We start from the raw sequence: 228,658 nt of genomic DNA, 5'->3' as shown, positions 1-228,658 counted from the left end.
CGAGGCGCTTTTTGCCTCAAGTGAAGGCGTGAAATGACCGACTGTTCTAGCCGCTGGAGCTAGACAATGAAAAAAGTTTTTTCAAAAACGTTCTCCTATATAATAATTAATATATATGTTTTTAAATTCATTATGTACACAACATAAAAAAGGACAGCACAAAGGCTGTCCTTTTTCTTCGACTATAATTAGTCTTGGTTTGTCATTTCTGCATATTTTTCTGCAGTTAATAACTTCTCAACTTGGCTTGCATCAGAAAGTTCAACTTTAACCATCCATGCACCCTCGTATGGAGATTCGTTAACTAGTTCTGGTTGGTCACTTAATTCTTCGTTTACTGCTACAACTTTACCACTTACAGGTGCGTATAATTCAGAAACTGTTTTAACAGATTCTACGCTTCCGAATGGCTCGTCAGCTTGGATTGTTGCACCTACTTCAGGAAGTTCAACGAATACGATATCGCCTAACTCACCTTGTGCAAAATGAGTAATACCGATAACAACCGCATTACCTTCTGTTTTTACCCATTCGTGTTCTTCAGAGTAACGTAAATTATTTGGAATGCTCATGACTGTACCTCCAGTGAATGTATTAATTATGTAAAAATACCTTATTGGTATTTTTTCCACGCACTTTCAAACTGCTCTTCGTTAAAACCAAGTGTTACACTCGTTCCATCTGTTACAATTGGACGTTTAATTAACATGCCATCAGATGCTAAAAGCTCGTACATTTCGTCTTCGCTTGCATCCTTTAACTTATCTTTTAAACCAAGTTCGCGGTAACGCATTCCACTTGTATTAAAGAATTTTTTTAATGGTAATTCACTTTTCTCATGTAAATTACGTAAATCTTCTTTTGACGGTGGATTTTCAACAATATGAATCATCTCATATGCTACATCGTTTGCCTCAAACCATTTCTTTGCTTTTTGACATGTGCCACACTTTGGATATGAATAAAATGTTACTGTCATAAATTCACCTACTTTTTTACTAACCTTTACCTTTATCATATAGAAAACATTTTATTATTTCAAACGATTATTCGCTAAACTTTTACTTATTTCGTGATAATTTTTAATAATCCTGCTAATTTTTCTTATTTTTCCGCCATTTATTAAGAAAAAATAAATATATAATTTTTTTAAAACTTTTTTCTCATTCCATGCCGAACATATATCTTAAACAAATGTTTGATTAATTTCATATTTTTCTACCTCAGCCTTTGGAATACGTAGATTCTTTCATACCGAACATATACCTTAAACAAACGTTTGATTAATTTCATATTTTTCTACATCCACCGTTGAAAAATATGACTTTTCCCATACCGAACATACCTCTTAAACAAACGTTTGATTAATCTCATGTTTTTCTATATCACCGTTGGAAAACATGATTTTCTATACCGAACATATATCTTAAACAAACGTTTATTTAAAAAATAAGAAGCCCTTTTACAGGCTCCTTCATCATCGACTTAAATAGTCCGAAATGGTTTGAAATACTACTATATACATATTATGAATATTTTGATTGGAAACCGTATCATTATATAACCCTATACCCCAATATTGTCCTTCGGGTCTTCCCATATTCACAAAACCTTGCGTATACATCATTGCCCTATCCCTTGGAGCATTGTCAAAATCTAAATCTTTTTCAGTAAAAATCAAATACGGTCTATCTTGTAAACCAATAAAAAACACCGGCTTCTTTAACGATAAAAATAAGTCCGTATACTGTTCCTTTGATGCTTCTTGAAAATATTCTTTCATGACGAGAAAACCATCAACTTTTTCGGATTTCTCCTGCATCTCTTCTAACTTCACGTTTTCAAACTTTATATTTCTAAATGTATCTTTCGGCTTTTCACCAACAACTCCAATGACGAGCGCTCTCCCGTTATATTCTAATGTATCTCCTTCATTATCCTTGGCACATCCAGTACCCACTAGGCATAACAATATAAAAAATAAGAAATAAAGTGAACGCTTCATATAGCACCCTCCCCCTCTTTTAAGTCAAGTGACAAAAATGTAAGGTGAATTCAAGAAAATGTAAGTGAAATCGATAGCCCAATTGGATTTTCTATATTATAATCAATTGAATTTATTTACATTACTAAAACATAGGAGATTATCATGAAGAAATTTAAACTTTCATCTCTTCTTCCGTTAAGTTATATACTTCTACTCGTACTCGTAAGTCCCCTTTACGATGTATTAAATAAATCTACTGTTCACGCAGTAGATGTCACAACTGTAGTAGATGATTGGATTCCATTTGTGAAAGCATTTATTATTCCTTACTTACTTTGGTTTCCATACTTATACGGTGCACTTATTTATTACTGTTTTGCTGATCGAAAGCAATATTATGTCACTTTAAGTAGTGTAATTCTTGGAAAACTTGCTTGTTTTTCGATTTACTTTTTTTGGCAGACAACTGTGCCACGCCCAACCGTCGTTGGAACAGATGTATTTTCCGAACTAGTCCGCTATATTTATAGTATTGATCAACCAGTAAACTGTTTCCCAAGCATTCATGTCCTTACGACATTTGTAATTATGTTAGCTGCCTTTAAGCGTAGAGAACAGCATGCTTTGGAATATTACATCCTTACTTTCTTCGGTACGCTTATTATTTTATCAACGCTATTTACGAAGCAGCATGCCTTTGTAGACGCCATTTCTGGAATGACGCTCGCAAGCATACTATACTTCGGTGTTCAACTATTATTAGCAAAAGAAACAGTACGCGTTCCAGTAAAACGAAATCATAAAATGTAAAAAAGCAGACTGTGGCTTCAGTCTGCTTTTCCCTATATTAAGGAGATTTTCAAATTAAGATTGCGGTACAGTCATATCACCAGAATGAATACGACCTGCTTTTTTAAGAGCAATGTAAAGTATATAAGAAACCGCTACTGGGATGATGATATAAGTGATTATCATCGCTGGGACAACCTCCCACCCTTGGCTGGAAATTAAATTAATTGGTGCGATAAGAGAGCTTAATCCAAGACCTGCAATTTCTTTTCCTGCTTCCAGTTGGAAAATCAATGCTGATACTGGGCCCACTATAGCACTGGCGACAACAGTTGGGACGAGAATCATTGGATTTTTAGTAATGTTCGGCAACTGTACTTTTGGAGTACAAAGTGCCTGAGCTAATATGCCACCTAAATTATTTTCTTTCGCTGAAATAACAGAGAATCCGATAAATTGAGCAACACATCCTGCAAGTGCTGCACCTCCCGCAACACCATCTAAGCTAAGTGCTATCGCTAAAGCAGCTGATGAAGCTGGAGAGATAAGTAATAGTCCCCAAACTACAGCAATCACGACAGAAGCGATAAATGGGCTACCAGCTGAACTATCTTTAATGAATGCTCCAACTGTATTTAAAACTGGGCTAATATTTTGAGCTAACCAAATACCGACTAAACCAGAACCTAATATTGCTGCAAATGGAACGAGCATCATATCTAAAGCAGTTTTTCCACTTAATCGTTTACCAATATAAACTGCTAAAGTCGCTGTTAATAATGCACCGATCGGTTCACCTGTTTTAATGATGAGACCAGCTTCAGTAATTGAAATTGAACCAGCTCCAATTGCTCCAGCTACCATCGCCGAGAAAATTACGAGCCCGTTTGCACCGAGCATAAAAGCAATCCCGGCTCCAATTGCTGGTGCCATAAGTGATTTTGCAACAACTCCGATTGTAATAAGTAATGGGATATCAACAATTCTTCCTATATTTTCGATCAGTAAACCAATTCCAAGGGATACGAAGATACCCTGTGCGATTCCGGCAGAAGCTTTAAACACACGAGACATTATATATTCCTTCATTTGTTTCACCTTCTCCTATAATTTAGTAACTAATTGTTTTCATATAATCGCGTAAAACATCGTTTGATTTCGCAAAGCGGCTTTCTTCATCTTCTAATAAGTTCAGTTCTACCACTTCTCTTATACCGTCTCTAGTAATAATTGCTGGTACTCCTGTACAAATATCGTATTCGCCATATTCACCATCTAAAATAGCTGAAACAGCGATAACACGGTGATCATCATTGAAAATTGAGCGCGCAATATAAGCTAAAGAATTTCCAATTCCGTAATAAGTAGTTCCTTTACGCTTATAAATTTCCCATCCAGCTTTTGCAGTCTTCTCCACAATTTCATCTAAATCTATTTCACCAAATCGTTCTTTTTGTTCCTCTAAAATTTGCAGAATCGGTTTTCCACCAACAGTTACGTGAGACCAAGCAACCATTTGAGAATCACCATGTTCTCCTAATGAATACCCATGAATACTGCGAGGATCTACATGTAACATTTCAGATAAAATTGTTCTTAAGCGAGAAGAATCTAGTGATGTACCTGTACCAATCACACGATTTCTAGGTAATCCAGATAGCTTCCACACTTGATATGTAATAATGTCAACTGGGTTCGATGCGAGTAAGAAAATGCCATCAAATCCACTTTCCATTACGCCGCCAACAATACCTTCCATAATCTTAGCGCTTGCTCCTAAAGTGTCTAAACGACTTTGTCCAGGCTTCGGCGCTGGTCCTGCTGTAATAATGACAATGTCCATATCTTTGCAGTCTTCATAACTTCCTGCATATACTTTTGTTCTTGTATTTGTAAAGTTAATGCAGTGCGATAAATCCATCGCTTCTCCAACTGCACGTTCATGATTTATATCAATTAACAATAGCTCTTCGCAAATCCCTTGGTTTACAATGGAATACGCACAGCTTGATCCAACTAATCCAGTACCGATAATTGCAATTTTTCTTGTGTTTCTATTCATAGCAATCTCTCCCAATTGATTATGTAGTCTATTTCTTTCGTTCTTTACACTCCTAATTATAGAGGTTCTCACGATAGAAACCATGGATACTTTGTGAAATGTTGAGCAAAGTTTTTGTCCTTTTTGTGAATTGTTATATTTAATTTTTGTCATATTTGTTACAACTGGAAAAATATTTATTATGTATTTATTGACATATACCAAACAAAAAAACGAGCGAATCCATTCGCTCGTTTCATTCATCGCGCTATTCCGCACTTAATTGACTTTTTAATTGTTGTACAATCATTGGATTAGCAGGCGCTGCCGGCTTATAATAACTTTTTTGCTTTGCGTATTCATACATATTACGTTGACGAGATTCATCTTGATTACGAATTTGAATTAACGTTTGATGTAACTGTTCATTATCAGACTGAGAAATATAATTTGCATAACTTGTTAAACTTGAATTTAACCCTGCTAAATAATCGTTTACCATATCTTTTTCATTCATTTCTCTCTTCCTCCTATCCTAAAAAAGTCATTAACTGCTGTTTCGTATTTCGTGCATCTTGCGCATCCTTTTGTAGCATTTGTTTCAACTCTGGATCTGTACAAGCCTGTGCATACTGGTCCAATTTGTTAATAATCGTCGCATGACCACCAATTAAATGACGTAAGTTTTCTACTTCAAGCTCTGTTAAATTTTGCATAGAACATACCCGCCTTTCTTTTTTCATTCGTCATTAGTATTTGGTTTTTTTTGGATTGTATGCATAAAAAAAGTCGCAGTATACAAAGCCTAATTTTCATTTTTTTACACGCGTGTTCGAATATGCAAAATTACATATTTTTAACTTTTATTTTCACATTAAAATATAGGCATATACTATAAAATAATTAACATGAAAATCCCTTTAAAATACTTCTCATTCTTTGCAATTCCACCATTTTTCTTATTCATCATCTCTCGTCTTCTTTTACACCAAATAATAAATTATTAATGAAAGGAGAAATAAACATGAAAACACATGACTTCCTTACAGAAATCCAGAAAGGCTCTGAACCTAATCCATATCAAGATCCTATCGTATTTATTTTCCTTTGTTTTTCCTTAGCCATATACACATTTTTAAAACCAGCAAAATAATATCATCTAGCAAAAAGAGCCTCAAAATTATTTGAGGCTCTTTCTTGTTAAATTCCTTTCCGCTTCTTCAATCGCCCGTTGCATTTGCACTAACGGATCTTTAATCATCTTCCCATGCCCTGTCGCTAATATAGACGGCTTATACTCCAGCAATTTCTGAGCGCTTGTTAATGAAACTTCTGCATCCCACGTACCAAACATAGGAAATGGAAAAAGCCAATTTAATTGCCCTGCTACCGCCACTCCTCCTCTCGTTTGAAATGCATCCCCAACAATGAGTGCATCATTTCTCGTGTCTAAAAACGCCATTGATCCCGGTGTATGACCTGGAGCTGCAATTGCTACAAGAGAACCAATTTGATCTCCCTCTTGAAGAAGAATATCTGGAATCGTCTTTATCCTTTTTGACACACTTACTTTTACCTGCGTGTCTGGTTCCCCTATTTGCAGTGACAAATCCCCTTCAAGTAAACTTGCATCTCTTTCAGAAATATAGACCGAAACATTCGGCAGTTCTTGTTTTATAGCATCAAGCGCTCCTACATGGTCATCATGTGCATGTGTTATAACAATATTCGTAATCGGTTTTCCTAGTTTTTGAGCCGCTTCTAAAATCTTCTTTGCACAAAATGGCAAAGCTGCATCAATTAACGTTAATCCTGTTTCTTCTTCGACAAAGTAACAGTTAATCGGAAATAGACGCGGTAAAAATGCTATTTGATGAACTGTTTCTACCTTTATTAAATTCATCTCCTTTACCTCCATGAAAAAAAAGCTGTTTACAAATACATATGTAAAACAATCCTTTTCAAGAATCCATCAACAAAAAACCAGCAGCCAACCGGCTACTGGTTCTCTTTCATCTATTAAACTGTGTAACGCTCATCTTCTAAAATTTTCGCAGCGATTTCACGCTTCTTCGGAATTACATTAAGTGGCGTGTGGCGAGTTAATTTACGTAATGATGATAACATCATGCGCAGCATGTCGCCATTTTCAACTGCGATAAGTGTTTCTTTCGCATCTGCTTCGATTTCGTTGAATGCTTCTTGGCAGAATACTTCAGTGTATAATACTTTTTGTTTATTCTTTTCAAGACCAGTTGTTTTAATTGCTTTTTCTGTACGAAGAAGAGCTGATTCCATTGCGTAAAGGTTACTTACGATGTCAGCGATATTCACAAGAATTTCTTGCTCTTTATCTAATGCTTTACCGTATTTTTGAGCTGCTAATCCAGCTACCATTAAACCGATTTTCTTCGCGTTCTTTACTAAATATTTTTGAAGTGCTAATGGCTCATCGCCTACTTCTTCTGGCATCATCATCATTAACTCTTCTTGTAATTTTTGTGCTTTTTGAAGAAGTGGTAATTCACCTTTCATCGCTTTACGTAAGAACGTACCTGGTACGATTAGGCGGTTAATTTCGTTCGTTCCTTCGAAAATACGGTTAATACGAGAATCGCGGTACATTCTTTCAATCTCGTACTCTGCCATAAATCCATAACCACCGTGAATTTGAACACCTTCATCTACTGTATAATCTAACACTTCAGAACCGAATACTTTATTTAAAGAGCACTCGATTGCATATTCAGCGATAGAAGCTGCTACTGCTTTACCGTCTTTTACTTCTTCTTCAGATAACGTGCTCATGCGGCTTTCGAATAAACCTACTGTACGATATACAGAGCTTTCAGCTGCATATGTTTTTGCTGCCATATTCGCAAGTTTCTCTTGAATTAATGGGAAACGAGCGATTGGTTGTTTGAATTGTTGACGTTGGTTTGCATATTGTGCTGAAATTTCTACTGCACGTTTCGCAGATCCAACTGTACCAACTCCTAATTTATAACGGCCGATATTTAAAATGTTGAACGCGATAATATGACCTTTACCGATTTCACCAAGTAAGTTTTCTTTCGGTACTAACGCATCTTCTAAAATTAACGTACGAGTTGATGAACATTTAATACCCATTTTCTTCTCTTCAGGGCTTGTAGATACACCAGCGTATTCTTTCTCTACGATAAATGCTGAGAAGTGCTCGCCGTCTATTTTTGCGTATACGATAAATACGTCAGCGAATGCAGAGTTTGTAATCCATTGTTTTTCACCATTTAATACGTAATGTGTACCTTCTGCATTTAAACGTGCAGTTGTTTTCGCACCTAATGCATCAGATCCAGAACCTGGCTCAGTTAATGCATATGCAGCTAATTTTTCACCAGTTGCAAGTAGTGGTAAATATTTTTTCTTTTGCTCTTCGTTACCGAATAATACGATTGGTAACGATCCGATACCGACATGAGCACCGTGAGTGATTGCAAAACCACCAGCACGCGAGAATTTCTCTGCGATTAACGCTGAGCTTACTTTATCAAGGCCAATTCCGCCGTACTCTTCTGGTACGTCAGCGCCTAATAAACCAAGTTCACCAGCTTCTTTTAAAAGACGCACAGAACGATCAAACTCGTGTTGCTCTAAATATTCAAGCTCTGGAAGAACTTCATTTACGATAAAGTCCTCTGTCGTTTTTGCAATCATTTTATGCTCAGATGAAAAATCTTCTGGCGTAAACACTTGATCAATCGTAATCTCATCAACTAAAAAGCTACCGCCTTTAACCGCACTTCCTACTGTTTTTTCCATGAAAATTTCCTCCTTTATATTTTCATAAGTCGCTTTTCTCATTTTGAAAGAAGCTAGCTCTCATTTTTATTTTTTATAACCTTTTGTTGCTTCCATTCTTTGCTTTAGCGTCCTGTCGTTCTGAGTAAGCCGCCTGCGCTTTTTTTAAATCTAGTTCCGGTGGCTTCACTTCTTCCTGCGAGGTAAAAAGCGCCTCTACATCTGAAGCTCCATCCCCCTCACATTCTGAGCGAGCCGCTTACACTTTTTTATAATCCAGTTCCGGTGGCTAGAACAGTCGGTCGTTTCACCCCTTCCTGTGAGGCAAAAAGCGCCTCTTCGTCAGGGCTTCCAACGCCCTCTTGTTCTAAGCAAGCCACCTGCACTTTTTATAATAATTCAAATACTCCCGCTGCTCCCATTCCGCCGCCGATACACATTGTTACGATACCGAATTGTTGGTTGCGGCGTTTCATTTCGTGAATAAGGGATAGTGTTAGTTTTGCTCCTGTACAGCCAAGTGGATGTCCAAGTGCGATTGCACCGCCGTTTACGTTCACTTTTTCTTCATCTAAACCAAGTTCACGAATAACTTGGATAGATTGAGAAGCGAATGCTTCATTTAGTTCGAATAGACCGATATCAGATAGCTCTAAACCAGCTAATTTTAACGCTTTCGGAATTGCAGCAATTGGACCGATACCCATTATTTCTGGTGGTACACCAGCTACTGCAAATGAACGGAATTTCGCAAGTGGCTTCATGCCATCGCTCACTGCTTTTTCACGATCCATTAATAGTACAGATGCTGCTCCATCACTCATTTGTGAAGAGTTACCAGCCGTTACAGAACCACGAACGTTAAATGCTGGACGTAATTTACCTAAAATGTCTAGCGTCGTCTCCGCTCTTACACCTTCATCTTGTGCGAAAATACGTGTTTCTTCTTGCAGTTTGTTGTTTGCTCCAACAGTGCGTAACATTACATCTACAGCTACTGTTTCATCCGCAAAGTTCCCTTCAGCTAATGCTTTTGCAGCACGTTGATGACTTCTTACCGCGAATGCATCTTGCTCTTCACGAGAAATTCCATATTTCACAGCAACTTGCTCTGCTGTATGTCCCATACCCATATAATATTCTGGAGCTGCTTCTACAAGGCGACTATTCGGACGAACAACGTGCCCCATCATTGGAACTAAACTCATTGATTCCGCTCCGCCTGATAATACAGCTTCAGAGTGCCCTAGCATAATACGCTCTGCTCCGTAAGCGATACTTTGTAAACCAGAAGAACAGTAACGGTTAATTGTAATAGCTGGAACATCGTAAGAAAGTCCTGCTAGCCCGCCGATATTACGAGCCATATTTAAGCCTTGCTCTGCTTCTGGCATCGCACAACCGAAAATTAAATCGTCGATTGGCCCTTCATAATTCGCACGCTTTAACGTTTCCTTTACTACTAACGCCCCTAGATCGTCAGGACGAACTGTTTTTAATGAACCCCTCTTTGCTTTTCCAATTGGTGTTCTTGCTCCCGCAACAATGACAGCTTCTCTCATGAACGATATCTCCCCTCGTTATTAGTTACGTAATGGCTTTCCTTTTACAAGCATGTGCTGCATTCTTGCTTGTGATTTCATCTCACTTACTAAGCTAATAAATGCTTCACGTTCTACATCTAATAAATACTGCTCATCAACTTCTGTTCCGTACGGCACTTTTCCGCCCGCAATGACATATGCAAGTTTCTTCGCAATGTGAAGATCATGTTCAGAAATGTAACCTGATAAATGCATTGCTTCTGCACCAAGTACAAGCGTTGCATAGCCTGTTTCACCAACAACTGGTATCTTTTTACGAATCGGCGCTTTATAACCCGTTTCATATAAAGAAAGTGCCTTTTGTTTCGCATCATATAGTAAGTGATCACCATTCACACTAATACCGTCTTTATCGCCTAAGAAATTGTTCGATACAGCTTCTTGCGCTGATGTAGAAACTTTCGCCATCGCTACGGATTCAAATACTTTATTCGCAACTTTTTGCAAGTCGAATTCTACACCATTTGCCATTTTGTTTAAGTGTTTAATGTATAGCTCTTTGTTACCGCCTCCGCCAGGGATTAAGCCAACACCTACTTCTACTAAGCCCATATATGTTTCGCTAGAAGCTTGAATGCTCGCTGCTGGTAAACAAACTTCTGTACCGCCGCCAAGCGTCATACCATATGGCGCTGCTACAACTGGCTTAGAAGAATACTTAATTTTCGTCATTGCATCTTGGAAGTTTTTCACAACCCACTCAATTTCAAAGTAGTTGTCATCTTGTGCTTCCATTAAGATCATTGCAAGGTTCGCACCAACGCAGAAGTTCTTCGATTGGTTTCCGATAACAAGACCTTTATAATTTTTCTCTACTTCATCAACAGCGTAGTTAATCATTTGCGTAATATCCATACCGATTGCATTACTCTTCGAATGGAATTCTAAGCAAAGGATGCCGTCGCCTAAATCAATTAAGCTCGCTCCGCTATTTTTCTTTAACACACCGTTTTTCGCTTTTAATTGCTTAAGCGAAATTGCTTTTTTGTTACGTTCGATTAGCTTATATTCACCGTTATCGTAATAGTAGCTATCGCCATTATCATGTTTATAGAAAGTAGCAAAACCTTTCTCTACCATTTCTTTCACCCAAGCAGGAACATTTGCGCCGTTTTCTTCCATCTTTTGAATGGACTTTTCAACGCCGATTGCATCCCAAATTTCAAATGGTCCTTGCTCCCAGCCGAAGCCCCATTTCATCGCTTGGTCAATTGCAACGATATCGTCAGCAATTTCTTTATGAAGTTTTGCAGAATATAAAAGAGTTGGTGTGATAATGTTCCATAGTAACTCTCCTGCACGATCTTTCGCGTATACAAGCGCTTTCAATTTATTCGCTAATCCTTTTTCTTGCTTACTTAACTCTACGGATGCAGCTTTTAATTTTTTGCGCGCTCCATATTCCATCGTTTCTGGATTTAATTCTAAAATTTCTTTCCCTTGTTTTAAGAAGAAGCCTTGACCCGTTTTACTTCCAAGCCATTTTTTATCAAGCATGTCATGCATGAAGGCTGGTACTTTAAATACATCACGCTCTTCTTCTTGTACATTTTCATATACGTTATTTGCAACGTGTACAAATGTATCTAAACCAACAACATCTAATGTGCGGAACGTTGCGCTCTTCGGACGACCAATTAATGGACCTGTTACAGAGTCAACTTCTCCAATGCTATAGCCACGCTTAATCATTTCTTGAAGCGTTACAAGCAAGCCATACGTACCAATGCGGTTTCCAATAAAGTTTGGTGTGTCTTTTGCGATAACAACGCCTTTTCCAAGAACGTCTTCGCCAAATAGTTTCATGAAGCTTAATACTTGTGGATCAGTTTCTTTCGTCGGTATTACCTCTAGAAGTTTTAAATATCGTGGTGGGTTAAAAAAGTGTGTTCCTAAGAAGTGTTTCTGGAAGTCGTCTGAACGACCTTCTGCCATTTTTTCAACGGAAATGCCTGATGTATTTGAACTCACAATTGAGCCTGATTTACGAACAGCATCTACTTTTTCAAATAGTTTCTTCTTTATATCTAAGTTTTCAACTACTACTTCAATAATCCAATCTACATCAGCAAGACGCTCAAGATCATCTTCAAAGTTACCTGCTTCAATCAGCGCTAGATTACCTTTCACTGTCAGAGGAGCTGGTTTTTGCTTTACTAGTTTTTGCAAAGCCGTGTTACTAAAACGATTTCTCACACTTTTATGTTCTAATGTAAGTCCCTTCGCTTCTTCTTCCTTCGTAAGCGCCGGTGGTACAATATCAAGCAATAATGTCGGAATACCAATATTAGCTAAGTGTGCCGCAATCCCTGAACCCATTACGCCTGAACCTAGAACAGCAGCCTTTTTAATTTGGAACATCCATTTCTCCCCCTATTCTTGAATGAATGCTCATTCAATTTTTCGACATAAGTCGCAATCAATGAGTGAGCCTCTACTAATAAATATATGATACAGTTTGAATTTTCGCAATATATTTATTGATAAAATTTTCTGAAATAAATATATTTCTTTCATTTGGCTATGCTATACATGTGTATTTTCTTTATTAAAATGCACTTTTCCTTTTTTATAATCTGACGAAACTGGAGGAATATATATGGCAAAACTTAAGAAGAACCCTTCAAAAGCTGGAATTAGCGCAGCAAGTGTAACTGGAAATGCAGGTCCGCATAATCACGGTGTTGAAAAAGGGCGTCAAAGCAATAACCAACAATATAAGAAGCATAATATGGGCGAAAAATAACGCTATATTTTTGGGCAGAGAACGTGGCATAATGATTAATGGCTGCTTTTTCTGCCCAATTTATTTGTACATATGGAAAACAAAAGAGGGAACGACGATGAAACGAACAGTAATTATGATTGTAATGATCGCCACACTATTTACAGGGATGATTTTCTTCTCTTATGCTCACAGACAACAAGCTGTAAAAGCAGATCAACCTAGTATTACTGGGCAATACGGGATTACAATCGATGCAGACACAGGTGAAACTTTGTATGGAAAACGGGAAGATGAACGCTCTTATCCCGCTAGTATAGGGAAAATGATGACTACCTTACTCTTACTAGAGAATGTAAAAGAAGATGAAGAAATTACGGTTACAGCGAATGCGATTAAAACGGAAAGTCAAAGTAAGAAGATTAAGCTTCGCGCGGGTGAAAAGTTAAAACGTGATGAGGCATTAAAACTTATGCTTATTATTAGTGCAGACCCAATCGCTGAGTCAATCGCTGAACATATTGCGGGATCAAAAGAAGAGTTTGTGAAAATGATGAATGCTAGAGCGAAGGAACTTGGTACAAAGCATGCGACTTTCAAAAACGCAAGTGGTGCTGATGCACTTGGAAATAAAGTATCACCTTATGACATTGCTATTATTACGAAAGAAGCATTAAAGTATCCAATTGTTTTAGATTATATGAACTCAACACGTACTACTCTACATACTTCAGAGCGCTCTCCAAAAATTGCAAACTATGGACGAGAAGAACTATATGACGATCCATATGCGATTGGAAGTAAAAGCGGTTTATCAGCACTCGGAAAATACACAGTCGTAACAGTTGATGAAAAAGACGGTAAACGCGTCATTAACGTCGTGTTATCTTCTACTCGTACACAGCTATACCCTGATACGAAGAAAATGGCAAACTACGCATTTCAGCAATTAAAATAACCAAGGAGTATTTTCTCCTTGGTTATTTTTTGATCATACCTTTTAATACGAACGCAACGTTTGCTGGACGTTCTGCTAGACGACGCATGAAATAGCCATACCAGTCGTTTCCATAAGGTACGTAAACGCGCATTTTGTAGCCTTCTTTTACTAGCTCAAGTTGACGCTCTGTACGAATACCAAATAACATTTGGAATTCAAATTGATCCCTTGGAATGTTGTGTTCTTCGGCAAGTTGTTTCGTATATTCAATAATCGCTTCGTCATGTGAAGCAATTGCAGTGTAATTTCCATTTAATAAGTGCATTTTAATAATCTTTTTATAATTGTCATCTACATCTTTCTTTTCCGGGAACGCTACTTCTTCAGGTTCTTTATAGGCCCCTTTTACAAGACGTAAATTAGGATTATAAGCGTTTAAATCTTCCATATCCTTTTCTGTACGATATAAGTAAGCTTGAATAACAGTACCAATATTATCGTATTCAGATTTTAATTGTTTAAAGATATCAATTGTTTTCCCGCAGCGCGTATAGTCTTCCATATCAATTGTAATAAACACACCATTTTCTTTTCCAGCTTCTAAAATACGGCGCATATTGTTCATTACGATTTCGTCAGAGATATCTAATCCCATAGAAGTCATCTTTAAAGAAAGCTGCGAATTAAGACCTTCTCTTCCAATTGCACGAATCGCTTCAATCGATTCGCTAGCCATTTCATTTGCTTCCGCTTCGTTATCAACGAATTCACCTAAATAATCGATTGTTACACAAAGACCTTGCTTATTTAATGCTTTAATTGCAGCTGTCGCTAATTCAATCGTTTCCCCTGCGACGAAGCGACCTGCACCAAAGCGTAAACCGTACTTTTTAGCCAGTTTTGTTAGCGCTTTATTTTTAGATAAGAAAAGAAACGAATTTCGCATTAATTGTTCCATGTAATTCACCCCTATGACTATAATTTATCTGTTTTTTACCCCTCTTCGAAATTATATCACTGTTTAAAATTATTTGATACAAATAATTATTTAGATAATTTATAAAATACTATCAAAACATTTAAAACCCTATATTCTCGTTTGCAAATATGAATAAAATATTTTTCGACATTCAGAAAAAACGGGTTTACTAGGGAAAAAATGAGCATGCCGAAAATATTCGACATGCTCACAAAACCATTTATATTTCATGTAAATTATATGAGGATATTAATAGCAAAAACTTGAGGTAACATTATCTCAAGCCTTCTTACTTCTCATTTCGCTTCTCATCATTCAGCTTTTTAATATTCGTAATTAACTGTACCATCTCTTCTTTTGCATCTGGATACGTCTCATTCCAATGTTTCACTAAAGCTGGCATCGTCTTAGCCATATAAGAATAAAGTGCCCATTTCTGTACCTGCTCTTTACGCTCTTCGTTGCTCTCTCCAAGTAATAGTTCCGTGTATTTCTCTAGCAAGCCATCAAACTGCTCATTAAACTTTTCACTCATCTTATTTTCCTCCTATATGAAAAAAGCAGCGAAAATCGCTGCTTCTTCTTATAATTTTGATCGAACAGAGTTTAATTTCTTCTCCATCGTGCTTACTTTATCACGACGATCATCGATACGAATTGTTGTCGCAACGCGCTGTGCACCTTTCGTATATGGAACTTCATGCATTTGTTGAATGACTTCTAAAATGACAGGAAGATCTCCTTCAATTACTGTATTCATCGGTGTTAATTGATACTTCACGCGATCAGCATTTTTCTCTAGCACCTTTTGTACTTCTGCTACATATTCACTAACACTTGGATTACCTGTTCCTACTGGAATAATCGATACATCAACAATTGCCATAATAATCTTCCTCCTATAACTGCTTCTTATATATCCATTATCTATTTTACCGAAATCCTCATCATTTTACTAATACGTTACTCTTCTACTTTAAACTGCTCAACCAATCTTTCTAAGTCCTGCATATTCCCTGTCAAACTTTCCATCGTATGAGCTACTTTTTCTAAATGATTCACTTGTGACTCAGTTGCTGCATTTACCTCTTCAGAAACAGCCGCACTCTCTTGACTCGTGCTAGCAATTGTTTGCATAACTTCTGTAATTTCTTCTTGCTCGTGACCTATGTTATTTACCTCTTCTACAATTTTTCCAACTGATGTACTAATTGTGCTTACAACTGACATAATTGTGCGGAATTCAGCCTCTGCCTCTGTCGTAACTTTTTTTTGTACATCCGCAATGTCTTTCAATTTACTTACAACTTCTACAACTCGTTTTACTTCTAACTGCACATCGCTAATCATTATTGCAATCTCACTCGTTGCCTCTTTTGATTGTTCAGCTAATTTTCGAACCTCTTCCGCAACAACAGCAAAGCCCTTACCTTGCTCACCTGCACGTGCTGCTTCAATTGAAGCGTTTAAAGCCAGTAAATTCGTTTGATCCGAAAGACCTTTTATAAGTTCCACCACATTTTGAATCGATCCAACCCTTTGCTCTAACTTACCTGATGCTTCTTCCGTATGAACAACGATAGAAGATGATTGTTCTCTTGTACGAACTAAATTCCGCATCGTATTGAGTCCCTGCTTAGATGCTTCTTCCGCCTTGCCAGTCACTCCCTTTATTTCACCAACGGAACTATTCATTTCTTCCATCGACTGCGCCATATTTTCAAGTTGCGCTGAAACCTCCTCTACACTATTAGCAAGAGTAGACGCGCCTCCGCTCACATCATCCATTGCACCTGAAACTTCTCTACTAGCTGCTACAGTTTCATTCGTTAAATAATGCAGATTGTGAGTCGATTGCTGTACTGTCGATACACTATTTTTAATTTTACTTACCATTTCATTCATTTGCTCAACCATATCATTAAAGTGATTCGTAAGCGTACCAACCTCATCTTTACTTGTCACCTTCATTTGTAGTGTTAAATCACCTTCCGCTACTTTTTGAACGTGATTTGTTAATAGTTGTAATGGTCTTGCTAATCTTCTTGAGAATATATATGATGCAACTATTCCAATTAATAAACTTATACACGCCGTTAAAATAACCGTATTTCTTGTTTCTATTAGTAAGTTATCAATGGACTCTTTCGGATATACAATCCCGATTTTCCATTTCATCTTATCAAACAATTGACTATAAGCTACTACATCTTTTCCGCCTAATGTCGCCGCCGCAAATTTCGTTTCATCTTTATTTAAGCTTTTAACAAGTGGTTCTTTCGAAACATCTTTTCCTACTTTCTCCGGGTACACAATGGCAATATTTTTATCATTTACAATAAACATTTCTCCGCCATTATTATATTGAATATTATGGAGCAACTTCTGAATCGTTCCTAGCGATACATCCATTGCTACAACACCTAACACAGAACCATCTTGCCCGACAATGGCTTTTGAAACTCCAATACTTAACTTACCTGTCGCGATTTCATATTGTGGTTGTCCCCAAATAATCGATTTTGTATCTGCTTCGGATGTTTTATACCACGGACGACTTGTTGGATCATATCCTTCAGGTACTTTTCCCCCATCAGCAAGATTTGCGCTCAACGTTTTTTTATCTTTCGTCCCTATGTAGACATCTAAAATATCAGGATGATTCTTTTTAAACCTTGAAAATTCCTTTAAAATAAAACTCTCCTCTTCTGGAGTAACCCCATCTTGTAGCATGTTTTGAATATCATCATGAGTTCCATAATGCCCCATATCTTCTTCAATTCGCTGCATAAATGCAGTTAACTGCTCTGTCACAAGATCCATCGTATTTTCAGAATACTGGTCTAAGGAGTGCGTTTCTTTCTCTTTTTGCAATTGATACACAGCTGTACCTAATATTACAAACATCATAGAAATAAGCACCGAAAATACTACCGCAATTTTTAAACGTAAACTTCTCAACATCTTCCCTCAAGCATCCCCTTCTCGATGAATTTAATTGTATTAATCACTATATTAAGTATAATAGATAAATTAGAAAGCTCAATCCATATAGTTTAAAAAATTGAAATTTATTCTCATTTCAATCAGCTTAGTTATTATCTCGACACTTGTGTAAAAACAAATAGTTCATTATCCTTAACATATAATCTCATTCGTTCGGAGGGAACTATGCTACAAAAATTCGGTTTCTCACAATATGAAAGCCAAGCTTATGAAGTTGTCGTATCAAGCAATGACCCATTAGATGCAACGACTATCGTTAAACATTCAGGTGTTCCAAAAGCAAAAATATACGAAGTGTTAGCACGACTCATTGATAAAGGGATGGTGATGGATTCTGTTTCTGAAAAGAAAAAATTGTATACAGCATTACCACTCAAGCTAGCAATTGAAAAGTTAACGACAGAATTCCAATCTAATATTAAAGAACTTGAAAATAATATTTCTAAAAAGTCATTTACAGATGACCGCGTTTGGAGTTTAAAAATGCAGTCTTCTATTAAAGTACAAAGTAGGCAACTTGTAGAAGATGCGAAAGAATCCATACGCATCTCCGCATGGAATGATACCCTTTTAGAATATCTTCCTTTACTAGAACAAAAAGCAAAACAAGGCGTCCAAGTCGAGTCCCTCATAGTTGGAAAAGTAAAAACAGAGTTAGAAAACATGCATTTTCTAATCCCAACTGAAGAACCTAACGCATTAGAGCGTTATTTACTACTCATCGTTGACGACCGCGAAATTTTATTTGCTGGTGTAGAGCAAGAATCATGGCAAGCGATGAAAACAATGTCACAACCTTTCGTGAAGTTCTTTACGGAGTTCTTCTATCATGACGTTGCACTTGCGAAGATTACAGAGAAGCACCATGATCTCTTTATGGAAGATGAGGAAATTAAGAGTTTGTTGATGAAATTGAGGTATTAATACATTCCTATAGTAATTTCTCACATGAAAAAATCTGTACCAAAAGGAGTTTTACATACTCTTTTGGTACAGGTCTTTTTTATGCCTTCGCTAATTCAATTTTATGTAGTTGGTTTTTCGGATGGTTTTGATTTGTAAATACAGAACGGTCATTTCACGATTTTTTTTGCTCCTTTATCTGCATCAACAGCTCAATAATTTTCTCGTTTTGCTCCACTTGTTTCTCTGAATTTTGATAGAGGAAACGAACCCATCTAAATACAAAAACAATCACAAATAACGGAAGTACTGTGAATATAAAACCAATAATTGAATAATCCATATACTATCACCTCGCTATATACTTCCTTCTTCATTTCTCTACTAACCCCTGCAATTTTTTACACAAAAAAAGAACCTATCAAACGATAGATTCTTCTTTCGTAAGCTGATTCGAGCGTCCTCTCGTAATAGAGAAAATCGCACAAAGCAGTGCCAATATAATGAAAACGCCGCCTACCCAAGCGTTATATATAACAGATGATTTTTCAATAACAACTCCGCCCACCGTTGAACCGAGTGCAATCCCTAAATGAAGTGCAGAGTTATTTAAACCTTGCTGAATACCAGCTGATTCTGGTGCAATTTCAATTAAATAGTTTTGCTGCGCTGGTGAAATCGCCCAGCTCAGCATACTCCACAGTCCCATCATAATAATAAAGAGCGGGAATGAGAATGTCATCATCGGCAACATAAAGATTGCACATGCAAATACGATAATGATGGAAATAATACTTTTCTGCGATCCCCATTTATCCGCAAGCCAGCCGCCAAGGCCACCTCCAAGTACCGCTGCAATTCCGAAAATGAAGTAAAACACACTAATCCAGTTTGCTTCAACATGCATCACATCTTTTAAAAACGGCGTTAAATATGCGTATAGCGTTAAATGACCTGTTAAAAATAAAAATGATGTTAACTGTGCACTTACAATTTTTTTATCCTTTAACGTAGCGATTTGTTCTCTTATTGATAATACCGATGTCGGTGGTACTTTCGTTAAGAATAATGAAATACACGCAATCGCCATAACAGTTAATATTGAAATTAATACAAATGGTGCACGCCATCCGTATGCATTTCCTAATACAAGACCGAGCGGTACTCCAAGTACGAGTGATCCACTAATACCCATGAAAATGATTCCAATTGCACGCGCACGAAAATGCGGCTCTACTACACTAGAAGCAAGTGTTACCGATAGTGCAATAATAAGCGATCCACTCGCTGCACAAATTACTCTCGAGAACATTAACATTCCGTAATTCACACTAAATGCCGAAATGATATTTCCAATTAAGAAAATTGATAATGCCACAACATACAATTTCTTTCTTTCAAACTTGCCTGTTAATGCTAATAAAACTGGCCCTGATAGAGCGAATACTACTGAAAATATTGTAATAAGCTGACCAGCTGCACTAATCGACACATCTAAATCATTGGCAACTAAATCAAGCGTTCCTCCTATAATTAGCTCAACCGTTCCGACTACAAAAGCCGCAATAGCTAAAATATATACACGAAAATTCAAGTCTTTCCCCACACTTTCTCTTTTGGTTACTACTATTATAGTAACCAAAAGAGAAAGTGGACGCAAGTACAATTTTTTCACAGCAAAAAAGCAGGCGTATTATACGCCTGCCTTCAATCATTAAACTCCAGTTTCTTTCTTCTTATTTAAATACCAATACACCGGAAGTCCTGTAAATACAATTCCAATTGATAAGAAGCAACTTACCGGGTCGTTAATAATCGCACTTCCAAGTACAAATAACGATCCTAAAATCGCAACGATTGGTACAATCGGGAATAACGGTACACTATATGCACGCTCTTTATCCTTGTTACGCTTTCTTAAAATGAAGACACCAATAAACGTCATTACATAGAAAATATAAATAATGAATACGGAAATCTCAGATAGCTTATTCGGATCACTAATAAGCATTAAAATAATTCCTAATATGATTTCAACAGTAATCGCATTCGCTGGTGTTTTAAACTTCTCGTGTGCCTTTGCGATAAACTTAGAAAACGGAAGGTGTCCACGCTCTGCCATCGACATCGGAATACGTGGGAACGTTAAAATCTTTCCATTTAAACAGCCGAAAATAGAAATGATAATACCAATACTAATAATTTTCCCGCCATATTCTCCAAGTAACATGCCTGCAGCTGTCGCTGTTGCATTTTCTCCAAGGTCCACAATTTTCGTTGCTGGTAATACATTTAATAACGCTAAGTTAATTAATACGTAAGCAGCAGTTACAATTAAAATACCAACTGTCATTGCCTTCGGTAATAACTTTGTTGGGTTCTTCATTTCTCCGCCAATAGAAGCGAGTAAAATCCAACCATCATAAGCAAATAAAGTTGCTAAAATTGCCATCCCGATACTTTGATTTTCTGATATCGGTACAACTACGTTGAAGATATCACTATTCCCTTTCCAAAATCCTAGCACAACAATTAATATAATTGGAATCATCTTCCCAACTGTCGTAACCGTTTGGACGATACCTCCATATTTTGTTCCCATACTATTTATAACGCCTAGAAACACAACCGTTCCAATTGCGATTGGTAAATTCCATACTTTATCTAAATAGAAAAAATTAATCATTAAAGAACTAAAATACAAACCTAACGTTCCAATAATAGCTGGTCCATAAACAATCGTTTGCATCCAGCCAGATAAATACCCCCAAAAACTTCCGTAAATCTCCTCTAAATACGTATACAACCCACCATTTTTCGGAATTTGCGCTCCAATTTCGGCTACTGTTAAACCACTTGCTAACGTCAACAGACCGCCAATTACCCAAGCAAAAATAGCCATATTAGAACTCCCTGAGTAATCTAATACGCTCCCTGGTTTCATAAACACACCAGACCCAATAATAGTTCCTACTACGATAGAAAGTGCCACTGTTAAACCAATTTTGTTTTTCTCATCATGATGCATGCTGCGTATCCTCCTTCCAATTCTAGTGTGATGCAAAAATGAAATAAAAAAACACTCCTCCCTAAAAAAGGGACGAGTGTTGTATTCGTGGTTCCACCCTTGTTTCAATTAGTAAAGTGACACACTTCACCAATTTCTCAAGTCTAAATAACGGTTTTTGCCGGCAAGCAATTACTAGATATCCGTTCACTGCTGCAGTTCAGAGGTGGTAATCGATTTTCCCGTATTAGGAAGCTCACAGCCAAAGGCCTCCCTCTCTGAGAATCGTAAAAAATTGATCATATCCTCATCATCACTTCTTGATGTCGAATTTTGTAGTTATTTCCCATTATATTGAATTGTTAGAAAAAATCAATATATTTTTTTATATAACATAAGAAATATTTCTCTCCTTATATTATAACAGAAGTTACCATATTTCTCTAATTCCCTAAAAATGGTATGATTCATATAGGAGGTGTACTAATAATGATTGCTATTTTTTGTATCATCGCTACGGTTCTTTCTTTTATATTCGCTATTATGTATCGATATAAGTATCCTAGTTACAGTATTTTAGCAGTAGCCATTATACCAGCCGCTTCCTTCTATATATTAGGTAAATACCAATATACTGAAGTGTTTGTTGGTTTTGCAATCTTCTACTGCATCTTTGGATACATACTAACAATGAAAAAGATTTCAATGAATCATTAAAAGGGACCGATTTCTGCTTACAGAAATCGGTCCTCGCATGTATCATATCCCTCGGTTGCCCACACGAAAGATACGGCATAGTTCAATTATTTATCATCTTTTTTCATGAAAAATTTATGATGTGGCAAATCAACATTCAATTCCTCTAATTGTTTCTTTTCATTTTCTAGAATCGCTTTCGCTTTTTCTTTTGTCGCTTCATCTAATCCCGTAAAGATGTCTTCATGCTTCCCTTTCTCGGGAAGGTTTACGCCTAACTCTTTCAATTTCTCTTTCACTTGCTCACGTGTTAATGCTCCGGATTTTTCTTGCTCTAAAATCGACTTCGCTTTTTCTTTCGTCGCCTCATCTAAGTTTGCAAACATGTCCTTGTGCTTACCTTTCTCTGGAAGGTTTACGCCTAACTCTTTCAATTTCTCTTTCACTTGCTCACGAGTTAATGTTCCAGACTTCCCTTGCTCTAAAATCGATTTCGCTTTTTCTTTCGTCGCCTCATCTAAGTTTGCAAACATGTCCTTGTGCTTACCTTTCTCTGGAAGGTTTACGCCTAACTCTTTCAATTTCTCTTTCACTTGCTCACGAGTTAATGTTCCAGACTTCCCTTGCTCTAAAATCGATTTCGCTTTTTCTTTCGTCGCCTCATCTAAGTTTGCAAACATGTCCTTGTGCTTACCTTTCTCTGGAAGGTTTACGCCTAACTCTTTCAATTTCTCTTTCACTTGCTCACGAGTTAATGTTCCAGACTTCCCTTGCTCTAAAATCGACTTCGCTTTTTCTTTCGCCTGATCATCTAATCCCGCAAACATTTCCTTGCGATCACCCTTCTCTGGGAATTTCACACCTAGTTCCTCTAATTGTTTCTTTGTATCATCCATAATCGTTTTTACTTTTTGTTTTGTAGCGGCATCTAAATCTTTTTTCGCCGTTTTTGTAGATTGATCCGCTGCTGGAGTATTCGTTGCCGCAAATGCTGGTACACCAATTCCTCCTATAATTCCAAATGATAAAGCACCTGCAATTGCTAAATACCCAACTGTTTTCTTCTTCATAGGAAATTTCCTCCTTCACATTTCTAAAGCATGTACACTTTCGTATACAATGCCTATAGTAATGTTGGTTTCTTAAAATTTCCTTAACGATGTAAATAAAAAAACACCGCTCATCACGAGCGGCGTTTTTCTAAGCATTTTGTAATTGTACTTCTTCACGTTCCATTACTTTTCTTAACACAATTGTTTGTGTCATTGTAAATAAATTACCTGTAATCCAATACAGCACAAGTCCTGACGGTGCGGCAATACCCATAAACAAAATCATTGCTGGCATCATAATTTGCTGTATTTTCAGCATTTGTACTTGCTCTCCAGGCGTTATATTTGATTGGAACACCTTCATTTGAATAAATGTTGTTAACGCTGCGATAATCGGTAATATATGATATGGATCTGCATGTCCTAGGTTCACCCATAAAAATGAAGATGTACGAATCTCTTCAGTTCGGCTAATCGCATAATACAAAGCAGAGAAAATCGGCATTTGTATAAAGATTGGCCAGCACCCAGCTAACGGATTCCAACCGCCTGATTTCATTAGTTCTGACATTTCTTTTTGATACTGCTTTTGTTTTTCAAGATCTTTACCCACATCACCGTATTTCTGTTTCAGCTTCTGTAATTCAGGTTGCATTTTTTTCATTTTCGCTTGGCTACGATATTGCGAAACAGCTAATGGAATCATCGCTGAACGAACAACAAGCGTAATGATAATGATTGCAATCCCGAAGCTAGCTCCAGGTATATGATGAGCAACAAATTGAATCATAAATGAGATTGGATATACGAAATAATGGTTCCAAATCCCCGTACTATGTGAATCAATTGTACCTGCATTACTGCAGCCAGATAAAACAAAAACAAGTAATAATGATAAACTAATGAGCCTAGCTCGGTATGATTTTAACATGTTCATTCCTCCAATGTTTCGTAATTAATTAGCGAAACATTGGTGTATACGGACCTACCTCGTCACTCTCTCCACTCGATTCTTGTCTGCGGACAGAACGAATCATTCCATATTTATAAAAAATAGAAAATAGCGGTACATTTCTTGTACCCTCTTCACACGTATCAACTAGTTTAAACGCTCTCTGTCTACCGTTCGATGCTTGCTGACGCACAAAGCGAGAAACGTTAGCAAGAAAAAAGACTTCTAATAAACAAAGCGCCGTCGTTACAAACGATATATATATAATTGCATCCTGCAATAAAAATTCCATCGCTTCACATCCTTAATAAAGTCATTTTAGCACATTCCACAAACATTCTCTATTTCCTTTTGTTCTCAAAAGTTTTTTTGCATATTTTCTCAAAAAATTATGCTGGAAAACTAATGTATTCGCTTTCTTTAGTATATTCACACGTATCTTTGAATAGGTTTAATTTGTTAGAAATTTATAAAATTTTTGTATTATAATAAAACTATTGCCAGTTTTTGAAAAAAGCTTTATTCTCTTCTTGTAATCAAAAATGAATATGGAGATGAAACATACTATGGGTCAACTAGGAGACGCCGATTACGTTCCCGACACCGCCTTTTTATCCTTCCCAGCAGCTAAAACATTTCACTTAGAATTTATGATACAGTTAGTTGTTATTTTTATAGCTTCTATTTTGTATGCAATTTCTATGAATATGTTTTTTATCCCGCATAATATGATTAGCGGTGGGTTCGCTGGTGTAGGGATGATTATCGGTTATTTAATGCACTACAATATCGGAGCACTTATCTTTTTACTAAACATTCCGCTTCTTATTTTAAGTCACTTTTACTTAGGAAAGAAGACAACCTTTTTAACGGCATACTTTGTAGCTGTATCATCTTTAGCGATGAACATTATCCCAGTACACCAAGTCTCAGACGATATTTTACTTTCTTCTGTATTCGGTGGTGTCATCTGCGGTGCTGCCTCAGGAATCATATTCCGATTTGCTTCTTCAACAGGTGGTTTTGATGTCGTTGGATTGATTGTAGCAAAACATCGCGATGTTTCAATTGGAGCAATCATCTTTGGATTCAACTTAATCTTACTTGTTGCAGCAGGATTTATTTTCGGATGGGATATTACGCTTTATACGTTAATTAGTCGGTTTGTAGTCAGCAAAGTAATTGATGCCGTGCATACAAAACATATTAAATTAACGATAATGACAATTACAGAAAAAGGTGAGGAAATAAAAAGCTCACTATTACATCACGGCATACGTGGGGTGACAATGGTAGATGCTGTCGGCGGCTATACAAACCATAAGAAAAAAATGATTTACACTGTCGTAACTCGCTACGAGTTGGGCGAAATGAAACGTATTATCCGCCAAGTGGATAATAAAGCATTTATGAACATTACTGAAACAGTTGAAATTGTCGGCCGTTTCAAACGTATATAAAAAAGCGCAAGGAACTACAATTCCTTGCGCTTTTTATTTTTTACACTTATTACAAAATCAGATAATTCTATAATTGTGCCCCTAAATGTGTTATAATGAAAGCAGACTTACAAAAAAGAGTATATAGACTTGGAAGTTTCTCTTATTTTTATAAGCAAAAAGAAACGAGCAGTCGGGTATATTTCAGACACCATACACGTAACGGTTTTCCAAAAGCCGTTCATCTTAGTTATTCTTCACTGATCTTTTTATAAAAAGATACGTACAACTAAAATTCACTTCAATATACTATACCTACCTTTTTGACTTCCAAATCATCTTATTACATAAGGAGATGAACATATGAATCAACATATACGATACACACTAGCTGTCCTATTTGCCATCGTCGGCGGTGCAATCTGTTTCTGGACAAACACTCAGCTTGGAGAGAATATCATTTTTAATGGAATCGAAACCCTTGTAAGCGCTTCAATTTTAGGCGGATACATTTTCTTCCTCTTCAATCCAGAAGAAAATTCTCAAAAAACAATGTTATTAACAATGATCGGAATCGTTGGTGGATGTATTTCCTACTCAATGACAAACTATACATTACCACTTCAATTAAGCTCAGCTTTCTTCCACGGTCTATGGACTTGGTTTATCGCATTCTGCCTAGCAGACGTATTCAACCTACTACAAGACCACGAAGAAGAAAATGGTCAACAAATTGAAAGCAATTCTTAAGCTGGAAGATACTCTTCCAGCTTTTTTGTTTGCTATTCTCCACGCTTGCATACCCCGCTTTGTATTTATCGAAATATATCAGCGATTCCTCGATTATATCCACCGTTTCTCCAATTATATCGGCGATTTTTTCATTATATCGACGTTTCGACACAGGATATCGATTTAACGACATCCTTCGACAATCAAAACGTGCAACATACCCTATCCCCCAAGCAACTTACTACCGAACTCCACGATTAAAAAGATAACTAACAGGATCGCAAGTATTTTCAATGCTACATACGTCACTTTAAAAATTACATAAATGAGCAAGACTAACAAAATAATCGCTAAAATTTCCATATATAATTCCTCCAAGCTTTGCTCTTCTTACCTCATTTTACTCGCCCCGAACTTTTTATGGAACGGCAGAAGATTACATATAGAAAAGAGGATACCTCACCCATCGTAAGATACCCTCTCCTTCAACCGCTCAAACCATTCTCTCTCCAGTTTTAAATATCCCAATTCACTCTTCTCAGCGGTCTTCAACTCTTTATCTGCTTTCTTCATATAAATATGGAATGCTTCTATGTCTTGCTCTAAATATTTGATAATTCCTTGTGCGCGGTAATACCCATGTAAGTCTAGCCTTGTAATGGCCTTTGCATGATTCTTCGCTTCTTGCAGAGAAAGACCTTCCTTTTGATACAGTACTCTATATAAAAGATACCAACTATGAAAACTACCAACAAAATATTTATTCTCTTTTGTCACAGGTAACTGCACAATTTTCTCTAAATGCACTATCGCTTTTTCCATTCCCTCTTGATCAGCTCGGGCATAAAAGACAAGCATAAGTCCACTCATTATCTCGCTTATACTTTTATCCTCTTTTAATTTTCCCTCACTAAGTTCTATTAATCTCTCATCCCAATCTTCCGGTCTTTTGTAACTAAATAACTCACTCGATACTTGAATCGTGTATAAATGCTCTCTAGCCTTTTCATCATCTTTAATTAAAATGAGAAATTGCATGCCATCGCTTAGTAGCGTTCCCTTTATTGGAATTGCTGTGACGACAAAGATTGCAAGGTGTAAAACAGAAAAGTATAAAAGCATGTGGTAATAACTCACCATATATATGTAACCTGATACAATGCCAAATACGAAACTCGTTAATGGTCCGCTTAAAGTCATCCATGCCCATTTTTTCGAAAGGTTCGGTGTGTATGTGGAAGGCGGTACTAACATTGCGACGCCACCAACATACATCCATATTTTATTTTCTCGAATTCGTATTTTTCCCTTTTCTTTTTGAACAGTAATAGGCCCTACTGTCATAAACTTAAATTTCAAACCGACTATCAAACCACATATTACATGCCCTAATTCATGAATAGCTAACACTAGCAATGCAATCCCGAAAAAGGTCCATATTTCTATAATTTGCTGTACTTTTTCTATTCGAATGAATCCGTATAAAGCGGAGCAAATGAAGGCAACTAATAATGAAAAAGCAGGTCTTCTTAAAATGTCCACCGTTTTTCTCCCCTTAATAAATCATTTTTTTATGCATTTCGTACATATATGTCCCAACATGTAATACCCAAACGAACGAAATCATAATGACCATAAAGAAGTCTTTTCCATCTAAAAGTGCATACGCAGTCGCCGCCAACCACGCACAAGCAAGTGTCATATTTGTATATTGATATGCCTTATATCCCGCTTCATGAACAATTTGCTTTTGCCCTTCATCTGCATTCTTTGCCCACATTTCCATTGACTGAGAATACGTAACACTCTGTTCTGGATATAGAGCGTTATACCTTTTCCTCATTACAGATCCTAACCAAGTTATAGCAATAAAGCACACTGTAGATACCACAATACTTACACTAACAAAGAGCAAGTTCCCCTCACTTGTATACGTTCTATAAAAAGCGATAACTGAGCAAACAAACCATGATGGAATAACAATTTCCATTACTCGAAAATAAATAAGCGCTATCCCTAATCTTCGTCCCTTAACATTTTCTTCTTCATCTTTCGTTTGTGCGAGCGCTCTTGTACGCTTCCAAATATAATATATAATCGCTACGCCAAATACACTCATCATAACAACGCTAATAACAGGAGATATTTTGCTAGTACCCGCTGTTGCAATATCCCCTACTACATACCCTATAAACCCGCCGCATACTGCTCCTACTAACAACTTCAATATAGCCGTCATTTTCCCATTTCCCTTACTCTTCATCTCCATCTTCCCCCTCCACTAACATAAATATCTCCTCCACTGGCTCTCCAAAAATTTGTGCAATTTTTAGCGATAACACAATAGACGGCGCATAATCTCCGCGCTCAATTAAACTAATGGTTTGCCTTGATGAGCCGATCGCTTTACCTAACTCACCTTGTGATAAACGATGCTTTGCTCTAAATTCCCTCACTCTATTTTGAAGCTTCATGCTTTACCTCTTTTTCATTTATTTAATTAAAATTGTAAATAATATCCTTTCGAATGTCAATTATCATTGTCATTTTGACGTAGATACATGTCAAAAATGGATATATATTATACTAGACATAACGTATATAATAATTTTTAAGAACTACATAATTGAGGTCAACGTAAACTTCCTTATTACTGAAAATAGCACCTACCAAGGTTATAGCACTGGCTTTTCTAGTGAATTTAATAAAGTGAAACTTTAATCAGTGGGGGTTTTGTTCATCCCCCACTGATTATTAGCCCTCACCAATCGGGCTTTTACGGGCAGCCCGACTCCTACCTAACTTCTTTGCTTCAGCTGAATTTTGAGGTGGGAGTCTTACTGCCCGGCAAATAGCGGGATAAATATGAACCTATGTCCATACTAAGCAACGATACGTACGAACTTTCACCTAGTAAAACGGGAACATATTATATAGTAGTGACCGGTTACGGTATCGAGGGAAAAATAAAAGCAAACTGGAAAATACAATAAAAAAGGCAGTGCTTTTGCACTGCCTCCCTTAAATCTGACATAGAATGGATTCCATATTAACTTGCGTTTTGTAACAGTACTCGTTTTAACTGTTTGCGGAAACGAATGCCTAGCGTAATTGCTACGATCACGATAACTCCAAAGATAATTTTACCGATATGACCTTCTAGCACCCCAAAAATATCCTGTAAGTTTCCACCTAACCAATAACCACCGATTAAGAAGAATGATACCCAAAACAGAGCACCTGAATAAATTGTAATCGCAAAGCGGCGAAACGGTAAGTTAATGATACCTGCAAAGTATCCTGTAAAATGACGTACACCAGGAATGAAGAAACCAATAAAGATAAGGAAATATCCATACTTATCGAACCACATTCTCGTTAAATCAATTTTTCTTTGTGTTAAAAATACGTACTTCCCGTATTTTTGAACAAAAGGCATACCAAGCTTATTCCCTAAAAAGTATTGGATTGTCATTCCTACACTTGTCCCAATAAAGGATAGGATAATTAAAATAGGTAAACTTAGATCACCCTTCTGTGCTAAAAATCCCGCATATGCTAATGTTGGCTCTCCCGGAAACGGAAGTGCAATATATTCTAACAGCAAACCTACAAGTACTACATAATACCCGTATTGCTGAAATAATTCATGAACCCATTCCATGTCATCTCCCCTTTCATCCACGTACAACTTGTTACTATTATTGTATAAAAAAATTGTCGAAATAACTATCACAATAGCTTACATTTTTATTACATTTTTGTAAGGCTCATGCTAAAGTTTTCTGTTCTTTATTTAATTATATAAGTTATCGTTTTAAAACGGGATGACACCTATCTATTACAATGGCTAGAGTCATTAATATACAAATTTTATCCAGTTTTCAGCACTCGAAAATCGCCTCATTTTGTTCTCTATAAAAAACCATAACAAACTCATACTAACTTCATATTAGCTTCATATATGTATTGTAAGATTATATCGGAATTTGTTGAAAACTTTTACTACTATATTACCTAAACATTAAATTGAATAAATATAAATCGCTTTCTGAAAATGAAAAAAGGGAGAATAAGAATGGAAGCTTATAAAATGCACGATTTTATTAATACCAATATTGAATCTCATCCAAATGAAACGATTTTTAATTTACACATATGTGAAACAAATGAATTTGACGTAAGTTTAACAAAATCCACAACGCTATCTTTTGTCGTTTCTAAAAAGAATATTAAAATTGTCACGAAAAAATGGACTAATTCTAATCAAGAAAGCATGATTGGAAAAAGTTATATCATTCCAACGAAAGCGTTTCATTATTTCTTACCAATCATTTCTGAAACAGAAGATGAAATGAACATTCAAGTACAGAGCTTCGGACTACACGGTGAGCTTTTACTAAATGAAAGATTGCTCATTGATAAAAACAACAAACATAATACAAAAATCACCACTTTTTTTGAATCACTAAATGAAAACGTACATCAAGCATTACGAGGATTACAAATTCATTGCATGTAATACTACTAAAATAGTAAAAGGAGAATATCAATGAAAAAATTACTAGTAACTATAATGTTATCGTTAGGTTTTTTAACTGTTCCATATATGTCTGCGGAAGCAGCTTCAACTAACGAACAGCTTATCGTTGACACGAAATTAAATAAAATGGATTTCTATCAAAATGGAAAGTTTATAAAAAGCTTCACTGTCGCTACTGGCAAAACAGCAACACCTACACCTAAAGGTACTTTTCAAGTGGTAAATAAAATTAAAAACCGTCCTTATTATACAGGACATATTAAAGGCGGCGATCCACGTAATCCACTTGGTGACCGTTGGCTCGGATTAAATATGGCAGGAACATACGGAACAACGTATGCGATTCATGGGACTAACAACAATCAAGCGATTGGCAAAGCTACAACACTTGGCTGTATTCGCATGTATAACAATGATATACATTGGTTATTTGAACGTATTCAAGAACGTGCCACTGTCACTGTAAAATAACCTATGAACAAGATTTACATGTAGCCAAGAATTTTATATCTTGGCTTATTTTATTTATTCATTTACAGTAGCTAAACAACTCTACTTGCATATATAATGAGAGTAGACTGCATTAAATAGCATAAAAACATTAATAAACATAGATATTAAAATTATACAGTTATAATATTTTATAAATTTCACACTGCATACTATAATAGAACTACTGTGATACTGAAATATTCAGTTCCAAAAAACAACTCCCCTTGCTACTTTTATGATTATTTTATAGCGGGGGCTTATTATATGTATATACAACTTGAGTCACCCGAAAAATGATGAATTCGAATATTGCAGTAAAAAGCGTTACTTAGGAGGTGTTACTATGACGCATATACTGGTGATTGAAGACAACCCAGATATACAAGAACTTATTCGTGAATTTTTAACTGCCCAAAATTTTACCGTTGATGTGGTTGGTGCTGGAACGGAGGGAATTCTTCTTTTCCAAAAAAATTCATACGACCTTGTCCTCCTTGATGTAATGTTACCGGATATAGATGGTTATAGTATTTGTAAAATTATGCGAGGACAGTCTGATGTACCAATCATTATGTTAACAGGCTTACATAATGAGGAGAGTGAAATTAAAGGGTTTGAGTTGGGCATTGATGACTATATTACGAAACCGTTCCATTACACGGTATTTATTAAACGCGTAGAAGCTGTATTAAGAAGGACAACAACGAAGGAAGCCGAAACTGCAACTATACTACAATTCCATGAATTGATGTTAAATTCTACAGCATATGCGGCTTATGTTCATGGTAATCAAATTGAACTAACAACTAAAGAATTTGAGATTATATATACGTTGTTACAAAATCGAGGAAAAGTATTATCAAGAAGTGATTTGTTAAATAAGGTATGGGGCTATGAACATTATGGTGATGTAAGAGTTATAGATACACATATTAAAAATTTAAGGAAAAAATTAGGGATTACTTATATTAAAACGGTGAAAGGCATTGGCTACAAAATCGAAGCATAGTAAGGATAACATCACCAAAAATATTTTCATCAAAACCCTATTGTTTTGTGTTCTTTTATCAATTTGTCTTTATCAAATCATTTATTTTCTAGCTTTAAACTATGATAAAGGGCGTTATGCGAAAAACCCTGAAACTCAAACTGTGGAACATGCGGATTCAGTTACGAAAAACGAACAAAATAAAAGAGAACAGAATAAAGCTGTTTCAGAGGGTAGCATTTCAAATTTCCAGTCATCTATTATAGATTTCAAAACACTCTCTACGGCTATTAATCATCTTTTGCAACCTAGCCAAACTACAAAAGCAAAAGAAAATGTAGCAAATCTTTCGGAGGAAAGTAACAAAACTGAATCACATACTAAAGCGGAACAAATAGCCGCTAACACTGATTCCTTACATACACAAAATGCAGCAAAGAAAACAAACGAAACACATGATAATCCTAGTTTAGCAGATGCCTTGCAACAATTAGCTCCAAATATTGGTGCAACAATGCTTGCATTATCTCTGCTCGGCTCTTTATTTTATGCCAAACTAATTGCCAAACCTTTTCAATATATGAGTGATACTTTAAAAGATATTATAAATCTGGACTTTTCAGATCAACAATCACCTAACAAAAATACAGATCAAACAGATTTTAATTTGCAAGTAGCCGCTTCACAAGTCCCAACCATTGTGAAGAATCTACATGAAACAAATACAGATTTACGAAATGAGCTCAAGAAAGAACAACAATTAGAACAATCTCGCAAAGAATTTATGTCTATGGTATCCCATGAATTAAAAACACCTATCGCAGCCGTTATGGGCCAACTAGATGGCATGATTCACGGAATCGGTGCATACAAAGATAGAGACAAATACTTAAAACGTTCCTACGAGATGATGCAGGATATTAACGTATTAACGGAAAAGATGTCAGAATTATCCAAAATGCAAAATCCTCAATTCAAACCGAATTTAGAAGTTATTTCGCTATCTAACATCATTGAGGACGTTATGAAGAAAGTAGATTATTTTATATCTGTAAAGCAATTAAATGTTCAATCTAATATTAAACAAGACGTACAAATTTTAGCTGATCCTAAATTTATTCAAACTGCTATTTTTAATATTATTTCAAATGCAATTCACTATACAATCGATCATCAGCATGTATATATAAAGCTTTATGAAAAACCGAACGGTTACGCATTAGAAGTATTAAATACAGGTTCACAAATTGATGAGGACAAACTCGCTCATTTATTTGAGCCATTCTATCGCGCTAATCCTGGAAATAACGGTTTAGTACAAGGTAGCGGTCTTGGATTATATATTGTAAAACAAATACTAGATAAACATCAGTTTCCTTATGGAATACAAAACACACCTCAAGGTGTAAAATGCTCAATTGTCTTTCCAAAAGCAATGTAAACTACTACTATAATTTCATACCCCAAACTCATACTTCGTATGAGTGGCGGAATTTTGTAGAGTCTCTGACTCTGTTTCGTTCGCCCGTTGTCCTTATTAGGATAACGGGCGTTTTTTATTTATCCCGCTATTTGAGGGCAGTAAACGCCCGATTGGTGCGGGCTAATAATCAGTGGGGGATGAACAAAACCCCCACTGATTAAAGTTTCACTTTATATAAGGAGGTTTTCACATGGAGAAATTTAAGTATTCATTACTAGTTTTATTCGGCGCTTGTAGCTACGGCGTACTTTCAACTATTTTTAAACTCGGATTCATCGAAGGATTTTCATCACACCAACTACTAGGAGGACAATATGTCTTCGGATGGATTGGACTCCTTTTACTCGTTCTGTTCTTTTCACGTCATAAAGTATCAAAAAAACAATTCTTTTCGTTACTAACAGTCGGCACAACAATGAGCATGACAGGTATTTTCTATGCTATTTCCGTAGAAGAATTGCCAGCCTCTATCGCTGTCGTTTTACTCTTTCAGTTCACTTGGATTGGTGTAGTCATCGAAGCGATTGCGAATCGAACATTCCCAAGCCGTGAGAAAGTTATATCTATTATTATTTTATTTACTGGTACATTGTTTGCTGGTGGAGTATTTGAAGGACTTGGACAAAACTTTTCGACGAAAGGTATTATCTTTGGGCTATTAGCTGCCGTCTCTTTCTCATTCTATGTATTTGTAAGCGGGCGCGTTGCTACAGATGTTCCGCCTTATACGAAAAGCTTTCTTATGACAACGAGTGCTACTCTTATTGTATGCTTATTTTTCCCGCCTACCTTTTTAACAGATGGTACCTTACAAGCAGGCCTATGGAAATATGCTTTCTTCCTTGGACTGTTCGGGGTTATTATACCTGTCATTTGTTTTTCAATTGGGGTACCAAAAGTAGGAACAGGACTTGGTACAATATTAGGTGCAGCTGAATTACCAACAGCAATTATCGCTTCTATTACACTTGTTCATGAAGTTGTATCGCCAATGCAGTGGATTGGGATTGTGGTTATATTACTCGGTATTTTTACACCACAACTACTTACTGCTAGGAAAGAAAAAAAACATAATCGTGTGCGTAGTGCGTGAAAACATCAACTTGTATATAAATGTGAATAAAGTTGCGATATGTTAAACTTTATTACTACCTTCAAAATAACATATGATATTGCGGCTATTATTCTCGTAATCCTTGCTGTGCTTTTCTTTTTAAAAGATAAGAAAGAGGGTTATACAGCATAACAAAAGACCTTTCATTTATTTGAAAGGTCTTTTCCTTATATTTCACTTTACCGCTCCATATAACTTCTCTACCTCATGTTCAATTTGTTTTACATCGATTCGCTCAAATAATGGCTGCACATTATCAATTCGGTTTGGCAACGTATTTTGAGGTTCCCAATTTACTTTAACACTCGATAATGTATTTCTAACGCTTTCACTTGAAAACGGTAAAAATGGTTCAAGCAGTTGTGCAAAGTTTGCTATCAGGTAAACACAATTATAAATTGTTTCCTCACATGGAACTGGGTCCTCTTCTCTTTGTTTCCAAGGCTGCTTTTCATCAAAGTATTTATTTGCAAAGCGTACTGCATCAAATATTGTTTCTAGTGCCACCTTAAATTTAGTTTGTTCAATCGCCTCTCCTACACTTTTATATAATCCTTCTATCTTATCTCTCAGCTCTATATTAATATTTGCTTTTGGCACAATGCCATCATAATATTTTTCAATGAACTTCAACGTCCGGTTCACAAAGTTCCCGTATGCGCCTAATAGTTCACTATTATGACTGTAAATGAATTCACGCCATGAAAAATCAGTATCACGATTTTCTGGTGCATTTACTGTTAAAAAGTAACGAATAGAATCTGGATTATAGCGTTCCAATATATCAGGTACCCATACTGCCCAGTTTTTACTTGTCGATAACTTTCTTTTTTCTACTGTTAAATACTCATTCGAAACGATATGACGCGGGATCGCTTCTTCTCCTATTCCAAGTAATACCGCTGGCCAAATGATTGAATGAAACGGAATATTATCCTTACCATGTACATAATATGTTTTCGCATCTCTATCCCAAAACTCTTGATCAGCTTTCTCTGTTTCTTCAGCCCAGTGTTTACTCGCTGAATAATATCCTGTCACCGCTTCAATCCATACGTAAATTTTCTTATCTTCATATCCTTTCACCGGAATTGGTACCCCAATTGGTAAATCACGTGATACTGCCCTATCTTGTAATCCTTCCTTTAAATATCTCTCTGTTAATTGAATTGCATTGTCGCGCCATGTTCCTTTCTGCTTTGCAATTTCTACAGCCTCTTTAATTTGTTGTTGAAATTTATGCAATGCAAAATAGAAATGCTCTGTTTCCTGTACTGATGGCGTACTACCGCATAACTTACATTTCTTTTCTAACAAATCGAGTGGATCTAAAATAGCGGAACAAGCATCGCATTGATCACCCCTCGCCGCTTCATAGCAATGCGGACAAATACCTTCTACATATCGATCCGGTAAAAATTGCGTACACGTTTCGCAATAAGCTTGTTCAACGACTTTTTTATAAATATAACCTTCTTCTAATAGTCGCAAAAAGACTTTTTGAACCGTTTCATGATGATGTTCACTATCTGTGCGTGTATAGCAATCATACGTAAAACCAAGATTATGAAAACATCGCTCGAATTCTTCATGATATTGATCAGCTATTTTCTTTACTGTAACCCCTTCTTGCTTTGCTCTAATTGCAATCGGTGTTCCATTACAATCACTTCCTGAAACATACAACACATTCTCACCTTTAGCCCGATAATAACGCGCTAAAATATCTCCTGGTAATAAACTAGCAATATGTCCAAGATGTAACGAACCATTTGCATACGGCCAAGCGCCTCCAATAAAAATACTCATCTTATATTCCTCCTTTAAAATATAAAAAGCCCCGCCCTTATCTTAAAAAAGATAAGGGCGGGGCTGGATAAACAGTCGCGATACCACCTTATTTCGTCAGTTATTCACATAACTAACCTTAACAAGTACGGAGCTATATGCTCTTATACTGTGGTTTTGATAACGAGTACCAACTCTCGTCGCCGCCTACTATTATCACTTGATAAGTTCAGGACGAAGCTCAAAGGCCATTGTTCAAATGAATATTCTTGCTTCTTCTCAGCTACCGAAGCTCTCTGGAAAGAATGGTTTCATTCTACTTTTCCTTTTCAATGCTTTTATGTATAACACGTATTTTACGACTTAATAACAGAAAAATCAAACTTTAATTCAAAAAGAACAGGAAATCTCATTCTCCCGCCGAATAAATATACGTTCACAAAAGGAGTGATAACATTGAATCAAAAGCAACTAAGCACGATAAATGAAAGAAGCTGGAATACAGCTGCTTATGAAGCTTGGACAAATCGCCACGGGGCGCCAGAGGATTATGCGAAAAAGCTCATGGAAGATCCCGTGCGCGAGGTAGATTATTATTTACCCTACATACAATCTCCAAAAGGAAAGCGTATTATTAATTTACTCGGATCAAAAGGAAACAAGGCGGTTGCTCTTGCTCTTTTAGGAGCCGATGTAACAGTTGTAGACATTTCAGCAAGTAATGAAAAATATGCAACCGAACTAGCCGAAGCTGCTGACGTCTCTATTCAATATATCGTTTCCGATGTACTAGATTTAAACCTATCCCAATCATTTGATATCGTATTACTGGAACTTGGCGTGCTCCATTACTTTTTAGACTTAAAGCCACTCTTTCATATAATCTCTCACTTACTAAAACAAGATGGGACATTTATACTGCGTGACTATCATCCCGTTTATACAAAATTATTAGGAGTAGATCATCCATCATTTCGAGCAAATGGAAATTATTTCGATGAGGAACTTATTGAAGATGACGTAGCTTATAGTACTCTCCTTACGGAATCACAGAAATACGCTTTACCGAGAACAAAAATTAGGCGCTGGACACTAGGAGAAGTTATTACAGCAATGGCAGAAACAAATTTCAAGGTTGAAAAATTGATTGAAGAACACGGATCTCATCAAAGGTGGGTCTTCCCTTCTACTTCACCCGAAGGAATTGAAGAACGTATACCCGGTCTATATACATTAATTGCGACCACATGCAAAAAAGGATCCCTTCACGGATAGGATCCTTTTTTTGCATGCTTACGCATATAAGTTGAGGTTGGAGATTACCATAATTCTGTAGAATAGGACACAAGATATTTCAACATTCGTCTCTGACTTACGTCGTCAAAAAGGGGTATGACCAACATAACGAAGAGTAATGTTTCAGTTGATAGTGATAATCGTTATCAACTAATTAGAAGTATACAGGATGTCATTTCGAATTACAATAGTATTTGTGGTTTTTATTTAAGAATTTTTGATATATAAATATATCCATTTTAATAACATTCACTTCTACTTATCTGCCTCTTTCCATTATCTTCTATAATTTTTATTGAACAGATTAATAACTTCATAATAAAGAGGGATTACTTTTCAGCCCGCTTTTTTCACTTTAAAATATATCTTTCTCTCTCTTCCTCTGTCTGCTATAATGCCTAAAGGAAAGAAGAAAGCTTTGTTCCTTTAGGAGTAAGGTTTTCGTTTAATTTTTATATGAATTAATTCTAATACTAAGATTTTTAAAAAAGGAGGCTTTTTTATCATATGAATTTTATGAGCATTAGAAAAAAACTTATGTTCATGATGGGAACAATTTGCGCTTTATTTGGCATCGCATTAGCTTTTATTTTATTCTTTGCTGTTGACCAATCTCATAAAGCTGAAACACTACAAAAAGATGTTTCCCCTCTTGCAACAGAATTAAAAGAACGTGGAGACGCGTATCAAGTACAACTTTCAGCTTTAAGGGGTTATTTACTGCAACACGATCAAGTCGAATTAGACAAGTTTCATGACATGAGTAAGCTTCTTGAAGATAATAAAGCACAACTTCTTTCTAACCCTAATGTATCACAATCTGTAAAAGATACTATGGAACTAGGCTCTACTTGGAGAATATTTATTGAAGAAAAAGTTTTCTCTCTTGCAAAAGAACAAAAATGGGAAGAAGCATTACAACTTGCTTCTTCAGAAAATGGTACTGTTTATAAAGTTATTGGTGATTTTACAAACTATAGTAACGAACAAGCTAAGTTACGTGAACAATCCATTGAACAAATTGATCAATCTTCACTGCTAATTGAATATATTGTTTTCTTATCACTTGTTATATGTATTATTGTTGCACTCATTCTTGCATGGTGGTTCTCTGGCAAGCTTGTTAAACCAATCGAACAAATTGATACGAAATTAAAAGAATTAGCTTCTCAAGAAGGTGATTTAACAGCACGTCTACAAGTAAATAGCAATGATGAGATCGGTGCTATTGCCACATCATTTAATAACATGTTAGAAAACTTGCAGCATATCATTAATCGTGTTCAAAAGACTTCTGTGGAAGTACAAAATGCTTCCGAAAACATGCTAGAAAAGACCAATACATCGCGTGATGCAACAATAAAAGTTCAAAGCTCGATGTCCAATTTAAATGCCAGCATCCAATCACAAACTTCTAGTATGGAAGAAAGCTCGACTGCAATGGATGATATGGCAATGAGTGTTCAGCGCATTGCAGAATCTGCTTCTTCTGTAGCCGAACTAGCTGTAGCCACGTCAGAACACGCTAACGACGGAAGTACTGTTATTCAAAAATCCATTTCACAAATGACGACGATTCACGAAGCAGTAAATGCTACATCAGAAGTGGTCGAACGTCTAATCACCCATACGAAATATATTGATGCAGCTGTACAATCTATTTCCAATATCGCTGAACAAACAAATCTACTGGCTTTAAATGCTTCTATTGAAGCGGCTCGTGCCGGTGAACAAGGAAAAGGATTTGCTGTCGTAGCTGATGAAGTTCGTAAACTTGCTGAACAATCAAAAACAGCGGCAACAGATATTAACCAGTTGCTACATCAAATTCAAAATGATACAAAAACTGCTAGCTCTATGATGTCTCAAGGTCGCTCTGAAGCATTTGAAGGTATTAACGTCATTCGTGAGGCAGGCTCTTCTTTCACAACAATCGTCGGTCAAGTGAATACAGTGTCTACTCAAATCCAAGACATATCAGCAACTGCTGAAGAAATGGCCGCAAGTGCTGAAGAAATGAATGCTTCACTTAATAACATCGCTTCAATTTCTAATGAAGTTTCAAGTGAGACTGTCGCAACAGCACAATTCGCTGCACAGAAAGTCGTTGTTATGAATGAAATGACCCTAACTGCAAAACAAATGAAACAAACAGTTGAAGAATTAGATCAGCTTGTATCTCATTTTAAAACTGAATAGCTTTCCAAAAAAATATTCCTCCTTTCAAGGGAGGAATATTTTTTTGAGCTCATTTCCTGTACTTTATAGGCATATCCATTATAATGAGAATCGATATCATTAATATGTAGGGGGTGCTACACATGTCACAACAAGCATTTGAAGAAAAGTTATATGCGAACTTAGAAGCTGTTATTGACCCTGAATTAGGTGTTGATATTATCAATCTCGGATTAGTTTATGACGTTACAGCAGATGAAAATAATAATGCTGTCATTACAATGACAATGACTTCTATCGGTTGTCCAATGGCTGGCCAAATCGTATCAGACGTTAAAAAAATATTATCAACGAACGTACCTGAAGTAAATGAAATAGAAGTAAAAGTTGTATGGAATCCGCCATGGACAAAAGAACGTATGTCACGTATGGCGAAAATCGCATTAGGTATTCGTGACTAAATAAGGAAAAGACCTGACAATCCAGTTGATATTATCCCCTTTAAGTAGACAGTGTAAAAAGACCATGCACATACATGGATGTTACACTATTACTTGGAGGGGATTTTTCATGACTAAAAAAGGTTCAATATTTATTACATATTCAGAAGAATTAAAGTTAGCGGCTGTTCAAAGTTATTTAAACGGAGAAGGAAGTTACAATATGATAAAGGAAAAATATCAGATTAGAAGCTCTACACAACTAAAAAATTGGGTGAAAAAATATAAAGAATTTGGTGAAATTACAGATACTCGTGGAAAAAATGGTGGAATGAAAGGTATATCAAATCCTCTAAAAGGCAAACGCGTTCATTTTAAGACGATTGAAGAGGAACGTGACTACTATAAGGCACAGGTTGAATATTTAAAAAAGCAGTATCCGAATCTGTAAATGGAGGTGCACTAAAATATACGGTGAGGTATCATATCATTGAATCATTAAAGGGGAAATATCCAGTTATATGGCTTACGAAATTTGCGGGTGTACATCGTTCAAGTTACTATAAGTGGATTCATACAAAAAGTATGAAAAACATGCGACTAGAATCCGAGAAACGATTAAAAAAAGTAATACAATCTATTCACGTAAGGCACAAGGAATATGGTTATCCACGTATGAAAATCGCTTTACAGGAAGAGGGATATTTTATAAATCACAAAAAAGTATACCGCTTAATGAGCGAGCTCAACATTCAATCTATTATTCGAAAGAAGCGTCGCTTCTTTAAAGGGAACTATTCCAATGTTTTTCCGAATGTTTTAAACCGTGTATTCAAAGATCGCCAACAAAATGAAGCGCTTGTTACAGATATTACTTACCTACGATTCCAAGAGGGATTTCGGTATCTTTCTGTTGTACAAGATATTTATAATAACGAAGTTGTTTCTTGGAAAATATCCAAGCGCAACGATAATGAACTTGTATTAGATACAATTGAAATGTTGGCACAAAAAAGAGATGTGCGTGGAACCATTCTCCATTCAGATCAGGGATTCCAGTACACATCTCACGCCTACAACAAACGACTTTTAGGTTTAGGTATCATTGGCAGCCACTCTCGCAAAGGAAACTGCCATGATAATGCCTGTATTGAGTCATTTTTCTCCCATTTTAAATCGGAAATGTTGTATTTGAATCATTTTAAAACAGAAGCAGATTTAATACAAGCAATTGAAGAGTATATTTATTTTTATAACTATAAACGGTTCCAAAAACGACTCAACCACCGAGCTCCGATAGAATATCGAATCTCGATGGCTGCTTAGTCTTTTTAATATTGTCTACTTGACAGGGATAAGACCAAGTCAGGTCTTTTTCTCTTATTATTTTACTCCTACAGCATCATAAGCTTTCGTTACAGCTTGTACAGCTTTAGAGTTTTTACCGTATAGATCCTCTGCTGATTGAAGTGCAGCTTGACGCATCATTTTGAAATCAGAGTTTGCAGTTAAATATTTTGTAAGAGCACGATAGTAAATTTTTTCTGTCGCTTCACGGCCCACTCCAGTTACTTTCACATTATAATGCGTACCGCCCTCAGACACTAAATATGCTGCCTTATTGTTAATACTACTGTTAATATGAACGCCGCCATTATCAGCTGTACCAGTATAGCGTTTATTGTAATGATCTGGGTAACCTTCACCAGGTTTTAATGGATTCGGAATAGATGCTGGATCTTTCAGAGATCGAAGTGCATCTCCAGGTTTACCAGGTGTATAAATATCAGCACCTAAATCCCAGCTCTTCTTCTCAACCATGACACCCATGATATCAGATAACGATTCATTTAACGCTCCTGATTCATTTTTATATACAAGGTTTGCTGTATGTTCAGTTACAGCATGCGTTAATTCGTGGCCAATAACATCTAGCCCTGCTGATAATGGAATAAATGTCTTACCATCTCCATCACCATACATCATTTGCACACCGTTCCACGCTGCGTTATTCCAAGATTCACCTACGTGAACAGCAGAAATAAGTTTTGCACCTTTATCATCGAAAGAGTTACGGTTAAATGTCTTTTTATAATAATCATATACTTTTCCTGCATTCACATGCGCATCAACTGCCGCTTTATCTTCGAAGAACTTAGATTTACTTGCAATTTCTTCTCCTGTATATCCAAGAATTTGTGAGAATAAATTAAACCAGTCTTCGTTCATATTCTCTGCATCAAATGTATGGACACCTTGTCCTCGTGTACCATCAAATAAGTTGAACGCTCCTGTTTTCGTATCTTGAGCAATTTCAAATGATTGTCTACCGCCTAATACTCCATAACCAAATCCAGTAATTTGATCTACAGCATTATATTTCTCAATAACATTTCCATTTGTTGCATCAACAAAATAATGCCAATATCCTGGAGCTGGTTTCGAAACCGACGCTTTTACAAGATATGCAAGATAGTATTGACCATCTTTTTCATACACATATAAATCTTTTTTCACACCATCATAATTCTTTACTTTACCAATTTCTTTCTCAATATTAGCTTTTGCAATCGTTTCTGCTTGTTCCGCACTAATACTTGCAGATGCAGGAATATTTTTATTATCTAAATTTGGAATAACTTGTCCGAAAAATGCTTTTACATTATTCTCTTTATCAAGCGTAACCGTTTGATCTGAACCATACACAGGAATGTTATTATGCTTCTCAACTAACTTCACATGTGTCGTACCTGATTCATCGTCTTTTTCTTCACCAACGACATTGAAATGTTTATCAATATTTCCTGCTAGTTTAAACATATCTTTCTTGCTCTCTAAATATTGAAATACTGTCTCTTTTTTATCTAGACCTTCTGGCGCTTTCCATTCTTCACCTATGTAAGCTGGTGTTTTGAACTCTTGGTGATACTGGATTTTTTGCTCTTCTGCTTTCGTCGTAGTTGCTCCAAATGCCCCAAACCCACTTGCGATAACAGTTAACGCTAATGCTGATGAAATTACTTGCTTTTTCAATCTAACACTCCCCATTCCCCATAAAAGTTTTTAACACCTTTATAAATATTCTGAATATTCCTCCCGATACCTGCTCTCAAAAATTGAGAAAGTTTTTTCTGATAATTCAACTCACCAAAAAGAGGACATCGAAAAACGATGTCCTCTTTTTGGTGAGTTGAATTCCGCTATTTATATACTGAACAACCGACTGATTAAAGCTTCACTTTATTGCATTTTCATTTCAATTGCTAAATAGTGAGATTTTTCTTTCGCTTGAATGCGAATATCTTCTTCTACAGCCTCCGCTGCATCACGCATTACGAGTGTTTCACCGTTTACAACGCTACTACCTTCAATTTGTACAAGGTATAATTGGCGTCCTTCTTGAACAGGGAAATGAATCTCTTTACCCGCTTCTAATGATAAAGAATATAAATTTGCATCTTGGTGAATATGAATTGGTGCATCTCCATCAGAAGGAGATACCATATGGAACCACTCATTTTCACGTTTACTCCAATCAAATTTAAACTCACCATAGTTCGGCTTATGACCATCGCGGTCTGGTAAAATCCAAATTTGCAATAAACGTAATGTTTCATTTCCTAAGTTATGCTCACTGTGAAATACACCAGTACCTGCACTCATATATTGAACATGCCCACGCTCAATTGTCCCTCGGTTCCCCATACTATCTTCATGTGTTAATTCACCATCTATAACGTAAGAGATAATCTCCATATTACGGTGCGGATGCATATCAAAACCAGTTTGTGCCGCTATTAAATCATCATTCATAACACGTACTGCTCCAAAATTCATGTTGTTTGGATTATAATAATTTGCAAAAGAAAAATGAAAATGCGTATTTAACCAACCGTGATTTGCTCTTCCCATATTTTTATGATCAACTTTTCTAAACATACCCTTCACCTCATATTATCTCGAAATCGAGATAATTATTTTTAAGTTTATCACTGCAACTTCTTCAGTAATTCTAATAATTGTTTTTGTTCTTCTCTATTTAACTTATCAAATTGCTCTTTTTGGAATGTTTCTTGCGGCGGGACTATTTCTTCATATAGAACCTTTCCCTTTTCTGTTAATGAAATATATTTCGTCGTACCTTCTTGTTCACGCTGAATCCAATCTAGTTGCTCCATCTTATTTAAAAGCTGAGTAACATTTCCTTTCGTAACAAACAACTTATTTCCAAGTTCTTGCTGTGTTAAACGATCGTGTCCTCCAATTTGAACTAATACATCAAACTGAGCGGCAGATACATTCCACTTTTTCAAATGCTGATTTGTCTCACGAATACTTCTATTATAAAAGCGTGATAAACGAAACCATAATAGTAATCCAAGTCTTTCCTCTGCTTTCATTCCATCACCTCGCTCATTTGATACTATTAGTTTAGAACTAAACTTAATAAAGGTCAACGACTTATTTTTAATTAGCAACAAATAAAAGCACAGTGATTTTTCTCCACTATGCTTCAGATTAAATTTCTATTTTTGTATTCATCTAGCTTCCTCTCCGCGAAATGCCTCGCATCTTTCTCGATCCATCTTTCTTCGTATCGTTCATGTCCAACATATAGTACATCGTCCTTATGCTGCATCGCATGCCTGAATTCATGCAATAGCGTTTTGAGCACTTGCTCATACTCTTCCCACATACAAACGAAAATTAATTGTTTTTCTTTATGATAAAAACCACCTACCGGGAATAAAAACTCCTCTTCTTCTTCTCCTAATGATAAAAGTACATGATTCGCATCACACGTATCACAAAAAATAACTGGCGTTGCACTTACTTCAATAAGAGAAAACAAATCATTTCTTAACTTTTTGACATCCCAAGGAAGCTCCGAATCCAACACATACCAATTCTCAACTTGTTGATATACATTTTGAAACTGGAGTTCCATTTCTCAATAATCCCCTTTCCAAACTCCCTTTTCCTATATGTATGCCACAATATGGTAAATATTAAACATACTCTTTCACCCTTTAAAAAATGACAATAAAAAAGAATCTATGTCAGCATAGATTCTTTTTCCGTAATCACTTTTTTTTCATCATTTTTTTAAATATAAAATAACCAATTGCACAAACAATAGCAGCAAGCGCAAAATATTTCACATATGGCCCAGCTACTTTATTAATACTTTCCCACTCTGATCCTAATTTAAAGCCTAAATAGACAAATACAATTGACCATGGAATAACAGCTAATGTAGTTAGCGTAATAAACTTAGCATGTGACATTTTCGCAATACCTGCTGGTATCGAAATAGCATGACGCACAACGGGAATAAAACGTGCGGTAAAGATAACACCAGTTCCATAACGATTAAACCACGCTTCCGCATAATCAATATGTTTCTTCTGAATCAAAATATATTTTCCATATCGCTCAAGAACAGGTCTTCCTCCGTATCGACCGATCCAATAAATAAATAGCTGTGCGATTACACCGCCAATCGTACCGAACGCAACAGCACCCCAAAATGTAATGCTTCCTGTTGATACTAAATAGCCTGCATAAGACAATACGATTTCACTTGGAATAACCTCTAACATCAATCCAAGCATAATTCCCCAATAACCAAGTCCTTCTAGAAAAACTAAAACTGAATGAATCAACTCTCCTAACATCATTTACCTCTCTTTACTGTTTTCATTGCAAAAAATAAAAGTACAAGCGGTAAATATCTTGTACTTTTATTTTTTAAAATTTAGTTTGCCTTCGTATCCCACTTAAAGATTTTATTTAAAAATTTATATACATTCTTCGACTCTTTCGTAAGAAGAGGTCCTAAAATGGATAGTATAAGCACGTATAGCGCTGAGAATGGTTTCAATACTGACATTAAACCACCGGCGATACCGATATTGGCCATAATGATGGAGAACTCTCCCCTTGAAACGATTGTTAATCCAATATTTGTTGAAGCTTTATGGGATAATCCAGCTTGTCTTCCTGCAATCATCCCTGCTACAAAGTTTCCGATTATCGTCAGAAGTACAGCACCTAACGTTAACCATATTGCTCCGCCCAATGAGAACGGATCGATACTTAATCCGAAACTGAAGAAGAAGATAGCTCCGAAAAAGTCTCTAAATGGAACAACAAGATGTTCAATTCGATCACTATGCTCTGTCTCAGAGAAAACTAACCCTAAAAGAAGTGCCCCGATTGCTTCTGCAACGTGAATTGTTTCTGAAAAACCAGCGATAAAGAACAACGAAGCAAATACTACAATAATAAAGATTTCATCAGAACTAATATTGAGCAATCTATTTAATAACGGCGTAGCCTTTCTAGCTACTACGAAGAATAGAAGCATATATCCTAAAGCAATTCCAATTGAAGTGAGAGCACCTAAGAACGAAGCGTGATCCCCGAGGACTAAGCCAGAAACTACTGATAAATATACAGCAAGGAATATATCTTCAAACATAATAATTCCTAAAATTAATTCGGTTTCATTATTACCAGTTCTTCTTAAATCAACTAACACTTTTGCAACGATAGCACTAGAAGAAATCGTAATAATACCCGCAATAATTAAGATTTCTAGTAACGGGAATCCCATTATAAATCCGTATAATAATCCAAGTGAAAAGTTAATTAAAATATAGATTGTTCCGCCAATAGCAATCGAACGTCCAGATTTAATTAGTTTTTTCATCGAAAACTCTAGCCCTAGATAGAACAGAAGGAACAGAACTCCAATCCTTCCAAGAAAGGAAATTACACTTGCACTTTCAATAAATTTGAGATCGATAACACCTATTGTCGGCGCATGCGGTCCTACTAACATACCAAGAACGATTAGAAAAGGAATTACTGAGAATTTAAACTTTCCAGCAATTACCGCCGCAATTGCTACTAAAACTAAAGCTGTACCAACTTCAAAAATTAAAGTATCCATCTAGTCAGTCCCCCTATTCGAAAGTAATTCATTAATAATTTTTTTAATTTCTTCTCTCTCACCTGAGACTACAAGCATATCTCCTTCTTCAATCACCGTGTCTGGTCCTGGATTAAATAGCTTTTTCATGTTCTTTTTCATAACTGCAATTATCGTTACGCTATATGTTTTTCTTATTTCAAGATCACCAATTGTTTTTCCAATTGCTGAAGCTGCATTCTCCACTTTGAACCACTCAATCGCTAAACCTTCAAAGACCATTTCAACATTTTCTAACGCCCTAGGCTTATATACCATTCCACCTAATATTGCTGCAATTTGTCTTGCCTCTGAGTCACGTAGTGAAATACTTGATAGACTTTCTTCATGGTCTGAATCGAAATGATACATTTCTCTACGTCCATCATCATGAATAACAATCACCATTTTTTCGTTACCTTTCGTAACGATCTGAAACTTATAACCAATACCCGGAAGTTCGCTTTCTCTTATATTCATACTAGTTCCTCCTCAACAATAAATAGTTTTTTAAAAATTTTCTGTTTTTCTGTCTTTTCTTCAACCAACGAATTTTAGAAATTCTAACCATTCGGGATATCTATGATTTGGAAATCTTTTATTGTAATAATAAGTGGCTCCTAAAAAGATACTTAAAGATGTAATGATAAGAAATACGTTACTTTTCTTTTTCAAACTCTCGAGGCTTACTTTCAATAAAGTTTCTTCTTTCAAATTATCCCCTCTTTCTCGCTTTAAATTTAGTTTTTTAAAATGTAAATAATTCTAAAAATATTACGATGTAACATAATCATAACATAAAAAGCATTTAAGTAACATCATTTTTTAGAAAAATTGATTCTGGTATATTTTTTGCATATAATTTTCTTATTACGAAAAAAAGGAAGTGTATTATATGGTTGATATCTTTAGCAGATTCCTTGAGGTAACGAATAATATTTTATGGTCATATATTCTTATTGCAATGTTAATCGGCTTCGGTCTTTATTTCTCTTTTAAATTGAAATTTGTACAGATTAGTCATCTAGGCGAAATGATACGTTTAATAGGGACTGGATTAAACCGAAAAACAAAGAAAAAAGATAGCATCTCCCCGTTCCAAGCTTTCTGTTTAAGTGCAGCAGCTCGTATTGGTATCGGGAACTTAGCTGGTGTAGCACTCGCAATTTCTATGGGTGGACCTGGTGCAATATTTTGGATGTGGTTTATCGCTATTCTCGGTGCAGCTACTAGTTTTGTAGAATGTACACTCGCGCAAATTTATAAAGTAAAAGATGGAAGCAGGTTCCGTGGTGGCCCAGCATATTACATGGAAAAAGGATTAAACAAACGCTGGATGGGCATCTGGTTTTCACTTCTCATTACAGTTGCATACGGATTAATCTTCAATTCAGTACAAGCAAATACAGTAACAATAGCGTTTGAAAATGCTTTTGGACTAGAACGAACTATCGTAGGAGCTGTATTAGCTTTATTAGTTGCTGTTATTATTTTTGGTGGTATTAAAAGCATTTCACGTATTACAGAAATGATTGTTCCTCCAATGGCAATCGTTTATATTGGTGTGGCTATTTTTGTCGTTATTAAAAATTTCAATATGTTACCAAGCATTTTTCTAGAAATATTTAACGGTGCATTCGGTTTAGACCAAGCCATCGCTGGTGGTATTGGAGCAGCAATCAAGTTCGGAATTCAGCGCGGTTTATTCGCGACAGAAGCAGGTATGGGTAGCTCTCCTAACGCAGCTGCAACATCAGATGTATCTCACCCTGTAAAACAAGGGCTTGTTCAAGCATTAGGTGTTTTCGTAGATACATTCTTAGTATGTACATCAACGGCGTTTATCGTATTATGTTCTGGACTTTACAAAGGATCAAATTTAGAAGGTATTGAATTAACACAACAAGCATTAAGTTCACAAATTGGACCGTGGGCAAGCACTTTCTTAGCGATTATTATTTTCCTATTCGCTTTCAGTTCTTTACTAGGAAACTACTATTATGGTGAAACAAATATCGCATTCATTAAAGAAAGCAAAACATGGTTACTGATTTATCGTGTTGCAGTTGTCGGAATGGTGTTCTTCGGATCTATCGCTGCCCTTCAAACGGTTTGGAGTTTAGCTGATTTCTTTATGGGACTAATGGTATTTACAAACTTAATTGCCATCTCATTCCTTAGCAAATTTGCCTACGCAGCTTTAGTAGACTATATTAAGCAAAAGAAACAAGGCAAGGATCCTGTTTTCTATGCAAGTTCTATCCCTGGCTTAAAGAATACAGAGTGTTGGGATGGACAGGATGTAGAAGAAAAGAAACAGGCTGTATAACAAATAAAAGCGGAGGCGGCTCGTTCAGAATCGCAGGGCATTGGAGCTCCCGACCTTGAAGCGCTTTTTGCTTCGAGCGAGAGAGCGAAATGACCGAAGATTCTAGCCGCTGGAGCTATATATCAAATAAAAACCCCCCTATTACTTCACAGTAATAGGGGGGTTTTATTTACAACAGTTCATAATTTGTTCAAATTAATTCCAGCAAAAGGGTTGATTTATACAAATTACTAGATTATAATAATTATAAATTAGTAATTCGTATAACATAATAACTCAAGAGGAGATTGATCATAATGAACAAACAAGTAATCGAAGCATTAAACAAACAAGTAGCAAACTGGAGCGTTTTATTTACAAAACTACACAACTTCCATTGGTACGTAAAAGGACCTCAATTCTTCACACTACATGAAAAATTTGAAGAGCTTTACACAGAATCAGCTACTCACATCGATGAAATTGCAGAACGCATTTTAGCAATTGGCGGCAAACCAGTAGCAACAATGAAAGAATACTTAGAACTATCTTCTATTCAAGAAGCAGCTTACGGAGAAACTGCAGAAGGGATGGTCGAAGCAATCATGAAAGACTACGAAATGATGCTAACTGAACTGAAAAAAGGCATGGAAATCGCTCAAAACTCTGACGACGAAATGACATCTGACCTACTACTAGGCATCTACACAGAACTAGAAAAACACGCTTGGATGCTACGTGCATTCTTGAATCAATAATATATTAAAAGCGGAAGCGGCTCGTTCAGAACAGGAGGGTGTTGGAACTCCTGATTCCGAGGCGCTTTTTGCCTCGAATGAAGGAGTGAAACAACCGACTGTTCTAGCCGCTGGAGCTGGATACAATTAAAAGCGGAAGCGGCTCGTTCAGAATGTGAGGAGGATGGAGCTTTTGACGTAGAGGCGCTCTTTGCCTCGCAGGAAAAAGCGAAGCCACCGAACATTCTAGCCGCTGGAGCTGGATACAACTAAAAGCACAAGCGACTCGTTCAGAGTCGCTTTTTTCTATGGGATAATCGCGCAGAAATTATATCAGCGATTTTCTAATGATATCGACTTACCGACAAATCACGACAATAATAGCACTCCCCTCCACTACTTTTATCAATATATTACAATCTCTTTTATGTTAAAATATAGGAAACACCCTTTAGTAATTAGATCCAAAAAGCTTGTCCAAGTTCATCATTTACTACTTAAATGACGGGAGTGGTTCAGTTGAAAGACTACTTAATTAGAGCATTTTTCGCGTTAATAACAGTTGGGATTCTCTTACTCATAGCTAATATTTTCAATATACGTGTCGAGGTTAAAGACTATGCTTTCCTCGTTGTTGTAGCAATTGGTGGCGGCTGGGGTGGCTGGTACCTGTATAAAAAACAAAATAAAAATAACAATAAAGGCATTCCGAAATAATATGGAATGCCTTTATTCTATATTACATAATTAAGCTTAAACCACTAATAAAAGCAGTCCCAAAAAACATCATAAAAACCCATATTCTATGGTAAATAAAAAGAATTCATTTTGAATATAGAAATAGTCCAAAATCTTGCATAACAGAGGTATGCCCCATTTGCCGCAACATTGTGGCTATATTCCCACGGTGATATGCTCCGTGGGTGACGACGTGTAGTATTGTTTCAGAAATCGTCGTATCCAGGAGTCCCGCATATGGATTATCAACCTCAAACACTTTTTCATAATCTTGTTGACTACTTAAAAGTTCTTTATATCGTTTAGATAATTCATAAAAACTAGTTTCCATTTCCTCAATATTTTTTGTTTCCAGTTGTTCTTTCAATTGGTCTGTGTGTACCATTGCATCACTCATGCTTTTACCAGAAATAATCTCAAGCCAGGCTAAATCTGTGAGGTATATGTGAGACATTACTTTTGCCACCGAAGAAAAACCACTCTTAACTTCCTTATGGAAAATGTCTTGCGGTAGTTCTTTTAAGCGATTTAAAATAACTTCATTTGCCCATAAGTGGTAGTCATACATTTTTAATACAGAATGCCCCATGATTATTTCTCCTCCAATTTTCATTTTAATGATTAGATTATGATACATAACTGATTAAAAATTCCCAAAGGATTACATCTATAAAATTTATTCTGATTTCGATTAAAAAAACCTCTATTACCTTCATAAAAAACATTCGCTATCTTCCACAATCTGACCCTTTAACGGAACAATTCTATGTCACTCAATAATTCCTTATTCACCTTTTATTCAGATGTTCTTTTTTTAAGTCAGCAAAACATACCTCCATCTACTTCCCCTCTTCCAACGATTTCACATCTCACTATCAATAGATTTAACCAAATTAAAAACACATGTCTTTTCAAGATAAAATGACATGTGTTTCCGAAATTCTCTATAAAATTGTACTATGATAATTGCTTCCACTTAGTCCCCAAAACAGGACGCTCGTAATTTTGGATTTTATGAATTAATTCGTCAGCCGTCTCAGCTGAAACGATTAACTCTTTATTCGATGGGTTCATAAAGCCTTCTTCAGCTGCGCGTTCAACCATTTGCAGAATTGGTCCGTAAAAGTCTTTAATGTTCAATAAACCAACTGGCTTATCATGTATACCAATTTGTGACCAACATACAACTTCAAATAATTCCTCAAACGTTCCATATCCGCCTGGTAATGCAATGAAAGCATCCGCAAGCTTTGCCATTTTCGCCTTACGCTCATGCATCGTTTCTACTTCAATTAATTCTGTTAGTCCTGAATGAACAATTTCACCACGGAATAAACCACGCGGCATAACACCTGTTACACGTCCACCTAGGCGAAGAACTTCATTTGCCACTTCTCCCATTAATCCAACGCATGAACCGCCGTATACAAGCTCATAATCGTTCTCAACAAATATTTTCCCTAACTCTATTGCCTGCTCTTTAAATTCTGGTCTCTCCCCTAAATTTGAACCTGCAAACACACAAATCTTTCTCATCCCTACACCTCGAAACTATATATTGTTATGATACAATGGGTATTGTACAACATATTGAAGGGATGAGAAAGAAATGGATATCGTCGCATTTCAAAGATGGGTTGAGGAATTTTATGAAAAACGAAGCTGGTCACAGTATAATTCCTTTATTCGCTTAAATTTCTTAACTGAGGAAGTTGGGGAAGTTTCACGCGTTGTTCGCGCAATTGAAATCGGTCGTGATCGCCCTGATGAACAAACGAAAACACAAGATGAGCTAAAACAAGAACTAAAAGAAGAACTTGGTGATGTCCTATCTAATCTTATTATTCTTTCACAAAAATATGATTTGGATTTACAAGACATTATGGAAACACACGTCACAAAGCTTTCAAAAAGGTTCGAAGCATCTAAATGAGAATATTATCAATTGTGATATAATGTTCTTGTCAAAATAATAAGGGGGATTTTATGTTATCTAAAAAATTGCACGACGCACTAAATGAACAAATGAATTTTGAATTTTACTCTGCCCACGCTTATATGGCAATGGCTGCTTACTGTACAGCGGAAAGCTATGATGGATTCGCTAACTTTTTCCTTGTACAAGCTGAAGAAGAGCGTTTCCACGCAATGAAGCTTTACAACTACATTAATGACCGCGGCGAGCGCGCTATTATTACTGGATTTGATCATCCTAATAATGAATATGAGTCTGTATTGAATGCTTTCGAAGTCGCACTTGAGCACGAGCGTGAAGTAACGAAACGTATTTACAACTTATCTGATATTGCGTGGGATGAGCGTGAACACGCAACAATTACTTTCTTAAAATGGTTCGTTGACGAGCAAGTAGAAGAAGAAGCTTCATTTGATAGCATCATTCAAAAATTAAAACGTATTACAAGCGATTCAAACGCACTGTTTATGCTAGATGCTGAATTAGAAAAACGTACATTTACGCCTCCGGCTGAATAATATTTTAATCACCTTAATGAATGTATTAAGGTGATTTTTTTATTTTCCCTCTAGCTTAAAATCACCTTAAATTTCCTTGTATTTGACATAGTACCAGTAAGAAAATGGTATTATTTTCAATATAAAGTGAAACTTTAATCAGTGGGGTTTTGTTCATCCCCCACTGATTATTAGCCCTCACCAATCGGGCGTTTACGGGCAGTTGATCTCCCACCTAACTTCTTTGCTCCAGCCGAATTTTGAGGTGGGAGCCTTACTGCTCGTTAATGCGGGATAAAATAATATACGAGGAGAGAAAAAATGAATCAGCGTGTAGAAGCTGTTGATGCAATCCGTGGTTTCGCTTTGTTTGGTATTTTACTTGTCAATATGACCTTAATTCAATTTGGATTCTTCGCCAGTGAAAAACCAACTTATATATTTGGAAAACTTGATGAAGGTGCTAATTGGTTTATTCAATTTTTCGGCACCCACAATTTCATGTCCCTATTCTCTTTTTTATTTGGTCTTAGTATTATTTTGCTACAAAAAAGTATTATTGTGAAAGGAAAGAAATTCTTCCCCACATACATAAGACGTATTATCATTCTTTTACTGCTAGGCTACATTCACGGCACCTTTGTTTGGGAGGGAGATATTTTATTTGCCTACGGGGTTATCGGGATTTTCTTAATGATGTTCATCAATCGAAAACCGAAAACATTGCTCATTTGGGCATCTATTTTACTAGCACTCATTATGCTCGCATCTTACCAATCGGAATCAACATCGAACCCCTATGATGATTTCGCACCTTATACTGAAAAGGAACATAAGGTCCATGAGACTGGAAGCTATATGGATCATGTCAACTTTAGATTGACCGAAAATCCTTTTGATTATATGGGGATTAACGGTGTATTCGGATTAGTTTTCATATCAGTTTTCGCAATAATTTTTATGTCTCCACTTTTCTTACTCGGAATGTATGTGGGGAAAAAGGGCTGGCTATTTGAGGTCGATCAACATATACCTGCTGTCAAAAAAATCTGGCTTATCACTGGGATTTTCTCTTTTACAATTAAAATCTTAGCTATATTCGTGAAACATCCGATTTTAATTATGTTACAAGATAGTCTTACACCAGTAACCATGACCTTCTTTTACGGAAGCACGATTATTTTATTATTCCATTACAAAAAGGTAGCGCATTTACTAACATACATGGCGAACATGGGAAAAATGTCGGTTAGTAATTACTTAGCGCAATCTATTATCACAACAACTATTTTTTACGCATATGGATTTGGCTTATACGGTAAAATTGGCTATTTCTTCGGTATTCTTTTAACCATTGGAATTTATACGATTCAATTATTCGTTAGTACCTATTGGCTACAGAAATACCGAATGGGGCCTGTGGAATATGTGTGGAGACTGGGAACTTATTTAGAGAGACCACGGTTTAAAAAAGACTTGGATAAAGTAAGTTAAACAAAAAGTCGTTTATCCTCCCGAAGTGAGAGATAAACGACTTCTTTGTTATTTATTAAAGCATAACCCCAACGATAACCGCTGATAATATACTTACTAACGTTGCACCGTATACAAGTTTTAATCCAAATGAAGATACAACGTTTGATTGTTTTCCATCGATACTCTTCGTTGCACCTGCGATAATTCCGATAGATGAGAAGTTCGCAAATGATACAAGGAAGATTGATAAAATACCTACTGTACGAGCTGATAACTCACCAGCTACTTTTCCTAGATCAAGCATCGCAACAAATTCGTTCGTTACTAATTTCGTTGCCATAATTTGTCCTGCTGTTAGCATTTCTGATGTTGGAATGCCCATTACGAATGCTAATGGCGAGAAGATATATCCTAAAATGCTTTGGAATGTGATTCCGAAAATTGAATCGAACACACCGTTAATTGCTGTAATTAATGCTACGAAACCGATTAACATCGCCGCTACTGTTACAGCGATAGAGAAACCTAGCATAATATATTCGCCTAACATTTCAAAGAATGTTTGTTTCTTATCTTCTTGTAATTCTAAAATGTCATCTTCTTCGCTCACATCATATGGATTAATAATATGAATGATAATGAATCCACTAAATAAGTTTAGTACAAGTGCTGTTACTACATATTTTGGATCAATCATCTTCATATAAGAACCAACGATTGACATCGATACTGTTGACATTGAAGATGCACAAAGTGTATATAAACGATTTTTTGGTAATTTGCTTAATTGATCTTTTACTGTAATAAATACTTCACCTTGGCCGACAATTGCCGCTGCTACTGCGTTATATGATTCAAGTTTTCCTAAACCGTTAATTTTACTTAATACGAAACCGACTGCACGAATGATAATCGGTAAAACTTTTATATGTTGTAAGATCCCAATTAGTACTGCTAAGAAAATAATTGGTAATAATACTGTTAAGAAGAATGGTGCTTGTCCATCATTTGCTAGACCACCAAATACGAAATTAACCCCAGCTTCCGCAAATTTTAAAATAGCGCCAAATCCATCTGCAATCCCTTTTACTAATACAAATCCGACCTTTGTATTTAGTAAGAAATACGCAAGTACCAATTGAATTACAAGCATAACTGCAATTGGTTTATATTTAATTTTCTTACGATCTGAACTTATAAGAAACCCTAGTACAAATACTACAAGTAAACCGACTAGAAACATTACTAACTTCATATGTGAATCCTCCACTTCCATGAGTTATCAGTCGTATAACGAATGACGTCTGACCATTAATGTTAAAAAAATATGAACCCTTAAAATATTTTGAACTGTCTTCTAAAATCAGTAAGCGTTTACATAAATTGCAATTTATAACAGGTAGTCTCTTCTTCTCTACCGTAGTATTTAACGTCTGAAATGGATACCACCTACAAATCAAATTGTAAGCGTTATCTAATCGAAATGCAATATAAATTTTAAAAGATTTTTATATGTTAATATATTCCTAACTGATTGGTTTTTTTATGTAAATTTACTATAAAAAATAGCCCTAGCTATGAGCTAGGGCCATCCTTTTTACCCCGCTTTAACGGGCAGTAAGACCCCCACCTCAAAATTCAGCGAAAACAAAGAAGTTAGGTGGGTGATTAACTGCCCGTAAAAGCCCGATTGGTTCAACTAATAATCAGCGGGGGATAAAGCCCCCCACTGATTAAAGTTTCACTTTATAACATAACACCAACGATAATCGCCGATAGAAGACTTACTAATGTCGCACCGTATACAAGTCGTAATCCGAATGATGAAACAACGTTTGATTGGTTTTCATCAATCCCTTTCGTTGCACCTGCAATAATTCCGATAGATGAGAAGTTTGCAAATGATACAAGGAATACAGAAAGAATACCGACTGTACGAGCTGATAAATCACTAGCTACTTTTCCTAGATCAAGCATCGCAACAAATTCGTTCGATACTAATTTCGTTGCCATAATTTGTCCCGCCGTTACCATTTCTGATTGCGGGATTCCCATTACGAATGCTAATGGAGAGAAAATATATCCTAGAATAGCTTGGAATGTAATACCGAACACTGAATCAAACAAGCTATTGATTGCTGTAATTAATGCTACGAAACCAAGTAACATTGCTGCTACCGTAATCGCGATCGTGAAACCAAGCATAATATATTCGCTTAGCATTTCAAAGAATGACTGCTTTTTCTTATTTTCTAACTTTAGTGTATCTTCTTCTTCCGTAATATCGTACGGATTAATAATATGAATAATAATGAAACCACTAAATAAATTTAATACAAGTGCTGTTACTACATATTTTGGCTCAATCATTTTCATATAAGAACCAACGATCGACATCGATACTGTCGACATGGAAGACGCACATAGTGTATATAAACGATGTTTGGGGATTTTACTTAATTGATCTTTTACTGTAATAAATACTTCTGCTTGCCCAACAATTGCAGCCGCTACTGCATTATATGATTCTAATTTTCCTAAACCATTTACTTTACTTAGCATAGTACCAATAGCACGAATAAATATCGGTAAAATTTTAAAGTGTTGCAGAATTCCAATTAAAACGGCAAAGAATACGATTGGTAATAAAGCTGTTAAGAAGAATGAAACCTCTCCTTTATTAACAAGACCACCAAATACGAAAACGATTCCAGATTCCGCATATCCAAGAAGTGCTCCAAATCCATCTGAAATTCCTTTTACTAAAATATAACCAATTGGCGTATTTAATAAGAAATACGTTAACGCTAGCTGAATAACAAGCATAATCGCGATTGGTTTATACTTAATCTTCTTACGATCAGAACTTATAAGAAAACCGAGTACGAATACAACAAGTAATCCTACAAGAAACATAACAAACTTCATTAATAAAATCCTCCATTTAACTCTTCTTTAATGTTGAACGTCTGACCATTAGAAATACGAAATAAACCGAACTTTCCATTTACCCCTAAAACCATAGAAATGATTATAAAAAGTCGTCTAATCTCTTATTCTAAAGCCATTAACCATTCTAACACAAATTACAACTCACATCTGCATTTTTCTTTTAAAAAATTACATTTTATTATAAAATGCTCATTAATGTTCGTCTTTTACCTCTCTCCTTATTTTATCACCATAAAAAAAACGAGCATCAAATTTCTCTGATGCTCGTTCCTTTTGTATTATACAGCTTTTTCTTTATCTGCTACTGCTGGCTTGTCCCAGCACACTGTGTTCGTTAAACCAGGGATAGAATCTGCACTGAAGACTGGATCTTTTCCTTGTTTCTTTTGTTTCACATAGTCCGCTAATGCTGCATACGCAAATCTTCCAAGAAGTGTAATCGCAATTAAGTTTGTGATTACCATTAGACCCATAAATAAATCTGCCATATTCCATACGACTTGAAGCGTCGCAACAGAACCGAATAATACCATTCCCACTACCGCAATACGGTAAATCGTTAACCAAGTTTTACTTTGTTTAATAAATTCAATATTCGTTTCACCATAATAATAGTTTCCTAGTAATGAACTGAAAGCAAATAAGAAAATGATAATCGCTAAGAAGCCGCTTGCCCACGAACCGATTTGTGAACTTAACGCCACTTGCGTTAATTCAATACCTTCTAAATTTGTTGCCTTATATGCACCAGAACATAGTACGATAAACGCTGTTGATGTACATACTAAGAATGTATCTACTAATACTCCAATTGTTTGAATAAATCCTTGTTTAGCTGGATGTGTTACATCCGCTGTTGCAGCCGCATTTGGCGCACTACCCATACCTGCTTCGTTCGCAAACAATCCGCGCTGAATACCAAACTTCATTGCAGCACCGATACCGCCACCTACAGCTGAATCTAAACCGAATGCACCTTTAAAGATTTCTGTAAACATATCCGGTATTAAATAATAGTTTTTAATAACAACGAAAATAGCTACTGCAATATAAATAAGTGCCATTGGCGGAACGATCAGCTCAGACATACGCGCGATACTTTTCACACCACCAAAAATAATAACCGCAACTAATACTGCTAATACGATTCCAACAACATAACGCTCAATACCAAATGCATTTTCAAATGCTAATGTCACTGTATTTGCTTGTACTGAGTTAAAAATTAAACCGTAACTAATTGTAATAAGGATAGAGAACCAAATTCCCATCCAACGTTTATTTAAACCTTTTTCCATATAATAAGCAGGACCACCACGGAAGCCACTACCATCTTTTACTTTATAAATTTGCGCAAGCGTACTTTCTACGAAACTTGAAGACGCCCCAATAATCGCAATAACCCACATCCAAAATACAGCTCCTGGTCCTCCCATAGAAATAGCTAGCGCTACACCAGCTAAGTTCCCGATTCCAATACGAGCTGCTGAACTCATACAAAATGCTTGGAATGACGATACACTTCCCTTTTTACGTGTCTTTCCAGTTAAACCATCACCCATTAATCGAACCATTTCCCCTAAATGAGTAATTTGTACGAATTTCAATTTAATAGAAAAATAAAGCCCTAAACCGATTAACATTGCGATAAGAATATATGACCAAAGAATCGTATTCGTTGATGAAACGAATTGTTCTAAAATATTCATACTGTCAGTCCCCTCCCTTTTTCTTCATAAATTGAATTATATTTAAAAAATATTCAAAAATCAACATTTTTCGACAGGTTATTACTTCCATATGTTAGGTTTTGTAACATAACGGTGTTATTTGTTATTATTTATGACTTTATATTTATAAAATGCACATAATAAAACAATACATAATCCCATTGACAAAAACACCAACCTGTAACTATAATGATTACATCAAGTTGTAACAATCGTAATTACACTAAATTCATTCATTTTCACATACACACTTTAACAAAACACTTTGGAGGGATTCATTATGAAAATCGGAATTATCGGAGCAAGCGGAAAAGCTGGAAGTCGTATTTTAAAAGAAGCATTAGATCGCGGTCACGAAGTAACTGCAATTGTAAGAAATGCTGCAAAAATTATAGAAGACAACGTAAAAGTTTTAGAAAAAGATGCATTTAGCCTTACATCTAATGACCTACAAGCATTCGATGTTGTAGTAAATGCATTCGGTGCTCCAGCAGGCGAAGAACACCTTCACGTAGATGCAGGAAACGTACTAATTGAAGCTATGAAAGGTGCACCTAATACAAAATTACTTGTTGTGGGCGGGGCAGGAAGCTTATTTGTAGACGAAGAAAAAACGACTCGTGTATTTGATACACCAGGTTTCCCAAATGAATACCTTGCAACTGCTCAAAACCAAGGTAAAAACTTAGAAATCTTACAACAAACAAATGATATTACTTGGACATTCATCAGCCCTTCTGCACTATTCGCATTAGGAAAACGCACTGGCTCTTACAAAGCTGGTAAGGACAACCTTCTTGTTAACGCAAAAGGTGATAGCTACGTAAGTTACGAAGATTTTGCAGTAGCAGCACTTGATGAAATCGAGAACCCAAAACACGTAAACGAACGCTTCACAGTTGTTTCTGAAGCTGAGTAATAAAAAAAGCTCGTAAACATAGTGTTTACGAGCTTTTTTCATCATCTGTTATATTGATTCGGTTTATGTGGTTCATTTGGTGTATAGGGTTTATTTGGTTTATTATCATGACCATTTGCTTTTTTCCAACTTACAGCTAATTCTGGACTTGTTTTCTCTTCACTACGCTCAAGTAATACAACCGCATTTTGAATAGTCGGTGTACCTTTATGTGCAATTCCTTGTAATTTCGTTAAATTGCCTGATACTTTAAAGCTAAATCCACCCGCTGGCGTTTGTTTCGGAATTAAAATGCGGAATTTCTCTCCTACATTAAATTCTGTTTTTGCCTCGCCTTTTTCATTTACGAACTTCGCGCCTTCTGGTGCACCTGTTGCTTGTACTTTATACGTTCCACTTTTAGCGTTTGTTTGCACTGTATATAAACCAGTTTCAAAAAACTCATCTTTCAATACTGCTTCTTGTTCTTCTGACGGTACTACACTCATCGTAATTTCTTGTAGTTCCTCACTAGCGCTTGCTTTTGCGACAATATCTTTCGTTACTTTCTCTACATTTTTATTACGGAAATCTAAATCGTTAATATCGATTTGTTTTAACGCATTCCACACCGCAAGTTGCGTTGCGTAATGTGCATCTCTCCAATCAGAAACACCTAATTCTTGCGGGCTCTTCTGTGGATATCCGTTTAATAGTACGCGGTACACGTTAATATCTACTTTGCCCATTTCAGGTAAGTCTTGACCGCCTGGAGATTTCAAATCTACATTTAAGCAAAAAGCAATTTTGCCATCTGCTGTTTTAATAAGCTCTGTTCGAATTGGTTTCTTCTTTGACTTACTATAACTCCAATCCATTTGATACTTCGTATGATCCATAACTTCTGCGGATGCCTTTTGAAGTGGAAATAATAAGTTCGCAAATACAAATAAAACACTCAAAAAAGCGGCCATTAGCTTGAACGATCGTTTTATATTCATGTCTACAACCCCTTATAAAATAACAAATTTAATACTGTTTATTATTTAGTTAGAACATTTTTTTATGCATAGATAAAACAAAAAAGAGTGCAAACTGTTTGCACTCTTTCCCTCTACTTGTTTAGAAATCAAAGTTATCAGGATCTGGACCAACGCGGTGGTTTTGATTTAAAGCATCAATCTTTTCCATATCTTCTTTTGTTAGCTCAAAATTGAAAATATCTGCGTTTGCAATAATGCGGTGTTCTTTCGTTGATTTCGGAATCGTTACAACTTCATTTTGAAGATCCCAACGTAAAATGATTTGAGCTGTTGTTTTTTCGTGTTTGTCTGCAATTTCTTGTAATGTTTCATTATCTAATAACTGACCTTGCATAAGTGGTGACCATGCTTCCATTTGGATACTTTGTTCTTTACAGAAAGCTTGTAGTTCTTTCTGCGTTAAACGCGGGTGATACTCTACTTGGTTAATCATCGGCTTAATTTCCGCACCTTCCATTACATCCTTCAGATGATGGATTTGGAAGTTACTTACGCCAATTGCACGCACGCGTTCTTCTTTATAAAGTGTTTCTAACGCTCTCCACGAATCTTTATATTTCCCTTCAACAGGCCAATGAACGAGATATAAATCTAAATAATCTAGCTCTAATTTTTTTAAGCTCTCTTCATATGCAGCAAGTGTCGTTTCATATCCTTGATCTGCGTTCCATACTTTTGAAGTAATGAATAAATCTTCTCGAGAAATTCCTGCTTCTTTTATCCCAGCGCGAATTCCTTCTCCAACTGCTTTTTCATTCCCATAAATCGCAGCCGTATCAATACTGCGGTACCCTTCTTTAATCGCTACTTTTACAGCCTCTACAAGTTCCGGTCCATCTTCTACTTTAAATACACCTAAACCGAACCAAGGCATTTCTACACCGTTATGCAATGTTGTTTTACTTTGTAAATTTTTCATTATATTTTTCTCTCCTTTATTTTGCTTGATCTCTTTTTTCTAATGCCATACTCCACGCTGTTAAAATAACAGCACCTACTACCATAATGCCGCCTACCCAAGCTGTATGAATTAATCCTAACGAGTTCGTTACAATACCGCCTAAATAAGCCCCAAGAGCGATTCCTGCGTTAAATGCTGCAATATTCATTGCTGATGCGATATCAACGGCACTCGGTACGAATCGTTCAGCCAATATAACGACATACACTTGTAGCCCTGGAACATTCATAAACGCGAATAGCCCCATAAAAATAATTGTGATAAGCCCCGCTACTTGAAATGGCGCCGTAAATGTTAGTACGAATAATACAATTGCTTGAATAAAGAACATATAAAATAATGCACGAATTGGATTATGATTCGATAACTTCCCGCCAATCATATTTCCAATCGCAATTGCAACTCCGTACACTAACAAAATGATTGTAACGGTACTCGATTTAAATCCTGTTACTTCTTGTAATAGCGGTGATAAATACGTAAACGTTACAAACGTTCCACCATACCCTAATGCAGTAATGATGAAAACAAGTAATAATCTCCCATTCGTGATGAGTTTGAATTGATCGCGAAATGATACAGATGTACCTCTTTTTAAGTTAGACGGAATTAGCATGCTGTTTGCGACTAAGGCAACGATTCCGATGATCACAATCACCATAAACGATGCTCTCCAGCCAAATTGTTGACCAATAAACGTTCCAATCGGTACACCTGTAATCGTCGCAACGGTTAAACCAGTAAACATAAATGCTATTGCACTAGCACGTTTATTCTCTGGTACAAGTGCAGCCGCAATTGTGGATCCAATCGACATAAAAACGCCATGCGCAAATGCAGAAACGACCCTCGCGATAAGTAACACAGTAAAACTCGTTGCTACCGACGCAATTCCATTACCAATAATGAAAACAATCATAATCCACATTAATAACGTCTTTCGCGACATACTAGCTGTTAACGACGTTAAAACAGGAGCACCGAATGCTACTCCTAACGCGTATAAAGAAACGGTTAAGCCCGCTGTTGTAACAGAAACATGTAAATCCTCCGAAATAGATGGTAATAAACCGACGCTAATAAACTCGGTTGTACCAATTCCAAACGCACTAATTGCTAGCGCTAATAAAGCAAACATACTTCTTCGATTCGTCTGAACAGCCGAAGATGATACTGTATATGAATTCAATTGAACTCCTCCTTAATACGAGAAATCCAATCATAATAGTGTGATAAAAAGGCCTTTTTATCTTCTACAAAAATAACTTTACTGCTCATAAATGCTATTATGAATGGCTTCACTCTTTTTTTGAAGAACGCACTTTAAAGTACGATAGGTACCAAAAAGTAACATAGGCACTTTTTAGTACCGTACTACTCATTTCCCTCTTACGTATGCTATTATGAAACATATTCAACATAATAAAAAGTACGTACTTTAAAGTGCTATAGGCACTAAAAAGTAACATTTAAGTTTCACTTTATTTAGCTTCTTTTGTTGAAGAACTGAAATCTACATTCATCAAAGGAGATTTTCATATGAAAAAATATAATATTCCTGTGGAGGCAACTTTAGAGGTTATCGGCGGAAAATGGAAAGTCGTTATTCTTTGCCACTTAACGAAAGGTACAAGGAGAACGAGTGAACTAAAACGTTTAATGCCTGGTATTACACAAAAGATGTTAACACAGCAACTACGTGAATTAGAAGAAGATGGAGTTATTCAAAGAAAGGTGTACAATCAAGTACCACCAAAAGTAGAATATTCCCTTACTGATTACGGATGGTCTTTAGAATCCATTCTCGATTCTCTTTGTACTTGGGGCGAATGTCATCTTGAAAAAAGCGGTAACACATCAATGCTACTTACAGAGGATGAACAATAAAAAAAGGAAAAAATGAACATAAATTTGTCCGTTTTTTCCTTTTTCCATTTATATATAGGTACATTTTTAAGATAGATAAAATAATTTATGCGCTTTCATTCCTTGCCATTACTAGGTTACAGGCTCAATATCAAATAATTAGGAATCATTTTTATGTTAACATACGTGTATATAGTATATAATATAGGATATATATTATATACACTTTCCGATAAGGGAACTTTCCATTATGCGGACAAGCCATGTATCGGACAGTTCATAAATAATAGGTAAGACGTTATGGTTTTAAATTTATGTTTTCAGCCTACTTGCTGTCATAAATTTAAAGGCATTTTATTGTGTTTTGTGAAACTTTGTATAAAGTTTCATAACCGTTTACTATCTTGCCTATCAAAAATAAAAGTATTGCTATCGTAAAGGAGAATTGGAGATGCCAGAAACTATGACTCAAACAAAGCCAGAACAAGAAACTGTACAAATTTCTGCTAGCCAAGGACAACTTGATGTACTTGATCAGTTGTTAAAACCTGAGGTACAAGAATCATTAACAACACTAGTAGAGCAGCTTCCAAAATTAACTGAGCTTGTTAACATTTTAACTAAGTCTTATGACTTCGCTCAAACTGTTGCTACTGATGAAGTATTAAAAAACGACACTGTTAGTGCAATTACAGAGCTTGTAGAACCTGTAAAAGATACAGTGAAAAGCATGGCTGCAACTGCTATCGAAGCGAAAGATCGTGCTGACGAAAGCAACGAAGTTATCGGCCTGTTCGGTCTATTAAAATTACTAAAAGACCCACAAGCACAAAAAATGTTCCGCTTTGTGAACGCATACCTTCAAGTTAGTGCAGAACGTAATAATAAATAATTTAACTTATAACAACAATTAGTAAAGACGGGGGATAACATACTATGTCAAAACAAATTGTCATCTTAGGCGCTGGTTATGGCGGTCTTCTTGCCGCTTTAAACGTACGTAAATACTACAGCAAATCAGAAGCACAAGTTACAGTGATCAACCAATATCCAACACACCAAATCATCACTGAACTACACCGCCTTGCAGCTGGTAACGTTGCTGAGCAAGCAATTGCAATGCCACTTACAAAGCTTTTCAAAGGTAAAGACATCGATCTTAAAATTGCAACAGTTGAGTCATTCTCAGTTGATAGCAAAGAAATCAAACTAGCTGGTGGCACTACGCTATCTTACGATGCACTTGTAGTTGCTTTAGGAAGTAAAACTGCTTACTTCGGTATTCCAGGACTAGAAGAAAACAGCATGGTATTAAAATCTGCTGCTGATGCAAACAAAATCTACAAACACGTTGAAGACCGTATTCGTGAATACGCGAAAACGAAAAACGAAGCTGATGCTACAATCGTAATCGGTGGTGGCGGATTAACTGGCGTTGAGCTAGTTGGTGAGCTTGCTGACATTATGCCTAAACTTGCAAAAAGCCACGGCGTAAATCCAAAAGAAGTTAAACTTCTTCTTGTTGAAGCAGGTCCGAAAATCCTTCCAGTATTACCAGACCACTTAATCGAACGTGCAACTGCTAGCTTAGAAGCACGCGGTGTTACATTCTTAACAGGTCTTCCTGTAACAAACGTTGCTGGTAATGAAATCGACTTAAAAGACGGTCAAAAAATCGTTGCTAACACATTCGTTTGGACAGGCGGCGTACAAGGTAACCCATTAATTGGTGAATCAGGTCTTGAAGTAAACCGCGGTCGTGCAACAGTTGATGCGCACCTACAATCTACTTCTCACAAAGACGTATTCGTTGCTGGAGATAGCGCTGTTGTCTTCGCTGCAGACGGTCGTCCATACCCACCAACTGCACAAATCGCTTGGCAAATGGGTGAGTTAATTGGATACAACTTATACGCAGCACTAGAAGGCAAAGCATTCGAAGAGTTCGCACCTATCAACTCTGGAACACTTGCTAGTCTAGGACGTAAAGATGCTGTTGCTACAATCGGAGCAAGCAATACTCCACTTAAAGGTTTACCAGCATCATTAATGAAAGAAGCAAGTAACGTTCGTTACTTATCACACATTAAAGGTCTATTCAGCTTAGCTTACTAATCTGAATATAAGCCCGAATCATGCCCTGCATGGTTCGGGCTATTTTTATCCGTAATTTTCTCTAACTTATTTATTCGGCAAAAGAATAATATAACCCTCTTTAATTATCAAAATATACTGACTTTTTTGTGTCGAAATTGTGTATATGAAAAGAGCAGAAGTAGATATCTTCCCTACTTCCACTCTTTCACAAGAACTATTCTCCTAATTCCACTAAGCTGTAGTTCTTCTTCCCTTTGCGAATAATAATAAATCTTCCATCAAATGAATTTTCTACAGTAACATCAGTGCCTACATCCGTTACTTTTTCACCATTCATAGATATAGCGCCATTATTAATATCTTCACGCGCTTGACGTCTAGAAGGTTCAATTCCTAAATCAACTAACCACTCTACAATGTTTTTCGTCTCTTTTGAAGACTCAAATGTCGGCATCTCTTTAAATCCTTGTTCAATTTCATCAGCTGTTAACGATTTAATATCTCCGCTAAATAACGCAGCTGTAATTTTCACAGCCTGCAAAAATGCCTCTTCTCCATGAACGAATTTCGTCATTTCTTCTGCTAATACTTTTTGAGCTTCACGTTTATGAGGCTCTGTTTCTACCTTCGCTGCTAATTCATCAATTCTCTCTTTCGTTAAGAACGTAAAGTATTTCAAGTATTTAATTACATCACGGTCATCTGTATTCACCCAGAACTGGTAAAATTCAAACGCTGTCGTCTTTTCCGGATCAAGCCAAATAGCACCACCTGCTGATTTACCAAACTTCGTACCATCTGATTTTAATAATAACGGAATCGTTAATCCGAATACTTTCGCCTCATGACCTTCTAATTTACGAATTAAATCTAAACCGCTCGTAATATTTCCCCATTGATCACTACCACCGATTTGTAATTGAACATCTTCTTCTTTGTATAAATGATGGAAGTCCATTGCTTGCAAAATTTGGTACGTGAACTCTGTAAATGAAATTCCTGTATCTAAACGACTTGCGACAATATCTTTTGCTAACATGCTATTTATGCTAAAGTTTTTTCCGTAATCACGTAAAAACTCGATAATGTTTATTTTATGTGTCCAGTCATAGTTATTTACCATCTTCACTTCGCTATTCCCGCCGAAATCAAATAGCTTTTTCATTTGCGCTGTTAACGCATCTACATTATGCTGGACTACTTCTAACGTTTGCAATTGGCGCTCTGATTGACGACCACTCGGATCACCAATTGTTCCTGTTGCCCCGCCGATTAAAATAACAGGATGATGGCCAGCTAATTGGAATCTCTTCATCATCATAAAAGGAATCAAATGTCCGATATGCATACTATCGCCAGTCGGATCCACTCCGCAGTATAGTGAAATCTTTTTCTCTTCTACTAACTTACGTAAACCTTCTTCATCTGTCTGTTGATTCACAGCACCGCGCCATTCTAATTCATCAATAATATTCATCTTTTGTCATCCCCTTTATTTTTTAAAAACAAAAAGTCCCTATGTCTACGATAGACATAGGGACGATTATTCACCGTGTTACCACCCAGTTTGCATAAATAGCATAGCTATTCATACCACTCTTAGCAATAATATCGATTGCTATTCCGCTTAGCATTACCTAAGATACTCCAGAGTGTAATTCACAAGTTTGTTTGTGCTAGGTTCCAGCAACCCCTAGCTCTCTTTGATAACAGTGACAAACTGCTACTGGGCTCTTTCAACGTATATTTTATTTGTTAAATTATTAGCCATTATATTGAATCGAAAACAAATTGTCAACAATATCCAAATGTTATTTCGAAATAATTCATACTTTAATACGTTTTTTTCTTCAAAGGTTACTGTAGATTTTCTCCAATAATCCTTACTTCTCGCTCTAATTTCACACCGAATTTTTCTTCAACTGTCTTTTGTACGAAATGAATTAAATCAATGTAATCTTGCGCAGTTCCGTTATCAACATTCACCATAAATCCAGCGTGTTTTAAAGAAACTTCCACTCCGCCAATTCGCTTACCTTGCAGTCCTGATTCTTGAATAAGCTTACCCGCAAAATTATTTGGTGGACGCTTAAATACACTACCACATGAAGGATACTCTAACGGTTGTTTTGATTCACGCTTAAACGTTAAATCATCCATTTTTTCTTTGATTTCTTCACGCACACCTTCTTCAAGTTCAAACTTCGCTTCAAGAATAATGTAATGATTGTTCGCAAATACACTCTTACGATATCCAAATTCAAATGCATCTTTCGTTAAAGTGCATAGCTCTCCATCACCTGTCATTACAACTGCTTCTGTTAATACATAAGCTACTTCACCGCCATATGCACCAGCATTCATATATAACGCTCCACCAACTGAACCTGGAATACCACAAGCAAACTCAAGTCCTGTTAAATTGTGATCCAATGCAATTCGTGACACATCAATAATCGCTGCACCACACCCCGCAACAATCGTTGTCCCCGTTACAGTAACACCTGTAATATGAATTAAACTTACTGTAATCCCGCGAAGACCACCGTCTTTAATAATGACATTCGAACCGTTTCCTAAAAACGTAACTGGAATATTGTGTTGATTCGCATACTTGATAACTTCTTGAATTTCAACATAATTTGTAGGCGCAACGAACACATCTGCTTTTCCGCCAACTTTAATATGCGTATGATTCTTTAACATTTCATCTTGCTTCACATGACCTTCAGGCAATACTGTACTTAAATATTTATAAACCTCGTGCATATTCATTTTACGATTCCTCTATTTCTATAATCTTTTTATCCCGCTATCCACGGGCCCATAATATCCCCACATAACAATGCGCTACAAATAAAAAGCCCAAGTGGTGGATAAAGTGTACATAAAGCACACCTATAAACCTCTTAAATTATAAGAGGTTCCACTCATATTAAAATATATATCGCATAATAAAGCAACCCAAATAGGCTACTAAACTTGACATGTAACCATATAGACAACAATTTGTAAAATATATAGGTTTTTCAAAGCAATACCCTTCAATATCTTACTATACCATACGAAAGAAAAGTGGTATTTTTTTGTAATTTTTACTTTATTTTCAACAATAAAAAAAGAGCACATCCCACAGAATGTGCCCTTTCTATACTCTTTAAATTATTTTTCGTTCTCTTCTTTTTCCTTATCAAACCATAATAGCTCATCGTCATCAACTTCACCATTATAATTGATTAGAATCTCTTCGCCCGCTTTTATATCTTTGTAAGCAAAGAAGTTAAACGTATGATTCTCAAAGACAATATCATACGTTGCATTCGGATTATATGCATGATTAAATAACATGCCGTATCCTAAAAGGAATGCCGTATGATTTACCCCATACTCAAATGCGTAGTCAGCAAGTAACGTTTTCTCAATGTGTTCATGCTGTTCATTCGGATAAGAGATAACTGGTGCTGAGTGTATCAACTCACCCTTTTTAATATCACGAGTTGCAAATACACCTCTATTAAATTCTCCATCACTAAGTTCCGAAGTCTTAACTTCAATCATATGCGTCACCTATATATTTCTTTCTTCGAAGTATTTTTCTCCTTAAGCTTGGCAGAAAACGCGGAGAAAAGCAATTAAATTCCTACCAAGTATAAAAAGGGCATATTATTGTGCTCTTTTTAGGTGATATTCTATGAAGCCCCGCGCATCAATTATTTCAATTTAAATACCGCACTAACTGGGTTATGATCACTATTTTCAAACTTTAAGTCTGTCCCTTGTACATTTACAATTTCAACATTCGGTGAAACCATAAATCCATCAATAATAGTGACAAAGTTTTCATCTTCCACATATTTCTTCACATCATCCCTTACCGTCATAACAGATGGATCTACAGCCCATTGAAATCCTCCGTCCGCAAAGTCCTTTGGTAACTCTACTAGCCATTCAGGACGCTCCTTTACAAACTTAGGATCGCTTAATTGGACATTAGAAAGTAACTGATTCCAATCTCCGCCTAATATGACGTAATCACCATTTTGATACCACTTGTTCATATATTCTTTTAAATACTCTGCTTGTTGCTTTCTAATTTTTCCGCCCTCATCATAAGCAGATAAATGTACATTTACGAGCCTAACATACTTCCCATTATTAACAGGGATTTTATGTTCAACAATCGCTCGATCTAAATCGAATAAACGCTTCGGCCAAGGTTCCATTCCGGGTAGTTGGAACCGCGTTGCTGTTTGAACTGTATATTTAGAAAATGTACTTAATCCGCCCTCAGCATATCCCAGCGGTTTTGTGACTGGGACAGGAACCCACTTAGTATCGTAGTTCTTCCCAAATGACGAAGCATAATCAGATAATCCTTTTTTCAAAAACTCATGCTCATTTACATCAAATGATCGGTGAGATTTTATATCAACTTCTTGTAACAATGTAAAATCGCTATTCTCATTTTGTAAAAATGAAAGCATATTTTTTAAGTTTATTTCAGTCTGTTCTTTACTACTCGAACCAGAACCTTTTCCACCGTCCATAAAGAAGTCTTGATCCTTATCTAATCCAGCATATCCAATATTAAATGTTGTAACTTTAAATTCATTTCCTTGCTGCAGTACACGCTCTTTGTTATTTTCAACCTTTACGTCTAAAACATTCGCTGGCTGCTCTTTTGTAAGTGTCATATACGCTAGAAAACCACCTAGAATACCAGCTACTATTAAAATAAATATTAATACTATTTTTAAAAATTTCTTCAAAACACATGACCCCTTTTTTGTAAAATAACATTTTATTTTCTGTATTTTCAGTTAAATGAAGATAAATTAAAGACACAAGAAATATTTTACCATAAAGAAAACTTCATATCATTATATTTAGCTAACAAATAATCGTTGTACCCCTCACTGCAATTGTCTTGAAATTCAATCATAACATTTCAGAAGACAAGACTGTAAAGCAATTACAATCCACAACAGAGAAATTGCAACTTCAAAGAATATACCGATCCTACTTTTTGTTAACATATTTATTGGTAATCCAAAATAATATTTAGTACACTATAAATAGAACTTATAGGCGATGGAGTTCGCCGTAAATGCGAATTAGCTAATGACTCCTACCAGTATGACTACTGGTAGGAGTCTATTTTTTTTGAGTACACTATTAGAGAGGTGAAGAAGTTGAAATATATTATTGTTGGCATAGCTGGTATATTAGGAGCTCTTTCCCGTTATTATTTAGGTTTTACTATCGATACGCTTTTGCATCATGTATTACCACTCGCTACATTAACGATTAACTTAATTGGTTGTTTCTTACTTGCTTTGCTAACCACCTATATCGCTCGGTTAAACATCTTACCCTCCGAAGTTATTACCGGGATTGGAACCGGATTTATCGGTTCATTTACGACGTTTTCAACATTCAGTGTAGAAACTGTACAGTTAATCAATCATTCACATTTTAGTATCGCATTTTTATATGTATCATGCAGTATGCTAGGTGGTCTAATTATGTCTGGGCTTGGCTATAAACTTGGAGATTTTTTACTACAAAAACACCTTGAGGAAGGTGAAATATCATGATTAACGCTTTATTAGTAGCAACAGGAGGATTCTTCGGTGCCATTACACGATTTGCAATTAGTAATTGGTTTAAAGAAAGAAATAAAACTTCATTTCCGATTGCTACATTCCTCATTAATATAACGGGAGCATTTTTACTCGGATATATAATTGGCAAAGGGATAACTACAAGTTGGCAATTATTATTAGGCACAGGGTTTATGGGCGCCTTCACTACATTTTCAACGTTTAAATTAGAATCCGTTCAGCTTTTCAACCGCAAAAAATTTGGCATACTATTTTTATATTTAAGCGCGACTTATATGATTGGTATCATCTTCGCATTCCTCGGGATGAAGTTAGGTGGCATATAAAAAAGCGACTCTTTTACCGGTCGCTTTCTTTCATAAAAAGTATGTCCCGCCATACGGAATTGAAAATAAACCAGCTGGATACACATCATAATGTACAATTTGCACAGGAAGCTGTGCATACGGCATATACTGACTCTGCATCATTTGCGCTACCTGTGCTTGTTGTTGCATTTGAATAGCCTGATGCACTGCCTGAACTGTCATCTGTGCCCCGGCCAATGTAATAGCTGGCCCTACTTGTCTTCCAAGGTGAAAATAATGGTTCATCATTATTCAGCTCACTTTTTATTTTTCTTCCATATCATATGTCTCTATTTCATAGTAAGTGTTTTATCGCGCTTGCTTTTTTCGAAACATCGAGAAAACAGCCACGAATAAAATCACAATAATTCCAGTAAAAACAAATAAATAAGCTAATGGAATTAAGAAAAATGGTTCGACTAAAGTTCCATCTGGCTTCACTTCGGAACCAATTATATTAAACATAAGTATACATAACACGCCTAAAAATATCGGACTAGAAGCTAATAAATATTTTTTCTTCATCATAATTCCTCCTTTTTATACTCTAAAATGTCACCTGGCTGACACTCTAAAGCTTCACATATCTTCTCTAAAGTTGAGAATTTAATTGCTTTTGCTTTTCCATTTTTTAATATCGAGACATTCGCCATTGTAATTCCTAATTTCTCGGATAACTCTGTCACACTCATTTTTCTTTTCGCTAACATTACATCGAGATTTACTACAATCGTCATAACAGAGCACCTCAAATCGTTAAGTCGTTATCATCTTTTATTTCACTTGCTTTTCTAATTAAATGAGAAAGTAAGGAAGTAAAAATAGATATAACGACTGAGAAGAATAAAATAAGTAATAGAATAACTAAAATGCTCGTATGATAACTTCCAGCTGTGAAAATATATAGTAATGCTCCGATATATAAAATCCCTTCAGTCATCGATAAAATACTAATCCTCTTTAATCGATTCGCATTTTTCACAGTAAAGGATTTGTCTGAAGCAATCTCTGAACATATTTTCCACCCTAAAAATAAAGCGCTGAAAAATGGAATTCCTGTGATCCAAATGAACAGTACGAATGGCTTATATAGTCCCTTCAAACTTTCTGAAGATAACAATACCGCTCTTCCCGTTTCTGGCCCAATATATATGCAGAACAATAAACCAAAACATCCGCAAAGAATGATAATTAACTTTAACCATAATGACAATTCGTTTTGTTTCACAAAAATCCCCTCCTGAACTAACAGCATTTATCTATTGCTGTTTTTTCAACTTTGAAGTGATAAATCCAACTAGCAACACACCAATACCACTAAAGAACAATAGGTAGCTTACTGGTACTAGGAAAAAGAAAGGTTCTACAAGAAGCCCATTATCCGCCACTTTACTAGTTGTACCGTGCATTAATAAACAGGTAACTCCTAACGATATTAGTACGATAGCTAATAAAAATTTATTTTTCATAATATATTCTCCTTTAACTTCACAATTAATTTTTCCGCATTCCTTTTGCTATCCTCATAATAAGCCCGACCACATTATAAGTCAACAACTATTTATCGTTTTACAATAAATAGTTGTTGTTTTGAACAACAAAAAAAGACTATAGACAATCATTATCTATAGCCTCTTCACTCTAAAATATTCTTTTTGGAACATACACATTCTTATCGCATTATGATAGTTGCCATCAACGAAGAACTCATCTTGAAGCTCACCTTCTACTATAAATCCGACCTTTTTATAAACGTGTACAGCTTTTTCATTCTCTTTATCGACAACTAAATATATTTTATGCATATTTAATACGGAAAAAGCGTAATCCATTGCTAAACGCGTTGCATCAGCTGCATAACCGTAACCTTGGTAACTCGGGTCAATAATAATTTGGAATTCAGTTCTACGGTGAATATAATCGATTTCTACTAATTCGACCAATCCAACCATCTCATTATCTTTCTCAACGATAAATCGGCGCTCACTTTGATCATGTATATGTTTATCGTATAAATCCTGCAGCTCCACAAATGCCTCATACGGTTCTTCAAACCAATACGACATAATATGCGCGTTATTATTAAGTTCGTGTACAAACTTTAAATCTTCTCGTTCTAAAGGACGTAATTTCAATTCCTTACTCATTTCTATAACCTCCAAGTAAAATAACCTCTTCACTTAATTTCTCATTTTTTTTAGATTTCAAACGTCCTACTTACATTGTAAACTTTCAAGTAACTTGAAGGTCAAGATGTAAAAATAGTGCAAACAAAAGTCTGCACTACTACTCTTTCTTCAAATCCCTCATATTGGATATGTATAAAGCAATGACTAAAACAAGAATAGATCCTGCATATAACAACGTCTCCATCGGTTCATCGTGAGACACGATAATTAATCGAATTAAAGCCGTAATCCCGATATAAATAAAATACCGTAATGGAAAATGATAATTCGATTTAAAATACTTAATAATTAATGCGATAAACTCGAAGTATAAGAAGTAGACAATGATGCTTTCAACTAATTTATACGGTGTGTATTTCTTCGCTGAAAATATGTATTGAATAAACGTGATTGTCTCATTAATTAAAAAGATAGATAAGACAATTGATAATATGATTAACGCTATATTTAATATCCACTGCAAAACACTAGCTATATAATGATCAATATTAAATGATTTCATTTTCACTTTAGACTCCCTTTCGTGTAAGTACTTGTTCATTATAACAAACTTACAATTATAGGAGTGTTAAATCAAATATGATCGTCCTCTTTCACTAGCACTTCACCATTAGGATATCTTTGCTTAATATAGTCGCTTCCCCAATCGCAAAGTACTTTTAAAACTTCTTTTAATGATTGTCCCTGTTTCGTAAGAGAATACTCAACTTTCGGTGGTACTTGATTGTATACTTTTCTAGACACAAGCCCATCTTTTTCAAGCTCTTTCAATTGCTCAGTAAGCATTTTTTGCGTAATACCAGTGACCAATCGTTTTAACTCGCCCGTTAATGTGGGATAAAAATCAAACGACTTTATTATCTCTATACAAATAGGGATTAGCAAATAATGTTACTATAACCTCAAAAAAAGAAATCTTATTTTAACTTTCCTATCGATAGGTTAACACGATAATTCCCGTACTTTAATAGTCGCCCCAGAAAGTTATCCAATTCTTCATTAGAAGCAAAATGTGTTTTTAATAAATAACATCCCTCACCACTTATACGATGCACTTCAGAAATTCCTTCTTCTCCTTGAAAGAAATTCATAAACTCTTGATGATTAACTGTTGTTACAAACAAAGTAACAAATGCAGTCACTATTTGTCCTAATTTGATTCGGTTTATTGCAATTGTATATTGTTCAATAATCCCTAAATCCTCTAATCTCCGAATTCGATTTCCTACAGCCTGCCCCGTCATATGTATTTTCTGACCAAGTTCTTTCCATTGTATTCTTGAGTTTTCTCCTAATAATTTCAGCATCTCAAAATCTGTTTGATCAATGATATAAACCAATCCTTTCACCGTGAAAGTAGAAAGCCCGAAAGTGTTTCGCCAACTTATTCTGCTTATCGATACAATTCACTATACTTAGTTTATCCTCTTACATCACATTATTTATCAGTTATATTCACTTATAACATAGAGGACGTAACAAAAAAATACATCTAGATTTAAAGGAGGTTACAAATATGTTATTACAAGAGATTTTATCGTTCAATGAACAATTTGTAGAAAATAAAGAATACGCTCCTCGTGAAGCGACAAAAATACCTAAAAAACGTATGGTTGTTGTTTCTTGCATGGACGCTCGTTTAATTGAGCTACTTCCAAAAGCTTTAGATATACACGATGGTGATGCAAAAGTTATCAGAAATGCAGGTGGTAAAATTGCTTCTGCTTTCGATAGTGTTATGCAAAGTGTTGTAGCATCAGTATATGATCTAAATGCAGATGAAATATTTCTTATCGGACACCATAGATGTGGTGCAAGCCAAACTAATCCAAAAGGAACACTTCAAAAAATATTAGATCGCGGAGTAGCTTCACCAGAAATTTTATCAGCAATTGAATATGCTGGTGTTGACCTTGAAAAATGGTTATTTGGATTCGATGATGTCTGCGATTCAACTCAAGCTAATGTTGATTTAGTAAGAAATCATCCACTTATTCCAAAAGATGTTCCTGTACATGGTCTAGTTATTGATCCTCACTCAGGTAAATTAGATTTAGTAGTTGATGGATATAAAGCATTAAATGGTATGGAACATTAATTATTACTTAAATGAAGGGAAGTTATTAGATATGAATAGACAAGAAGCTACGCAAAAAATTATGGAAGCAAAAATGGCAAAAGGTTTAACATGGGAAGAAATTTCAAAAGTAAGTGAAAACTCTGAGACTTGGGTTGTAACAGCGTTATTAGGACAAGCTACAATGACACGTCCAGAAGCAGAAAAAATCGGTAAACTATTAGAATTAGATGAAGAAGTAGTTCAAGCATTAACAGTAGTTCCACTTAGAGGTCAAGTAATGCAAATGCCTCCTACTGACCCAATCTTATATCGATTATATGAAATGATGTTACAATACGCACCAACTCTTAGAGAATTAATTCTAGAAAAAGCTGGCGAAGGTGTAATGAGTGCAATTAACTTCAATCTAGGTGTGGACACACAAGAAGATCCAAAAGGTGGCGACCCTCGTATCGTGATTACACTTAACGGGAAATTCTTACCGTTCCGTACATGGTGATTAATTAAAAATCTATCTATATAATTAAAGTAATTTTATAGATTTACAAAATCCATCCTTTTTAATCTAGCTGTGTAGAAAGGATGGATTTTTACTATGAGATTCTTTTTATACAAGGGAGAATAATATGAATAAAAAATACGTCGATACGAGCTTTAGTATTCTACAGTGGTTTGTGTTTTTATTAGCAAATGCAATTGCATTGCCTATCATTATTGGTGGCATATTCCATTTATCAATAGAAGATATCTCAACATTAATGCAACGAACTTTTTTAGTTGTAGGAGTAAGTTCATTTATACAAGCATGGTTTGGGCATCGCTATCCCATAGCGGATGGGCCAGCCGGTTCATGGGTAAGTATATTTGTCATATTGGGACAAGTCGCTATGCATCAGGGACAAAGTGCAAAGGATGTATTACAACTTTTAGAAGGCGGATTAATTATTGCAGGTATATTACTCTTCGTCCTTGGTATAACAGGGCTTGTTCATCGAATTCTACGTTTATTTACACCCTTGGTTACAGGAACTTTTCTTTTAATATTATCTCTTCAGCTTAGTGGTGTGTTACTAAAAGGAATGATGGGATTACAAGGAGCTGTAACTCATCCTGATTATACAACGGCTGCTATTGCGCTCTTTGTTTTTGCCCTTATTACTTTCTTATCAATTAAAGGGAACGGATGGATGAAAAGTTACGCTGTGTTACTTGGAATTTCATGTGGTTGGCTTTTGTATGCTGTATTAGGAAAATCATCTCATATGCCTTCACACACACCGTTAGTTAAGTTACCAGAGCTATTTTCTTGGGGCACACCTAGATTAGATATTGGAATGGCTCTAACTGCAACTTTATTTACATTTCTTTTAGTTGCAAATACAATCGCTGCTATTTCGGCTGTAAAACAAGTGGCTCCGTTATCTAAAGAAAATGAAAAGCAAATACTGAACCGCGGCGTGTGGGCCGGAGGTATATCGCATATTATCTCGTCGTTGTTTTCTACAATTGGAATTGTACCATTACCTGCATCAGCAGGATTCATTCAGCTAACAGGACAAAGAAAAGTGAAGTCGTTCCTTATAGCAAGTCTTATATTAGCAGGAATTTCTTTTATTCCTTCAATTGTAAACTTTATATCCTTGCTACCAGGTCCTATTGCTAATGCCGCACTTTTAGCAACATTTGTCCAAGTAATAGGCATTTCATTTCAATCCATTTTACGTGAAGAATTAAATCAACGCCGATTAACTATATTAGGAATTTCATTATTAATCAGTTTGGGAATAATGTTTCTTCCAGAAAGTGCGTTTAGCGGAATTCCTTCTTCCTTACAATATGTTTTAAGTAATGGATTACTTGTGGGTACCATGCTTGTCATTCTATTGGAACAGTTTTGGAAAGAGTAAAATTTGTGACTAAGTAAAAAAGCGTCCTGCTTACAGGGCGCCTTTTTATACCTAATGACTAATACTAGCAGTTGGGTATAATGTTGTTCCTCCAATTGAAACTTTTATTTCATTTGTTAATGGAACATTTTGTTCATTAATAATTGTTCTCCACCATTCCCATGCAAGACCAGTACATTCTCTTGCTACGATTTTTATATTTTTTGAATTTGGTGGAAGAGGGATAACTGTAGAGTAATGAGCCGTTTTGTCTTTGCCGCTACCATCCCATGTTTTATGTGTTAGTACTTCTTTACCATTTTGATCAAATGTGAATTCATCCCAAGATACATCAAATTGCGCAACGTAAGCACCGTAATGATCCAGTGTCATTTTAGCACTTGAATATTCTGTAGTTGTCGTCTCGATATAATCTGTATTGTTATGAACAGCAGCAGTTGCATTATCTTTTAAGAAAGTACTTGTATATGAAATTGGGTATGCTGGATTTTTAAGACTTAATTCAGCATTATCTTTAATGATATTTCGGATTTCATTGAAATCTTTAGTAACAACCTTGTTATGCTCTTTCGCATCTCCACCTAATACTACAGCAGTAAAGGTACTTTCTTCAAAAATATCTTTATACTGTCCACTTGTTTCGACGCTGTTATTCTTAAGTAAGGCTTTAAAAGCAGCTTGTACATCTTTGCTCTTAGAGGTTGTTTCTAATTTTACATAAACCGTTCTACCATAAGCTACATTTGAAACCATAACAGGTGGAGCCGAATTACTTACGCCTTTACGAGTTAGCTCACCAAAAGTAACACTATTATCAAAAAGATCGGATGGATTGTTAGGTAGTTCAGCACTTACGGTATAAAATATTTGCTTATATGCCGCTACCATCACTTTTTTCTCTCCATTTGCAACCGCATTAAAATCAATGTTTAGACTATTATCAAGATATTTAGCGTTAACATTAAGAGCACTTGCGATTTGTGATTTACTATAAACCATAGATTCCGTATACTGCATTCTTGCAGGTAACGTATGTGTTGTGGAATACTTTTCATTCCAAGTAGATACTAAATCGTCTACTGCTCCAGCTACATTACCATATGTCGGATTTTGGACAGTGATTGTATTTTCTTTTCTCATGCCAGGTAAGTCTATACTAATATTTAAAGGCTTTCTCTTAGCCACTAATAAACTCGGTTGATTGTCTGCAAAAGCTTTATTTGCAAGTTGTACAGCTCCTGGATACGTACGATTCACTACAGAATCAATAATTGAAATATCGACTGGTGACGTTGTAAGTGATTTTTTCTCGCGTTCCACTACTACAAATTTACCATTTGAATTGATACTTTCTTTCGGGACAAAACTCTCTACTTTATCACCATTTACAGCTAAAACCTCTTGATTATTATATTTAAGATTTGCTATACCAGTATCAATGCCACTAGCATTTTTGGTTACATCAGTTACATTACCCGCTTGTGTTTCTGCGAAGGAAATAGATGAATAATTAATAGTGCATAGACTAACTAATAAACACGCAAGGAACTTTCTTCTTTTAGTGTTTTTCTTAATATTCAGAAAAATCACCCCGTTCTTTTTTTAGTAAGATATGATAATGATTGATAAATGATAGCTAACTAATAAACCTACATAAATGCTTTCAAAAGTTCTTGAATTAACGGGATTACGCCACCTACAAATTTCAAAACTGCCATTGCGATTTCCATATTATTTCCTCCTTTTTTATTGCTACGAAAATGTGATTTATCTTTATGCCCTCATTATAGTGACCCCTTACACTTTTATCAATACACTCTTATATGCAATATTACATACAAAAAAAACAAGCTGAATTCTTATAAAAAGTTATACAGAGATAAATTTTTCGTTTGGTAAACACTTGAAAATGCGAAGCGTTCCTTTGCATTTCATGAGTAATTTACAAGTTTATTGTTGGAAGCATCGCAGGACCGGAAGTAATGAAATACATGTAGGACTGTTACGAGCAGCCAGAAATATTAAGAGTTATCATGGGCAACCGCATTAAAAAAAGCTGCTGCCTATAAAATACAGACAGCAACTTCAACTAGAGTAGCTGTTATGATTTACGTAAGCTACAGTATACAATTTGATTTTCTATTAGTTTTTTTGGCATACTCATTTTTGAGCTGCTTCTTTTTTACATTTTGTAACTAATAAACAGCGATTGGACCATAAGGACCATTGATAATTTCTATTTTTGTTTCAAAAATATCTGTCAAAATTTCCGGGTCCATAACCTCTTCTACTGTTCCAAAAGCAGCAATTTGTCCATCTTTCATAGCACAAATTTTATCAGAATATTTGGCTGCAAAATTTATGTCATGCATAACAGTCAGAATTGTTCTTCCGAATTCATTAGCTGCACGTCTCAAATGCTCCATCATTTGAACAGAACGAGCAACATCAAGGTTGTTCAGAGGCTCGTCCAAAAGTACATATTCAGTCTCTTGGCACAATACCATCGCTACATATGCCCTTTGTCTTTGACCACCAGAAAGCTCATCTAAATATCTATTCTCTAAATCAGTTAAATCTAAAAAATCGATATATTTAGAAATGATAGCTTCATCCTCTTTAGTTAATCTTCCCTTTGAATAAGGAAAGCGTCCAAATCCAACTAATTGTCTAATAGTAAGCCTAGTTACAAAATGATTTTCTTGTCGCAATATAGTCAGAACTTTTGCTAAGTCTTTTGATTTGGATTCAGAAACATCCATATTTGCTACCTGAATTTGACCTTCATCCATATCTAAGAGTCTTCCAATCATCAAAAGTGTCGTTGACTTTCCAGCGCCATTTGGTCCAATTAAAGAAGTAAAGCCCGCTTTTGGTATTTCAATATCCAAAGGTCCTATTTTCACCTTATCAGTATAGAACTTTTTAACATTATCAATTTTTATCATAAAGCCCTCTTCCTTAAAACTATAGTTAAAAATGTTATTCCACCAAATAATTCGATAATAACTGAAACTACACCTTGAGCATGGAATACATGATACATTAAAAAGTATGCACTCGTCATTATCAAAAATCCTATAGCAAAAGCCATTGGGAAAATATATCTATGATCATAAGTTGACGCCGCCTGATAACTCAAAGTTGCTACTAAAAAGCCGTAGAAAGTAAGTGGCCCAATTAGAGCTGTTGAGATGGACATTAAAATAGCTACTAATACAAGCGTATAAATTACACTAGGTTGATATTTAACCCCAAAAGAAGTAGCAACATCCTTTCCTAGTGACAAAACATTCAAATTCTTAGAATGAGCAAAAATTAATACTGCTACAATTATGATCATAGGAATTACAATAGGAAAATATGCAGGATCTGCATGATTAACAGAACCAAATAATCTTGCTTGTAAAATATCAAATTCTGAAGGCGCAAGTAGTTTTCTCATGAAAGTTGACACAGAATTTAGCCCGGTACCAATAATAATTCCAACTAAAAGCATAAGTTGTAAATTCCCGTATTTACCGGAAAGTAACCATCCATAAAGTATCAAACTCATGAAGACCATCACAACAACTTGAAATAAAAATGATCCAATTCCACTAAAATTTATCAATGCACTAGCACCAAAGAAGAATATTGTACTCGTTTGAATTGCTGAATAAAGTGATTCGAAACCTAAAAGCGAAGGAGTAATAATTTTATTATTCGTAATAGATTGGAAAGCAACTGTCGACAAGCTATGGCAAACTGCAGCAATAATCATTGCAACAATAGCTACTATCCTTCTCTTAACAACTGGGATAAAAGAAGGTGAATCTATCGGAACTGGATTGTTATAAACTAAAAGTCCATATGAAGAAAGGAGGCCTAAACCAATCAATGTGATCAGTAAAATCCAATAACGTCTTGCTTCCTTCTTAGAACGAAAAGCACTAGCTGATCTACTTTCATTATGAAGGCTAGAATCGATTTCGACATTTTCTTTATTTCTATATTCTAATGTGATCATCGTAGCCTCCTTGGTTTTCTTTGTCTCAATAAAATAGTAATAAACACGATTGCTCCCACTGTTGCAAGTATTAAAGAAACAGGTACTTCAAAAGGCTTTATAATTGTTCGAGAAATAATGTCACAGGCAGTTATTGTCCCCATTCCGATCACACATACCCAAGGTAAATTACTCCTAAGATCATCCCCTCTAAACATTGAAACAATGTTTGGAACAATTAATCCCAAGAAAGGTAAGTTTCCAATAACAGCTGCAACAATTCCAACAGCAACAGAGATAAGGCCAGTCCCAAAAAGAACAATTCTATTGTAATTAACTCCAAGGCTTGTTGCTACATCTTCTCCTAGTCCAGCTAACGTCAATCTATTCGCATACATAAAAATAAGCAAAGTAATGATAACAATCAGCCATAAATATTCATATCTTCCCACCTGAATGTTAGCAAATGAACCTACAAACCAAGTTTCAATACTTTGTGTCCTTTGAAAAAGAAGCCCCATAAAAGTAGACACTGCAGAAATAACTGCTCCAAGCATCAATCCAATAATCGGGACAATTAAAGAAGAACGAAGTTTAACTCTTCTTAAAAATAGAAAGAAAACCATAGTTCCTATAAAAGAAAAAATGATTGCACCAGTCATTCTTTGCACTAAAGTCGGGGCAGGGAATAATAAATATACAAAAAGCAGGCCTAAGCCTGACCATTCAATAGTCCCCGTTGTAGTAGGTTCAACAAAGCGATTCTGTGTAATGAGTTGCATTACGAGCCCTGCCATCGCCATTGCAGCTCCAGTAAGCATTAATGCAACTGTTCTCGGAACACGAGTTATGAAAAACATCTCCATTCCATCCTCTTGTCCACGTATATCATAAACTCCAGTAAACAGTGATATAATCCCTAAAATTATAACAACTATAATCGCTATTATAAAAGGTTTTGTCCATAATTTATTGTGATTATAAAACTGGGGTTGAGAAATATTCTCAACCCTAGAAATTATATTTTTTGACACTGTTTCGTACTCCTTTACACTACTTAGCTAAAGTTTTTGCAAGATTTCCAAACAACTCTATATAAGTCTGAATTGATTCATTTGTGTAAGTATCTTCTGGTGCATAAACAACTTGTTTTTTAGAAACAGCAGTTGTGTTTTGAAGAGCTGGTGATTTAGAAATAACATCCTTAGCAGGTGTTGAAGTAGCTGCATCAGATGTTGCAGCATCACGATCTAATACGAAAAGCCAATCAGGATTTGTTTGTGCAATAGCTTCAACAGAAACGTCATCACCTTTATGACCTGCAGTAGAATTTGAAACTTCTAGTGCTGGAACCCAACCGAAAATTTCATACATTGGTCCCCAAACACGACCAGAATGTGGAGCAGCAAAACCAATATTCCCACCAGTAACGATAACACTCATAACTTTATCTTTTCCGTTATAAGCAGATTTTGCAGTTTCAATAGATTTATCAAAATCAGCCACTAATTTTTTAGCTTCTTTATCTTTATCAAAGATTTTTCCTAAAGTAATTGTAGAATCTTTAAGTCCTTTTACTAAGTTTTTCCCAGGCGTAGTAGATTTCTCAGAAACATCAAAATTAAGATCAATAACAGCTGCATTTGGTACTAATTTTTTGATCTCTTCGTAATGATCAGCAAATCTTTGACCAACGATTACAAGTTCAGGGTTTGCAGCTGCAATAATTTCAAGATTTGGTTCACGGTGATTCCCAATATTTTCAACTGAATTATCCTTTTTATATGCTGAATCTGCAGGCATGATATCCTTTGGAGCAGCCGCTAATTTAATTCCCCAATCAGCTAAAGTTTCAAAAGTTCTATTATCTAAAGCAACTACATTCTTTGGATTTACAGGGACTTTAACAGTTCCATGTGCATCAGTGATTTCAACCGTTTTTGGCTTATCACTACTATCACCTTTAGTAGCTTTCGAAGTTTCCTTACTTGAATCTGAGCAAGCTACTAACATTAAAGTGAAAACTGCTAGAATACTTACTAATTTTAAAAGCATAGTTTTTTTCATACGTATACTCCTTATAATGTAATTTAGTTTGAAAATGATAACGTCCATAGATTAAATTAGATAGTAACTTTTATGCATCTAAATTGCTATTGATAATCATTTTCATTTGAACATCCTGTTAATAAGTATAGTCGTTAATTATGTGAAAATCTTGTGAATGGTGTGAGTTAATAAAATTAAACATAAATTAGATACAGTCTCATCTAATGCGCACCAGAGTCATCCCCCACACGTACTAATCAATAGATTGGGCACCTTATAAACCATGATTTCTACTGCAAAAAAAATGCCCATTAATAGCTAATATTTTCATAATCCATTGCCTGATAGAAATATTCTTTTTATAGTTTCTGTCTTTTAATATTTCTCAGAAACTATTTGATTATCAGATTTAATAGAAAAAACGAGTAAAACTGAATGAAACAGTTTTACTCGTTTTTTCTATTATGCTAGATATTGATTATTATGACAAACTGTACTTTACCTATTATCTTATTTTTATCATTCAACCATTGAATAGCCTCTGCCATGTATCGTTTCAATATATCTGTCTTTCTTCTCGCACTTTAACTTTTTTCTTACATACCCAATATATAAGTCTACTACATTTGGATTGACTACTACGTTATATCCCCAAACCTGATTCAAAAGCATTTCACGGCTCAATATTGTATTTTTATTCTTAATTAAAAATACAAGTAAATCGTACTCGCGCTTAGTAAGCGAAAGATTTTTACCACCTTTTTTCACAATATGGCTAGATGCATCAACAAAGAGATCTTTAAACTGAAAAAAGTTTGTCTCATTTTGCTGAATACAGTCACTTCTCCTTAAAATAGCTTGAACCCTTGCTACTAATTCTTCTTTCACAAATGGTTTTCTTATATAATCATCCGCTCCTGCTTGTAACCCTGCTATGCAATCCTGGCTAGAAATATTGTCGGTCACAATAATTATCGGTGTCGTTTTAACAAGTCGTATTTGTCTGCAAATTTCTGGTCCGGATATACTTAATGAATCCCAATCCAATATGATAATATCCCAATCTTGTTCATATACTATATTTAAACCTTGGTTTTCATTGTGAAGTTTTAAAATGAAATAGCCCTCTTGCGTTAGACCGCTTACGATTTTCTTTGCAAAAGACCGTTCATTCTTAATTACTAACACCTGCTTCACCGATGGTTCACCTCTACTTCAATATAACTTAGTTAGATAAAAAATTATCCCAAAAAAATAATTTAAGATTTATAAATATTAAATCCCTAAAAAAAGCCATTATAACAGCTTATTAGGAGAACTCTATATAATCTTACAATAGATATGGATGAAAACACAAAATATATGAAGATTTAAATAAATGTTATTTAATCATTAAGGGGCAGCTATAGTATCTACCTGCTTATCATCAATAACTATTTCTTCACTTTCTGTTTCAGGGGTACCGCCCCATCCCCATCAACTTAAGCATTTTATAAAACCACAAAACAAAAAGAACCATAACCCCGCCAATCTGGCAAAGTTATGGTTCATATCATACAAAATAAAAAAACCACCAAATATGTATTGGTGGAGACGGTGGGAGTCGAACCCACGTCCAAAAATATCGGCACTTAAGCTTCTACGAGTGTAGTCGATATATTAGCATTTCGCGAACTCTTCGGCCTATCGACAGGCTTCCAAGTTGCTAGTCTGATTGTTCTCTTCCTTCGCCCTCAGACGGCGAACTCCGGCGTAGTCCACTTAGTTTGAGTCCCTTACCCTACCACATGGACGATGGAGGGAGGAACCTTTAGTGCAATTAAGCAGCTAAAGAAAGATTGTTTTGTTTGCCAATTATAGGCTTTGACGTTTTAACGAGGCCGATCCCCTCGACTCGCAACCTAAGCTCGAACTATCCCTGTCGAATCCGTAACGTCCCCATGATAAAAATGGAGCATACGAAGAAATATCGTGATAGCTACTAAGAGCTGTTTTTCAATGTGCAACAATCTTACATAAGTTATTATATCATACGCGCGCCGTTTTACAAATGTAAATATCTGTATTACATCTTTTGACGATCACGGAACACGCGTGCAATTTCACGTTTAGCTTCTTTCTCTTTTAAATCGTGACGCTTATCATATTGCTTCTTACCTTTTGCTAAACCAAGTGCCATTTTCGCAAATCCATTTTTCAAATAGATTCTAACTGGAACTAATGCATATCCTGTTTCTTTTGCGTAACCTGCTAGCTTATCAATTTCTTTTTTATGAAGAAGTAACTTCCTTGTACGTAGCGGATCGTGATTGAAACGATTCCCTTGTTCATATGTATTAATATGCATATTATGAACCCATACTTCACCGTTATGTATACGTGCAAACGCATCTTTCAAGTTCACGCGTCCAGCGCGAATCGACTTAATTTCCGTTCCTTGAAGGACAAGCCCTACTTCGTATGTTTCTTCGATGAAATAATCATGAAATGCCTTTTTATTTTGCGCAATAACCTTACCTGTACCTTTTGGCATATAACGTCCCTCCTCTATTTTTACCATTGTAACAAATGTAAACAAAAAGCGAAAGTGGCTCGCTCAGAATGTGAGGTGGATGGAGCTTCTGACCTTGAGGCGTTCTTTGCCTCCTGGGAAGAAGCGAAGCCACCGAACATTCTAGCCACTGTAGCTAGATTAAACAAAAAGCGAAAGTGGCTCGCTCATAATGCGAGGCGAAGCCACTCTTTTCTTACTTGCGCTTTTTCTTTTTCTTCTTGAATCCTGGTACATTTTCAAAGAATCCTTTTTTCTTCTTGCCATTACTATTGCCATTACTATTACCATTACTATTACTATCTTTTTTCCCTGGCTGACTAGCGGATGTGGATGCTGATGCTTTTCCTTTTCCTTGGCCACCACGATCAAACTTTCTTCCTGTGCCGCGTTCGCCACCGCGCTCATTACTACGCTCGCTACGTCCACCGCGTTTCTTTCTACCTGTTCTTGGCTGTTCAATCACAACTGGACGATCTTTGAACTTGCGACGAGGTGTGCCTTTCATGCCAACGATTTCAAAGTCGATTGCTCGCTCGTCTTTATTTACGTTAATAACACGAATTGTAATTTCGTCACCGATGCGGAATACGTTACCTGTACGTTCTCCAATCATCGCAAAATGTTTTTCGTCATAACGGTAGTAATCATCTGTTAAATAGCTAACGTGTACAAGACCTTCAATTGTATTTGGAAGCTCTACGAATAAACCGAAGTTTGTTACAGAGCTAATCATACCGTCATACTCTTCACCGATCTTATCAACCATATACTCTGCTTTTTTCATTTCGTCTGTTTCACGTTCTGCTTCAACAGCGCGGCGTTCCATATTAGAAGAGTGCTCTGCAATCTCAGGTAAGTTTTCACGCCATTTCGCTTGCGTTTCGTTGTCTACTTTACCATTAATGATGTATTCACGAATCAATCTATGAACAATCGTATCTGGGTAACGACGAATTGGCGATGTGAAATGCGTGTAGAACTCAGTTGATAAACCGAAATGTCCTAAGCTGTCCGAATCGTAACGTGCTTGCTTCATAGAACGAAGCATAACTGTTGAAATGACTACTTCTTCTGGCTGACCTTGAACCATTTCAAGAATTTGTTGCAGCGCACGAGGATGTATTTCGTTCGCACGTCCTTTTACTGCATATCCGAAGTTTGTTACAAACTCGAAGAAACGCTCAAGCTTATCTTCTTTCGGATCTTCATGGACACGGTACATAAACGGTACGTTCATCCAGTGGAAGTGCTCTGCTACTGTTTCGTTCGCAACAAGCATAAACTCTTCAATTAACTTCTCTGATACAGAACGATCACGCATTACAACATCAGTCGGTTTTCCTTCTTCATCTACTAGTACTTTCGCTTCTTTAAAGTCAAAGTCAATCGCACCGCGGCGCATACGTTTTTCACGTAAAATTTGTGCTAACTGCCCCATTTCTTTAAACATTGGTACTAGCGGCTCGTAACGTTCAATTAGCGCTTCGTCTTCATCTTCTAAAATGCTTCTTACGTCAGCATACGTCATACGCTCTGTCGTTTTAATTACACTTTGGAAAATCTCATGCTTTACAACATCACCTAGATTGTTGATTTCCATTTCACAAGATAGTGTCAGACGGTCTACTTTCGGATTTAATGAACAAATACCGTTTGATAAACGATGCGGAATCATCGGAATTACACGGTCTACAAGATATACACTCGTTGCTCTCTCCGCTGCTTCAACATCAATTGGAGAACCTTCTTGAACGTAATGACTTACATCCGCAATATGAACGCCAAGCTTATGGTTACCGTTCTCAAGCTTCGTTACTGTAACAGCGTCATCTAAGTCTTTCGCATCCGCACCATCAATTGTAACAATCATTTGATCACGTAAATCACGGCGATCTTTTATATCTTCTTCTGAAATCGTTTCTGGTACACTGTTTGCATGTTCCATCACTTCTTCAGGAAACGCTAAAGGTAAATGATGTTTATGAATGACAGATAAAATATCTACTCCTGGGTCATTTTTATGACCTAGAATTTGAATAACTTCACCTTCTGCGCTTAAACGGTTCTCTGGGTAGCCCGTAATTTTCACAACTACTTTATGGCCTTCTACAGCGCCCATAGATGCACTTTTCAAGATAAAAATGTCACTTGTCCAGCGTTTATTATCAGGTATAACAAATCCAAAGTTCTTTGACTCTGTATATGTACCAACTAGTTCCTTCGTTCCACGCTCTAAAATACGAACAATCGCGCCTTCTTGGCGTGATCCACTTGATTGCGCGCTAACACGTGCTAATACTGTATCACCATGAAGTGCGCCATTTAATTCTGTAGGCGGGATGAAAAGATCATCATCTCCTGTTTTCTTCTCTTCTGGAACGACGAACGCAAAACCACGTGCGTGCCCAATTAATTTACCGCGTACTAAATTCATTTTTTCTGGAAGACCGTAGCGGTTACTACGTGTGCGGATAACAAGCCCCTTCTCTTCCATCATTACAAGTGCCTTTACGAAATCTTTAAAGCCCTCAGAGCCTTCGATTCCAAATGCCGATTCTAATTCTTGTATCGTTAACGGTTTATACGCTTCTTCCCTCATAAATAATAACAACTTATCAATATGTTCTTGCATGATTTCTTCCAAGCAGAAATACCTCCTTTAAACCCTTATATTATTTAGTGTATCCGAAAGATGGGGGATGTATAAAGTGAAACTTTAATCATCTCCCAATGATTTTTTACAGCTTTCATAAAGTGTAACTTTAATCAGTGGGGTTTTGTCCCTTTCCACTGATTATTAGCCCACACCAATTGGGATAATAAATTCCCTTATGAAAAAAAGAGGCAACTAGATCTTACCAATCTAGTTGCTCCAAGAAGTTATATACATCCTCATGTAGCACATCACGTTCTTTATCAAGTGTAATGACATGCGTAGAGTCTTCATACCATTTAATGTCTTTTAACGTAGATTCTACACCGTTATAAATAATGTTAGCACTATCTGTATTAATCATCTCATCATGACGTGCTTGTACAACGAATGTTGGAGCATAAATCATATCAACATTATTGCGTACGTCACGAATCAACTCCTGTAATGCTTTTAATGTATTCATTGGTGTCTGTTTAAATTCAAACATTTCCTGCTCAATTCGTTCTGGTGATTTTTGCTCACGCTTTTTATATTCGCGGGCATATGCCAATATACCTTGGTACATAATTTCTTCACTTTTAATGTACATCGGTGCACACATTGGTACAACACCTAAAATCGGTAATGTATAAGCAAGTTTTAATGAGAATACTCCGCCTAATGATAATCCAACCGCAGCTATTTTCTCGTAACCTTGATCTTTTAAATGCTGGTAGGCATTCATTACATCTTTCCACCAGTCTTCAGGGCCTGTATGAACAAGCTCTTGTGGTGGTACGCCGTGTCCTTTATAAATTGGCGCATGACAAGTATAGCCTTTCTTCTCTAAGAAACGCCCTAGCATGCGTACGTCAGCTGAGTTCCCTGTGAATCCATGTAATAATAAAACAGCGCGGTCTCCACCTTCAAATGTAAATGGTTTCGGAGATGCTAATTTCATCATGTACTTCTCCTCTTTCTCTTCTGTAATCTAGTCGTATTCTTTCTATTCTTAGTGTACCATATTTATAATTCTATAATCTAATTAGAAACTTTTTTTGAATAACAAATCAAAAAAAGAAGAACCATTAGCATAATCCGCTAACGCTTCTTCTTTTACTTTTATAAGTTTAAGTACGTAACAGCAATTGTTAGTACAAAGAACAACACAGCTAAAACAACTGTAACACGGTTTAATACCGCTTCAATTCCACGTGCTTTTTGCTTACCAAATAATTGCTCTGCACCGCCTGAAATTGCACCTGAAAGGCCTGAGCTATTACTAGACTGCATAAGTACCATAACAATCATTAAAATCGATACAATAATAAGTAAAACAGATAATAACGTATGCACTTGGCGTACCTCCTACAAAGATTCAGTTATTTTAAATGTAGCATAAATCCTATAGAAAAGCGAGAGCTATAGAATCGCTCTCGCTTTTCTTCTATTACATAAACACCATTGCGAATAACGGTCCAAGCAAACATGTCAAAATTGCTGTTAATGTCATTGTTACCGATCCAATAACACCTTCATGCTCATTATTTTTCATCGCTCTCATAACACCCATAATATGAGACGCACATCCAAAGCCAATCCCTCTACCAACTGAGTTTGTAACACGGCTCCATTTTAATAAAATCGGTCCTGAAATCGTTCCAGTAATACCTGCGATAACGACGAAGGCCGCTGTTAAGGACGGGACACCACCAACTTGTTCAGACACACTCATCGCAACTGGCATTGTCACTGATTTTGGTAAAGAAGATAAAATTAAGCTTTTATCTGTTCCCATAAGTGTGGCGATAGCCAAATCACTTGCAATAGCAACTGTTGTACCTACTAATACCCCACCAGCAATTGGTACAACATATTTTTGCAGAACATGACGTTGTTTATAAAGCGGGATTGCAAATGCTACAACACCTGGTCCGAGTAGCTTCGCAATCCAGCCACCACCACTTTCCATATAATTTTGATATGGTATATCAAGCATTATAAATAAGAAAGCCATTAATGCTGTTGCAACAAGCATTGGAATGGTAAATGGTGTTGGAAATAATTTATAGATTTTTTTAGATAATTGATATAATAGCACGGTAAAAAGAACCCAACCGATTCCGATTAATATTTGGCTCATTGTGTCTCTTTTTCCTTTCTATTCGCAAGATATTGTCCTGTATGCCCTGCGACAATAATAATTAAAAACGTACTCGCTACAACTGTAATGAAAAGAGAAATTCCTTTACTCATAAAAAAAGCACCGTAATTCATTAAGCCAAGCGTTGGCGGAATTAATAAAAACGGCATAATAGCAACGAGTGTTTCTGCTCCTAAATCAAACCATTTCACTGGAAGTACTTTTAGGCTAAGAAAAACAAGCAGGAGGAACATCCCAATCAAACTTCCTGGAATCGGAATATTCAACATTTCTTGCACCCAATTTCCAACCATATAAAATACATAAAGAGCAGAAATTTGGACAAGAATCTTTGTAAGTTTCATGTTCATCATCCCTCATGTTTATACGATCTTCTGTTAATATCCTTATCATAGTATAAATTGTAAAAACCTGCAATTTATCAAATCAACAACGAAAATCCACTATATTATACGCTTACACCCTTGATATGACTGCGTTTCCGCATATAATTTATGTCAAAAACCTTGACCTAATATACAAAGTTTATATATTCTGAATTTTGATGGGTATTATTTCAATAAAATAAAATCCTTCACTCCATTTTTATTCTGCCTTCTCTCGTCAAACCTCTATTCGATCATTACTACTATGGATATTACGAAAAAATTTTACCACAATTAAAAGGCTGCCCTGTTCATGACACGATACCGATATTAGCTTTACTTGATAATTCTATGTTTACCTACTACAAATCACCAATTACCGTTATGACCGAATCTTACGCTCAAGGAGCAAGCATCGGTGATTTCCGCTCTTTAGTAGGATCAAGCCCATTCACCAATCGGCCCTCGCAGCAAATTGCTATCGATTTTGATTATAATCTCTTCTTTAAATACCTCATGTCACTTATGACGGACGAACAGTTTTAGCAAAAAAAAAACAGACCGTGATTTCTCACGGTCTGTCGTTATTTTCTACAATTATCGTTTGATATTGTAGAAAGATTGTAAACCAGCGTAAACAGCGATTTCGCCTAGCTCGTCTTCGATACGTAATAATTGGTTGTACTTAGCAATACGGTCAGTACGGCTCATAGAACCAGTTTTGATTTGGCCAGCGTTAGTTGCAACTGCGATGTCAGCGATTGTAGCATCTTCAGTTTCACCAGAACGGTGAGATACAACTGCTGTGTAACCAGCACGTTTAGCCATTTCGATTGCTTCGAAAGTCTCAGTTAAAGTACCGATTTGGTTAACTTTAATTAAGATTGAGTTAGAGATACCTTTTTCGATACCTTCAGCAAGTTTTTGAGTGTTAGTTACGAATAAATCGTCACCAACTAATTGTACTTTATCACCGATACGCTCAGTTAATAATTTGTGACCATCCCAGTCGTTTTCGTCTAGACCATCTTCAATAGAGATGATTGGGAAGTCTTTGCAAAGCTCTTCGTAGAAATCAACCATTTCTGCAGAAGTTAAGCCAGTACGGCCTTCGCCTGCAAGGTCATATTTACCAGTTTCTTTGTTGTAGAACTCAGAAGAAGCAACGTCCATTCCTAAGAATACGTTCTCTCCAGCTTTGTAACCAGCTTTTTCGATAGCTTCGATGATTACTTCTAATGCTTCACGGTTAGAACCAAGGTTTGGAGCGAATCCACCTTCGTCACCTACTGCAGTGTTAAGACCTTTATCATGTAATACAGCTTTAAGTGCATGGAATACTTCAGCACCCATACGGATTGATTCTTTGAATGTTGGAGCACCAACTGGTAAGATCATGAACTCTTGGAAATCAACGTTGTTATCAGCGTGAGAACCACCGTTGATGATGTTCATCATTGGAGTTGGTAATTGTTTTGCATTGAATCCACCAAGGTAACGGTATAATGGAAGACCTACGAAGTCAGCTGCTGCGTGAGCTACTGCCATAGATACACCAAGGATAGCGTTAGCGCCTAGTTTACCTTTGTTTGGAGTGCCATCTAATTCGATCATAGCACGGTCGATACCAGCTTGGTCAGTTACGTCGAAACCAACGATTTCTGGAGCGATTGCTTCGTTAACGTTGTTTACTGCGTTCATAACACCTTTACCAAGGTAACGAGATTTGTCACCGTCACGTAATTCTACTGCTTCGTGCTCACCAGTAGATGCACCACTTGGTACGATAGCGCGTCCGAATGCGCCGCTTTCTGTGTAAACTTCTACTTCTACAGTTGGGTTACCACGAGAGTCAAGGACTTCGCGAGCATAAACATCAATAATTGTTGACATAATAAATTCTCTCCTTTTTATATAAGCAAATTATTTAATAATTGTTTTACCTGTCATTTCTTTCGGTTGTTCCACATTTAAAAGTGTAAGCATTGTTGGGGCGATATCTCCTAAAATACCACCTTCACGAAGCTCTACATCATTTTTTGTAACGATGAAAGGAACCGGGTTAGTTGTATGAGCTGTCATTGGTCCACCCTCAGCAGTTAACTCCTGATCGGCATTACCATGGTCAGCAGTAATAAGTGCTACACCATCTTTTGCAAGAATCGCTTCTACAACTTTTCCTAAACATTCGTCAGTTGCTTCTACTGCTTTAATTGTTGGTTCCATCATCCCAGAATGGCCAACCATATCACAGTTTGCAAAGTTAAGAATGATAACATCATGTTTATCATTTTCGATGTCATTTACTAAAGCGTCCGTTACTTCATAAATGCTCATTTCAGGTTTCAAGTCATACGTTGCAACCTTTGGTGAGTTAATTAAAATACGCTCTTCTCCTGGGAATTCAGCCTCACGACCACCGCTAAAGAAGAATGTAACGTGCGGATACTTTTCAGTTTCCGCGATGCGAAGTTGTTTTAATCCCGCTTGCGCAACAACTTCACCTAATGTGTTATCAAGGTTCATTGGCTTGAATGCCACGTAACCATCTACAGTTTCACTGAAATGTGTCATACAAACGAATTCAGGAATGTGAGGTACTTTTTCACCACGATCGAACTCACGGAAGTCTTCGTTTGTAAATACACGAGCAATTTGAATTGCACGGTCTGGACGGAAGTTATAGAAGATAACTGCATCATCATTATTGATTGTTGCAACTGGCGTGTCATCTTCGTTAACAATTACAGACGGCAATACGAATTCATCATGAATACCATTTGCATAAGAGTCTTCTACACACTCTTCTGCTGATTTATAAGTAGGGCCTTCACCATTCACCATAGCACGGTAACATTTTTCTACGCGATCCCAACGCTTGTCACGGTCCATGGAGTAATAACGACCAGAGATAGTCGCGAATTGTCCTACTCCTGTTTCTTTAATTACTTCATTTGTTGCATCGATATAACCTTTTGCTGTTTGTGGTCCAACATCGCGGCCATCTAAGAAGGCATGGATATATACTTTCTCCACGCCTTCTTTTGCTGCTAAGCGAAGAAGAGCAAACATATGGTTCATGTGACTATGCACACCACCATCAGAAAGTAAACCGAATAAATGAAGAGCAGTACCTTTTTCTTTCACGCTTTTAATTGCATTTTGGAAAGTTTCGTTCTGATCGAACTCACCCTCACGAATTGCAACGTTTACGCGTGTTAAGCTTTGATATACGATGCGGCCCGCACCGATATTTAAGTGACCAACCTCTGAGTTACCCATTTGACCTGCTGGAAGACCTACTTCCTCACCACAAGCTGTAAGCGTTGTGTGAGGGAATTTGTTCCAGTAACCATCAAAATTAGGTTTCTTAGCTTGTGCTACAGCATTCCCGTAAGTTTCTTCACGTAGTCCGAAACCATCAAGAATGATTAAAGCTGTTGGCTTTCTCATTTTACCGCCCCCAGAAGACCTAAGAACGAAGCAGGCTCTAAGCTAGCACCGCCAACTAAAGCGCCGTCGATGTCAGATTGTGCCATATACTCTTTAATGTTTTCTGGTTTTACGCTACCGCCGTATTGAATACGAACAGCTTCTGCAGCTTCTGGAGAAACAGCTTCTGCAACAACTTTACGGATGTGCGCACATACTTCATTTGCATCTGCAGAAGAAGAAGATTTACCTGTACCGATAGCCCAGATTGGCTCATAAGCGATAACAGTTACTTTAACTTGCTCTTCTGTTAAACCTGCAAGTGCTTTTGTCACTTGACCTGCTACTAGATCAAATGTTTTTCCGCTTTCGCGCTCTTCTAAAGTCTCACCACAACAAACGATTGGTGTTAAACCATGTTCAAATGCTGCAAGAGTCTTTTTGTTTACTGACTCGTCTGTTTCAGCAAACATTTCACGACGCTCAGAGTGGCCAAGTACTACGTAGCCTACTTTTAAGTCGCTAAGTGCTACTGGGCTAATTTCGCCAGTGAATGCACCATTTTTTTCGAAGTGCATGTTTTGTGCACCTACTTGTAAGTCAGTTCCTTCAGCCTTTGCTACTAAGCGCTCTAAGAATAGAGCTGGCGAACAAACTACTGCATCAACAGCTGAAGCTGCTGGGATTTGACCTTTAACTTCCTCTACGAAGCTAACTGCTTCAGCTAGAGTTTTATTCATTTTCCAGTTACCTGCGATAATTGGTTTACGCATGCTTTGCACCGTCCTTTTTCTTTGGCTGCTACTTATTTGTCGTTAAGACAAACTACACCTGGAAGTTCTTTACCTTCCATGAATTCTAATGACGCACCGCCGCCAGTAGAAATGTGGCTCATTTTATCAGCCATACCGAATTTTTCAACAGCTGCTGCAGAGTCACCACCGCCGATAACAGAGTATGTACCTTCTGCATCTGCTAATGCTTGTCCTACTGCTTTTGTACCTTCTGCGAATGGAGTCATTTCGAATACACCCATTGGTCCATTCCATACAACAAGCTTAGAGTTTTTAATTACATCTGCATAAATTTCACGTGTTTTAGGACCGATGTCCACGCCTTCCCAAGTAGAAGGAATAGAGTCGATACCAACGATTTGAGTTGTTGCAGTTTCAGAGAATTCCTCAGTGATTACAACATCAACTGGCATGTAGAAGTTTACGCCTTTTTCTTTTGCAAGTTGCATAAATTCTTTAGCTAGTTCAATTTTGTCGTTTTCACATAGAGATAGACCAATTTCATGACCTAAAGCTTTAACGAATGTATAAGCAAGTCCGCCACCGATGATTAAGTTATCTACTTTGTCTAATAGATGACGAATTACACCGATTTTATCTTTTACTTTCGCACCACCAATGATAGCTGTGAATGGACGTTCTGGGTTAGAAAGTGCTTTACCTAATACATCTAACTCTTTTTCCATTAATAATCCAGATACTGCTGGTAGGTAGTCTGCGATTCCTGCTGTAGAAGCGTGAGCACGGTGAGCTGCACCGAATGCATCGTTTACGAAAATATCAGCAAGAGCTGCAAATTCTTTCGCAAGTTCTGCATCGTTCTTCTCTTCGCCCGCATAGAAACGTACGTTTTCAAGAACTACTACGTCGCCTTCGTTCATTGCTGCAACCATTTCTTGTGCAACTGGTCCGAATGCTTCGTCCGCTTTTTTAACATCTTTACCAAGAAGCTCGCCTAAACGTGCTGCTACTGGAGTAAGACGTAATTCTTCTACTGCTTGACCTTTTGGACGGCCTAAATGACTTGCTAAAATTACTTTCGCACCTTGCTCTACTAAATATTGAATTGTAGGAAGAGCTGCACGGATACGAGTTTCATCTGTAATTTTGCCTTCTTTCATAGGTACGTTGAAATCAACGCGGCAAAATACACGCTTACCTTTTAAATCTACGTCACGAATTGATTTTTTGTTCATTGGATTTCCCTCCGACTACTAGTTAGGATTGACAAAACCCATTCAAAAGCTTATCACATTTGCTTCTAAAACGAAAGAAGAGAGAGAGGGAACAAGCCCTCTCCCTCGTTTTGTCATTGATTGCTTATATACTTAAGAATTAAAGACCTTTAGAAGTCATGTATGCAGCTAGGTCTACTACGCGGTTAGAGTAACCAGTTTCGTTATCGTACCAAGAAAGTACTTTAACCATGTTACCTTCCATTACCATTGTAGATAATGCATCGATTGTAGAAGAATCTGTGCAACCGTTATAGTCGATAGATACTAATGGCTCTTCGCTGTATCCAAGGATACCTTTTAATTCGCCTTCAGAAGCTGCTTTGAATGCTGCATTTACTTCTTCAACTGTTACTTCTTTGTCAAGTTCAACAACTAAGTCAACTAGAGAAACGTTAGCAGTTGGAACACGTACAGCGCCGCCGTTTAATTTACCTTTAAGTTCTGGTAATACTAATGCTACAGCTTTAGCAGCACCAGTAGATGTTGGGATCATGTTTTCAGCTGCTGCACGAGCACGACGTAAATCTTTGTGTGGTAAGTCTAAGATTTGTTGGTCGTTAGTGTAAGAGTGAATTGTTGTCATCATTCCGCGTTTTACGCCGAATTTTTCGTTTAATACTTTAGCGAATGGAGCTAGACAGTTTGTAGTACAAGAAGCATTAGATACTACGTTGTGGTTAGCTGCATCGTATTCTTCGTGGTTAACACCCATAACTACAGTGATATCTTCGTCAGAAGCTGGAGCTGAGATGATAACTTTCTTAACTGATCCACCTAAGTGTTTCTCAGCGTCTGATTTTTTAGTGAAACGGCCAGTAGATTCTACTACTACTTCTACTCCGTAGTCGTTCCATGGTAATTGAGCTGGGTCACGCTCAGCGATAACTTTAATTTCTTTACCGTTAACAATGATGCTGTTTTCGTTAGCAGATACTTCTGCATTTAAAGTTCCGTGAACTGTATCATATTTTAAAAGGTGAGCTAATGTTTTAGCATCTGTTAAGTCGTTGATTGCTACTACTTCTACCTCAGAGTTGTTAAGAGCTGCGCGGAATACGTTACGTCCGATACGTCCAAATCCATTAATACCAATTTTAGTCATTTAAATTTCCTCCTTGGGGGATTATATTAAAGGGTAATACCCTTTGTTAATTTTTTTGCTGCACCTTCATCTGTAATTAGAATTGAAGTGTGCCCTTGCTTTATTACAGCCTGTATTGCTTTTGCTTTTGAAGAACCTCCAGCGACTGCGACAACGTGAGATACATGTTGTAAATCTTCAAGTTGCATACCAACTGTTCTTACTTTATGAACAACATTTCCTTGTTCATTAAAGTAGTAACCGAAAGCTTCGCCAACTGCTTCGCTTGCCTGAATCTTTAACCAATCTGCTTCTGAAGTATTTCTGCGACGTGCCATTGTTAACGCATCACCAATTCCATGAATGACGATATTGGAAGAGCGAATCAACTCAAGAACTTCTTTCACGGAGGGCTCTGTTACAATAGACGCATATGCTTCGCTACTAACGTGATCTGGAACATACAATAAGCGATAATTACTCATCGTATTTTGTGCCATTTTGGCGCAAATGGTATTGGCTTCTAACTCGACACCTTCTCCAATTCCACCACGTGCTGGGACAAATAGCATATGTAAATCTTTGCAATCAAGTTGCATCATGTCCGCAGCAGCAGCTAGCGTACTTCCTCCAGCCACAGCAACGATATTATTCACTGTCAGACGGTCTTTTATACAAGTCACACAAGCACGGCCCATCTCCAGTTTGACCCAAGGTGATTCATCACTATCACCAGGGACAACGAAAACTTCATCCAAGTCTAATGTTTCCTTAAGTTGTTTTTCTAAAACCTTTAACCCGGAAATTTCTTTCATAAAGTCTTCCAAAGCAAGAACTAAAGCTGTTCCTTCTTCTGTCAAAGTCATTCCAGAAGAAGCGACGTGAACTAAGTTTTGTTCTTTCAAAACTTGAACTTCACTTCGCAATACTCGTTCTGTCATACCGAGACTTGCAGATAAGTTTCTTCTTCCAATCGGCTGCATAAGCCTAATGTACTGAAGCACTTGCATTCTCGTTTGCATAACAGGTAGCAGATCAGGTAATAATTTTTTTGTGTTCTGAATCCATGAGCGCATATCTTTTCTCCTCACTACATCGGTTCATTTCCCTTCGTGGTCACTTTATGTCCCGTAGTGACATTTTGCGTCCCACCTAGGTAAAAAAAATAATCCCTGCTACGTGTATTATTGTAACAGGAGACAGAAACTTATTCAACTCTTAACTGCATTGTTTATATAGTTTATTATGACACCTTTGTGAATGTTACCATATTCTACTTGTCTTCCGCCTATTTCTACAACAGGAATCATTAGATGGTATTTCTCTAAAAGGTCATTATCTTCATATATATCTATTTCCTCAATTTGAAAAGAATATTCATATTGTACTTCCTTTAAAACTTGTTTCGCCTTCACGCAAAGACCACAATCTTTTTTTGTATATAGTACAACTTTCATCTTCTTCACCTATCCAATTGTTTTTCTTAGAGACGAAGCAGGAATATGCATTTGTTCTCTATATTTCGCAACCGTTCTGCGAGAAATAACGATCTCATGCTCTTCTTCTAATAATTTTGAAATCTTTTGATCCGAAAGTGGCTTTTTCTTATTTTCTGCTCCAACAAGCGTTTGAATGAATTGTTTCACACGCTTTGTAGAAACCGCCTCATCTTCCGTCGTAGAAATAGAATTACTAAAGAACGATTTCATCTCAAATAAACCATGCGGCGTTTGCACATATTTATTACGCGTTGCACGACTAATTGTAGACTCATGCACACCTAACTCTTCCGCCACCTCTTTTAAAGCAAGTGGTTTTAAATACGCTGGACCTTTCCAGAAGAAATCATGCTGTTTTTCCATAATAATATTCATCACTTGTAAGAGTGTTTGTTTTCTCTGTTTCAAACTGCGCATAATCCATTGCACATGTTGATACTTTTCAGATACATATGAAGCAACTTCACTTTCACTATTATTTAGTAACGCACTATACTCAGAGTGAATCTCAATTCTCGGCATATTCCGTTCGTTCATTTGTAAAACGAGACGATCGCCATCTTTTTTTACCGCCATATCAGGCACAATATAAAGTGGTTTATCAGAAGAAAATGCAAGACCTGGTTTCGGCTGTAATGATGTAATACAGTTCACCGCATCCTGTAATTCCTCGTTAGTACACTTCAACACTTGAACGAGCTTTCGCCAATCTTTCTTAACGAAATAATTAAAATAATCATCTATAATTTCTTCCGCTAAACCATTTCTTCTTTGTAAGCGCTTCAATTGGATTGATAGACATTCCTGAATATTACGCGCACCTACCCCTGCTGGCTCTAATGATTGAACAAGCTCCACAGAACGGTCCACTACATCAATTGGCGCAGAAAGAAGCTCTGATAACTCTTCATTTGTTTCTTGTAAATAGCCATTTCCATCCATGTTCATAATAATGAAAGAAGCTGCTTTTCGCTCTTCTTCATCTATTTTATAATACTGTAGTTGATTTAATAAATGTTGCTGAATCGTTGTAGAATCCACACTGTAGATTTCCATTTGATTCTCGACTTGTTTGCCGGTACTTTTACTTGTGTTAGAGCTCTTTTTCTTCTCCCTCTCGAAACCACCTAACTCAATAAGGGGATTCTCTAACGATTGCTCATATAAAAACTCCGATAATTCTTGTACATTATACTGGAGCATTGTAATCGCTTGCCTTAACTCTTGTGTCATTGCCAAACGTAAGCTTTGTTCTTGTAAAAGACTTGCCTTCAAACTAATCTCCCCCTTGTTTCTATTGTACAATAAGTTTGGTAAAAGGAGAATCCTATCGCAGACACCCATTCCAAAATATTATTAATTTATATGTATTAATGAGATTTACATCTTACAACCGAAAAATGAATAATATTGAAAGAAAATAATAACGCGTAAAAATTATTACCACATACTAATAGTAATTCTTATAACCAGATATAACAAGAGAGAAATAAAAAAAGTCCTAACCTACAGAACGTAAGTTAGGACTTTTTGACGCGCCCAGAGGGATTCGAACCCCCGACAGACGTGGTACCGGAAACCACCGCTCTATCCGACTGAGCTATGGGCGCATGATAAAATTTTATAAACCGTTTATTATCAAGGTTTTAAGCCTTCTTCTATTCCTCTTTTCCACATTTAATTTCTTGCGAAAAATCTCTAATAGAAGTGAAATACAACAAGTAAATACCTGCTTATTTTCTTCTCATAATAATAGCAATAAAATCCATCTAAATCAATAAAAATATCCCCTTAATCCTTTATATACCTTAGCTAGGAGCCTATAAAACATGTCCTTCCCCTAAATTTTCCAATCATAAATTCACCCCAATTCACAAATTATAATCTTTGAATTGATATTCCAAAGGGGGCTTCATTCAATGACTGTAATTACAAAACTAAAGCAAACTGTTTCTGGATTAAAAAGTGCACAAGCTAGCTTAGAGGGATTCGCTCTTGATACGGATAACCAACAAGCAAAGCAACTTTTCCAAACAGCTGCGCAGCAAACACAAACAATTATTGATTCTTTAAACCCACGTGTTGAAGAAGTCCAGCAAGAAGAACCACAATACACACAGCAATAACCAAAAGTGCCATTTCATCTAATGGTACACAATTTGAGAAAAAGGATGATATGCAATCATCCTTTTTCTCTCAAATTACATACTGCAATAGAAATGGAATGATTATAATGCGAAAACTCGGCCTCATAACCGCGTTATTTGTTCTTCTATTCGGTTCACTTACCGGATGCGATAATAGCCCGTTAGATAAAAAAGTAAAGAAAGAAGAAGCTAAGCGAACAGATGAAAAAAAGGGCCCAAAGTTAACAAAAATGAGTACAGAATCCTTTAATCAATCTATATCGCAAGACGCTAAGAAAAAAGCCCTCGCTATAGATGGCATTATAAAAGCTACCGCAGTTAATACCAATTTAGATCTTTACATAGCCGTCAAACCTGAACATCATGAAAGATTTGGTTTAAAGCCTTTACGAAGTAAATTAAAAAAGAAATTAAGTGATGAAAATCCTACTTTCGATATTCGTGTAAGTACAGACAAAAAGATTTTTATGCTCCTAGAAGAACTTGAAAACAAAATTAAGAACAAGAAAGTAAGTAAGGATGGCATTAAAGAACAATTGAAACTCATTCGATCAGAAATGGGATCTAATATTTAAGCTTTCTAAAAGAAAAGGAAGGATTGCCATGTCTAGTAAAGATAAAAACTTAACTCCTGTACAACAGGAATATAAAAAATTCGCGCAAGAACGAGAACCGAAGCGTCCTGTCTTAAAAAATTGTATAAAAGCTTTTTTCGTTGGTGGTTTCATTTGCTTCATCGGGCAACTTATTTCTACTTTTTACATCACGTATTTTGATTTCACTGAGCGCTCAGCAGGGAATCCGACAGTAGCAACTCTAATTTTCATTTCCATGTTACTAACTGGATTCGGTATATACGATCGTTTTGGACAATTTGCTGGGGCAGGCACAGCGGTACCAGTTACCGGTTTTGGTAATTCTGTTATCGCAGCATGCATTGAACACCGAACGGAAGGGTTCGTCCTAGGTGTTGGCGGTAACATGTTTAAATTGGCTGGCTCTGTTATTTTGTTTGGTGTATTTTCTGCTTTCGTCATCGCACTTATTAAAACGATTCTCGTTCAATGGGGAGGGCTATAAATGTTACACGGACACCGAACATGGGTATTTGAAAACAAACCAGTCATTATCTCAACCGGGGTAGTCGGTGGACCCTTTGAAGCGAAAGGTAATATCCCTGAAGACTTCGACACCCTCCATGAAGATTTATGGCTTGGACAAGATTCTTACGAAAAGGCTCACAAAATTTTATTTGAAGAAGCTTGTAGCCGTGCTACAGAGAAAGCAAAACTTCGAAAAGACGATATTCAATTCGTACTCGCAGGAGATTTAATTAATCAAATAACCCCAACGAGCTTTGCATGTCGTACACTCGGAACACCTTATCTTGGATTATTTGGAGCTTGCTCTACTTCTATGGAAGGATTAGCGCTCGGCGCAAGTATTGTAAATGCAAAAGGCGCAAAATATTTATTAACTGGAGCATCAAGTCATAACGCTGCCGTGGAAAAACAATTCCGTTATCCAACTGAATATGGTGGACAAAAGCCCCCTACAGCGCAGTGGACAGTGACCGGTGCAGGCGCAGCGATTTTAAGTGATACAGGAAATGGTCCAAGAGTTACTTCCGCCACAATTGGGCGAGTTATTGATATGGGTTTAACAGATCCGTTTAATATGGGAGGCGCGATGGCCCCAGCTGCTGTCGATACGATTGAAGCCCATTTACGCGAACGACAAATCGACGCCTCTTATTACGACTTAATCGTAACAGGCGACCTTGGACATGTAGGACGCGAAATCGCTTACGACCTACTACATAAACACGGTACAAAAGTAAAGAGCGAACAATTCCAAGATTGCGGAATCATCATTTATAGAGAAGGTCAACCTGTCATAGCTGGCGGAAGTGGTCCTGGATGTTCGGCAACAGTCGTGTACGGACATTTATTAAATAGAATGAAAAAGGGAGAATTCAAAAAGATGCTAGTTGTTGCAACAGGTGCTTTACTATCTCCACTTACATTCCAACAAGAAGAAACAATTCCATGTATCGCTCATGCTGTATCGATCGAATTTGGAGGTGCAACACAATGATTTTTTTCTGGGCTTTTGTTATTGGTGGACTTATATGTGTAATTGGTCAACTTATGTTTGATGTGGGTAAACTTACTCCTGCCCATACAATGGCAACACTCGTTGTTGTTGGGGCTATATTAGATGGATTCAATCTATATGAACCATTAATTGATTTTGCTGGTGCAGGAGCAACTGTACCAATTACAAGTTTCGGTAACGCCCTCGTTCACGGCGCTATGGAAGAAGCTGCAAAACATGGAATTGTCGGCGTTATTACCGGTATGTTTAAAGTAACAAGCGCTGGTATTTCAGCTGCTATCATTTTTGGATTCATCGGAGCATTGCTATTTAAACCGAAAGGATAAGAGGTGTTTTCATGACTGTTATCGCTAGTGTAAAAACATGCCTCGCTAGTTTAAGGGGGGCTCAAGCAAGCTTAAGTTCCCTTTCGTTAAATTCAGCAGACGAAGAAACAAAACGCGTCTTTCACGAATGTATGTTAGAAATGGACAGCGTCATCGCTGATTTAAAGGATAGAGTTTCATTATTAGAACGTGAAGAACCTCAATATAAAGGGTTTTAAGTAGACTGGAGGAAATGACTATGTCTCACCTGCCCGAATGGACACTCGTTATTCTTCGCTCTGTATTCATATTAATCATTTTATTCGCTATTACGAAATGGTTAGGGAAAAGACAAATCTCTCAGCTCTCCTTTTTTGAATACATAGCCGGAATGACAATCGGTGACATCGCTGCCCAAGTATCTACAGGGCTCGATTCAAAATTTTTCCACGGCGTCTTTGCGATACTCATTTTCGCTGTGGTACCTTTTTTCACAGGAATCCTCTCCTTAAAGAACAAAACAGCTAGAGATTTCTTTGAAGGGAAGTCTACCGTTTTAATAAAGGATGGTAAAGTACTTGAGGATAATTTAAAGAAAGAAAAGTATACAAGCGACGAGTTACTCGAGCTTCTCAGAGGAAAAAGTGCATTCAACATAGCTGATGTAGAATTTGCTGTGCTAGAACCGAGCGGGGAATTAAATGTATTATTGAAGAAAGATCGTCAACCACTTACAGCAAAAGATATCAGCTTAAAAGTGCCAAACGAAAAAGAATCACAAACTGTAATTATGGATGGAAATGTATTAGATGAACCTCTTTCAGCAAGTGGACATAACCGCGCTTGGTTACATTCAGAACTCGAAAAACTCGGCGTTGTCATTGAAAATGTATTTCTCGGTCAAGTTGACTCATACGGACAACTTACTATCGACATTTATAATGATAAACTCCAAATGCCTTCTCCTCAAAACAAACCTTTACTATTGGCATCTTTAAAAAAATGCCATGCTGATCTTGAACTATTTTCTTTAGAAACAAAATCGAAATCAGCAAGTGAAATGTATAGTAAAAACGCGAAACAAGTCGAAACAATTTTAAATAAAGTAACCTATCTTTTAAAAGAATAAATACCGAAAGAACGCTTCAGTAAAAAGGCGTTCTTTTGCCCTTTCTACACCTTTAATCACGTTTAAATTTATGTAATTCGGTTATGATGTTGAAGATACATAAGCAGGGAATTTAAAAAACATAGCGAATAAATCATGATACAACTACATATTTTTTTGATTTAAAGTGGTTTCGTTTGACCTTTATTGACCATAATTGTATTATAAACTAATAAAGCTTTCAAAGGAGGAAATAACAGATGAATTTAATTCCTACAGTAATTGAACAAACAAATCGTGGAGAACGCGCTTACGATATTTACTCTCGACTATTAAAGGACCGCATCATTATGCTTGGTAGCGCAATTGATGACAACGTAGCAAACTCAATCGTTTCCCAGCTTTTATTCTTGGAATCTCAAGATCCAGAAAAAGATATTCACATCTATATCAACAGCCCTGGTGGTTCTATCACAGCTGGTATGGCAATTTACGATACAATGCAGTTTATTAAACCACAAGTATCAACAATCTGTATCGGTATGGCTGCATCTATGGGTGCATTCTTACTTGCAGCAGGTGAAAAAGGAAAACGTTTCGCTCTTCCTAACAGTGAAGTAATGATTCACCAACCACTTGGCGGTGCACAAGGTCAAGCGACTGAAATCGAAATCGCTGCAAAACGCATCCTATTCTTACGCGAAAAATTAAACCAAATTCTTGCTGACCGCACAGGTCAACCACTTGAAGTTCTACAACGCGACACAGACCGCGACAACTTCATGACGGCAGAAAGAGCTCTAGAATACGGCTTAATCGATAAGATCTTTACAAATCGTTAATAACTACTAAAAGCGGAAGCGGCTCGTTCAGAATCGCAGGGCGTTGGAGTCCCTTCATCCGAGGCGCTTTTTGCCTCGAATGAAGGGGCGAAACGACCGGAGATTCTAGCCGCTGAAGCTGGATATAACTAAAAGCGGAAGTGGCTCGTTCAGAATCGCAGGGCGCCTAAGCCCCTGATTCCGAGGCGCTTTTTGCCTCGAATGAAGGGGCGAAACGACCGGAGATTCTAGCCGCTGAAGCTAGATACAACTAAAAGCGGAAGCGCCCTGTCAACAGGGCGCTTTTTTTATTATGTACAAGGGCAGCGCATAACCCACTCAGTATCCAATCAAATATATCGGCGTTTCGACACAACTTGTCGACTTACCGACAATTTCCGACAAGCGCGAACTAGCTACATACCCCACCGATCATTCGTTACCCCACACCAGCCAAGCTGCTCACAAATAGCAGAATAAAAAAAGCTATCGCACATTCGCGATAGCTTTTTATTGTACATATGCAGCTAATGCTTCCAAAGCCTCTTCTGCATCTGAACCTTCTGTTGTGATTGTAATCATGCTACCAGTTCCGATTGCTAAGCTCATAATCCCCATTATGCTCTTTGCATTAACTGTCTTTCCATCTTTCTCAATGAAAATATCAGAATGAAAGCGATTTGCCTCTTGTACAAACAACGCAGCCGGACGTGCTTGTAAGCCGTTTTTTAATGCAACTTTAACCACTTTTTGAACCACAGCTCCATTTCCCCTTTAACCTCTTATTTTTTTGCTACCGTTTCCCCCGCGCGTAATTTCTCTGCAATTCCATCGATTTTACGCAAACGATGATTAATACCCGATTTACTAATTTTCCCCCCGGATACCATCTCACCTAACTCTTTCAATGTTACATCTTGATAATCTCTTCGTAACTGTGCAATTTCTCTTAATTTATCTGGCAAAATATCAAGCCCAACGGTCTCATCAATATAGCGGATATTCTCAATTTGCCTTAGCGCTGCACCAATTGTTTTATTTAAATTAGCTGTTTCGCAGTTAACTAAACGATTTACCGAATTACGCATATCGCGAACAATTCGAATATCTTCAAATCTTAAAAGTGCATTATGAGCACCTATAATATTTAAAAATTCTGTAATTTTCTCAGCTTCTTTCAAATACGTAATGTACCCTTTTCTTCTTTCCAACGTCTTACTATTTAAATCAAATCCGTTCATCAGTTCACATATAGAATCATTATGTTCCTTATATAACGAAAAGATCTCTAAATGATAAGATGATGTTTCTGGGTTATTTACCGAACCACCTGCTAAAAATGCACCGCGTAAATACGATCGTTTACAACATTTCTTCTCGATTAATTCCTGCGATATATTTCGAATAAACGAAAAGTCATCTCGAACAATGTGAAGATCTGCTAATATTTCGCGAGACTTCTCAACAAGCCGCACGATATATACATTATTTTTCTTCAATCGCATTTTTTTACGAACAAGTAATTCTACCGTCACATCATATCCTTTTTTCAAGAGCGTATAAATCCTTCTTGCAATTGCTGCATTTTCCGTTTGAATATCGATAGATAGGCGACGGTTTGAAAAAGAAAGCGATCCGTTCATTCGAAGCAACGCCGATAATTCTGATTTCTCACAGCATTCCTTCATTTCAAGGTTGGTCAACTCTTTCTTTGTTTCTGATGCAAATGACACAGTCAACACCTCCTTATACTATTACTTGGGAACAAAAATCTTGTCCTATATGAATGAGGAGCGTTACCTCAAACGAGGCAACGCACATTTATAACAATGAATATAAAATAGAAGCTAACTTTAATGTATCATGTCTTACAACACGCTCATCATATTTCGCTAATCGCTCTTGAATGATTTCGATATTATGTTCAGCAAAACGATCTGTATCCAGTGCAACTGGTTCCGACATTTCTTCCTCATATAACTTACGTAATTCACGAGGAATATCACGATTATTTACAATCGCAGTGTCGATAAATGGTTTACCTAAATGATCATGTAACGCCTGCACATGATCAAACGCAGTATAACCCTTCGTTTCGCCCGCTTGCGTCATTACATTACATACATATACCTTCTTCGCTTTTGCAGCAAGAACAGCATCTCCAATTTTGTTAACAACTAAATTCGGTAATATACTTGTGTACAGACTTCCTGGACCGAAAACAAGCAAATCAGCTCGTTTAATTTCCGTCAACGTTTCACATAACGGTTCTACATCTTCTGGAGTTAAAAAGACACGATTAATCTTCTTCCCGAAATAAGGAATCTTTGATTCACCTGTTACAATTTCTCCATCTTCTAATTCTGCATGAAGTACCGCACTTTGATTCGCTGCTGGTAATACACGTCCTCTGACATTTAATACTTTACTCGTTTCCGTAATCGCGTGGTAAAAGTCTCCTGTAATCGAAGTCATACCTGCCAATAGTAAATTTCCTAAAGCATGCCCTTTCAGTCCGTCTCCAGTTGTAAAACGGTGCTGAAATAAAGCTTCCACTAATGGTTCTACATCCGATAACGCAACAAGTACGTTACGAATATCACCTGGAGGTGGAATTGCTAGCTCATCACGTAGTCTACCTGAACTGCCTCCATCGTCGGCTACTGTTACAACCGCTGTAATATCAACAGGGTATTGTTTTAAACCTCTTAATAAAACAGAAAGTCCAGTTCCACCTCCCATGATAACAATTTTAGGTTTTCTCTCTTTTTTCATCCCTTAATGGCCCTTTCTCTTCTCCACATCACGATGAGATACATGAACGCTATACTCTGGTTTCAAATGTTTCCCAAGGTACTCTGTAAGCGTAACAGAACGATGTTGCCCACCTGTACATCCAATCGCAATTACAAGTTGACTCTTACCTTCTCTTTTATAATGAGGCAGCATGAAAGTGATAAGATCCGTCAATTTCTCTAAAAACTTATGTGTTTCATTAAATTTCAACACATACGACGAAACTTCTTCATCCAGTCCTGTTAATGGCTTCATATGTGGAATATAATATGGATTTGGTAAAAAACGAACATCAAATACTAAATCAGCATCAATTGGAATTCCGTACTTAAATCCAAATGACATAACATTTACACGAAATGCTTGCTCAGTTTCTGTTGAGAATAAGTGAACAATTTTCTCTCGTAATTCTTTCGGTTTCAAATCAGATGTATCAAGCACAATATTCGCTCGCGCCTTCATATCAGTTAATAGACCACGCTCAGCTTCAATTCCCTTTAACGGCAAGCCAGTTGGCGCAAGTGGATGCGAACGTCTTGTTTCTTTATAACGAGTTACAAGTGTGCTATCTTTCGCATCTAAAAATAGAATATGAGGAATAATCCATGTACGTTCTGATAAATCATCAAGTGCTCCCCATAAATATTCAAAAAACTCTCGGCCACGTAAATCAATACCGAGTGCTACTTTATTCATTTTACCTTTTGAATCCGCCATAAGTTCAATAAACTTCGGCAATAACATCGGTGGTAAATTATCTACACAAAAATATCCTAAATCTTCAAAACTTTGTAACGCTACCGTTTTTCCAGCTCCAGACATCCCTGTAATAATTACCATTTTTATATCATTATTCTCTGTCATCGTATCCTCTCCTTGCAAGTTTAACTCGGATCTAATCGATATGAAAGCAACTCAAAATCTGGGGTATATACAAATGTACCGTAGATTATACCATTCCCTTTAATTAAATAATCAATAATGTGATAATCTCCTGGTGCCATTGCTAAATCATCAATTTTATCAAATGTATGCCAACCAATGATGCCTTCTTCGCTCTCTAATTTGTTTTCTCCTGCAAAATCTGTTGCTAAAAAGGAGAACATCATCCATTCAGAAACAACTTTATCACCTTCTTGGATGACAAAAGTGAAGACCCCTTTTAATGCTGGATTCTTTAAATAAATACCTGTTTCTTCACGATACTCGCGAACAACGGTATCTCTTACTGTCTCACCACGTTCCATTTTCCCGCCCGGTGCAACCCACCAATTCCGGCGAGGTTTTTGGAGTAAGAGTACTTCATTATCTCTAATTAACACACAGTTTGTCACTCTTTGCATGTTTCTTCACCTCAGCTACTTGCAGCAAAATTTCTCACTGCATACTCATTTCATTATACTATCAAAAACAGTTTGCTACAACGAAGGTGCCAGTCCCCTTTCGCTAAGCAATTGTAAAAATTTTTTCTATAACAAGCAATCAAAATGCCTTACTTCCCATGAAAAATACATAAAAATCCCCTTAACGATAAAAATCGTTAAGGGGATTAAAACACTTATTTCTTACCGAAATAAGTAACAACCGCAAATCCTAAAATAAAAGTAATAATTGAACTTACAATTGAAATGCCACCAGTCGGAATGCCAGGGAACACAATGACAATCGATCCGATAACGAGCCCAATAATTGCCGCAAATGTCATACTTTTATAACGATCTAACAAATAACTAATTCCTTTACTACTTACAACAAATCCGGCCATCACGCCGGCACCGATAGCCAGGATTAACGGTAAATTGAGTGTAGTTAAAGCGTTAATTGCTGTTGGATACACACCAATAATTAATAAAATAAACGATCCACTAATTCCAGGAAGAAGCATAGCCATACTAGCCATCCATCCTGCAAAAAATAAACCAATTGCATTTAAAATTGTTAACGTCGTAATCGGATCAGCTGCCTTATCTGGTTTAAAGAATGCTGTTATTGCAACAAGAATTGCTGCAATTATTAATAAGGCAATATGACTACCTTTAAACGTTGCCTTTGCATCAGCTTCTCTCATTAACATCGGTAATATACTAATAATTAAACCGAGAAAGAAAAATTGAGTCGGTTCATAATGATTTGCTAATAAATATTTAATAACGTGACTTAACGTTAGAAAAGCTGCCGCTACACCAGCTGCAAGTGGGATTAAAAACGCTAAATGTTTTTTCCATTCACGACTAAAGAATCCGCTAATTGCTGCGAGCAATTGTTCATAAATCCCTAATACAACAGCGATTGTTCCGCCACTCACACCAGGAATTAAATCACTAACACCCATACAAAATCCACGATATATATTACGCCATTCCATACTGAATAAATTCCTCATTTCTTATAGTGATTTTTTCCGTAAAGTCCAGTATATCAATAAGAAATCTTATAATCCCAATTGTTTTTGACAAAACTTTGACATTTCCACAAAAAAAGAAAGCTCCTATCGGTAGCTTTCTTCTCAAAAGGTATATTACCCCTTATTTTTCTGTTACAGTCTTTAGTTCCTCTACTAACTCTTCTATATAATGCTGTGCACTCTGCGCTGCAATACTACCATCGCCTGTTGCCGTTACAATTTGACGAAGCATTTTTTCACGAACATCACCAGCTGCGAAAATACCAGGAACTTTCGTTTCCATACGCTCGTTCGTTTCAACATAACCATTTTCATTTGTAATACCTAGCTCAACAAACGGTTTTGATAGTGGTAGCATACCGATGTATATGAAAACGCCGTCAGTTTTAACTTCTTGTTCTTCTCCGCTGTTTACATCTACAAGTGTTACGCTTCCTACTTTACCATTTGCATCGTTAATTTCTTTTATAGTGTGATTCCAAATGAAATCTACTTTCTCATTTTGGAAAGCACGATCTTGTAAAATTTTCTGTGCACGAAGGGTGTCACGACGGTGAACGATCGTTACTTTTGATGCGAAGCGTGTTAAGAACACACCCTCTTCAACAGCAGAATCTCCGCCGCCAATAACAACAAGTTCTTTCCCTTTAAAGAATGCACCATCACATACTGCACAATACGATACACCGCGGCCGCCAAGTTCTGTTTCACCTGGCACACCAATTTTTTTATACTCTGCACCGCTTGCAACGATAATTGCACGTGCTTTATATTCTTTTTTACCAGCAATAATTGTTTTGTACTCTTTACCATCGATGATTGCTTTCACATCACCGTATGCATATTCAGCACCAAATTTCTTCGCATGCTCAAACATTTTATTTGATAAGTCTGGTCCTAAAATAGACTCATAACCTGGATAGTTCTCTACATCTTCTGTATTTGCCATTTGTCCACCTGGAATACCACGTTCAAGCATCAGTGTGCTTAAATTCGCACGAGATGTATATACCGCAGCTGTCATACCTGCTGGTCCTGCACCAATAATAATGACATCATAAATTTTTTCTTCTGACACACTATTCACTCCCATTCATTCATACACATTAAGTTACCCTCATTATACTGTTAGCATCATTTTTTTCCCAATGATTTGCCTACCCTACGTGTGCGTGCGCTTAACAGCTTGCACATACTTTCGTACAGTCGCTACAGATACATTATATACATCACCAAGCTCTGCCTGTGTCATCTTATTTCTTTGTTCGCCGCGCACAATATATTCAATTGCCGCTGACCAACCGTACACATTTGTAAAAGTCGCTCCAGATGTATATAAACGTATGAACGTACAAAACCAAAAATTTAAACACTCTTCGATTAATTCATCGTCTTTTTTCGTATAATTGTATAATGCATCCGCGATTCGTACGCACTGTTCAAATTGCTGTAAATCAGCTGGGATGCTTTTATGACTATTAAGTAAAAAGAAATATTTTGCAAGTTGCGATACGATTGGAACACCATTTTTCGCTTGCGTTACATCAAAGAAGAACCCAACCTTCTCTGGTGTTGACAATTCATTCATTAAATATAAAGCTAGCATTTTCTCTTCTAGCGTCGTACTTTTCTGAAATGATTTTCGTAACTCTTCAAATAAAAGATTTTGTCCTTCATCTGCTAAATTCAGTGCATTCCACGGTTCTTTTCCTTTTTTATCAGGATTCAATTCTACAACATGTTGCCACATTTTTTCAGCTACTTGCTGTTCCTTCACCATATACGCAGAGTATGCAAACCAGTAATAAAAACTAACGTCTCCTTCGTATCCTTGACGCTTTAATACTTTGAACCATTTATATGCAGGTTCAAAATGACCAATTGTTGCAAGCGTTGTTCCAAGTTTCAAACGATGCTCAAATGAAATTGGATATACCGAAACTAACTGCCCTGCTAATGACTCTACTTGCTTATGCTCTCCAATTGAATATAGAAAAATAAGCGTATTACAAAGCGCATGCATATTACCAGGACTTTTCTCTAAAATCATTTCTGTTAACTTAAGCGCTTGATCTACATTACCTGATTGAAAATGTGCAATCGCTAAATTATTATGGCCCGACCAAAATTCTGGATATTCTTTCGTAACAACTTCTAGTGTAGCAATCGCCTCTTCTAATTGTCCGTTACGAATGTAGCGGTTCGCTTCTTCCTGCATAACAATTAGCTCATCTTCATCCTCAATCTCTTCCGCACCCATTGCTTCTTCTTCCATAATCTCAAGCAATTCTAATGTATCTTCTACGAATTCCTTCTCTTCCGCAACTTCTAAATATCGCTCTGCATACTTCTTCGCCTGTTGAAACAAGCCCATATATGCATAATTATTTGAAATAAAATAATAGCATTGCTCAAGTTCAGGATTGGATCTAACAAGCTTTAGAAATATCTGATTCGACTCTTGATATTCACCAGATTCAGATAATGCTATTGCTAGTTGGCATAAAATAAATGGCTCCTTCTCGCTTTGTGACGCTCTTCGAAAATATTTAATTGCATCTTGCAATTTTTGCCCTTTATAAGCCCTCATCCCTTTTTTATAAAAGAAGTCCGCTAATTGATTAAAAGAGATAACTTGTCCGCTCTCCTTATATATTCTTTGATTTTTCCCCATATATCCTCCAGTTTTTTGTTTTCTTCGCTCACACATTCTTCTATCTATAAGTATAAACGATTCCGTAAAAAACAAAACAGTATATTATAATCAAATATTTCCTTTTTATTCATAAAAAGAGAAGAGAAATGTTACATTTTTAACATCAACCTTCTCTAGTAGGCATTTCCTCTTTCGTATAAATAATACGCATCGGATTTCCGCCTACGAAAGCGCCGCCTGGTACATCTTTATGGACAAGTGTGCCTGCAGAAACGATAGCACCATCTCCAATCGTCACACCTGGTAAAACTGTCGTATTCGCTCCGATCATAACTTCATTCCCTATGACGATTTCTCCGAGTCGATACTCACGAATTAAATATTCATGCGCTAAAAGCGTTGTATTATAGCCGATAATTGAATTGTCTCCCACAGTAATCTTTTCTGGAAACATAATATCTGGCATTACCATAAGTGCAAACGACGTTTTCTTTCCTACTTCCATCCGTAAAAACGTGCGATATAACCAATTCTTCACGGATAAAAATGGCGTGTAACGTGCGATTTGGATGATAATAAAGTTTTTCATTACCTTCCAAAAAGAAACTGTTTTATACACATTCCACAATGAATTTTCTCCTGAAACAGGATAGCGCGTTGTCCGTCGCACTGAACTCTCTCCTCTACTTATATAAAGTGACACTTTAACCGGTAGGAACCCTTTTCCCCACTGATTACTAACTCTCATCAATCAAGCATTTACAGGCAGGAATCTTACTCCCCATTAATACGGGACAAAATCGGTAGTAAATCACTCATTTTATCTAGCACATAATCTGGTTTATACGCTTCTAAATATGCTCTACCTTTCAATGTCCATGAAACCGCTACTGTTTTCGTACCTGCATTTTGTCCACCGACGATATCATGATGATTATCACCAACCATCAATGTTTCTTCTGGCTTTGCATCTAATAATTTCAATGCTTTTTGAAGTGGTTCTGGATGTGGTTTCACATGTTCCACATCATCAATCGTCACGACAACATCAAAAAACTGATCAAGTTTCGAAAGCTTTAACCCCATTTCAACCGTCTGTCTCGCTTTCGTTGTAACGATGCCGATCTTATAACCTTGCTTCTTCAATTCTTGAACCGTTTCATATACAGTTTCATATTCTTCCACTAATTCATCATGATGCTCATGATTAAATTGACGATAACATGTAATCATCTCTTCAACCTTGCTTGCATCAATCTTACTAAAAGTGTCGTGCAAAGATGGACCGATAAATCCTAATACATCTTCACGCTTATACTGATTAGAATAATAGTGATTTAACGTATGTAAAAAAGAAGAGATAATAAGTTCATTTGTATTAATTAACGTTCCATCTAAATCAAATAACACTGTATTTATTTTCATCGTCCTTAATCCTTTCATTACCTGAATATGAAAGAAGCAGCATCTTATATAAGATGCTACTTTTCTCTAATTTTCTAAATATCTTTTATCAGCTTGCCCCATTTTTCGTCTCACAATAATGAAAATGATAGAAATAACAACAATTCCAATAGACATTACTTGTGCAATACGAAGTGGTCCTAACATTAAACTATCTGTACGCAAACCTTCTACGAAGAAGCGTCCCACTGAATACCAAATTAAATATGTGAAGAATAATTCACCACGGCGTAAATTCACTTTTCGTAACGCGAGTAGTAAAATAACACCTGCAAAATTCCATAATGATTCATATAAAAACGTTGGGTGATAATACACACCATCAATGTACATTTGATTAATAATGAAATCTGGTAAATGAAGACCTTCTAAAAACTGTCTCGTTACTTCATCACCATGCGCCTCTTGGTTCATAAAGTTTCCCCATCGGCCAATTGCTTGTCCTAGTAAAATACTCGGCGCAGCAATATCCGCTAACTTCCAGAATGAAAGCCCGCGTCGTTTCGCAAAAAGGATTCCTGTAATAACAGCCCCGATTAAACCACCATGAATCGCCAAACCACCTTGACGAATATTAATAATTTGACTCGGATTTTGCGAATAATATTCCCATTCAAAAATGACATAATACATTCTCGCAAAAAGAATCGCAATTGGTACTGCAATTAATACAAGATCGATAAATGTATCTTTATGAATACCAAGCCTTTCTCCCTCGCGAGTTGCTAGCCAAAGACCTAATAGCACACCTGTACCGATAATAACCCCATACCAATAAACAGGGAACGGTCCAAGTTGGACTGCTATACGGTCAAGCTGTGGTACAGAACCTAACAGCATATATATGACCTCCCTCTCCAGAGTCTACTCTTGATTTCCTAGCTCAATCGCACTCATTAATCGTTCAGAGAACTGCTGTGCCGCATTGACTCCCATACGTTTTAATCTGAAGTTCATCGCTGCTACTTCAATAATAACAGCCAAGTTTCGACCCGGACGAACTGGAAGTGTAATCTTCGTAAGTTCTGTATCAATAATCTTCATCTTCTCTTCATCAAGACCTAGGCGATCATAATTTTTCTTTTGATCCCAAATTTCAAGATTAATAACAAGCGTAATACGTTTATAATTTCGTACTGCCCCTGCACCGAATAACGTCATTACGTTAATGATACCTAGACCACGAATTTCTAATAAATGCTCAATTAAATCAGGTGAGCTTCCTACTAATGTGTCTTCATCTTCTTGACGAATTTCTACGCTATCATCCGCAACAAGGCGGTGACCACGCTTTACAAGTTCAAGCGCTGTCTCACTTTTCCCGACACCACTTTGACCTGTAATTAAAACACCAACGCCATAAATATCTACTAATACACCATGAACAGCTGTTGTTGGCGCTAACTTACCTTCTAAATAGTTTGTTAAACGACTTGATAATCTCGTCGTCGTTTGAGCAGAACGTAATAAAGGCACGCCTGATTCACGTGATGCTTGTAATAACTCATCCGGTACATCTTGATTACGAGTTACAATAATACAAGGCGTCTCTTCAGTACAAAGCGCTTTCATTCTCTCTTGCTTTTGCTCTGTCGTTAACGTATCAAAGAACGTAAGCTCCGTTTTTCCAAGAAGCTGCACACGATCAGCTGGATAATATGTAAAAAATCCTGCCATTTCAATTCCAGGTCGTGATAAATCACTCGTATCAATCGGACGATGAATCCCTTCTTCACCACTTACTAACTCCAATTGAAATTGTTCAATTAAATCTTTTGTCCTTACTTTCGGCATATGTATAAACCTCCACTCCGCTGCGGGTTCAGTCTCATTTGATGTAAAATTCCATTCTATCGGATATTGTACCATTTTTTTCTGGAAACAAGAAACATGGTTTCTAATAAATAGAAAAAAACATTTCATATGAATCATGAAATGTTTTTCTTTTTGTCATTTTCTCTTTTTTTCATGTAATGGTTCAACAATTACTTTTTCAATTATCATATTAAAAATCGAAATACAAATTGCCGCAACAATCGCTACACCAAATCCAGATATATTAAAGGCGTCCCCTAATAATGAATCCGTCATCTTTAACGTAATCGCATTAATAACGATTAAGAAGAAACCGAAAGTTACAAGAGTAATTGGTAGCGTAATTAAAATTAAAAGCGGCTTTACAAATACGTTTAAAATCGCCAATATAATACTCGCAATAATTGCAGTTTGTATATTTGCTATGTAAAATGCGTCTGGTGCAAGCCCCTTTAAAAGTCCGGATACAGCGATTAACACAACGCTATTTACAAGAAGTGATACAATCCATCTCATTTCCTTACACATCCTTTTAACATATATATTTCATCATACGCTAATAGCTAATAAACGCAAGCAACATGCAAACTCTTATACCAATTTATTCTATTCTTTATACTTGTATACCTACTAACAATCTTACCAGTTTTCCTTAGTGAAATAAAAACCGAGTGTCATTTCCACTCGGTTTTTATTAATAAACTTATTGCGATAACTCTACTTCTTTTATTTTCTCTTTCATTCTTGCTTTATCACGATCTAAAATCTCTTTTAAATACTTACCTGTATACGAGCGTTCTTCTTTCACTACCTGCTCTGGCGTTCCTGAAGCAACGATTTGCCCACCTTTGTCTCCGCCTTCTGGTCCAAGGTCAACAATATAATCAGCTGTTTTAATAACATCTAAATTATGCTCGATTACAAGTACTGTCTCGCCACTCTCAACAAGACGTTGCAACACTTCTAGAAGACGTGCAATATCATGTGCATGTAAGCCAGTCGTTGGCTCATCTAAAATGTATAACGTACGCCCTGTAGAACGACGATGTAATTCAGAAGCTAATTTCACACGCTGCGCCTCACCACCTGATAACGTCGTAGCTGGTTGTCCTAATTTCATATAACCAAGCCCTACATCTACAAGTGTTTGAAGTTTACGCTTAATTTTCGGGATGTTAGCAAAGAACTCTACCCCATCTTCAATTGTCATCCCTAACACTTCAGAAATATTCTTATCTTTATATTTCACTTCTAACGTTTCACGGTTGTAACGTTTACCGTGACAAACTTCACACGGAACATACACATCTGGTAAGAAATGCATTTCAATTTTAATAATTCCATCACCACGACACGCTTCACAACGGCCGCCTTTTACGTTAAAGCTGAAACGTCCTTTTTGATATCCACGCACTTTCGCTTCATTCGTTTGTGCAAATACATCACGAATATCATCGAATACACCTGTATATGTTGCTGGGTTGGAACGTGGTGTACGCCCGATTGGTGATTGATCAATATCAATAACTTTATCTAACTGCTCAAGACCTTTAATTTCTTTATGAGCCCCTGGCTTCGCTTTCGCCTTATATAACTTTTGAGCTAACGATTTGTATAGTACTTCATTAATCATCGTACTTTTTCCAGAGCCAGATACGCCTGTTATTGCTACAAATGTACCTAGAGGGAATGACATTTTCGCGTTTTTTAAGTTATTTTCTTTCGCACCGACAATCTCCACTTTACGTCCGTCACCTTTACGTCTTTCAAGTGGTACCGGAATAAACTCTTTACCGCTTAAATATTTCCCTGTTAATGAATTCTCGTCTTGCATAACTTCAGCTGGTGTACCTGCTGATACAACTTGACCACCATGAATACCTGCACCAGGTCCGATATCAAGTAAATAATCAGCAGCCATCATCGTATCTTCATCATGCTCAACAACGATTAGCGTATTTCCTAAATCACGCATTTCTTGCAAAGTACGAATAAGACGATCATTATCACGCTGATGCAAACCGATAGAAGGCTCATCGAGAATGTAAAGTACGCCAGTAAGGCGAGAACCAATTTGTGTCGCTAAACGAATACGCTGCGCCTCACCACCTGATAGAGTTCCTGCGGCACGACTTAACGTTAAATAATCTAAACCGACATTCACTAAGAACCCAACGCGCTCCTGAATTTCTCTTAAAATTAAATGAGCAATTTTCTGTTGTTTCTCAGTTAGCTCAACAGTTGAGAAGAATTCCTGTACTTCTTGAACAGAATATTTCGTTACATCGGCAATCGTTTTATCACCAACGAAAACAGCTAAACTCTCAGGCTTTAAACGTCCACCTTTACACTTCGGACAAGCTTGCTCTGCCATATACTTCTCCATTTGCTCACGAACATAATCCGAACTCGTCTCACGATAACGACGCTCGATATTCGGAATAACACCTTCAAATAAAATCTCATTTTCTTTCACTTGACCAAATTCATTCACATAGCGGAAATAAACCTTCTCTTCCCCGCTTCCGTACAACACTTTATCAAATAAATCCTTCGGTATATCTTTCACTGGCATATCCATATCGATGCCGTAATGATTACACACAGATTTTAATAATTGCGGGTAATATTGTGAACTTGTCGGTTCCCAAGGAGCAATCGCATGTTCATTTAATGATACATCCCAGTTCGGAATAACAAGTTCTAAATCCACCTCGAGCTTTGAGCCAAGTCCATCACAAGAAGGACACGCGCCGAACGGACTATTGAACGAGAACATACGCGGCTCTAATTCTCCGATTGAAAAACCACAATGCGGACAAGCATGATGTTCACTAAATAGAAGTTCTTCCTCTCCCATTACATCGATTAAAACTCGGCCCCCGCCAAGCTTTAAAGCACTTTCCAGTGAATCTGCAAGTCGGCTTGCAATTCCTTCTTTCACAACAATACGGTCAATAACAACTTCAATTGAATGCTTCTTATTTTTATCTAACGTAATCTCTTCAGATACATCCAGCATCTCTCCATCAACGCGCACACGAACATAACCTTGCTTCTTAATATCTTCTAATACTTTCGCATGCGCACCTTTACGCCCTGACACGATAGGCGCTAGCACTTGCAACTTCGTACGTTCAGGATATTCAAGAACACGGTCTACCATCTGTTCCACTGTTTGTGATGTAATTTCAATTCCATGATTCGGACAAATCGGCGTACCAATTCGTGCGAATAATAAACGTAAATAATCATAAATCTCTGTTACCGTTCCAACTGTTGAACGTGGATTACGACTCGTCGTTTTTTGATCAATTGAAATCGCTGGAGATAAACCTTCAATCGTATCAACATCCGGCTTATCCATTTGTCCTAAAAACTGGCGCGCATACGCGGATAAAGATTCCACGTATCTGCGCTGCCCTTCTGCATAAATCGTATCGAATGCTAACGATGATTTTCCTGAACCAGACAATCCCGTCACAACAACAAGCTGATTTCTCGGAATGGTTACGTCAATATTTTTTAAATTATGCGCTCTAGCACCTTTTACAACAATAAAATCTTTACTCACTCTTTTCACCCTTCCGCTTTTAATTCTAATAGTAAATCTCTTAATTCAGCTGCACGCTCGAAATCTAACGCCTTTGCTGCTTCCTTCATCTCTGCTTCCATCTTCGCAATTGTATTTTCACGTTCTTTTTTCGTCATCTTCTTAGCTGGTGTTACTTCATATGTTTCCGTATCCTCAGCTGCTGTTGTCGCACGAATAACGTCACGTACTCCTTTTTGAATCGTCTTCGGCGTAATACCATGCTCTTTATTGTAAGCTTCTTGTATACTACGACGACGCTGCGTTTCTTCAATCGCAATTCCCATTGATCTCGTTATGCGATCTGCGTACATAATAACGCGGCCGTGTTCATTACGTGCCGCACGACCAATTGTTTGTATTAATGAACGCTCTGAACGTAGGAATCCTTCCTTATCAGCATCTAAAATAGCTACAAGTGATACTTCCGGAATATCTAATCCTTCTCGTAATAAGTTAATACCGACAAGTACATCAAACTTACCAAGACGAAGGTCACGAATAATTTCAATACGTTCTAACGTTTTAATTTCAGAGTGAAGATAGTTCACTTTAATTCCTACATCTTTTAAGTAATCCGTTAAATCCTCTGACATTTTTTTCGTTAAAGTCGTAATTAATACACGTTCATTTTTCGCAATCTGGTCATGGATTTCTCCTAATAAATCATCTATTTGTCCTTCAATTGGTCGTATATCAATTGGTGGATCTAAAAGCCCTGTTGGACGAATAATTTGTTCTATTGCTTTCGGTGACTGCTCTAACTCGTACGGTCCTGGCGTTGCCGAAACGTAAATAACTTGATTCGTTTTCTCTTCAAACTCATCAAACGTGAGCGGTCTATTATCTAAAGCTGATGGCAGACGGAATCCATGATCAACAAGCACTTGCTTACGTGCTTGGTCCCCGTTATACATCGCTCTTACTTGCGGAACCGACACATGCGACTCATCCATAACAATTAAGAAATCCTCTGGAAAATAATCTAAAAGCGTATACGGTGTTGAACCTGCTGGACGAAGTGTTAAATGACGGGAATAGTTTTCGATTCCTGAACAAAAGCCCATCTCGCGCATCATTTCTAAATCATAACGCGTTCGCTGTTCTATGCGCTGCGCCTCTAACAACTTACCGTTATCATTTAATTCTTTTAAACGCTCTTCTAATTCCTTTTCGATATTTTCAATAGCAACCTTCAGCTTTTCTTCACGTGTAACGAAGTGAGATGCCGGGAAGATTGCCACATGATCACGTTCTGCTAATACTTCACCTGTTAATGCATTTACTTCTCGAATACGATCGATTTCATCACCGAAAAATTCAATTCGAATACAGTGTTCGTCAAGTGATGCCGGAAAGATCTCAACTACATCTCCGCGCACACGGAATGTACCACGCTTGAAATCAATATCATTACGTCCATACTGTACATCAACAAGTTCACGAAGTAATTGATTACGGTCCTTTTCCATACCAACTCGAAGTGAAACAACTAACTCGCGGTATTCTTCCGGAGAACCTAAACCGTATATGCATGACACACTCGCAACGATAATAACATCATCTCGTTCAAATAAGGAAGACGTTGCCGAGTGGCGTAATTTATCAATTTCATCGTTAATTTGCGCATCTTTTTCAATAAACGTATCCGTATGTGGCACGTACGCTTCCGGCTGATAATAATCGTAATAACTAACAAAATACTCCACAGAATTGTTAGGAAAGAAATCTTTCAGCTCACTATATAACTGTCCTGCTAACGTTTTATTATGAGCCATTACAAGTGTTGGCTTCTGCACTTCTTTAATGACATTTGAAATCGTAAATGTCTTACCCGTTCCTGTCGCTCCAAGCAACACTTGCTTTTTCTTACCACTATTAATTCCCTCTACAAGCTTCTCTATCGCTCCCGGCTGATCACCTTGCGGGGAATACTCTGAGATAATTTCAAATGGATGTTCCAACTAAAAACCGACCTCCTCATAAAAATCTGTATTATTATTTTACCACGAATGCCCATAAAAAACCTAAAAAAACGAACAGATATTCGGTAAAGTTTTCGACAAGTTATACATAGAAAAAGGAAGGAGTAAATACTTCCTTCCTTTACAAATTTTATTTTAAAGGGACATGTAACAAATCATATCCATTACGCCTTTCCTCGTTCATATACTCTACTAACCTATAAGCAATATCTACCTCACATGTCTCTTTAACAATCCTTTTACAACTATCTCTTTTTTCCTACTGTCATCCTCTCCCACACAAACTATTTGTATACCCAAAAAAAGAAACCTATACTAAATTTGCAAAAAGCTACTTTCCTCTATGAAAGTAGCTTTTCTTTCCCTTTCTCCTTCTTCGGAAAAATCACATATGAAAATGAAATCGCAGTATCCGCTAAAAGAATAATAGCCCATACTTGGCTTACACGGCTTGCTGTTTTATTTAAAACGATTCCTGACTCTAACCAATTTCCCCACTGTTCTACTGGAATAAGCCCATACATGAAGAAAAGGAATATATGAACCGCAACAAACAAAATAAGATGCAAAGCCCAATTTTTTATTTCCTGTTTCGCATGCGCCATACCTGTTAATTCAAATGGATCTTCGATAATAGGCGCCGGTTCATTCCGCCACTTCGCAACTAATTTTTGTACATATATATCTAATTTCTTCAAATCCTTTTTCCCATAAAAAACTGCATATAATAGAATGATTACCGTAATGATTTGAAAATTAGAGAACTTCCCTGTTTGATAATAGTCCAATACCCCTAAAGTTAAAATAAACACTTCATTTATGAGTAGCACAATCCCCATAATAAAGCTCGCCTTTTTCAAGCGAAATCCATACCTTAGTAAAAAGAATCCAATAGCTGATAGCCAAAATACTATCTCTGCACCAATTAAAAAATACCATCGATATTCTGCGAGTATACTCATTTATCCCTCTCCCTTTCATCATATATACGAAAAGCCTCATCCATATATACTAGAAGCTCTTCCTCAATTGGATACATACTCATTTTCTGTGAATCTTCTTTTGATTTTCTTACTTCCCACAATTTATCTAAAAATGCTTCATCACCATTAGCCATCTCTAAACACTTCTGCATTAATTTCTTCGTTGCCTCTTGTACTTCATCACACGATGCTTCCTTACCGTCTTTCATAAAATTACGTAATTGCTTTAATAAATCTACCCACTCTAACACATTCGGATCTTCCTCACTCATATTTGGCAAATTATGAAGTAAATCTTGCTCTTCTTTCGAAAAGACTTCATTTTGAAATATTTCACGTATACGAGGAGACTGTTTCGAAAGCTGAATAAGCTCAAACATAACTTTCCAATCCAGTTCTCCCTCCACATCTACCGAATAAACAACCGCTTGTAAAACACGCTCCATTCGATTAAACTTCTTTTGTTCTTCCTGTACAAATTGAAGTTGTTTTTCAAGCGAACCTTTTAAATTGAGCTCACCTGTTACTAACATATTCGCAACCTCTTTTAATGAAAAACCCATTTCTTTTAAAAATAAAATTTGCTGCAAACGAACAACATCTCTCTCGCTATATAACCGATGTCCTCCATCAGTTTTCCCACTCGGCTTTAATAAATCGATTTGATCATAATAACGTAACGTCCTTACTGTAACCCCTGTTTCCCTCGTTAGTTCTTGAATTGAAATCAACTCCATCACCTCTTCTCCTTCATTATAAAAGGTGACGTAACGTAACTTTCAAGTAGTTTGTAAAAAAAATACAAAAAGCTGTTTATACCTTTTGTATAAACAGCTTTTATGGAAGAAAACCCTTTTGTATAGCGCGTCCACAAGATAAAATAATTGCCCCAACAACAACACTTGTTGCTGTTTTATGATAATGCGCTAAAATTAATAAATAGTATGATAAACCTACAGCACCAATCATAATACATACACTTGGCACTGGATTGCGAGAGAAGTTTTGCATCCCCCACAAAAGTGCAAATATAGCCGTCGCAGCACATAATACCGCTAATCCCATCCTGTTTCCCCTTTATATATTTATTTAATTCCCCTTGCTGCTAATACACTCGTCGATGCCATACTAATTAACAGTCCAAAAATAACTATATATAATAATTCATTCACATCCACGATTTGTCTATCTAAATACTTATTTACAGAAAGATACGCGATAAAAAACAAAAAGAAACCTACCATACAAGCCGTAAAATATTGCTGCATTTTTTTCATGATTCTCTCATCTAATGCAGGTACACCTTCTTCTTTCCATCGCTTTCGCTCCTTATACTCAGACACAGCGTATAAACTAATAAGGGCTACATTTGAAATCAATATCGCTCCCCACGAAATATTTAAAATGACTAAACTTGTATTTAAAATAAGCCCCGCTAAAGATAAGCTTCCTATAAACCTCATAACTTCTTGCTTATTCATGTATTATCAGCCTCTTTCTTATTTCTAAACTTCCACTTCGGCCAATAATTCACAACGAAATAAACAAACTGCCCTAGTACAAATAAAACGAATGGCATACCAGCATTTCCATAAACAATTAAATTGTACAAACTCCATATTGCTAAACTTATCACGAAAAATAACCCTAAATATTTAAACGCTTTATCCGATTGAAATCTCTCAAACTCATCTTGCATTTTCATTCCTCCTATCGCTATGCTCGTTTTCCCGCCATAACTCCTATGATGAGACTACCAGCAAATAAGAAACTACATACAATGAATATTTCTGGCGTAGGTATGACATCTCTGCCTACGATTTTGCTAGCACCAATGTAAACAATGAGAAGGACAAATGCGAATATAAGCGAGACATTTACATGCCTTTTTATATTTTCATTTACTCGCTCATCTATATCTGGAAATCCCTCTTTTTTGTACTTACGTTTTTTATAATACGTATACACTGTTAAAAATAGAATTGCTAAAATGTTACTAACTATTAGCGATAACATCGGTATGGATGGATCCATAATACGAACTAAAACGTACCCTCCACATAATCCTAAGACAGTAGCGATATACAACTTTTTAGTATCGTTCATTTTCTCTCCCCTTACTCCAGCATAAATATTTCCTCTACCTTCATTCCAAAATATTTGGCGATTTTTAGGGATAACTCTAGACTCGGGTTATAGTGGTGGTTCTCAATTGCCACGATTGTCTGCCGCGTCACTTGCATCGCCTTTGCCATTTCAATTTGCGTTATGTGATTTTGCTTTCGTAATTCTTTAATTTTATTTTTCACACCCATAGGCTCCACCTTCGAAAGTAAAGATATCTTTACTTTAATTATAAATATTTTCCAATTTTAAGTAAAGATATCTTTACAAATTTTAGAAAAACATTTCACTGAACACCTTCTCTAACACAGTAAGACAGGAATTAAATTTATATCAGCGATTTTTTAAATATATCGACTTACCGACAAATATCGACACCCGTAGCACTATAGGCATAAGAAAGAAGCTGTCCCAAAATATCTTTTGGGACAGCTTCTTCGTCTTACTACATAAATCCTAACGCATATACAAGAACGTACCCAAGTACCGAAAGGCAAACCGAGCCAATTAGCCCTGCCACAAATGCCCTACTTCCTAATTTGCGGAACGTTTTAAACTCTACATTTAAACCTAGCCCTGCCATCGCCATTGCAATAAGCATGTACGCAATTACTACAATATATCCGGCAACAACTTCTGGGATAATCCCAAGCGAATGCACCGCACTCATTGCTAAAAATCCGAAGATGAACCAAGGAATCGGAAGGTCGCGCCACGATCTTTTTTCTTCGCTTCCCTCACTCTTGCCAAACCATAATCCAATTAAAATCGCTACTGGCACAAGCATCGCTACGCGCGTTAATTTCACAATAACCGCGATGTCTACAGCCGTGCTACCGCCTGGCGCCGCAGCAGCGATAACATGAGCGATTTCGTGCAATGTCGCACCTGCGAACACGCCGTAACCATAGGGTGAGAAGCCAAGCACTGGGTATAATAGCGTATAAACAAGTGTAAATATTGTACCTAAAATTGCAATAATCGCTGCCCCAACCGCTGTTTCTTCATCTTTCGCTTTCACTTGCGGTGCAATCGCGACGACCGCTGCTGCACCACAAATCGCCGTTCCGCACGCCGTTAAAATTCCAAGTTTCTTTTCTACTTTAAATACTTTCGTTAGTCCATATACAACGAAAATTGTAAATGTAATAACAACCGCTGCGATGACCAATACTTTCGGACCCGCCTTCGCAATATCTACAAGATTTAACCGCATTCCAAGTAAGATGATCCCAAAGCGTAGCAACTTCTTACTCGCAAAGTTCGTTCCCGCTATCGCTTCTTGAGGAATCCCGATTGCCGCGCGCCAAACCATCCCGATTAGAATAGCGATTACTAATTGTCCCATAATATTTAAAAATGGAAGCTCTGCTAAATATTTCGCGGCGATTGCGATTAATAACGTAATCCCAATACCTTGCGAAAATCCAAAGCCCTTCTTCTTTTGTATAACAAGTGTTTGTTCCACTTTATACCACCCCAATAATCGTATTGGAACATGCATGTTCTTTCTAGTTACATTATAAGAGAATTTTTATAATAAGTTTAATATCAATATTGAATCCCTATCATCAGAAATACTTATGATAAAATGAAAACAAAAATAAAGGGGCCTAACAAATGAACGTCGACATTTTGAAAATCTTTGTTACTGTCGTTGAACAAAAACATTTTTCGCGTGCTGCGGAACTATTAAACCTTTCACAACCCGGAGTTAGTATGCACATTCGCAACCTAGAAAATGAATTGGGGGCTACACTTATTCAGCGCTCCCCAAAGCACGTCCAAGTTACGGAAGCTGGAAACATATTATACATACATGCAAAGCAAATGCTCTCTCTTTATGAAGATGCTAAGCAGGAAATTAACGAACTACATAACGTTGTAACAGGAACACTTCGCATCGGTGCTAGTTTTACAATTGGTGAATACTTACTTCCGAAAATACTCGCTAACTATGCGAATGAAAATCCACACGTCGAAGTTCATACATTTATCTCAAATACGGAAGAAGTTTTGCAAAGCCTCCGCTCCAATCAAATTGATATCGGCTTAGTGGAAGGGCAAGTCGTATATGCTGACGTGGACGTTGAAACGTTTATGCAAGATGAAATGAAGCTCGTCGTCCCTCCAAATCATCCATTGCTTCACATCAAGGATATAAACGAAACTACTCTCCAAGACCAAGTATGGGTATTAAGAGAAAGTGGCTCTGGGACACGTGCCTATAGCGATCGTTTTATTCATCAACATCATTTAAAAATGAAACGATTCTTTACATTTAGTAGCATTCAAAGTGTAAAGGAAGCCGTCGCTGCCGGGCTTGGCATCGCTATACTTTCTGACTGGACCGTGCGGAAAGAACTACTAGCCAAAGAACTATTCCACGTCGAAGTTCCAAATGAAAAGCTAATCCGTCCATTCTCCATCGTGCGCGGCAAATATTTTATCCCTTCTAAGGCTATTCAGGTCTTTTTAAATCATGTAGATTCTTTTGCGAAAAAACAGAGTTGACCTTTACATTAGTGTGAAGGTTTACAATATCTTTAAAAGGAGTGAAACACATTGCGAATTGGGGAGTTATCTAAAAAAACAGGGGTCAGCGAGCGCTCACTGAGACATTATGAAGAAAAGGGAATACTCCCTTCGAAACGCCTTGAAAATGGCTATCGCAAATTTGATGAAAGTGCTATCAAAAAAGTAGAACTTATTCAAATGTACTTACAGCTTGGTTTAAACTTAGAAGAGACGGCGAGGATGCTGCGCTGCCTTGAAATCGAGCCACATTTATACGAAAACCCATGCAGTAGTATTCTTACACTTTACGAAGATAAACTATGTGAAGTTACGAAACAAATCGAATTGCTCTCTAGTATTCAAGCCAACTTGCAAAAACACGTTTCACTCCTAAAACAAACAAAAGAAAAGGGATGATTACATGTTTGTTATACATGGCAGTTCAAGACAAAACGGAAATACGGAATCTTTAACACATATGATGATTGATGGAATTGAAGCAGAACAAATTTACTTACGTGATCATATTGTCCACCCAATTATAGATCAGCGTCATGATGCAGATGGATTTCAACCTATAAATGATGACTATCAACAATTAATTGAACGCATGCTAGAGCACGACACGATTATCTTCGCTACACCGCTATACTGGTACGGAATGAGTGGTCATATGAAAAACTTCGTTGATCGCTGGTCACAAAGCTTGCGCGATACATCCCTTCATTTCAAAGAAAAAATGAAAGGCAAAAAAATGTACGTTGTCATCGTTGGCGGAGACAATCCGAAACTGAAAGCATTACCACTTATCGCCCAGTTTCAATATATCTTTGATTTTGTTGGTTCATCATTTGAAGGGTATGTTATTGGGGATGCGAATGGATTAGATGAAATCAAAAATGATGCTGAAGCACTCGCAAAGGCACAACTGTATAATAGCGAATTCAAAAATCACAAACAGAAATAAGTTTGACAAACTCTTTTGTATGCGCATACAATAAAAATAATATTATGAAAGGAAGGTACTTTGACCAATGAAGTTCTAATTCTCTTATTTATTTCATCCATCACAAATAGTGAACAAAAATGATGAAAACTAGCAGAGGATTAGTCTGTCCATTTGTCGATACTTTCTTTCGAGACGGTTATGTAAAAAATCGTTTATTTATGTACGATTTTTACATTCAAGGGCGACGTTTATCCTCTCTAGTGAAACTAGGGAGGTTTTTTTATGACTATTTTATTCGCACGTAATATTGAAAAGAGCTTTGGTGATCGCACCCTATTTACGTTACCATCACTGGAAATTCAAACAAACGATCGCATAGGAATTGTTGGAGTCAACGGAGCTGGAAAATCTACGTTATTACAAATATTAAGTAAAGAAATAGAGGCTGACCAAGGTATAGTAACTCACCATAGTTCTATCGCTATCATTCCTCAGCTTAGCGAGGAACTGCCGGAAACCGCTTCTTCTCTTACAAAAGGAAAATGGAATATTTCAAACGTTGCAGATTCAATGAGCGGCGGCGAACGAATGCGCCTAAAGATTGCTCATGCTCTCGAACAAGATGCAGGCATTCTATTTGCTGATGAGCCAACAAGTCACTTAGATATGTTCGGTACAGAGCAATTAGAAAAGGCACTTTTATCTTATAACGGTGCACTTGTTTTAATATCGCATGATCGTGATTTTCTAGATACCATATGTACCAAGATCATCGAAATTGAAGACGGTACTATTCAAGAATATAAAGGGAATTATTCAAACTATCGAAAACAAAAAGAACGTGAGAGAATACAAAAGGAAGCAGAATACGAGCAATATGTACAAGAAAAAAATCGTTTAGAACAGTCCATTTTACAAAGAAAACAACGCGCTTCTAGCATGACAAAAATCCCAACGCGGTTCAGTTCATCTGAATCTAAACTTTATAAATTAAGCGGTGCTCATGGGCAAGAAAATGTTAGTAGAGCAGCGAAAGCATTAGAAACACGTCTCGAAAAATTAGAAAAGAAAGAAAAACCAAAGGATCTTTCTCAAGCTCAGTTTGACGTGCAATACCATACACCAATTCATAGTAAAGTGGTGGTACAGTTTAATAAAACAACGAAGAAAATAGGCGACCGCACACTATTTAAAAATATGAATGGGACAATTGCCCCCGGTGCAAAGCTTGCTATTTTAGGCGCAAACGGAAGTGGAAAAACAACTTTGTTCAATATGCTTCTCACAAACGAGCGCGGCATTCAGCTTTCGAAAAGCTGTAAAATTGGATACTTTGAACAAACACTATCAATTTTAAACACAGATAAAACAATTTTAGAAAATGTTCTAGAAGAAACAAACTATACGGAGTCGTTCGTTCGAACAATACTTGCAAGGCTCCTTTTCCGCCGCGAAGATGTTCATAAACCTGTGCACGTCTTAAGTGGCGGTGAACGAATGAAGGTTGCACTCGCAAAAGTATTTTTAGGAAACTATAATATGCTTCTGCTCGATGAACCGACGAACTATTTAGATTTAACAACACAGGAAGAATTAGAAAGCATGTTACAAGAGTATCCTGGCACCATACTTTTCATTAGCCATGACCGCGCCTTTATTCGTTCTGTTGCAGACCATATTCTAAAAGTAGATGAGAGAGAGCCTAGAATATTCCACGGCAATTACGAGCAATACACAAAAAGAACAACTCAAGCTTCTGTAAATATTACTGAACAAGAATTATTACGGTTACAAACAAAATTAACAGAAATCATCAGCCGGATTTCTATACCAAATCCTCAAGATGACATCACATTTCTCGAACAAGAATACGAAAAATTATTAGTTCAAATTCAAAAATGTAAAGAAGCGCTCTAATGTCTTCCCTATATATCGACGGGATCTTCCGCATTTCCCAAGAAATATCGAGGCTTCGACATAGAATATCGACTTAAACACGATAACAGCATCAATAACAACAAAAAAGCCGTGCACCTGCACGGCTTTTCACTTTATCCCGCTATTTGTGGGCAGTAAGACTCCCACCTCAAAATTCTGCTTGAGCAAAGAAGTTAGGTGGGAGATCAACTGCCCGTAAACGCCCGATTGGTGAAGGCTAATAATCAGTGGGGGATGAACAAAACCCCCACTAATTAAAGTTTCACTTTATATACGAACAGCAGTCCCACTCACCGCAACCATTAGCATCCCTTCGCGAACTACTTCGTAGTCCACGTCGATACCAACAATCGCGTTCGCATTTTTTTGTCTTGCGAGAGTTTTCATCTCTTCCATTGCAATGTCGCGTGCTTCTTTCAATTTACTTTCGTAAGCGCCTGCACGGCCACCGACCACGTCGCGGACAGAAGCAAAAAGGTCACGCACGATATTCGCCCCCATAATTGCTTCGCCATTGACGATATCAATATAGTCAGTAATCTCTTTTCCTTGAATTGTAGAAGTTGTTGTTACAATCATGCTTTATAGCCTCCCATATAAGATTTCCACTTACTTATGGTGCACTAATTCAGCAGAAATTATATTTACGAACTAAACTGTGCTTCGTATAACCTGCTATACCCTCCGCCACGCTCAATTAATTCAGCATGTGAACCTTGTTCTGCAATACCATCTTTATTTACAACGACGATGCGATCCGCATTTTTAATAGTTGCTAGCCTGTGAGCGATAACTAACGTTGTACGACCGACAGATAGTTCAGCAAGTGATTTTTGGATAGCAAGTTCCGTCTCTGTGTCTAGCGCAGAAGTTGCTTCATCTAAAATTAAAATTGGTGGGTTTTTCAAGAACATACGGGCAATTGCTAAGCGCTGCTTTTGTCCTCCTGAAAGTTTCACACCACGCTCACCAATAACTGTATCTAAACCGTCTGGTTGCGAGTAAATTAAGTCCTCCAACTGGGCACGTTTTACCGCCTGCCAAATTTCAGATTCTGAAGCTTTTAAATTTCCGTAAGCGATATTTTTACGAATTGTTCCTGAGAATAAGAAAACATCTTGCTGCACAATTCCGATTTGCTTACGAAGTGACGATAACGTCATCTCTTTCGTGTCAATGCCATCAATTTGAATTGATCCAGATGAGTGTTCATAAAAACGCGGTAATAAACTACATAATGTTGTTTTCCCTGCCCCTGATGGTCCAACGAAAGCAACTGTTTCACCTGCATGTATTTTCAAACTAATATCGTTTAAAATCGGCTCTTTATTTTCATATCCGAACGTGATGTTATCGTATTGAATATCGCCGTGTACATGTTTAACTTCGATTGCATCTTTAGAATCTACAATATCCGGCTCTGTTTCCAGAAGTTCTACATATCTTTTAAAACCAGCGATTCCTTTCGGATAACTTTCAATAACCGCATTAATTTTTTCAATTGGGCGGAAGAAAATGTTCGTTAACAAAACGAATCCAATAAATCCACCGTACGTTAATTCACCTTGCAGTACGAACCATGTACCACATATTAATACAAAGAGTGTTACAAGACGCATCAGCATATAACTAATAGATGAATTTAACGCCATAATTTTATACGCCATTAATTTTGTTGTACGGAAACGAGCATTGTTTACAGCAAATTGCTCTTTCTCAAACTTTTCATTTCCGAATGCTTGTACAACACGGATACCACCAACATTGTTCTCAATACATGCATTGAAATCAGCAACGTCTGAGAATAAACGTCTAAACGTACCTGTCATTTTTTTGTTGAAGTAAAGTGCCAACCATAATAAGAACGGGATTACGAAGAATGTTAGAAGTGCTAACTTCCAGTTAATCATCATCATAAATGAAAATGCTCCGACTAAAGTCATAATGGCAATGAATAAATCTTCTGGTCCGTGGTGAGCAATTTCCCCAATTTCCATTAAATCGTTTGTAAGACGTGAAATTAAATGACCTGTTTTATTATTATCAAAAAATCTGAATGATAGCTTTTGAATGTGATCAAATAATTTCTGTCTCATATCTGTTTCAATGTTAATACCAAGCATATGCCCCCAATATGTAACGACATATTGCAAACCTGCATTTAACACGTAAACTGCGAATAAACCGAAACAAGCCCATAAAATAAGCGTCCAGTTTTGCCCTGGTAATAACTTATCAATAAATTGATTTACGATAAGCGGGAAACCAAGTTCGAGTAAGCCTGCGATAACTGCACAGGAAAAATCAAGTATAAATAAACCTTTGTACGGTTTATAGTAAGAAAAAAATTTACGTAGCATATTTTTCCTCCCTTTTCCAAATTAAAAGACTCCCTAAATGATAACCATTATCAAATAATTATTCAAGTTATCCGTCTATGAAACTAAAAAAACCTTCATCTGTGTTTGATGAAGGTTTCCATTTTATTTTACATCGCTTCCGAATCCCACTCATGCTCTTGCTGGACAAACACAACACCTAATTCATGATGTCCCCCAGCATATAACGCCGTTTGAGCAAGACGAAGCTCACCATTTGTATCTACTACTTCTAATTTACAAAACGCCCCTGTCGTCTTCGTTTGAAGCGCGTCATAAAACTCTTCGGTACTTCTTGGAATGACTCCATTTACTTTCGTAATAACTTCTCCAGGCTTTAAATTCATCTCTGCCCCAATTGTATTCGGAATTGTATCTAACACAACAAGTCCATCATTACGTGCGGCAAAGTATGCTGGTCTTTTCTCGTCTGCAATTTTCTCTTGCATCGAGATTGTAAAGCGTCCAAGCATTGCGACTCCCATCGCGATAATTGCGAGTACGTGCCACCAGTAACTTGCGATACCCAAAACGAGTACGAGCCCCGCTAATCCATAGACACGTCTTCCTGTAAATAATAAAGCTTCCGTCGGCTCATAACTTCTAACTTTTCTCATAAATCCAATTAGAAATGGTACGAGGAATAAAGAGTATGTAGTCGAACCTATTGAAACGACAGGCCACCAAGAAATAAATCCTGTCACCGCATCTCCTGGTATAAGAATAAATACTGGTACAAGCCATAAACGATTTGATTCATGTAGTCCAATTCGTAGCCCACGCTTACCTTTGTTAATTTTTGGCGTAGAATAGCGAACCGCATTTTTAGAGATTAATAACCCCTCTACAACGAGCATAACGCCTAGTAAAATAGCAAGGGATACAATCGTACCCTCTTCACCTTCTCCAAGCTGTAAGAAGGAAACTGGCATCTTAGACGATAACAACACGAGTGCAATAGCGATTCCGAAAGTATAAGCTACAGATAAATATCGATACATAGCAGTTAATCCAAATAATAACGTCCAAAGTAAAATTGCCCATAAACTCGCTTTTGAAACGACTAGCCCGAGTCCAATCGTAATAATAGATACGATTAATCCGTACCCAATACCTGCAAATAGAGTTGTTCGTAGTTCAAACCAAATATCATATACTTTAAAAGAAAAATCTTTTCGTTCTCGTAATATACGTAAGTATCCAACGAAGATACTACTAATTAAAAATACATAGACAGCAGGGTGTAAGAAAAAACGTCCAACTGCTCGTAGTATTTCAAAAAGCCATGCCTCCACGAATTCATTCACCACCATTTATATCATTTTTTCTTTTTATCTTATCATAACTAAAGAAATGTTTGTTTAACACATAAAAAATACAGGCATCAAAGTGCCTGTATTCTTTCTTATTTCGCTATTAATTTCAATGCCGTCTGTAATTGTAAATCATTTTCTCCAGAACGGATTTTTTCAATAATTTTAGTTTGAAGCGCTTCAGCTGTCTTTTTATCGAGTTGTCCTGTTGCTTCCATCTCACTCGCATTTTGGAATGCTTTTAGTGCTGATTCTGTCTCTTTGCTAAAGTACCCATCTTCACGTCCTGGTACATAGCCTAAGCTCTTAAGCATTTCTTGCGCATGTTTTACTTGTACATCATTTGAATTGTATGAAAGTGTCTTTTCAATTTGAATTGGTGTCGCATGATAATAATCTGGTTGCTTCACTTCTACAGTTGGCGCGATTCCTTTTTTATGAATCCAATTGCCATCTGGTGTTAACCATTTAAACATTGTTAATTTAATATTGCTACCATCTTTAAATGGAACAGCTTGTTGGACAGTACCTTTACCAAACGTTTTTTCACCAATTAAATCGTATCCTTCTCCCTCTTTCAGCGCACCCGCTAAAATCTCTGAAGCAGAAGCACTTCCATTATCAATTAATACTGAAATTGGATATGGCTTTCTTTCTTTCAGTTCCGTAGAGAATTTCTTCTTCTCACCATTTCGCTGTTCTACTTGTAGCATTGGCTTTTTATCTGTCATGATGTCTCCTAGTATGTCTTCTACACTATTTAAATAGCCACCAGGATTGCCACGTACGTCAATAACTAAGCCTGTTATATGTTTCTTCTCTAACTCTTTTAACTGATCCTTAAATTCTTTCGCAGTATTTTCAGCAAAAGAAGTAATTTGCATATAACCGATGTCTTTTCCGCTCTCTTGCTTTACGGAACTAAATACAGTGAAAATCGGAATCTTTTCTCGCTTAATTTTAAATTCTATCGGATCAGCCACTCCTGCGCGCTTAATTTCAATTGCAACAGTCGTTCCTTTTTTACCACGAATTTTTAATACTGCTTCTTCACGTGATAAATCTTTCACACTATTTCCATCTACAGATAAAATTTGGTCATTCGGTTTAATTCCTATCTTTTCTGCTGGTGAACCTTTAATTGGCGATACGATAATAAGCTTACCGTCCGTCTTGTTTACTTCAGCTCCAATCCCTTCAAGTTCAGGATCTAGTGACTGACTAAACTGTTTTGCCGTTTCTTTATCCATATACGTGGAATAAGGGTCCTTCAGCGTAGACAACATTCCCTGTATCGCACCTTCGACTAATTTGTCGTCTTTCACGTCTTCCACATAACGTGAATCAATTAGTGCATACGCCTCATTAATCTTTGCCAAATTCCCTTGCGCTGTGCCAGCATTACCATTCGATACTGTTTGTGTTACATATGCTGGGTTTATCCCAAGCCAGTACATACCACCAAACATCCCGCCAGCACCAATTAAAAATGCAACAACCATTCCAATAATTGCAACTCTACGTTTCAATGCGGAATTCCCCTTTCCAGAACACACAGGTGGTGTAGCAAAAGGCATCACACGATGTGTGATGCCTTTACCTATTTCTACTATATGATAAGCTTGTACGAATTATGTTTGCAACTTTTTATACTTTTAAGAAGCGACGAATTGACATTACACTTCCCCACATACCGATTAATGCACCGATTAACACTAATAAACCAGCTAATTGGAATACGAATGGGTTGTATGGTAGAAGCTCGAAAATTGTTCCGCCAAGTTTTTCATTAAACACACCTTGCAATGAATTATATATAACTAAAATTAGGCCAATTGGAATAATTGATCCTAATACTCCTAGGAATAATCCCTCTAACAAGAACGGCCAACGAATAAACCAGTTTGTTGCACCAACAAGTTTCATAATTTCAATCTCAGTACTACGAGCATAAATTGTAATTTTAATTGTGTTAGAGATTAAGAACATCGCTGTGAATAGAAGACCAGCAATTAACGCAATCCCGATGTTACGACCAGTTTTTACAGTATCAAATAATTTTTCAACTTGACCTTTACCGTATTGAACATTACTTACAAACTGCATTTTCTCAATCTTTTTCGCAATCGCCGCTGTATCTGTTGGTTCTTTCGCCTTTACAACAAATACATCTTTCAGTGGATTATCTTGCTCAAATAACTCGAACGTTTTTCCACTATCGCCTAAGCTTTTAATTAAACGTTTCAACTCTTCTTCTTTAGAAGAATATTTAATAGAATCTACTTTCGCAATTTTACTCATATCTTCTTCTAATTTCTTTTGATCAGCTTCTTTTGCTGCCGGATCAATATGCACACGAATTTCTACATCTTGCTCTACTTTCGTCGCAAAATGGTTCATATTCATAATCGCTGCCAAAAAGACACCTACAAGTAATAACGTAACTGTTACTGCACTTACAGAAGCAAATGTCATCCATCCGTTACGGGATAGATTTTTCACACCTTCTCGCAAATGTCGACTAAGGGTTTTAGCCTTCATATCCGTATCCTCCCTCAATCTCATCTCGAACAATTTTTCCGCCTTCAATTGCAATTACACGATGACGAATTGTATTTACGATATCTGCGTTATGTGTCGCCATAACAATCGTTGTACCACGCTCATTAATACGTTTAAAAATACTCATAATATCAAGCGCTGTTTCAATATCTAAGTTACCTGTTGGCTCATCCGCAATTACAACCTTTGGTCTATTTACAATCGCTCTTGCAATCGCCACACGTTGTTGCTCTCCGCCTGAAAGTTCGCCTGGAAGTGCATCTGCACGATCATCTAGACCTACAAGACCTAACACTTCTGTAACACGTTCACGAATCGCATCTCGTTCTTCTTCAATTACTTCTAAAGCAAACGCAACATTCTCATATACCGTTAATTTAGGTAGCAATTTAAAATCTTGGAAAATTACGCCTAATTGACGACGGAAATATGGAACATCTCTTTCTGCTAATGTTTCAATTACAAGTCCATTTACATTAATTGATCCTGTAGATGGCTTCTCTTCACGATACATCATTTTAATAAATGTAGATTTTCCGGCTCCACTCGGTCCAACTACGTATACAAATTCACCTTGTTTAATGTTAACTGTGAGACCAGCAATGGCTTTCATACCATTTGGGTACTCCTTATAAACATTCGTCATTTTTATCATTATTTATCACCCAATACTTAATGATTTTTTTCGAAATACTTTTCTGTACATTTGAAAATAAAAGAAAAACCTTTATTTTCGCTCGACCATTCTTGTTGAAGGTAGCTTCCATACATGCTTTTTATTAGCAACGCTACTCTATGTAATATATTTCATCAAAATTCTACAAACCCCATTGTAACATCAATCGGTTTCCAGTTCGGATACAATTTTGTTACAGTTATGTTACATCCTAACAAGGTAAACGAGCTGACATAGTTCTTAGCCTAAATCATTTTTAGGTAAGATCCTATAATCAACTCGTCTATTTCACCTTTTTTATTTATGTTCAGCTAGCCATTCAGATACTTTTTTTGCGTCCTCACCTTGAATAAGTCCAGGTGACATTGAGCCCCGACCTTTTTTAATAATTTCTTCGATAGCCGCAGCGTCATACTTACCGCCTACTTTTCTTAAATCAGGTCCAGTTGCTCCTGATAAATCTTTCGCGTGACAACCTGCACAACTTCTTTGGAAGATTTGTTCTGCACTATCTGTGCTTGCAGATTGTTTTGATGATTTACTCTCTTCTTTATTTCCACATGCTCCTAAAGCAAGAACAACTGATGTCCCTAACGCAATAGCCAACAATTTCTTTTTCACTTCCATCGCTCCCCATTGTTGATATTCTTTTCATCCATAACTAGGCAATAGTTTTCATAACACATTCAATATTCATTATAAGCATTATCTTTATATAGAAAAACTAAGGTATATTTCATATTTTTCACAAATATAGTGAGAAGCCTAATAAAATAAGCTTTCATAAATTGTTTCAATTCTGTGAACACCTTAAAAAGTTCTATAAAGAGCCTTTTTCTCCAAACCAAAAATGAGAATCCCTATATAAAGCCCTACCCTATTATCGCTCTGTTTTACTATTCTCTACTTTTTACAAAACAATATACGGCATTGTATTCTACATGTAATCTCATCAAAAAGAGAAGTTGTCGCCTCCAACTTCTCTTCCTCTTTATTTCATCAATATAAATAAGATAAGCCTCTTTATATCCTCTTGGACCTCAACATGTGCCAACAATTCTGTTGGCTTTTTCTCTTATTAAATACGAGAACGTAAATACGCATCAATAAACGGATTAATTTCCCCATCCATAACTGCTTGTACGTTACCAACTTCTGTATTTGTACGATGGTCTTTCACAAGAGAATACGGATGGAATACGTAAGAACGGATTTGGCTGCCCCATCCAATTTCTTTTTGCTCTCCGCGAATCTCATCTAATTGTGCTTGTTGTTCTTCTAATTTCTTTTGATATAATTTCGCTTTCAGCATTTTCATCGCATGTTCACGGTTTTTAATTTGAGAACGCTCTGACTGACATGTCACAACCGTATTTGTTGGTAGATGCGTTATACGAACTGCTGAATCTGTCGTATTAACATGCTGTCCGCCTGCCCCACTTGCACGATACGTATCTATTTTCAAATCTTCTGTACGCACTTCAATTTCAACTTCATCATTGAATTCAGGTACAACTTCACAAGATACGAACGATGTATGACGACGACCTGAAGAATCGAACGGTGAAATACGTACAAGACGATGTACACCTTTCTCCGCTTTCAAGTAACCGTAAGCGTTATGACCTTTAATTAATAATGTAACACTCTTAATACCAGCTTCATCGCCCGGTAAGTAGTCAACCGTTTCTACTTTAAACCCACGTTTCTCAGCCCAGCGTGTGTACATACGTAATAACATAGAACCCCAGTCTTGTGACTCTGTTCCACCTGCACCTGGGTGTAATTCTAAAATAGCGTTATTTTTATCATAAGGATCGCTTAATAGTAACTGAAGCTCGTACTCGTTCATTTCTTGAATTAAAGTTTTCACTTCAGATTCTAATTCCTCATGTAAATCTTCATCATACTCTTCTTTAAGTAGGTCATGCGTCATTTCTAAGTTTTCGAACGTCTCATCTAACTGACGGAACCTTCCAACCATATCTTTCAGCGCATTCGCTTCATTAATTACAGCTTGTGCGCCTTGTTGGTCATCCCAAAATCCAGCGCCCATCATCGTTTCTTCTAATTCTGCAATTTGTTTTTCCTTAGTAGGGAGGTCAAAGAGACCCCCTAAAAGCCGCTAATCTCTTAGCCATTTTCTCTAATTCTTGCCTAATTTCTACTAATTCCATTTCCTTCACCTCTATGTAATTGCTGTTACTTTCATATGAAAACAAGGGAAACTCTCTCCGCTTATTACGGAGAGAGTTTAAACCTTTTCATTATACATTTTTGATGTAAAAGTTTGCAAAGCAGACTGAACTACAGTTCCCTATTACTGCCCAATGCCACAACAGTTTTTATATTTCTTGCCACTACCGCATTTACATAAATCGTTGCGTCCCATTTGGTCACCTTTTACAACCGGTTTTTTCTTCGCGTCTTCACCATCGCTTGATGGATGAACAGCTTCACCTTGAACAACTTCTTGACGCTCTAAGTTTTGCTCAATTTCAGCTTTCATAATGTAACGAGAGATTTCCTCTTCAATAGAAGCGATCATCGACTCGAACATTGCGAATCCTTCCATTTGGTATTCACGAAGTGGATCAATTTGTCCGTAAGCACGTAAATGAATACCTTCACGAAGGTGATCCATTGCATCGATATGATCTGTCCATTTCGTATCTACAACACGGAATACAACAACCTTTTCGAATTCACGCGTCTGCTCTTCAGGTAGAAGCTTCTCTCTTTCATTATAACGCTCTAACAATTTCGCGATAATTGATTCGCTCATTTCTTCTGGAGCAAGGCGACGTAACTCTTCTTCTTTTACATCTCCTTCTTCAAGAAGGTTTGTATTTAAGTAATCGACAAGACCTTTAATGCTCCAATCTTCTTCGATTTCTTCTTGCGTATGAAGTGCAACAGCACGTTCTATCGTAGATTTCATCATACCTTCAATAATGCTGCGTAAGTTCTCTGAATCCATTACTTCTTGACGCTGTTTATAAATTACTTCACGTTGTTGACGGAGTACATCGTCGTATTGCAATAGCTGTTTACGTGCATCATAGTTATTTCCTTCTACACGTTTTTGTGCAGATTCTACCGCACGAGAAACCATTTTACTTTCGATTGGCTGTGAATCATCCATACCAAGGCGATCCATCATCGCTTTCATATTGTCAGAACCGAAGCGGCGCATTAGTTCATCTTCCATTGATAAGTAGAACTGTGTTACACCAGGGTCTCCTTGACGACCAGAACGACCACGTAACTGATTATCAATACGACGACTTTCGTGACGCTCTGTACCGATAACTGCTAGGCCAACATTTCTAATATCGTCGCCTAACTTAATATCCGTACCACGACCAGCCATATTCGTCGCAATTGTTACAGCGCCTTTCATACCAGCTTCTGCAATGATATCTGCTTCACGCGCATGGTTTTTTGCGTTTAAGATATTATGACGTACACCTTTACGTGTTAACATTTTTGAAATAAGCTCTGATGTTTCAATTGCAACTGTACCAACAAGAATAGGTTGTCCTTGCTTATGACGATTTACAATATCCTCAACAACTGCATTGAATTTACCTTCCATTGATTTGAAGATTAAATCAGCACGGTCATCACGAATAATATCTTTATTCGTTGGAATTACGATAACATTCATATTGTAAATACTACGGAATTCTTCTTCTTCCGTTTTCGCTGTACCAGTCATACCAGATAATTTTTCGTACATACGGAAGTAGTTCTGGAACGTAATTGTTGCAAGCGTCATACTTTCATTTTGAATTTCTACGCCTTCTTTTGCTTCAATAGCTTGGTGTAAACCTTCGCTATAACGACGACCTTTCATAAGACGACCAGTGAATTGGTCTACGATTACGATTTCGCCTTCTTGTACAACATAATCTGTATCAAGGTGCATAACAACATGTGCACGAAGCCCCTGATTAATATGGTGAAGAAGTGCTACATGTTTTAAATCAAATAAGTTTTCAATATGGAAAGCTTTCTCTGCTTTCGTAATACCATCTTCAGTTAACATTACATTTTTCGTTTTCACATCAAATGAATATTCTTTTTCATTTTCTAATGTACGAACGAATGCATTTGCAAACATGTATAGCTCTGTTGATTTTTGAGCTTGTCCAGAAATAATAAGCGGCGTACGTGCTTCATCGACTAAAATGGAATCGACTTCATCGATGATAGCAAAATTAAGTGGACGCTGAACGCACTGCTCTCTATATAACACCATGTTATCACGTAAGTAATCGAATCCAAGCTCGTTATTTGTGCTATACGTAATATCAGCAGCATAAGCAGCTTTTTTCTCTTCACGTGACATACTATTTAAGTTAATCCCTACAGTTAGGCCAAGGAACTCATGAAGTTGTCCCATTTCATTTGCATCACGTTGTGCTAAGTATTCATTGACTGTAACAACGTGAACACCTTTTCCTGTTAATGCGTTTAAATATACAGGTAAAGTAGATGTTAACGTTTTACCTTCACCTGTTTTCATCTCAGAGATATTTCCTTCATGTAAGGCGATACCACCCATTAGCTGTACGCCATATGGACGCATTCCAAGAACACGATTTGCTGCTTCACGAACAACCGCAAAAGCTTCAGGAAGTAGATCATCTACTGTCTCACCTTTTGTTAGACGTTCTTTAAATTCAATCGTCTTTCCTTTTAATTGTTCATCAGTTAGCGGCTTAATAGATGATTCTAATGCATCAATTTGCTCCACTGTCTTCTGCATACGTTTAATTTGGCGTTGGTTGACATCAAATACCTTTTTTAAAATACCGATCATAGGAAATACGCTCCTCTTTTATTAAAATAAAACTTCCGATTGCTTTCTTTTTCTCTTTACAATCAGTCGTTATAAAAATCAAATTTATGTTATGCCAATTTTTCTCCTAATTAAAAAAACTAAAATGTATAAACCTAATGATAATTGTAACACTTGTCTTGTAACTATGACAACAATCGTCCAAATGTCGAGCCTTAGATTCAGAAAAATTTTTCATTTAATTTGTTCCAACAAACTAATATTTCAAATTCATATTACAAATTTTGTATTAAATCTAAGTAGTATTCTTTCAAGTTCTCTTTTAAAGAAGATGGCTCAATTATTTTTATAGTTTTACCAAAACTAGCTAGATACGAGATGATAAAGTTGATTTCAGCAGGCTCATAAGTTCCTATTAAGTATGTATCTTCGTGTTCTTCCCATAATTTCATCGAAGGATATTGTTGTTGCTTGAATATCTCTATCCCCCTCGCAGTAATTGAGCATTTAAATTGAATAGCTTGTTCAGTTGCCTTCCAAAGACTATGTGCGTTATGTATATTTATGTTTTCCAAATCCAGACTATCCTGAGCACCTACCATTTCTAACGACCGAATACGATCACAGCGAAACACTCGATAAGCCGATTTATCTACATCGTAAGCCTGGCAATACCAATAACCTTTCATTGCATAAATCGAAATCGGCTGAATACGGCGCATTGTCGTTTGTTTCGGCGTTACATAGTTTATAGTTAAAGCCCTATTTTGAACAGCAGCTAACAAAATCTCTTCTAGATAACCACATTCATGTGCTTGTTCCAAATGAAAAAAGGACACTCTTTTTTGCAAGTTTTCAATTTGCTCACGCTGTTTTGACGAAACACTATCTAAAAATTTCTTATTAATGGAACGAAACGAGATTTGAAAAGGAATACTTACAAAACTACTTAGTGCTTGCATTGCAAAATAAAGTGCAAAAACTTCATGATTTGTAAATGAAATCGGTGGTAATGTCATCGTTTTTATTAAACGATAACCTCCATACCGACCATACTCTGCAAAAAGAGGGACACCCATTTCCTCTAATGATGCAATATCACGTAAAGCTGTCCTTTTTGAAATTTGAAATTCATCCATTAAATCTTTCAATGTGAATATTTGTTTTTGATTAATAAAACGTAGCATCTGATTTAAACGTTCAACTTTTCTCATAAATTCTCCCTATAGGTGTCGTATGTTGGCACCTTATATTTGTATAGTAATAAGTGTAAACATATATGAAGGAGGCAATACAATGAACTTTGAAGTAATCCCTTTTTTATCATTAAATGGGCAAGGTGCTAAAGCAATCGCATTTTACGAACAGTATTTAGACGCAAAAGTTTTATTTAAAAAGAATTATAAAGAAATGAAAGAAATAGATCCGAATTTCACGTATAAAGAAAGCCAAGAACATTATATTACCCATTCTGTTTTACAAATTGGCACTAATAAAATTATGATTGCAGAACAGGCAGTGGATTCCACACGTCCTTGGCAATTAAGTAATAGCTCATCATTATGTATTCAATCTAAAGATTTCCAGGCCATTGAAGCACTCTATCATAATCTAATTAAACATGAAGAAGTTCATATTTTAACACCTTTTGAACAAAACTCCTTCAGCCCTGGTTATGCCATTGTTCGAGATCCTTTTGGAATTGTAATACAATTTACAGTAACAAGACATGACTTCTAAATCCCATTACGAAATACAAAAATAAAAATATATAAAAAAGAAATATATATAAAAGCGCAGCCTCTTCTGGCTGCGCTTTCGAATTATTATTTAGTTTCGATTAAACCATATTTCCCGTCTTTACGGCCATATACAACATTAGTTTCATTTGTATCAGCATTTGTGAAGACGAAGAAACTATGTCCTAGCATATCCATTTGTAAGATCGCTTCTTCAACGTCCATCGGTTTTAAATCGAATCGTTTTGTACGTACAAGTTCTAATTCATCCTCTTCTACCGCATCCAGAACAGCTACTGCTTCTGGAAGGATAAAGTTAGTTTTCACAGAACCCTTTTCACGTAATTTACGGTTTACTTTTGTTTTATGTTTACGAATTTGTCGCTCAATTTTATCAACTACTAAATCAATCGCAGCGTACATATCGCTATTTGTTTCTTCTGCACGAAGTAATAAATCTGTAAATGGAATTGTCACCTCGATACGTTGCTTGTCAGAGTATACCTTTAAATTAACTTTAATCTCTGGGAATGTATCAAAATAACGCTCTAATTTACTTAATTTTTTTTCTACATATTCCCCTAATGCTGGAGTTACTTCAATATTTTCACCACGAATGTTGAATTTCATAGATGAATTCCTCCTTTCAAGCCTATGTACTATAATTTCGACATTGGCTTAAAAACTCCTTCTAACTTTTTTAAAAAAATTAGTGGAATTGCGATTTTTTTATCGTTTTTTGTTGAAATGAAAAGATGCATCGTTTCTATCTTTATTTTATCCTATTAACATCGTGAATAACGAATGTAACTGTGGACAATTGGTTACAGAAAAGAAACAACTTTTTGACAACTTCCTCACAACAAAAAAGCCCTTGGTACGAGCAAGAGCTTTCACCATCTATATAATGCTGCTAAAAATACAGCTCTATCTTTTCCAAAAACTTAATTTTTACAGTTTCACAACATTAGCCGCTTGTGGTCCACGTGCTCCATCAACAATATCAAACTCCACTTGTTGACCTTCTTCTAACGACTTATACCCCTCTTGTTGAATAGCAGAAAAATGAACAAACACATCATCACCATCTTCACGCTCAATAAACCCAAATCCCTTTTCTGCATTGAACCACTTTACTCGTCCTTGCATGTTCATTCCATTCCCTTCACTCTTAAAATCAGGGCATCCGCCCCATATTTTGACTATAACGAATGACAAGACTGTAAGTCAAAGAAGATCTGTCGTCTTTTTATTATTCCTTTCGACATTCACATATTAACCTCTACAAAGCGTCAAACAAGAAACTTCTCTCGCTCCTCGATCATACAAAAGGCTTCCAATTTGCCTAACAGTAATTCCTGTCGTATACACATCATCCACGATTAAAACATGTTGCTCATGAAACATCTCTTCTCCCTGAAAATAAAAAGGATTAACCCCCGATATCCTTTCTTTACGTTTCTTCTTACTTTGTTTTTCTGTTTCTATTCTTCTTAATGATGTACAAAACATTTTGATAGGCAAACAAGAAGCTAGTAACTCCGCTTGATTAAAACCACGCTCGTATTCCCGCTCTTCACTAAGAGGGACCGGAATGGCAACTGAAACATTCGCAAAATATTTTTGAAAAAGACTTCGAAAAGGCTGATGAAAAATATGCACTAATTCAGCATCTCCTCGAAATTTAAACTGTGCTAATATTTCTTTCATCCCTTCATCATACACATACAACGAACGATTTATGAGCGGCGGAAACCTCTGCTCGTTCGTCCACCTTATGCAGTCCATGCAAATATCCCCGTTTTTATATTCAGCTGGTACAAGTTCTAACGGTCGGCCACACTCCTTGCAAATATCCCCTATAATATAGGAAAGTTTTTGTTCACATCTATCACATATATACTTTTTATGAAGCTTAACAAAAAAAGTGTACCAACTAATCGCATATGAAATATACTCATCACAAAGTAGACAATGCATCAATCTATCAATCCTTGTTCTTTAGCATTCTTATTCATACTTTGAATATGTTTTTTCGCACGCACCATCGCCTCTGTCTTTCCATAATGAAAATAGATGACATCTCCATGCGGTTCATCAGAGCTTCTGCCAGCACGCCCTGCAATTTGAACGAGAGCACTTTCTGAAAATATTTCTTCCTCAGCTCCTAAAACTGCCACTTGTAAATTTTTCACAGTTACTCCTCGTTCCAAAATTGTCGTTGTAACTAATAAAGGGATTTCTCCCTTTCTGAAAGCTGCTACCTTCTCTTTTCTCGCCCGATCTTCTGCATGCACACCGTCAATTTGATTGTTTAATGATTTTAATAACTGACTAATTTCTTCTACATATCGCACATGAGGAACAAATAGAAAAATGGGGTATCGTTTAGATAAGTACATATTTAACCATTGTAATAAAGCACGAGGAATTTTTTTACGCATAAGACCCTTTTTCCAATTTCCGCACCACCGAAATATCGGGACTGGCAATGGATGACGATGATAACGTCCTGAAATAATAACCCCTTTTTGCTTACCATTCCGCAATTTACGCTTCCACTTTTCATCTGGAGTTGCAGTTAAATAAATACGTGCTGCCTCCTCTTTCATCGCTTCGTTTACTGCATAATGCAACATCTTATCCGCATGATACGGAAAAGCATCTATCTCATCTACAATCATGACATGGAACGCCCTATAATAACGTAACAATTGATGTGTAGTTGCAACGATTAACGCCGCATCTTTTTCTCGGTCTAAACTCCCTCCGTATAAAGCAGCTACATTTATATTTGGAAACACTTCTTGTAACCTTGGTGCTAATTCAAGTACAACGTCCGTTCTCGGCGTTGCAATACAAACTCTCTCTCCCTTTTGTAGTGCCTCTGCAATTCCGCGAAACAACATTTCTGTTTTTCCAGCCCCGCACACCGCCCAAATAAAAAATGATTCTTTCTGCTTAACAGCGTCAACGACACTTTGCGCCGCTAACTCCTGACCAGCAGACAAAACGCCTTCCCACTGTAACGGATTTAAATAATTTTCTCCGCTTATTTCAGCAATCCCGCGAACAAGTACAGCACATTCACTTACCCTGCCCATCGTTATGCACTTCCGGCAAAAGGTGCATACTTTACTGCACCTTTTGCATAGAAACGATGCAAATAGTCTCTGCTCTATATTTCCGCAGCGCTGGCACATATATTTTGAAGATTTCTTAATTACCCCTTGTACACAAACGACGTCTCGATTCTCTTTCAAATGATCCAATTTATCCTGTAACTCTGAAGAAAGTTCTTCTAACAATAACTGTCTACCAGCTAACATCATCAATAGCCACCTCCAGCACTACTATAAATCCTTCTCTTTATCTCGTAAAAACTCAAAAAAGCCGATAACCTACTTATAAAATAGTAAGCTATCGACTTTATACACGTTTTTTATTCAATTATAAATCCTATAATCGACCGTAACCTAAGAAATGTTTTTGGTTGTAGCTACTGCTTAAGCTAGAGTAAGCAATCCCTTTATCACCAGCATGAATCATTTGGTCGTTACCAACGTAAATACCGATGTGAGATGGACCTGCTTTATAAGTACCTTGGAAGAATACTAAATCTCCAGGTTGTGGGCTACTTACTCTAGAAACTGAGTTCCAGTAACCTGCAACGTCTTGACGACCTACACCATAAATGTAAGAAATGAATCCACTACAGTCAAAACCACCGTTTGATGGAGATGCACTTCCCCAAACATATGGCATACCTAAATATTTTTGTGCTTTACCAATTACGCCACCCGCATTTGAAGCTGGTGCTGGTGCTGGTGCTGGTGCTGGATTTTCTTTTTTAGGTGCTTCTTTTTTAGGCTCTTCTTTTTGAGCTTGTCCAGCATTGTTCGCTGGAGCAGCTTGCTGTGCAGGCGCTTGCGCTGGTGCAGCTTGTTGAGCTTGTGCTTCTTTAGCAGCTTGTTCTGCTTGTTTTTGAGCAGCAGCTTCTTGTGCAGCCTTTTCTTGTGCTTCCTGTTCAGCAATACGTTGTAATTGTAGCGCTTGTTTCTCAAGATCTTTCAATTGACCTTCCGTACTTGTCATTGAAGTTACAACTGTATCCATTTTACCGCTTAAATCGTTTACTGCCGTTGCTTTTTTCTCTTTTTCAACGTCAAGTTCTTTCTTAGCAGTTTCAATTTGAGCTTGTGCTTCTTTTAATTCTTTTTGTTTTTCTTTTACTGTCTCAACATCTTTTTTCACGTTCGTTTGATCTTCTTGTTGAGTTTTCATGATATCTTCGTCAGACTCAAGAATTTTAGACACAGAATTTAAACGATCAACTAAATCTGCAATGTTTTTAGAGTTTACAAGAACTTCTGTTACAACGTTCGTGTTCGGTTGTTCTTGTAGTGCAACTAAACGTTTTCTTAATAACTCTTCACGTTTTGCAATCTTTGTTTGTAGTTCTGCAATATCTTTATTTTTATTTTCGATTAATTGCTCAGTATCAGAAACTTTTTTTGTTGTTTCATCAAGTTTTGAAGCGTTCTCTTGAACAGACTTATCCAAACCTTGGATTGTTTTGTTTAAGTCATTCATTTGTTTTTCTAATTCATCACGTTCTTGTTGTTGTTTATGTAAAGTATCATTTTGTGTGTTAATTTGTGATTTCACGTCAGAAATTTTATCTTCTGCAAATACATTTGGTGTTAGCCCTGAAAACATTAACCCTGCAACTAGTGCGCAAGATGCCATTTTTAGCTTTTTCATTTTATTTTTTACACCGCTTTCTTTTTTCATTTTCCGTATATAACCTATTAAAATTTATACCATAATTCGGGAGTTTTTTTGCTAATGTTACGGTTTTGTAAAATAAATGTAACATTACATTTATCTCTATAGCGAAGTATATCTAAATTTGTATATATATGTAGAATTTCAAGAGTCTTATGCCGTTTTTTATAGAATTGAAAAAAACGTAAGGGAATCCCTTACGTTTTGAAAATACTCCAATATGAACGAGATAGAAACGTTACTTCATCCATTTCTCAGCCCAATTTTGGACCTCATCCATAACACTTTCCAACGCTTTCCCTTTATCAGTTAAACCGTACTCGATTCTAACTGGTACTTCTGGGTAAACACTACGAACTACAATACCTTCACCTTCTAATTCCTTTAAACGTTCTGACAACATACGATCGCTCATATTCGGTATAATATCTGCGATTTCTCTGAAACGTTTCGGCTCTTCAAGCAAAGATTTAATAATTAAGCCAGTCCATTTCTTACTAAGCATTGTAAAAGCTGACTCAAACTTTGGACATAAACAAGAATTATGCTCCATATGTTTCACCTCTCTTCTATTATAAGATAGTTTCTTGTAAAAAGTAAGTAATAAAACTTTCCTCATTATTTAATTTTACGTACATTTTACCATTTCCAGATATTAACTTGTCAAATCCCCGTAAAATATCCGTAAAAAAACCCTCTTCAAGTAAGAGAGCTTTTATATCTTTATCATTTCGTATACCAACCTAAACCAAGCGCACCTTCACCTAAATGCGTCCCAATTACAGCTCCGAAATAACTCGTGCGAATTGTAACATGAGGATATATCTCTTCTAATTCTTGTTTCCATTCATTAGCTTCCTCTTCACGATTCGCATGAATAATAACAGCTTCCATAGGTACACCTTTATTTGCCTGCTCATCAAAGATTTCAACGATACGCTTTAACGCTTTTTTACGCGTACGAATTTTTTCGAATGGAATAATTACTTTATCTCTAAAGTATAATACTGGTTTTACTTGTAACAAACTACCGATGAAAGCTTGTGCGCTATTTAATCTTCCACCACGTTGTAAATGATGTAAATCATCCACTACAAAATAAGCATCCATCGTTTGCTTCATTTCATCAAAGCGAGCGATAATCTCTTCTGGGGCTTTCCCTTCACTTACTAATTTCGCCCCTTCACGCACGTAAAATCCTTGTACTTCACAACTAATTTCAGAGTCGTACGTATATACATCAATACCATCTACCATCTGTCCAGCTGTCGTTGCTGTTTGGTATGTACCACTAATTCCACTGGAAAGGTGAATGCTAATAACTGCATCATATTCTTTAGATAACTCTTCATATAGCTCTAAAAACTTTCCAATTGCTGGTTGCGAAGTTTTCGGAAGATCTTCTTGTTCACGTACTTTTACATAAAAATCATTCGCTGAAACTTCAGCCTCTTCTTGATAAGATTCCGTTCCAAACACAACGTTTAATGGAATCATATATATATTGAGTTCATCACGAATATGCTTCGGTATATATGCTGTACTATCGGTAACAATAGCTGTTTTCATTTTCGTACCTGCCTTATAAAAAATTTTTATCCCCTAATTTTACACGAAAACTAGAAAAGGTGCATCCATACATAAAAATGCCGGTTAGAAACTACAATCACCCGCTCGACAAATTACAACAAAAAAATAAAATACTCACCAAAAATTTCAACATATTTATAAAAAATGTTTGAATATAAAAACAACCGCTTTTAAAATGTAAAGTACTAGTTATTTTGAAAGATAGGGGCGTATATCATTGTTATTACAATATTTAACAATCAAAGGCTACGGTGAGCACGAAATCATCATTCAAAAATCAAGATTCATTTGCTATGTGAGTCGCGCCACAACGGAAGAGGAAGCTCAAGCATTTATACAAAAAATAAAAAAACAGCATTGGAATGCAACACATAATTGTTCCGCATATTTAATCGGTGAACAAGATCAAATTCAAAAAGCGAACGATGACGGTGAACCAAGCGGCACAGCTGGTGTACCTATGTTAGAGGTATTAAAAAAACGAGGTCTAAAAGATACTGTCGTCGTCGTTACGCGCTATTTTGGCGGCATTAAACTTGGTGCTGGCGGATTAATTCGCGCATATGGAAAATGTACAAGTGAAGGTCTTAACCATGTAGGCGTTGTTGAACGAAAGCTAATGCGCGTTATGCAAACAGAAATTGATTACACTTTACTTGGCAAAGTTGAAAATGAATTACGCAATTCAGAATATGCCATTAAAGATATACATTATCTAGAAAATGTCACATTTGATACGTATGTAGAAGAGGACAAAAAACAACCATTCACAGATTGGATGATTGAATTAACAAACGGGAAATGTACAATAAAAGAAGGAGATATGTTGTACTTAGAACAAGACGTTATCTAAGAATAGCTAACGTATCGCCTTTAAAGATTAATGTAGTGAATTAATTCCCTACAAATGAACTAAGGAGATTATATATGGAAGAGCGTTATAATCATCTCCAAAATAGCAGAATAAAAAAGAAACGTAGAAGAAAACTTTTCTTCTTTCTTATTTTCTCATTTTTATTTGGTAGCGTAGGACTTTATATGTTGAATTCCTACACTTCTCTCATGGGGATGTACAGTGGATTTGCTCGTGAAAAATCGGATTTAAGAACCGAAGATGTAAAAATTACAAAGGAACCATTTACAATCCTCATTATGGGAATAGAGGATTATGCAACAGACGGTCAAAATGGTCGTACAGACTCATTAATGTTTGCGACAGTCAATCCGAAAACTCAAAAGGTTTCGCTTATGAGTATTCCTCGTGATAGTCGCGTTCCAATTGTTGGAAAGGACAAAGAAGACAAAATTAACGCTGCCCATGCTTACGGTGGAGAAAAAATGGCAATCAAAACTGTCGAAGGTTTTCTAAAGGTTCCTGTAGACCATTATATTAAAATTGATTTCCAAGGCTTTAAAGGTATCGTTGATGCTGTTGGAGGTATTACAGTTGATGTTCCTTTTGATTTCGAGGAGCGCTCCGATATAGATTATTACAAATTAATTCCATTTAAACAAGGTAAACAAGACTTAAATGGCGAAGAAGCGCTCGCTTACGTCCGCATGCGAAAGCAAGATCCTAACGGGGACTATGGTCGAGCTGCGAGACAAAGGCAAGTACTGGCGGCTGTTGCCCAAAAGCTAAATTCTGCTTCAACCGTATTTAAAATTAAAGATTTAACAGCGGTAGTTGGGAAATATATAAAAACCGATATTCCTATTTCAGACGGACTTGCTCTTTACAATAAAATCTCTGGATTCGATCCTTCTACAATACAAACGTTAAAACTTGAAGGAGAAGACAGAAAAATAGGCGGTATTTATTACTTCCTTCCAGATCCAATCAGTGTAGAGACGGTACGTAACGAAATTGAAAAGGAAATAGGGGAAACAGAAAAAACTCCAACAGCGACTAAGAAAAATGAGAGTACAAATACAAATTCCGATTCAAATTCTAACTCCAGCGCAAAAGCAAAGAAGGAACCGAGTGAGAACAAAACACCACCACCTCCTCCCCCTTCTACAAATGCTCATGCAGAGTGGATTATGAGGAATCATGAATAAAAAAAGAGCCAAATCGTATACGATTTGGCTCTTTTTATTTCCCGCAATTGTTGTGGGCTAATAATAAACGGAAGATGAAAACCCATTTATTAAAGTTTCACTCTACTTGTTGAAATGTTGTAAAATCGCTTCTACAATACGCTCTGATGCATGACCATCGCCGTAAGGGTTAGATGCTTTCGTCATCTTATCATGAGCTTCTTTATCAGATAACAACTCATCAGCAAGACCAAAGATTGTCTCTTCATCTGTTCCTGCTAATTTCAGCGTACCTGCTTCGATACCTTCTGGGCGTTCCGTCGTGTCACGAAGGACAAGAACTGGCACACCTAGTGATGGTGCTTCCTCTTGTACACCACCAGAATCAGTTAACATTAAGTATGAACGAGCTGCAACGTTATGGAAATCGATTACATCTAGCGGCTCAATTAAATGAATGCGGCTATGCTCGCCTAAAATATCATTCGCTATTTCGCGAACAACAGGATTCATATGAACAGGGTATACAACTTGTACATCTTCGTGCTTATCAACAAGACGCTTAATTGCACGGAACATATTGCGCATTGGTTCTCCTAAATTTTCACGACGGTGTGCTGTCATAAGTACAAGACGATCATTTCCAAGTTTCTCTAACACCGAATGGCTATAAGTTTCTTTTACAGTTGTCTTCAGTGCATCGATCGCTGTATTTCCTGTTATGAAAATGCGTGACTCATCTTTATTTTCTTTTTGTAAGTTCGTTGCTGATTTTGTTGTAGGTGAGAAATGAAGATCCGCCATTACACCTGTTAGTTGGCGATTCATCTCTTCTGGATATGGAGAATACTTATCCCATGTACGAAGTCCTGCTTCAACATGTCCTACTGGAATTTGATTATAGAAAGCAGCTAAGCTTGCAATAAATGTCGTCGTTGTATCACCATGCACAAGTACGATATCAGGCTTCGCTTCTTTCATTACTTTATCTAAGCCTTCTAAACCACGTGTTGTAATATCAATTAACGTTTGACGATCTTTCATGATATTCAAATCGAAATCTGGCGTAATTCCAAAGATATTTAATACTTGATCTAACATTTGACGGTGTTGTGCTGTTACAGTCACAATTGATTCAATCTTTTCTGGGTGCTTTTGCAACTCTAATACAAGAGGTGCCATTTTAATTGCTTCTGGTCGTGTCCCGAAAATTGTCATTACTTTTAAGCGTTCAGTCATTTCATTGCCTCTTTTCTTTCACTAGTTAAAACTTCTATTATCGCATATAAAAATATGCATGTGAAAATACACTTTTTAACGCGCCTGAGAAACATTACTATTATAGACGTCTTTTCGCCCAACTGAGTAATAATTTAATCCATGCTTCTCGGCATCCTCATTAGTATAACAATTTCTCCCATCAAATAGAATAGGTTCCCTCATAAGCTGTGCATACTTTTCTAGCGGATAATTTCGAATTGATTCCCATTCTGTTACGATAAAAACTGCATGTGCCTCTCTAATCGATTCATCTATACACTCAGCGTATCGTATCGTATTTCCAAATAAACTTCTTACATTTTGAATAGCTTGCGGGTCATATAAAACCACATCCGCACCTATATTAATTAATTCTTCTATTATAATAAGAGATGGCGCTTCCCTAATATCGTCAGTATTCGGTTTGAATGCTGCACCAAGAACCGCAATTTGCTTCTTCTTCATATCTATAATTTTCTTCGCTTTTTCAACTAACAACAACTGTTGTTTATTATTCACTTCAATGACTGCTTTCAACAAGCGAAAATCATGAGAAACATTCCCTGCAATTTGCACCAGTGCTTTCGTATCCTTTGGAAAACAAGATCCTCCATATCCGATGCCTGCATTTAAAAAAGATGCACCAATTCTCTTATCCATCCCCATCCCTGTAGCTACATCTAATATATCCGCACCCACTTGCTCACATATATTAGAAATTTCATTAATAAAACTAATCTTCGTAGCTAAAAAAGCATTAGATGCATATTTAATCATCTCAGCACTTCGAATATCTGTAATATACGTTTGTAAGCTTAATTTGCTGTACAAATTCTCTACTTTCCTTGCCGCTTCTTCACTACATGATCCAATTACGATACGATCACCATGAAAAAAATCATAAATACCAGAACCTTCTCTTAAAAACTCTGGATTCGATACAATACATAATTCATGTCTACCTTGTAGTTTCCCCTCAATCCATTCTCTCATTACATCATTTGTCCCTACAGGAACCGTACTTTTCGTAACAACAATAATATCGTTATTCACATATGTTCCAATATCATCACAAGCACTACGAATATACGTTAAATCTGCTGTTCCATCTAATAAAGATGGCGTTCCAACTGCAATAAATATAAACTCTACATCATTAAATGCCGTTGATTTACTTGCTGTAAAAGTTAAATGATTATTCTCGTATGCTTCATTTATTAATTCACTTAATCCACATTCATAAATAGGTAACTCGCCTTGTTTAATCCGTTCAACCTTTTCACTATTTATATCGAAACATGTGACTGAATGTCCCAATCTCGCCAATCCTACTCCCGTAATCAATCCAACATATCCGGTACCTATTATCGTAATTTTCATTTTCCTTTCGCACAGGAATATACATAAGAAAATATACGGATACACAGAATTCTCCCTGTGCTTCCCCCTCTCACACTAAAAATGAGAAAACTCTTTCACTTCTTTATTATATGAATTGTTTTTTTATTCTTTTTTAAGATTTTGTAAAGTTAAATGATGCAATATATACAAAATGTAAATTCCCACATTTTAACACGGAACTTACTCAATTTTACGTGCAACACTTATAATACTGAAACAAAAGTCATCGCTATATGAGAGGGAAGTACAATGTCACATTACAAGCCACAATATGAGATCAACCTTCTCAAAGGACACAACATTCCATATCCAATTGTCATATATTCTATTCACTCCCCTTTACAGCCAAAAGAAAAAAAGATTGAATTCTAATCTTTTTGTGATACCATATGTTATGAGCCTGTAAATAAACATCATAATTTTCAGATAAATACAATTAGAAAAATTACGTTAAACTATAAAGGGTGGGGTATTAATGGACTCACAAGTGATTTATGCCATTTTGGCATCTTTCATCACTGTACTCGTCGTTACTCCTTTAGTTATTAAATTAGCTTTCAAAATAGGAGCAACAGACAAGCCAAATGCGCGTAAAGTACACCAAAAAATTATGCCTCGTCTTGGCGGGTTAGCAATTTTCATCGGTGTAGCCGTAGGATTTGTTGTCGGTGGATTGTACGAACAAAGAATGTTATCGATAACTTTAGGTGCTATCATCATTGTTATCATCGGGATTTTAGATGATATGTACGAACTATCTGCGAGGGTAAAATTCGGTGGACAACTATTAGTTGCCATCATGATTGTAAAAAGTGGATTATTAGTGCAAGTATTATATATTCCAATTCTTGGAGATACCGAACTCGGATGGCTTGCTTATCCAATTACTGTATTTTGGATTGTAGGTATTACAAATGCCATCAACTTAATTGATGGATTAGATGGATTATCCGCAGGGATTTCATCTATCGTACTTGCAACGCTAGCATATATGGCCTTCACTAGCCCATGGGGTACTGGAGCAGCTATTATATTACCTCTAGCACTGATTACATTAGCAAGTACAATTGGATTTTTATTCTACAACTTCCATCCAGCAAAAATTTTCATGGGAGATACAGGAGCACTATTTTTAGGATACTGTATTTCTGTTATATCGTTACTTGGATTATACAAAAGCGTAACGTTATTCAGTTTTATCGTTCCAATCATTATTTTAGGTGTACCTATATTTGATACGACGTTTGCAATTATCCGCCGTATCGTAAATAAAAAGCCTATTTCAGCACCTGATAAATCGCATTTACATCACCGTTTGCTTGCAATGGGATTCTCTCATCGTAAAACGGTACTAATTATTTACGCATTGGGTATTTTCTTTAGTGTAAATGCAATTATTTTCAGTAGTGCAACATTATGGTTATCCATTATTCTTCTTTTCATTTTAATCTTCTTTACAGAAATCATTGCTGAAGTAATCGGTCTTGTACACGAACGTTACAAACCAATTATTTCCTTCTATAAAAAAGTGAAAAAACGCGAAGACTAATTGTAGTATAGCCTTTACTATTATGAAATATTCAAATAGCACCCTCTTCCTTGGAAGAGGGTGCTATTTTTTTGTTTTTTATTCCTTATTTCCTATTTCCAAAATATAGATTGTTTGAGAGTGCCTCTATTGGAGAAAGATATACGTATATCGAAGGTAACGAAAAAAGTATCAAATTTTCATTTTTACATCTTGATTGTCAAACTGAGGGTGAATGTTATGATCAAGCGATTACTTCAATGTATAATTTTATTTTTAACTATTACTATGTACGCATCATCGAATACAAAAGCAACTACAGACATTCAAGCAGAAGATCACCAAAGCACTCAAACTACCTCTCCTACAAAAAAAATTGCGTACTTAACATTTGATGACGGACCAAATAAATACACACCACAAATTTTAAATATTTTAAAAGAGAAGAACGGAAAAGCAACTTTCTTCGTTATTGGCGGAAAGGTGCCACATTATAAAAAAACGATGGAGCGATTGATTAAAGATGGACATTATATCGGTCTCCATAGTATGTCGCATGATGTAAAACGTCTTTATACTGGCGATCCATCTGTTTTAATTGCAGAAATGGAGCACACCCAAAACATCGTCCAGCAAGTTACACATTTAAATACACATCTCGTTCGTGTCCCATACGGTAGCATGCCTTACTTAAAAAAGAATTACCGCGACGCACTCGTATCTGCCCAGTATAAAATGTGGGATTGGACAATTGATACATATGACTGGAAAAGCTATGATAATCCTTCCGCAATACTAGAAAGAGTACGAAATCAAAGCGATGAACAAGTAGAGGTTATTTTAATGCATGATTCTAGTGTCACAGTGCAAATACTCCCAAAAGTAATTGATTATTTGCAATCACAAGGATATAAGCTACTTCCCTACAATCCATCTTCCCATCTCGAAGTGAATTTTTGGAAAGACACAAGATTGTAACAGCTTTAGTGCCTATGTACTAAAGCTGTTTTATTTTTCTCTTCCCACACTTCCCATTTTTGTGTAAAATTTTAAATAGTGATGAAGTTTCGAGGTGAATAGAAATGAAACGAATAGATCTCATTTTTAACGCAATACAAAAAGGGAATTATACAGAAGGTGTAACAGCATCAGAACTCGCTACACTTCTACAGTTAGACCGTGCAAATGTTAGTAGCGATTTAAACAAGCTTGTGAAAGATAATCGTTTATTAAAAACGAGTACACGCCCTGTCCGTTTTTATATAGAAACGAACACTTCATTGGAAACGCATTCAACAAAGGGCACTTCATTAGATACATTTGCTATTGAAAATACAAGCCTAAAAATTGCAATTGAAAAAGCAAAAGCTTCTATTCTCTACCCTCCAAACGGTATGCATACTTTACTACTTGGAGAAACAGGTGTCGGAAAATCGATGTTCGCTTCTTTAATGCACGAATACGCAATTGAAGTGGAACAACTTCCAAAAGATGCACCTTTTATCGTCTTTAACTGTGCTGATTATGCAAACAATCCACAACTACTACTTGGACAGTTATTTGGGATAAAAAAAGGAGCTTACACAGGTGCCAGTGATCAAAAAGGATTAATTGAAAAAGCACATGAAGGAATCCTTTTCTTAGATGAAGTACATCGCCTTCCTCCAGAGGGACAAGAAATGCTTTTCACCTTCATTGACCGCGGGGTATACCGCCGCCTCGGAGAAACAGAAAATGAACGTAAGGCACGAGTGTTGATTATTACTGCAACAACCGAAGAACCAAATTCATTTTTACTAAAAACATTTACAAGACGTATTCCGATGACCGTTACGCTTCCACCACTTCGTGAGCGAACACATAAAGAACGATTTGCCTTACTACAGCTATTTTTCACAAATGAAGCAATTCGTCTAAGGAAAGAGATTCATGTTAGTCCAAATACAATGCGCGCTTTCGTCTTTTACAATTGTCCAAATAACATCGGACAATTGAAAACGGACGTACAAATTGCCTGTGCGAAAGCTTATTCTGATTTCGTAACAAAAAAACGTGATTCTGTCTGTGTTTCAAGTACAGATTTACCTTGGTATATGAAAGAAGGATTATTTATTGAAAGAAAGAGCCGTCATCTATATCAAATACCAAATGAAACATTTGTATTTACAGGTGATGAAGGTTGGAGTAAACATACAATAAAACCCGAAGGAAGTCGCTCTTCTATTTACGATTATATTGATTATAAATATGAAGAACTTCAAGCACGCGGCATTGAAGAGGAAGAATTAGAATTATTAATAGAAAATGATATTCAAAGCTTTTTCGTCCAATACTTTAACCAAATATCTAAAAAAACAAGTCATGAAAATGTTTTTAAAATTGTGGATCGTAATATCGTTTCCATATGTGAAAAAATTGCGGAACTAGCTGAAAAATATTTATCTAAAACTTTCGATGAAAAAGTGTTTCTCGCTTTAAGTTTACATGTACAGACAACTCTACAACGTTTACAGGGCGGGAAGCAAATTCACCACCCACAATTAAATCAAATTCGTACGAAATATAAAGAAGCTTTTTCCGTAGCTATGCAATGTATTCAGCTATTAGAAGAAGAATTACAAATAACAATGCCTATTGATGAAGCTGGCTTTTTAACAATGTTCTTCGTTGTTGATCCAATTCCTGCCTCACAAACAGAAGTAAAAGTATTAATATTAGCACACGGTAATGGCATCGCAACAGAAATGGCAAACGTTTCAAACGAACTTCTCGGTATCAATGAAGTAACTGGTATCGATATGCCCTTGCATGAATCACCAAAAGACTTCTTAGAGCGTGTTAAAGTGTATATGAACACACTTCAAAATGTAAACGGGCTTCTCTTACTTGTTGATATGGGATCTCTCGCTTATATTGGTGATATATTAGAAACTGAATTCAAAATCCCTGTCCGTGTTCTTTCAATGACGAGTACACCACACGCACTAGAAGCAGCTCGAAAAGCTCAGCTTGGCTACTCATTAGATGCACTATACGAAACAGTGAAGAACTTAACGCCGTTCTATTTAAACGTACAGGAAGAAAAGAAAAAGCCACTATCACCAATGAAATCCGTGATTTTAACAGCTTGTTTAACTGGCGAAGGAAGTGCTTTAGCAATTCAAAAAATGTTAGAGAACTATTTACGCTTTGATAAAGACTTAATTGAAATTATTCCGATTAGCATCGTTCATGAAAAAGATTTAACGAAAATGATCGAGAACATAAAAAAAGAGCGTAATATCATTTGTATCGTCACGAATTTCGATGTGCAAGTACCTTGCTTAACATATCATTTCCAAGACATTGTGAACTACACAGCTATTCAACCAATTCAAGAATTGATTACGTATGAAGAAACATATGCGAAAATGGCTGATATTCTTGAACAACAAATGCAGCGTAACGATGGGGCATTACTTATTAAAACAATTCGTTATGCATTAAATACAATTCAGGAATTGATTTCTTTACAGCTAACTCCCGACAGTTTAATGGGTGTGATTTTGCATATGAGCTGCATGGTTGACCGTCTTCAAAAAGGCGAAAGTCTCCTCCCTCATCCTGATAAAGAGAAACGAAGACAAGATGAGTACTGGATGTATATGAAAGTGAAAAAAGCACTGCAACCTATCGAAAATACATTTGAAATACAAATACCAGATGACGAAGTATTTTATATAATGGACTTCTTCATCAAAAATCAACCTGTAAAGAATTAAACTAGGCGATATGTTCGAGTAGTACCCTAAGTACGTAGTAAATGAAATTATATTAGCGATTTTTAAAATATATTGATTTACCGAAAATAATTAACAATAGTAGCACTCTATATAAATAGAAAAGGCTGTTCCAAAATGTTTTTTGGACAGCCTTTTCGCTTACTTCTTTACTTCCCTTATTCTCCCCCTTATTTCTCCCTTTTTATTAGATTTCGTATAAACATTTACATATACATTTGCTTGCATTATCTCTTGAAACAAGCTGTCAAATGCTCTCCCCTGTAAAGGCCCTTCAAAATCTTCCACTTTAGCTACACCAGTAACGACTCCTTCATTCACACTAATTCCTTGCTCTAATGGACCAAACAAACTTAAAACAACTGGACCAATTTGATTCGCTTTCCCTAAATGAATTTGGCATGACGTGATTTTTTTTATGTTTTTTAATATGACCCGATATTGCAACTTCTTTAAATCTTCACTAAAAATGAGCTCTGTTACACCGTAAGCTTCTGTATTTACAGGAGGTACTTCCCTCTTTCCTGTTAACCTAGCAAAGAAATGTGTTGTCATACGGGCATTCTCCTCATATAAATTTCCCAGCACTACTTCTACTACTTTATGGTTTAGACATAATCATTTATGACTTTTTCAAATTTTAATTACAACTAAAAGATTCACAAAATCTTTACATAGAAATCATTTCATTCACTTTACTGCCCCTTGTATAATGCACTTAGAAAAACATTCTGGGAGGGTATCTTGAAAAATAAAAACTATTCTATTCAATTATTAATGGAGATTTTTCTCGTATCATTTAAATTAGGGCTTACTTCGTTTGGAGGCCCTGTCGCCCATCTTGGTTATTTTCACCATGAATACGTGCAAAAAAGAAAATGGATGGATGAAAGAAGTTACGGAGACTTAGTGGCACTATGTCAATTCCTTCCTGGCCCTGCTAGCAGCCAAGTCGGTATGGGAGTTGGGTTATTACGCGGCGGATTATTAGGAGCAATTATTTCATGGATTGGATTCACTCTACCATCTGTGCTCGTTTTAGTTTTCTTCGCTTCCTTCCTTAACCAGTTCGAACTTGGAAGTACAGGCTGGATTCATGGACTGAAACTTGTAGCGGTCGCAATTGTCGCTCATGCAATATGGGGAATGGCTCAAAAGTTAACACCGGACCGAAACCGTGCAACAATCGCAATTGCAACTGCCGCAATCGCCCTATTATGGCCAAGTGGCTGGACACAAGTCATTCTCATTATAGTATCTGGCTTTATCGGCTGGTTTTTATATCGCGACCAACCAGTTAGCCAAGCTCATAAAATAAACGTACCTATTTCAAAAATGGTAGCCATGTCTTGTCTCATCTTATTCTTCGGGCTATTAATACTGCTACCAATGTTACGACCGTACTCTTATTTCATCTCTTTATTTGACAGCTTCTATCGCTCTGGTGCACTTGTATTCGGAGGAGGGCACGTCGTACTTCCTCTTCTTGAAAGTGAGTTTGTACAAAACGGGATGATGACAAAAGAACAATTTCTAGCTGGATACGGATTAACACAAGCAGTGCCAGGGCCACTATTTACATTCGCTTCTTATATAGGAGCAGTGCTAAATGGAACCGCCGGAGCAGTTATTGCAACGATCGCTATCTTTCTTCCTGCCTTCCTGCTCGTTGTTGGCGTTTTACCGTTTTGGGACAGTGTAAGGAGAGTATCTTACATACAAGGTGCACTACTTGGAGTAAACGCAGCCGTTGTCGGCATTTTACTTGCAGCTTTTTATGATCCAATTTGGACGAGTACAATTATGAATTCTATAGATTTCGTTTTTGCTTCTCTTCTATTTTGCTTACTCGCTTTTTGGAAAACACCACCTTGGGTTATCGTTATACTCGGAGCCTTCGGTGGATATGTTCTATCCATTTTGTAAGCACAAAAAACGACGGCCCCATTTAGCCGTCGTTTTCCTATTAAAACTTCACAAGCTCTATTCCCTCAGGCAATTCGCTCTCCGTTAAAATACGCAACTCTTTCACGCGATCCATTACGTAAGAAGAACGTTTCACAAGCTCTGGGTCAATATAAGCTGGATGCACCATAATTTCTACCGTTTGCTCGTCCTGCACTCTTTCCTTTAACTTCACAAAATAATCTTCCGTCACACCGTCAGCGTAAAAATCACTGTAAAACACATCTGAAAATGGGTGCACCGCTCGCTCTTCTTCACAACGACGAATTGGAACATTATATTTACTTGCTAAGCTCTCAAGAACGTCGTGTAAAAGCGGTAATCCATGCACGTGATGATGACTATCTAAATGAGTTGGTGTTAAACCGTAAGACAAAAATTTCTCAATTTGAGCCGTCCACTCTCTTTCAACCTCTTCTGGATTTATATTGCCTTCCCATACAACACTTTGTTTATGAAACAATCCATCGCTACTCACAAGTGATGGAACGTCTTTAAGAAACGGTTCTCCTGCCGTTAATACGAGATGCACTCCTACTCCTAACGTTTTATACTCTTTCGCCAAACGTACGGCATGCTCTGTCCCTGGCATATTCATCATCATCGTCGTTGAATTTACAAGCCCGTTTTTATGTCCATCAATAATTCCGTAATTTGTACCTTCCGTAAGACCGAAATCATCTGCGTTTACAATTAGCTTAATCATCGCAATACCTCCTACTAGAATTAAAAAAAGCGGGCTAAATAGCGCCGCTTTATTTCTCTATCTTCTTAAAGAATTGTGGAAGATGTTCTTTATGTGCTTCCAACATTTCATCTAAAATTTGTTTTGCAACTTTATCTGATGGTACAAGTGGATTAATAGTCATAGCAAGCAGCGCCTTATGATAATCCCCTGTAATAGCAGCTTCAATTGTTGTGCGCTCAAATGATTTAATTTGCTGTACTAAACCGCGAACTGGTACCGGTAAGTCTCCAACCGCAATTGGTTTTGGACCTTCTTTCGTAATAATACAGTTCACTTCAACAGCCGAATCATGTGGCAAGCTTGCAATTGTTCCGTTGTTTCGTGTATTAACAGGCTGGATATCACCTTTATTATTATAAATAGACGTAATTAAGCTACATGCTGCATCACTATAATAAGCTCCGCCACGTTTTTCTAATTGTGGTGGTTTAATATCTAAATTCGGGTCTTTATATAACTCGAATAAATCATTTTCTAATTGTTTTACTACTTCTGCACGTGTACCTTTTTCAATCGAAGCTTCTTTCTCTTCTTCTAACATTTCACGTGTTTTATAGTAGTAACGATGGTATGGACATGGAATAGCGCGAAGACCACGAATGAAATCTGGCTCCCAGTTAAGCGCAGCGATGTTTTCCATCGTAATTTGCTTTTCTGGATCTGTTACAAGTTCTAATACACGATCCATTACGCTTACGCCATCCAAGTATACATCTAATCCGTATACCATATGGTTTAAACCAGCGAAATCAACATGGACACGGCTTGCATCTACTTCAAGTAATCTTGCAAGACCCATGCGAATTCCAATTGGAACGTTACATAGACCAACTACTCGTTGAATGTTCGTGTAACGAAGTACAGCTTCTGTTACCATACCTGCTGGGTTTGCGAAGTTAATAAGCCATGCATTTGGACATAGCTCCTCCATGTCCTTACAAATATCTAAAATAACAGGAATCGTTCTCAGCGCTTTGAACAAACCACCAGGACCATTCGTTTCCTGACCAATTACATCATATTTTAATGGAATTGCTTCATCTTTTGCACGTGCTTCTAATAAACCAACGCGAAGCTGCGTTGTTACGAAGTCAGCATCTTTTAATGCCTCACGGCGATCAAGTGTTAAATGAATATCAATTGGTAAACCTGATTTTTTCACCATACGTTTCGCTAAGTTACCAACGATTTCTAACTTTTCTTTTCCTGCCTCAATATCTACTAACCAAATTTCACGAACAGGAAGCTCGTCATAACGTTTAATAAATCCTTCAATTAACTCTGGTGTATAACTAGAGCCACCGCCGATTGTAGCAATTTTAATTCCAGTCATGCTTTATTCCCCTTTCGCTTCTAGCTTTTTATAAAGGTCAATAAATTCTGCTGCTAATTCTTTTACTGTAATAGAATTCATTAAATGATCTTGTGCATGAATTAAAAGAACACTAATCTCTGTTTTTTCCCCTCTTGCTTCTGATTGTATGAGCTCTGTTTGGAAATGATGCGCTTCATTAATCGCTTCTTTCGCCTTTACCATCGCTTCATCTGCTTCCGCCATTTTCCCCTGTTTGGCAAATTGCAGTGCCTCCATTGCAAAGCTTCGTGCATTACCACTATTTAAAATCAATTGGAATGGAATTTGTTCTGCTGTAGTCATCATAATTACCGCCCTCTCTATAAGGTTCAACCGATTTAAATACCCCTTCAGTTTGAACATGTCTATTAAATTATTATTTTATTAATGATTGTTTGGTGTTCTTGTAGATGGGTCTCATCTTTTTGAACATGATATAAAGGTAATTGTTCTCACAGATAATGTTATCTGTGAGAACAATCTCTATGTTACATAGGTACAGAGTTGTTATTTCCTTGCGCTGCTGCTTTTTCAGTACGAACAACTGAACGGTCAGATAACACAACGAATGGATAATAGATTACCATTGCAATTACAAAGTTGAATAACTGTAGAATCGCACCAGAAATATGTCCACCTGTTACAAGATAACCACTAATAATTGGTGGTGTTGCCCATGGAATCATCACAACTGTTTTTGGTACCCAACCAATAGATATAGCTGTATAAGAAGTAATTACTAATACAATTGGTGTTAGGATAAACGGTAAGAATAAAATTGGATTTAAAATAATTGGTGTACCAAAGATTACTGGTTCGTTAATGTTGAATGCACCTGGACCAATTGATAGACGAGATACACCACGTAGTTGTGCACTTTTCGCTACAAGTAATACAACTACTAAGAACGCTAATGTTGCACCAGAACCACCAAGATATACGAAAGTATCAAAGAATGGTTTTGTAACAATGTTTGGAACATCAAATGCAGATGTGCCACCTTTGAATAAATTAATATTTTTCTCTAATGCTGGTAAGTATAATGGCTCAATAATACCACCAACGATATTTGGACCATGTAAACCGAAGAACCAAAGAAGATGAACAAGGAATACAATGACAATTGCACTTGGTAATGTCCCTGCTAAACTTTGCAATGGTAATTGAATCGTATTAAAGATAAATTCATGAACACTTGTACCAGCTAATTTCACTGCTAGTTGAATACCTGCAACTGCTGTTAAGATAACAAATGCAGGAACTAAAGCTGCGAAAGATCTTAAAACTGCTGGTGGTACTCCATCAGGCATTTTAAATGTAATTTCTCTTTGTACAAAGAAACGGAATACTTCAGTAACAAGGAGTGCCACGATAATTGCTACGAATAACCCTTGTGCACCTGTCCAAGCTAAGTTCAATCCGCCTTCTTTCGGTGTTGTTGGCGTAAGAATAATTAACGCACCAAATGAAATAATACCTGCTGACAAACCATCAACGCCGTAAGATTTTGCTAAGTTATAACTTGTTGTAAATGCTATGATTAGCGCTAGAATTGCGAAAGAACCGGTCCACATTCCACCGCCAACTTGTTTCCACGTTTCACCAAACAAACCTTTCATGAAATCTTGGAAAGCTTCAGATGGAAAACCATTAATTAGTGATGCAAGTGCACCAACTAAAATAAGTGGCATAACTGCAATAAATCCATCACGGATCGCAGCTAAGTGACGTTGTGATCCGATTTTACCAGCGACAGGAACAATATACTTCTCCATAAATGCAATAAATTTTTGCATTTCGCTTCCCCCCTAATTATTTTTTAAGTGTTAACGCGTGATCTAAAACTGCTTCTCCATTCATCATGCCGTAGTGCATTGGATTAATAACATCGACTCCAACGTTCTTCTCATCGGCAAGCGTTTTCATTGTAGAAAGCATGTAACGAACTTGTGGTCCTAGTAATAATACATCTGCTTGATCGATATTGTTTTTTACTGCATCCCCAGATACAGCCCAAATCTTACCTTCTAGACCACGAGCTTTTGCAGCCGCTTCCATTTTTGTAACTAGTAAACTTGTAGACATCCCTGCTGAACAACATAATAAAATATTCATTTATAAATCCCCCTTGTGTGGTATAAAAAATTTATGTTTTTTATTTTTCTTTACGCTATTTATTAATGCAATTAGCGTGCCAACTTTTTAAAACGCCTAAAATCAGCGTTTTTTCGAGCAATTCATTTGTGTGTTACCGCTTTCAATCAGTGTGTCACCAAAAAAACACACAGTGTGTTATAAAACAACACGCTTTTAACACATAACTGTATGAAAATAGATTAGTGTTTAGTTGTCTAGTTGTATTTAAAACAAAAAAACACTAAATTTTTTTAAAGCGTGAAAATATAATAACGAAAAATATAATATTTCGACTCAAATCAAAAACAAATACCTATTCAAGACACTCGTCTACCTATTGTCCAGTCAAACTCTATTAAATTACATAGAATAGAATAAAATAAAGTATTTCGAAAGGGGATTCCAATGCCAAAGCATAGAAAAAAGAATAGAATGAAAATTTATAGAATACAGTTTCAAAATACATGGTATAAACATGAGGAGGGTTCTGAACTAGATTCAAACACGTATAAACTAGACAAACAGGACACTGAAGATACGCAAGACAAACAAGATAAACAGGACAAACAAGATAAACAAAATAAGCAAGACAAGCAGGACAAACAAGATAAACAAGATAAACAGGACAAACAAGATAAACAAGACAAACCAGGTAAACAAGACAAACAAGATAAGCAAGATAAACAAAACAAGCAAGATAAACAAGACAAGCAAGATAAACAAGACAAGCAAGATAAACAAGACAAGCAAGATAAACAAGACAAGCAAGATAAACAAGACAAGCAAGACAAGCAAGATAAACAGGACAAACCAGGTAAACAAGACAAGCAAGACAAACAAGATAAGCAAGATAAACAAGACAAACCAGGTAAACCAGGTAAACAAGACAAACAAGACAAACAAGACAAACAAGATAAACAAGATAAACAAGATAAACAAGACAAACAAGATAAACAAGACAAACCAGGTAAACCAGGTAAACAAGACAAACAAGACAAGCAAGACAAGCAAGATAAACAAGACAAGCAAGATAAACAAGAAAAGCAAGACAAACAAGATAAACAAGACAAACCAGGTAAACCAGGTAAACCAGGTAAACAAGACAAACAAGACAAGCAAGACAAGCAAGATAAACAAGATAAACAAGACAAGCAAGACAAGCAAGACAAGCAAGACAAGCAAGACAAGCAAGACAAGCAAGACAAGCAAGACAAGCAAGACAAGCAAGACAAGCAAGACAAGCAAGACAAGCAAGACAAGCAAGACAAGCAAGATAAACAAGACAAGCAGGACAAACCAGATAAACACGATAAGCAAGATAAACAGGACGAAGACGATAAGCAAGTACAATCGGAAAATGTAATAATAGTACCCACAGATTCGCACAGTTTAGATGTATGGGATGAAATTTCGCTAAACGAAATACAAGCTGGCGAACATACAAGTTTATTTGAAGAAAAAAGCAATTATCAAAACATTAATTTACTCCAAGTAAGCGATATTCGTCTATATTTGGATAAACAGCTACAATTTAGTTCCGTCGATGAGCAAATCTATCATGAGGCACTAGTTCATCCGATTATGTCAAAGGTAATAGATCCAAAGCGTGTTCTCATATTAGGTGGTGGCGACGGTCTTGCTTTAAGAGAGGTTTTAAAATATGAAACGGTTATCCATGTAGACCTCGTCGACTTAGACGAAGAAATGATTAAGATGGCCCGCAATGTTCCAGAATTAGTTTCGTTAAATCAACAGGCATTTTTTGATAATCGTGCTAATGTGCATGTATGTGATGCAAAAGAATTTCTGAAGTCCCCTTCCTCTTTATATGATGTAATTATTATTGATTTTCCGGATCCAGCGACAGAAGTATTAAGTACTTTATATACGAGTGAACTCTTTGCCCTTATAGCTACGTTCCTAGCAGAGGATGGCGCATTTGTTTGCCAATCTAATTCACCTGCTGATGCACCTCTTGTATATTGGAGTATTGGTAACACAATTGAACATGCCGGATTAACTGTAAAAAGCTATCATACAATTGTTCCTTCTTTCGGAACTGACTGGGGATTTCATATTGCCGCTAACTCCTCGTTTGTACTCGATCAAATTGAACAATTTTACGTAGTACCATCCCCTCGAACACTACCTTCTCTTCTTGCTCCTTTATTTCAATTTAAAGAAGAACATTTAGAGCAACGTAACAATGCCGTTTTAAATTTAGAATCTGATCTTACCCTACATCATTGCTATCAAAAAGAAATGGAGTTTTGACAAGGAGGGTATGAATGTATGGAATATTCGACTTTTGGGCGTCATATAATAGTAGATTTATGGGGCGTGGATTTTTCTCTATTAAATGATGTCCATTTTTTAGAGCATCATTTAGTTGCCGCTGCGAATTGCTCTGGTGCCCACGTTTTAAATGTAAGTAACAAGGAATTCCACCCATATGGAGTTACCGTATTAATTTTATTATCAGAGAGCCATCTCTCTATTCACACTTATCCTGAAAAAAAATTTGCAGCAATTGATTGTTATACTTGCGGCACATCTGTTGATCCTCAAAAAGCCATTGATTCTATAATAAGCGTATTAAAACCAGAACGTATGCATATAAAAAAATTAATTCGTGGTGTAGGAGAATTTGTTACTATCGATTAGTTATCATCCCCATTTCCCATGAAGAAGGAGGCTTGTTAATATAAAAATACCATCAGTGGAACTTATAACACTCCACTGATGGTAAGCACACATACATAGTCTATTCATCTTAATTAATATTGAATTTTGCTATTTTTCGTTTCCAATATAAAGTCAGCATAAACCATATAATGAAGTTCGCCTTACATTCCCATTTTTACACCAACCTGGAAATAACACATACAATCCTGCGTAAGTAGCCCTCTTTTCATCATAACTGGCTCTTTTAAAAACATAAAAAAACCTTGCATAAGCAAGGTTCATTCAGCCACTGACATCTTCCTATATAATTCTACAAACTCACTCGCCAATTCCTTCACTGTAATTGCATTCATTAAATGATCTTGCGCATGTACCATCAGCAGGGTAACTTCTGTCTTTTCCCCACCAGCCTCTTTCTGTATGAGCTCTGTTTGTAAACGGTGCGCCTCTTGCAATTCATTTAAAGCTTCTTGTAGTTTAGCTTCCGCTTCCTGAAATTCACCGCGCTTTGCGCAATCAATTGCTTCCATTGAACAGCTTCTCGCATTTCCCCCATGCAAAATTAAATGAAAAGCTTTCGTCTCTATCGTATCCATTTTAGTTCTTTACTCCCCCTTTTCTTCCGCTACTTTTTGTTTATCCCATATTTTTAAGAATGGCAAGTAAATAAAGAATGCAAGCGCAAAGTTAACGAGTTGCAAAACAACCCCTGAAATTTTCCCGCCTGATCCTAAATATCCACTAAAAAGAATAGGTGTGGTCCAAGGTACAGCAGCTCCGCTCGGACGTGCAACCCATCCCCATTCCATTGCAAAATAAGAAACAACCGTTAACACGACTGGCACCAATATAAATGGAATAAGTAAAAGTGGGTTCATTACAATTGGCATGCCGAAAGTCACCATTTCATTAATATTAAAAATACCAGGTGCAATCGACAATCGTCCTAAACTTTTCAATTGCTGACTTCGCGCAAATAATAACATTCCTACAACTAAAGCAAGTGTTGCACCAGAACCGCCCATATAAATCCATAAGTCAAAGAACTGCGCAGTAATCGTATTCGGTACGTCTTGACCAGCCTGAAAAGCAATTCGGTTTTGGTCCATTAACGACAACCAAATCGGGCTCATTACACCGCCAACAATTGCAGCGCCATGAATTCCACACGCCCAAAGTACATGGACAATAATAACGGCTATTACTGCGCCCCAAAGACTGGCACCAAGTGCACTAAGTGGTTCTTGTAAAATTTTCCCCACAATATTATGGATGCTGCCGAAAGAAGTATTTTCTATCATTAAGCGCAAGATCCAAATAACAGTTACAACAATAAATCCTGGAACGAGTGCTGCAAATGAACGTGTCACAGCTGGCGGTACCGTTTCTGGCATTTTTATAATCAGCTTTTTTTGTACAATAAATCTATAAAGTTCAGTAGATATAAGTGCTATAATCATCGCAACGAATAACCCTTGGCTTCCCATTAATACAGCTGGTATAGCCCCTTCTATAAGTACACTTTCCTTCGTACTTGGTATTATATATGCAACTTGAAATGGAGTTGCAAGTAAGAATGTCACAAGTGATAACGCCCCTGCCGCTAATGCATCGACCTTATAGTATCCTCCAAGTCTGTAAGCGATTCCAAAAGTGGCTATTAAAGACATTATATTAAATGTTGCGCTAACTGGATACCCCAAAGCCTTTTGCCAACTCTCCCCAAACAATCCTGCCATAAAATCATTATACCCTGGTATGGGTAAAGCGCTAATAATTAGAAAAAAAGATCCGATAATCAAGAAAGGCATCGTCAAAATAATCCCATCACGAATCGCTTGCAAATGTCTCTGCTCTGCAACCTTTCCTGCTACTGGCATCACATATTTCTCTAAAAACTTTATCATCTATCCCACTCTCCTCATGGTTTCATTGACAAAGCTGCTTGTAAGATAGCTTCTCCATTACAAAGCCCATAATGGACAGATTGAATGACATCAACAGGTATTCCTTTCTCCTTACATAATTCTTTCATTTTCGGTAATAAATAACGTACTTGCGGTCCAAGTAAAAGTACATCTGCATCATCGATATGATTTCGCACTTCTGAACCTGATACAGCCCAAATCTTTACCTCTATCCCCCTTGCCTGTGCCGCTTTCTCCATTTTTGTAACTATCAAACTGGAAGACATTCCCGCTGCACAGCAAAGCAAAATATTCATCCTGTTTCCCTCCCTCTTTTTCTAAACCTAAGGTATGATACAGCCCTTGCCACCACTAGGTTACAAATATATATGTCTAGATTTCTAACTGTATGCCGAGCTTAAAAACAAAAATTTCTCGGTTTTCACGCTATTCCATCTATCCGTATTTTCCTAGTAAAGAAGTCTCTAACTCGCTATAATAATTCAGTATGATTTTTTATAATTGATAGGAGGGTATATTTATGAAGGCATATCGCTTTCCGCTTATTTTATTATCTTCTATCCTAATTGGTGGTTTCATTGGTTATTTCATGGGTGCCGATGCAGTTGCTTTAAAGCCGCTTGGTGACATTTTCTTAAACTTAATGTTTACGATTGTTGTACCGTTAGTGTTCTTTAGCATCGCGTCATCTATTGCTAATATGGATGGATTAAAACGTTTCGGTAAAATTATGTCTAGTATGGCTGGAACTTTCTTATTTACAAGTATTTTAGCTGCTATTTTTATGATTATTATTGTGAAAGTATTCCCGCCAGCACAAGGTGTTGTATTAGAACTAACACAGCCTGATAAAGCTGAAAAAGCAGTTAGTGTTGCTGATCAAATTGTTGGTATCCTAACAGTATCAGACTTTTCAAAGTTACTATCTCGTGAGAACATGCTAGCTCTTATTTTCTTCTCTATCTTAATGGGGGTTGCAACTTCAGCAGTTGGTGAAAAAGGGAAACCATTCGCTACATTCTTACAAGCTGGTGCAGAAATTTCAATGAAAGTTGTATCTTTCATTATGTACTACGCTCCAATCGGACTAGCTGCCTACTTCGCAGCATTAGTTGGTGAATTCGGACCACAACTTCTTGGAACTTACTTCCGAGCAGCAATGGTATACTATCCGGCTTCTCTTATTTACTTCTTTGTATTCTTTACATTCTATGCGTACCTTGCAGGTCGCAAACAAGGTGTACAAGTATTTTGGAAGAACATGGTCTCTCCTACAGTTACATCACTTGCAACTTGTAGTAGTGCCGCAAGTATTCCAGCGAACTTAGAAGCAACGAAGAAAATGGGTATTTCTTCTGACGTTCGTGAAACAGTTGTCCTTCTTGGATCTACACTGCATAAAGATGGATCTGTTTTAGGCGGGGTATTAAAAATTTCTTTCTTATTCGGTATTTTCAACATGGAATTCGAAGGACCGAAAACATTAGCAATTGCACTTGTTGTTTCTCTATTAGTAGGAACAGTAATGGGTGCTATTCCGGGCGGAGGTATGATTGGTGAAATGTTAATCGTTTCTCTATACGGATTCCCACCAGAAGCATTGCCAATTATCGCCGCAATTAGTACAATCATCGATCCTCCTGCAACAGTGTTAAACGTAACAGGAGATAACGCTTGTGCCGTAATGACAGCTCGTCTTGTAGAAGGTAAAAACTGGATCAAAAATAAATTTGCTTAATATATAGAAAGAGGATGCCCGCTTTGAGCATCCTTTTTTTGTTGTTATTTGTCAGTGAATCGATATATCGGAAAAATCGTTGATATATTTGAAATTACGATAGATATATTAGCAAAACCGTTAATATAATCCCCTCCCGCCACAAATTTGTTATAATCTTCACAAATATTCCACACCTTTCATCCTTTCTCCGTACTATAATCATGTATGGAAAAGGAGATGGACACGATGACACAAAGCGCACCAGAATTTAAAGTTTTGCAAAGCATTGCATTTCTTGCTGTCGTTTTGCAAAGTTCCTTATTATATACAATGAATCAAGGAAATGTCTTACTCGAGCAATCCCTCATTATGGGTATGCTATTTAATCTTGCAAAATTTTCAGCACCTGCATTCATATTTATCGTCGGCTTCCATTTAATTCGGCAATATACGAAGCAACTCGTTTACAAAGAATATATTTATGAAAAAGCCACACATTTACTCATCCCTTATTTCTTCTGGTCTATTCTTTATCTAGTAACAACAAACGATGTCATTACACTACAAGGCGGAATAAAAAGTTTATTACTCGGAACGGCTGCACCTCATCTTTGGTACGTGATTATGATGTTCCAAATTCACTTATTGTTCCCGTTACTATGCACACTATTTTATTGGTTTCAAAAACGAACAGAAAATAAAAAAGACATATATAAATATATGACCATTTTCGCTTGTCTATATTTCTTCTTAATGTGGTACTCTTCTCACTACATTTTTAATGGAGAGAAACTGACTAGTTCAACCATTTTACATTATACAGATCGTTCCTTCTTCTTCTACTCATTCTATTTCGTCATGGGAGGAATAGCTGCTGTAGCATTACAAACTTGGCGTATATTTGTCATGAAACATATTCCGCTTATAACAATCTTATTTTTCATCTTATTTTTATTCATCAATTATGAGTTATTTAGTTTTTACGGCGCCAATTCTATTCATTTAACCGTTTCTACTTATTTAAAACCGTCCATGTTTCTATATATCGTATGCGAAATTATGATACTGTACGTGTTATCTATTATGATTGTAAAACGAAGAGGCTTATTATATAAAACGTTAAAATTTATCGGAAACTATACGTACGGCGCCTATTTAGCCCACTTTTTCTTTTTACATATAGGCACAAAGTTTCTTTCTCTATTTGCACTACAAGAAAACACAATATTATATAGTCTATTACTATTTTCAGTAACAGCCGTACTTTCTATATTCACAATGGTCCTTTGCAGCACACTACCATTTCATATGTGGATTACAGGACCGTCCCCTACAACTAAGATGAAATGGGCGATTCTTTCAATCCGAAAGAACCATGAAAAACTATTCAAACCATATATTTGATATAATAATACACATATAAGAAAAGAAAGCAGGAGACACCTATGATTAATCAAATTGGACAAATTATGTTATATGTAAACAATCAAGATGAGGCAGTACAATTTTGGACAGAAAAAGTAGGGTTTCATATCGTTGCTGAAGAAAATAACGGCCAAGGATTCCGATGGATTGAAATTGCTCCGACAAACGAAGCAGGAACAAGCATCGTCCTTCACGATAAGGCGTTAATTGCGAAGATGCAACCTGAATTAAACTTAAATACACCTTCACTTATGTTCTTCTCTAATGACTTAGATCAACTGTATAAAGATCTTTCTGAGAAAAACGTTACGGTTGGACAAATTGTAGATTTACCTACTGGTAGAGCATTCAATTTTGCTGATAATGAAAACAATTACTTTGCGGTAATGGAAAAGAAATAAGAAAAAAGTGCCACCCCTAGGGTGGCACTCTATTTTTTACTCTTCTCCAATTCCATTTCAGCTAGAAGTGGTAGTACGTTATCGAAAATATGTGTATTATTATTCTCACCTGTTACATATCCACCATAATATCTACTAAATACATTATCATTTCTAAAAGTAGTCATCCGCTCATACAATTCCTTCGCAAACTTTGTATCACCTGTTTGTAGTACGTACAAAATTGTTAATCCGTAAGATGCTGGTGATTCATAGTTCACAGCTGGTTTTCCCGTTTCTAAGTTATAACGACCGTATAACTTTCCGTCTTCGCGAAATTTCTTCTTTATAAATTCCAAATAAGCATCTGATGAAAGACCGCCTAAACTACGATGATAAGCAACGTATGATTGATCAATAAGATTCACTTCTTTATCGTACGTAAATGTCCCATCATCTTTATACTCTTTCGGGAATGCCCAGTCGTTTCTCGGATAATCAGCTAAAAACTGAACAACTTCCTGATACTGCTGCACGGAAATTTTCCCGTATTTTTTCATATAAGAGAATGCATGAGGATTTATGTAAGATGTTGTTGTAAACTTATTTTGTTTACCTGCATCTGCATCATAATAATCCACGTAATAATTATCTTTTTTATTATAACGAAGTACAGCATTGCTCAATTGATCAGCAAGGTTTTTATAGCGCTCTTCCTTGTACATTTCATAAGCACGATATAATTGTTCAATAATACGAAGATCATCTATAAGTGCATTTGTGGCTGACTGCATTTCTCCCTTTTCAGAGATTTTCCATAAAACGATGTGTTCCTTATGTACAAAATTATTTTGAATGACCTTTACTTGCTCATCAAATAGTGACTGATCATCTTTATCAAGCGTATATTGTAACCATAGTCCTGCCGATTCTGATAAAGCTTCACGGCCCTTCGCTTCACCCATTCCTGCCTTTGTATCCTCTAAACGGTACGTTGCAAGTGTCCCATTTTCATTTACCATATGCCTTAAAATAAAATGCTCCGTACGGTTTCCTTGTAAAGCCGACCAAAATACAATTCCGACTAATACGATTAAGAAAACAACTCCAAACCCTATATATAAACGTTTCCGCAAGCTTTTCACCTCCCTATTAAGGCTAACCTTAATTTTAACAGAACATACGAAAATTTAAAAAAGACAATCCGTTAGATTGTCTCTCCCACCTTATCCTTCGCAAACCTCTTTAGAAGGTCTATATAGCGATTCCACAAGTCGATCATATTCACGACGCGTAATTTCTTTATTATACAACTTTAATAATAAATCTCTATGCTCTCTTGAAAATGCCATCTTTTTAATGACTTCAGGATACATAAAACACCCTCTCCATTTCACATAAACTTCTTCATCCCGGAAATAGAACTTACGTTCGCATAAAAGATTATAAAATATTCAGCCATAAAAAACAAACAAAATATTATCAAATTTTAATTTCTTTCTTTTGGGAATATTTCAACATTATATTACCATACTCATTTTTTAAATACATATATATTTTTGGCAGTTTTTTGAATAAATCTTCCAATTCAATCAGAAAATAATGGCAAAAAAGAAGAGGAGTATACATATGGATACCGTAACATTAGCAAGAGCATTTTTTGGTTCTTCATTAGCATTCCACATCATCTTTGCAACGCTTGGAGTCGGGCTTTCTTTAATGATTTTTATAAGTGAAATACTCTATCACTGGAAGAAAGATTCCGACTATGCCATTATGGCAAAAAGATGGACAAAGGCTTTTGCTATCCTTCTCGGTGTAGCAATTCCAACTGGAACAATTGTTGGTGTACAAATTTCACTTCTTTGGCCTGGTTTCGCCAAAATTGTTGGTCAAGTTATTTCCGTTCCGTTTCAAATTGAGATTTTCGCCTTCTTTTTAGAGGCTTTATTCATGTCTATTTATGTATATGCAGCTGATAAACTACCTCCAGTTATGAGATTAATCTCGCTATTTTTCGTTATGCTTGGTGCCACTGCATCCGCCGTGCTTATTACATCAGCAAATACATGGATGAATACACCTGCGGGCTTTTCAATGGGGCCAGATGGCTCAGTTTTTAACGTTGATCCGTGGAAAGCTTTCTTTAATCCAAGCTTTGGCACAAGTGCATTCCACGTCGTTATTACAGCCTATACAACTGGAGCAGCTGTTATCGCTTCTATCGCTGGATTTAAATTATTAAAGAAAAATTTAAGTGCGCGTGAAATTGCTTACCATAAAAAAGGATTACTGTTAGGGCTTGTCGTTACATTTATCACTGGTGCTACGATGTGGCTTTCAGGACACGAATCTGCTATTGCCTTACATAAACATTCACCTGAAAAACTAGCATCTGCTGAAGCTTTGTTTGAAACGACATCCCACGCTCCGTTATCGCTTGGCGGGGTTGTGGATCCTAACACACTTGAACTAAACTATGCCCTTGAAATTCCGAACATGCTTAGCTTATTAGTGGGACTAGACCCTAGCACCGTTGTAAAAGGTCTAAAGGAATTCCCGCAAGAAACGTGGCCACCATTTTACACACATACACTGTTCAACTTAATGGTCGGCACTGCTGCCTTTACCTTTGCAGTTGCAGCTATTGCCCTCTTATATTGGCACTTTGTTTACCGAAAAAAAGGAGTAGAGTTACCGAAGTGGCTTCTTTGGGGAGCTGCCGCATGTGGCCCCGTTATGTTGCTTGGTATTGAATTCGGATGGATTTTTAGTTGTAGTGGTCGTCAGCCATGGACAATTTATGGCATGCAACGCACGGTCGATGCTTCTACACGCGCTGATTTCGTCGGTCCTTTATTTGTTTTATTCATCATTTTATATATTGGACTCGGTATTTTAACAGTCTTTGTACTACGGACATTCTTTAAGAAACATCCGTTAAAGAATGATTTACATCACGAAGGAGGCGATTCTCGTGCATGAGGAAAGCATTGCAATCATCATCTTATGGGCTCTTATTTTCGTATATAGCATACTAGGGTCTATTGATTTTGGGGCTGGTTTTTGGGGCATGGTATACGCTAAACACCCGACGCTTGCTGCCAAGCTTGCTAATCGGTACTTATCACCAACTTGGGAAGTAACAAATACGTTTCTTGTCTTTGTCGTTGTCGCTTTTCTCGGTTTCTTTCCGAAAGCAGCCTTTACCCTGGCAACGGTTATGTTTGTACCAGTTATGTTAATTTTAGTACTCGTTGCGATTCGCAGTACATTTATGGTATTCGCTTACTCCCTGCCAAAGTACCAACACCTTCTTCGTATTATTTCAGGTATTACGGGGCTCTTAATCCCAGCTCTATTAATTACCGTGCTGCCCGTTACAGAAGGTGCTTATATTACGATGTCTGAAGGAAAAGAAGTGCTCCTTTACGGAAAACTTCTTTCTAGTCCCGTTATTTATTGTTATATGCTCTTTGGACTAACTTCGGAACTATTTCTATCCTCTCTCTTTCTTGCTGATTTTGCTAGGGAACAAGGTTCTGAAGATACGTACCGAATTTATAGGAGAAATGCCATCATACTTGGTCCTGCAACGCTCGTGACTGCTATTATCGCTCTCGTTGTAATGGACCCTGAAACACACTGGCTTATGCAAGGACTAATAAAGCAATTCCCATGGTTTACAGTCTCTATCATTTTATTTGTTATCGGATATTCCTCCCTTTGGTGGACAAATAAGAAGTATGGCACACTAGGCTTTCCTCGCATTGCAGTTTTAGCTGTCGTCGCTCAATATGCATTTGCAAGCTACGCTTACGGCGTCGCCCATTTACCGTATATCATTTATCCGGACGTAACTGTATTTACAAGCTTTACGACGGTCGAAACATTCTATGCACTTCTTATTCTTTACGCAATCGGGATTGCAATTTTACTACCCGGATTCATTTTCTTCTGGAATTTATTCTTGAAGGATCGAACTTTTTTGAAGGAAAAATAATAAAGTGAAACTTTAATCAGTGGGGGTTTTGTTCATCCCCCACTGATTATTAGCCTTCACCAATCGGGCGTTTACGGGCAGCCCGACAAATAGCGGGATAAATGAGGGGCATTCGTACATAGAATGCCCCTCATTTATTAGACGTCTCTCCTACTAGTTATTACACTACCACTGATACTTGTCCTATAGCTCAAAGAACACATATTCACTCTATTCCATTATATGCCTAGTTCTTCTTATTTCCTGCTGAATATACTAGCAATATAAACTTGAGACAAGCTACATTTGTTCAAGGGAAAATAGAAAGGTAGGTTAAATATGAGCATTGAAATATGGATTACTATTATTGTATTCTTCTTAACAATGATTGTTGTCTTTTGGCGACCCCGTGGCTTAAATGAGGCATGGCCGGCAGCAGTCGGCGCTGGCATTATCCTCATTACTGGACTTGTATCAAAACCAGACGTCATGGACATTATAAGTAAAATCGGCGGTGCCTCTATAACGATATTAGCGACCATCGTTATGGCGGTTATATTAGAAAGCTTCGGCTTCTTCCACTGGTCCGCAGCAAAACTTGCGAATTTAGCAAAGGGCTCCGGTCGCCGTTTATACTGGTATATTCAATTACTTTGTTTTCTTATGACTCTTTTATTCAATAACGACGGTAGTATTTTAATTACAACACCGATTTTGATTTTACTTCTGAAAAACCTTCAATTAAAACCTCATCAACAAATCCCTTATTTATTAAGCGGTGCTTTAATCGCCACTGCATCTAGTGCACCAATTGGTGTAAGTAATATCGTAAACTTAATCGCCTTAAATATCGTCCATATGACTCTTTACATGCATACAGCTATGATGTTTGTACCTGCAACATTAGGATTATTGTTTATGTCATGGCTCATGTATACAGTTTTAAAGAAAAAACTCCCGAAAAAATTACCTGTTTCTTCATATGATATTGAAGAAATTTTCTTCACGAAAAACTTCCATCCATTAAAAGGAAAAAATTCTGTTGATACAAAACAAAAACGTACAAAATTCATGTTAAAAGTATTAGGCTTCGTCTTCCTTATGCGCTGTCTTCTATTCGTTGCATCCTTCTTATCGATTCCAATCGAAATTGTTGCTGTACTCGGTTCACTCGTTCTTCTCATCTGGAGATGGTACTACTTACGAACAAACCCAGTCGATATTTTGAAAAAGACACCGTGGCACATTTTAATTTTCGCTTTCTCTATGTATGTAATTATTTACGGGCTTCATAACGCAGGATTAACAGCGGCACTTGTAAGTTGGCTCGAACCAGTTGTAAGTCAGCATCTACTCTATGCCAGCTTTGCAATGGGCGGACTCGTTTCCCTCCTCTCTAACGTCTTCAATAATCACCCTGCACTTATGATCGGTACCATTACGTTAACAGAAATGGGCCTAGATCCAGTCACATTAAAAACTATCTATCTCGCAAATATCATTGGTAGTGACATCGGTTCACTATTATTACCAATCGGTACGCTTGCTTCCCTCATTTGGATGTATATACTGAGACAAAACAAAATTAAAGTGAAATGGAAAGATTATTTAAGCGTATCTCTCATCGTAATCCCACTCACAACAGTCGTCACATTATTCCTCTTATACTACTGGGTACAATTATTCTTCGCCTTATAGACAACAGAAGCCCCCTTTGCTACCGTCTTAGCAAAGGGGGCTTCTTCTATATTTAAGTTAGGTACAGTGTGATCAATCAAGTAAAGAGGTGTAACGTATCATTGATATAAGTGACTACCAATTTCTTTGAATTCTACCGCTTTCTCTTTCATTCCTTTTTCAATTGCTTCTGTCGTTTCTAAATCATTTTCTTTCGCATATTCACGAATATCATGCGAAATTCTCATACTACAAAACTTCGGGCCACACATTGAACAGAAATGAGCTGTTTTCGCCCCTTCTGCTGGCAACGTTTCATCATGATACTCCATCGCACGTTCAGGATCTAAAGATAAATTAAATTGATCGCGCCAACGGAATTCAAATCGTGCTTTCGAAAGTGCATCATCACGCTGATGAGCCGTTTTATGCCCTTTCGCAAGATCGGCTGCATGCGCAGCGATTTTGTACGTAATAACCCCTTCGCGAACATCATCTTTGTTCGGTAAGCCTAAATGTTCTTTCGGAGTTACATAACAAAGCATCGCCGTTCCAAACCAGCCGATCATCGCAGCACCAATCGCTGAAGTAATATGATCATAACCTGGTGCAATATCTGTCGTTAACGGCCCAAGTGTATAGAACGGCGCGCCCTGACAAATATCAAGTTCTTTCTCCATATTTTCTTTAATTAAATGCATCGGTACATGCCCAGGTCCTTCAATCATAACTTGCACATCATGTTTCCAAGCAATTTTCGTTAATTCACCAAGTGTTTCAAGCTCAGAAAACTGTGCTTCGTCATTTGCATCTGCAATAGAACCTGGACGTAATCCATCTCCAAGAGAGAACGAAACATCGTACTGCTTCATAATTTCACAAATCTCTTCAAAATGAGTATATAGGAAGTTTTCTTTATGATGGAATAAACACCACTGCGCCATAATCGAACCACCGCGCGAAACAATCCCTGTCATACGCTTTGCAGTAATTGGAATGTAACGAAGTAATACACCAGCGTGAATCGTGAAGTAATCAACGCCTTGCTCCGCCTGCTCAATTAACGTATCACGGTATACTTCCCACGTTAAATCCTCTGCAATTCCGTTTACTTTTTCAAGCGCTTGATAAATTGGCACAGTTCCAACTGGTACCGGAGCATTACGGATAATCCACTCACGCGTTGTATGAATGTTTTTACCTGTAGATAAATCCATAATCGTATCTGCACCCCAGCGAGTCGCCCACGTCATCTTCTCTACTTCTTCTGCAATAGAAGACGATACAGCAGAGTTTCCGATATTTGCATTTACCTTTACGTGGAAATTACGTCCAATTATCATCGGTTCCGCTTCAGGATGGTTAATGTTCGCCGGCAAAATCGCACGACCTTCTGCAATCTCCTTACGAACAAATTCAGGCTCTACCCCTTCACGAATCGCAACATATTCCATCTCAGACGTAATAATGCCATTACGCGCATAATGCATTTGCGAAACATTTGCACCTTGCTTCGCTCTAAGCGGCTTACGGTCCATTTGCGGGAAAACAGGTGTATGTTTTGAAGCAACTTTCACACCGTCATCCTCTGGTTTTACTTCGCGCCCTTCGTATTCTTCTACATCACCACGCCCCAGGGTCCAAGAGTGGCGCGGCGTTGGAATCCCTTTTTCCAGCTCCACTTTATACTCTGGATCTGTATAAGGTCCACTCGTATCATACACACGGATTGGCGGATTTTGAACACCGTTCGTATCGCTTTGTTCAATCTCGCGCATCGGCACTTTCATACCCGCGCGAGGCCCATCCACATACACTTTCTTACTTCCTGGTAAACTCGATTTCAATTCAATTTGCTCAGCAGAAACAGACTGTTTCATAACCTTTATTGCCCCCTGTTCGTGACAAGGACGAGATATGGCCAGCGTATGCCAAAATAAAAAGAGCCAGGTCCATAAAAAAATAAGGACCTGGCTCATAAAGACATAATTATGTAAAGCCATTAACTTCCCTACGCTGGTACGAGCCAGATCAGGTCCAAAGGGTTAAGAAGTTCACACGCTTCTCTCTCAGCCTACGCATACGTTAGGCACCCCTAGTTTATCACTGATTTAATTTTCAATACTTTCCCATCATAACCTATAATCTAAAAAATGCAAAGGTTATTTCTTTTACTAATTTTCAGTAATCCTGCATTTTAATAATCAATATAATTTCATCCTATACTGACAAACAGATGATTTTTTATTAAAAACATTTATTCCGACTGTTTATGCTTCTCTTCCTTTTCAATTTCAGATACGGATTTTGCTGGTTTTTTCACATAATTATCATATAATTCCCCAGAGCACCCAAAGTCTCTTTCAAACTCTTTCGTAGTGCTAATACTTGCATCGAACCATAATTCTTTATTTTCGTTTATGTACCCAGATATATGAGGAACACCCATCGGAGTCACACTACGCTCTTTAAATGTAATCGATTTTACCTCTTTAATATTATAATGAATATATTTTTCTATTCTCGCTTCTTGTTCTTTCCAAAACTGCTCTTCTTTATCTTTGTTCTTTACATATTCCATCGTCACGTATCCTCCTGTTATAATACAAATAATGGATAAAAAAACAAATAATTTCTTTTTCATTAAAAATCCCCTTATATGTGAAGATAATAAAAATATATCATGAAACGGGTGGAAACATATGAATGAATTGAAAAAAAATCCAATTGCAACAGACGAAGATTATTTCAAGTTATCTGACAATGTTTATAATGACGATTATTTACACCAAGGTGCTGCAATAGAAGGGGCTAATGGTAAAGTATGGAGGGTTGTAGAATCCATTGATGCAGATAAGGAAAAAGTAAACAATGGATTACAAGCAATCGCTGTTGTACCTGCAAAAGATTATGAACCAAATAAAAAGCATTATGAAAATATAATTTTTGCATTCCGAGGAACAGAGTTCGGCAAATTTGATGGAGATTTTACTATAGATATAAATCAAATTTCAATAGGAAATCCCAAAAAATATAAGCTAAACACTGCAACACAGGAAGTAAAATTTGAACCTACATCATTTGATAGCTCTTTAGAATTTGTAGATCACGTAAATCGAACATACAAACCAACTTATATTCATGCTACTGGACATAGCAAAGGTGCTGCTGAGGCTCACTATGTAGCATCAGAAAGAAACTTTTATGCAACAACTTATGCCGCACCAAATATTTACAAATTACTAAGTAATGAAGCAAAAGAAAGAGTAGATTCAGGAGAACTAAATAACAAAATAATAGATTACACTCATAAGAAAGACGCAGTAGGCAATTTCACACAATTTGGCGCTAAAATGATAGGTAGACAGTATACAGTAAAAAGTAATGGAACTTCTCATGGTTTACTTGGTCTTCTATTTATGGGTGAGCATCCCGCGGATACATTTAAAGGTATGTTTCACTCCAACGGAAATATTACATTACAATTAGAACCAGATGAAATTATACAACAAGGAAAAAAACTGCAAACCGTTAGTTATATATTACGAGATGTTATACGAAATATAGAAGAATTTCAAAGAAAAGAAGAAGAAGCAATCCAAAAGTTAAAAAATCAATTAAAAGGTGAGACAGGCCCAGGTGGTAAATATCACTTGCTAGAAGAATACGAGGTAGATGATACAATCGCAGAGATTGCAAAAATGAGACAAAATGGGAAGGATTATTTTCATAATGCAAGTTTAGCGGAACATTTAATGATTCTCTTACAGAAAGAACTACAAACATTATCATATTTGAGTGATGAAATTTGCTCTGCGGCCAATTCATTGCGTGATAAAGACCAGCAATTAGGTGCTGACTATAAAGGGTTAGTGGGGCGATAATATGATTGATTTTATAGGAGAAATTAAAAAGATAGAAAAGGAAATTGAGCATGCCATAGGGGACATGGCAGATCATGTCATGGATAAATTATTAGCCGAAAAGAAACAATTAGAAAAACAAATGCACAGAGCATTTTTAAAAACAGAAGTATCCTCAAAAACAAATGAAGTAATAATCGAAAATCAGTTGTTACTACGCAAAAATTTAGCACTTTTTAATAATATGGACCAGCAACTAAAAAATATAAGCAACGAATTACATGATAGTTTTGAAAGTCAGACAGGTGCTGCAATACAAAGAACATTAGAAGAGCATAAACATAAAATTGGTAAGAAATTATTTATTGAACATATGAATTTATCCAACAGCTGTGGAAAAAAATAAAATAACATAATATTTTCTCATAAGGACAAAAATGGGCAGAAAAGAACTTTTCCTTTCTGCCCTTTCTTTACCTATCTTATTAATAATATCGCTTGCTCTAGAACCTCTTACGGAATCATCCACGTTAAATAATAAGCCTGCACATACGTCATAATCCCAATAATAGTAACGAAGAATAAACTATGCTTCAATGTAAAGCGGAACAAATCTGACTCTTTCCCAGCAAGTCCAACTGCCGCACAAGCAATCGCAATTGATTGCGGAGAAATCATTTTACCTGTTACACCGCCCGTTGTATTTGCTGCAACGAGAAGCACTTCAGATACACCGACTTGCTGCGCTGTAATTGCTTGTAAATTCGAAAACAGTGCGTTCGCTGACGTATCTGATCCTGTTAAGAATACCCCAATCCAGCCTAAGAATGGTGAGAAGAACGGGAATAGTCCGCCAGTTCCTGCAAGTGCTAACGCTAATGTAGAAGATAAACCAGAATAGTTTGCGATAAATGCGAATCCTAATACGAATCCAATAGATAGAATTGGCATTTTTAGTTCGTTTAACGTTTCTTTAAATGTGGCTACTGCATCTTTTGCACTCATTTTCAAAATAAAGATAGAAATGATACAAGCAATTAAAATTGCTGTTCCAGTCGCTGATAAAACATCTAATTTCAAGATTGCTTCATAAGGTGTTGGTTTATTTACAATTGGCTCTGCTTTCATTACTAAATTGTGCAAGCCTGGAACTTCAAATTTAAATACGAGACTTTCTAAAGCACCACCTGGAGCGAATAATGCTTTAAAGAAACTTTGGCTCCAAATGACTACCATCACAGTTAAAATAATGAACGGAGACCATGCTTTTACTACTTTTCCTACTGTTAGTTTCGGCATAGATGTCGTCGTTGCTGCTACTTCACTATTCGCTTCTTTAGACTGATAAATTTCTTTCGGCTGCCAAACTTTTAAGAATAGGGATAAACTTACTAAACTTACAAGCGCTGACGTAATATCAGGAAGTTCTGGCCCTAAAAACGTTGCTGTAATAAACTGTGTAATTGCAAATGAACTACCGGCTACAAATAAAGCAGGCCACGTTTGTCTTACTCCTTTAAAACCATCCATTAAAAATACGATAAAGAACGGAACAAATAAAGATAAGAACGGTAATTGATGCCCAGCCATTTGTCCAATTTTATGTGGATCAATGCCTGTTACTTGTCCAGCAACTGTAATCGGAATCCCCATCGCTCCGAACGCTACTGGTGCAGTATTTGCGATTAAACAAAGACCTGCTGCATATAAAGGATTTAGCCCAAGACCTGCAAGAAGCGCTGCCGTAATCGCTACTGGTGCACCAAATCCTGCTGCCCCTTCCAAAAATGCTCCAAATGAAAATCCGATTAAAATAACGAGTAAACGATGGTCATTCGTAATGGATAATACAGATGCACGAATGACATCAAATTGACCTGTTTTCACAGAAATTTTATATAAAAATACTGACATAATGATAATCCACGCAATTGGCCATAATCCGTATAAGAAACCGTATCCGGTCGCTGCCATTGCCATTGTGAATGGCATTTTATACGCAAATAAAGCCACCAAAATCGTTAATACAACTGTAATAAATCCTGCCACATACCCCTTCATGCGGAAAACTGCTAAAGCTAAGAAAAAAAAGATGATTGGAATAAGTGCGACTGCTGCCGAAATCCAAATGTTACCGAACGGATCGTAAACTTGTGTCCATGTGTTCATTGTTCTCTCCCCCTAAAGAATCCCCTTTTAAATAGATATAACCTTATCAATAGACTATCAGGTCATCATACCTTTAAGTCTAAAAAAATATAAACGCCTACGAAAACGTTTTCATTAATTTTATCACACCAATTTTCATTTAAAAAGATTTTTTTGAAAATTTTATCATTTAAACAGAAAATCTTACAAAAACGTCACGTTCTTGTAATGTTAATCGATAGGAAGCTTACCAAATTTACTGCATACTAAAGGTATAACAACGGACATTACTTATGAGGTGATATATATGAACGGAAACAAAATATTAGCAGCTTTATCATACTTTAGTGTATTATTTGCGCCTATCTTATTCCCTATTATCGTGTGGATTGTGGGTGATTCTGAAACGAAACCACATGCAAAACGTGCTCTATGGACACATATTATTCCAAGCATTGCTTCATTTATTGGGTTAGTTATTTTAGGAATTATGGGCATCGGATCTGATCAACCTGACGTAACACTTGGAATTGGAGCAATCATCGTCTTATGCATTTGCGGAATCATTAGCTTATACTACTTCATTTGGAATATCGTGAAAGGGATTAAGGTACTGAAAGCTTAGTTTTAAACAAACGTTTGATTAAAAAGAAACTGTCGCATAATCGCAAATGAAATTTTATCGGCGATTCGACAAGAGTAACCTACCTATTAATAAGAAAAAAACCGTCCCAAAATACCTTTTGGGACGGTTTTTTTATCTTCTGCGTTTCTTCTTTTTTCTCATCATTTTCTTTCGGCGCGTATTTGCTTTATCCGCTATAATGTGGAGCGTACTCGCCACAACAATTCCCATTACAAACGTTACAATTTCAACCTCGTATTCCTTCGTAATTTCTATTAAATTTCCGTCGAACGCTATTATATTTAATAGGAATAAAAACGGAGAAAACACGATTAACATATATGCAATACGAATAATATCACCAATTATAATCGTATGTGTGAAGAAGGAACGATGGGGCATTACGCTCCTATATGGATACCAAAAAATGCGCAGGAATCCCCATTTATTATACGCATTACTGTACGTATCTAAATCCGGTGTTAAAAATGAAGTACCTACTAAAAAGCCAATTGCAAAAGTTAATAAAAAATCAAAATTTGTTAATCCATACGAAAAGAGCATAAACAAAACAACCGGAAGGGATATTAAGTTTATTTTCGTATGCGTTCTTCCTGATGGCATAATGCACTTCCTCGCTTACGTTCGCCCTGTCATCCGACAGGTCTCACCTATTGATCTAATTTTTGATCGATAAATGATGTGTCTATATCCGAACCAAACCATTCTGCCAACTTCACTCGTGCCTTATCTTTCACTTCTTCATTTACGTATATCGATGCTTGTAATAGTGCGGCCATTAACGCACCTAAATCATCCGTATAACCAATTCCAGCAACGAAATCTGGGATTGCATCAATCGGTGCAATGAAATAAGCAAGTGCTCCGATTACAATAATTTTCACTCGTTTTGGAACATCCGGTCTTTGCAAAACGTAAAACAACAATAAACTCGCATAGATTACCGACTGCCCTGCCTGCTTCGCAACATGTTTTATTTTCTTCCAAAACGCTTCAACTGAAAATTTTTGTTTCATTCAAAAGCCTCCCTATTTTTCAAAAGAAATAAGCTACAATATGTTATGTTATCAGTAAAAGTTCATCAAAATTACACATAATCTATCAATGAAATTTCATTGTAACAAACAAAACCAAAAAGAACAAGTGTTCGTTAATTTTTTCGTATTTTCCTTCATATAATAGTTTTCTAGACAACCACTTAAAGATTTCTATTCCATATTTCTCAACCAAAAAACTTTCAATTCCGCTTAACATTCTTTTCTATTTTTGTTATATTTTCTAGTTGACGAGCAGATAAACGAATGTTAAAGTTTTCTCTGGTAGTGACAAATCACATACAAAAAATGTAAAATGTTATAGTGTTTCTCAGAAATGAATTTTGTTGTATAATACAGAAATGACGTTATGCTTATGAGCAGCACAAGAAACCAAAAAGGGTATGCATAGTTAAAGTCGTATATGGGTGAATATAGAAACTCTAATTATGACCAAGAAAACTATGTATTTTTTATTTTAGCATTTTTCGCTCCAAAATCGACCAAGCCTGATAGAGAAAGGGTGGAAATGAATGAAAGAAACCATGAAATCGCAATTTCAAAATGTGCGTTTCACTTTATTCGTAGCTTTGGCCGTATGGCTAAAAACCTACATCATTACACGCACTAGCTTCGATTTAAAACTTGAATCGTTCATGCAAGAATTCATTTTATTCATTAGTCCATTAGCAGCATCATTACTGTTTGTGGGTCTTGCATTATTTGCAAAAGGGAAAAAACGTAACTATATAGCACTAGGAATTAACTTTATCTTAACGTTCATCCTTGTTGGTAACGTAATGTTCTACGGATTCTACAATGACTTCGTTACTTTACCAGTACTAGGACAAACATCTAATTTCGGAAGTTTAGGTTCTAGTGTGAAAGAATTATTTAACTTCAAAATCATCCTTGCATTTGCGGATATTATCGTATTCTTCGTTCTATTGAAGAAGAAAAAGAAAGATTTTGCACCGACAGAACGTGTAGCACGCCCGATGCGTTCCCTATACTTCGTGTCAACGGTTGCTATTTTCTGCGTAAACCTAGGATTTGCAGAAGCTGAGCGTCCAGAACTATTAACACGTTCATTCGACCGCGTTATGCTTGTTAAAAACTTAGGATTATATGTACACCAAGCATACGATCTTGGCTTACAAGCAAAATCAAGTTCACAAAAAGCGTTTGCTGATAGTAGTAAATTACAAGAAGCAGAAAACTACGTGAAAACAACACAAAGTAAACCAGATCCAAATATGTATGGTACTGCAAAAGGGAAAAACGTAATTGTTGTCTCTCTTGAATCATTACAAACATTCTTAATTGGTGCGCAAGTTAACGGACAAGAAGTTACACCATTCCTAAACCAATTTGCGAAAGAAAGTTATTACTTCGATAACTTCTTCCATCAAACTGGGCAAGGAAAAACATCTGATGCTGAATTCTTAGTAGATACTTCAATGTATCCACTAGACCGTGGTGCTGTATTCTTCACACACGGTAATAACGAATATACAGCAACTCCAGAAATTTTACGTCAGCAAGGATATCACACATCAGTATTCCACGCGAACAACGCAACGTTCTGGAACCGTAACATTATGTATCCGGCACTTGGTTATGATCGTTACTACAACGAGCTTGACTACAAGATTACGCCAGAAACAAAATTAAATTGGGGATTAAAAGATATCGAATACTTCGATCAGTCTATCGATATGTTAAAACAAGTGAAGCAACCGTTCTATACTCGCTTCCTTACTTTAACAAACCATTACCCATTCACTTATGATGACAGTACGAAATTAATCGACGAGTACAATTCTGGTGATGGTGTATTTGACCGCTATATGGTAACAGCTCGCTACTTAGACGAAGCAATGAAACACTTTATTGAGCGTCTAAAAGCAGAAGGTATTTACGACAACTCTGTTATCGTATTCTACGGTGACCATTATGGTATTTCTGAAAACCATAACCGTGCAATGGCACAGTTCTTAGGAAAAGAAGAAATTACTACATTTGACCATATGAACTTACAAAAAACACCGATGTTTATTCACGTTCCAGGTCAAAAAGAAGGTAAAACAATTTCAAAACCAACTGGTGAAATTGACATTAAACCAACAATTCTAAACTTACTTGGTGTAGATTCTACGAATCAAATTCAATTCGGTCATGACGTATTCTCACCAGACAATAAAGGATTCGTTGTTCTTCGTGACGGTAGCTTCATTACAGATAAGTACATGTACACAAACAGTACATTCTACGACCGTAACACAGGTGAAGTTCTGCAATTACCGAAAGAAGAGGCTCAACCACTTATTGACCGTGCACAAAATGAGCTAAATATGTCAGACAAAATTATTGAAGGCGACTTACTTCGCTTCTCTGAAAGCAATAAGATCAAAACTGGTGAAGTAAAAACGGCTATTAAAGAAGACAAGAAGAGCGCTGAGTAATCTCAGCCTCTTTTTTTATTTTCCTCTCTACAAATTCTTCTATACATTAACTTTAAAATTACATAACCTTCATCTAATATTTACACCACATTAACGAAACATCTTTATAATAAAATATGTAAACGAGGTTCCACATATTTCTTATCTCTCATCTTTAATAAGATCCCTTAGAGAAATATGCGCATCATTTGTTTTCAACTTTCTTATAATTGTCTTTCCAAGTGTTTTGTTTGCATAAATGAAACCTTTAAAGACGATGTCCCTATGAAAGATAGCTACCCTCCTTGTGCAACATTCCATACGAATGTTGCTTTTTTTTTCAAAAAGCAGGATTCTTATTTCTCATTTTCGAATTTGTATATACAAAATGCTATAAATCACCACTACTTCTCTATGATTTACAAATACATATACGTCATATGTAGAGAATTGCTTACATAAAAATTACTATAGTGATTTTTATTCATGTACTAACGAAAGGATGGGACGAAAATTGGCATACGAAAGATTTGTACTATGGAATGATGCAGTTATTGATACAACGAAACATCGCGCGTACATAGAACTTGAAGAAAGAGGTTTACAATTTGGCGATGGAGTCTATGAAGTTATTCGCCTTTATAACGGAAACTTTCACTTATTAGACCCACATTTAACAAGATTATATCGATCCATGGAAGAAATAGAATTATCACTCTCTTTCTCAAAAGCCGAACTCATCACCTTACTCTACAAATTAATTGAAAACAATAATTTCCACGAAGACGGAACAATTTACTTACAAGTATCTCGTGGTGTACAAGCTCGAGCACATGCATTCTCATATGACACATCTCCGACAATCTATGCTTATATTTCAAAAAAAGAAAGACCATCTTTATGGATTGAATACGGTGTACGTGCTATATCAGAACCTGATACACGCTGGCTCCGCTGTGATATTAAATCGCTAAATTTATTACCAAATGTATTAGCTTATACGAAAGCTGAACGCAAAGGGTGTAAAGAAGCACTTCTCGTACGAAATGGTATTGTAACGGAAGGTAGCCATTCTAACTTCTTTCTCATAAAAAACGGAACGCTATATACGCATCCAGCTAATCATCTTATTTTAAACGGAATTATTCGTCAGTACGTCCTTTCTTTAGCTAACACCCTTCAACTTCCTGTACAAGAAGAGCTTTTCAGCGTTCGCGATGTTTATCAAGCCGATGAATGCTTCTTTACGGGAACGACTATTGAAATTTTGCCGATGACCCATCTCGATGGAACTGCGATTCAAGATGGTCAAGTTGGCCCTATCACCAAATTACTACAAAGGTCATTTTCTCAAAGTCTTTTAAAATCCAACAGCACATCTTCCTAAATACGAATAATCTTCTCATTTTCCACATCAAATATATGTATTTAAATGGAAATCAAGGTATGAATTTATGCCTTGATTTTTTCTTGTAATCTTTTTGTCATATTCAGATTCCCGCATAAGTCTTGACAGTAATCGACATGCTCTTTAGAATTTTTAACAGTTGGTAAATATTTCTTCACTACATTACAGACAGAAAGGAATCGACAAATTATGAAAAAATACCTTGCCGGTCTTGCGGCAGTGTCTGTAGCAGGAGGAGCAGCCCCTACACTCGATAGTGTTCAAGCTGCCCCTGAACAAAATACACAAAAGGCTGCTACACAAACTGTCCAAGCTTCCGCATCAAACAATTCATCATATACGGTGAATGCTAGCGTGCTACATGTTCGCGCAGGATCAAGTACTTCTCACGACGTCATCTCTCGCGTTTATAATGGTCAATCATTAAACGTAATTGGAGAAGAAAATGGTTGGTTCAAAATTAACCATAATGGACAAACAGGCTATGTTAGTGGCGAATTTGTATCAAAAAATGGTGCAAAAACAAATAACAATGTAAGTACAGGTGGCAACAATAAAGTTACTGCTGATGTATTACGTGTACGTACAGCTCCTAACACTTCTAGTTCTGTTTCAGGACGTGTATATGAAGGACAAACTTTAAACGTAATTGGAGAAGAAAATGGTTGGGTGAAAATCAACCATAACGGACAAACTGGTTATGTTAGTAGCCAATTTGTATCAGGCGCTTCTTCAAATACTGGCTCTACAAGCAATAACAACAATAGTAACAATGAAGCAACTGTTCAACCAGCAAGCGGAAACTATACAGTAAATGTATCTTCCCTTCGCGTTCGTACAGGTCCTAGCACTTCTCATCCAACTGTAGGTTCTGTTAAACAAGGACAAGTAGTACAAGTTGTAGGCGAAGTTCAAGATTGGTTCAAAATCAATTACGCAGGACAAACAGCTTACTTAAGCAAAGACTACGTAACAAAAGGTGGTTCTAACGAAAACGTCACTCAAGGTAACAACCAAGAGCAAAATAATAAGCCAGAACAAAATAATAATGGAACTGTTCAAACTGGTGGTACTTACGTCGTTAACGCAACATCTCTACGTGTTCGTACAGGCCCTGCTGCTTACCATAGTGTAATTGGCGGCGTGTTAAATGGTACAACATTAAACGTAGTTGGATCTGAAAACGGCTGGTTTAAAGTAAACTACCAAGGAAAAACAGGCTATGTTAGTAGCGAATTTGTAAAATTCGTTAAAGGTGGCACGGCTACTCCTGAACAACCGAAACAACCAGATCAGCCGAAACAACCTGATCAAGGTGCAATTGGCGACTACTACATTAATGCTTCTGCACTAAATGTACGTAGCGGCGAAGGTACAAATTATAGAATCATAGGCGCACTTCCACAAGGACAGAAGGTTCAAGTAATCTCTGAAAACTCTGGATGGAGCAAAATTAACTACAACGGTCAAACTGGTTACATCGGAACACGTTTCCTATCTAAAACACCAGTTGGCGGCGCAGTAGATAATAAGCCTAACGACAATCAAAATAACAACAACAATAACACTAATAATAGCGGTGACAGTTCTTCTCTACTTGCATACGCGAAATCTATGCAAGGCGTACCATACGTTTGGGGCGGTACTTCTGCTAACGGTGTTGACTGCAGTGGTTACATCTACCACGTATTTAAGAAATTTGGTCATAACATTAGCCGTCAAAGTGTTGCTGGATATTGGAGCAGCTTACCACAAACTTCAAGTCCACAACCTGGAGACTTAATTTATTTCAAAGACACTTATAAAGCAGGTCCTTCTCACATGGGTATCTACCTTGGGGGCGGATCATTTATCCAATCTGGAGATAAAGGTGTAGCAATCGCTTCATTAAACAATTCTTATTGGAAAAGCCATTTCTTAGGGTATACGAAAGCACCTTAAGTTATAGTTTCAGAGCCTTCTAGTTTACTAGAGGGCTCTTTTTATTATGTGTTCCCTATATCCCCCTCCTTTTACTCTCTATCCATGAAAAAATAATGTATCCATTTTCCTATTTCGTACACTATATTCCATGAAAATTGTCCAAAACGTTATCATAATGAATATATTTCCACAAAAAACATAACCTATTTCATGTCAATTCATTTCATATGTGTTTTTTCAAAGAATTTTCTTTTTATTTAAACTTTTCGTTAGACGTTTGACCTCAGATGTCCATTATGATAAGTTACTTAAGATGTTATATTCGCAAAAGTATAGACAACTGGTTTATACACTTTTTTACTATGAGGAAGGAGCATACACTGCATGAATATTTTATGGGGAATTGGCGGCGTGATTGGAGTATTAGCAATCGCTTTCTTATTATCTTCCAACCGCAAAGCTATTAATTGGCGCACAATTTTAATCGCGCTAGCATTACAAATGACATTTTCATTTATTGTATTACGATGGGATGCTGGAAAAGCAGGCTTAAAAATTGCTGCTGACGGTGTTCAAGGATTAATCAATTTTTCTTACGAGGGAATTAGGTTCGTTGCTGGGGATTTAGTCAACGCAAAAGGACCTTGGGGATTTATCTTCGTTATTCAAGCACTACTTCCAATTGTATTTATTAGTTCATTAGTTGCAATCTTATATTACTTAGGTATTATGCAGAAATTAGTTAGTTTCATTGGTGGTGCATTAAGTAAACTTCTTGGAACTTCTAAGGCAGAAAGCTTAAATGCAGTAACGACTGTATTTTTAGGACAAACAGAAGCACCAATTTTAATTAAACCTTACTTAGCACGTTTAACTAACAGTGAGTTCTTCACTATTATGGTAAGTGGTATGACAGCTGTTGCCGGATCGGTTCTTGTCGGCTATGCAGCGATGGGCATTCCGTTAGAGCATTTATTAGCAGCAGCAATTATGGCAGCTCCATCAAGTTTATTAATTGCAAAATTAATTATGCCAGAAACAGAAAAAGTAGATAATAACGTTGAACTTTCTACAGAACGTGAAGATGCGAACGTTATTGACGCAGCTGCACGCGGTGCATCTGAAGGTATGCAACTTGTTATTAACGTAGCAGCAATGTTAATGGCTTTCATCGCATTAATCGCTTTATTAAATGGCCTATTAGGATTGGTTGGTTCTTGGTTCGATATTAAACTTAGCCTTGATTTAATCTTCGGTTACTTACTATCACCATTTGCAATCTTAATCGGGGTTTCACCAGGTGAAGCCGTGCAAGCAGCAAGTTTCATCGGTCAAAAACTTGCAATCAACGAATTCGTTGCATATGCAAACTTAGGACCACACATGGCAGAGTTATCTGCAAAAACAAATATGATTTTAACATTCGCAATCTGTGGTTTTGCAAACTTCTCTTCTATCGCAATTCAATTAGGTGTAACAGGAACGTTAGCTCCTACTCGCCGTAAACAAATTGCACAATTAGGGATTAAAGCAGTTATCGCTGGTACACTAGCGAACTTCTTAAACGCAGCAGTTGCAGGTATGATGTTCCTATAAATTCATGAAAGCCTCCTTTTTAAAAAGGAGGCTTTTTTATATAGTATAAACATAATTTTTATATATATTAAACCCTTTATGTCTAGATGTATAGACAATATGTTACAATAATTAGTATGTCTGTTTATTTTTTCTTGTACAAGAGGGATACTACTTGATGTCGCTCACTAAAAAAGGACTTCCAGCTACATGGTCCATTTCTTAATAATTGTGCATACTACAAATATCCAGCACGAATTATCTTTAAGGAGGAACGTTTCGTGAAAGATAAGTCCTATAAAGTCCTCTCTATGTGGATTTTACAAATTTTATTTTATTTTACTACTGTACATGTGACGAAATATGAGCACGCGCTCATTTTTACAATTATATATGTCATCATAAATGTACTATTCCTATTTTTAGCTGATAAAACAGCATTTATTTTCTTCATACTGGGAACCATTATTTCAGTATTCTATTTATTTTATGAAGCATGGCTTCACTTATGGAGTACATCAGATCAATGGGAATATATTATTACCCACTTCCTGATGGCAGCTAACTTCTTCATTGTTTATATTTCAACCCATCTATTAAAAAAGGTTATCCTTAAAAATAAAGAGTTAACTGAACGAGTGAGAGTGCTTGAGCAATACATTGGAGAATCAAAATTATTAACAAGACAAGAATTCGAAAGACGACAAGCATTATTAACAACTGCGATGAATCGTCGTAATGAAACAGGCATTATCATTTTCTTCGATTTCACTTCCTTTAGTAAATATACGAAGGAAAGCGTCATGGATCGTGTAGCTTCATTATTAGTTGATACAGTCAGAACTGACTTTGACCTTGCTGCTGAATATGACAGCAACACATTAGTCATTTTATTACAAAATACAAATGAAGCCGGTGCTGACATTGTAATGAACCGTCTACATCCAAAAATGAAGCAATGGCTTGCTGCTGAAGCAATTCAAGATATTAAAATAAAACGAGAACAAATCAATACAAAAGGACATACCCCACTATGATGACACTCGTTATGCTTCTTTTATTTATTTTGTTTTGTGTACTTGTTTTCTGGATCAGCATCACATTTTCAATTAAATATGTATTGATTTTTACGGCCTTTCTATTCTCTGGTTTACTCGTTTATTACTCTTTCTTAACAATTGCAGGCTTAATTCATCGAAATAGTAAACGAAAAGATCGTACGCTAGAACATTATCCAAGTGTAGATATTTTAATACCTGCCCATAATGAAGGGGTTGTTATTAAAGATACCTTGGAAGCGATGGCAAAGATTGAATACCCAGGCAAACTAAACGTTTATTTATTAAACGATAACTCTCAAGATGAAACACCTGAAATTGGCGATGATTTCGACAGAGCTTATGCTCATATTCATCACATTCGTGTACCACCTGGCGAACCGAAAGGAAAATCGCGTGTATTAAACTACGGCCTTAGCATTTCGGATGGTGAATATTTCTGTGTTTACGATGCAGATAATCAACCTGAACCACATGCACTGCGAATGCTCGTAGAACATGCTGAAACAACAAAGGATGCCGTTGGAGCAGTTGGACACGTTCGTACAGTAAATGAAAAAAGAAATTGGCTTACACGAATGATTTCATTAGAATTTCAGATTTTCCAGCTCCTTATGCAATCTGGACGCTGGCTATTATTCCAAACAGGTTCACTAACCGGAACAAATATGCTTCTTCGTCGTTCCGCATTAGAAGAACTTGGCGGCTATGACCCTTATGCAATCGCAGAGGATGCCGAATTAACATTAAGAATTACCCAAAAGGGCTATCTCTTACCAATCGTCCCGGAATCGATTACATGGGAACAAGAACCTGAGCATTTAAACATTCTTATTAAACAGCGTACACGTTGGCTTCAAGGAAACTTATACATTTTAGAAAAAATGTTTTCTTCGTTAAGCTTCTTTAAAGGGAAACTTCTCGTCCATTCCTTACAACAAGTTTTAGTGTATGTCGTATTTTGGCTATTCCTAATCATTTCAAACGTTTGGTTTGTAATTGGACTGCTCGGCATATTCCAAATTCAATATAGCATTCCATTACTATTTATGTGGTATGTCGCATATATTACATATGTTTCTCAATTATTTAGTGCCCAGAGCGTCGAACGAACCTTTACACCGACCAACATTTTCATAAGCGTCATTATGTACTTTACGTACGCACAGCTCTTTACGTATTTGTTTATTCGCAGTCTCATTCTTTACTTACGCGCAAAGAGCAAGAAACAAGTAATTGGTTGGGATAAAACAGTACGATTTAAAAAAGAAAAATAGATTTCATTAAAAAATAAGCACAGAGCGCCGTATGCTCTGTGCTTATTTTTTACCGTAATACTATATATCAGACAATACCCCTTAGCAGAAAGTTATTTCACGTCCATCCCCCAACGAACGATCGACCTTCATTTATATACGAAAAAGTGATTGCTATTTTTGTAGAACCAATTGCTTCTCTTGATGCTCTTTACGAGTTTCAGTCTTCGGTTCCGTGCTTTCTTGGGCATTTCGATGTGCCACACGTTTCAAGCAAATATGCTTCCACTTTCTTTCGTAACGTTTCATTATTCTAGTTGTCCCCCTTGAATGCGATTTAAAACTATTTGAAATCGCTTACAGGAAATAATATAGCACATATACATAAAAGTGACAACACATTTCCGACATATTTTTGTCACAAATATGAATATAATGTGTAAAATATCGGATATTGTCGAACTATATCGATTTTTCTTTTTAAATTACCGATATCTATAGTATTCCGCAACAAAGTAATGCTTTTCCTACAATAGTATAGAACAGTGAAAAAGGACTGCCGACATTCGACAGTCCTAATACTATTTATATATGCAGAATTTTTTTCTTCTATTATTAATGTTGTTTCATACGTCCTTCTTTTTGCAGTTCTTTAAACAACGCTGCAATCATAAAGAAAATAACAAATACAAATGGGAATGCCGCAATAATCGACGCAGTTTGCAGCGCCTCTAATCCACCGACATACAATAAGGTCGAAGCTATCGCCGCTAGAACAATACCCCAAACCATTTTGATGCGATTTGGTGGGTTTAAGCTACCATGTGTCGTTAACATCGCTAGAACAAACGTAGCAGAGTCTGCCGATGTAATAAAGAATGTTGAAATAAGTAAAATAGCTAACACACATAAAGCCGGGCCCATACTACCCATCTGGTCTAACATAGCAAACAATCCTACTTCTGTGCCCATTTCTTTAATTTGACCATATATATTCGCCCCGTCGAACAATTCCATATGAATACCTGTTCCTCCGAAAACAGAGAACCAAAGCGCACCAATTACTGTTGGTACGAGTAACACACCAATAACAAATTCACGAATTGTACGCCCGCGTGACACACGAGCAATAAACGTACCTACGAATGGTGACCATGCAATCCACCATGCCCAGTAGAAAATTGTCCATGACTGAATCCATTGATTTCCGCCTTCATTTAATGGACTTAAACGGAAACTCATACTTGGTAATTCTTGAATGTATGATCCGATTGTTGAAGTGAAATAATTCATAATAAAGTTTGTTGGACCTGCAAATAATACAATTATCATAAGTGCAAACGCTAAAATAATATTCGCATTACTTAAATATTTAATTCCTTTATCGAGTCCCGTTTGTGCAGATAGCATATAAAGAACAGTTACAATTCCGATGATTACTAACTGTGTCGGTAATGAGTTTGGAATGGATGTTAAATAACTAACACCACCCGCAATTTGCTTTGCCCCAAGTCCTAATGATGTCGCCACACCAAATACTGTCGCAAATACAGCTAGAACATCAAACATATGTGCAATACGGCCATGTTCACCGCCTTTAAATAGTGGACCCACTGTCGCACTAATTGTACTTGCTCTTCCTTTTCTAAATGTAAAATACGCAATACATAATGCTACAAGTGCATATAATCCCCACGGATGTAATCCCCAATGGAAAAATGAGAAACGAAGTGCAAGACGTGCACTCTCTTCAGTCGCACCCTCTCCAAACGGAGGTGTGTATAAATGATTCAATGGTTCTGCAACGCCCCAGAAAACCAAACCGATTCCCATACCGGCACTAAATAACATAGCAAACCATGTCATATAACTATAATCAGGTTCATCATCATCTTTACCTAAACGAATCGAACCGTACTTAGAAACAATTAAGAAAGTAGCAATTCCTAAGAAAATAGAAACGGAAATAATATAAAACCATCCAAACTTACTAACTAACGCAGCTTGAATTGCAGTCGTTACATTTCCTAAGCTACCTTTTCCAATAATAGATTCGGGAATAATCCCCCAAAGTGTAAATGTAATACATAATGTTAATGAGACAATAAATGTTTTCGTCAGTTTCCTCATCAAATCCCCCTTCGTATGTTTCATTTCTTGTAAATATCATAAATTCCGATGTGTTAAATCGGATAGAAAACCATAGTTTTTTGTGGTGATTTTCTTTCGGCTCTCTCAAGTTTGCCTTCACCAATTAGAGTTCTTGTGGACAGCCTTACCTTCCGTACAACCTTTTCACTCTGCAAGAGCTACAAGATTGGAATACTACTGTCAAATTGTGTGAGAAAAATGCGGATGGGAAGAGATTTTCCCAAAAAAGGATGTGTTACAGTTTTAAAAAAGGGCAGATTTATTCTTTATAACCCTTTCTTCTTGTAACAATTATGCGGTTTTTTTGCTAGTATATAGCGCGTGTTTATAACTTCACAAACGAGATGTTTATGTTTATATAACTATATTACCCATAAAACGGTAAAATACTCAAGGAATGTAACTGTATAGTAATCATTTCGTAACACTTTAGCAATACTTTTATCTCCACTGAAAAAAATGTTGTAGTAAAAATTTTGACTATAACTATAAACCTACTAAAAGTACGGAGTGAAAAACGCTTTCCTCTAATTCTAGCTATATTACAAATTGTTAACGACTTATTACGAATGGTTTGTAATTGTGTGTTTTCCCAAAATCCGAAAAAATCTGTTGCTATAATGAGGACACGAAAACAAACGCAATGGAGGCTATCATGAAAAAATTAATTGGAATAGCAACAGCAGCAGTTTTTGGTCTTGGGATTTTCACCGCATCTGCTAACGCAGAAACTGTTGTAAAAACAGACGTACTAAATGTACGAGAAAACCCTACTACTGAATCAAAAGTTGTCGGTAAATTACAGAATGGTCATAAATTAGATGTTCTAAATACAGAAAACGGATGGTCACAAATCAAATTAGATGGTAAAGACGCATTCGTAAGTACAGAGTTTACAAAGAACTCTTACTATGTAACAGCTAACGTATTAAATGTACGTGCTGAAGCGAACACAAACTCAGAAATTCTTGGAACGCTTAAGAAAGACGATATGATCGAAACAACGAACCAAGTACAAAATGAGTGGTTACAATTTGAATATAACGGGAAAACGGCTTATGTTCATGTTCCTTTCTTAACAGGTACAGCACCTGTTATCGAGAAACAAGAAACGCCTGCTCCTGCTAAAGCTCAAGCGCCAGCTAAGGCTCAAGCACCTGCACCAGTAAAAACAGCTGCTAAGCCTGCTGTGAAAGCTGCTGAAACTAGCGAACCTTCTAATGGTCGTGAGTTAACAGTTGTAGCTACAGCATATACAGCTCATCCGAGCGAAAACGGTGGCACATACGGCGGCCGTGTATTAACTGCAATGGGTCATGACCTAACAGCGAACCCAAACATGAAAATGATCGCTGTTGACCCGAAAGTAATCCCATTAGGATCTAAAGTATGGGTTGAAGGTTATGGAGAAGCAATCGCTGGTGATACTGGCGGTGCAATTAAAGGTAACCGTATCGACGTTCTACTTGGATCAGATAGCGCTTCTCAAAAATGGGGACGCAAAACTGTTAAAGTGAAAATTTTAAAATAACCAATGAATGCTAAATTACAGCCGGTTCTCTTTATTGAGAGCTGGCTTTTATTTTTTTATAATAGCTATAAGGGGGTTATGTCCATGAATATACAAGCAAAAGTAGACTGGGTCGGTACACCAAAACCGTACATATATAAAGATGATGTAACATATGATGCAATCGCAATTGACTTCTCGCTAACAAACGATGACAATCGCTATAAATTAATTGTGCTCAAGTCTGAAGAAAATACACATTACAAACTCGTACAATACGGAATAAAACCAGGCTCTCAAAAGCCATTCCCTATTGATATTCCATTCGAGCAAAACATGTTACCAATTATAAAACAAATATTACATGATCCATATGTAAAAGCGGTATTACAAGAATCACGCTCTTAATTCCCAAAAAGGATGTTCCTAGTAGGAAAGTTCAACTAGGCAACATCCTTTTTGGGAATCAGAATTTCATTTTTTCTGTTTTGAGCATTTTTTGTTTATAATGGTAAAGGAAAGAAATCTGTGTACGGAGGAATATTATGCTGCAAGACTCAATTACGAAAGATGAAATTATGATGATTGCGAATGAATTCGTTCAAGGGCTTGATCCACAGCAAGTTGCTGATCAGGAGCATGTCGCTACAGCTCGGCACCTATATCGTAGTGGTGTTGTCTATAACGTTGACTTTGATGGCTATACACTATCCGGAACTGTAAATGCTGAAGGCAGTGTATATAGCGTTCACATCCCGATTCGTAATGTCACTGAAAGCTATTGCGATTGCTTCGCGCCAACGCAATGTCAGCATATGCTTGCTGTGTTACTATCTGCAGCTTCTAGTTTTGGGCAGGTAGGAGATGTATTAACTTTATTCAAAAATAATACAAAACCTTCTCTTCCTCCTATTCGAACTGCACGACAAGTATTGCAATCATCAGCTTTTGAAGAAATGGATTATAAAAGTTGGCAAACATACTTTGAAAATGAATATGAATCATTTAAAAAAGAACAAGCGCGGCTCACTTATAAACAAATGTATTTTCTTATGAGTCTTTTTACAGACTTCTATACAAAATTAGAACGGAAAGCTCCGCGCATCGTTGCTATTCATGAATTATTTAAGTTGCACGCGGCACTTTATTGCTTTCAAAAATTATTAGAAGAAATTCAAGAATTTGAAGCAAACAAACTATATTCTTATCACCAACCAGTTAACGTCGTTCGCCTATTCGTTGATAAAGTTGAATCTACCGTTAGGGACCTAAAAACAGAGGCGATTCCAGAAGAATCCAAACCGATTTTACAAGAAACAGCTCGGCTCATACATGAAGCATTCTTCTCTACCGATGCCTATACACAAGAGCGATTCTTCATTTATCGTCACGTATGGGGTGAACTGTTAAGAACAGAAGAGCAGCTACAAGAAGAAGAAAAACGAATCGATGCTAAAATCAATCCACTTTCCAAAGCATTAGCATCTTCTCATCTGCTCTTTTTAAATAATGAAGACTTATCGGCAATGGAATTACTCAAAAAACAGCCTGCTTCTGTTGTGAGCCTTTACTTCTATTGGTTAGAAGAGTTATTAAGTGCGATGCAGTGGGACCGTGCTAAAAGCTGGCTTTCCTTTACTTATAAACAAGTAAAAGAAACGATAACGGAACAAGAGAATACCGTCTTCATACAAGATATCGTTCGATTATTTGTGATGATGTATGAGACATATGCAACGCATACGAATGAACAAGCGGGATTAGAAATGATTTTACAAGAACTATTACCGTATAGTTTCACAAATTATGAACAATACGTACTAGCGAAGAAACAATACCATGCATGGACGGAACTTCAGCTCTTATATGGATTCGAAGTAATCGAACTTTTGAAAGAACCATTGAAAGATATTGAAAAAGAAGCGCCCGAAGCAGCACTTCCTCTTTATCACCATGCCGCAATGGAAGCAATTGAAGAGCGAAATCGCAAATCATATAAACGTGCCGTTCGTTACTTAAAGAAATTACGTATGCTTTATAAACGACTGAAACGAACTGATGAATGGGATGCTTTCATTATTCATATCGCTAACTTACATTCACGTCTGCGTGCACTACAAGAGGAATTACGGAGAGGAAAATTAATCGATGATCATACAAACTGAAGTAACAATTAGGCTCCAGCACGTTAGTCAAGGTTGGTTCCTTTGGGGAGAAGATGATAGCGGTACGCTCTTATCCGTAGCAACTTGGAAAAAAAATGCATTCGCATGGCACTCTACTTCCTTCTACGGAACGTTTTTAAAAGAAGCAACGTATGAGGGAAAACAAGGCGTTATGTTAACGAATGCACAGGCATTTGAATACATCGCAAATAAACCGATGAATTCATTTGCAAATATGCAAATGAACGGTCCTATTACGGCACTTACAAAGGACGCAAGTGAATTATGGGACGCTTTCGTCAGCGGCAGCTTCGCACCTGACATGAAGCATTGGTCTCAGCAGCCATCTTGGAAAGTTCAGAATACCTCAATTGAAGATGACATGTTAGCATCGCTTTTCTCTGCCGCTGTGAACGAAAGTATTTTGCAAGATGCTCGCTCAAATGACGGATGGGAAGATGCAAAGAGACTATATGAACATTACGACTTTACGAAAAGGCAATTGGAAGCAGCACTACATGAAGAAGATTGGCTTCGAAAAATTGGTTACATTGAAGATGACCTTCCATTTACAGTCGGCTTAAGACTACAAGAACCGCAAGAAGAACTTGAAATGTGGAAGCTTGAAACAATCGTTACACCAAAACGTGGTGCGCATCGCATATATGTATATGAAAGTATCGATTCCTTGCCAAAACGATGGCACGATTACGAAGAACGGATTCTTGAAACACAAGAAGGATTCAGTAAGCTCGTACCGTGGCTAAAAGAAGACGACAAGTTCCGAGAAGAACTCTTTGAAACGGAAGCTTGGAACTTCTTAACCGAAGCAAGCAATGAATTACTCGCAGCAGGTATTACAATTTTACTACCATCATGGTGGCAAAATTTAAAAGCAACAAAACCAAGGTTACGTGTACAGCTGAAGCAAAGTACAGCACAAACACAGTCTTTCTTCGGTATGAATACGCTCGTTAATTTCGACTGGCGCATTTCAACGGACGGAATTGATTTATCAGAAAGCGAATTTTTCGAACTCGTTGAGCAGAACAAGCGTCTTTTCAATTTAAATGGTCAATGGATGAGACTTGATCCTGCCTTTATTGAAGAAGTAAGAAAACTAATGCACCGTGCCGATAAATATGGACTAGAAATGAAAGACGTGTTGCAGCAACATTTATCTAGCACGGCGGAAACAGAAATTGTAGAAGACGATAGTCCGTTTAGCGATATTGAAATCGAACTAGATGGATATTATGAAGAACTTTTCCAAAAGCTTCTGCACATTGGAGATATTCCAAAAGTAGATACACCATCTTCGCTACAAGCAACACTCCGCCCGTATCAACAACATGGGATTGAATGGTTGCTATACTTACGAAAGCTTGGATTTGGGGCATTATTAGCCGATGATATGGGACTCGGAAAAAGTATTCAAACAATAACTTACTTACTATACGCTAAAGAAAACAATCTCCAAACAGGTCCTGCATTAATTGTGGCACCAACATCAGTCCTTGGAAATTGGCAAAAAGAATTTGAGCGTTTCGCACCAAGTTTACGTGTTCAGTTACACTATGGTAGTAACCGAGCTAAGGATGAGTCATTTAAAGATTTTCTTCAATCAGCAGATGTTATATTAACTTCTTATGCATTAGCTCAGCTTGATGAAGAAGAACTTAGTACGTTATGCTGGGACGCTGTTATTTTAGACGAAGCACAAAATATAAAAAACCCGCATACGAAACAGTCGAAAGCAGTAAGAAACTTACAAGCAAATCATAAAATTGCTTTGACCGGTACACCGATGGAAAACCGACTTGCTGAGCTTTGGTCTATTTTCGACTTTATCAATCATGGGTATCTCGGAAGCTTAGGACAATTCCAGCGCCGCTTCGTCACACCGATTGAAAAGGATCGCGATGAAGGAAAAATCCAGCAAGTTCAGCGGTTTATCTCGCCGTTTTTACTGCGTCGTACGAAGAAAGATCAAACAGTCGCATTAAACTTACCAGATAAACAAGAACAGAAAGCTTATTGTTCACTAACTGGTGAACAGGCTTCCTTATACGAACAACTTGTTCAAGATACATTGCAAAATGTAGAAGGATTAAGCGGAATTGAAAGACGCGGATTTATATTACTTATGCTGAACAAGCTAAAACAAATTTGTAACCATCCAGCCCTTTATTTGAAAGAAGAAGAACCACAAAATATCGTCGAGCGCTCTATGAAAACAAAAACGGTAATGGAGCTCATCGAAAATATAAAAGACCAAAATGAAAGTTGCTTAATCTTCACTCAGTACATTGGCATGGGGAACATGCTAAAAAGTATGTTAGAAGAAACATTTGGTCAGCGCGTCCTCTTCTTAAACGGGAGCGTACCAAAGAAAGAGCGTGACAAGATGATTGAGCAGTTCCAAAACGGAACGTATGATATCTTCATCTTATCGTTAAAGGCCGGCGGAACAGGATTAAACTTAACTGCTGCTAACCATGTCATTCACTATGACCGTTGGTGGAATCCAGCTGTAGAAAACCAAGCAACAGACCGTGCTTATCGCATCGGTCAAAAACGCTTCGTTCACGTTCATAAGCTTATTACAACAGGAACACTTGAAGAGAAAATTGATGAAATGTTAGAACGAAAACAATCATTAAACAACGCCGTCATTACAAGCGATAGTTGGATGACCGAACTATCAACAGACGAACTAAAAGAATTACTTGGCGTATAAAGTGGATAAATGAAAAAGGAGCAAATCTCTAACTGAGATTAGCTCCTTTTTCTATGCCAAAACCAATTGCTTATTATAATTCCTGTTAACCCGCCGCACGTATCAAGCAATGAATCTTGCCACATCGGTGTACGGTCTCCCGTAAACCATTGATGAATTTCATCAAATGTTGCATACCCGGCAACGAAAAGGAGAGCGTATGCAAAGCACCTTTTTCTCGAATAACCCGATCGATGAAAAGCATAATACGTCAATGAACCAAGCATAAAGAACACCATAAAATGAGCACCTTTACGAAGGAAAAACTCAACAAATCCACCTACACCTTTATTTGCGATACTAACAGGCGTACCTCCGCCATAATCGATAGATACCCATGAAAAATGCTCTTTCACAAACTCAACATTTATATATTGCTCAATATCCGAGCGCATATCCTGTTTTTTATATGGCTGTGCTGAAGAATAGAAAATAATCCCCATCCATAGTAATACAGGAATCCAAAATAACCATTTACGATTCATTCTCCCGAAAGCTCCTCTCTTAGTCTTTTAAGAGTACCAAAAAAAAGAAAAAATTTCACGCCAAAACATGACATTTACCCCCTATTTATAAAGTGAAAGGGGGTGATAAACATGGCAGTTGAAACAATCGTAATGGATTTAACTTTACGCCTTGTATTAAACGGAGGATTAGACAAAAACGGTAAAACAATTTTTAAGAACAAGCAGTTCAAACGTGTGAAAACAAATGCAGATTTAGGAAAAGTGCATGAAGTAGCACGCGCTCTTGCTTCACTACAACAATCATCACTTCACGCTGTACAACTTGTAAGCACGTCAGATCTTTCTAACCTGTAATTAAAAAGGAGGGAATAAAGCATGCAAGTACTAGAGTTAGTTTTCGTGAAAGAAGATGGAAAAACAGTTATCTTTTCTATCGATAATCCCATTACACCAGTAAATGAACTAGTCGTAAATCAAGTAATGGATACCATTCTTTCTTCATCTGTATTTTCATCCATTGGTGAAAATACTCGTAAAAAAGGAGCTCGCCTCGTAGAAAAAACTGTATCTGAAGTTCAGATCACTCCGTAAATCAAAAAGGCGAATCTGCATTATTTTGCAGATTCGTCTTTTTTCTTCGGCATTTCAATTGGAATAAAGATGTTTGAAAAACCAACACAAACATACTTATAATTCTCTCCGCCTAAATCAAACTCTGTCGTATATGTTGAGAAGAAAATATAATCATTTCGCTTTGTATAATGTTCGATTAATAATCCAACTTGTGGTTCAACATACTTATTTGCCAATTTCTTTCCCGCTGATGCTAAGTCGCCAAGTATACCCTCTTTATTTTCTTTCTCAACCTCTTCTAACTTCTTACTCACATCATTACGCTTCATAAATTGTTTTGCTGCCCAATCCGTATATTCTCCCTTACCCGGATTACTGTTTGCTAAATAAACTAAGAGAACAACAGCTAGAGCCATAATAATATACTTTTTTTTCATACTATATCACCGCCTACTCTTTTCTATTTTCATATATATGTACAAGCGATGCAAATTAGAAAGACTATCATCTATTGATTGTAAACGAACCGTGAAAATTTACAATACGAAACAAAAGATTAACAACAATTTTACATTATTCGTATATAATTATATTCAGAATACTAATTTTATAAGGGAGGATTTTAGAATCATGAATAATGAAAATGATATTTTTATTTCTAGTTCTACAATGATGCTCGAACCTTGCAAACACCCTTATTACCGGACAAAAATGATCGACAGTAGCGGCAACCCCCTGCACTCTTGCCAAACAGCTATCCAACTCATAAAGAAATCTTGTCTAACACATGTTCATTCTACTTATCAAGGTAGACGTCGTGCAGTCCAAATAAACTTTAAGCTCAAACAAAATGTTCCAATTCCGATTAATCATAAAGAATATATTTGTGCTTTCCCAACAGAATCTCCTTCTTCTCCAAACTGTATTTGGCTGTTCTATAACCATATAGAGGAGATAGAGTTTTCCAAAAAAACTAACAAGGCTAACATTCATTTTTTTAACGGAACTACCATAACAATACAAATAGGTTCTCATAAGTTACAGCAACAATTTTTCAAATCTGGACATATATTATCCCGAATGAACATAAAAGATTCACTACACTTAAAAAACCCCTTGCCACATTTACTGCCTTAATGTAAATAGAATGGAACGCAATATTTCCTTTGCCTTCCATTCTACTTATTGTTCTTATCCCCTTACACTATCTCTCATTTTCTCAAGTGCTTGTCGATATACCCACCTCACTTGATAGTACGTCATCCCCATTTCAGACGCTATCTCCCCCATATTTTTCCCTGAGAAAAATCGCTCTGAAATGATGTGCCTCTCCCTCTCATCTAACACACTCATAAAGTCCTTCGCTCTCGTTCCCGTATCTTCACACTCAAATCGTTCCTCATAATCATCCGTGCATACATACCGCTCTTGCACTACGCATTCTTTCTTCAACCTTTCCAATATATAACCACGTACCGTTACAACCGCATAAGCAGGAAAACTACCTTTCTCCTCCTCATACCTTTCATACGCATGCCAAAGACCAATTAAACCACATTGATAATACTCTTCATAATCTTGGTAAATATGTAACCTCTTTATTTGATTTACAATCATACCTTCATACAAAACAACCGTATCTGTAAAAGTCGCTGGCTTCACACAGTGCCCGTTTCTAAAAGGTATACCTCTTTAGTATTCCGCGGTACCTCTACAATATAAAATGAGAAAGGAAATTTCATTGTGGGTAATTTCAAATAATACTGCCGGAATTTGAAATTACACTAGGCAGTATTTGAAATTCTGCTTGGGGTATTTGAAATAGGGGTAAAAATAAAAAAGATGGCTCTAGGATGAGCCATCTTTTTAATCCAATCATATTATACAGGCATACCTGGTAAAAACGCCGCAATTAACATAACAATTGCCGCTAAGAATACCGCTTTAATAATGAATAAAACGATAATCGGAACAGCTGCTTTCACTTTACTTAATCCAGCTGTAACTTGTAATCCCAACCAAATTAATACTAAATTCCATAAATAGAACAATTCAATCGTATTACCGATTCCATATGCCATTGAACCTTGTTCAAATAATGGCCCCAAGCTTGTATATTGCGTTGCTCCACCATCTAAAATTAAAGCTATAACGCCATTAATAAGTCCACCAAGAATAAGAACAATATTCGTATATATAACAATCGTTAATATTTTTTTATAAGACGTATCATTTCCAAAGAACATCATAAATATTTTATAAATAGCTGCGACAAATAATGCACCAATCATTGCTCCAACAAAACCAGATCCAATCCCATAAATAACTTCTGATGTAATTGAACTCTGACCAGCAAGTTCACCTAATTCTTTCTGCATTTTAATCATTTCAGGTGATGTGTTCACGACATATGTCGTCAAACCACCTACAAGTCCTTGTAACAATGCAACTAGGAAGAACATACCCCAAACTTTCTCACTCGTCTTCATTCGCTCAAATTGTAAGCCTGGAGATGTAATCATTCCAAATAATGACGGCTTCTCTCCACCAACCTTTTGCGTATTCAAATTCGCTTCCATCATAACGCCTCCTTCTATTTATATAACCCGTTCTAACGGGCGGTTCACATCCTCATGCAAGAGGCTACGAACCGCCCACTAGAACGGTAATATGTAGTAGAGAGTTTTCCTCTCTACTACACTAGTAAATTACTCATAACGAAGTGCTTCAATTGGATCTAATTTCGCAGCTTTGTTCGCTGGAATTAATCCGAAGATAATACCTAGTGTCATAGAGAACAATACGCCCCCAACGACAACTTCCCATGAAACGAGCGGTGGCCACTTCGCAAATGTGGAAACGATATATGCCCCGCCATACCCAAGACCAATTCCGATTAAACCACCTAGAAGCGTTAACATAACGGCTTCAATTAAAAACTGTAATAAAATTTTACTACGTGTTGCACCAAGCGCTTTACGTACTCCAATTTCACGCGTACGCTCTGTTACAGATACAAGCATGATATTCATAACGCCGATACCACCAACGACTAGTGAAATACCAGCGATACCGCCGATGATCATCGTCATAATACCTGTCATTTTTGAAATACCTTCTTGAATTTCTTTTAAATTCATAACTTCGTATTTACCAGTTGCATCACTCGGTTTACGACTATTTAAGACATCTGCAGCTTTTTTACCTGCTTTTTCTAGATTATCTACATTTTTTGCTTGAACAGAAATATTTTGAATTTCATCTTTTCCATACAGTGTCGGCCATAATGAAATTGGAACTAGTGCTTCTGATGGTCCCATTCCCATAAACTCGTTATCTGATTTATAGACACCAATAATTTGCATCGGTTGACCTTTCATTTCAATAATTTTACCGACTGGATTGGCATCCTTAAACACCTTTTCTTCCATTTGTTTACTAATCATGACAACGTTATTACCTTGATCCACATCTGATTCTTGTAAAGAACGTCCCTTTAACAACTTTACTTTATTTACTGCAAAGTACTCACTGTCTAATCCAGTAATACTCACCATTTCTATTTTATCTTCAATATCAAGTGGTTCCATACTTGAATTTGTTGTTACAACATGTGCGATATCTGGAATTTTTTTAATTTCAAAAATATCTTCTTCAGTTATCTTCGGTGCTTCTACCATCCCCATACCAAAAGGATCATTCATATCGGCACTATAATGAATCGGAACCGTTTGATTACCTGACCCAACAAATTGAGATTTCAGTGCAGCTTCCCCGCCTTGCCCAATCGCAACGACGGTAATAATAGAGCCTACACCGATAATAATCCCAAGCATCGTCAGAGCTGAGCGTAGTTTATGAGCTAAAATAGAAGATAAGGCAATTTTCATACTATCTAGTAAGCTCATACCGCACACCTTCTATCTTCTGTAATTTTCCCATCCCTTAGTACAATGCGACGAGAAGAATAAGCAGCTACCTCTTCTTCATGCGTAACCATAACAATCGTCGTACCTTCTGCATTGAGCTTCGTGAAAATATCCATAACTTGTGCACCAGACTTCGTATCAAGTGCACCTGTCGGCTCATCGGCCATAATGAACGTCGGATTATTTGCAATCGATCTCGCAATCGCTACACGTTGCTTCTGTCCACCTGATAACTCACTAGGTAAATGGTGTACTCTATCTGATAATCCAACTTTTCCAAGCGCTTCAAGAGCTCTCTGACGACGCTCTGCTTTCTTCACCCCACCGTAGATGAGCGGAAGTTCAACGTTTTCCACTGCGGAAAGACGCGGAAGTAAATTAAAATGCTGGAACACAAAGCCGATATATTCATTACGAATTAAAGCTAGTTTTGACTCGTCTGCTGTTAAGATATTCACATCATTCAGCATATATTCGCCTTCTGTTGGACGATCTAAACAACCGATAATATTCATAAGCGTTGATTTACCAGAACCAGACGGTCCCATAATAGAAACGAACTCACCGCTTTGAATCGTTAAACTAATACCATGTAAAATTGGTACTGCCAATTTACCTTGATAATATGTTTTGGAAATATTGTTTAACGTAATCATTTCTCTTTCACTTCCATTCCGTCATACACGTTGTCGGAAGGATTTTTAACCACCTTTTGCCCCACTGTTGTGCCTTCTACAATCTCTGTCCAGTCTCCATCAGTAGCACCTTTTTTCACATTTTGTTTACGAAGCTTTCCTTTCTCTTCGATATAAACAAATGCATCTTCGCCTTTTTCTACAATGCTCTTAGTTGGAACAGCAATCATCGTTTTATTCTCTAAGCTTACTTGCAGAGAAACGTGATAACCTGGAGATAAACCATCTTGGCTGTCAAGACTTGCTTTATATGTATACTGAGACATATTTTGAGTTCCTTCACCAGCAGCTTGAGCCATCTCTGCACTCGTTGGGAATTCACTTACTTCCGTAATCTTACCTGTCCACTTCTTCTTATTATTTGCTTTCGCAGTTACAGTGAACGTTTGATCTTTTTGAATTTGTGACTTTTGAAGCTCTGTTAAAGTCCCTTGAACTTGGAACGGATCTTTAGAAGCAACTTGCAAGAATGCTTTCCCTTGACCACCTAATGCCTGAGATGAACTTTGTGCTGCATCTTTATCTAACTTTTGAACAACACCCGTAAAGTTACTATAAATCGTAAGTTCTTTCTGCTTTTTATTTAACTCTTCTTTTTGCAACTTCCCTTTTTCTTTCTCAAGATCAGTTGTCTTTTGTGCCATTTCTAACTCACTTACTTGCTCTTCCATTGGGTCTGTTACTTCTTTTCCAGCCCCACTATCTTTTACCTTCTTAATTTCTTTCTTCAATGAATCAATCTTCTTTTTCCCTTGATCATAACGCATATCAGCCATCTTCTGATCAAGATCAGCTTGCTTCATTTGAAGATTAATTTCTTCATTATCATAAGAGAATAATTTCGTTCCTTTTTCTACTTCTTGTCCTTCTTTCACTGCAATATCTTTCACTTTTCCTTTAGTCGGATCCGCATAGAAACTTTCAATATTTCCTGGCTTCACTTGACCAGAAATTAATTTCGTATTATTAAGCTTACGCTCTGTCACTTTCTCAAAACTTACAGCATCTGTCTTCGCCGTACCTTTCTTCTTACCTTGCATTACAAAAATATTAACTGCTGCAACAATAACAATTAGTGCAATAACTCCGATAATAATCCATTTCTTCTTCTTGTTTGGAGTACGAACCGTATTTGGTAACATATTCTCGCTCCTTTTTATATCTTATAGTTTAATAGATATTTAATTATATAAAACTTTCTGAAAATAAGAGTTCCACTTACATTGTTACACTCATTTTACAAAGTTTTACACAATCATTTATATTGTAACAAAAATACCAATGATTAGAAATATGACATCCTATCTTTTAAGATAGTTTTAAGGAAAAGAAAAATCCAATTTAAATTAGTTTTTTTGTATTTAGATGATACATTTTCATCTTACACAACATCAATTCCATGCTCCCTCATTTTTGTCATATATATTTGACATTTTATTTTTCCAAGTGTAGAGTGTCATATATATATGACACTTCGGTACACGAAGCCTACAACTATTAATAGGAGGTTTATATTTGAATAACGTTAAAAACTATCGAAAATCTGAAGGCCTGTCTCAGCTAGAATTAGCTAAAAAAGTTAATGTGGCTAGACAGACAATAAACTTAATTGAAAACAATAAATATAATCCTTCTTTAGCTTTATGTATCGAATTAGCAAAAGCGTTAAAAACAGATTTAAACAGCCTATTTTGGGAGGGAGATTAAATGATGAAAATTGAATGGAAAGAAAAAGTTTATAATAATTTTATTGGAACAATTAGTGAAAGAGATGAGTATCAAAAACAAGAAATCAATAAAGAATTAGCTATAGCTGGAATTGGTTTATGGTGGTTAAATATGTTGGTAATGCTTATTATGTTACTCGTCGATACTATGAACCATACAATATCTATAGGCACTATATTTATTTTTCTAATTAATATGATTTACACTAATTATTTAATCTTTAAATTGAAAAAGAAGGGCCTAAATGATACTGAGTGTGCAACAGAAGAAGAGTATTTAAAACATAAAAAGACATTAAAAAAAGCTGGCTTAAAAGCAGGTGCACTTTGGGGATTCCAAATGTTTGTATTTATGACTTATATCCTTCCTTATTTAGGTTCAGAAGAAATCTCTGTCTCTTTATTTGATGTTGTACTTTGGGGCTGTGCTGGGGCTTTTTTCGGTCTATCCATGTATATAATCGCTTTATTAAATCTAAAAAAATTATATTAAATAACTAGCCCCTCAGTAACTGAAAGTGCTATTTATTATATAAGCGATTTACACATAAAACTTTAATTTTACATATGGTCGTCCTTTCGATTATTAAAAAAGCGATCCAAAATAATAATTGGATCGCTTTTCTTAATAAAATATTACGCTACTTTAGGACCTTTTCTCTCATGTCCACGTTGCACGATAAATAAGAATACTGTTGATAAAATACCGCCTGCTAATAGTAAGATGAAACAGCCGTCCCAGCCAGAACGATCAACAATAACACCAATTGCTGCGTTTGCTACAAGACTTCCACCTACATAACCGAACAGACCACACATACCAACTGTTGTACCTACTGCAAATTTTGGTACTAATTCCATCGCACTTAAACCGATTAAAAACTGTGGTACGTAAATTAAACAGCCGATAATAGAAACTGCAATACTTACAACAAGTACGCTAGATGCTTGCCAATATACAACCGTACCAACAACAACTCCGGCCATACTCATAATACATAATGGCATACGTTTTCCTTTAAATAACTTATCACTTAAAAGACCAACGATTAATGAACTTGGAATTGCCATACCTTCAAAAATCGCGTATGCAGCATGCGCTTCTGTTTTTGAAAAACCTTTAACTGTTGTTAAATAAAGCGGAACCCAGTTAATAACACCGAAACGAATTAAGTAGACAAATGCATTCGCAATACATAAATACCAAACGAACTTATTTGTCACTACATATTTCATTAAAATTTCTTTTGGTGACATCTTATTAGCATTATCTGCTTTTTCAAGATTTTCATAGTCATTACGATACTCATCAATTGGAGGAAGACCTTCAGATTCTGGTGTATCCTTCGCATTAATCCAAACAAGAACTGCAATTACCATTGCGATAATCGCTGGGAAAATAAATACGCCGCCCTGCCAATGATTTTCACCGAAAATACCTACACCAATTCCGACAAGGGGTGGCACTAGCATTCCACCAACGTTATGTGAAATATTCCAAATACCTGTTTTCGTACCACGTTCTTTCTTCGAGAACCATTTCGTCATAACGATACTACAAGGTGGTGCTCCCATACCTTGTACAATACCATTCAGAACAAGTAATGTAACAATCATCCCAAATGAAGATGCAAAACCGAAGCAAATATTTACAAGCCCTGATAAGAATAATCCAACTGCGATAAAGCGCTGGGCGAAAGCTTTATCTGATAAATTCCCCATAAAGAACTTACTAAATCCATAAACAATTGCCATTACTGAACCTAGTAATCCAATTTCAGCTGTACTAAAACCATATTCTTGTACTAAATACGTACTTGATAACGTAAAGTTACTGCGCACTAAATAATAAGCAGCATACCCAACTGAAATTCCCATTAGCACACGAATACGTAATAATTTGTATACCCTGTCAATCATATCCGCCGGCAATCTCTCAATTGCAGGTGCTGGCTTAAGCCATTTAAACATATTCTTTCGTCTCCTTTTCTCACTGCTGAGAGAGACGCTGTCTATTCCATATCTCGATTATTCCACTATTTGATATATTTTTGTTCGTCCTTCTAACCGGCTGACCTTCTATCTCTTTCTGATTCTTCGCAAACATCGTTGGTACGCCAAACGAAACTTTTTCTAAAATGTGCCCCGCTTCTTCTGATAAACAATAATCAATAAATAAGTCCGCAATAAAACCACTCGGTGCACGCTTCAGTTTCGAAATCGCATTAACAGATAATCCTGTTTGCTCAGGTTCATTACTTACAATAGGAAAACCTTGTTTCTGAAGCATTCTCTGATCTCCCGCAAAATTGATGCCTATCATATATTCACCGCTCGCAACCAGTTCTGCGGGCATATAACCATTCACCGTTACTTCACCAACTTGCCTTGCAAGATTCTTAACATACTCTTTCGCTTCTTCTTCACCTAAAGTATCAATAAGTGATTGAAACAAAGTATATGCTGTGCCGGAAACATTTGGATCAGGCATTGCAATCTTCCCCGTATATACCGGATCTAATAAATCTTGCCACCTTGATGGATACGAGAGACCGAGCGGCGCTATTTCTTCATTCCACCGCTCTTTATTAATCGCGATTGCCAGTTTCTCCACTTCATAACCGTACCAATAACCATCTTTATCTTTAACAGTCTTTGAAATACGATTCGCATGCTGGGTCGTAACAGGAATAGAAAGGTTCTTTTGCTTCATCATTTGATGCGCATCTACTGTACCGCCAATAATAATATCCGCCTTCGGATTTCCAGCTTCCTCTTCTACTCTTCGAAGAAGTTCTTCTGTCGATAGACGAATAAATTCATATGTACACCCGCGTTGTTTACAAAATGACGAAAGCAAAGCTTCACCAACTTCCTCGCGGGCCGCTACATATGCAACGAGATGACGATCATTCAAAATAGGGAGACCACTTTTATTATATTTAATAGAGGTTGTATCTCGAGAGCAACTAGACATCGCTCCTCCGATTATTAGCAAAAAGAAGAAAAAGGCTATCTTTCTCATGACACACTCTCCTTTACAAGGAATTCTGCTAGGGAGCCCTTCATATACATTACATTCCCATTATTATCACCGAGATATTGCACAACAAAGTACGATGGATACACAGAAATAGTTAGAATATCCTCCCGCTCATTCTTTACACGTTTGCCTGTTTTATAGGCAGTAATATAAGCAATCGGCTCATTCTGTGATTGTAATAATTTCTGAATTTCTCCGTAATCTGTAATTTGCTTTGCGTATCGAATAGAATCAAATATTTGCGTAAGATCTATAGTACGTATTACATCCCCTTGCCTCACTACAACTTCCTTTGCCTCCGCAAAGAAATTACTAATGCGCTCTGGTGTATAATACAGACTTAACAAATACGTTTGAAATGCTGAGATCATCGGATCCGTACCATTCTTTCCATATACATTAGCCTCATACTGGAACAAGTCACCTACTGCAAAAGTACGTTTATGTCCATTCAAGTACGTTACTTCTCCAGTAAATACTTGTTCTTGATTCCTCGCTTCTCTCGGTTCTATTCGAATTCGGTCAAAGAATGAAACAATCGTATGCAAACGAACTTCATCCGTTACAACAATTTCTCCCCACCTCTCATGCCTTACTTTCACTTCAGTAGGAAGGGATTCATTCACTTTTTGTAAAACGGCTTGTTTGTCATCCACAATTGTGATTCGATTATATATTCGCTTCTCAATAACATAAAACAAAATAAGAGAAACGATCATACAAAAGATAAACATAAGAATTTGAAATGATAGCCTTTTCATTTCTGCCTACCTCCAAGATAAAAAAACGTTGTTTCGAAAATACCGCATAATTGTTTCATAAATGTATCATTTAACCGCTTTCAAGTTTTTTATGTCTTCCATCCGTCTCGGAAGTAAAAATGTCATACATATTGTAGTTCCCATTTCTTCACTACTCTCAATTCGCATACTTCCGCCTTGCTTTTTCATAATCTCCTGACAAATATATAAGCCATAACCATTCCCATAACTAGAAGGAAGCACCTTACCTTCCGGAGACTCATTCCATTCTGCAAGCACACCTTCATCCATACCAATACCATCATCATGAACAAAAACTTTCGCTTCCTGCTCATTTATAATTACATTCATACGAACTCGCGTAGCATCACTATATTTAATCGCATTATCAAGCACATTCAAGAAAATTTGCTTCGTCTTATCAAAATCCGCAACGACGTGTACTTCCGTTAACTCATTCATAACTTCAATTTCAAACTGCTGCAACCTGAGTTTCACAATCGAAACCGCTTCTTCTGCCAATTCTTTAATATTCACGACTGTAGGTGATACTTCAAACGTACTCTTCCCGTACTTTGAAGACTTAAGTAATTCCTCTACAAGTGATAATAGACGCTCACTTTCTACAGACACATAACGGAGGCTCTCCTGCACATCTTCCTTCGATTGTAACTTCGGAATTAAATCTACATACCCGATAATTGCCGTAAGCGGTGTTTTCAGCTCATGCGTAATGCGGTCCAAGAAATCTTTCTGTTTCTCTTTCTCTTCCTTCAGCTGCTTAATATGCAGCTCAATCCCATCAGCCATCGCATTAAAGGACGCTGAAAGCTGCGCAATTTCCACATACTCATTCAGCTCAATCTTACTTTCATAATCTCCATTCGCAAGCCGATATGCCATTTGCCTTAACTGATCAATTGGTTTATGAAGAGACTTCGCCAAACGAATCGCAAAGAAAATACCAGCAGCTACTAAACAAATCGACGTCATTAAAAATGTCCAACTCACATTTGTTAAAACTTCCTTCTCATCCGTTAACTCATTTATAAAACGAATACTCCCAATGACATCGTTTCCATAATAAACCGGACTTGAAAACAAAAGAATTGGAGCTGGGTCTCCCTCCTCGAAAACATAAGATTTCTTTCCCTTCAAAGAACTCTCAATGTCAATATTCCGATGAAGTAACGCTCCTTTTTGTGTATCTGCAACAACATCTCCATTCTTTCCAATCATCTGCACCCGGACATCCATTCGCTTCGCTAAATACGAAGCAATTAAAAGCGAATTAGGACCTAGCGTCTCTACTTCTGCTTCCTTCTCTAAATAATTCATCGTATAAATTTGCGCTTCCACACTTAACTTTTCTAAGGAATCTGCCGCATTATGATACACATTCTTCTCCAGTGCAATATAAACAACCGCATACAAAAGAACAAGAATTGGAATCAACAATCCAACTATCCCAAACACCATATTTCGTTTTAAAGACATATCATCACCTTTTAGCAATCAAGCTTATACCCAACACCATAAATTGTCTTAATATACTCCCCGCTCTTCCCTAGTTTCTTCCTAAGCCTTTGCACCATAATATCAACCGCTCTCGTATTTCCGATATACTCAAACCCCCATACCTTCTCAAGCAACTCATCTCTCATGAATACACGCTGCGGATTCGAAACAAACAACTGACATAAATTAAACTCTCGGTACGTTAACTGAATCTCCTGCCCACTCACATGAAGCTTTCTTTCCTTTGGACAAATAAGTAAATCACCAGCCCCAATCACCTCATGATTTAAAGGAACCTCCTTCTTCTTCACGCGCCGCGCCATATTCTTTACCCGAAGAATAAGCTCCGCATAATTAAAAGGCTTCGTCACATAATCATCAGCTCCAAGCTGAAGACCAAGTAACTTATCATTCATCTGACTCTTAGCTGTCAACATAAGCACCGGAATATCACGATCCTTCTCCCGGAATAAACGTAATAACTCATACCCATCCGTATCAGGAAGCATCACATCTAAAATAAGTACATCCGGCTGCTCATTCCATCTCTCTAACGCTTCTCTCCCATCAGCCGCCGTCAATACTTCATATCCTTCCATCTCTAACTGCATCCGAATCAAATTACGAATGCTCGATTCATCATCTACTACAAGTATTTTCATCATTCTCCTCCTTCCATCCTGTATTATAGTACAGTTTAGTATAGCAAAAATCATACAAAAAAAGAGAGGGTATTGTCGAACATGTATTGAACGACAGTACCCTCTCTCATTTATTAAACTTATTTTTCATACCCATTAGGTTTCTTTTGATGCCAATCCCACGCATGCTCAATAATTGTCTTCACATTTACGTACTCAGGATTCCATCCTAACTTCTCTTTCGCCTTTTGAGAAGAAGCTACTAAGCGCGCTGGATCTCCTGCACGACGTGGTGCTATCTCAGCTGGAATCTCATGATTCGTAACTTCACGAACTGCATCAACGATTTCTTTTACACTAAAGCCATTACCATTTCCTAAGTTGTAGAAATCACTTTCTCCACCATTTTGCAGGTCCTTAAGCCCTAAGAAATGAGCTGCCACTAAATCTTCAACATGAATATAATCACGGATACAAGTACCATCTGGTGTATTATAATCATCACCAAACATCATAATCTTCTCACGTTGACCTAACGCCACTTGTAAAACAAGAGGAATTAAATGCGTCTCTGGACGGTGATCTTCCCCAATAATACCACTTGGAGTAGCACCAGCCACGTTAAAGTATCTGAAAATCTTATAACGTAAATTAGAAGCTTGGCTATACCAATGAAGCATCTTCTCAATCGCTAACTTCGTCTCTCCGTACGTATTCGTCGGATTTGTCATCGTTTCCTCAGTAATAAGGTCTACATCTACCTCACCATACGTTGCCGCAGTAGAAGAGAAAATAAACTTATCTACCTTAAACTCATCCATTACTTCTAGCAAGCAAAGTGCACCATATACATTATTATTATAATATTGAAGAGGCTTCTCCATACTAACTCCAACTAAAGAATCAGCTGCAAAATGCATAACCGCCTCAATATTTTCTTGTTTAAAAACATCTCTTAAAAATGCTTTATCACGAAGGTCACCGTTATAAAACTTCGCACCTTCCGTAATCGCATCTTCATGACCAGTTTGTAAATTATCTACTACTACTACAGATAAACCTTCATCTACTAATTTTTTCACAGCGTGAGAACCGATGTAGCCGGCTCCACCGCAGATTAGAATTGAATTCATTGTATACCTCCTACATATATTAGGATTTCTTACTCACTTTCTTATTATAAAAGGTATACGATTGCTCGTATACCTTTTGTGTACCTTTCATTACTTAGCCACAAAATAATCCGTTACATATTGTGCCCAAACTTCATGCCCTTTAGCACTTGGGAAACCGAACTCCTCTTGTAAGTACGGTAAAATTGCTTTCGTTGTTGCATCAGGCCACGCTCCCCAATGATCAACATATGTATAACCATTTTGCGTCGCAAATTGTTTTAACGCTTCAATCGATTTCGGATAATTCTTCGCACCATACACTGGGTTTGGTGGTTGAATCATAATTGTAGCGCCCTTTGCACTAGTAGAAAGTGCCTGAACAAACTTCTGTGTATTTGCAACAGAGTTCCCATTACCGTTTTTTCCGTTATCAGTAATAAATGGTGGCTCAAATAAAATTACATCTGGATTTTCTTTCGCAATCTCTTTATCGCGTTTATTCGTGATTAATTCCTCTGTACTTTCACCCTTATATTCCTTTACCGTCACATTCCATAAACCTTTACCGTAAGAAGCCTCTAAATTAGCAGTGAACTTAGCTACCCAAGCATCTTTTTCAGATGAAGAAGCTTCATCACCAACAATAACAAGATTTACAGCCTTTTTATCCGCAGCAGCTTTCTTTAACTTCTCTTTCACTGCATCTGGCAAGTTCTTTGCGTACGCTTCATTAAAAGATGCCTTTGCATCTTGTTTTTTCTCTTCTTTCTTCGCTCCGTTATCTTTCACTTCAGCCTTTGTTTTCGTTACTTCACTCGTTTGCCCTGTTGCATTCGCAATCTTTTTATTCCAATATAGTTTACCGCTCACAACCGAAGCAATAAACAATACAAAAATAAATAGCACAAGTACTGCTTTCTTATTCATCGATTCACCTCATCTATTAATCTCACAACATATAATACTAATATAAATTCATGCAAAAATAAACCCAACTCCTTCCAAAGGAGTTGGGTTCAATACATATTACTTAGTCAATTCAAGATGTGCTTTTAACTTATTCGTTAAATCTTGTTTTGCTGCATCTGGAACATAGTAGTACCAAATACCATCAGCGGCTTTATGGCCGTCACCTGGGATTTGGATATCCTCACTGTTCTGCAGACAATTTTTATAATTCTTTTGCATATCAAACATTTGATCTTGCGTTAAATTTGTTTTCACATTCTTTTGAATCGCTGTAAGTACATCACCATAACTTGATAAAGAAGAGAAGCTTGCGCCTTTCTTAATAACAGCCTGCATCACTTGACGTTGACGCATTTGACGACCGAAATCGCCGCGAGGGTCTTCTTTACGCATACGTGTGAATGCTAGTGCTTGGTCACCTGTTAGGTGAATATTTCCTTTTTGGAAGTGCTTCCCTTCAAGAGAGAACTCTAAATCATTATTAACATCGACACCGCCAACTGCATCTACGATATCTTTAAATCCTTCCATATTCACTTCAATATAGTAATTGATAGGAACATTTAAGAATTTTTCTACAGTCGCTACAGACATATCTACGCCGCCAAATGCGTATGCATGGTTAATTTTATCACTTTTACCTTTTCCAACGATTTCTGTATATGTATCACGAGGGATACTTACTGTTTTCATTGAATTATTTTTAGGATTTAATGTGATGACCATTAAAGAATCCGAACGTCCTTTATCCTCACCACGCTCATCGGCTCCTAGCAATAGGATAGATACAGGTTCAGAATTACTAATTTTTTCTTCTTGTTTATTACCTTGATCACGCTTTAATGGTTTATGAACTTCATCTAATGTTTTTGAAACAGAAGAGTATATATTATAAGCGTAGACTCCTCCACCTATAATTAATACTCCTATAATCCCTAATATCCAAAATAGGATTTTCTTTTTCATAGTTTTAACCTTCCTTCTTTAGGCGCTACTATCAAATTATTATGATGTCAAAATACATTATACATGCAATTGACTTTTGAAGCCAAAGCATATTGATAACTTGATAAAAATTTCGCACCATTTAACGAATCTTCTAGTTAATAGCTTCTTGATACCCATTCTTATTCTCAGATTGCCATCTCCAAGAGTCTGCACACATCTCTTCTAATCCGCGTAGTGCTTCCCATCCTAATTCACGCTTCGCTTTCGATGCATCTGCAAAACATACTGCCACATCACCAGGTCGACGCTCCGTAATTTTATAAGGAACTTCTTTGCCCGAAACCTTTTCAAATGCTTCAACCATTTCCAACACACTATAACCAGTACCTGTACCGAGATTGTATGCATCTATCCCAGTAGTGCCAAGTACCTTTTCAAGCGCCTTTACATGGCCATTTGCTAAATCTACAACATGAATATAATCACGGACACCCGTGCCATCTTTTGTTGGATAGTCATTTCCAAATACACTTAATTCCTTTAACTTCCCTACTGCTACTTGCGTTACATATGGCATTAAGTTATTTGGAATTCCGTTTGGATCTTCTCCAATACGTCCACTTTCATGTGCACCAAATGGGTTGAAATAACGAAGTAATGCGATACTCCATTCTGCATCCGCAAATGCTACATCACGCATAATTTGTTCAATCATTAATTTCGTTTGACCATATGGATTTGTTGCACTTAATGGAAACTCCTCCGTAATTGGTGATGTTTCTGGGATACCATACACTGTTGCAGATGAACTGAAGATCATCTTCTTCACATCATGCTTCTGCATCACTTCACATAGCACTAGTGTGCTTGTAATGTTGTTATGATAATACGTTAACGGAATTTCTACTGATTCCCCTACAGCCTTAAAGCCTGCAAAGTGAATAACAGCTTCAATTGTATTTTCTTCAAAAATCGTATCAAGTGCTTCTCGATTTAAAATATCTTCTTTATAAAATTTAAACTGTTTTCCTGTTATCTCTGTCACTCGATTTATAGACTCTACTGAGCTATTCGAAAGATTATCTACTACTATAATTTCGTAACCGTTTTTTAGTAATTCTACGCATGTATGACTACCAATATATCCCGCTCCACCTGTTACCAGTATTTCCATGATTATCCCCCTAAATTAATTCCTATATTCCTACTAGAATAAACATTATTTATAATTATTTCACATCACATAATAATAACTTTAAAGGGCGTTAGACTTGTCTTTTATCTATCTCTAATTAACTATAGCTCCTATTTCAATTTATTTAATCCTATATTTTCTGTAAGATATTTAATTAATTTACCAAAGGAGCAAATTATATACCTTTTAAAAGCCTTCTTATATTATTTAACATCCCAAAACATCAAATATCCTAGTATGCACATAAACAAAATAAGCCTATTCCTCTCCTTTGCTGTTTGTTCTATTCGAAAAAACCAAAACTTCCATCTATTCTATCCTATAATTTATTTTCTTTCTCACATATCTAACTAAATTCAATTATATTCAAAAAGTTTATCTTCTATTTTCTTGCATATCACATTAGAAACTTATAAAACCCTATCAATCCAATTATCTTGCTCCCTCTCCTGTAAATACAATCTTTATTGTTTGAAAAATTATTTTTACATCCGTGTAGATACTTTCTTCTTCAATATAGATTAGATCTAACCTAAGCTTATCTGCCGGTTTTAAATCGTATCCTCCATTTACTTGGGCATATCCTGTAATACCGGGTTTCACATTCACCCTTCTTATAAAATCCGGATTATCTTTAGTAAATATTGAAGTGAAATATGGCCTTTCAGGTCTAGGTCCTACTAAGCTCATTTCTCCTCTTAGCACATTAATAAGTTGTGGTAATTCATCTATCCTTGTTTTTCTTATAAATGCACCTACCTTAGTAACACGTGGATCATTTATTACAGCCCATTGTTGTCCATTTTTTTCCGCATTATCGGTCATAGATCTCAATTTCATTATATTAAAGTAAATGCCGTTTTTCCCAACTCTTTTTTGAATATAAAATATTGGACCACTAGTTTCTAATTTTACTAGTAAACCAAATATGAATATAACGGGAAAGAAAACAACCAATCCTGCTATAGCAAAAATTATATCTAGTATACGCTTAAATAAATGATATTTTTTTGAAATAGGTAAACTACACTCTACCAATTCTAATTTATACTCTTCTACTAGGTTAGTGTGAAAATTATCTTGTTCTTTTACAGCATTTGTTTGGCTAAGGTTTGTCATATTCCCCACTGTTTCACTCTCCTTTAAATTATTTCTAATAAAATAACCCTTAACGAATTATCCTCAATACTTCATAAAAAAACCAACTATTTTAAAAATAGTTGGTTTTTTTACTTCAAATTTATTTAGCATAACTATCTTTCCGTGGCCCACTTATCAACATTTCTTCCTCTAATACAGTCCATAAATCCTATTAAACATCCATAATTAATTAAGAAAAAGTACCCGCAAAGTTTCGTTAATCTTGAATTAATTTGAAATTTAACTTCAACTAAAGCTAAAGTATAACAAAAAACTTGTACACCAAAAGAAACATTATATAGAGTTTCACCTATTAAAAATAGATTGGTACAAAACAATACTATTAACGGAAAAAACGAAAAATTCCTTAATACTTTATGTGAAATTAAAGAAAAACTAAATTTATTTAATGAATGAAGCCTCTTTAAATTTTGGAATGCATAAAAGATAGCTTGAAAGCTGCCATTCGATACCCTTTTCCTCATCTTTATTTCTTGCTTGTAATCTTTAGTCGGTTCATCAAAAGCTATAGCTTTTTCACAGTATACAAATCTCTTATTTTCATTATTCACATTTAAAGGAAGTAGAAAATCCTCAGGTATAGATGCATTACCACTTTCTAGATATAATTCCTTCCTAATCGAAAATAAAGCACCACTAGCAGTTACCAATGAACCATATTCACTTTCTTGTTTTTTAATAAATTTTTCATATTTGCTAAACAACCCTTGTTGATCCGATGTAGAAGAAGTATTAATTTTTTTATAAACCAAATTACCCGCTACTCCTCCGACATTTCCATCTCCATACGAGTTTGCAATCTCTTTAATACAATCCTTTTCTAAAATACTAGCTGCATCAGAGAATACAATAATTTCTCCATCAACATGATTAATTAATTTATTAATCATGTTACATTTCCCTATATTTTCTACACTTTCAATAAGTTTAATATTTTTGTGTTCCACTTGAAATTTTCTTATAATACTAACAGTCTGATCTGTAGAACCATCAGATCCTATAATTATTTCTAACTTATCTTTTGGATAACTTTGCCCTAATAAACTATATATTTTTTTGGAAATATGTTTTTCTTCATTATAAGCTGATACAATCACACTTACATTTGGTAATATTTGTTTTTTAGTTAGATTTACTGTTTTATTATTGCTTATTTTATTTAGAATTAACAATAATAGTGGATAACCAATAAAAATATAAAACAAACTAAAAATAG

The 228,658-nt window shown here is 36.6% G+C and carries 230 protein-coding genes, 1 tRNA gene, 1 other RNA gene, 2 pseudogenes, 2 riboswitches and 3 other annotated features; of the genes and pseudogenes, 79 read left to right on the top strand and 155 right to left on the bottom strand.

What is annotated here, in order from left to right; translation table 11 throughout:
* Window positions 1–188 precede the first annotated feature (188 nt).
* The 3 genes from gcvH to JTF23_RS09535 all read right to left on the bottom strand — a co-directional run bounded on the left by gcvH (window position 189) and on the right by JTF23_RS09535 (window position 2,005).
* Window positions 189–572, bottom strand: a complete 384-nt coding sequence (gene gcvH, locus JTF23_RS09545) for a glycine cleavage system protein GcvH (protein ID WP_000026895.1) — start codon at window positions 570–572, stop codon at window positions 189–191.
* A 41-nt stretch (window positions 573–613) separates the two neighbouring features.
* A complete protein-coding gene (locus JTF23_RS09540) occupies window positions 614–979 on the bottom strand; it encodes an arsenate reductase family protein (RefSeq protein ID WP_002159990.1) in 366 nt (121 codons plus the stop codon).
* Between the two features lie 498 nt (window positions 980–1,477).
* Entirely contained in the window at window positions 1,478–2,005 is a 528-nt protein-coding gene (locus tag JTF23_RS09535) for a hypothetical protein (protein ID WP_002159989.1), read from the bottom strand.
* A gap of 144 nt (window positions 2,006–2,149) precedes the next feature.
* On the opposite strand from JTF23_RS09535, the gene JTF23_RS09530 reads away from it, so the two are divergent.
* Window positions 2,150–2,797, top strand: a complete 648-nt coding sequence (locus JTF23_RS09530; RefSeq protein ID WP_078173444.1) for a phosphatase PAP2 family protein — start codon at window positions 2,150–2,152, stop codon at window positions 2,795–2,797.
* Between the two features lie 54 nt (window positions 2,798–2,851).
* On the opposite strand, the gene JTF23_RS09525 is transcribed toward JTF23_RS09530, so the two are convergent.
* From JTF23_RS09525 to JTF23_RS09510, 4 genes are all read right to left on the bottom strand, one after another.
* Window positions 2,852–3,865 (bottom strand): PTS sugar transporter subunit IIC, encoded by a 1,014-nt coding sequence (locus JTF23_RS09525; RefSeq protein WP_088079624.1) that lies wholly within the window; start codon window positions 3,863–3,865, stop codon window positions 2,852–2,854.
* Window positions 3,866–3,887: 22 nt separating this feature from the next.
* Window positions 3,888–4,838, bottom strand: coding sequence for an L-lactate dehydrogenase (locus tag JTF23_RS09520; protein ID WP_483862070.1), 951 nt, complete (start codon window positions 4,836–4,838; stop codon window positions 3,888–3,890).
* A 247-nt stretch (window positions 4,839–5,085) separates the two neighbouring features.
* Window positions 5,086–5,334 carry a spore coat protein gene (locus JTF23_RS09515; protein ID WP_002034620.1) on the bottom strand — a complete coding sequence of 83 codons (249 nt, stop codon included), beginning with the start codon at window positions 5,332–5,334 and terminating at the stop codon, window positions 5,086–5,088.
* 13 nt (window positions 5,335–5,347) lie between these two features.
* A complete protein-coding gene (locus JTF23_RS09510) occupies window positions 5,348–5,533 on the bottom strand; it encodes a hypothetical protein (protein ID WP_002112687.1) in 186 nt (61 codons plus the stop codon).
* Between the two features lie 308 nt (window positions 5,534–5,841).
* On the opposite strand from JTF23_RS09510, the gene JTF23_RS28110 reads away from it, so the two are divergent.
* Window positions 5,842–5,970: a hypothetical protein gene (locus JTF23_RS28110; RefSeq protein WP_016106542.1), complete on the top strand. Its 129-nt coding sequence runs from the start codon at window positions 5,842–5,844 to the stop codon at window positions 5,968–5,970.
* A gap of 27 nt (window positions 5,971–5,997) precedes the next feature.
* On the opposite strand, the gene JTF23_RS09505 is transcribed toward JTF23_RS28110, so the two are convergent.
* The 4 genes from JTF23_RS09505 to JTF23_RS09490 all read right to left on the bottom strand — a co-directional run bounded on the left by JTF23_RS09505 (window position 5,998) and on the right by JTF23_RS09490 (window position 12,565).
* Window positions 5,998–6,720 (bottom strand): MBL fold metallo-hydrolase, encoded by a 723-nt coding sequence (locus JTF23_RS09505; protein ID WP_204208600.1) that lies wholly within the window; start codon window positions 6,718–6,720, stop codon window positions 5,998–6,000.
* A gap of 116 nt (window positions 6,721–6,836) precedes the next feature.
* The gene (locus tag JTF23_RS09500; protein WP_088079627.1) at window positions 6,837–8,621 is read right to left on the bottom strand and encodes an acyl-CoA dehydrogenase family protein; all 1,785 of its coding nucleotides are present in this window, start codon (window positions 8,619–8,621) and stop codon (window positions 6,837–6,839) included.
* Window positions 8,622–8,989: 368 nt separating this feature from the next.
* Window positions 8,990–10,162, bottom strand: a complete 1,173-nt coding sequence (locus tag JTF23_RS09495) for an acetyl-CoA C-acetyltransferase (RefSeq protein ID WP_002112692.1) — start codon at window positions 10,160–10,162, stop codon at window positions 8,990–8,992.
* Between the two features lie 21 nt (window positions 10,163–10,183).
* Window positions 10,184–12,565, bottom strand: a complete 2,382-nt coding sequence (locus JTF23_RS09490) for a 3-hydroxyacyl-CoA dehydrogenase/enoyl-CoA hydratase family protein (protein WP_204208599.1) — start codon at window positions 12,563–12,565, stop codon at window positions 10,184–10,186.
* Window positions 12,566–12,803: 238 nt separating this feature from the next.
* Here JTF23_RS09490 and JTF23_RS09485 point away from each other — a divergent pair, with 238 nt between their 5' ends.
* On the top strand, window positions 12,804–12,950 hold the full coding sequence (locus JTF23_RS09485; RefSeq protein ID WP_002034611.1) for a YuzL family protein: 147 nt from the start codon (window positions 12,804–12,806) through the stop codon (window positions 12,948–12,950).
* 97 nt (window positions 12,951–13,047) lie between these two features.
* A complete protein-coding gene (locus tag JTF23_RS09480; protein ID WP_204208598.1) occupies window positions 13,048–13,887 on the top strand; it encodes a D-alanyl-D-alanine carboxypeptidase family protein in 840 nt (279 codons plus the stop codon).
* Window positions 13,888–13,909: 22 nt separating this feature from the next.
* On the opposite strand, the gene JTF23_RS09475 is transcribed toward JTF23_RS09480, so the two are convergent.
* The 4 genes from JTF23_RS09475 to JTF23_RS09460 all read right to left on the bottom strand — a co-directional run bounded on the left by JTF23_RS09475 (window position 13,910) and on the right by JTF23_RS09460 (window position 17,812).
* Window positions 13,910–14,827 (bottom strand): proline dehydrogenase family protein, encoded by a 918-nt coding sequence (locus JTF23_RS09475; protein WP_088079630.1) that lies wholly within the window; start codon window positions 14,825–14,827, stop codon window positions 13,910–13,912.
* Window positions 14,828–15,137: 310 nt separating this feature from the next.
* Window positions 15,138–15,383, bottom strand: coding sequence for a YusU family protein (locus JTF23_RS09470; protein WP_001290599.1), 246 nt, complete (start codon window positions 15,381–15,383; stop codon window positions 15,138–15,140).
* Between the two features lie 48 nt (window positions 15,384–15,431).
* Window positions 15,432–15,734 (bottom strand): MTH1187 family thiamine-binding protein, encoded by a 303-nt coding sequence (locus JTF23_RS09465; RefSeq protein ID WP_001018862.1) that lies wholly within the window; start codon window positions 15,732–15,734, stop codon window positions 15,432–15,434.
* A 77-nt stretch (window positions 15,735–15,811) separates the two neighbouring features.
* Window positions 15,812–17,812, bottom strand: a complete 2,001-nt coding sequence (locus tag JTF23_RS09460; protein ID WP_204208597.1) for a methyl-accepting chemotaxis protein — start codon at window positions 17,810–17,812, stop codon at window positions 15,812–15,814.
* A 207-nt stretch (window positions 17,813–18,019) separates the two neighbouring features.
* Between JTF23_RS09460 and JTF23_RS09455 the strand changes: the two genes are divergently transcribed.
* A complete protein-coding gene (locus JTF23_RS09455) occupies window positions 18,020–18,778 on the top strand; it encodes a TrmB family transcriptional regulator (protein WP_204208596.1) in 759 nt (252 codons plus the stop codon).
* Between the two features lie 154 nt (window positions 18,779–18,932).
* Here the strand turns inward: JTF23_RS09455 and JTF23_RS09450 are convergent, their stop codons facing one another.
* From JTF23_RS09450 to JTF23_RS09440, 3 genes are all read right to left on the bottom strand, one after another.
* The gene (locus JTF23_RS09450) at window positions 18,933–19,100 is read right to left on the bottom strand and encodes a hypothetical protein (protein WP_204208594.1); all 168 of its coding nucleotides are present in this window, start codon (window positions 19,098–19,100) and stop codon (window positions 18,933–18,935) included.
* Between the two features lie 78 nt (window positions 19,101–19,178).
* Complete coding sequence (locus JTF23_RS09445; RefSeq protein WP_204208592.1) at window positions 19,179–20,423, bottom strand: MFS transporter; 1,245 nt, start codon at window positions 20,421–20,423, stop codon at window positions 19,179–19,181.
* A gap of 48 nt (window positions 20,424–20,471) precedes the next feature.
* Window positions 20,472–21,785: an APC family permease gene (locus JTF23_RS09440; RefSeq protein ID WP_204208590.1), complete on the bottom strand. Its 1,314-nt coding sequence runs from the start codon at window positions 21,783–21,785 to the stop codon at window positions 20,472–20,474.
* 65 nt (window positions 21,786–21,850) lie between these two features.
* Window positions 21,851–22,087, bottom strand: a binding site (T-box leader).
* 166 nt (window positions 22,088–22,253) lie between these two features.
* Between JTF23_RS09440 and JTF23_RS09435 the strand changes: the two genes are divergently transcribed.
* A complete protein-coding gene (locus tag JTF23_RS09435) occupies window positions 22,254–22,481 on the top strand; it encodes a hypothetical protein (RefSeq protein ID WP_002159974.1) in 228 nt (75 codons plus the stop codon).
* Between the two features lie 86 nt (window positions 22,482–22,567).
* On the opposite strand, the gene JTF23_RS09430 is transcribed toward JTF23_RS09435, so the two are convergent.
* The 3 genes from JTF23_RS09430 to JTF23_RS09420 all read right to left on the bottom strand — a co-directional run bounded on the left by JTF23_RS09430 (window position 22,568) and on the right by JTF23_RS09420 (window position 24,756).
* Window positions 22,568–23,530, bottom strand: a complete 963-nt coding sequence (locus tag JTF23_RS09430; RefSeq protein ID WP_204208589.1) for an FIVAR domain-containing protein — start codon at window positions 23,528–23,530, stop codon at window positions 22,568–22,570.
* A gap of 130 nt (window positions 23,531–23,660) precedes the next feature.
* Window positions 23,661–24,443 carry a membrane protein insertase YidC gene (locus tag JTF23_RS09425; RefSeq protein WP_002112707.1) on the bottom strand — a complete coding sequence of 261 codons (783 nt, stop codon included), beginning with the start codon at window positions 24,441–24,443 and terminating at the stop codon, window positions 23,661–23,663.
* A gap of 28 nt (window positions 24,444–24,471) precedes the next feature.
* Window positions 24,472–24,756 carry a hypothetical protein gene (locus JTF23_RS09420; protein ID WP_204208587.1) on the bottom strand — a complete coding sequence of 95 codons (285 nt, stop codon included), beginning with the start codon at window positions 24,754–24,756 and terminating at the stop codon, window positions 24,472–24,474.
* Window positions 24,757–25,030: 274 nt separating this feature from the next.
* Between JTF23_RS09420 and JTF23_RS09415 the strand changes: the two genes are divergently transcribed.
* Both JTF23_RS09415 and JTF23_RS09410 read left to right on the top strand, forming a co-directional pair.
* Window positions 25,031–25,924, top strand: a complete 894-nt coding sequence (locus JTF23_RS09415; RefSeq protein ID WP_002145016.1) for a YitT family protein — start codon at window positions 25,031–25,033, stop codon at window positions 25,922–25,924.
* A 342-nt stretch (window positions 25,925–26,266) separates the two neighbouring features.
* Window positions 26,267–26,653 carry a DUF3938 domain-containing protein gene (locus JTF23_RS09410; RefSeq protein WP_204208586.1) on the top strand — a complete coding sequence of 129 codons (387 nt, stop codon included), beginning with the start codon at window positions 26,267–26,269 and terminating at the stop codon, window positions 26,651–26,653.
* A gap of 204 nt (window positions 26,654–26,857) precedes the next feature.
* On the opposite strand, the gene JTF23_RS09405 is transcribed toward JTF23_RS09410, so the two are convergent.
* The 5 genes from JTF23_RS09405 to JTF23_RS09385 form a co-directional block, all read right to left on the bottom strand.
* Window positions 26,858–26,998, bottom strand: a complete 141-nt coding sequence (locus JTF23_RS09405) for a DUF3985 family protein (RefSeq protein WP_002159971.1) — start codon at window positions 26,996–26,998, stop codon at window positions 26,858–26,860.
* Window positions 26,999–27,094: 96 nt separating this feature from the next.
* Window positions 27,095–28,177, bottom strand: a complete 1,083-nt coding sequence (locus tag JTF23_RS09400) for a M50 family metallopeptidase (RefSeq protein ID WP_204208585.1) — start codon at window positions 28,175–28,177, stop codon at window positions 27,095–27,097.
* 13 nt (window positions 28,178–28,190) lie between these two features.
* Complete coding sequence (locus JTF23_RS09395; protein ID WP_204208584.1) at window positions 28,191–28,904, bottom strand: DUF3169 family protein; 714 nt, start codon at window positions 28,902–28,904, stop codon at window positions 28,191–28,193.
* Window positions 28,888–29,109 (bottom strand): helix-turn-helix transcriptional regulator, encoded by a 222-nt coding sequence (locus JTF23_RS09390; protein WP_204208583.1) that lies wholly within the window; start codon window positions 29,107–29,109, stop codon window positions 28,888–28,890. Before JTF23_RS09390 ends, JTF23_RS09395 begins: the two co-directional genes overlap by 17 nt.
* A gap of 575 nt (window positions 29,110–29,684) precedes the next feature.
* A complete protein-coding gene (locus JTF23_RS09385) occupies window positions 29,685–30,299 on the bottom strand; it encodes a DedA family protein (RefSeq protein ID WP_002159967.1) in 615 nt (204 codons plus the stop codon).
* 414 nt (window positions 30,300–30,713) lie between these two features.
* Between JTF23_RS09385 and JTF23_RS09380 the strand changes: the two genes are divergently transcribed.
* From JTF23_RS09380 to JTF23_RS09360, 5 genes are all read left to right on the top strand, one after another.
* Window positions 30,714–31,157: a DUF3978 family protein gene (locus JTF23_RS09380; protein ID WP_002112717.1), complete on the top strand. Its 444-nt coding sequence runs from the start codon at window positions 30,714–30,716 to the stop codon at window positions 31,155–31,157.
* A gap of 30 nt (window positions 31,158–31,187) precedes the next feature.
* Window positions 31,188–31,649: a L,D-transpeptidase gene (locus tag JTF23_RS09375; RefSeq protein ID WP_002112718.1), complete on the top strand. Its 462-nt coding sequence runs from the start codon at window positions 31,188–31,190 to the stop codon at window positions 31,647–31,649.
* 364 nt (window positions 31,650–32,013) lie between these two features.
* Window positions 32,014–32,679: a response regulator transcription factor gene (locus tag JTF23_RS09370; RefSeq protein WP_002159964.1), complete on the top strand. Its 666-nt coding sequence runs from the start codon at window positions 32,014–32,016 to the stop codon at window positions 32,677–32,679.
* A complete protein-coding gene (locus JTF23_RS09365) occupies window positions 32,657–34,099 on the top strand; it encodes a sensor histidine kinase (RefSeq protein WP_002159963.1) in 1,443 nt (480 codons plus the stop codon). The genes JTF23_RS09370 and JTF23_RS09365 overlap by 23 nt, the downstream gene beginning before the upstream one ends.
* Window positions 34,100–34,331: 232 nt before the next feature.
* Complete coding sequence (locus tag JTF23_RS09360) at window positions 34,332–35,234, top strand: EamA family transporter (protein ID WP_131229902.1); 903 nt, start codon at window positions 34,332–34,334, stop codon at window positions 35,232–35,234.
* 195 nt (window positions 35,235–35,429) lie between these two features.
* On the opposite strand, the gene metG is transcribed toward JTF23_RS09360, so the two are convergent.
* Window positions 35,430–37,064: a methionine--tRNA ligase gene (gene metG, locus JTF23_RS09355; RefSeq protein ID WP_204208582.1), complete on the bottom strand. Its 1,635-nt coding sequence runs from the start codon at window positions 37,062–37,064 to the stop codon at window positions 35,430–35,432.
* Between the two features lie 50 nt (window positions 37,065–37,114).
* Window positions 37,115–37,385: a binding site (T-box leader), on the bottom strand.
* A 114-nt stretch (window positions 37,386–37,499) separates the two neighbouring features.
* Between metG and JTF23_RS09350 the strand changes: the two genes are divergently transcribed.
* From JTF23_RS09350 to JTF23_RS09330, 5 genes are all read left to right on the top strand, one after another.
* The gene (locus JTF23_RS09350; protein WP_204208581.1) at window positions 37,500–38,318 is read left to right on the top strand and encodes a class I SAM-dependent methyltransferase; all 819 of its coding nucleotides are present in this window, start codon (window positions 37,500–37,502) and stop codon (window positions 38,316–38,318) included.
* A gap of 528 nt (window positions 38,319–38,846) precedes the next feature.
* Entirely contained in the window at window positions 38,847–40,538 is a 1,692-nt protein-coding gene (locus tag JTF23_RS09345; protein WP_204208580.1) for a methyl-accepting chemotaxis protein, read from the top strand.
* A 122-nt stretch (window positions 40,539–40,660) separates the two neighbouring features.
* Window positions 40,661–40,978 (top strand): metal-sulfur cluster assembly factor, encoded by a 318-nt coding sequence (locus JTF23_RS09340; protein ID WP_002159958.1) that lies wholly within the window; start codon window positions 40,661–40,663, stop codon window positions 40,976–40,978.
* A 109-nt stretch (window positions 40,979–41,087) separates the two neighbouring features.
* On the top strand, window positions 41,088–41,408 hold the full coding sequence (locus tag JTF23_RS09335) for a helix-turn-helix domain-containing protein (RefSeq protein WP_016103355.1): 321 nt from the start codon (window positions 41,088–41,090) through the stop codon (window positions 41,406–41,408).
* Window positions 41,409–41,431: 23 nt separating this feature from the next.
* Window positions 41,432–42,283: an IS3 family transposase gene (locus JTF23_RS09330; RefSeq protein ID WP_201052050.1), complete on the top strand. Its 852-nt coding sequence runs from the start codon at window positions 41,432–41,434 to the stop codon at window positions 42,281–42,283.
* Between the two features lie 57 nt (window positions 42,284–42,340).
* Here the strand turns inward: JTF23_RS09330 and JTF23_RS09325 are convergent, their stop codons facing one another.
* The 7 genes from JTF23_RS09325 to JTF23_RS09295 form a co-directional block, all read right to left on the bottom strand.
* Window positions 42,341–43,990 carry a M4 family metallopeptidase gene (locus JTF23_RS09325; RefSeq protein ID WP_204208579.1) on the bottom strand — a complete coding sequence of 550 codons (1,650 nt, stop codon included), beginning with the start codon at window positions 43,988–43,990 and terminating at the stop codon, window positions 42,341–42,343.
* Window positions 43,991–44,197: 207 nt separating this feature from the next.
* Window positions 44,198–44,896: a pirin family protein gene (locus JTF23_RS09320; protein WP_204208577.1), complete on the bottom strand. Its 699-nt coding sequence runs from the start codon at window positions 44,894–44,896 to the stop codon at window positions 44,198–44,200.
* Window positions 44,897–44,946: 50 nt separating this feature from the next.
* Window positions 44,947–45,357, bottom strand: a complete 411-nt coding sequence (locus JTF23_RS09315; RefSeq protein ID WP_002159955.1) for a MarR family winged helix-turn-helix transcriptional regulator — start codon at window positions 45,355–45,357, stop codon at window positions 44,947–44,949.
* Window positions 45,358–45,470: 113 nt separating this feature from the next.
* Window positions 45,471–45,905 carry a DUF3920 family protein gene (locus JTF23_RS09310; RefSeq protein WP_002159954.1) on the bottom strand — a complete coding sequence of 145 codons (435 nt, stop codon included), beginning with the start codon at window positions 45,903–45,905 and terminating at the stop codon, window positions 45,471–45,473.
* Window positions 45,906–46,041: 136 nt separating this feature from the next.
* Window positions 46,042–46,635 (bottom strand): undecaprenyl phosphate transporter UptA, encoded by a 594-nt coding sequence (gene uptA, locus JTF23_RS09305; RefSeq protein ID WP_002159953.1) that lies wholly within the window; start codon window positions 46,633–46,635, stop codon window positions 46,042–46,044.
* Window positions 46,636–46,715: 80 nt separating this feature from the next.
* Entirely contained in the window at window positions 46,716–47,915 is a 1,200-nt protein-coding gene (locus JTF23_RS09300; RefSeq protein WP_002112739.1) for a cation:proton antiporter, read from the bottom strand.
* Window positions 47,916–48,413, bottom strand: a complete 498-nt coding sequence (locus JTF23_RS09295; RefSeq protein WP_204208575.1) for a cation:proton antiporter regulatory subunit — start codon at window positions 48,411–48,413, stop codon at window positions 47,916–47,918.
* A gap of 415 nt (window positions 48,414–48,828) precedes the next feature.
* On the opposite strand from JTF23_RS09295, the gene JTF23_RS09290 reads away from it, so the two are divergent.
* From JTF23_RS09290 to JTF23_RS09280, 3 genes are all read left to right on the top strand, one after another.
* Window positions 48,829–50,262, top strand: a complete 1,434-nt coding sequence (locus tag JTF23_RS09290; protein ID WP_204208573.1) for an alanine/glycine:cation symporter family protein — start codon at window positions 48,829–48,831, stop codon at window positions 50,260–50,262.
* A gap of 296 nt (window positions 50,263–50,558) precedes the next feature.
* A complete protein-coding gene (locus JTF23_RS09285; protein WP_105585555.1) occupies window positions 50,559–50,999 on the top strand; it encodes a Dps family protein in 441 nt (146 codons plus the stop codon).
* Window positions 51,000–51,497: 498 nt separating this feature from the next.
* Window positions 51,498–51,695, top strand: coding sequence for a hypothetical protein (locus tag JTF23_RS09280; protein WP_000656311.1), 198 nt, complete (start codon window positions 51,498–51,500; stop codon window positions 51,693–51,695).
* A gap of 106 nt (window positions 51,696–51,801) precedes the next feature.
* Here JTF23_RS09280 and JTF23_RS09275 read toward each other — a convergent pair whose 3' ends face one another.
* Together JTF23_RS09275 and JTF23_RS09270 are read right to left on the bottom strand one after the other, a co-directional pair.
* Window positions 51,802–52,305: a DinB family protein gene (locus JTF23_RS09275; RefSeq protein ID WP_204208571.1), complete on the bottom strand. Its 504-nt coding sequence runs from the start codon at window positions 52,303–52,305 to the stop codon at window positions 51,802–51,804.
* Between the two features lie 368 nt (window positions 52,306–52,673).
* Complete coding sequence (locus tag JTF23_RS09270; protein ID WP_213020026.1) at window positions 52,674–53,252, bottom strand: TIGR00730 family Rossman fold protein; 579 nt, start codon at window positions 53,250–53,252, stop codon at window positions 52,674–52,676.
* Window positions 53,253–53,325: 73 nt separating this feature from the next.
* Here JTF23_RS09270 and JTF23_RS09265 point away from each other — a divergent pair, with 73 nt between their 5' ends.
* From JTF23_RS09265 to JTF23_RS09255, 3 genes are all read left to right on the top strand, one after another.
* Entirely contained in the window at window positions 53,326–53,649 is a 324-nt protein-coding gene (locus tag JTF23_RS09265) for a MazG nucleotide pyrophosphohydrolase domain-containing protein (protein WP_071151631.1), read from the top strand.
* A gap of 53 nt (window positions 53,650–53,702) precedes the next feature.
* Window positions 53,703–54,209 carry a ferritin gene (locus tag JTF23_RS09260; protein ID WP_002112754.1) on the top strand — a complete coding sequence of 169 codons (507 nt, stop codon included), beginning with the start codon at window positions 53,703–53,705 and terminating at the stop codon, window positions 54,207–54,209.
* Between the two features lie 300 nt (window positions 54,210–54,509).
* Window positions 54,510–55,682, top strand: a complete 1,173-nt coding sequence (locus JTF23_RS09255; protein ID WP_204208569.1) for a DUF418 domain-containing protein — start codon at window positions 54,510–54,512, stop codon at window positions 55,680–55,682.
* A 55-nt stretch (window positions 55,683–55,737) separates the two neighbouring features.
* Here JTF23_RS09255 and JTF23_RS09250 read toward each other — a convergent pair whose 3' ends face one another.
* The 3 genes from JTF23_RS09250 to JTF23_RS09240 form a co-directional block, all read right to left on the bottom strand.
* On the bottom strand, window positions 55,738–56,919 hold the full coding sequence (locus JTF23_RS09250) for a NupC/NupG family nucleoside CNT transporter (protein WP_002112757.1): 1,182 nt from the start codon (window positions 56,917–56,919) through the stop codon (window positions 55,738–55,740).
* Window positions 56,920–57,410: 491 nt separating this feature from the next.
* Entirely contained in the window at window positions 57,411–58,592 is a 1,182-nt protein-coding gene (locus JTF23_RS09245; RefSeq protein WP_002112759.1) for a NupC/NupG family nucleoside CNT transporter, read from the bottom strand.
* A 302-nt stretch (window positions 58,593–58,894) separates the two neighbouring features.
* A complete protein-coding gene (locus JTF23_RS09240) occupies window positions 58,895–60,325 on the bottom strand; it encodes an alanine/glycine:cation symporter family protein (RefSeq protein ID WP_204208568.1) in 1,431 nt (476 codons plus the stop codon).
* A gap of 301 nt (window positions 60,326–60,626) precedes the next feature.
* Here JTF23_RS09240 and JTF23_RS09235 point away from each other — a divergent pair, with 301 nt between their 5' ends.
* Window positions 60,627–61,265: an NAD(P)-dependent oxidoreductase gene (locus JTF23_RS09235; protein ID WP_002112762.1), complete on the top strand. Its 639-nt coding sequence runs from the start codon at window positions 60,627–60,629 to the stop codon at window positions 61,263–61,265.
* Window positions 61,266–61,306: 41 nt separating this feature from the next.
* Here JTF23_RS09235 and JTF23_RS09230 read toward each other — a convergent pair whose 3' ends face one another.
* The 3 genes from JTF23_RS09230 to JTF23_RS09220 form a co-directional block, all read right to left on the bottom strand.
* A complete protein-coding gene (locus JTF23_RS09230; RefSeq protein ID WP_070179008.1) occupies window positions 61,307–62,245 on the bottom strand; it encodes a thioester domain-containing protein in 939 nt (312 codons plus the stop codon).
* A gap of 121 nt (window positions 62,246–62,366) precedes the next feature.
* The gene (locus JTF23_RS09225) at window positions 62,367–63,206 is read right to left on the bottom strand and encodes an aldo/keto reductase (RefSeq protein WP_213020025.1); all 840 of its coding nucleotides are present in this window, start codon (window positions 63,204–63,206) and stop codon (window positions 62,367–62,369) included.
* Window positions 63,207–63,222: 16 nt separating this feature from the next.
* Window positions 63,223–64,386 carry an MFS transporter gene (locus JTF23_RS09220; RefSeq protein ID WP_204208604.1) on the bottom strand — a complete coding sequence of 388 codons (1,164 nt, stop codon included), beginning with the start codon at window positions 64,384–64,386 and terminating at the stop codon, window positions 63,223–63,225.
* Between the two features lie 401 nt (window positions 64,387–64,787).
* Between JTF23_RS09220 and JTF23_RS09215 the strand changes: the two genes are divergently transcribed.
* The 3 genes from JTF23_RS09215 to JTF23_RS09205 all read left to right on the top strand — a co-directional run bounded on the left by JTF23_RS09215 (window position 64,788) and on the right by JTF23_RS09205 (window position 67,229).
* The gene (locus JTF23_RS09215) at window positions 64,788–65,135 is read left to right on the top strand and encodes a winged helix-turn-helix transcriptional regulator (protein WP_002112766.1); all 348 of its coding nucleotides are present in this window, start codon (window positions 64,788–64,790) and stop codon (window positions 65,133–65,135) included.
* Between the two features lie 430 nt (window positions 65,136–65,565).
* On the top strand, window positions 65,566–66,006 hold the full coding sequence (locus JTF23_RS09210; RefSeq protein ID WP_002112767.1) for a DUF1641 domain-containing protein: 441 nt from the start codon (window positions 65,566–65,568) through the stop codon (window positions 66,004–66,006).
* Window positions 66,007–66,050: 44 nt separating this feature from the next.
* The gene (locus tag JTF23_RS09205) at window positions 66,051–67,229 is read left to right on the top strand and encodes an NAD(P)/FAD-dependent oxidoreductase (RefSeq protein WP_002112768.1); all 1,179 of its coding nucleotides are present in this window, start codon (window positions 66,051–66,053) and stop codon (window positions 67,227–67,229) included.
* Window positions 67,230–67,425: 196 nt separating this feature from the next.
* Here the strand turns inward: JTF23_RS09205 and tyrS are convergent, their stop codons facing one another.
* From tyrS to JTF23_RS09185, 4 genes are all read right to left on the bottom strand, one after another.
* The gene (gene tyrS / locus JTF23_RS09200; RefSeq protein ID WP_002159940.1) at window positions 67,426–68,688 is read right to left on the bottom strand and encodes a tyrosine--tRNA ligase; all 1,263 of its coding nucleotides are present in this window, start codon (window positions 68,686–68,688) and stop codon (window positions 67,426–67,428) included.
* Between the two features lie 55 nt (window positions 68,689–68,743).
* Window positions 68,744–68,960: a binding site (T-box leader), on the bottom strand.
* A gap of 108 nt (window positions 68,961–69,068) precedes the next feature.
* Window positions 69,069–69,986 (bottom strand): UDP-N-acetylmuramate dehydrogenase, encoded by a 918-nt coding sequence (murB, locus tag JTF23_RS09195; protein WP_131229919.1) that lies wholly within the window; start codon window positions 69,984–69,986, stop codon window positions 69,069–69,071.
* Between the two features lie 387 nt (window positions 69,987–70,373).
* Window positions 70,374–70,769, bottom strand: a complete 396-nt coding sequence (locus tag JTF23_RS09190; RefSeq protein ID WP_000573650.1) for an SET domain-containing protein — start codon at window positions 70,767–70,769, stop codon at window positions 70,374–70,376.
* Window positions 70,770–70,921: 152 nt separating this feature from the next.
* Complete coding sequence (locus JTF23_RS09185) at window positions 70,922–71,980, bottom strand: endonuclease/exonuclease/phosphatase family protein (RefSeq protein WP_078179425.1); 1,059 nt, start codon at window positions 71,978–71,980, stop codon at window positions 70,922–70,924.
* A gap of 309 nt (window positions 71,981–72,289) precedes the next feature.
* Window positions 72,290–72,349, top strand: a riboswitch (Fluoride riboswitch).
* A gap of 54 nt (window positions 72,350–72,403) precedes the next feature.
* Between JTF23_RS09185 and crcB (JTF23_RS09180) the strand changes: the two genes are divergently transcribed.
* Window positions 72,404–72,808 carry a fluoride efflux transporter CrcB gene (crcB, locus tag JTF23_RS09180; RefSeq protein WP_204208566.1) on the top strand — a complete coding sequence of 135 codons (405 nt, stop codon included), beginning with the start codon at window positions 72,404–72,406 and terminating at the stop codon, window positions 72,806–72,808.
* Window positions 72,805–73,161 (top strand): fluoride efflux transporter CrcB, encoded by a 357-nt coding sequence (gene crcB, locus JTF23_RS09175; protein WP_016106584.1) that lies wholly within the window; start codon window positions 72,805–72,807, stop codon window positions 73,159–73,161. The genes crcB (JTF23_RS09180) and crcB (JTF23_RS09175) overlap by 4 nt, the downstream gene beginning before the upstream one ends.
* 30 nt (window positions 73,162–73,191) lie before the next feature.
* Here crcB (JTF23_RS09175) and JTF23_RS09170 read toward each other — a convergent pair whose 3' ends face one another.
* The 9 genes from JTF23_RS09170 to JTF23_RS09130 all read right to left on the bottom strand — a co-directional run bounded on the left by JTF23_RS09170 (window position 73,192) and on the right by JTF23_RS09130 (window position 76,720).
* On the bottom strand, window positions 73,192–73,431 hold the full coding sequence (locus JTF23_RS09170; protein ID WP_204208565.1) for a DUF3947 family protein: 240 nt from the start codon (window positions 73,429–73,431) through the stop codon (window positions 73,192–73,194).
* Window positions 73,432–73,491: 60 nt separating this feature from the next.
* Window positions 73,492–73,707, bottom strand: coding sequence for a DUF3955 domain-containing protein (locus tag JTF23_RS09165; protein WP_002159933.1), 216 nt, complete (start codon window positions 73,705–73,707; stop codon window positions 73,492–73,494).
* The gene (locus JTF23_RS09160) at window positions 73,707–73,919 is read right to left on the bottom strand and encodes a helix-turn-helix domain-containing protein (RefSeq protein ID WP_002112778.1); all 213 of its coding nucleotides are present in this window, start codon (window positions 73,917–73,919) and stop codon (window positions 73,707–73,709) included. The genes JTF23_RS09165 and JTF23_RS09160 overlap by 1 nt, the downstream gene beginning before the upstream one ends.
* 11 nt (window positions 73,920–73,930) lie before the next feature.
* Window positions 73,931–74,410, bottom strand: a complete 480-nt coding sequence (locus JTF23_RS09155) for a DUF2975 domain-containing protein (protein ID WP_204208564.1) — start codon at window positions 74,408–74,410, stop codon at window positions 73,931–73,933.
* A 31-nt stretch (window positions 74,411–74,441) separates the two neighbouring features.
* Window positions 74,442–74,651, bottom strand: coding sequence for a DUF3955 domain-containing protein (locus tag JTF23_RS09150; protein WP_002129860.1), 210 nt, complete (start codon window positions 74,649–74,651; stop codon window positions 74,442–74,444).
* A 156-nt stretch (window positions 74,652–74,807) separates the two neighbouring features.
* On the bottom strand, window positions 74,808–75,329 hold the full coding sequence (gene speG, locus JTF23_RS09145) for a spermidine N1-acetyltransferase (RefSeq protein ID WP_002159930.1): 522 nt from the start codon (window positions 75,327–75,329) through the stop codon (window positions 74,808–74,810).
* Window positions 75,330–75,468: 139 nt separating this feature from the next.
* A complete protein-coding gene (gene psiE / locus JTF23_RS09140; protein WP_002159929.1) occupies window positions 75,469–75,873 on the bottom strand; it encodes a phosphate-starvation-inducible protein PsiE in 405 nt (134 codons plus the stop codon).
* Between the two features lie 71 nt (window positions 75,874–75,944).
* Window positions 75,945–76,256, bottom strand: a complete 312-nt coding sequence (locus tag JTF23_RS09135) for a winged helix-turn-helix transcriptional regulator (RefSeq protein ID WP_204208562.1) — start codon at window positions 76,254–76,256, stop codon at window positions 75,945–75,947.
* A gap of 32 nt (window positions 76,257–76,288) precedes the next feature.
* Window positions 76,289–76,720, bottom strand: coding sequence for an Lrp/AsnC family transcriptional regulator (locus tag JTF23_RS09130; protein WP_204208561.1), 432 nt, complete (start codon window positions 76,718–76,720; stop codon window positions 76,289–76,291).
* A 167-nt stretch (window positions 76,721–76,887) separates the two neighbouring features.
* On the opposite strand from JTF23_RS09130, the gene JTF23_RS09125 reads away from it, so the two are divergent.
* From JTF23_RS09125 to JTF23_RS09115, 3 genes are all read left to right on the top strand, one after another.
* Complete coding sequence (locus JTF23_RS09125) at window positions 76,888–77,469, top strand: beta-class carbonic anhydrase (protein WP_204208560.1); 582 nt, start codon at window positions 76,888–76,890, stop codon at window positions 77,467–77,469.
* A 31-nt stretch (window positions 77,470–77,500) separates the two neighbouring features.
* A complete protein-coding gene (gene cynS / locus JTF23_RS09120) occupies window positions 77,501–77,950 on the top strand; it encodes a cyanase (protein ID WP_204208559.1) in 450 nt (149 codons plus the stop codon).
* A gap of 127 nt (window positions 77,951–78,077) precedes the next feature.
* On the top strand, window positions 78,078–79,358 hold the full coding sequence (locus tag JTF23_RS09115; protein ID WP_078173409.1) for a purine/pyrimidine permease: 1,281 nt from the start codon (window positions 78,078–78,080) through the stop codon (window positions 79,356–79,358).
* Window positions 79,359–79,409: 51 nt separating this feature from the next.
* On the opposite strand, the gene alo is transcribed toward JTF23_RS09115, so the two are convergent.
* From alo to JTF23_RS09050, 13 genes are all read right to left on the bottom strand, one after another.
* The gene (alo, locus tag JTF23_RS09110) at window positions 79,410–80,948 is read right to left on the bottom strand and encodes an anthrolysin O/cereolysin O family cholesterol-dependent cytolysin Alo (protein WP_204208558.1); all 1,539 of its coding nucleotides are present in this window, start codon (window positions 80,946–80,948) and stop codon (window positions 79,410–79,412) included.
* A gap of 605 nt (window positions 80,949–81,553) precedes the next feature.
* The gene (locus JTF23_RS09105) at window positions 81,554–82,306 is read right to left on the bottom strand and encodes an iron ABC transporter ATP-binding protein (RefSeq protein WP_204208557.1); all 753 of its coding nucleotides are present in this window, start codon (window positions 82,304–82,306) and stop codon (window positions 81,554–81,556) included.
* The gene (locus JTF23_RS09100) at window positions 82,303–83,367 is read right to left on the bottom strand and encodes an iron chelate uptake ABC transporter family permease subunit (protein ID WP_204208556.1); all 1,065 of its coding nucleotides are present in this window, start codon (window positions 83,365–83,367) and stop codon (window positions 82,303–82,305) included. Before JTF23_RS09100 ends, JTF23_RS09105 begins: the two co-directional genes overlap by 4 nt.
* Entirely contained in the window at window positions 83,364–84,380 is a 1,017-nt protein-coding gene (locus tag JTF23_RS09095) for an ABC transporter permease (RefSeq protein ID WP_204208555.1), read from the bottom strand. Before JTF23_RS09095 ends, JTF23_RS09100 begins: the two co-directional genes overlap by 4 nt.
* A gap of 19 nt (window positions 84,381–84,399) precedes the next feature.
* Window positions 84,400–85,413: a siderophore ABC transporter substrate-binding protein gene (locus tag JTF23_RS09090; RefSeq protein ID WP_204208554.1), complete on the bottom strand. Its 1,014-nt coding sequence runs from the start codon at window positions 85,411–85,413 to the stop codon at window positions 84,400–84,402.
* 501 nt (window positions 85,414–85,914) lie between these two features.
* Complete coding sequence (locus tag JTF23_RS09085; protein ID WP_204208553.1) at window positions 85,915–86,592, bottom strand: response regulator transcription factor; 678 nt, start codon at window positions 86,590–86,592, stop codon at window positions 85,915–85,917.
* 388 nt (window positions 86,593–86,980) lie between these two features.
* Window positions 86,981–87,335, bottom strand: a transfer-messenger RNA (tmRNA) gene (ssrA, locus tag JTF23_RS09080).
* 125 nt (window positions 87,336–87,460) lie between these two features.
* Window positions 87,461–87,928, bottom strand: a complete 468-nt coding sequence (smpB, locus tag JTF23_RS09075) for an SsrA-binding protein (RefSeq protein WP_002034685.1) — start codon at window positions 87,926–87,928, stop codon at window positions 87,461–87,463.
* Window positions 87,929–88,142: 214 nt separating this feature from the next.
* Window positions 88,143–90,581 (bottom strand): ribonuclease R, encoded by a 2,439-nt coding sequence (gene rnr / locus JTF23_RS09070; RefSeq protein WP_374100893.1) that lies wholly within the window; start codon window positions 90,579–90,581, stop codon window positions 88,143–88,145.
* A gap of 223 nt (window positions 90,582–90,804) precedes the next feature.
* Window positions 90,805–91,545: an alpha/beta hydrolase gene (locus tag JTF23_RS09065; protein WP_165497462.1), complete on the bottom strand. Its 741-nt coding sequence runs from the start codon at window positions 91,543–91,545 to the stop codon at window positions 90,805–90,807.
* A gap of 161 nt (window positions 91,546–91,706) precedes the next feature.
* Entirely contained in the window at window positions 91,707–91,940 is a 234-nt protein-coding gene (gene secG, locus JTF23_RS09060) for a preprotein translocase subunit SecG (RefSeq protein ID WP_002112793.1), read from the bottom strand.
* 94 nt (window positions 91,941–92,034) lie between these two features.
* Window positions 92,035–92,727: an LrgB family protein gene (locus JTF23_RS09055; protein WP_204208551.1), complete on the bottom strand. Its 693-nt coding sequence runs from the start codon at window positions 92,725–92,727 to the stop codon at window positions 92,035–92,037.
* Window positions 92,724–93,101, bottom strand: coding sequence for a CidA/LrgA family holin-like protein (locus JTF23_RS09050; protein WP_171902574.1), 378 nt, complete (start codon window positions 93,099–93,101; stop codon window positions 92,724–92,726). The genes JTF23_RS09055 and JTF23_RS09050 overlap by 4 nt, the downstream gene beginning before the upstream one ends.
* 246 nt (window positions 93,102–93,347) lie before the next feature.
* Between JTF23_RS09050 and JTF23_RS09045 the strand changes: the two are divergent.
* Window positions 93,348–93,659: pseudogene (locus JTF23_RS09045) on the top strand (nucleoside hydrolase); the annotation flags it as partial.
* A gap of 51 nt (window positions 93,660–93,710) precedes the next feature.
* On the opposite strand, the gene eno reads toward JTF23_RS09045, so the two are convergent.
* The 9 genes from eno to JTF23_RS09000 all read right to left on the bottom strand — a co-directional run bounded on the left by eno (window position 93,711) and on the right by JTF23_RS09000 (window position 102,767).
* On the bottom strand, window positions 93,711–95,006 hold the full coding sequence (eno, locus tag JTF23_RS09040; RefSeq protein ID WP_002112796.1) for a phosphopyruvate hydratase: 1,296 nt from the start codon (window positions 95,004–95,006) through the stop codon (window positions 93,711–93,713).
* Between the two features lie 30 nt (window positions 95,007–95,036).
* Window positions 95,037–96,566 carry a 2,3-bisphosphoglycerate-independent phosphoglycerate mutase gene (gpmI, locus tag JTF23_RS09035; RefSeq protein ID WP_002089542.1) on the bottom strand — a complete coding sequence of 510 codons (1,530 nt, stop codon included), beginning with the start codon at window positions 96,564–96,566 and terminating at the stop codon, window positions 95,037–95,039.
* Window positions 96,563–97,318 carry a triose-phosphate isomerase gene (tpiA, locus tag JTF23_RS09030; RefSeq protein ID WP_002159914.1) on the bottom strand — a complete coding sequence of 252 codons (756 nt, stop codon included), beginning with the start codon at window positions 97,316–97,318 and terminating at the stop codon, window positions 96,563–96,565. Before tpiA ends, gpmI begins: the two co-directional genes overlap by 4 nt.
* 32 nt (window positions 97,319–97,350) lie before the next feature.
* On the bottom strand, window positions 97,351–98,535 hold the full coding sequence (locus tag JTF23_RS09025) for a phosphoglycerate kinase (RefSeq protein WP_002159913.1): 1,185 nt from the start codon (window positions 98,533–98,535) through the stop codon (window positions 97,351–97,353).
* A gap of 139 nt (window positions 98,536–98,674) precedes the next feature.
* A complete protein-coding gene (gene gap, locus JTF23_RS09020) occupies window positions 98,675–99,679 on the bottom strand; it encodes a type I glyceraldehyde-3-phosphate dehydrogenase (RefSeq protein WP_002112805.1) in 1,005 nt (334 codons plus the stop codon).
* Between the two features lie 26 nt (window positions 99,680–99,705).
* Entirely contained in the window at window positions 99,706–100,734 is a 1,029-nt protein-coding gene (gene cggR / locus JTF23_RS09015; RefSeq protein ID WP_204208550.1) for a sugar-binding transcriptional regulator, read from the bottom strand.
* Between the two features lie 135 nt (window positions 100,735–100,869).
* Complete coding sequence (locus tag JTF23_RS09010; protein ID WP_002089547.1) at window positions 100,870–101,115, bottom strand: glutaredoxin family protein; 246 nt, start codon at window positions 101,113–101,115, stop codon at window positions 100,870–100,872.
* A 9-nt stretch (window positions 101,116–101,124) separates the two neighbouring features.
* Window positions 101,125–102,432 carry an RNA polymerase factor sigma-54 gene (rpoN, locus tag JTF23_RS09005; RefSeq protein ID WP_016106598.1) on the bottom strand — a complete coding sequence of 436 codons (1,308 nt, stop codon included), beginning with the start codon at window positions 102,430–102,432 and terminating at the stop codon, window positions 101,125–101,127.
* A gap of 259 nt (window positions 102,433–102,691) precedes the next feature.
* Window positions 102,692–102,767 (bottom strand) — tRNA-Arg (locus JTF23_RS09000).
* Window positions 102,768–103,076: 309 nt separating this feature from the next.
* Here JTF23_RS09000 and JTF23_RS08995 point away from each other — a divergent pair.
* The 8 genes from JTF23_RS08995 to clpP all read left to right on the top strand — a co-directional run bounded on the left by JTF23_RS08995 (window position 103,077) and on the right by clpP (window position 107,677).
* On the top strand, window positions 103,077–103,283 hold the full coding sequence (locus tag JTF23_RS08995) for a DUF1657 domain-containing protein (protein ID WP_000216167.1): 207 nt from the start codon (window positions 103,077–103,079) through the stop codon (window positions 103,281–103,283).
* Between the two features lie 107 nt (window positions 103,284–103,390).
* On the top strand, window positions 103,391–103,879 hold the full coding sequence (locus tag JTF23_RS08990) for a YhcN/YlaJ family sporulation lipoprotein (protein WP_016106599.1): 489 nt from the start codon (window positions 103,391–103,393) through the stop codon (window positions 103,877–103,879).
* A gap of 28 nt (window positions 103,880–103,907) precedes the next feature.
* Complete coding sequence (gene spoVAC, locus JTF23_RS08985; protein WP_002112810.1) at window positions 103,908–104,384, top strand: stage V sporulation protein AC; 477 nt, start codon at window positions 103,908–103,910, stop codon at window positions 104,382–104,384.
* On the top strand, window positions 104,385–105,401 hold the full coding sequence (spoVAD, locus tag JTF23_RS08980) for a stage V sporulation protein AD (RefSeq protein WP_204208549.1): 1,017 nt from the start codon (window positions 104,385–104,387) through the stop codon (window positions 105,399–105,401).
* A complete protein-coding gene (gene spoVAE / locus JTF23_RS08975; protein WP_002112813.1) occupies window positions 105,398–105,748 on the top strand; it encodes a stage V sporulation protein AE in 351 nt (116 codons plus the stop codon). The genes spoVAD and spoVAE overlap by 4 nt, the downstream gene beginning before the upstream one ends.
* A gap of 11 nt (window positions 105,749–105,759) precedes the next feature.
* The gene (locus JTF23_RS08970; protein ID WP_002112814.1) at window positions 105,760–105,966 is read left to right on the top strand and encodes a DUF1657 domain-containing protein; all 207 of its coding nucleotides are present in this window, start codon (window positions 105,760–105,762) and stop codon (window positions 105,964–105,966) included.
* Between the two features lie 20 nt (window positions 105,967–105,986).
* Window positions 105,987–106,856, top strand: coding sequence for a DUF421 domain-containing protein (locus JTF23_RS08965; protein WP_016106601.1), 870 nt, complete (start codon window positions 105,987–105,989; stop codon window positions 106,854–106,856).
* Window positions 106,857–107,095: 239 nt separating this feature from the next.
* Complete coding sequence (gene clpP / locus JTF23_RS08960) at window positions 107,096–107,677, top strand: ATP-dependent Clp endopeptidase proteolytic subunit ClpP (protein ID WP_001049156.1); 582 nt, start codon at window positions 107,096–107,098, stop codon at window positions 107,675–107,677.
* A gap of 489 nt (window positions 107,678–108,166) precedes the next feature.
* Here clpP and JTF23_RS08955 read toward each other — a convergent pair whose 3' ends face one another.
* The 23 genes from JTF23_RS08955 to JTF23_RS08845 all read right to left on the bottom strand — a co-directional run bounded on the left by JTF23_RS08955 (window position 108,167) and on the right by JTF23_RS08845 (window position 128,943).
* On the bottom strand, window positions 108,167–108,415 hold the full coding sequence (locus JTF23_RS08955; protein ID WP_002144903.1) for an HPr family phosphocarrier protein: 249 nt from the start codon (window positions 108,413–108,415) through the stop codon (window positions 108,167–108,169).
* 23 nt (window positions 108,416–108,438) lie between these two features.
* Entirely contained in the window at window positions 108,439–109,389 is a 951-nt protein-coding gene (gene whiA, locus JTF23_RS08950; protein ID WP_002159905.1) for a DNA-binding protein WhiA, read from the bottom strand.
* Window positions 109,390–109,477: 88 nt separating this feature from the next.
* Window positions 109,478–110,431, bottom strand: coding sequence for a gluconeogenesis factor YvcK family protein (locus JTF23_RS08945; protein WP_002159904.1), 954 nt, complete (start codon window positions 110,429–110,431; stop codon window positions 109,478–109,480).
* A 3-nt stretch (window positions 110,432–110,434) separates the two neighbouring features.
* Window positions 110,435–111,316 carry an RNase adapter RapZ gene (gene rapZ / locus JTF23_RS08940; protein WP_002016084.1) on the bottom strand — a complete coding sequence of 294 codons (882 nt, stop codon included), beginning with the start codon at window positions 111,314–111,316 and terminating at the stop codon, window positions 110,435–110,437.
* 20 nt (window positions 111,317–111,336) lie between these two features.
* A complete protein-coding gene (locus JTF23_RS08935) occupies window positions 111,337–111,795 on the bottom strand; it encodes an NUDIX hydrolase (RefSeq protein WP_002124062.1) in 459 nt (152 codons plus the stop codon).
* A gap of 215 nt (window positions 111,796–112,010) precedes the next feature.
* Window positions 112,011–112,817: a DUF368 domain-containing protein gene (locus JTF23_RS08930; protein ID WP_204208548.1), complete on the bottom strand. Its 807-nt coding sequence runs from the start codon at window positions 112,815–112,817 to the stop codon at window positions 112,011–112,013.
* Window positions 112,818–112,977: 160 nt separating this feature from the next.
* Complete coding sequence (gene trxB, locus JTF23_RS08925) at window positions 112,978–113,934, bottom strand: thioredoxin-disulfide reductase (protein ID WP_002089563.1); 957 nt, start codon at window positions 113,932–113,934, stop codon at window positions 112,978–112,980.
* Window positions 113,935–114,018: 84 nt separating this feature from the next.
* Complete coding sequence (locus JTF23_RS08920) at window positions 114,019–115,530, bottom strand: tetratricopeptide repeat protein (RefSeq protein ID WP_204208547.1); 1,512 nt, start codon at window positions 115,528–115,530, stop codon at window positions 114,019–114,021.
* 145 nt (window positions 115,531–115,675) lie between these two features.
* A complete protein-coding gene (locus JTF23_RS08915) occupies window positions 115,676–116,182 on the bottom strand; it encodes an acyltransferase (RefSeq protein WP_002159900.1) in 507 nt (168 codons plus the stop codon).
* Between the two features lie 104 nt (window positions 116,183–116,286).
* Window positions 116,287–116,937 (bottom strand): pyrophosphatase PpaX, encoded by a 651-nt coding sequence (gene ppaX, locus JTF23_RS08910; RefSeq protein ID WP_204208546.1) that lies wholly within the window; start codon window positions 116,935–116,937, stop codon window positions 116,287–116,289.
* Window positions 116,938–117,003: 66 nt separating this feature from the next.
* Window positions 117,004–117,816: a prolipoprotein diacylglyceryl transferase gene (gene lgt / locus JTF23_RS08905; protein ID WP_002034719.1), complete on the bottom strand. Its 813-nt coding sequence runs from the start codon at window positions 117,814–117,816 to the stop codon at window positions 117,004–117,006.
* A 24-nt stretch (window positions 117,817–117,840) separates the two neighbouring features.
* Entirely contained in the window at window positions 117,841–118,770 is a 930-nt protein-coding gene (hprK, locus tag JTF23_RS08900) for an HPr(Ser) kinase/phosphatase (protein WP_002016091.1), read from the bottom strand.
* Window positions 118,771–118,926: 156 nt separating this feature from the next.
* Window positions 118,927–119,307 carry a phage holin family protein gene (locus JTF23_RS08895; protein WP_002112828.1) on the bottom strand — a complete coding sequence of 127 codons (381 nt, stop codon included), beginning with the start codon at window positions 119,305–119,307 and terminating at the stop codon, window positions 118,927–118,929.
* Window positions 119,308–119,494: 187 nt separating this feature from the next.
* Window positions 119,495–122,365 (bottom strand): excinuclease ABC subunit UvrA, encoded by a 2,871-nt coding sequence (gene uvrA / locus JTF23_RS08890; protein ID WP_204208545.1) that lies wholly within the window; start codon window positions 122,363–122,365, stop codon window positions 119,495–119,497.
* 5 nt (window positions 122,366–122,370) lie between these two features.
* Entirely contained in the window at window positions 122,371–124,347 is a 1,977-nt protein-coding gene (gene uvrB / locus JTF23_RS08885) for an excinuclease ABC subunit B (RefSeq protein WP_078173395.1), read from the bottom strand.
* 362 nt (window positions 124,348–124,709) lie between these two features.
* Window positions 124,710–125,330 (bottom strand): hypothetical protein, encoded by a 621-nt coding sequence (locus JTF23_RS08880; RefSeq protein WP_204208544.1) that lies wholly within the window; start codon window positions 125,328–125,330, stop codon window positions 124,710–124,712.
* The gene (locus JTF23_RS08875; protein ID WP_131229957.1) at window positions 125,327–126,088 is read right to left on the bottom strand and encodes a MerR family transcriptional regulator; all 762 of its coding nucleotides are present in this window, start codon (window positions 126,086–126,088) and stop codon (window positions 125,327–125,329) included. The genes JTF23_RS08880 and JTF23_RS08875 overlap by 4 nt, the downstream gene beginning before the upstream one ends.
* A 100-nt stretch (window positions 126,089–126,188) precedes the next feature.
* A complete protein-coding gene (locus JTF23_RS08870) occupies window positions 126,189–126,416 on the bottom strand; it encodes a hypothetical protein (RefSeq protein ID WP_204208543.1) in 228 nt (75 codons plus the stop codon).
* A gap of 20 nt (window positions 126,417–126,436) precedes the next feature.
* Window positions 126,437–126,832, bottom strand: a complete 396-nt coding sequence (locus JTF23_RS08865; protein ID WP_078179446.1) for an ATPase — start codon at window positions 126,830–126,832, stop codon at window positions 126,437–126,439.
* A complete protein-coding gene (locus JTF23_RS08860) occupies window positions 126,829–127,050 on the bottom strand; it encodes a hypothetical protein (RefSeq protein ID WP_002159891.1) in 222 nt (73 codons plus the stop codon). Before JTF23_RS08860 ends, JTF23_RS08865 begins: the two co-directional genes overlap by 4 nt.
* Before the next feature lie 17 nt (window positions 127,051–127,067).
* Window positions 127,068–127,457, bottom strand: coding sequence for a hypothetical protein (locus tag JTF23_RS08855; RefSeq protein WP_204208542.1), 390 nt, complete (start codon window positions 127,455–127,457; stop codon window positions 127,068–127,070).
* A gap of 11 nt (window positions 127,458–127,468) precedes the next feature.
* Complete coding sequence (locus JTF23_RS08850; protein WP_204208541.1) at window positions 127,469–127,666, bottom strand: helix-turn-helix transcriptional regulator; 198 nt, start codon at window positions 127,664–127,666, stop codon at window positions 127,469–127,471.
* Window positions 127,667–127,920: 254 nt separating this feature from the next.
* Window positions 127,921–128,943, bottom strand: coding sequence for a YeiH family protein (locus JTF23_RS08845; RefSeq protein WP_204208540.1), 1,023 nt, complete (start codon window positions 128,941–128,943; stop codon window positions 127,921–127,923).
* A gap of 152 nt (window positions 128,944–129,095) precedes the next feature.
* Between JTF23_RS08845 and JTF23_RS08840 the strand changes: the two genes are divergently transcribed.
* The 4 genes from JTF23_RS08840 (at window position 129,096) to abc-f (ending at window position 132,858) form a co-directional block, all read left to right on the top strand.
* Window positions 129,096–129,989, top strand: a complete 894-nt coding sequence (locus JTF23_RS08840) for a LysR family transcriptional regulator (protein ID WP_204208539.1) — start codon at window positions 129,096–129,098, stop codon at window positions 129,987–129,989.
* Window positions 129,990–130,040: 51 nt separating this feature from the next.
* The gene (locus JTF23_RS08835; protein ID WP_078179450.1) at window positions 130,041–130,409 is read left to right on the top strand and encodes a MerR family transcriptional regulator; all 369 of its coding nucleotides are present in this window, start codon (window positions 130,041–130,043) and stop codon (window positions 130,407–130,409) included.
* Between the two features lie 4 nt (window positions 130,410–130,413).
* Window positions 130,414–130,959, top strand: coding sequence for a flavodoxin family protein (locus tag JTF23_RS08830; protein ID WP_204208538.1), 546 nt, complete (start codon window positions 130,414–130,416; stop codon window positions 130,957–130,959).
* A 264-nt stretch (window positions 130,960–131,223) separates the two neighbouring features.
* Window positions 131,224–132,858, top strand: coding sequence for a ribosomal protection-like ABC-F family protein (gene abc-f, locus JTF23_RS08825; protein ID WP_204208537.1), 1,635 nt, complete (start codon window positions 131,224–131,226; stop codon window positions 132,856–132,858).
* 288 nt (window positions 132,859–133,146) lie between these two features.
* On the opposite strand, the gene JTF23_RS08820 is transcribed toward abc-f, so the two are convergent.
* The 10 genes from JTF23_RS08820 to JTF23_RS08775 all read right to left on the bottom strand — a co-directional run bounded on the left by JTF23_RS08820 (window position 133,147) and on the right by JTF23_RS08775 (window position 145,829).
* On the bottom strand, window positions 133,147–133,458 hold the full coding sequence (locus JTF23_RS08820; RefSeq protein ID WP_002159883.1) for a YbjQ family protein: 312 nt from the start codon (window positions 133,456–133,458) through the stop codon (window positions 133,147–133,149).
* 65 nt (window positions 133,459–133,523) lie between these two features.
* Window positions 133,524–135,239 carry an ABC transporter ATP-binding protein gene (locus JTF23_RS08815; protein ID WP_204208536.1) on the bottom strand — a complete coding sequence of 572 codons (1,716 nt, stop codon included), beginning with the start codon at window positions 135,237–135,239 and terminating at the stop codon, window positions 133,524–133,526.
* A gap of 128 nt (window positions 135,240–135,367) precedes the next feature.
* Window positions 135,368–136,552 carry a PDZ domain-containing protein gene (locus JTF23_RS08810; protein WP_033714908.1) on the bottom strand — a complete coding sequence of 395 codons (1,185 nt, stop codon included), beginning with the start codon at window positions 136,550–136,552 and terminating at the stop codon, window positions 135,368–135,370.
* Window positions 136,553–136,662: 110 nt separating this feature from the next.
* Window positions 136,663–138,099 carry a S41 family peptidase gene (locus tag JTF23_RS08805; RefSeq protein ID WP_483862069.1) on the bottom strand — a complete coding sequence of 479 codons (1,437 nt, stop codon included), beginning with the start codon at window positions 138,097–138,099 and terminating at the stop codon, window positions 136,663–136,665.
* 118 nt (window positions 138,100–138,217) lie between these two features.
* Window positions 138,218–139,111 (bottom strand): permease-like cell division protein FtsX, encoded by an 894-nt coding sequence (gene ftsX / locus JTF23_RS08800; protein WP_002112857.1) that lies wholly within the window; start codon window positions 139,109–139,111, stop codon window positions 138,218–138,220.
* Window positions 139,101–139,787, bottom strand: a complete 687-nt coding sequence (gene ftsE / locus JTF23_RS08795; protein ID WP_078173386.1) for a cell division ATP-binding protein FtsE — start codon at window positions 139,785–139,787, stop codon at window positions 139,101–139,103. The genes ftsX and ftsE overlap by 11 nt, the downstream gene beginning before the upstream one ends.
* Window positions 139,788–140,105: 318 nt before the next feature.
* Window positions 140,106–140,429, bottom strand: a complete 324-nt coding sequence (gene cccB / locus JTF23_RS08790; protein ID WP_204208535.1) for a cytochrome c551 — start codon at window positions 140,427–140,429, stop codon at window positions 140,106–140,108.
* Between the two features lie 457 nt (window positions 140,430–140,886).
* Window positions 140,887–141,985 (bottom strand): peptide chain release factor 2 gene (prfB, locus tag JTF23_RS08785; RefSeq protein ID WP_098988193.1). Its coding sequence is split into 2 segments (ribosomal slippage): window positions 140,887–141,912 and window positions 141,914–141,985, totalling 1,098 coding nucleotides; the frame shifts between segments, so codons are not numbered across the junction.
* Between the two features lie 143 nt (window positions 141,986–142,128).
* Window positions 142,129–144,636, bottom strand: coding sequence for a preprotein translocase subunit SecA (gene secA / locus JTF23_RS08780; protein WP_078173384.1), 2,508 nt, complete (start codon window positions 144,634–144,636; stop codon window positions 142,129–142,131).
* Window positions 144,637–144,890: 254 nt separating this feature from the next.
* Window positions 144,891–145,829, bottom strand: coding sequence for a helix-turn-helix transcriptional regulator (locus JTF23_RS08775; protein ID WP_204208534.1), 939 nt, complete (start codon window positions 145,827–145,829; stop codon window positions 144,891–144,893).
* An 82-nt stretch (window positions 145,830–145,911) separates the two neighbouring features.
* Here JTF23_RS08775 and JTF23_RS08770 point away from each other — a divergent pair, with 82 nt between their 5' ends.
* Entirely contained in the window at window positions 145,912–146,355 is a 444-nt protein-coding gene (locus tag JTF23_RS08770) for a VOC family protein (protein ID WP_078179455.1), read from the top strand.
* An 86-nt stretch (window positions 146,356–146,441) separates the two neighbouring features.
* Here JTF23_RS08770 and hpf read toward each other — a convergent pair whose 3' ends face one another.
* From hpf to JTF23_RS08735, 7 genes are all read right to left on the bottom strand, one after another.
* Complete coding sequence (hpf, locus tag JTF23_RS08765) at window positions 146,442–146,984, bottom strand: ribosome hibernation-promoting factor, HPF/YfiA family (protein ID WP_002159874.1); 543 nt, start codon at window positions 146,982–146,984, stop codon at window positions 146,442–146,444.
* A gap of 321 nt (window positions 146,985–147,305) precedes the next feature.
* Entirely contained in the window at window positions 147,306–147,503 is a 198-nt protein-coding gene (cspC, locus tag JTF23_RS08760; protein ID WP_033710669.1) for a cold shock protein CspC, read from the bottom strand.
* Between the two features lie 126 nt (window positions 147,504–147,629).
* Window positions 147,630–148,334 (bottom strand): ComFC family protein, encoded by a 705-nt coding sequence (locus JTF23_RS08755; protein ID WP_002112877.1) that lies wholly within the window; start codon window positions 148,332–148,334, stop codon window positions 147,630–147,632.
* Complete coding sequence (gene comFA, locus JTF23_RS08750; RefSeq protein ID WP_204208533.1) at window positions 148,334–149,683, bottom strand: ATP-dependent helicase ComFA; 1,350 nt, start codon at window positions 149,681–149,683, stop codon at window positions 148,334–148,336. Before comFA ends, JTF23_RS08755 begins: the two co-directional genes overlap by 1 nt.
* A gap of 130 nt (window positions 149,684–149,813) precedes the next feature.
* Window positions 149,814–151,148, bottom strand: coding sequence for a C40 family peptidase (locus JTF23_RS08745; RefSeq protein WP_204208532.1), 1,335 nt, complete (start codon window positions 151,146–151,148; stop codon window positions 149,814–149,816).
* Between the two features lie 232 nt (window positions 151,149–151,380).
* Window positions 151,381–151,695, bottom strand: a complete 315-nt coding sequence (locus JTF23_RS08740) for a winged helix-turn-helix transcriptional regulator (protein ID WP_002159869.1) — start codon at window positions 151,693–151,695, stop codon at window positions 151,381–151,383.
* A gap of 173 nt (window positions 151,696–151,868) precedes the next feature.
* On the bottom strand, window positions 151,869–152,711 hold the full coding sequence (locus tag JTF23_RS08735; protein ID WP_002112883.1) for a DegV family protein: 843 nt from the start codon (window positions 152,709–152,711) through the stop codon (window positions 151,869–151,871).
* Between the two features lie 238 nt (window positions 152,712–152,949).
* Here JTF23_RS08735 and JTF23_RS08730 point away from each other — a divergent pair, with 238 nt between their 5' ends.
* Complete coding sequence (locus tag JTF23_RS08730) at window positions 152,950–153,585, top strand: YigZ family protein (protein WP_204208531.1); 636 nt, start codon at window positions 152,950–152,952, stop codon at window positions 153,583–153,585.
* 74 nt (window positions 153,586–153,659) lie between these two features.
* Entirely contained in the window at window positions 153,660–154,793 is a 1,134-nt protein-coding gene (locus JTF23_RS08725) for an LCP family protein (protein ID WP_204208530.1), read from the top strand.
* Between the two features lie 102 nt (window positions 154,794–154,895).
* On the opposite strand, the gene wecB is transcribed toward JTF23_RS08725, so the two are convergent.
* Window positions 154,896–156,011, bottom strand: coding sequence for a non-hydrolyzing UDP-N-acetylglucosamine 2-epimerase (wecB, locus tag JTF23_RS08720; RefSeq protein ID WP_002159866.1), 1,116 nt, complete (start codon window positions 156,009–156,011; stop codon window positions 154,896–154,898).
* A 75-nt stretch (window positions 156,012–156,086) separates the two neighbouring features.
* Window positions 156,087–157,457, bottom strand: coding sequence for a UDP-glucose dehydrogenase family protein (locus JTF23_RS08715; protein WP_204208529.1), 1,371 nt, complete (start codon window positions 157,455–157,457; stop codon window positions 156,087–156,089).
* 451 nt (window positions 157,458–157,908) lie between these two features.
* On the opposite strand from JTF23_RS08715, the gene JTF23_RS08710 reads away from it, so the two are divergent.
* From JTF23_RS08710 to JTF23_RS08700, 3 genes are all read left to right on the top strand, one after another.
* Complete coding sequence (locus JTF23_RS08710) at window positions 157,909–158,982, top strand: glycosyltransferase family 4 protein (protein WP_002068377.1); 1,074 nt, start codon at window positions 157,909–157,911, stop codon at window positions 158,980–158,982.
* Between the two features lie 219 nt (window positions 158,983–159,201).
* The gene (locus JTF23_RS08705) at window positions 159,202–159,939 is read left to right on the top strand and encodes a polysaccharide deacetylase family protein (protein ID WP_204208528.1); all 738 of its coding nucleotides are present in this window, start codon (window positions 159,202–159,204) and stop codon (window positions 159,937–159,939) included.
* Between the two features lie 104 nt (window positions 159,940–160,043).
* A complete protein-coding gene (locus JTF23_RS08700) occupies window positions 160,044–162,722 on the top strand; it encodes a sigma-54-dependent transcriptional regulator (protein WP_204208527.1) in 2,679 nt (892 codons plus the stop codon).
* 159 nt (window positions 162,723–162,881) lie between these two features.
* Here the strand turns inward: JTF23_RS08700 and exsM are convergent, their stop codons facing one another.
* Window positions 162,882–163,295 (bottom strand): exosporium regulatory protein ExsM, encoded by a 414-nt coding sequence (exsM, locus tag JTF23_RS08695; RefSeq protein ID WP_002112891.1) that lies wholly within the window; start codon window positions 163,293–163,295, stop codon window positions 162,882–162,884.
* Window positions 163,296–163,517: 222 nt separating this feature from the next.
* On the opposite strand from exsM, the gene JTF23_RS08690 reads away from it, so the two are divergent.
* Window positions 163,518–164,666 (top strand): chromate transporter, encoded by a 1,149-nt coding sequence (locus tag JTF23_RS08690; RefSeq protein ID WP_374100892.1) that lies wholly within the window; start codon window positions 163,518–163,520, stop codon window positions 164,664–164,666.
* A 40-nt stretch (window positions 164,667–164,706) separates the two neighbouring features.
* Here the strand turns inward: JTF23_RS08690 and chbG are convergent, their stop codons facing one another.
* From chbG to JTF23_RS08665, 5 genes are all read right to left on the bottom strand, one after another.
* Window positions 164,707–165,411: a chitin disaccharide deacetylase gene (gene chbG / locus JTF23_RS08685; protein ID WP_002159859.1), complete on the bottom strand. Its 705-nt coding sequence runs from the start codon at window positions 165,409–165,411 to the stop codon at window positions 164,707–164,709.
* A 49-nt stretch (window positions 165,412–165,460) separates the two neighbouring features.
* Window positions 165,461–166,786, bottom strand: coding sequence for a 6-phospho-beta-glucosidase (celF, locus tag JTF23_RS08680; protein ID WP_078173371.1), 1,326 nt, complete (start codon window positions 166,784–166,786; stop codon window positions 165,461–165,463).
* Window positions 166,787–166,789: 3 nt separating this feature from the next.
* Window positions 166,790–167,113, bottom strand: coding sequence for a PTS lactose/cellobiose transporter subunit IIA (locus JTF23_RS08675; protein WP_000989054.1), 324 nt, complete (start codon window positions 167,111–167,113; stop codon window positions 166,790–166,792).
* Between the two features lie 182 nt (window positions 167,114–167,295).
* Window positions 167,296–168,603, bottom strand: coding sequence for a PTS cellobiose transporter subunit IIC (gene celB / locus JTF23_RS08670; RefSeq protein WP_078173370.1), 1,308 nt, complete (start codon window positions 168,601–168,603; stop codon window positions 167,296–167,298).
* Between the two features lie 16 nt (window positions 168,604–168,619).
* Window positions 168,620–168,922 (bottom strand): PTS sugar transporter subunit IIB, encoded by a 303-nt coding sequence (locus tag JTF23_RS08665; protein WP_001023565.1) that lies wholly within the window; start codon window positions 168,920–168,922, stop codon window positions 168,620–168,622.
* Between the two features lie 1,059 nt (window positions 168,923–169,981).
* On the opposite strand from JTF23_RS08665, the pseudogene JTF23_RS28195 reads away from it, so the two are divergent.
* A pseudogene (locus JTF23_RS28195) lies at window positions 169,982–171,217 on the top strand (polyamine aminopropyltransferase); the annotation flags it as partial.
* An 18-nt stretch (window positions 171,218–171,235) separates the two neighbouring features.
* The gene (gene speD, locus JTF23_RS08650; protein WP_204208525.1) at window positions 171,236–171,607 is read left to right on the top strand and encodes an adenosylmethionine decarboxylase; all 372 of its coding nucleotides are present in this window, start codon (window positions 171,236–171,238) and stop codon (window positions 171,605–171,607) included.
* Between the two features lie 299 nt (window positions 171,608–171,906).
* Here speD and JTF23_RS08645 read toward each other — a convergent pair whose 3' ends face one another.
* Genes JTF23_RS08645 through JTF23_RS08635 form a run of 3 tightly spaced genes read right to left on the bottom strand, consistent with a single transcriptional unit; the run spans window position 171,907 to window position 173,852 of the window.
* Window positions 171,907–172,224, bottom strand: coding sequence for a PTS sugar transporter subunit IIA (locus tag JTF23_RS08645; protein WP_071769811.1), 318 nt, complete (start codon window positions 172,222–172,224; stop codon window positions 171,907–171,909).
* Between the two features lie 9 nt (window positions 172,225–172,233).
* On the bottom strand, window positions 172,234–173,535 hold the full coding sequence (gene celB, locus JTF23_RS08640) for a PTS cellobiose transporter subunit IIC (protein ID WP_204208524.1): 1,302 nt from the start codon (window positions 173,533–173,535) through the stop codon (window positions 172,234–172,236).
* A 14-nt stretch (window positions 173,536–173,549) separates the two neighbouring features.
* A complete protein-coding gene (locus JTF23_RS08635) occupies window positions 173,550–173,852 on the bottom strand; it encodes a PTS sugar transporter subunit IIB (protein ID WP_002198836.1) in 303 nt (100 codons plus the stop codon).
* A gap of 224 nt (window positions 173,853–174,076) precedes the next feature.
* On the opposite strand from JTF23_RS08635, the gene JTF23_RS08630 reads away from it, so the two are divergent.
* From JTF23_RS08630 to JTF23_RS08620, 3 genes are all read left to right on the top strand, one after another.
* Window positions 174,077–175,294 carry a dicarboxylate/amino acid:cation symporter gene (locus JTF23_RS08630; RefSeq protein WP_002112907.1) on the top strand — a complete coding sequence of 406 codons (1,218 nt, stop codon included), beginning with the start codon at window positions 174,077–174,079 and terminating at the stop codon, window positions 175,292–175,294.
* A gap of 228 nt (window positions 175,295–175,522) precedes the next feature.
* The gene (locus tag JTF23_RS08625; protein ID WP_204208523.1) at window positions 175,523–176,680 is read left to right on the top strand and encodes an acyltransferase; all 1,158 of its coding nucleotides are present in this window, start codon (window positions 175,523–175,525) and stop codon (window positions 176,678–176,680) included.
* Window positions 176,681–176,721: 41 nt separating this feature from the next.
* Window positions 176,722–177,102, top strand: coding sequence for a VOC family protein (locus JTF23_RS08620; protein ID WP_204208522.1), 381 nt, complete (start codon window positions 176,722–176,724; stop codon window positions 177,100–177,102).
* Window positions 177,103–177,131: 29 nt separating this feature from the next.
* Here the strand turns inward: JTF23_RS08620 and JTF23_RS08615 are convergent, their stop codons facing one another.
* Complete coding sequence (locus tag JTF23_RS08615) at window positions 177,132–178,217, bottom strand: transcriptional regulator (RefSeq protein WP_204208521.1); 1,086 nt, start codon at window positions 178,215–178,217, stop codon at window positions 177,132–177,134.
* A gap of 90 nt (window positions 178,218–178,307) precedes the next feature.
* Window positions 178,308–178,457: a hypothetical protein gene (locus tag JTF23_RS08610; RefSeq protein WP_002144831.1), complete on the bottom strand. Its 150-nt coding sequence runs from the start codon at window positions 178,455–178,457 to the stop codon at window positions 178,308–178,310.
* Window positions 178,458–178,710: 253 nt separating this feature from the next.
* Here JTF23_RS08610 and cydA point away from each other — a divergent pair, with 253 nt between their 5' ends.
* The 3 genes from cydA to JTF23_RS08595 all read left to right on the top strand — a co-directional run bounded on the left by cydA (window position 178,711) and on the right by JTF23_RS08595 (window position 182,761).
* Window positions 178,711–180,066, top strand: a complete 1,356-nt coding sequence (gene cydA, locus JTF23_RS08605; protein ID WP_204208520.1) for a cytochrome ubiquinol oxidase subunit I — start codon at window positions 178,711–178,713, stop codon at window positions 180,064–180,066.
* Entirely contained in the window at window positions 180,059–181,084 is a 1,026-nt protein-coding gene (locus JTF23_RS08600; protein ID WP_002089640.1) for a cytochrome d ubiquinol oxidase subunit II, read from the top strand. Before cydA ends, JTF23_RS08600 begins: the two co-directional genes overlap by 8 nt.
* Before the next feature lie 318 nt (window positions 181,085–181,402).
* Complete coding sequence (locus tag JTF23_RS08595) at window positions 181,403–182,761, top strand: arsenic transporter (RefSeq protein WP_204208519.1); 1,359 nt, start codon at window positions 181,403–181,405, stop codon at window positions 182,759–182,761.
* A gap of 98 nt (window positions 182,762–182,859) precedes the next feature.
* On the opposite strand, the gene thiC is transcribed toward JTF23_RS08595, so the two are convergent.
* Both thiC and JTF23_RS08585 read right to left on the bottom strand, forming a co-directional pair.
* Window positions 182,860–184,620: a phosphomethylpyrimidine synthase ThiC gene (gene thiC, locus JTF23_RS08590; RefSeq protein ID WP_204208518.1), complete on the bottom strand. Its 1,761-nt coding sequence runs from the start codon at window positions 184,618–184,620 to the stop codon at window positions 182,860–182,862.
* Window positions 184,621–184,731: 111 nt separating this feature from the next.
* Window positions 184,732–184,847, bottom strand: a riboswitch (TPP riboswitch).
* A 150-nt stretch (window positions 184,848–184,997) separates the two neighbouring features.
* Complete coding sequence (locus tag JTF23_RS08585; protein WP_204208517.1) at window positions 184,998–185,384, bottom strand: DUF1433 domain-containing protein; 387 nt, start codon at window positions 185,382–185,384, stop codon at window positions 184,998–185,000.
* Between the two features lie 58 nt (window positions 185,385–185,442).
* On the opposite strand from JTF23_RS08585, the gene JTF23_RS08580 reads away from it, so the two are divergent.
* Entirely contained in the window at window positions 185,443–186,624 is a 1,182-nt protein-coding gene (locus JTF23_RS08580) for a hypothetical protein (RefSeq protein ID WP_070140124.1), read from the top strand.
* A 1-nt stretch (window position 186,625) separates the two neighbouring features.
* The gene (locus JTF23_RS08575; protein ID WP_002112927.1) at window positions 186,626–187,009 is read left to right on the top strand and encodes a hypothetical protein; all 384 of its coding nucleotides are present in this window, start codon (window positions 186,626–186,628) and stop codon (window positions 187,007–187,009) included.
* 107 nt (window positions 187,010–187,116) lie between these two features.
* Here JTF23_RS08575 and lldP read toward each other — a convergent pair whose 3' ends face one another.
* Window positions 187,117–188,772 carry an L-lactate permease gene (gene lldP / locus JTF23_RS08570; RefSeq protein ID WP_016106648.1) on the bottom strand — a complete coding sequence of 552 codons (1,656 nt, stop codon included), beginning with the start codon at window positions 188,770–188,772 and terminating at the stop codon, window positions 187,117–187,119.
* Between the two features lie 286 nt (window positions 188,773–189,058).
* Here lldP and JTF23_RS08565 point away from each other — a divergent pair, with 286 nt between their 5' ends.
* Window positions 189,059–189,376, top strand: coding sequence for a magnetosome magnetite crystal formation protein family (locus tag JTF23_RS08565; RefSeq protein WP_002159844.1), 318 nt, complete (start codon window positions 189,059–189,061; stop codon window positions 189,374–189,376).
* A 132-nt stretch (window positions 189,377–189,508) separates the two neighbouring features.
* On the opposite strand, the gene JTF23_RS08560 is transcribed toward JTF23_RS08565, so the two are convergent.
* Window positions 189,509–190,000, bottom strand: coding sequence for a metal-binding protein (locus tag JTF23_RS08560; RefSeq protein ID WP_016106650.1), 492 nt, complete (start codon window positions 189,998–190,000; stop codon window positions 189,509–189,511).
* Between the two features lie 47 nt (window positions 190,001–190,047).
* Entirely contained in the window at window positions 190,048–190,413 is a 366-nt protein-coding gene (locus tag JTF23_RS08555; RefSeq protein ID WP_002159842.1) for a YkvA family protein, read from the bottom strand.
* Window positions 190,414–190,964: 551 nt separating this feature from the next.
* Between JTF23_RS08555 and JTF23_RS08550 the strand changes: the two genes are divergently transcribed.
* The 6 genes from JTF23_RS08550 to JTF23_RS08525 all read left to right on the top strand — a co-directional run bounded on the left by JTF23_RS08550 (window position 190,965) and on the right by JTF23_RS08525 (window position 200,116).
* Complete coding sequence (locus JTF23_RS08550) at window positions 190,965–192,896, top strand: LTA synthase family protein (RefSeq protein WP_204208516.1); 1,932 nt, start codon at window positions 190,965–190,967, stop codon at window positions 192,894–192,896.
* A gap of 481 nt (window positions 192,897–193,377) precedes the next feature.
* Window positions 193,378–194,262, top strand: coding sequence for a D-amino-acid transaminase (locus JTF23_RS08545; protein WP_078174881.1), 885 nt, complete (start codon window positions 193,378–193,380; stop codon window positions 194,260–194,262).
* A gap of 210 nt (window positions 194,263–194,472) precedes the next feature.
* The gene (locus JTF23_RS08540; RefSeq protein WP_204208515.1) at window positions 194,473–196,224 is read left to right on the top strand and encodes a C40 family peptidase; all 1,752 of its coding nucleotides are present in this window, start codon (window positions 194,473–194,475) and stop codon (window positions 196,222–196,224) included.
* A gap of 366 nt (window positions 196,225–196,590) precedes the next feature.
* The gene (locus JTF23_RS08535; protein WP_204208514.1) at window positions 196,591–197,802 is read left to right on the top strand and encodes a NupC/NupG family nucleoside CNT transporter; all 1,212 of its coding nucleotides are present in this window, start codon (window positions 196,591–196,593) and stop codon (window positions 197,800–197,802) included.
* A 260-nt stretch (window positions 197,803–198,062) separates the two neighbouring features.
* Window positions 198,063–198,818 (top strand): diguanylate cyclase domain-containing protein, encoded by a 756-nt coding sequence (locus JTF23_RS08530; RefSeq protein WP_204208513.1) that lies wholly within the window; start codon window positions 198,063–198,065, stop codon window positions 198,816–198,818.
* Complete coding sequence (locus JTF23_RS08525; protein ID WP_204208512.1) at window positions 198,815–200,116, top strand: glycosyltransferase family 2 protein; 1,302 nt, start codon at window positions 198,815–198,817, stop codon at window positions 200,114–200,116. Before JTF23_RS08530 ends, JTF23_RS08525 begins: the two co-directional genes overlap by 4 nt.
* Window positions 200,117–200,269: 153 nt before the next feature.
* On the opposite strand, the gene JTF23_RS28105 is transcribed toward JTF23_RS08525, so the two are convergent.
* Complete coding sequence (locus JTF23_RS28105; protein WP_002068447.1) at window positions 200,270–200,404, bottom strand: hypothetical protein; 135 nt, start codon at window positions 200,402–200,404, stop codon at window positions 200,270–200,272.
* 306 nt (window positions 200,405–200,710) lie between these two features.
* Window positions 200,711–202,225, bottom strand: coding sequence for a glycine betaine transporter OpuD (opuD, locus tag JTF23_RS08520; protein WP_204208511.1), 1,515 nt, complete (start codon window positions 202,223–202,225; stop codon window positions 200,711–200,713).
* Window positions 202,226–202,901: 676 nt separating this feature from the next.
* Here opuD and JTF23_RS08515 point away from each other — a divergent pair.
* From JTF23_RS08515 to JTF23_RS08500, 4 genes are all read left to right on the top strand, one after another.
* Window positions 202,902–203,777 (top strand): cell wall-binding protein EntA, encoded by an 876-nt coding sequence (locus tag JTF23_RS08515; RefSeq protein WP_016106657.1) that lies wholly within the window; start codon window positions 202,902–202,904, stop codon window positions 203,775–203,777.
* Between the two features lie 84 nt (window positions 203,778–203,861).
* Window positions 203,862–204,164, top strand: coding sequence for a DUF3910 family protein (locus JTF23_RS08510; protein WP_199715268.1), 303 nt, complete (start codon window positions 203,862–203,864; stop codon window positions 204,162–204,164).
* Window positions 204,165–204,301: 137 nt separating this feature from the next.
* Window positions 204,302–205,921 carry an SWIM zinc finger family protein gene (locus JTF23_RS08505; protein ID WP_204208510.1) on the top strand — a complete coding sequence of 540 codons (1,620 nt, stop codon included), beginning with the start codon at window positions 204,302–204,304 and terminating at the stop codon, window positions 205,919–205,921.
* Window positions 205,905–208,661: a DEAD/DEAH box helicase gene (locus JTF23_RS08500; RefSeq protein ID WP_016106660.1), complete on the top strand. Its 2,757-nt coding sequence runs from the start codon at window positions 205,905–205,907 to the stop codon at window positions 208,659–208,661. Before JTF23_RS08505 ends, JTF23_RS08500 begins: the two co-directional genes overlap by 17 nt.
* Before the next feature lie 38 nt (window positions 208,662–208,699).
* Here JTF23_RS08500 and JTF23_RS08495 read toward each other — a convergent pair whose 3' ends face one another.
* Window positions 208,700–209,185: a VanZ family protein gene (locus tag JTF23_RS08495; RefSeq protein WP_002068432.1), complete on the bottom strand. Its 486-nt coding sequence runs from the start codon at window positions 209,183–209,185 to the stop codon at window positions 208,700–208,702.
* A 111-nt stretch (window positions 209,186–209,296) separates the two neighbouring features.
* Here JTF23_RS08495 and JTF23_RS08490 point away from each other — a divergent pair, with 111 nt between their 5' ends.
* A complete protein-coding gene (locus JTF23_RS08490; protein WP_204208509.1) occupies window positions 209,297–209,521 on the top strand; it encodes a DUF1659 domain-containing protein in 225 nt (74 codons plus the stop codon).
* A 21-nt stretch (window positions 209,522–209,542) separates the two neighbouring features.
* Complete coding sequence (locus JTF23_RS08485) at window positions 209,543–209,758, top strand: DUF2922 domain-containing protein (protein ID WP_204208508.1); 216 nt, start codon at window positions 209,543–209,545, stop codon at window positions 209,756–209,758.
* Between the two features lie 20 nt (window positions 209,759–209,778).
* On the opposite strand, the gene JTF23_RS08480 is transcribed toward JTF23_RS08485, so the two are convergent.
* Entirely contained in the window at window positions 209,779–210,177 is a 399-nt protein-coding gene (locus JTF23_RS08480) for a DUF4359 domain-containing protein (protein WP_002034805.1), read from the bottom strand.
* Between the two features lie 193 nt (window positions 210,178–210,370).
* Here JTF23_RS08480 and JTF23_RS08475 point away from each other — a divergent pair, with 193 nt between their 5' ends.
* On the top strand, window positions 210,371–210,877 hold the full coding sequence (locus JTF23_RS08475; protein WP_088099696.1) for a competence protein ComK: 507 nt from the start codon (window positions 210,371–210,373) through the stop codon (window positions 210,875–210,877).
* A gap of 54 nt (window positions 210,878–210,931) precedes the next feature.
* Here JTF23_RS08475 and JTF23_RS08470 read toward each other — a convergent pair whose 3' ends face one another.
* The 5 genes from JTF23_RS08470 to JTF23_RS08450 form a co-directional block, all read right to left on the bottom strand.
* Window positions 210,932–211,402, bottom strand: a complete 471-nt coding sequence (locus tag JTF23_RS08470; protein ID WP_204208507.1) for a sigma-70 family RNA polymerase sigma factor — start codon at window positions 211,400–211,402, stop codon at window positions 210,932–210,934.
* A 218-nt stretch (window positions 211,403–211,620) separates the two neighbouring features.
* Window positions 211,621–212,319, bottom strand: coding sequence for a YknW family membrane protein (gene yknW / locus JTF23_RS08465; RefSeq protein ID WP_204208506.1), 699 nt, complete (start codon window positions 212,317–212,319; stop codon window positions 211,621–211,623).
* A 129-nt stretch (window positions 212,320–212,448) separates the two neighbouring features.
* The gene (locus JTF23_RS08460) at window positions 212,449–213,648 is read right to left on the bottom strand and encodes an ABC transporter permease (RefSeq protein WP_204208505.1); all 1,200 of its coding nucleotides are present in this window, start codon (window positions 213,646–213,648) and stop codon (window positions 212,449–212,451) included.
* Entirely contained in the window at window positions 213,645–214,325 is a 681-nt protein-coding gene (locus JTF23_RS08455) for an ABC transporter ATP-binding protein (RefSeq protein WP_002159820.1), read from the bottom strand. The genes JTF23_RS08460 and JTF23_RS08455 overlap by 4 nt, the downstream gene beginning before the upstream one ends.
* Window positions 214,322–215,506: an efflux RND transporter periplasmic adaptor subunit gene (locus JTF23_RS08450; protein ID WP_016093602.1), complete on the bottom strand. Its 1,185-nt coding sequence runs from the start codon at window positions 215,504–215,506 to the stop codon at window positions 214,322–214,324. The genes JTF23_RS08455 and JTF23_RS08450 overlap by 4 nt, the downstream gene beginning before the upstream one ends.
* A gap of 373 nt (window positions 215,507–215,879) precedes the next feature.
* Here JTF23_RS08450 and JTF23_RS08445 point away from each other — a divergent pair, with 373 nt between their 5' ends.
* Both JTF23_RS08445 and JTF23_RS08440 read left to right on the top strand, forming a co-directional pair.
* On the top strand, window positions 215,880–216,071 hold the full coding sequence (locus JTF23_RS08445; RefSeq protein ID WP_002089683.1) for a helix-turn-helix transcriptional regulator: 192 nt from the start codon (window positions 215,880–215,882) through the stop codon (window positions 216,069–216,071).
* Entirely contained in the window at window positions 216,072–216,584 is a 513-nt protein-coding gene (locus tag JTF23_RS08440; protein ID WP_016106667.1) for a DUF3278 domain-containing protein, read from the top strand.
* A gap of 143 nt (window positions 216,585–216,727) precedes the next feature.
* On the opposite strand, the gene pgtP is transcribed toward JTF23_RS08440, so the two are convergent.
* From pgtP to JTF23_RS08385, 11 genes are all read right to left on the bottom strand, one after another.
* Entirely contained in the window at window positions 216,728–218,062 is a 1,335-nt protein-coding gene (gene pgtP / locus JTF23_RS08435; RefSeq protein ID WP_002159818.1) for an MFS transporter, read from the bottom strand.
* 19 nt (window positions 218,063–218,081) lie between these two features.
* Window positions 218,082–219,116 (bottom strand): ABC transporter substrate-binding protein, encoded by a 1,035-nt coding sequence (locus tag JTF23_RS08430; RefSeq protein WP_204208504.1) that lies wholly within the window; start codon window positions 219,114–219,116, stop codon window positions 218,082–218,084.
* Window positions 219,113–219,895: a DUF3919 family protein gene (locus JTF23_RS08425; RefSeq protein WP_204208503.1), complete on the bottom strand. Its 783-nt coding sequence runs from the start codon at window positions 219,893–219,895 to the stop codon at window positions 219,113–219,115. Before JTF23_RS08425 ends, JTF23_RS08430 begins: the two co-directional genes overlap by 4 nt.
* A gap of 66 nt (window positions 219,896–219,961) precedes the next feature.
* Window positions 219,962–221,392 (bottom strand): HAMP domain-containing sensor histidine kinase, encoded by a 1,431-nt coding sequence (locus JTF23_RS08420; protein WP_204208502.1) that lies wholly within the window; start codon window positions 221,390–221,392, stop codon window positions 219,962–219,964.
* An 11-nt stretch (window positions 221,393–221,403) separates the two neighbouring features.
* A complete protein-coding gene (locus tag JTF23_RS08415) occupies window positions 221,404–222,075 on the bottom strand; it encodes a response regulator transcription factor (protein ID WP_002159814.1) in 672 nt (223 codons plus the stop codon).
* 119 nt (window positions 222,076–222,194) lie between these two features.
* On the bottom strand, window positions 222,195–223,187 hold the full coding sequence (gene galE / locus JTF23_RS08410) for a UDP-glucose 4-epimerase GalE (protein ID WP_204208501.1): 993 nt from the start codon (window positions 223,185–223,187) through the stop codon (window positions 222,195–222,197).
* Window positions 223,188–223,277: 90 nt separating this feature from the next.
* The gene (locus JTF23_RS08405; RefSeq protein WP_204208500.1) at window positions 223,278–224,096 is read right to left on the bottom strand and encodes an SGNH/GDSL hydrolase family protein; all 819 of its coding nucleotides are present in this window, start codon (window positions 224,094–224,096) and stop codon (window positions 223,278–223,280) included.
* Between the two features lie 99 nt (window positions 224,097–224,195).
* Complete coding sequence (gene tagU, locus JTF23_RS08400; RefSeq protein ID WP_204208499.1) at window positions 224,196–225,104, bottom strand: polyisoprenyl-teichoic acid--peptidoglycan teichoic acid transferase TagU; 909 nt, start codon at window positions 225,102–225,104, stop codon at window positions 224,196–224,198.
* A gap of 133 nt (window positions 225,105–225,237) precedes the next feature.
* On the bottom strand, window positions 225,238–226,260 hold the full coding sequence (galE, locus tag JTF23_RS08395) for a UDP-glucose 4-epimerase GalE (protein WP_204208498.1): 1,023 nt from the start codon (window positions 226,258–226,260) through the stop codon (window positions 225,238–225,240).
* A gap of 453 nt (window positions 226,261–226,713) precedes the next feature.
* Window positions 226,714–227,400, bottom strand: coding sequence for a sugar transferase (locus JTF23_RS08390; protein WP_204208602.1), 687 nt, complete (start codon window positions 227,398–227,400; stop codon window positions 226,714–226,716).
* A 134-nt stretch (window positions 227,401–227,534) separates the two neighbouring features.
* The coding region (locus JTF23_RS08385; protein ID WP_204208497.1) for a glycosyltransferase at window positions 227,535–228,658 on the bottom strand (1,124 nt) is incomplete at its 5' end.

Source organism: Bacillus sp. RIT 809 (assembly GCF_016892495.1).
In the GTDB taxonomy this organism is placed as follows: Bacteria; Bacillota; Bacilli; order Bacillales; family Bacillaceae_G; genus Bacillus_A; species Bacillus_A cereus_U.
The sequence above is the reverse complement of the archived record's forward strand: the minus strand, read 5'-3'. Positions and strand labels throughout refer to the sequence as shown.

What these genes read in the sequence shown, in the direction of transcription:
- pgtP (WP_002159818.1), bottom strand. Translation starts at nt 218,062, where the DNA reads ATGTTTAAATGGCTTAAGCCAGCACCTGCAATTGAGAGATTGCCGGCG.
- JTF23_RS08875 (WP_131229957.1), bottom strand. Translation starts at nt 126,088, where the DNA reads ATGGAGTTGATTTCAATTCAAGAACTAACGAGGGAAACAGGGGTTACA.
- JTF23_RS08610 (WP_002144831.1), bottom strand. Translation starts at nt 178,457, where the DNA reads ATGTATCCTGAAGTCATTAAAAAGATGGCATTTTCAAGAGAGCATAGA.
- JTF23_RS09250 (WP_002112757.1), bottom strand. Translation starts at nt 56,919, where the DNA reads ATGAAGTTAGTAATGTTTCTAGTCGGTTTACTTGTAGTATTTGTACTA.
- JTF23_RS08565 (WP_002159844.1), top strand. Translation starts at nt 189,059, where the DNA reads ATGAACGGAAACAAAATATTAGCAGCTTTATCATACTTTAGTGTATTA.
- cynS (WP_204208559.1), top strand. Translation starts at nt 77,501, where the DNA reads ATGAATAGACAAGAAGCTACGCAAAAAATTATGGAAGCAAAAATGGCA.
- JTF23_RS09515 (WP_002034620.1), bottom strand. Translation starts at nt 5,334, where the DNA reads ATGAATGAAAAAGATATGGTAAACGATTATTTAGCAGGGTTAAATTCA.
- lldP (WP_016106648.1), bottom strand. Translation starts at nt 188,772, where the DNA reads ATGAACACATGGACACAAGTTTACGATCCGTTCGGTAACATTTGGATT.
- JTF23_RS08970 (WP_002112814.1), top strand. Translation starts at nt 105,760, where the DNA reads ATGACTGTTATCGCTAGTGTAAAAACATGCCTCGCTAGTTTAAGGGGG.
- JTF23_RS09540 (WP_002159990.1), bottom strand. Translation starts at nt 979, where the DNA reads ATGACAGTAACATTTTATTCATATCCAAAGTGTGGCACATGTCAAAAA.
- JTF23_RS09025 (WP_002159913.1), bottom strand. Translation starts at nt 98,535, where the DNA reads ATGAACAAAAAATCAATTCGTGACGTAGATTTAAAAGGTAAGCGTGTA.
- JTF23_RS09160 (WP_002112778.1), bottom strand. Translation starts at nt 73,919, where the DNA reads ATGACGATTGTAGTAAATCTCGATGTAATGTTAGCGAAAAGAAAAATG.
- abc-f (WP_204208537.1), top strand. Translation starts at nt 131,224, where the DNA reads ATGACTATTTTATTCGCACGTAATATTGAAAAGAGCTTTGGTGATCGC.
- JTF23_RS09290 (WP_204208573.1), top strand. Translation starts at nt 48,829, where the DNA reads ATGGTTGATATCTTTAGCAGATTCCTTGAGGTAACGAATAATATTTTA.
- JTF23_RS09430 (WP_204208589.1), bottom strand. Translation starts at nt 23,530, where the DNA reads ATGAAGAAGAAAACAGTTGGGTATTTAGCAATTGCAGGTGCTTTATCA.
- JTF23_RS09465 (WP_001018862.1), bottom strand. Translation starts at nt 15,734, where the DNA reads ATGGCAATTGTTGATGTATCGATTATTCCAGTAGGAACAGGTAATCCA.
- JTF23_RS09520 (WP_483862070.1), bottom strand. Translation starts at nt 4,838, where the DNA reads ATGAATAGAAACACAAGAAAAATTGCAATTATCGGTACTGGATTAGTT.
- JTF23_RS09390 (WP_204208583.1), bottom strand. Translation starts at nt 29,109, where the DNA reads ATGAAGCTTCAAAATAGAGTGAGGGAATTTAGAGCAAAGCATCGTTTA.
- galE (WP_204208501.1), bottom strand. Translation starts at nt 223,187, where the DNA reads ATGAATTCAATTCTAATCTGCGGTGGAGCCGGCTACATCGGTTCTCAC.
- JTF23_RS09210 (WP_002112767.1), top strand. Translation starts at nt 65,566, where the DNA reads ATGCCAGAAACTATGACTCAAACAAAGCCAGAACAAGAAACTGTACAA.
- JTF23_RS08850 (WP_204208541.1), bottom strand. Translation starts at nt 127,666, where the DNA reads ATGGGTGTGAAAAATAAAATTAAAGAATTACGAAAGCAAAATCACATA.
- JTF23_RS08880 (WP_204208544.1), bottom strand. Translation starts at nt 125,330, where the DNA reads ATGAGTATACTCGCAGAATATCGATGGTATTTTTTAATTGGTGCAGAG.
- JTF23_RS09310 (WP_002159954.1), bottom strand. Translation starts at nt 45,905, where the DNA reads ATGGAACTCCAGTTTCAAAATGTATATCAACAAGTTGAGAATTGGTAT.
- JTF23_RS08965 (WP_016106601.1), top strand. Translation starts at nt 105,987, where the DNA reads ATGTCTCACCTGCCCGAATGGACACTCGTTATTCTTCGCTCTGTATTC.
- JTF23_RS09490 (WP_204208599.1), bottom strand. Translation starts at nt 12,565, where the DNA reads ATGTTCCAAATTAAAAAGGCTGCTGTTCTAGGTTCAGGCGTAATGGGT.
- JTF23_RS09440 (WP_204208590.1), bottom strand. Translation starts at nt 21,785, where the DNA reads ATGCATCATGATGAGAAAAACAAAATTGGTTTAACAGTGGCACTTTCT.
- JTF23_RS08855 (WP_204208542.1), bottom strand. Translation starts at nt 127,457, where the DNA reads ATGAACGATACTAAAAAGTTGTATATCGCTACTGTCTTAGGATTATGT.
- JTF23_RS09255 (WP_204208569.1), top strand. Translation starts at nt 54,510, where the DNA reads ATGAATCAGCGTGTAGAAGCTGTTGATGCAATCCGTGGTTTCGCTTTG.
- JTF23_RS08430 (WP_204208504.1), bottom strand. Translation starts at nt 219,116, where the DNA reads ATGAGAAAGATAGCCTTTTTCTTCTTTTTGCTAATAATCGGAGGAGCG.
- yknW (WP_204208506.1), bottom strand. Translation starts at nt 212,319, where the DNA reads ATGGAAGCGAATTTGAATACGCAAAAGGTTGGTGGAGAGAAGCCGTCA.
- JTF23_RS09225 (WP_213020025.1), bottom strand. Translation starts at nt 63,206, where the DNA reads ATGAAAAATTTACAAAGTAAAACAACATTGCATAACGGTGTAGAAATG.
- JTF23_RS09260 (WP_002112754.1), top strand. Translation starts at nt 53,703, where the DNA reads ATGTTATCTAAAAAATTGCACGACGCACTAAATGAACAAATGAATTTT.
- JTF23_RS09100 (WP_204208556.1), bottom strand. Translation starts at nt 83,367, where the DNA reads ATGATCACATTAGAATATAGAAATAAAGAAAATGTCGAAATCGATTCT.
- JTF23_RS09460 (WP_204208597.1), bottom strand. Translation starts at nt 17,812, where the DNA reads ATGTTGAGAAGTTTACGTTTAAAAATTGCGGTAGTATTTTCGGTGCTT.
- JTF23_RS09380 (WP_002112717.1), top strand. Translation starts at nt 30,714, where the DNA reads ATGGAAGCTTATAAAATGCACGATTTTATTAATACCAATATTGAATCT.
- JTF23_RS08930 (WP_204208548.1), bottom strand. Translation starts at nt 112,817, where the DNA reads ATGGAATGGCGTAATATATATCGTGGATTTTGTATGGGTGTTAGTGAT.
- JTF23_RS08820 (WP_002159883.1), bottom strand. Translation starts at nt 133,458, where the DNA reads ATGATTGTAACAACAACTTCTACAATTCAAGGAAAAGAGATTACTGAC.
- JTF23_RS08575 (WP_002112927.1), top strand. Translation starts at nt 186,626, where the DNA reads ATGATTGATTTTATAGGAGAAATTAAAAAGATAGAAAAGGAAATTGAG.
- tpiA (WP_002159914.1), bottom strand. Translation starts at nt 97,318, where the DNA reads ATGCGTAAACCAATTATCGCAGGTAACTGGAAAATGAATAAAACTCTA.
- JTF23_RS09360 (WP_131229902.1), top strand. Translation starts at nt 34,332, where the DNA reads ATGGAGAAATTTAAGTATTCATTACTAGTTTTATTCGGCGCTTGTAGC.
- JTF23_RS09405 (WP_002159971.1), bottom strand. Translation starts at nt 26,998, where the DNA reads ATGGAAATTTTAGCGATTATTTTGTTAGTCTTGCTCATTTATGTAATT.
- JTF23_RS08475 (WP_088099696.1), top strand. Translation starts at nt 210,371, where the DNA reads ATGAATAATGAAAATGATATTTTTATTTCTAGTTCTACAATGATGCTC.
- JTF23_RS09485 (WP_002034611.1), top strand. Translation starts at nt 12,804, where the DNA reads ATGGCAAAACTTAAGAAGAACCCTTCAAAAGCTGGAATTAGCGCAGCA.
- celF (WP_078173371.1), bottom strand. Translation starts at nt 166,786, where the DNA reads ATGACTGGAATTAAAATTGCTACAATCGGCGGTGGCTCTAGTTATACA.
- JTF23_RS08440 (WP_016106667.1), top strand. Translation starts at nt 216,072, where the DNA reads ATGATGAAAATTGAATGGAAAGAAAAAGTTTATAATAATTTTATTGGA.
- JTF23_RS08645 (WP_071769811.1), bottom strand. Translation starts at nt 172,224, where the DNA reads ATGGATACGATAGAGACGAAAGCTTTTCATTTAATTTTGCATGGGGGA.
- JTF23_RS09265 (WP_071151631.1), top strand. Translation starts at nt 53,326, where the DNA reads ATGGATATCGTCGCATTTCAAAGATGGGTTGAGGAATTTTATGAAAAA.
- JTF23_RS09455 (WP_204208596.1), top strand. Translation starts at nt 18,020, where the DNA reads ATGCTACAAAAATTCGGTTTCTCACAATATGAAAGCCAAGCTTATGAA.
- JTF23_RS09300 (WP_002112739.1), bottom strand. Translation starts at nt 47,915, where the DNA reads ATGGATACTTTAATTTTTGAAGTTGGTACAGCTTTAGTTTTAGTAGCA.
- JTF23_RS08665 (WP_001023565.1), bottom strand. Translation starts at nt 168,922, where the DNA reads ATGAATATTTTATTATGTTGTTCAGCAGGGATGTCTACAAGTTTACTA.
- JTF23_RS08995 (WP_000216167.1), top strand. Translation starts at nt 103,077, where the DNA reads ATGACTGTAATTACAAAACTAAAGCAAACTGTTTCTGGATTAAAAAGT.
- JTF23_RS09190 (WP_000573650.1), bottom strand. Translation starts at nt 70,769, where the DNA reads ATGATTGAAGTTAAGACTTCGGAACTTAGTGATGGAGAATTTAATAGA.
- JTF23_RS09315 (WP_002159955.1), bottom strand. Translation starts at nt 45,357, where the DNA reads ATGAAAGCAGAGGAAAGACTTGGATTACTATTATGGTTTCGTTTATCA.
- JTF23_RS08390 (WP_204208602.1), bottom strand. Translation starts at nt 227,400, where the DNA reads ATGACAAACCTTAGCCAAACAAATGCTGTAAAAGAACAAGATAATTTT.
- JTF23_RS08745 (WP_204208532.1), bottom strand. Translation starts at nt 151,148, where the DNA reads ATGAAAAAAGAAAGCGGTGTAAAAAATAAAATGAAAAAGCTAAAAATG.
- JTF23_RS08535 (WP_204208514.1), top strand. Translation starts at nt 196,591, where the DNA reads ATGAATATTTTATGGGGAATTGGCGGCGTGATTGGAGTATTAGCAATC.
- JTF23_RS08935 (WP_002124062.1), bottom strand. Translation starts at nt 111,795, where the DNA reads ATGCAAAGAGTGACAAACTGTGTGTTAATTAGAGATAATGAAGTACTC.
- JTF23_RS08560 (WP_016106650.1), bottom strand. Translation starts at nt 190,000, where the DNA reads ATGCCATCAGGAAGAACGCATACGAAAATAAACTTAATATCCCTTCCG.
- JTF23_RS09285 (WP_105585555.1), top strand. Translation starts at nt 50,559, where the DNA reads ATGAACAAACAAGTAATCGAAGCATTAAACAAACAAGTAGCAAACTGG.
- JTF23_RS09115 (WP_078173409.1), top strand. Translation starts at nt 78,078, where the DNA reads ATGAATAAAAAATACGTCGATACGAGCTTTAGTATTCTACAGTGGTTT.
- ftsE (WP_078173386.1), bottom strand. Translation starts at nt 139,787, where the DNA reads ATGATAAAAATGACGAATGTTTATAAGGAGTACCCAAATGGTATGAAA.
- spoVAD (WP_204208549.1), top strand. Translation starts at nt 104,385, where the DNA reads ATGTTACACGGACACCGAACATGGGTATTTGAAAACAAACCAGTCATT.
- JTF23_RS08815 (WP_204208536.1), bottom strand. Translation starts at nt 135,239, where the DNA reads ATGCTACGTAAATTTTTTTCTTACTATAAACCGTACAAAGGTTTATTT.
- JTF23_RS09510 (WP_002112687.1), bottom strand. Translation starts at nt 5,533, where the DNA reads ATGCAAAATTTAACAGAGCTTGAAGTAGAAAACTTACGTCATTTAATT.
- JTF23_RS09245 (WP_002112759.1), bottom strand. Translation starts at nt 58,592, where the DNA reads ATGAAGTTTGTTATGTTTCTTGTAGGATTACTTGTTGTATTCGTACTC.
- JTF23_RS09410 (WP_204208586.1), top strand. Translation starts at nt 26,267, where the DNA reads ATGAATCAACATATACGATACACACTAGCTGTCCTATTTGCCATCGTC.
- psiE (WP_002159929.1), bottom strand. Translation starts at nt 75,873, where the DNA reads ATGAAATCATTTAATATTGATCATTATATAGCTAGTGTTTTGCAGTGG.
- galE (WP_204208498.1), bottom strand. Translation starts at nt 226,260, where the DNA reads ATGGAAATACTGGTAACAGGTGGAGCGGGATATATTGGTAGTCATACA.
- wecB (WP_002159866.1), bottom strand. Translation starts at nt 156,011, where the DNA reads ATGACTGAACGCTTAAAAGTAATGACAATTTTCGGGACACGACCAGAA.
- cggR (WP_204208550.1), bottom strand. Translation starts at nt 100,734, where the DNA reads ATGCGCTCATGGATTCAGAACACAAAAAAATTATTACCTGATCTGCTA.
- cspC (WP_033710669.1), bottom strand. Translation starts at nt 147,503, where the DNA reads ATGCAAGGACGAGTAAAGTGGTTCAATGCAGAAAAGGGATTTGGGTTT.
- tyrS (WP_002159940.1), bottom strand. Translation starts at nt 68,688, where the DNA reads ATGAATATTATTGATGAATTAGAATGGCGCGGTGCTGTGAATCAACAG.
- JTF23_RS08415 (WP_002159814.1), bottom strand. Translation starts at nt 222,075, where the DNA reads ATGAAAATACTTGTAGTAGATGATGAATCGAGCATTCGTAATTTGATT.
- cydA (WP_204208520.1), top strand. Translation starts at nt 178,711, where the DNA reads ATGGATACCGTAACATTAGCAAGAGCATTTTTTGGTTCTTCATTAGCA.
- opuD (WP_204208511.1), bottom strand. Translation starts at nt 202,225, where the DNA reads ATGAGGAAACTGACGAAAACATTTATTGTCTCATTAACATTATGTATT.
- hprK (WP_002016091.1), bottom strand. Translation starts at nt 118,770, where the DNA reads ATGCCGAAAGTAAGGACAAAAGATTTAATTGAACAATTTCAATTGGAG.
- JTF23_RS09295 (WP_204208575.1), bottom strand. Translation starts at nt 48,413, where the DNA reads ATGAATATAAGAGAAAGCGAACTTCCGGGTATTGGTTATAAGTTTCAG.
- JTF23_RS08555 (WP_002159842.1), bottom strand. Translation starts at nt 190,413, where the DNA reads ATGAAACAAAAATTTTCAGTTGAAGCGTTTTGGAAGAAAATAAAACAT.
- gap (WP_002112805.1), bottom strand. Translation starts at nt 99,679, where the DNA reads ATGACTAAAATTGGTATTAATGGATTTGGACGTATCGGACGTAACGTA.
- JTF23_RS09525 (WP_088079624.1), bottom strand. Translation starts at nt 3,865, where the DNA reads ATGAAGGAATATATAATGTCTCGTGTGTTTAAAGCTTCTGCCGGAATC.
- JTF23_RS09425 (WP_002112707.1), bottom strand. Translation starts at nt 24,443, where the DNA reads ATGTTAAAATCATACCGAGCTAGGCTCATTAGTTTATCATTATTACTT.
- JTF23_RS09500 (WP_088079627.1), bottom strand. Translation starts at nt 8,621, where the DNA reads ATGGAAAAAACAGTAGGAAGTGCGGTTAAAGGCGGTAGCTTTTTAGTT.
- JTF23_RS08500 (WP_016106660.1), top strand. Translation starts at nt 205,905, where the DNA reads ATGATCATACAAACTGAAGTAACAATTAGGCTCCAGCACGTTAGTCAA.
- JTF23_RS09505 (WP_204208600.1), bottom strand. Translation starts at nt 6,720, where the DNA reads ATGAATTTAATAAAGGTAGAAACAGTTCATCAAATAGCATTTTTACCG.
- JTF23_RS09480 (WP_204208598.1), top strand. Translation starts at nt 13,048, where the DNA reads ATGAAACGAACAGTAATTATGATTGTAATGATCGCCACACTATTTACA.
- JTF23_RS08515 (WP_016106657.1), top strand. Translation starts at nt 202,902, where the DNA reads ATGAAAAAATTAATTGGAATAGCAACAGCAGCAGTTTTTGGTCTTGGG.
- rapZ (WP_002016084.1), bottom strand. Translation starts at nt 111,316, where the DNA reads ATGACAGAGAATAATGATATAAAAATGGTAATTATTACAGGGATGTCT.
- JTF23_RS09420 (WP_204208587.1), bottom strand. Translation starts at nt 24,756, where the DNA reads ATGGAATTTTTATTGCAGGATGCAATTATATATATATCGTTTGTAACG.
- JTF23_RS09105 (WP_204208557.1), bottom strand. Translation starts at nt 82,306, where the DNA reads ATGATAAAAATTGATAATGTTAAAAAGTTCTATACTGATAAGGTGAAA.
- smpB (WP_002034685.1), bottom strand. Translation starts at nt 87,928, where the DNA reads ATGCCAAAAGGTACAGGTAAGGTTATTGCGCAAAATAAAAAGGCATTT.
- JTF23_RS08690 (WP_374100892.1), top strand. Translation starts at nt 163,518, where the DNA reads ATGGAGATTTTTCTCGTATCATTTAAATTAGGGCTTACTTCGTTTGGA.
- JTF23_RS08775 (WP_204208534.1), bottom strand. Translation starts at nt 145,829, where the DNA reads ATGAGAAAAGTTGAACGTTTAAATCAGATGCTACGTTTTATTAATCAA.
- JTF23_RS08620 (WP_204208522.1), top strand. Translation starts at nt 176,722, where the DNA reads ATGATTAATCAAATTGGACAAATTATGTTATATGTAAACAATCAAGAT.
- JTF23_RS09050 (WP_171902574.1), bottom strand. Translation starts at nt 93,101, where the DNA reads ATGATGAACATGAAACTTACAAAGATTCTTGTCCAAATTTCTGCTCTT.
- exsM (WP_002112891.1), bottom strand. Translation starts at nt 163,295, where the DNA reads ATGACAACACATTTCTTTGCTAGGTTAACAGGAAAGAGGGAAGTACCT.
- JTF23_RS09150 (WP_002129860.1), bottom strand. Translation starts at nt 74,651, where the DNA reads ATGAAAAATAAATTTTTATTAGCTATCGTACTAATATCGTTAGGAGTT.
- speG (WP_002159930.1), bottom strand. Translation starts at nt 75,329, where the DNA reads ATGAGTAAGGAATTGAAATTACGTCCTTTAGAACGAGAAGATTTAAAG.
- tagU (WP_204208499.1), bottom strand. Translation starts at nt 225,104, where the DNA reads ATGAAAAAGAAAATCCTATTTTGGATATTAGGGATTATAGGAGTATTA.
- JTF23_RS09535 (WP_002159989.1), bottom strand. Translation starts at nt 2,005, where the DNA reads ATGAAGCGTTCACTTTATTTCTTATTTTTTATATTGTTATGCCTAGTG.
- JTF23_RS08505 (WP_204208510.1), top strand. Translation starts at nt 204,302, where the DNA reads ATGCTGCAAGACTCAATTACGAAAGATGAAATTATGATGATTGCGAAT.
- uptA (WP_002159953.1), bottom strand. Translation starts at nt 46,635, where the DNA reads ATGTTAGGAGAGTTGATTCATTCAGTTTTAGTTTTTCTAGAAGGACTT.
- crcB (WP_016106584.1), top strand. Translation starts at nt 72,805, where the DNA reads ATGATTAACGCTTTATTAGTAGCAACAGGAGGATTCTTCGGTGCCATT.
- JTF23_RS09375 (WP_002112718.1), top strand. Translation starts at nt 31,188, where the DNA reads ATGAAAAAATTACTAGTAACTATAATGTTATCGTTAGGTTTTTTAACT.
- JTF23_RS09450 (WP_204208594.1), bottom strand. Translation starts at nt 19,100, where the DNA reads ATGGATTATTCAATTATTGGTTTTATATTCACAGTACTTCCGTTATTT.
- gcvH (WP_000026895.1), bottom strand. Translation starts at nt 572, where the DNA reads ATGAGCATTCCAAATAATTTACGTTACTCTGAAGAACACGAATGGGTA.
- JTF23_RS09370 (WP_002159964.1), top strand. Translation starts at nt 32,014, where the DNA reads ATGACGCATATACTGGTGATTGAAGACAACCCAGATATACAAGAACTT.
- JTF23_RS08725 (WP_204208530.1), top strand. Translation starts at nt 153,660, where the DNA reads ATGGAAGAGCGTTATAATCATCTCCAAAATAGCAGAATAAAAAAGAAA.
- JTF23_RS08865 (WP_078179446.1), bottom strand. Translation starts at nt 126,832, where the DNA reads ATGAATAAGCAAGAAGTTATGAGGTTTATAGGAAGCTTATCTTTAGCG.
- JTF23_RS08585 (WP_204208517.1), bottom strand. Translation starts at nt 185,384, where the DNA reads ATGAAAAAGAAATTATTTGTTTTTTTATCCATTATTTGTATTATAACA.
- JTF23_RS09470 (WP_001290599.1), bottom strand. Translation starts at nt 15,383, where the DNA reads ATGAGTGAAAAGTTTAATGAGCAGTTTGATGGCTTGCTAGAGAAATAC.
- JTF23_RS09270 (WP_213020026.1), bottom strand. Translation starts at nt 53,252, where the DNA reads ATGAGAAAGATTTGTGTGTTTGCAGGTTCAAATTTAGGGGAGAGACCA.
- JTF23_RS09475 (WP_088079630.1), bottom strand. Translation starts at nt 14,827, where the DNA reads ATGGAACAATTAATGCGAAATTCGTTTCTTTTCTTATCTAAAAATAAA.
- hpf (WP_002159874.1), bottom strand. Translation starts at nt 146,984, where the DNA reads ATGAAATTCAACATTCGTGGTGAAAATATTGAAGTAACTCCAGCATTA.
- JTF23_RS08700 (WP_204208527.1), top strand. Translation starts at nt 160,044, where the DNA reads ATGAAACGAATAGATCTCATTTTTAACGCAATACAAAAAGGGAATTAT.
- JTF23_RS08460 (WP_204208505.1), bottom strand. Translation starts at nt 213,648, where the DNA reads ATGAGCTTACTAGATAGTATGAAAATTGCCTTATCTTCTATTTTAGCT.
- JTF23_RS08755 (WP_002112877.1), bottom strand. Translation starts at nt 148,334, where the DNA reads ATGCATTGTCTACTTTGTGATGAGTATATTTCATATGCGATTAGTTGG.
- JTF23_RS09495 (WP_002112692.1), bottom strand. Translation starts at nt 10,162, where the DNA reads ATGAGAGAAGCTGTCATTGTTGCGGGAGCAAGAACACCAATTGGAAAA.
- JTF23_RS08990 (WP_016106599.1), top strand. Translation starts at nt 103,391, where the DNA reads ATGCGAAAACTCGGCCTCATAACCGCGTTATTTGTTCTTCTATTCGGT.
- JTF23_RS08770 (WP_078179455.1), top strand. Translation starts at nt 145,912, where the DNA reads ATGAACTTTGAAGTAATCCCTTTTTTATCATTAAATGGGCAAGGTGCT.
- JTF23_RS08740 (WP_002159869.1), bottom strand. Translation starts at nt 151,695, where the DNA reads ATGGAGCATAATTCTTGTTTATGTCCAAAGTTTGAGTCAGCTTTTACA.
- JTF23_RS28105 (WP_002068447.1), bottom strand. Translation starts at nt 200,404, where the DNA reads ATGAAACGTTACGAAAGAAAGTGGAAGCATATTTGCTTGAAACGTGTG.
- JTF23_RS08545 (WP_078174881.1), top strand. Translation starts at nt 193,378, where the DNA reads ATGGGACGAAAATTGGCATACGAAAGATTTGTACTATGGAATGATGCA.
- eno (WP_002112796.1), bottom strand. Translation starts at nt 95,006, where the DNA reads ATGTCAACAATTATTGATGTTTATGCTCGCGAAGTCCTTGACTCTCGT.
- JTF23_RS08495 (WP_002068432.1), bottom strand. Translation starts at nt 209,185, where the DNA reads ATGAATCGTAAATGGTTATTTTGGATTCCTGTATTACTATGGATGGGG.
- celB (WP_204208524.1), bottom strand. Translation starts at nt 173,535, where the DNA reads ATGATAAAGTTTTTAGAGAAATATGTGATGCCAGTAGCAGGAAAGGTT.
- JTF23_RS08945 (WP_002159904.1), bottom strand. Translation starts at nt 110,431, where the DNA reads ATGAAAAAAGAGAGAAAACCTAAAATTGTTATCATGGGAGGTGGAACT.
- JTF23_RS08455 (WP_002159820.1), bottom strand. Translation starts at nt 214,325, where the DNA reads ATGATTACGTTAAACAATATTTCCAAAACATATTATCAAGGTAAATTG.
- JTF23_RS08895 (WP_002112828.1), bottom strand. Translation starts at nt 119,307, where the DNA reads ATGAGATGGATTGTATCACTTCTTGTAAATAGCGTTGTGTTAATCGCT.
- JTF23_RS09340 (WP_002159958.1), top strand. Translation starts at nt 40,661, where the DNA reads ATGTCACAACAAGCATTTGAAGAAAAGTTATATGCGAACTTAGAAGCT.
- comFA (WP_204208533.1), bottom strand. Translation starts at nt 149,683, where the DNA reads ATGTTAGCTGGTAGACAGTTATTGTTAGAAGAACTTTCTTCAGAGTTA.
- JTF23_RS08870 (WP_204208543.1), bottom strand. Translation starts at nt 126,416, where the DNA reads ATGGGATTAGCGGTATTATGTGCTGCGACGGCTATATTTGCACTTTTG.
- murB (WP_131229919.1), bottom strand. Translation starts at nt 69,986, where the DNA reads ATGAATATGCACGAGGTTTATAAATATTTAAGTACAGTATTGCCTGAA.
- JTF23_RS09215 (WP_002112766.1), top strand. Translation starts at nt 64,788, where the DNA reads ATGAAAAAATATAATATTCCTGTGGAGGCAACTTTAGAGGTTATCGGC.
- JTF23_RS08510 (WP_199715268.1), top strand. Translation starts at nt 203,862, where the DNA reads ATGAATATACAAGCAAAAGTAGACTGGGTCGGTACACCAAAACCGTAC.
- JTF23_RS08920 (WP_204208547.1), bottom strand. Translation starts at nt 115,530, where the DNA reads ATGGGGAAAAATCAAAGAATATATAAGGAGAGCGGACAAGTTATCTCT.
- JTF23_RS08735 (WP_002112883.1), bottom strand. Translation starts at nt 152,711, where the DNA reads ATGAAAACAGCTATTGTTACCGATAGTACAGCATATATACCGAAGCAT.
- JTF23_RS09335 (WP_016103355.1), top strand. Translation starts at nt 41,088, where the DNA reads ATGACTAAAAAAGGTTCAATATTTATTACATATTCAGAAGAATTAAAG.
- JTF23_RS09395 (WP_204208584.1), bottom strand. Translation starts at nt 28,904, where the DNA reads ATGGAGATGAAGAGTAAGGGAAATGGGAAAATGACGGCTATATTGAAG.
- JTF23_RS08405 (WP_204208500.1), bottom strand. Translation starts at nt 224,096, where the DNA reads ATGAATAAGAAAGCAGTACTTGTGCTATTTATTTTTGTATTGTTTATT.
- JTF23_RS09345 (WP_204208580.1), top strand. Translation starts at nt 38,847, where the DNA reads ATGAATTTTATGAGCATTAGAAAAAAACTTATGTTCATGATGGGAACA.
- JTF23_RS08550 (WP_204208516.1), top strand. Translation starts at nt 190,965, where the DNA reads ATGAAAGAAACCATGAAATCGCAATTTCAAAATGTGCGTTTCACTTTA.
- JTF23_RS08490 (WP_204208509.1), top strand. Translation starts at nt 209,297, where the DNA reads ATGGCAGTTGAAACAATCGTAATGGATTTAACTTTACGCCTTGTATTA.
- JTF23_RS08540 (WP_204208515.1), top strand. Translation starts at nt 194,473, where the DNA reads ATGAAAAAATACCTTGCCGGTCTTGCGGCAGTGTCTGTAGCAGGAGGA.
- JTF23_RS08860 (WP_002159891.1), bottom strand. Translation starts at nt 127,050, where the DNA reads ATGCAAGATGAGTTTGAGAGATTTCAATCGGATAAAGCGTTTAAATAT.
- JTF23_RS09275 (WP_204208571.1), bottom strand. Translation starts at nt 52,305, where the DNA reads ATGGGGCATTCTGTATTAAAAATGTATGACTACCACTTATGGGCAAAT.
- spoVAE (WP_002112813.1), top strand. Translation starts at nt 105,398, where the DNA reads ATGATTTTTTTCTGGGCTTTTGTTATTGGTGGACTTATATGTGTAATT.
- JTF23_RS09530 (WP_078173444.1), top strand. Translation starts at nt 2,150, where the DNA reads ATGAAGAAATTTAAACTTTCATCTCTTCTTCCGTTAAGTTATATACTT.
- gpmI (WP_002089542.1), bottom strand. Translation starts at nt 96,566, where the DNA reads ATGAGAAAGCCAACAGCTTTAATCATTCTTGATGGTTTCGGACTACGT.
- JTF23_RS09435 (WP_002159974.1), top strand. Translation starts at nt 22,254, where the DNA reads ATGATTGCTATTTTTTGTATCATCGCTACGGTTCTTTCTTTTATATTC.
- ftsX (WP_002112857.1), bottom strand. Translation starts at nt 139,111, where the DNA reads ATGAAGGCTAAAACCCTTAGTCGACATTTGCGAGAAGGTGTGAAAAAT.
- JTF23_RS28110 (WP_016106542.1), top strand. Translation starts at nt 5,842, where the DNA reads ATGAAAACACATGACTTCCTTACAGAAATCCAGAAAGGCTCTGAACCT.
- JTF23_RS09235 (WP_002112762.1), top strand. Translation starts at nt 60,627, where the DNA reads ATGAAAATCGGAATTATCGGAGCAAGCGGAAAAGCTGGAAGTCGTATT.
- JTF23_RS09240 (WP_204208568.1), bottom strand. Translation starts at nt 60,325, where the DNA reads ATGAATATTTTAGAACAATTCGTTTCATCAACGAATACGATTCTTTGG.
- JTF23_RS08630 (WP_002112907.1), top strand. Translation starts at nt 174,077, where the DNA reads ATGAAGGCATATCGCTTTCCGCTTATTTTATTATCTTCTATCCTAATT.
- JTF23_RS09385 (WP_002159967.1), bottom strand. Translation starts at nt 30,299, where the DNA reads ATGGAATGGGTTCATGAATTATTTCAGCAATACGGGTATTATGTAGTA.
- JTF23_RS08420 (WP_204208502.1), bottom strand. Translation starts at nt 221,392, where the DNA reads ATGTCTTTAAAACGAAATATGGTGTTTGGGATAGTTGGATTGTTGATT.
- rnr (WP_374100893.1), bottom strand. Translation starts at nt 90,581, where the DNA reads ATGCAAGAACATATTGATAAGTTGTTATTATTTATGAGGGAAGAAGCG.
- JTF23_RS08425 (WP_204208503.1), bottom strand. Translation starts at nt 219,895, where the DNA reads ATGAAAAGGCTATCATTTCAAATTCTTATGTTTATCTTTTGTATGATC.
- JTF23_RS08595 (WP_204208519.1), top strand. Translation starts at nt 181,403, where the DNA reads ATGAGCATTGAAATATGGATTACTATTATTGTATTCTTCTTAACAATG.
- secA (WP_078173384.1), bottom strand. Translation starts at nt 144,636, where the DNA reads ATGATCGGTATTTTAAAAAAGGTATTTGATGTCAACCAACGCCAAATT.
- JTF23_RS08710 (WP_002068377.1), top strand. Translation starts at nt 157,909, where the DNA reads ATGGACTCACAAGTGATTTATGCCATTTTGGCATCTTTCATCACTGTA.
- spoVAC (WP_002112810.1), top strand. Translation starts at nt 103,908, where the DNA reads ATGTCTAGTAAAGATAAAAACTTAACTCCTGTACAACAGGAATATAAA.
- JTF23_RS09220 (WP_204208604.1), bottom strand. Translation starts at nt 64,386, where the DNA reads ATGTTTGCTTTATTAGCGCTAGCAATTAGTGCGTTTGGAATTGGTACA.
- thiC (WP_204208518.1), bottom strand. Translation starts at nt 184,620, where the DNA reads ATGAAACAGTCTGTTTCTGCTGAGCAAATTGAATTGAAATCGAGTTTA.
- JTF23_RS09170 (WP_204208565.1), bottom strand. Translation starts at nt 73,431, where the DNA reads ATGATGAACCATTATTTTCACCTTGGAAGACAAGTAGGGCCAGCTATT.
- JTF23_RS08450 (WP_016093602.1), bottom strand. Translation starts at nt 215,506, where the DNA reads ATGTTACCAAATACGGTTCGTACTCCAAACAAGAAGAAGAAATGGATT.
- JTF23_RS09055 (WP_204208551.1), bottom strand. Translation starts at nt 92,727, where the DNA reads ATGAGCCAAATATTAATCGGAATCGGTTGGGTTCTTTTTACCGTGCTA.
- JTF23_RS09415 (WP_002145016.1), top strand. Translation starts at nt 25,031, where the DNA reads ATGGGTCAACTAGGAGACGCCGATTACGTTCCCGACACCGCCTTTTTA.
- JTF23_RS09065 (WP_165497462.1), bottom strand. Translation starts at nt 91,545, where the DNA reads ATGAAATTAGCATCTCCGAAACCATTTACATTTGAAGGTGGAGACCGC.
- JTF23_RS09125 (WP_204208560.1), top strand. Translation starts at nt 76,888, where the DNA reads ATGTTATTACAAGAGATTTTATCGTTCAATGAACAATTTGTAGAAAAT.
- JTF23_RS08480 (WP_002034805.1), bottom strand. Translation starts at nt 210,177, where the DNA reads ATGAAAAAAAAGTATATTATTATGGCTCTAGCTGTTGTTCTCTTAGTT.
- ppaX (WP_204208546.1), bottom strand. Translation starts at nt 116,937, where the DNA reads ATGAAAATAAATACAGTGTTATTTGATTTAGATGGAACGTTAATTAAT.
- JTF23_RS08485 (WP_204208508.1), top strand. Translation starts at nt 209,543, where the DNA reads ATGCAAGTACTAGAGTTAGTTTTCGTGAAAGAAGATGGAAAAACAGTT.
- JTF23_RS08675 (WP_000989054.1), bottom strand. Translation starts at nt 167,113, where the DNA reads ATGATGACTACAGCAGAACAAATTCCATTCCAATTGATTTTAAATAGT.
- JTF23_RS08625 (WP_204208523.1), top strand. Translation starts at nt 175,523, where the DNA reads ATGACACAAAGCGCACCAGAATTTAAAGTTTTGCAAAGCATTGCATTT.
- JTF23_RS09230 (WP_070179008.1), bottom strand. Translation starts at nt 62,245, where the DNA reads ATGAATATAAAACGATCGTTCAAGCTAATGGCCGCTTTTTTGAGTGTT.
- metG (WP_204208582.1), bottom strand. Translation starts at nt 37,064, where the DNA reads ATGAGTATTTTTATTGGAGGCGCTTGGCCGTATGCAAATGGTTCGTTA.
- JTF23_RS09320 (WP_204208577.1), bottom strand. Translation starts at nt 44,896, where the DNA reads ATGTTTAGAAAAGTTGATCATAAAAATATGGGAAGAGCAAATCACGGT.
- lgt (WP_002034719.1), bottom strand. Translation starts at nt 117,816, where the DNA reads ATGCTGTTAGGTTCTGTACCACAGCTTGACCGTATAGCAGTCCAACTT.
- celB (WP_078173370.1), bottom strand. Translation starts at nt 168,603, where the DNA reads ATGCAAAAATTTATTGCATTTATGGAGAAGTATATTGTTCCTGTCGCT.
- JTF23_RS09205 (WP_002112768.1), top strand. Translation starts at nt 66,051, where the DNA reads ATGTCAAAACAAATTGTCATCTTAGGCGCTGGTTATGGCGGTCTTCTT.
- chbG (WP_002159859.1), bottom strand. Translation starts at nt 165,411, where the DNA reads ATGATTAAGCTAATTGTAAACGCAGATGATTTCGGTCTTACGGAAGGT.
- JTF23_RS08580 (WP_070140124.1), top strand. Translation starts at nt 185,443, where the DNA reads ATGAATGAATTGAAAAAAAATCCAATTGCAACAGACGAAGATTATTTC.
- JTF23_RS09165 (WP_002159933.1), bottom strand. Translation starts at nt 73,707, where the DNA reads ATGAAGAAAAAATATTTATTAGCTTCTAGTCCGATATTTTTAGGCGTG.
- JTF23_RS08635 (WP_002198836.1), bottom strand. Translation starts at nt 173,852, where the DNA reads ATGAATATTTTGCTTTGCTGTGCAGCGGGAATGTCTTCCAGTTTGATA.
- JTF23_RS09090 (WP_204208554.1), bottom strand. Translation starts at nt 85,413, where the DNA reads ATGAAAAAAACTATGCTTTTAAAATTAGTAAGTATTCTAGCAGTTTTC.
- JTF23_RS08705 (WP_204208528.1), top strand. Translation starts at nt 159,202, where the DNA reads ATGATCAAGCGATTACTTCAATGTATAATTTTATTTTTAACTATTACT.
- JTF23_RS08840 (WP_204208539.1), top strand. Translation starts at nt 129,096, where the DNA reads ATGAACGTCGACATTTTGAAAATCTTTGTTACTGTCGTTGAACAAAAA.
- clpP (WP_001049156.1), top strand. Translation starts at nt 107,096, where the DNA reads ATGAATTTAATTCCTACAGTAATTGAACAAACAAATCGTGGAGAACGC.
- JTF23_RS08830 (WP_204208538.1), top strand. Translation starts at nt 130,414, where the DNA reads ATGTTTGTTATACATGGCAGTTCAAGACAAAACGGAAATACGGAATCT.
- JTF23_RS08525 (WP_204208512.1), top strand. Translation starts at nt 198,815, where the DNA reads ATGATGACACTCGTTATGCTTCTTTTATTTATTTTGTTTTGTGTACTT.
- JTF23_RS09010 (WP_002089547.1), bottom strand. Translation starts at nt 101,115, where the DNA reads ATGAAAGTTGTACTATATACAAAAAAAGATTGTGGTCTTTGCGTGAAG.
- speD (WP_204208525.1), top strand. Translation starts at nt 171,236, where the DNA reads ATGGAATATTCGACTTTTGGGCGTCATATAATAGTAGATTTATGGGGC.